Source organism: Photobacterium sp. AWH4_225 (assembly GCF_056158405.1).
The window spans coordinates 115,344-346,029 of sequence record NZ_JBSWTF010000004.1; the positions used below are offsets into that span (position 1 = coordinate 115,344).

Annotated in this window: 219 protein-coding genes and 1 riboswitch (2 of these 220 only partly in view); of the genes, 81 read left to right on the plus strand and 138 right to left on the minus strand. The window is 45.8% G+C overall.

The window, feature by feature from the left end; genetic code table 11:
• Nucleotides 1–947 carry the 5' portion of a DUF2955 domain-containing protein gene (locus ACXAD4_RS17915; RefSeq protein WP_475243152.1) on the minus strand. It extends 97 nt beyond the left edge of the window, so the window shows 947 of its 1,044 coding nt (coding positions 1–947); its start codon is at nt 945–947; the stop codon falls past the left edge of the window.
• Between the two features lie 18 nt (nt 948–965).
• Nucleotides 966–2,138, minus strand: a complete 1,173-nt coding sequence (locus ACXAD4_RS17920) for an HlyD family secretion protein (RefSeq protein WP_475243153.1) — start codon at nt 2,136–2,138, stop codon at nt 966–968.
• A gap of 296 nt (nt 2,139–2,434) precedes the next feature.
• Between ACXAD4_RS17920 and ACXAD4_RS17925 the strand changes: the two genes are divergently transcribed.
• The gene (locus ACXAD4_RS17925; protein WP_475243154.1) at nt 2,435–3,346 is read left to right on the plus strand and encodes a GGDEF domain-containing protein; all 912 of its coding nucleotides are present in this window, start codon (nt 2,435–2,437) and stop codon (nt 3,344–3,346) included.
• Between the two features lie 487 nt (nt 3,347–3,833).
• On the opposite strand, the gene ACXAD4_RS17930 is transcribed toward ACXAD4_RS17925, so the two are convergent.
• The 4 genes from ACXAD4_RS17930 to ACXAD4_RS17945 all read right to left on the minus strand — a co-directional run bounded on the left by ACXAD4_RS17930 (nt 3,834) and on the right by ACXAD4_RS17945 (nt 11,540).
• A complete protein-coding gene (locus ACXAD4_RS17930) occupies nt 3,834–7,997 on the minus strand; it encodes a hypothetical protein (RefSeq protein WP_475243156.1) in 4,164 nt (1,387 codons plus the stop codon).
• 241 nt (nt 7,998–8,238) lie between these two features.
• A complete protein-coding gene (locus ACXAD4_RS17935) occupies nt 8,239–9,831 on the minus strand; it encodes a methyl-accepting chemotaxis protein (protein WP_475243157.1) in 1,593 nt (530 codons plus the stop codon).
• A gap of 208 nt (nt 9,832–10,039) precedes the next feature.
• Nucleotides 10,040–10,804 (minus strand): metal-dependent hydrolase, encoded by a 765-nt coding sequence (locus ACXAD4_RS17940; protein WP_475243159.1) that lies wholly within the window; start codon nt 10,802–10,804, stop codon nt 10,040–10,042.
• A 235-nt stretch (nt 10,805–11,039) separates the two neighbouring features.
• Nucleotides 11,040–11,540 carry an N-acetyltransferase family protein gene (locus ACXAD4_RS17945; RefSeq protein WP_475243160.1) on the minus strand — a complete coding sequence of 167 codons (501 nt, stop codon included), beginning with the start codon at nt 11,538–11,540 and terminating at the stop codon, nt 11,040–11,042.
• Between the two features lie 164 nt (nt 11,541–11,704).
• On the opposite strand from ACXAD4_RS17945, the gene ACXAD4_RS17950 reads away from it, so the two are divergent.
• The 3 genes from ACXAD4_RS17950 to ACXAD4_RS17960 all read left to right on the plus strand — a co-directional run bounded on the left by ACXAD4_RS17950 (nt 11,705) and on the right by ACXAD4_RS17960 (nt 15,195).
• Nucleotides 11,705–12,454 carry a helix-turn-helix transcriptional regulator gene (locus ACXAD4_RS17950; protein WP_475243161.1) on the plus strand — a complete coding sequence of 250 codons (750 nt, stop codon included), beginning with the start codon at nt 11,705–11,707 and terminating at the stop codon, nt 12,452–12,454.
• A 108-nt stretch (nt 12,455–12,562) separates the two neighbouring features.
• Entirely contained in the window at nt 12,563–14,443 is a 1,881-nt protein-coding gene (locus ACXAD4_RS17955; protein WP_475243162.1) for a DUF294 nucleotidyltransferase-like domain-containing protein, read from the plus strand.
• Nucleotides 14,444–14,451: 8 nt separating this feature from the next.
• A complete protein-coding gene (locus tag ACXAD4_RS17960; protein ID WP_475243164.1) occupies nt 14,452–15,195 on the plus strand; it encodes a 3'-5' exonuclease in 744 nt (247 codons plus the stop codon).
• Nucleotides 15,196–15,247: 52 nt separating this feature from the next.
• On the opposite strand, the gene ACXAD4_RS17965 is transcribed toward ACXAD4_RS17960, so the two are convergent.
• The 10 genes from ACXAD4_RS17965 to ACXAD4_RS18010 form a co-directional block, all read right to left on the minus strand.
• Nucleotides 15,248–15,976, minus strand: a complete 729-nt coding sequence (locus ACXAD4_RS17965) for an SDR family NAD(P)-dependent oxidoreductase (RefSeq protein ID WP_317519919.1) — start codon at nt 15,974–15,976, stop codon at nt 15,248–15,250.
• 30 nt (nt 15,977–16,006) lie between these two features.
• Nucleotides 16,007–16,645, minus strand: a complete 639-nt coding sequence (locus ACXAD4_RS17970; protein ID WP_475243165.1) for a 2-dehydro-3-deoxy-6-phosphogalactonate aldolase — start codon at nt 16,643–16,645, stop codon at nt 16,007–16,009.
• Complete coding sequence (locus ACXAD4_RS17975) at nt 16,632–17,543, minus strand: 2-dehydro-3-deoxygalactonokinase (protein ID WP_475243167.1); 912 nt, start codon at nt 17,541–17,543, stop codon at nt 16,632–16,634. The genes ACXAD4_RS17970 and ACXAD4_RS17975 overlap by 14 nt, the downstream gene beginning before the upstream one ends.
• Complete coding sequence (locus tag ACXAD4_RS17980) at nt 17,544–18,689, minus strand: mandelate racemase/muconate lactonizing enzyme family protein (protein ID WP_475243168.1); 1,146 nt, start codon at nt 18,687–18,689, stop codon at nt 17,544–17,546.
• 158 nt (nt 18,690–18,847) lie between these two features.
• The gene (locus ACXAD4_RS17985; protein ID WP_107296720.1) at nt 18,848–20,341 is read right to left on the minus strand and encodes a tripartite tricarboxylate transporter permease; all 1,494 of its coding nucleotides are present in this window, start codon (nt 20,339–20,341) and stop codon (nt 18,848–18,850) included.
• Between the two features lie 9 nt (nt 20,342–20,350).
• Complete coding sequence (locus ACXAD4_RS17990) at nt 20,351–20,797, minus strand: tripartite tricarboxylate transporter TctB family protein (RefSeq protein ID WP_475243169.1); 447 nt, start codon at nt 20,795–20,797, stop codon at nt 20,351–20,353.
• Nucleotides 20,798–20,859: 62 nt separating this feature from the next.
• Complete coding sequence (locus ACXAD4_RS17995; RefSeq protein WP_475243170.1) at nt 20,860–21,819, minus strand: Bug family tripartite tricarboxylate transporter substrate binding protein; 960 nt, start codon at nt 21,817–21,819, stop codon at nt 20,860–20,862.
• 104 nt (nt 21,820–21,923) lie between these two features.
• Nucleotides 21,924–22,649: an IclR family transcriptional regulator gene (locus ACXAD4_RS18000; RefSeq protein ID WP_475243171.1), complete on the minus strand. Its 726-nt coding sequence runs from the start codon at nt 22,647–22,649 to the stop codon at nt 21,924–21,926.
• Between the two features lie 385 nt (nt 22,650–23,034).
• On the minus strand, nt 23,035–24,609 hold the full coding sequence (locus ACXAD4_RS18005) for a BCCT family transporter (protein WP_475243172.1): 1,575 nt from the start codon (nt 24,607–24,609) through the stop codon (nt 23,035–23,037).
• Between the two features lie 501 nt (nt 24,610–25,110).
• Nucleotides 25,111–26,442 carry an NCS2 family permease gene (locus ACXAD4_RS18010; RefSeq protein WP_475243173.1) on the minus strand — a complete coding sequence of 444 codons (1,332 nt, stop codon included), beginning with the start codon at nt 26,440–26,442 and terminating at the stop codon, nt 25,111–25,113.
• Between the two features lie 86 nt (nt 26,443–26,528).
• Nucleotides 26,529–26,628: riboswitch (purine riboswitch) on the minus strand.
• A 228-nt stretch (nt 26,629–26,856) separates the two neighbouring features.
• Between ACXAD4_RS18010 and ACXAD4_RS18015 the strand changes: the two genes are divergently transcribed.
• Nucleotides 26,857–28,743: a PhoX family protein gene (locus ACXAD4_RS18015; protein ID WP_475243174.1), complete on the plus strand. Its 1,887-nt coding sequence runs from the start codon at nt 26,857–26,859 to the stop codon at nt 28,741–28,743.
• A gap of 26 nt (nt 28,744–28,769) precedes the next feature.
• On the opposite strand, the gene ACXAD4_RS18020 is transcribed toward ACXAD4_RS18015, so the two are convergent.
• The 3 genes from ACXAD4_RS18020 to ACXAD4_RS18030 all read right to left on the minus strand — a co-directional run bounded on the left by ACXAD4_RS18020 (nt 28,770) and on the right by ACXAD4_RS18030 (nt 30,788).
• Nucleotides 28,770–29,336, minus strand: a complete 567-nt coding sequence (locus ACXAD4_RS18020; protein WP_475243176.1) for a peptide-methionine (S)-S-oxide reductase — start codon at nt 29,334–29,336, stop codon at nt 28,770–28,772.
• A gap of 51 nt (nt 29,337–29,387) precedes the next feature.
• Nucleotides 29,388–30,233 carry a patatin-like phospholipase family protein gene (locus ACXAD4_RS18025; protein WP_475243177.1) on the minus strand — a complete coding sequence of 282 codons (846 nt, stop codon included), beginning with the start codon at nt 30,231–30,233 and terminating at the stop codon, nt 29,388–29,390.
• A gap of 78 nt (nt 30,234–30,311) precedes the next feature.
• On the minus strand, nt 30,312–30,788 hold the full coding sequence (locus ACXAD4_RS18030) for a hypothetical protein (protein WP_475243178.1): 477 nt from the start codon (nt 30,786–30,788) through the stop codon (nt 30,312–30,314).
• 179 nt (nt 30,789–30,967) lie between these two features.
• Between ACXAD4_RS18030 and msrP the strand changes: the two genes are divergently transcribed.
• The 6 genes from msrP (at nt 30,968) to ACXAD4_RS18060 (ending at nt 37,119) form a co-directional block, all read left to right on the plus strand.
• Nucleotides 30,968–31,978, plus strand: a complete 1,011-nt coding sequence (gene msrP / locus ACXAD4_RS18035; protein ID WP_475243179.1) for a protein-methionine-sulfoxide reductase catalytic subunit MsrP — start codon at nt 30,968–30,970, stop codon at nt 31,976–31,978.
• A 75-nt stretch (nt 31,979–32,053) separates the two neighbouring features.
• On the plus strand, nt 32,054–32,707 hold the full coding sequence (msrQ, locus tag ACXAD4_RS18040) for a protein-methionine-sulfoxide reductase heme-binding subunit MsrQ (RefSeq protein ID WP_475243181.1): 654 nt from the start codon (nt 32,054–32,056) through the stop codon (nt 32,705–32,707).
• A 301-nt stretch (nt 32,708–33,008) separates the two neighbouring features.
• Entirely contained in the window at nt 33,009–33,500 is a 492-nt protein-coding gene (locus ACXAD4_RS18045; protein ID WP_475243183.1) for a hypothetical protein, read from the plus strand.
• Between the two features lie 6 nt (nt 33,501–33,506).
• Nucleotides 33,507–34,844 (plus strand): MATE family efflux transporter, encoded by a 1,338-nt coding sequence (locus tag ACXAD4_RS18050; protein ID WP_475243184.1) that lies wholly within the window; start codon nt 33,507–33,509, stop codon nt 34,842–34,844.
• A 185-nt stretch (nt 34,845–35,029) separates the two neighbouring features.
• Nucleotides 35,030–36,439 carry an amidohydrolase gene (locus ACXAD4_RS18055; protein ID WP_475245578.1) on the plus strand — a complete coding sequence of 470 codons (1,410 nt, stop codon included), beginning with the start codon at nt 35,030–35,032 and terminating at the stop codon, nt 36,437–36,439.
• 278 nt (nt 36,440–36,717) lie between these two features.
• Entirely contained in the window at nt 36,718–37,119 is a 402-nt protein-coding gene (locus ACXAD4_RS18060) for a hypothetical protein (protein ID WP_475243185.1), read from the plus strand.
• 1 nt (nt 37,120) lies between these two features.
• On the opposite strand, the gene ACXAD4_RS18065 is transcribed toward ACXAD4_RS18060, so the two are convergent.
• The 8 genes from ACXAD4_RS18065 to ACXAD4_RS18100 all read right to left on the minus strand — a co-directional run bounded on the left by ACXAD4_RS18065 (nt 37,121) and on the right by ACXAD4_RS18100 (nt 41,878).
• Nucleotides 37,121–37,573, minus strand: coding sequence for a YHS domain-containing (seleno)protein (locus ACXAD4_RS18065; protein ID WP_475243186.1), 453 nt, complete (start codon nt 37,571–37,573; stop codon nt 37,121–37,123).
• Between the two features lie 66 nt (nt 37,574–37,639).
• The gene (locus ACXAD4_RS18070; RefSeq protein WP_475243187.1) at nt 37,640–37,927 is read right to left on the minus strand and encodes a hypothetical protein; all 288 of its coding nucleotides are present in this window, start codon (nt 37,925–37,927) and stop codon (nt 37,640–37,642) included.
• Between the two features lie 269 nt (nt 37,928–38,196).
• Nucleotides 38,197–38,439, minus strand: a complete 243-nt coding sequence (locus tag ACXAD4_RS18075; RefSeq protein WP_107296735.1) for a DUF3297 family protein — start codon at nt 38,437–38,439, stop codon at nt 38,197–38,199.
• 120 nt (nt 38,440–38,559) lie between these two features.
• Nucleotides 38,560–39,168, minus strand: a complete 609-nt coding sequence (locus tag ACXAD4_RS18080) for a class I SAM-dependent methyltransferase (protein ID WP_475243188.1) — start codon at nt 39,166–39,168, stop codon at nt 38,560–38,562.
• Between the two features lie 20 nt (nt 39,169–39,188).
• On the minus strand, nt 39,189–39,608 hold the full coding sequence (locus tag ACXAD4_RS18085) for a GNAT family N-acetyltransferase (RefSeq protein ID WP_475243189.1): 420 nt from the start codon (nt 39,606–39,608) through the stop codon (nt 39,189–39,191).
• A gap of 20 nt (nt 39,609–39,628) precedes the next feature.
• Complete coding sequence (locus ACXAD4_RS18090) at nt 39,629–40,246, minus strand: HAD family hydrolase (RefSeq protein ID WP_475243190.1); 618 nt, start codon at nt 40,244–40,246, stop codon at nt 39,629–39,631.
• Nucleotides 40,247–40,375: 129 nt separating this feature from the next.
• Nucleotides 40,376–40,714: a GFA family protein gene (locus ACXAD4_RS18095; protein ID WP_475243192.1), complete on the minus strand. Its 339-nt coding sequence runs from the start codon at nt 40,712–40,714 to the stop codon at nt 40,376–40,378.
• A gap of 318 nt (nt 40,715–41,032) precedes the next feature.
• A complete protein-coding gene (locus ACXAD4_RS18100) occupies nt 41,033–41,878 on the minus strand; it encodes a hypothetical protein (protein ID WP_475245580.1) in 846 nt (281 codons plus the stop codon).
• Nucleotides 41,879–42,155: 277 nt separating this feature from the next.
• On the opposite strand from ACXAD4_RS18100, the gene ACXAD4_RS18105 reads away from it, so the two are divergent.
• Nucleotides 42,156–42,629 carry a redoxin family protein gene (locus tag ACXAD4_RS18105; protein WP_475243194.1) on the plus strand — a complete coding sequence of 158 codons (474 nt, stop codon included), beginning with the start codon at nt 42,156–42,158 and terminating at the stop codon, nt 42,627–42,629.
• Nucleotides 42,630–42,730: 101 nt separating this feature from the next.
• Here ACXAD4_RS18105 and ACXAD4_RS18110 read toward each other — a convergent pair whose 3' ends face one another.
• The 25 genes from ACXAD4_RS18110 to ACXAD4_RS18230 all read right to left on the minus strand — a co-directional run bounded on the left by ACXAD4_RS18110 (nt 42,731) and on the right by ACXAD4_RS18230 (nt 74,323).
• Complete coding sequence (locus ACXAD4_RS18110; protein WP_475245582.1) at nt 42,731–43,435, minus strand: protein kinase domain-containing protein; 705 nt, start codon at nt 43,433–43,435, stop codon at nt 42,731–42,733.
• Nucleotides 43,436–43,578: 143 nt separating this feature from the next.
• Entirely contained in the window at nt 43,579–46,992 is a 3,414-nt protein-coding gene (tssM, locus tag ACXAD4_RS18115; protein ID WP_475243196.1) for a type VI secretion system membrane subunit TssM, read from the minus strand.
• Between the two features lie 12 nt (nt 46,993–47,004).
• Nucleotides 47,005–48,210 (minus strand): type IVB secretion system protein IcmH/DotU, encoded by a 1,206-nt coding sequence (gene icmH, locus ACXAD4_RS18120; protein ID WP_475243197.1) that lies wholly within the window; start codon nt 48,208–48,210, stop codon nt 47,005–47,007.
• Nucleotides 48,211–48,213: 3 nt separating this feature from the next.
• Nucleotides 48,214–49,539, minus strand: a complete 1,326-nt coding sequence (gene tssK, locus ACXAD4_RS18125) for a type VI secretion system baseplate subunit TssK (RefSeq protein ID WP_475243198.1) — start codon at nt 49,537–49,539, stop codon at nt 48,214–48,216.
• 12 nt (nt 49,540–49,551) lie between these two features.
• A complete protein-coding gene (gene tssJ, locus ACXAD4_RS18130) occupies nt 49,552–50,112 on the minus strand; it encodes a type VI secretion system lipoprotein TssJ (RefSeq protein WP_475243200.1) in 561 nt (186 codons plus the stop codon).
• A gap of 5 nt (nt 50,113–50,117) precedes the next feature.
• Nucleotides 50,118–51,125, minus strand: coding sequence for a type VI secretion system-associated FHA domain protein (locus tag ACXAD4_RS18135; RefSeq protein ID WP_475243201.1), 1,008 nt, complete (start codon nt 51,123–51,125; stop codon nt 50,118–50,120).
• 21 nt (nt 51,126–51,146) lie between these two features.
• On the minus strand, nt 51,147–51,854 hold the full coding sequence (locus tag ACXAD4_RS18140; protein WP_475243203.1) for a substrate-binding periplasmic protein: 708 nt from the start codon (nt 51,852–51,854) through the stop codon (nt 51,147–51,149).
• 73 nt (nt 51,855–51,927) lie between these two features.
• Entirely contained in the window at nt 51,928–54,582 is a 2,655-nt protein-coding gene (gene tssH, locus ACXAD4_RS18145; protein WP_475243205.1) for a type VI secretion system ATPase TssH, read from the minus strand.
• A complete protein-coding gene (locus tag ACXAD4_RS18150) occupies nt 54,579–55,577 on the minus strand; it encodes a type VI secretion system baseplate subunit TssG (protein WP_475243207.1) in 999 nt (332 codons plus the stop codon). Before ACXAD4_RS18150 ends, tssH begins: the two co-directional genes overlap by 4 nt.
• Nucleotides 55,568–57,361 (minus strand): type VI secretion system baseplate subunit TssF, encoded by a 1,794-nt coding sequence (gene tssF / locus ACXAD4_RS18155; RefSeq protein WP_475243208.1) that lies wholly within the window; start codon nt 57,359–57,361, stop codon nt 55,568–55,570. Before tssF ends, ACXAD4_RS18150 begins: the two co-directional genes overlap by 10 nt.
• Nucleotides 57,354–57,776, minus strand: coding sequence for a type VI secretion system baseplate subunit TssE (gene tssE, locus ACXAD4_RS18160; protein WP_475243209.1), 423 nt, complete (start codon nt 57,774–57,776; stop codon nt 57,354–57,356). Before tssE ends, tssF begins: the two co-directional genes overlap by 8 nt.
• Nucleotides 57,773–59,233: a type VI secretion system contractile sheath domain-containing protein gene (locus tag ACXAD4_RS18165; protein WP_475243211.1), complete on the minus strand. Its 1,461-nt coding sequence runs from the start codon at nt 59,231–59,233 to the stop codon at nt 57,773–57,775. The genes tssE and ACXAD4_RS18165 overlap by 4 nt, the downstream gene beginning before the upstream one ends.
• Nucleotides 59,234–59,272: 39 nt before the next feature.
• Entirely contained in the window at nt 59,273–60,751 is a 1,479-nt protein-coding gene (gene tssC, locus ACXAD4_RS18170; protein ID WP_475243213.1) for a type VI secretion system contractile sheath large subunit, read from the minus strand.
• Nucleotides 60,748–61,254 (minus strand): type VI secretion system contractile sheath small subunit, encoded by a 507-nt coding sequence (gene tssB / locus ACXAD4_RS18175; protein ID WP_475243214.1) that lies wholly within the window; start codon nt 61,252–61,254, stop codon nt 60,748–60,750. Before tssB ends, tssC begins: the two co-directional genes overlap by 4 nt.
• 24 nt (nt 61,255–61,278) lie before the next feature.
• Nucleotides 61,279–61,803: a type VI secretion system tube protein Hcp gene (locus ACXAD4_RS18180; protein ID WP_107296764.1), complete on the minus strand. Its 525-nt coding sequence runs from the start codon at nt 61,801–61,803 to the stop codon at nt 61,279–61,281.
• A gap of 53 nt (nt 61,804–61,856) precedes the next feature.
• The gene (locus ACXAD4_RS18185) at nt 61,857–63,197 is read right to left on the minus strand and encodes a type VI secretion system protein TssA (RefSeq protein ID WP_475243216.1); all 1,341 of its coding nucleotides are present in this window, start codon (nt 63,195–63,197) and stop codon (nt 61,857–61,859) included.
• Between the two features lie 73 nt (nt 63,198–63,270).
• The gene (locus tag ACXAD4_RS18190) at nt 63,271–64,320 is read right to left on the minus strand and encodes a hypothetical protein (RefSeq protein ID WP_475243217.1); all 1,050 of its coding nucleotides are present in this window, start codon (nt 64,318–64,320) and stop codon (nt 63,271–63,273) included.
• A gap of 29 nt (nt 64,321–64,349) precedes the next feature.
• On the minus strand, nt 64,350–64,649 hold the full coding sequence (locus ACXAD4_RS18195) for a PAAR domain-containing protein (RefSeq protein WP_107296767.1): 300 nt from the start codon (nt 64,647–64,649) through the stop codon (nt 64,350–64,352).
• On the minus strand, nt 64,628–65,239 hold the full coding sequence (locus ACXAD4_RS18200; RefSeq protein ID WP_475243219.1) for a DUF6931 family protein: 612 nt from the start codon (nt 65,237–65,239) through the stop codon (nt 64,628–64,630). Before ACXAD4_RS18200 ends, ACXAD4_RS18195 begins: the two co-directional genes overlap by 22 nt.
• A complete protein-coding gene (locus tag ACXAD4_RS18205) occupies nt 65,240–67,300 on the minus strand; it encodes a type VI secretion system Vgr family protein (RefSeq protein ID WP_475243221.1) in 2,061 nt (686 codons plus the stop codon).
• On the minus strand, nt 67,297–68,379 hold the full coding sequence (locus ACXAD4_RS18210; RefSeq protein ID WP_475243222.1) for an ABC transporter substrate-binding protein: 1,083 nt from the start codon (nt 68,377–68,379) through the stop codon (nt 67,297–67,299). The genes ACXAD4_RS18205 and ACXAD4_RS18210 overlap by 4 nt, the downstream gene beginning before the upstream one ends.
• Nucleotides 68,376–70,529: an MFS transporter gene (locus ACXAD4_RS18215; protein WP_475243223.1), complete on the minus strand. Its 2,154-nt coding sequence runs from the start codon at nt 70,527–70,529 to the stop codon at nt 68,376–68,378. Before ACXAD4_RS18215 ends, ACXAD4_RS18210 begins: the two co-directional genes overlap by 4 nt.
• Nucleotides 70,526–71,347 carry a hypothetical protein gene (locus tag ACXAD4_RS18220; RefSeq protein WP_475243225.1) on the minus strand — a complete coding sequence of 274 codons (822 nt, stop codon included), beginning with the start codon at nt 71,345–71,347 and terminating at the stop codon, nt 70,526–70,528. Before ACXAD4_RS18220 ends, ACXAD4_RS18215 begins: the two co-directional genes overlap by 4 nt.
• A 343-nt stretch (nt 71,348–71,690) precedes the next feature.
• A complete protein-coding gene (locus ACXAD4_RS18225) occupies nt 71,691–73,883 on the minus strand; it encodes a DUF6351 family protein (protein WP_475243226.1) in 2,193 nt (730 codons plus the stop codon).
• 206 nt (nt 73,884–74,089) lie between these two features.
• Entirely contained in the window at nt 74,090–74,323 is a 234-nt protein-coding gene (locus tag ACXAD4_RS18230; RefSeq protein WP_475243228.1) for a hypothetical protein, read from the minus strand.
• Between the two features lie 471 nt (nt 74,324–74,794).
• Between ACXAD4_RS18230 and ACXAD4_RS18235 the strand changes: the two genes are divergently transcribed.
• Nucleotides 74,795–75,238: a DUF2753 family protein gene (locus ACXAD4_RS18235; protein ID WP_475243229.1), complete on the plus strand. Its 444-nt coding sequence runs from the start codon at nt 74,795–74,797 to the stop codon at nt 75,236–75,238.
• 35 nt (nt 75,239–75,273) lie between these two features.
• On the opposite strand, the gene ACXAD4_RS18240 is transcribed toward ACXAD4_RS18235, so the two are convergent.
• Both ACXAD4_RS18240 and ACXAD4_RS18245 read right to left on the minus strand, forming a co-directional pair.
• Entirely contained in the window at nt 75,274–75,471 is a 198-nt protein-coding gene (locus ACXAD4_RS18240; RefSeq protein ID WP_475245583.1) for an alternative ribosome-rescue factor A, read from the minus strand.
• Nucleotides 75,472–75,523: 52 nt separating this feature from the next.
• Complete coding sequence (locus tag ACXAD4_RS18245; protein ID WP_475243231.1) at nt 75,524–76,657, minus strand: serine hydrolase domain-containing protein; 1,134 nt, start codon at nt 76,655–76,657, stop codon at nt 75,524–75,526.
• Nucleotides 76,658–77,260: 603 nt separating this feature from the next.
• Here ACXAD4_RS18245 and ACXAD4_RS18250 point away from each other — a divergent pair.
• Nucleotides 77,261–78,004, plus strand: a complete 744-nt coding sequence (locus ACXAD4_RS18250) for a MaoC family dehydratase (RefSeq protein ID WP_475243232.1) — start codon at nt 77,261–77,263, stop codon at nt 78,002–78,004.
• A gap of 278 nt (nt 78,005–78,282) precedes the next feature.
• Nucleotides 78,283–78,774, plus strand: a complete 492-nt coding sequence (locus tag ACXAD4_RS18255) for a hypothetical protein (RefSeq protein ID WP_475243233.1) — start codon at nt 78,283–78,285, stop codon at nt 78,772–78,774.
• Nucleotides 78,775–78,835: 61 nt separating this feature from the next.
• On the opposite strand, the gene ACXAD4_RS18260 is transcribed toward ACXAD4_RS18255, so the two are convergent.
• From ACXAD4_RS18260 to phnC, 14 genes are all read right to left on the minus strand, one after another.
• Nucleotides 78,836–79,480 carry a DapH/DapD/GlmU-related protein gene (locus ACXAD4_RS18260; RefSeq protein ID WP_475243235.1) on the minus strand — a complete coding sequence of 215 codons (645 nt, stop codon included), beginning with the start codon at nt 79,478–79,480 and terminating at the stop codon, nt 78,836–78,838.
• Nucleotides 79,481–79,591: 111 nt separating this feature from the next.
• Nucleotides 79,592–80,359, minus strand: coding sequence for a phosphonate metabolism protein PhnP (gene phnP / locus ACXAD4_RS18265; protein ID WP_475243236.1), 768 nt, complete (start codon nt 80,357–80,359; stop codon nt 79,592–79,594).
• Nucleotides 80,356–80,967, minus strand: a complete 612-nt coding sequence (gene phnN, locus ACXAD4_RS18270) for a ribose 1,5-bisphosphokinase (RefSeq protein WP_475243237.1) — start codon at nt 80,965–80,967, stop codon at nt 80,356–80,358. The genes phnP and phnN overlap by 4 nt, the downstream gene beginning before the upstream one ends.
• 46 nt (nt 80,968–81,013) lie before the next feature.
• The gene (gene phnM / locus ACXAD4_RS18275) at nt 81,014–82,150 is read right to left on the minus strand and encodes an alpha-D-ribose 1-methylphosphonate 5-triphosphate diphosphatase (RefSeq protein ID WP_475243238.1); all 1,137 of its coding nucleotides are present in this window, start codon (nt 82,148–82,150) and stop codon (nt 81,014–81,016) included.
• Between the two features lie 21 nt (nt 82,151–82,171).
• Nucleotides 82,172–82,906: a phosphonate C-P lyase system protein PhnL gene (phnL, locus tag ACXAD4_RS18280; protein ID WP_475243239.1), complete on the minus strand. Its 735-nt coding sequence runs from the start codon at nt 82,904–82,906 to the stop codon at nt 82,172–82,174.
• A 9-nt stretch (nt 82,907–82,915) separates the two neighbouring features.
• Nucleotides 82,916–83,722 (minus strand): phosphonate C-P lyase system protein PhnK, encoded by an 807-nt coding sequence (gene phnK, locus ACXAD4_RS18285; RefSeq protein ID WP_475243240.1) that lies wholly within the window; start codon nt 83,720–83,722, stop codon nt 82,916–82,918.
• 19 nt (nt 83,723–83,741) lie between these two features.
• On the minus strand, nt 83,742–84,644 hold the full coding sequence (locus ACXAD4_RS18290) for an alpha-D-ribose 1-methylphosphonate 5-phosphate C-P-lyase PhnJ (protein ID WP_475243241.1): 903 nt from the start codon (nt 84,642–84,644) through the stop codon (nt 83,742–83,744).
• Nucleotides 84,645–85,793, minus strand: coding sequence for a carbon-phosphorus lyase complex subunit (locus ACXAD4_RS18295; protein ID WP_475243243.1), 1,149 nt, complete (start codon nt 85,791–85,793; stop codon nt 84,645–84,647).
• Nucleotides 85,793–86,392: a phosphonate C-P lyase system protein PhnH gene (gene phnH / locus ACXAD4_RS18300; protein ID WP_475243244.1), complete on the minus strand. Its 600-nt coding sequence runs from the start codon at nt 86,390–86,392 to the stop codon at nt 85,793–85,795. Before phnH ends, ACXAD4_RS18295 begins: the two co-directional genes overlap by 1 nt.
• Nucleotides 86,393–86,421: 29 nt before the next feature.
• Nucleotides 86,422–86,880 carry a phosphonate C-P lyase system protein PhnG gene (phnG, locus tag ACXAD4_RS18305; RefSeq protein WP_475243245.1) on the minus strand — a complete coding sequence of 153 codons (459 nt, stop codon included), beginning with the start codon at nt 86,878–86,880 and terminating at the stop codon, nt 86,422–86,424.
• Nucleotides 86,881–87,576, minus strand: coding sequence for a phosphonate metabolism transcriptional regulator PhnF (phnF, locus tag ACXAD4_RS18310; protein WP_475243246.1), 696 nt, complete (start codon nt 87,574–87,576; stop codon nt 86,881–86,883).
• A 95-nt stretch (nt 87,577–87,671) separates the two neighbouring features.
• Nucleotides 87,672–88,436, minus strand: a complete 765-nt coding sequence (gene phnE, locus ACXAD4_RS18315) for a phosphonate ABC transporter, permease protein PhnE (RefSeq protein ID WP_475245584.1) — start codon at nt 88,434–88,436, stop codon at nt 87,672–87,674.
• 71 nt (nt 88,437–88,507) lie between these two features.
• A complete protein-coding gene (gene phnD, locus ACXAD4_RS18320; protein ID WP_475243248.1) occupies nt 88,508–89,521 on the minus strand; it encodes a phosphonate ABC transporter substrate-binding protein in 1,014 nt (337 codons plus the stop codon).
• Nucleotides 89,522–89,538: 17 nt separating this feature from the next.
• Nucleotides 89,539–90,348: a phosphonate ABC transporter ATP-binding protein gene (gene phnC / locus ACXAD4_RS18325; protein WP_475243249.1), complete on the minus strand. Its 810-nt coding sequence runs from the start codon at nt 90,346–90,348 to the stop codon at nt 89,539–89,541.
• Nucleotides 90,349–90,626: 278 nt separating this feature from the next.
• Here phnC and ACXAD4_RS18330 point away from each other — a divergent pair, with 278 nt between their 5' ends.
• Together ACXAD4_RS18330 and ACXAD4_RS18335 are read left to right on the plus strand one after the other, a co-directional pair.
• A complete protein-coding gene (locus tag ACXAD4_RS18330) occupies nt 90,627–92,102 on the plus strand; it encodes a winged helix-turn-helix domain-containing protein (protein ID WP_475243250.1) in 1,476 nt (491 codons plus the stop codon).
• A 210-nt stretch (nt 92,103–92,312) separates the two neighbouring features.
• Nucleotides 92,313–92,789 (plus strand): hypothetical protein, encoded by a 477-nt coding sequence (locus ACXAD4_RS18335; protein ID WP_475243252.1) that lies wholly within the window; start codon nt 92,313–92,315, stop codon nt 92,787–92,789.
• Nucleotides 92,790–92,880: 91 nt separating this feature from the next.
• On the opposite strand, the gene ACXAD4_RS18340 is transcribed toward ACXAD4_RS18335, so the two are convergent.
• Entirely contained in the window at nt 92,881–94,083 is a 1,203-nt protein-coding gene (locus ACXAD4_RS18340) for an MFS transporter (RefSeq protein ID WP_475243254.1), read from the minus strand.
• A gap of 32 nt (nt 94,084–94,115) precedes the next feature.
• Nucleotides 94,116–95,621, minus strand: a complete 1,506-nt coding sequence (locus ACXAD4_RS18345) for a Mur ligase family protein (protein ID WP_475243255.1) — start codon at nt 95,619–95,621, stop codon at nt 94,116–94,118.
• Between the two features lie 177 nt (nt 95,622–95,798).
• Between ACXAD4_RS18345 and ACXAD4_RS18350 the strand changes: the two genes are divergently transcribed.
• From ACXAD4_RS18350 to ACXAD4_RS18365, 4 genes are all read left to right on the plus strand, one after another.
• Nucleotides 95,799–96,734 carry a LysR family transcriptional regulator gene (locus ACXAD4_RS18350; protein ID WP_475243256.1) on the plus strand — a complete coding sequence of 312 codons (936 nt, stop codon included), beginning with the start codon at nt 95,799–95,801 and terminating at the stop codon, nt 96,732–96,734.
• A gap of 250 nt (nt 96,735–96,984) precedes the next feature.
• Nucleotides 96,985–97,794, plus strand: coding sequence for a hypothetical protein (locus ACXAD4_RS18355; RefSeq protein ID WP_475243257.1), 810 nt, complete (start codon nt 96,985–96,987; stop codon nt 97,792–97,794).
• 138 nt (nt 97,795–97,932) lie between these two features.
• Nucleotides 97,933–98,400 (plus strand): GNAT family N-acetyltransferase, encoded by a 468-nt coding sequence (locus tag ACXAD4_RS18360; RefSeq protein ID WP_475243258.1) that lies wholly within the window; start codon nt 97,933–97,935, stop codon nt 98,398–98,400.
• Nucleotides 98,401–98,509: 109 nt separating this feature from the next.
• A complete protein-coding gene (locus tag ACXAD4_RS18365; protein WP_317522842.1) occupies nt 98,510–98,713 on the plus strand; it encodes a hypothetical protein in 204 nt (67 codons plus the stop codon).
• 21 nt (nt 98,714–98,734) lie between these two features.
• On the opposite strand, the gene rpiB is transcribed toward ACXAD4_RS18365, so the two are convergent.
• The 5 genes from rpiB to ACXAD4_RS18390 form a co-directional block, all read right to left on the minus strand.
• On the minus strand, nt 98,735–99,205 hold the full coding sequence (rpiB, locus tag ACXAD4_RS18370) for a ribose 5-phosphate isomerase B (protein ID WP_475243259.1): 471 nt from the start codon (nt 99,203–99,205) through the stop codon (nt 98,735–98,737).
• A 102-nt stretch (nt 99,206–99,307) separates the two neighbouring features.
• Nucleotides 99,308–100,816 carry a CoA-acylating methylmalonate-semialdehyde dehydrogenase gene (locus ACXAD4_RS18375; protein ID WP_475243260.1) on the minus strand — a complete coding sequence of 503 codons (1,509 nt, stop codon included), beginning with the start codon at nt 100,814–100,816 and terminating at the stop codon, nt 99,308–99,310.
• Nucleotides 100,817–100,831: 15 nt separating this feature from the next.
• Nucleotides 100,832–101,740 (minus strand): myo-inosose-2 dehydratase, encoded by a 909-nt coding sequence (gene iolE / locus ACXAD4_RS18380; protein WP_475243262.1) that lies wholly within the window; start codon nt 101,738–101,740, stop codon nt 100,832–100,834.
• Between the two features lie 11 nt (nt 101,741–101,751).
• Nucleotides 101,752–103,602: a 3D-(3,5/4)-trihydroxycyclohexane-1,2-dione acylhydrolase (decyclizing) gene (iolD, locus tag ACXAD4_RS18385; protein ID WP_475243263.1), complete on the minus strand. Its 1,851-nt coding sequence runs from the start codon at nt 103,600–103,602 to the stop codon at nt 101,752–101,754.
• Between the two features lie 11 nt (nt 103,603–103,613).
• Entirely contained in the window at nt 103,614–105,521 is a 1,908-nt protein-coding gene (locus tag ACXAD4_RS18390) for a bifunctional 5-dehydro-2-deoxygluconokinase/5-dehydro-2-deoxyphosphogluconate aldolase (RefSeq protein ID WP_475243264.1), read from the minus strand.
• Nucleotides 105,522–106,149: 628 nt separating this feature from the next.
• On the opposite strand from ACXAD4_RS18390, the gene ACXAD4_RS18395 reads away from it, so the two are divergent.
• The 3 genes from ACXAD4_RS18395 to ACXAD4_RS18405 all read left to right on the plus strand — a co-directional run bounded on the left by ACXAD4_RS18395 (nt 106,150) and on the right by ACXAD4_RS18405 (nt 109,821).
• A complete protein-coding gene (locus ACXAD4_RS18395; protein WP_475243265.1) occupies nt 106,150–107,148 on the plus strand; it encodes a sugar ABC transporter substrate-binding protein in 999 nt (332 codons plus the stop codon).
• A 90-nt stretch (nt 107,149–107,238) separates the two neighbouring features.
• On the plus strand, nt 107,239–108,732 hold the full coding sequence (locus ACXAD4_RS18400; protein WP_475243266.1) for a sugar ABC transporter ATP-binding protein: 1,494 nt from the start codon (nt 107,239–107,241) through the stop codon (nt 108,730–108,732).
• Between the two features lie 72 nt (nt 108,733–108,804).
• Nucleotides 108,805–109,821 (plus strand): ABC transporter permease, encoded by a 1,017-nt coding sequence (locus ACXAD4_RS18405; RefSeq protein ID WP_107296804.1) that lies wholly within the window; start codon nt 108,805–108,807, stop codon nt 109,819–109,821.
• Between the two features lie 146 nt (nt 109,822–109,967).
• Here the strand turns inward: ACXAD4_RS18405 and ACXAD4_RS18410 are convergent, their stop codons facing one another.
• Both ACXAD4_RS18410 and ACXAD4_RS18415 read right to left on the minus strand, forming a co-directional pair.
• Nucleotides 109,968–110,594, minus strand: a complete 627-nt coding sequence (locus ACXAD4_RS18410; RefSeq protein ID WP_475245585.1) for an HD domain-containing protein — start codon at nt 110,592–110,594, stop codon at nt 109,968–109,970.
• 169 nt (nt 110,595–110,763) lie between these two features.
• The gene (locus ACXAD4_RS18415) at nt 110,764–111,219 is read right to left on the minus strand and encodes a GNAT family N-acetyltransferase (RefSeq protein WP_475243267.1); all 456 of its coding nucleotides are present in this window, start codon (nt 111,217–111,219) and stop codon (nt 110,764–110,766) included.
• Between the two features lie 41 nt (nt 111,220–111,260).
• Between ACXAD4_RS18415 and ACXAD4_RS18420 the strand changes: the two genes are divergently transcribed.
• Nucleotides 111,261–111,965: a tRNA (adenine(22)-N(1))-methyltransferase gene (locus tag ACXAD4_RS18420; protein WP_475243268.1), complete on the plus strand. Its 705-nt coding sequence runs from the start codon at nt 111,261–111,263 to the stop codon at nt 111,963–111,965.
• Nucleotides 111,966–111,988: 23 nt separating this feature from the next.
• On the opposite strand, the gene ACXAD4_RS18425 is transcribed toward ACXAD4_RS18420, so the two are convergent.
• The 6 genes from ACXAD4_RS18425 to ACXAD4_RS18450 form a co-directional block, all read right to left on the minus strand.
• Nucleotides 111,989–112,447, minus strand: a complete 459-nt coding sequence (locus ACXAD4_RS18425; RefSeq protein WP_475243270.1) for a GNAT family N-acetyltransferase — start codon at nt 112,445–112,447, stop codon at nt 111,989–111,991.
• Nucleotides 112,448–112,515: 68 nt separating this feature from the next.
• A complete protein-coding gene (locus tag ACXAD4_RS18430; RefSeq protein ID WP_475243271.1) occupies nt 112,516–112,848 on the minus strand; it encodes a nucleotide pyrophosphohydrolase in 333 nt (110 codons plus the stop codon).
• Between the two features lie 99 nt (nt 112,849–112,947).
• Nucleotides 112,948–113,436, minus strand: coding sequence for a GNAT family N-acetyltransferase (locus ACXAD4_RS18435; RefSeq protein ID WP_475243272.1), 489 nt, complete (start codon nt 113,434–113,436; stop codon nt 112,948–112,950).
• Nucleotides 113,437–113,450: 14 nt separating this feature from the next.
• Entirely contained in the window at nt 113,451–114,176 is a 726-nt protein-coding gene (locus ACXAD4_RS18440) for a PhzF family phenazine biosynthesis protein (protein WP_475243273.1), read from the minus strand.
• A gap of 131 nt (nt 114,177–114,307) precedes the next feature.
• Nucleotides 114,308–114,721, minus strand: a complete 414-nt coding sequence (locus ACXAD4_RS18445) for an NUDIX hydrolase (RefSeq protein WP_475243274.1) — start codon at nt 114,719–114,721, stop codon at nt 114,308–114,310.
• 57 nt (nt 114,722–114,778) lie between these two features.
• Nucleotides 114,779–115,294 (minus strand): DUF6933 domain-containing protein, encoded by a 516-nt coding sequence (locus ACXAD4_RS18450; protein WP_475243276.1) that lies wholly within the window; start codon nt 115,292–115,294, stop codon nt 114,779–114,781.
• 275 nt (nt 115,295–115,569) lie between these two features.
• Here ACXAD4_RS18450 and ACXAD4_RS18455 point away from each other — a divergent pair, with 275 nt between their 5' ends.
• On the plus strand, nt 115,570–116,430 hold the full coding sequence (locus tag ACXAD4_RS18455) for a MurR/RpiR family transcriptional regulator (protein WP_475243277.1): 861 nt from the start codon (nt 115,570–115,572) through the stop codon (nt 116,428–116,430).
• 251 nt (nt 116,431–116,681) lie between these two features.
• Here ACXAD4_RS18455 and iolG read toward each other — a convergent pair whose 3' ends face one another.
• The 12 genes from iolG to xsc all read right to left on the minus strand — a co-directional run bounded on the left by iolG (nt 116,682) and on the right by xsc (nt 130,850).
• Complete coding sequence (gene iolG, locus ACXAD4_RS18460) at nt 116,682–117,665, minus strand: inositol 2-dehydrogenase (RefSeq protein WP_107296820.1); 984 nt, start codon at nt 117,663–117,665, stop codon at nt 116,682–116,684.
• A gap of 25 nt (nt 117,666–117,690) precedes the next feature.
• The gene (gene iolB / locus ACXAD4_RS18465) at nt 117,691–118,515 is read right to left on the minus strand and encodes a 5-deoxy-glucuronate isomerase (RefSeq protein WP_317522859.1); all 825 of its coding nucleotides are present in this window, start codon (nt 118,513–118,515) and stop codon (nt 117,691–117,693) included.
• Between the two features lie 236 nt (nt 118,516–118,751).
• Nucleotides 118,752–120,161 (minus strand): dihydrolipoyl dehydrogenase, encoded by a 1,410-nt coding sequence (lpdA, locus tag ACXAD4_RS18470; protein WP_475243278.1) that lies wholly within the window; start codon nt 120,159–120,161, stop codon nt 118,752–118,754.
• 337 nt (nt 120,162–120,498) lie between these two features.
• Nucleotides 120,499–121,419, minus strand: coding sequence for a cache domain-containing protein (locus ACXAD4_RS18475; RefSeq protein WP_475245586.1), 921 nt, complete (start codon nt 121,417–121,419; stop codon nt 120,499–120,501).
• Nucleotides 121,420–121,448: 29 nt separating this feature from the next.
• Nucleotides 121,449–122,789 carry a TRAP transporter large permease gene (locus ACXAD4_RS18480; RefSeq protein WP_475243279.1) on the minus strand — a complete coding sequence of 447 codons (1,341 nt, stop codon included), beginning with the start codon at nt 122,787–122,789 and terminating at the stop codon, nt 121,449–121,451.
• A 16-nt stretch (nt 122,790–122,805) separates the two neighbouring features.
• Nucleotides 122,806–123,414: a TRAP transporter small permease gene (locus ACXAD4_RS18485; protein WP_475243280.1), complete on the minus strand. Its 609-nt coding sequence runs from the start codon at nt 123,412–123,414 to the stop codon at nt 122,806–122,808.
• Nucleotides 123,415–123,536: 122 nt separating this feature from the next.
• Entirely contained in the window at nt 123,537–124,535 is a 999-nt protein-coding gene (locus ACXAD4_RS18490; protein ID WP_475243281.1) for a TRAP transporter substrate-binding protein, read from the minus strand.
• A 181-nt stretch (nt 124,536–124,716) separates the two neighbouring features.
• Entirely contained in the window at nt 124,717–126,180 is a 1,464-nt protein-coding gene (locus tag ACXAD4_RS18495) for an NAD(P)/FAD-dependent oxidoreductase (RefSeq protein WP_475243283.1), read from the minus strand.
• 48 nt (nt 126,181–126,228) lie between these two features.
• Complete coding sequence (locus tag ACXAD4_RS18500; protein WP_475243284.1) at nt 126,229–126,645, minus strand: nuclear transport factor 2 family protein; 417 nt, start codon at nt 126,643–126,645, stop codon at nt 126,229–126,231.
• A 309-nt stretch (nt 126,646–126,954) separates the two neighbouring features.
• Nucleotides 126,955–127,914 carry an FRG domain-containing protein gene (locus ACXAD4_RS18505; protein ID WP_475243286.1) on the minus strand — a complete coding sequence of 320 codons (960 nt, stop codon included), beginning with the start codon at nt 127,912–127,914 and terminating at the stop codon, nt 126,955–126,957.
• A gap of 15 nt (nt 127,915–127,929) precedes the next feature.
• Nucleotides 127,930–128,967 carry a YeiH family protein gene (locus tag ACXAD4_RS18510; RefSeq protein ID WP_475243288.1) on the minus strand — a complete coding sequence of 346 codons (1,038 nt, stop codon included), beginning with the start codon at nt 128,965–128,967 and terminating at the stop codon, nt 127,930–127,932.
• Nucleotides 128,968–129,038: 71 nt separating this feature from the next.
• Nucleotides 129,039–130,850 (minus strand): sulfoacetaldehyde acetyltransferase, encoded by a 1,812-nt coding sequence (gene xsc, locus ACXAD4_RS18515; protein ID WP_475243289.1) that lies wholly within the window; start codon nt 130,848–130,850, stop codon nt 129,039–129,041.
• Nucleotides 130,851–131,085: 235 nt separating this feature from the next.
• Here xsc and ACXAD4_RS18520 point away from each other — a divergent pair, with 235 nt between their 5' ends.
• A complete protein-coding gene (locus ACXAD4_RS18520) occupies nt 131,086–132,069 on the plus strand; it encodes an AAA family ATPase (RefSeq protein ID WP_475243290.1) in 984 nt (327 codons plus the stop codon).
• Nucleotides 132,066–133,817 (plus strand): cobaltochelatase CobT-related protein, encoded by a 1,752-nt coding sequence (locus ACXAD4_RS18525; protein ID WP_475243292.1) that lies wholly within the window; start codon nt 132,066–132,068, stop codon nt 133,815–133,817. The genes ACXAD4_RS18520 and ACXAD4_RS18525 overlap by 4 nt, the downstream gene beginning before the upstream one ends.
• Nucleotides 133,818–133,891: 74 nt before the next feature.
• On the opposite strand, the gene ACXAD4_RS18530 is transcribed toward ACXAD4_RS18525, so the two are convergent.
• Complete coding sequence (locus ACXAD4_RS18530; RefSeq protein WP_475243294.1) at nt 133,892–134,908, minus strand: helix-turn-helix domain-containing protein; 1,017 nt, start codon at nt 134,906–134,908, stop codon at nt 133,892–133,894.
• A 274-nt stretch (nt 134,909–135,182) separates the two neighbouring features.
• Here ACXAD4_RS18530 and ACXAD4_RS18535 point away from each other — a divergent pair, with 274 nt between their 5' ends.
• From ACXAD4_RS18535 to ACXAD4_RS18545, 3 genes are all read left to right on the plus strand, one after another.
• Nucleotides 135,183–136,310, plus strand: a complete 1,128-nt coding sequence (locus ACXAD4_RS18535; protein ID WP_475245587.1) for an AI-2E family transporter — start codon at nt 135,183–135,185, stop codon at nt 136,308–136,310.
• Between the two features lie 70 nt (nt 136,311–136,380).
• Nucleotides 136,381–137,442, plus strand: coding sequence for an HlyD family secretion protein (locus ACXAD4_RS18540; RefSeq protein ID WP_475243295.1), 1,062 nt, complete (start codon nt 136,381–136,383; stop codon nt 137,440–137,442).
• An 11-nt stretch (nt 137,443–137,453) separates the two neighbouring features.
• Nucleotides 137,454–138,467, plus strand: coding sequence for a hypothetical protein (locus ACXAD4_RS18545; RefSeq protein WP_475243296.1), 1,014 nt, complete (start codon nt 137,454–137,456; stop codon nt 138,465–138,467).
• 89 nt (nt 138,468–138,556) lie between these two features.
• On the opposite strand, the gene ACXAD4_RS18550 is transcribed toward ACXAD4_RS18545, so the two are convergent.
• Nucleotides 138,557–138,895, minus strand: coding sequence for a cytosolic protein (locus ACXAD4_RS18550; RefSeq protein ID WP_475243297.1), 339 nt, complete (start codon nt 138,893–138,895; stop codon nt 138,557–138,559).
• A gap of 282 nt (nt 138,896–139,177) precedes the next feature.
• Between ACXAD4_RS18550 and ACXAD4_RS18555 the strand changes: the two genes are divergently transcribed.
• The 3 genes from ACXAD4_RS18555 to ACXAD4_RS18565 all read left to right on the plus strand — a co-directional run bounded on the left by ACXAD4_RS18555 (nt 139,178) and on the right by ACXAD4_RS18565 (nt 140,926).
• Nucleotides 139,178–139,672, plus strand: coding sequence for a YcxB family protein (locus ACXAD4_RS18555; RefSeq protein WP_475243299.1), 495 nt, complete (start codon nt 139,178–139,180; stop codon nt 139,670–139,672).
• 107 nt (nt 139,673–139,779) lie between these two features.
• A complete protein-coding gene (locus tag ACXAD4_RS18560) occupies nt 139,780–140,154 on the plus strand; it encodes a hypothetical protein (RefSeq protein ID WP_475243300.1) in 375 nt (124 codons plus the stop codon).
• Between the two features lie 91 nt (nt 140,155–140,245).
• Nucleotides 140,246–140,926, plus strand: a complete 681-nt coding sequence (locus tag ACXAD4_RS18565) for a ribosome recycling factor family protein (protein ID WP_475243301.1) — start codon at nt 140,246–140,248, stop codon at nt 140,924–140,926.
• A gap of 35 nt (nt 140,927–140,961) precedes the next feature.
• On the opposite strand, the gene ACXAD4_RS18570 is transcribed toward ACXAD4_RS18565, so the two are convergent.
• On the minus strand, nt 140,962–141,711 hold the full coding sequence (locus tag ACXAD4_RS18570; RefSeq protein ID WP_475245588.1) for a sulfite exporter TauE/SafE family protein: 750 nt from the start codon (nt 141,709–141,711) through the stop codon (nt 140,962–140,964).
• Between the two features lie 41 nt (nt 141,712–141,752).
• Nucleotides 141,753–142,757, minus strand: a complete 1,005-nt coding sequence (gene pta, locus ACXAD4_RS18575) for a phosphate acetyltransferase (RefSeq protein ID WP_475243302.1) — start codon at nt 142,755–142,757, stop codon at nt 141,753–141,755.
• Between the two features lie 165 nt (nt 142,758–142,922).
• Between pta and ACXAD4_RS18580 the strand changes: the two genes are divergently transcribed.
• Nucleotides 142,923–143,732 (plus strand): IclR family transcriptional regulator, encoded by an 810-nt coding sequence (locus ACXAD4_RS18580; RefSeq protein ID WP_475243303.1) that lies wholly within the window; start codon nt 142,923–142,925, stop codon nt 143,730–143,732.
• A gap of 80 nt (nt 143,733–143,812) precedes the next feature.
• Here the strand turns inward: ACXAD4_RS18580 and ACXAD4_RS18585 are convergent, their stop codons facing one another.
• The 9 genes from ACXAD4_RS18585 to iolE (ACXAD4_RS18625) all read right to left on the minus strand — a co-directional run bounded on the left by ACXAD4_RS18585 (nt 143,813) and on the right by iolE (ACXAD4_RS18625) (nt 154,187).
• Entirely contained in the window at nt 143,813–144,703 is an 891-nt protein-coding gene (locus ACXAD4_RS18585; protein WP_317522878.1) for a DMT family transporter, read from the minus strand.
• A gap of 93 nt (nt 144,704–144,796) precedes the next feature.
• Nucleotides 144,797–145,624 carry a sugar phosphate isomerase/epimerase family protein gene (locus ACXAD4_RS18590; protein ID WP_475243305.1) on the minus strand — a complete coding sequence of 276 codons (828 nt, stop codon included), beginning with the start codon at nt 145,622–145,624 and terminating at the stop codon, nt 144,797–144,799.
• A 526-nt stretch (nt 145,625–146,150) separates the two neighbouring features.
• Nucleotides 146,151–146,990, minus strand: coding sequence for a MurR/RpiR family transcriptional regulator (locus ACXAD4_RS18595; protein ID WP_317522880.1), 840 nt, complete (start codon nt 146,988–146,990; stop codon nt 146,151–146,153).
• Between the two features lie 76 nt (nt 146,991–147,066).
• Nucleotides 147,067–147,894, minus strand: coding sequence for a class II fructose-bisphosphate aldolase (locus ACXAD4_RS18600; protein ID WP_475243306.1), 828 nt, complete (start codon nt 147,892–147,894; stop codon nt 147,067–147,069).
• Nucleotides 147,895–147,905: 11 nt separating this feature from the next.
• Complete coding sequence (locus ACXAD4_RS18605; protein WP_317522882.1) at nt 147,906–148,775, minus strand: 5-deoxy-glucuronate isomerase; 870 nt, start codon at nt 148,773–148,775, stop codon at nt 147,906–147,908.
• Between the two features lie 182 nt (nt 148,776–148,957).
• Nucleotides 148,958–149,953 (minus strand): 5-dehydro-2-deoxygluconokinase, encoded by a 996-nt coding sequence (gene iolC / locus ACXAD4_RS18610; RefSeq protein ID WP_475243307.1) that lies wholly within the window; start codon nt 149,951–149,953, stop codon nt 148,958–148,960.
• A 17-nt stretch (nt 149,954–149,970) separates the two neighbouring features.
• Nucleotides 149,971–151,146, minus strand: coding sequence for a Gfo/Idh/MocA family protein (locus ACXAD4_RS18615; RefSeq protein ID WP_475243308.1), 1,176 nt, complete (start codon nt 151,144–151,146; stop codon nt 149,971–149,973).
• Between the two features lie 156 nt (nt 151,147–151,302).
• The gene (gene iolD, locus ACXAD4_RS18620) at nt 151,303–153,174 is read right to left on the minus strand and encodes a 3D-(3,5/4)-trihydroxycyclohexane-1,2-dione acylhydrolase (decyclizing) (protein ID WP_475243310.1); all 1,872 of its coding nucleotides are present in this window, start codon (nt 153,172–153,174) and stop codon (nt 151,303–151,305) included.
• Between the two features lie 119 nt (nt 153,175–153,293).
• The gene (iolE, locus tag ACXAD4_RS18625) at nt 153,294–154,187 is read right to left on the minus strand and encodes a myo-inosose-2 dehydratase (RefSeq protein WP_475243311.1); all 894 of its coding nucleotides are present in this window, start codon (nt 154,185–154,187) and stop codon (nt 153,294–153,296) included.
• 570 nt (nt 154,188–154,757) lie between these two features.
• Here iolE (ACXAD4_RS18625) and ACXAD4_RS18630 point away from each other — a divergent pair.
• From ACXAD4_RS18630 to ACXAD4_RS18640, 3 genes are all read left to right on the plus strand, one after another.
• Nucleotides 154,758–156,200 carry a sugar porter family MFS transporter gene (locus ACXAD4_RS18630; RefSeq protein ID WP_475243312.1) on the plus strand — a complete coding sequence of 481 codons (1,443 nt, stop codon included), beginning with the start codon at nt 154,758–154,760 and terminating at the stop codon, nt 156,198–156,200.
• Nucleotides 156,201–156,272: 72 nt separating this feature from the next.
• Entirely contained in the window at nt 156,273–157,184 is a 912-nt protein-coding gene (locus ACXAD4_RS18635; RefSeq protein WP_475243313.1) for a LysR family transcriptional regulator, read from the plus strand.
• A gap of 237 nt (nt 157,185–157,421) precedes the next feature.
• A complete protein-coding gene (locus tag ACXAD4_RS18640) occupies nt 157,422–158,273 on the plus strand; it encodes a LysR family transcriptional regulator (RefSeq protein ID WP_475243314.1) in 852 nt (283 codons plus the stop codon).
• 20 nt (nt 158,274–158,293) lie between these two features.
• Here ACXAD4_RS18640 and ACXAD4_RS18645 read toward each other — a convergent pair whose 3' ends face one another.
• The 3 genes from ACXAD4_RS18645 to ACXAD4_RS18655 form a co-directional block, all read right to left on the minus strand.
• Entirely contained in the window at nt 158,294–159,610 is a 1,317-nt protein-coding gene (locus tag ACXAD4_RS18645; protein WP_475243316.1) for an anaerobic sulfatase maturase, read from the minus strand.
• Nucleotides 159,611–159,742: 132 nt separating this feature from the next.
• Nucleotides 159,743–162,058, minus strand: a complete 2,316-nt coding sequence (locus ACXAD4_RS18650) for an arylsulfatase (protein ID WP_475243317.1) — start codon at nt 162,056–162,058, stop codon at nt 159,743–159,745.
• Between the two features lie 317 nt (nt 162,059–162,375).
• The gene (locus ACXAD4_RS18655; protein ID WP_475243318.1) at nt 162,376–163,221 is read right to left on the minus strand and encodes an arylamine N-acetyltransferase family protein; all 846 of its coding nucleotides are present in this window, start codon (nt 163,219–163,221) and stop codon (nt 162,376–162,378) included.
• A gap of 123 nt (nt 163,222–163,344) precedes the next feature.
• Here ACXAD4_RS18655 and ACXAD4_RS18660 point away from each other — a divergent pair, with 123 nt between their 5' ends.
• Nucleotides 163,345–164,043, plus strand: a complete 699-nt coding sequence (locus tag ACXAD4_RS18660; RefSeq protein ID WP_475243319.1) for a GNAT family N-acetyltransferase — start codon at nt 163,345–163,347, stop codon at nt 164,041–164,043.
• A gap of 99 nt (nt 164,044–164,142) precedes the next feature.
• Nucleotides 164,143–164,877 (plus strand): metallophosphoesterase family protein, encoded by a 735-nt coding sequence (locus tag ACXAD4_RS18665; RefSeq protein ID WP_475243321.1) that lies wholly within the window; start codon nt 164,143–164,145, stop codon nt 164,875–164,877.
• Nucleotides 164,878–164,966: 89 nt separating this feature from the next.
• Here the strand turns inward: ACXAD4_RS18665 and ACXAD4_RS18670 are convergent, their stop codons facing one another.
• Nucleotides 164,967–165,320, minus strand: coding sequence for a hypothetical protein (locus ACXAD4_RS18670; protein ID WP_475243322.1), 354 nt, complete (start codon nt 165,318–165,320; stop codon nt 164,967–164,969).
• Nucleotides 165,321–165,643: 323 nt separating this feature from the next.
• Between ACXAD4_RS18670 and ACXAD4_RS18675 the strand changes: the two genes are divergently transcribed.
• The 8 genes from ACXAD4_RS18675 to ACXAD4_RS18710 all read left to right on the plus strand — a co-directional run bounded on the left by ACXAD4_RS18675 (nt 165,644) and on the right by ACXAD4_RS18710 (nt 173,211).
• Entirely contained in the window at nt 165,644–166,183 is a 540-nt protein-coding gene (locus ACXAD4_RS18675; protein ID WP_475243323.1) for a hypothetical protein, read from the plus strand.
• Between the two features lie 687 nt (nt 166,184–166,870).
• Entirely contained in the window at nt 166,871–169,498 is a 2,628-nt protein-coding gene (gene mbhE, locus ACXAD4_RS18680) for a hydrogen gas-evolving membrane-bound hydrogenase subunit E (RefSeq protein ID WP_475245589.1), read from the plus strand.
• Entirely contained in the window at nt 169,498–169,851 is a 354-nt protein-coding gene (locus tag ACXAD4_RS18685) for a Na+/H+ antiporter subunit C (RefSeq protein ID WP_475243325.1), read from the plus strand. Before mbhE ends, ACXAD4_RS18685 begins: the two co-directional genes overlap by 1 nt.
• Nucleotides 169,848–171,341 carry a proton-conducting transporter transmembrane domain-containing protein gene (locus ACXAD4_RS18690; protein ID WP_475243327.1) on the plus strand — a complete coding sequence of 498 codons (1,494 nt, stop codon included), beginning with the start codon at nt 169,848–169,850 and terminating at the stop codon, nt 171,339–171,341. Before ACXAD4_RS18685 ends, ACXAD4_RS18690 begins: the two co-directional genes overlap by 4 nt.
• Before the next feature lie 12 nt (nt 171,342–171,353).
• Nucleotides 171,354–171,830 carry a Na+/H+ antiporter subunit E gene (locus tag ACXAD4_RS18695; RefSeq protein WP_475243328.1) on the plus strand — a complete coding sequence of 159 codons (477 nt, stop codon included), beginning with the start codon at nt 171,354–171,356 and terminating at the stop codon, nt 171,828–171,830.
• Complete coding sequence (locus ACXAD4_RS18700; protein WP_475243330.1) at nt 171,823–172,104, plus strand: monovalent cation/H+ antiporter complex subunit F; 282 nt, start codon at nt 171,823–171,825, stop codon at nt 172,102–172,104. The genes ACXAD4_RS18695 and ACXAD4_RS18700 overlap by 8 nt, the downstream gene beginning before the upstream one ends.
• Nucleotides 172,105–172,106: 2 nt before the next feature.
• Complete coding sequence (mnhG, locus tag ACXAD4_RS18705) at nt 172,107–172,403, plus strand: monovalent cation/H(+) antiporter subunit G (protein WP_475243331.1); 297 nt, start codon at nt 172,107–172,109, stop codon at nt 172,401–172,403.
• Between the two features lie 115 nt (nt 172,404–172,518).
• Nucleotides 172,519–173,211, plus strand: a complete 693-nt coding sequence (locus ACXAD4_RS18710; protein WP_475243332.1) for an SDR family oxidoreductase — start codon at nt 172,519–172,521, stop codon at nt 173,209–173,211.
• A 101-nt stretch (nt 173,212–173,312) separates the two neighbouring features.
• Here the strand turns inward: ACXAD4_RS18710 and ACXAD4_RS18715 are convergent, their stop codons facing one another.
• Complete coding sequence (locus tag ACXAD4_RS18715) at nt 173,313–173,942, minus strand: flavin reductase family protein (protein WP_475243334.1); 630 nt, start codon at nt 173,940–173,942, stop codon at nt 173,313–173,315.
• A 352-nt stretch (nt 173,943–174,294) separates the two neighbouring features.
• Between ACXAD4_RS18715 and ACXAD4_RS18720 the strand changes: the two genes are divergently transcribed.
• The 3 genes from ACXAD4_RS18720 to ACXAD4_RS18730 all read left to right on the plus strand — a co-directional run bounded on the left by ACXAD4_RS18720 (nt 174,295) and on the right by ACXAD4_RS18730 (nt 176,569).
• On the plus strand, nt 174,295–174,879 hold the full coding sequence (locus ACXAD4_RS18720) for an NAD(P)H-dependent oxidoreductase (protein ID WP_475243335.1): 585 nt from the start codon (nt 174,295–174,297) through the stop codon (nt 174,877–174,879).
• A gap of 14 nt (nt 174,880–174,893) precedes the next feature.
• Entirely contained in the window at nt 174,894–175,457 is a 564-nt protein-coding gene (locus ACXAD4_RS18725) for a carboxymuconolactone decarboxylase family protein (protein WP_475243337.1), read from the plus strand.
• A 188-nt stretch (nt 175,458–175,645) separates the two neighbouring features.
• Nucleotides 175,646–176,569, plus strand: coding sequence for an SMP-30/gluconolactonase/LRE family protein (locus ACXAD4_RS18730; RefSeq protein ID WP_475243339.1), 924 nt, complete (start codon nt 175,646–175,648; stop codon nt 176,567–176,569).
• A gap of 54 nt (nt 176,570–176,623) precedes the next feature.
• Here ACXAD4_RS18730 and ACXAD4_RS18735 read toward each other — a convergent pair whose 3' ends face one another.
• Nucleotides 176,624–177,184 carry an HD domain-containing protein gene (locus tag ACXAD4_RS18735; protein ID WP_475243340.1) on the minus strand — a complete coding sequence of 187 codons (561 nt, stop codon included), beginning with the start codon at nt 177,182–177,184 and terminating at the stop codon, nt 176,624–176,626.
• A 3-nt stretch (nt 177,185–177,187) separates the two neighbouring features.
• The gene (locus tag ACXAD4_RS18740) at nt 177,188–178,381 is read right to left on the minus strand and encodes a low temperature requirement protein A (protein ID WP_475243341.1); all 1,194 of its coding nucleotides are present in this window, start codon (nt 178,379–178,381) and stop codon (nt 177,188–177,190) included.
• Nucleotides 178,382–178,601: 220 nt separating this feature from the next.
• Between ACXAD4_RS18740 and ACXAD4_RS18745 the strand changes: the two genes are divergently transcribed.
• The 6 genes from ACXAD4_RS18745 (at nt 178,602) to arsA (ending at nt 183,072) form a co-directional block, all read left to right on the plus strand.
• Nucleotides 178,602–178,958: a winged helix-turn-helix transcriptional regulator gene (locus ACXAD4_RS18745; protein WP_475243343.1), complete on the plus strand. Its 357-nt coding sequence runs from the start codon at nt 178,602–178,604 to the stop codon at nt 178,956–178,958.
• 56 nt (nt 178,959–179,014) lie between these two features.
• Nucleotides 179,015–179,338, plus strand: coding sequence for a hypothetical protein (locus ACXAD4_RS18750; protein ID WP_475243345.1), 324 nt, complete (start codon nt 179,015–179,017; stop codon nt 179,336–179,338).
• A gap of 118 nt (nt 179,339–179,456) precedes the next feature.
• Nucleotides 179,457–179,768 (plus strand): ArsR/SmtB family transcription factor, encoded by a 312-nt coding sequence (locus ACXAD4_RS18755; protein WP_475243346.1) that lies wholly within the window; start codon nt 179,457–179,459, stop codon nt 179,766–179,768.
• Between the two features lie 97 nt (nt 179,769–179,865).
• Nucleotides 179,866–180,897, plus strand: coding sequence for an ACR3 family arsenite efflux transporter (gene arsB / locus ACXAD4_RS18760; RefSeq protein ID WP_475243347.1), 1,032 nt, complete (start codon nt 179,866–179,868; stop codon nt 180,895–180,897).
• 75 nt (nt 180,898–180,972) lie between these two features.
• Nucleotides 180,973–181,347, plus strand: a complete 375-nt coding sequence (arsD, locus tag ACXAD4_RS18765; protein WP_475243349.1) for an arsenite efflux transporter metallochaperone ArsD — start codon at nt 180,973–180,975, stop codon at nt 181,345–181,347.
• A 12-nt stretch (nt 181,348–181,359) separates the two neighbouring features.
• A complete protein-coding gene (arsA, locus tag ACXAD4_RS18770; protein ID WP_475243351.1) occupies nt 181,360–183,072 on the plus strand; it encodes an arsenical pump-driving ATPase in 1,713 nt (570 codons plus the stop codon).
• A 75-nt stretch (nt 183,073–183,147) separates the two neighbouring features.
• On the opposite strand, the gene ACXAD4_RS18775 is transcribed toward arsA, so the two are convergent.
• Together ACXAD4_RS18775 and ACXAD4_RS18780 are read right to left on the minus strand one after the other, a co-directional pair.
• On the minus strand, nt 183,148–183,654 hold the full coding sequence (locus ACXAD4_RS18775; protein ID WP_475243352.1) for a nuclear transport factor 2 family protein: 507 nt from the start codon (nt 183,652–183,654) through the stop codon (nt 183,148–183,150).
• Nucleotides 183,655–183,720: 66 nt separating this feature from the next.
• On the minus strand, nt 183,721–184,473 hold the full coding sequence (locus ACXAD4_RS18780) for an alpha/beta hydrolase (protein ID WP_475243353.1): 753 nt from the start codon (nt 184,471–184,473) through the stop codon (nt 183,721–183,723).
• 95 nt (nt 184,474–184,568) lie between these two features.
• Between ACXAD4_RS18780 and ACXAD4_RS18785 the strand changes: the two genes are divergently transcribed.
• From ACXAD4_RS18785 to ACXAD4_RS18805, 5 genes are all read left to right on the plus strand, one after another.
• On the plus strand, nt 184,569–186,107 hold the full coding sequence (locus tag ACXAD4_RS18785) for a recombinase family protein (RefSeq protein ID WP_475243354.1): 1,539 nt from the start codon (nt 184,569–184,571) through the stop codon (nt 186,105–186,107).
• Between the two features lie 466 nt (nt 186,108–186,573).
• Nucleotides 186,574–186,741: a hypothetical protein gene (locus ACXAD4_RS18790; protein WP_475243355.1), complete on the plus strand. Its 168-nt coding sequence runs from the start codon at nt 186,574–186,576 to the stop codon at nt 186,739–186,741.
• A gap of 196 nt (nt 186,742–186,937) precedes the next feature.
• Nucleotides 186,938–187,123: a hypothetical protein gene (locus tag ACXAD4_RS18795; RefSeq protein ID WP_475243356.1), complete on the plus strand. Its 186-nt coding sequence runs from the start codon at nt 186,938–186,940 to the stop codon at nt 187,121–187,123.
• Nucleotides 187,092–188,087: a hypothetical protein gene (locus ACXAD4_RS18800; protein ID WP_475243357.1), complete on the plus strand. Its 996-nt coding sequence runs from the start codon at nt 187,092–187,094 to the stop codon at nt 188,085–188,087. Before ACXAD4_RS18795 ends, ACXAD4_RS18800 begins: the two co-directional genes overlap by 32 nt.
• Nucleotides 188,084–188,662, plus strand: coding sequence for a hypothetical protein (locus ACXAD4_RS18805; protein WP_475243358.1), 579 nt, complete (start codon nt 188,084–188,086; stop codon nt 188,660–188,662). The genes ACXAD4_RS18800 and ACXAD4_RS18805 overlap by 4 nt, the downstream gene beginning before the upstream one ends.
• Before the next feature lie 464 nt (nt 188,663–189,126).
• On the opposite strand, the gene ACXAD4_RS18810 is transcribed toward ACXAD4_RS18805, so the two are convergent.
• Both ACXAD4_RS18810 and ACXAD4_RS18815 read right to left on the minus strand, forming a co-directional pair.
• Nucleotides 189,127–189,675: a recombinase family protein gene (locus ACXAD4_RS18810; RefSeq protein WP_475243359.1), complete on the minus strand. Its 549-nt coding sequence runs from the start codon at nt 189,673–189,675 to the stop codon at nt 189,127–189,129.
• 412 nt (nt 189,676–190,087) lie between these two features.
• Entirely contained in the window at nt 190,088–190,252 is a 165-nt protein-coding gene (locus tag ACXAD4_RS18815; protein WP_475243361.1) for a hypothetical protein, read from the minus strand.
• A 214-nt stretch (nt 190,253–190,466) separates the two neighbouring features.
• Between ACXAD4_RS18815 and ACXAD4_RS18820 the strand changes: the two genes are divergently transcribed.
• The 9 genes from ACXAD4_RS18820 (at nt 190,467) to ACXAD4_RS18860 (ending at nt 197,780) form a co-directional block, all read left to right on the plus strand.
• Entirely contained in the window at nt 190,467–191,372 is a 906-nt protein-coding gene (locus ACXAD4_RS18820) for a helix-turn-helix domain-containing protein (protein ID WP_475243362.1), read from the plus strand.
• A gap of 141 nt (nt 191,373–191,513) precedes the next feature.
• Entirely contained in the window at nt 191,514–191,873 is a 360-nt protein-coding gene (locus tag ACXAD4_RS18825) for a carboxymuconolactone decarboxylase family protein (protein ID WP_107296888.1), read from the plus strand.
• Entirely contained in the window at nt 191,873–192,388 is a 516-nt protein-coding gene (locus ACXAD4_RS18830; RefSeq protein ID WP_475243364.1) for a VOC family protein, read from the plus strand. Before ACXAD4_RS18825 ends, ACXAD4_RS18830 begins: the two co-directional genes overlap by 1 nt.
• Complete coding sequence (locus tag ACXAD4_RS18835; protein WP_475243365.1) at nt 192,385–192,825, plus strand: DMT family transporter; 441 nt, start codon at nt 192,385–192,387, stop codon at nt 192,823–192,825. Before ACXAD4_RS18830 ends, ACXAD4_RS18835 begins: the two co-directional genes overlap by 4 nt.
• On the plus strand, nt 192,822–193,280 hold the full coding sequence (locus tag ACXAD4_RS18840; protein WP_475243367.1) for a DMT family transporter: 459 nt from the start codon (nt 192,822–192,824) through the stop codon (nt 193,278–193,280). Before ACXAD4_RS18835 ends, ACXAD4_RS18840 begins: the two co-directional genes overlap by 4 nt.
• Nucleotides 193,273–193,602 carry a hypothetical protein gene (locus ACXAD4_RS18845; RefSeq protein WP_475243369.1) on the plus strand — a complete coding sequence of 110 codons (330 nt, stop codon included), beginning with the start codon at nt 193,273–193,275 and terminating at the stop codon, nt 193,600–193,602. Before ACXAD4_RS18840 ends, ACXAD4_RS18845 begins: the two co-directional genes overlap by 8 nt.
• 88 nt (nt 193,603–193,690) lie before the next feature.
• Nucleotides 193,691–194,614: a LysR family transcriptional regulator gene (locus ACXAD4_RS18850; RefSeq protein WP_475243370.1), complete on the plus strand. Its 924-nt coding sequence runs from the start codon at nt 193,691–193,693 to the stop codon at nt 194,612–194,614.
• A 183-nt stretch (nt 194,615–194,797) separates the two neighbouring features.
• Entirely contained in the window at nt 194,798–195,367 is a 570-nt protein-coding gene (locus tag ACXAD4_RS18855; RefSeq protein ID WP_475243371.1) for a HAMP domain-containing protein, read from the plus strand.
• Entirely contained in the window at nt 195,345–197,780 is a 2,436-nt protein-coding gene (locus ACXAD4_RS18860) for a tetratricopeptide repeat protein (protein ID WP_475243372.1), read from the plus strand. The genes ACXAD4_RS18855 and ACXAD4_RS18860 overlap by 23 nt, the downstream gene beginning before the upstream one ends.
• A 99-nt stretch (nt 197,781–197,879) precedes the next feature.
• On the opposite strand, the gene ACXAD4_RS18865 is transcribed toward ACXAD4_RS18860, so the two are convergent.
• From ACXAD4_RS18865 to ACXAD4_RS18935, 15 genes are all read right to left on the minus strand, one after another.
• Nucleotides 197,880–199,148, minus strand: a complete 1,269-nt coding sequence (locus ACXAD4_RS18865) for a Rid family hydrolase (RefSeq protein WP_475243374.1) — start codon at nt 199,146–199,148, stop codon at nt 197,880–197,882.
• Nucleotides 199,149–199,754: 606 nt separating this feature from the next.
• Nucleotides 199,755–200,621, minus strand: coding sequence for an endonuclease/exonuclease/phosphatase family protein (locus ACXAD4_RS18870; protein ID WP_475243375.1), 867 nt, complete (start codon nt 200,619–200,621; stop codon nt 199,755–199,757).
• Between the two features lie 80 nt (nt 200,622–200,701).
• Complete coding sequence (locus tag ACXAD4_RS18875) at nt 200,702–202,822, minus strand: metallophosphoesterase (protein ID WP_475243377.1); 2,121 nt, start codon at nt 202,820–202,822, stop codon at nt 200,702–200,704.
• Between the two features lie 25 nt (nt 202,823–202,847).
• The gene (locus tag ACXAD4_RS18880; protein WP_475243378.1) at nt 202,848–203,969 is read right to left on the minus strand and encodes a PTS fructose transporter subunit IIC; all 1,122 of its coding nucleotides are present in this window, start codon (nt 203,967–203,969) and stop codon (nt 202,848–202,850) included.
• The gene (locus ACXAD4_RS18885) at nt 203,962–204,276 is read right to left on the minus strand and encodes a PTS fructose transporter subunit IIB (protein WP_317522919.1); all 315 of its coding nucleotides are present in this window, start codon (nt 204,274–204,276) and stop codon (nt 203,962–203,964) included. Before ACXAD4_RS18885 ends, ACXAD4_RS18880 begins: the two co-directional genes overlap by 8 nt.
• On the minus strand, nt 204,179–204,859 hold the full coding sequence (locus ACXAD4_RS18890) for a hypothetical protein (protein WP_475245705.1): 681 nt from the start codon (nt 204,857–204,859) through the stop codon (nt 204,179–204,181). Before ACXAD4_RS18890 ends, ACXAD4_RS18885 begins: the two co-directional genes overlap by 98 nt.
• Before the next feature lie 174 nt (nt 204,860–205,033).
• Nucleotides 205,034–205,375, minus strand: a complete 342-nt coding sequence (locus tag ACXAD4_RS18895) for a SemiSWEET transporter (RefSeq protein ID WP_475243380.1) — start codon at nt 205,373–205,375, stop codon at nt 205,034–205,036.
• Nucleotides 205,376–205,425: 50 nt separating this feature from the next.
• The gene (ptsP, locus tag ACXAD4_RS18900; RefSeq protein WP_475243381.1) at nt 205,426–207,948 is read right to left on the minus strand and encodes a phosphoenolpyruvate--protein phosphotransferase; all 2,523 of its coding nucleotides are present in this window, start codon (nt 207,946–207,948) and stop codon (nt 205,426–205,428) included.
• Nucleotides 207,949–208,059: 111 nt separating this feature from the next.
• Nucleotides 208,060–210,678, minus strand: a complete 2,619-nt coding sequence (locus ACXAD4_RS18905; protein WP_475243383.1) for a glycoside hydrolase family 38 N-terminal domain-containing protein — start codon at nt 210,676–210,678, stop codon at nt 208,060–208,062.
• Nucleotides 210,679–210,694: 16 nt separating this feature from the next.
• On the minus strand, nt 210,695–211,789 hold the full coding sequence (locus tag ACXAD4_RS18910) for a PTS fructose transporter subunit IIC (RefSeq protein WP_475243385.1): 1,095 nt from the start codon (nt 211,787–211,789) through the stop codon (nt 210,695–210,697).
• An 11-nt stretch (nt 211,790–211,800) separates the two neighbouring features.
• Entirely contained in the window at nt 211,801–212,115 is a 315-nt protein-coding gene (locus ACXAD4_RS18915; RefSeq protein WP_317522925.1) for a PTS fructose transporter subunit IIB, read from the minus strand.
• A 10-nt stretch (nt 212,116–212,125) separates the two neighbouring features.
• Nucleotides 212,126–212,644, minus strand: coding sequence for a hypothetical protein (locus tag ACXAD4_RS18920; RefSeq protein ID WP_475243386.1), 519 nt, complete (start codon nt 212,642–212,644; stop codon nt 212,126–212,128).
• 266 nt (nt 212,645–212,910) lie between these two features.
• The gene (locus ACXAD4_RS18925; protein ID WP_475243387.1) at nt 212,911–213,651 is read right to left on the minus strand and encodes a sulfite exporter TauE/SafE family protein; all 741 of its coding nucleotides are present in this window, start codon (nt 213,649–213,651) and stop codon (nt 212,911–212,913) included.
• Nucleotides 213,652–213,659: 8 nt separating this feature from the next.
• Nucleotides 213,660–214,547, minus strand: a complete 888-nt coding sequence (locus ACXAD4_RS18930; RefSeq protein ID WP_475243389.1) for a sugar phosphate isomerase/epimerase family protein — start codon at nt 214,545–214,547, stop codon at nt 213,660–213,662.
• Between the two features lie 59 nt (nt 214,548–214,606).
• Nucleotides 214,607–215,497 carry a TIM barrel protein gene (locus ACXAD4_RS18935; RefSeq protein WP_475243390.1) on the minus strand — a complete coding sequence of 297 codons (891 nt, stop codon included), beginning with the start codon at nt 215,495–215,497 and terminating at the stop codon, nt 214,607–214,609.
• 199 nt (nt 215,498–215,696) lie between these two features.
• Here ACXAD4_RS18935 and ACXAD4_RS18940 point away from each other — a divergent pair, with 199 nt between their 5' ends.
• Genes ACXAD4_RS18940 through ACXAD4_RS18950 form a run of 3 tightly spaced genes read left to right on the plus strand, consistent with a single transcriptional unit; the run spans nt 215,697 to nt 218,260 of the window.
• Complete coding sequence (locus ACXAD4_RS18940) at nt 215,697–216,914, plus strand: acetyl-CoA C-acetyltransferase (RefSeq protein WP_475243391.1); 1,218 nt, start codon at nt 215,697–215,699, stop codon at nt 216,912–216,914.
• Between the two features lie 9 nt (nt 216,915–216,923).
• A complete protein-coding gene (locus tag ACXAD4_RS18945) occupies nt 216,924–217,574 on the plus strand; it encodes a CoA transferase subunit A (protein WP_317522932.1) in 651 nt (216 codons plus the stop codon).
• A 2-nt stretch (nt 217,575–217,576) separates the two neighbouring features.
• The gene (locus ACXAD4_RS18950; protein ID WP_475243392.1) at nt 217,577–218,260 is read left to right on the plus strand and encodes a 3-oxoacid CoA-transferase subunit B; all 684 of its coding nucleotides are present in this window, start codon (nt 217,577–217,579) and stop codon (nt 218,258–218,260) included.
• A gap of 232 nt (nt 218,261–218,492) precedes the next feature.
• Here ACXAD4_RS18950 and phaC read toward each other — a convergent pair whose 3' ends face one another.
• The 4 genes from phaC to ACXAD4_RS18970 form a co-directional block, all read right to left on the minus strand.
• Nucleotides 218,493–220,301 (minus strand): class I poly(R)-hydroxyalkanoic acid synthase, encoded by a 1,809-nt coding sequence (phaC, locus tag ACXAD4_RS18955; RefSeq protein ID WP_475243393.1) that lies wholly within the window; start codon nt 220,299–220,301, stop codon nt 218,493–218,495.
• A 68-nt stretch (nt 220,302–220,369) separates the two neighbouring features.
• Nucleotides 220,370–220,717, minus strand: coding sequence for a phasin family protein (locus tag ACXAD4_RS18960; RefSeq protein WP_107296912.1), 348 nt, complete (start codon nt 220,715–220,717; stop codon nt 220,370–220,372).
• Between the two features lie 79 nt (nt 220,718–220,796).
• Entirely contained in the window at nt 220,797–222,005 is a 1,209-nt protein-coding gene (locus ACXAD4_RS18965; RefSeq protein ID WP_475243394.1) for an acetyl-CoA C-acetyltransferase, read from the minus strand.
• A gap of 38 nt (nt 222,006–222,043) precedes the next feature.
• Nucleotides 222,044–222,784, minus strand: coding sequence for an SDR family oxidoreductase (locus ACXAD4_RS18970; protein ID WP_107296914.1), 741 nt, complete (start codon nt 222,782–222,784; stop codon nt 222,044–222,046).
• Between the two features lie 570 nt (nt 222,785–223,354).
• Here ACXAD4_RS18970 and ACXAD4_RS18975 point away from each other — a divergent pair.
• From ACXAD4_RS18975 to sstT, 7 genes are all read left to right on the plus strand, one after another.
• Nucleotides 223,355–224,311: an AAA family ATPase gene (locus tag ACXAD4_RS18975; protein ID WP_475243395.1), complete on the plus strand. Its 957-nt coding sequence runs from the start codon at nt 223,355–223,357 to the stop codon at nt 224,309–224,311.
• Nucleotides 224,308–225,291: a DUF58 domain-containing protein gene (locus ACXAD4_RS18980; protein ID WP_475243396.1), complete on the plus strand. Its 984-nt coding sequence runs from the start codon at nt 224,308–224,310 to the stop codon at nt 225,289–225,291. Before ACXAD4_RS18975 ends, ACXAD4_RS18980 begins: the two co-directional genes overlap by 4 nt.
• A complete protein-coding gene (locus ACXAD4_RS18985; RefSeq protein WP_475243397.1) occupies nt 225,284–225,790 on the plus strand; it encodes a DUF4381 domain-containing protein in 507 nt (168 codons plus the stop codon). Before ACXAD4_RS18980 ends, ACXAD4_RS18985 begins: the two co-directional genes overlap by 8 nt.
• Entirely contained in the window at nt 225,783–226,748 is a 966-nt protein-coding gene (locus ACXAD4_RS18990) for a vWA domain-containing protein (RefSeq protein ID WP_475243398.1), read from the plus strand. Before ACXAD4_RS18985 ends, ACXAD4_RS18990 begins: the two co-directional genes overlap by 8 nt.
• Nucleotides 226,741–228,708, plus strand: coding sequence for a vWA domain-containing protein (locus ACXAD4_RS18995; protein WP_475243399.1), 1,968 nt, complete (start codon nt 226,741–226,743; stop codon nt 228,706–228,708). The genes ACXAD4_RS18990 and ACXAD4_RS18995 overlap by 8 nt, the downstream gene beginning before the upstream one ends.
• 19 nt (nt 228,709–228,727) lie before the next feature.
• On the plus strand, nt 228,728–230,404 hold the full coding sequence (locus ACXAD4_RS19000; protein ID WP_475243400.1) for a BatD family protein: 1,677 nt from the start codon (nt 228,728–228,730) through the stop codon (nt 230,402–230,404).
• 264 nt (nt 230,405–230,668) lie between these two features.
• Nucleotides 230,669–230,686: the 5' end (the start) of a serine/threonine transporter SstT gene (gene sstT / locus ACXAD4_RS19005; RefSeq protein ID WP_475243401.1), read on the plus strand. Its footprint extends 1,224 nt past the window's final position; only the first 18 of its 1,242 coding nucleotides appear in the window; the start codon lies at nt 230,669–230,671; the stop codon falls past the right edge of the window.

A 230,686-nucleotide genomic window follows, 5' to 3' on the forward strand; every position in this document is an offset into this window, starting at 1 on the left:
AACAGGACTAACTGCCATATTCGGGTATAAAAATTCACATCAATCAACTTGCTATCACTCGCCACAACAGCACCGAAGATAACCATTAGCGCAGAGAAAATACCCGCATAAATCGGCGCCTTTTCTGGCTGAGTGAAAATTTTGTTGGCAAAGCTCAACGTAAAAAATGCCATCATTGCTACCAAGAACGGAAACCAAGGTACGGTAACTAGTAGTTCGTAGGCAATAATTGCCAGTAATCCACCGACAATATTGGTCATTAACAGAAACACGCTAAGCTTGACACTTTTAGGGGCTGTTAGCTGTAGTGACAAAATACCAATAAAGATCATTGTCAAAATAGCGCCCGTTGTTTGGTAGAAATAACAAAAGGCTATAACCGGAAAACTAATCAACAACGCTTTGTAGGATTCCTTCATCTTCATTTGCTGCTCTTGACGCATTTGCTCTGAAGATTTTATTTGAACCACAGGACAAGCACTTAGTTTGGCTGGAAATACCCAATGCATCAGTCCATAGAATGCCACAGCTCCGCCCCCTGCCAGCATCAAGGCTTTGCCCACCTCAAGAGCAATAACGGGTTGCATCAGCCCCAAGTACGGCAACAGTAGTGCTGATATCATCAGCATGGTCGCGAAGAAGTTCCAGTTTTGATCTTGGAACAAATAATAAGCCCACAGCATCATAATACCGACGAAGGCCAACAGGATAATCGGATATTGAGCCAGCCCGTTTATTACCGTCAAGGCAATCAGCACCGTGGCCACCATAGACAAACCTAACTCTGTCATGACTTGTTTAGTGGCAACCGGTTTATCAACCAATAACTTGGCTACAAACACTGGCATCACATATGCCAGTGTCCAGTTCAGGCTATACGCCAGTATCAATGACAACATCACGCCAGTCACATATCGCAGGATATTCAGACTTTGCTCTGTACGCATTTCTTTGCCTCAACGAAATTAACGGATATACGAGAACCAAGTGATCACTCGGATCCAGACTTTACCAAATACATTCATTAATGAGCTTTCATCGGTATACATCATGATGTCAGCTTGACCGCCGACCCTCAGGCTGCCCTTTGGCATGTCTTCATCAAAGCGAATCATGACCGGAAAACGCTGGGTCTGACGCAACCAGCCAGACTGGTTGGTCACAGTCGCTAACTGGCCTATTTGCTGTGTCTGCCCCCAATCAACACCGTAATCAATACTGGTTACTTCACCGGCAAAGACTTCACCAGGGACATTATCCAATGCAATTTCTACCTTATCGCCGGGTTTGACATTACCCAGGCTATTTTCACGGTAATAAGCTTCAACCCAACTCTCGTCACCGGATACAAATGTCATCAGTGGCTGGCCTTTGTTGGCAAAGATACCCTCGTCCAGCCTGAAGTTCGTTACAGCACCAGCAGAAGGTGCTCGAATCACAGTGCGTTCCAAATCCAACTGCGCTTTTTGAAGGGCCAAAATCGCCGCTTGGATTTCTGTATTTTCGCTACCTTTTTCACCAAGCTGCTTCTTTGCCTGATCGACAGAAGCTCTGGCTTGATCGACACGAGCGCTTGCCTGCGCCAATGCAGCATGGGTTTTATCCGCATCCGCTTGGGTGACAATGCCCTTCTTCACCATGGCAAACACACGGTCTGCCTGGCGACGCACGTTTTGCTGATTGGCTATCGCATCACTTAACTGAGCTTGAGCTGATTCAACTGATGCCGTTTGAACCCCAACTTCCTTGCCTGCCTTTTCAAGGTCCTCTTCCGCCTGCTTAAGGGCAATCATATAGTCTGTTCGGTCAAGCTCAATAAGAGGCTGACCGGCTTCCACTACATCATTGGGCTCGACATGTACTTTGGTTACCGGACCGCTCACCAAGGGAGCCAAAGGAACTACGTTGGCTCTCACCCTTGCCATATCCGTGGTAGGGATAACCCTGTCGGTGACGAGATAGAATATAAAGAGTCCCGCACACAATAGCAGTGTCATGAATGTAGCCCGTCGTGGATCACGATCACCATCATCACTCTTTTTCTGGGTTTCGGTATCAGCCCCTTGCTCTACTCCTTGACTCTGGCTCTGAAGCTCTGTTTTTGTTAGTTCTGCTGTTTCTTTACTTTGCTGGCTCATTACAACCTCATTGTATTCATACAATTAGTTAATAACTTTCAATGCCAGCATTGTAGGTTTTACAGCTGAAGGTTCTTATCAATTCGCGCCATTAAGCACATTTTTGCATTTACGAACATTATCATTGCAAAAATGATGATAAAGCTCTGATTATCTGAATTAACTTGCTTATAAAATGCAATTTAGCTTGAAATATTGGAATCAGTGTCACATATTGTTTTTATTGATGCTTTTATCAAAGCAGTTATTGACCCATTTAGGTCTTACCATGGATGTATACGGTAGTAGTAACTTAGATGATTGAATTTCCTCAGATCCATCTTGACCCTGATAACACCTTTGCCTCTGATTTCGGCATATTGATCCATGACGAATTCAAAATCCTCTATGTCGATGAGAACCTATGCAACATCATTGGTATAGGTGAAGTGCCTGACAACATGTCTCTGCCTAACCTGCTGAGCTTAATCGTCGATATCAACCCAGAGCTAGCCTTAGCACATTATCACCGTTTGATGGCGGGCTCAGCGCGACCTCGGGTACAAACTTTCAAAGTCACTAAACCTTCTGGCAAAGTAGCCCACGTTTTGGCTGCTGAATCCATTGTGCAGTGGAAAGGTGAAATGGCGATTCAATTGGCAATCATCGATATCACCGAAAAATACAACGACTTTTATCAGCTTGAACAGCAAGCATCAATTGACTCCCTCTCAGGACTCACTAACCGCAATCGATTTGAGTCCATACTGAGCAGCGAATTAGCGAAAGCTCAGAAGTTCAACTATCCAATCTCATGTCTGTATATTGATATCGACGACTTCAAGCTGATCAACGATACCTATGGCCATCAAGCCGGTGATGAGGTCATACGCCTATTTTCACAATGCTGCAAATCAAGTATCCGACAGGCTGACTTTATTGGTCGCTGGGGCGGCGAAGAGTTTGTCATTCTTCTTCCTCACACGTCACACCAATTTGCCCTCCTGTTAGCTGAACGCTTACGTTGGCGAGTCAGTAAATTAGATGTCCTCATTCCAGAGGGTGATATCAACTTCACTATCAGTATTGGTGTTAATACCCTTTTGGACGCCGCGGCTTCACCCGCAACTGTATTACACCAAGCAGACCTCGCATTGGCATACGCCAAACGTCATGGCAAAGACCAGGTTATCTCTTACGAAAAAACAATCATACCCAATGAGAAATAGTCAAATAAAATCAATCATATAAAATAAAAGCAAATACGACTAATAATTCATCATTACACTTTTCGATAATCACTGGCGCGAATTGATAAATTGTTTTGGATGAATTTTCCTACACTTCACCTCGTCCGATAAACAACGAGGTTGCAAGTAAAGTGAAAAGTCTTTGGAGTAAAATTAAGTATTTTCTAACTACACCTTACGGTAAAGCTTACTTAGTCTTTATTACCCTCACAAAATTGTATCTGGTATATAAATGGGCTTTAGATCATGTTAAGGACTTCGGTGGCGAAATATTCAATATCATCGGTGCCTCAGTACAATTTGGTGAGTCCCTAAGTGCTATTTCCTTTACTGTGCTATGCGGTTATTACACAGTGAAGGCGGTCATTAATATCTTTAAGCCTTCTCCTAAAGAGCTAACTGCCTAAAGAAGTAACTGCTTATATTTGTTTCTATTAAAATGGGAGCCTTGTGGCTCCCATTTCAATTACTCTTTACTCTCCAACTCTAAAATATACCCCCAAATCTCTCCTTCACCTTCTGCTGGCGGTGGGTTACCCCATTCGCCGGAAGTATCAATCCAGAAAGACTTGATAACAAACTGAATACCATCAGACTCAGTAATCGCTAGTATCTCTGATGAGCCAGTATAAGCCGGATGAGTAATCGTAAGATGCACTTGTCCATCAAGCAATTGCCAGTTAAATGGGAAGTCACCATCTTCTGGGTCAATGAATGCACCGGTATGGTCTGGGCTAAAGCGGATCATTTCACCATCTTCATCCGTTGTTATACGCCAGATAGTCTGTTCATCAGCGTTCTTGCCTATCAGCATATCTTCAGTGAATTTCAACATCCGATTATCTGTCCATACTAGGCATTGCTGTACCGCGTCCTGATACTCTGGTTCTGTCGCATAACTGGCTGGTTGATCGGCCTCATCGTTCCACGGGGTATCGCCATTTTCACAAATTGGAAGTGTTTGGCCTTGCTCATATTCACGGAAAACAAAGCTCCATATATCACTCTGAAGCTCACCTTCATCTCGATATTGCTCATACACAACAAAGCTACTTTGGTTATCGTAGAATTGCTGGTGGGCTAACAACATGAACTCACCGGCATCACTCTCGTCAAATTCCATTTTCAGGAAGCCCTCGTTGGTAATTTCCCAATGCGTTCCTTCTTCCGAACGCCAATCCCCAGCCCGGATCCAGTTAAATTGACCGTTTTCATGGAACTGATAAGCACGTGTATCGCCATCACTTCTCACTCGAACATAGGTCATCCCTGCCAGCGTGTTATTGAAATCATCCTCGATGGCATTGTATCCACCACATGTATCTATAGCCTGATAAAAATCTTCCAGACTTGCTCCCTGTTGGTCTACAGGGCAGCTGGTAATCATTGGTGGATACGTCGTTACCCTTGCCGCCCATATGTTGTACCGGGGCTCGCCAACATCGTCCCACTGGCTGTATATTTTCAACCCGACATATTGATCATCGCTGCCTGTTATCGCGAAATAATCAACAGGTCCCCAGCCATAGGTGATTTCAATGACACCGTCACTGTTTACCAGCCAAGTGAAGTCTGCTGAGCTTCCATCAGCAAATACGACCTGACCAATACCTTGCTCATTAAAGTGCCATTGCTGAAGCTCTTGACCATTAAACAAATAGTATGACTGCCCGGCTACCTGATTTTCTGAGGTTGATACATACACACACTGTTCAAGAATGTCCGCATAATCACTATATTGCGGTTCGCCTATCGGTCCACCAGCATCCCACTCGGTATTACCAATATTACAGATCCGACCGTGCTGGGTGATCGCCATTTCCGCTTCGTCTTGGGTAAGATAAAACTCGCCCAGCCAGCTTTTCCATGCGCCTGAAACCAAGTCGATTTCATCGGCATTAACCATTGCCCGCCAATACGCATTGAACCAATTCCACGGGTTATCTGTATGAGGCACTGAAATCACCAGCGTGCCGCTTTGTGTATCATCAACACGCCAGTTTGGTTGAATACCATCGTGGACAAGCTGAAGCGAGACAAGCTGATATTCCCCATCTTGATTTGGCGTCAGCAGGTCATTACTCGTCACAACATACCACTGCCTTGGAACGCCTGAGGCGTCATACTGGAATGATTTATCTAACAACATGCCATTGTAGTTACTCAGCCCAGGAAGAAGTGTTTCGTCTATCTCATCCAACCCGTAACCACCCTTACGCAAGGTTTCTACTTGGCCGGCTAAATCGGTAACTTGCAGGCTTCCCCATTCAGCAAAGCGATGACCTACCCACAAGCCGTTGTCGCCCTTGATAAAGACTTTGTAGTCTTGACCAACGTCAGGCTGCTGAACAGTAAAATTGATTTCAGCAGAATCAAAATACTCATCCGAGACAGGCGTGTGATTCCAACTTACAGATTCACTGTATTCTGATTCCGTTATCGCTGTTTTTATCAAACTGAAGGAGTTAAACATCACCCCATAAGGATTAGCTTCGTCTACCAGTTTTCCTTCACTGCCTGATAAGAGGTAACGATAACCTTTTACAACCTCAGTGTTAGCATCAAGATCGTATTCAGTTGTTACTTCATACCAATAGTTACCTAAGATATCGGCTTTGTCGGGTACAAAGCTATATTGGGCATATTCTTCAAAATACGGCTGTTCAGGTGCAGCCCATATAGGCCGGAAGTGGCTGAAGGTATATTGCTGTTCATTGAGCACCGAGAAACCAATAAAGGTATTGATAACCCCATTAGCTTGCCAATCACGCTTATCTTGATAATCGACCACTACCCCATTACCAGCCGTTGAGGTCGCTTGTGTACTGTAGTTAAGATCACCATTTTTATCACCAAACACCCAGCTTTCTAGGTCATACTGCTCTAGTACTGTTGTCGTGGTAACGACATCTTGCTGACTAACACTAGAAACCGTCAGGTATTGCACAGCATCAATACCGTCGAGATTTTCAAGGGCAATGTGAGAAGCTAAATCGATGTCATCAAATATTCGGTTAGCACCATTGCTGCCACCTTCTAAAGCCGCATCTGACTCATCAATATAGCGCCAGAAGCTTTCCTGACTTTCAGAATATGTCCCGATATCTAGCCATTGGCTTTCATATTGGATATTACCGTCTAGATTGTAATCGTAATAACCGAAGCTATGACGTTCAAAACTCCCGTCCTCTTTATAAATCGCATGACTCTCCCATTCGCCGAACAAAGTTCCCGAATCGAAATCGGTATAGGCAAGAGTCTCTGTCTTACGAATGTCAGTATTGTTCAACGTTTCAACTGTTACATCGTGAACAACTTCCAGAGTTTTCACATCCATCAGGATGTCGACGAACATTGGCGAGGTATACACCTTGTGTATGACTACATCCGCCACTGACTTCTCGGGATCATAGGGATATACATCACTATTATCGCCAACCTCATCTGAATCGCTATCTAGCCACTCGTTTTTATCCAAAGGAAAAGCATCGTCCTCATCCAAAACCGCATCACCGTCATCATCAGGGTCGGCATTATTCCCTATTTTGTCGCCATCAGTATCAAGCCACTCATTTTTATCAAAAGGAAAGGCATCAAGATGGTCATCAACCTTGTCATTATCATCATCGGGATCACTGTTATCTCCGATTTTATCTAAATCAAAGTCAGCCCATTCTGTATCATCGTCAGGAAATTTGTCTGCGAGGTTATCACCGTATCCATCTCCGTCACTATCTTCCCACTCATCCTTATTACCGGGAAACTTATCCGCGAGGTTGTCACCATGGTCATCACCATCTAAATCTTCCCATTCAGTACCATCATTTGGGAACTTATCTTCAGAGTTTGTGACGCCGTCACGGTCAGTATCAGCCTCGACGGTTTTATTTTCTTCGCTAACTACACGGTCAAAATCATAATCTTCAGGAAGTTCTTCACCACGGTCTGTTATCAAAGCTTCCCCGACCTGACTGCCTTCCTCTATGGCCTGAGTAACAATACCTTCAACAGTATTCCCATCTAACTCTTGTTCAGATTCTGGCAACACACCCGCGGTTACAATTGATTTAGCCGATTGTTTGACCAACTTAATTGCAACACTAGAACCAACTGCCTCTGTGTCTTCATAATCACTGTCTAAAAGCGTTGGATCTACACCAAACATCTGTGCCACATCAGATTTGGCTTGATCTTGGGTCAGCCCTTCTTGACGCATTTTAAAATCAACCATAGTGGTCAAAGGTGTCACTACAGCGCTACCTCCGGGAGCCGACATTACGAAACTCTTCGACACCGTGGTTTTGTCGTTATCAAGATCGATTGTCTTTTTCTCTACCGCCTTTACCACAACGGGATATGACTGCGGACTGTCGATACCATCTACATTTAAAGTAGCAATCCCTTTCTCACTCCACTTACTCGGCTCTATACCTTCATCAAATTGGTAATCTCTATCGAGGTCCAACCAAACAAACGCATTATGGAGATATCCATCTATCGCTTTAACACTCATGGATGTTGTAGGCTCAGGTGTTGGCTGCTCGACATGGGTATTTTTGTCGTCATTACAAGCCGCTAGCGTCAATAAGGTGCCTAACCCTACTGCGACAGCTAATGGGTGCCGTTTCATACTCGCTTCCTTGTCTATCCTCTACACAGTACAGCTCTCGTCGTTATGATTGTTTGAATTGAAATAAGAGCTGTTACTGAGGTTATATGCAGGATAAATTTTGCTCGCATCACCCACACGGGGGATAAAAGTGTCTAGAAGCAGCAATTATTCAAATGGCTTGATATAGCTCAATAAATATCCAGGTACAAAAAAAGGAAGCCGAGGCTTCCTTTTTTAAATTAGAAACGAAACTCACATGTTAATAGCGAAAGAACGCCAATTGCTTACGCTGTTGCTCTGCCAGTTGTGATAACTCTTCACTGGCACTTGCACTCTGACTAATGCCAACCACGTTTTGGTTAACAAGTTCAGACATATTCACCACGTTCTTATTGATATCTTGCGTCACCATTGACTGTTGCTCAGCCGCTGTAGCTACTTCGGTATTCATATCACCGATAGAGGTAATCGCATCGGTAATACCTTCAAATACTTCATTAGCTAACCCCGTCAGTTCTTCGGATTCTTTCAGCATTTGCAGTGACTGCTGCATACCATCATTGGCATTGGCCGACTGACGCTGGAGATCTTCAATGATCGCCTGGATCTCTTGGGTCGACTCTTGGGTCCGTGCTGCCAACATGCGTACTTCGTCAGCTACAACTGCGAAGCCTCGACCAGACTCACCTGCTCGTGCCGCTTCAATCGCCGCATTCAGCGCAAGTAGGTTTGTTTGCTCTGAAATGGCCTGGATAACTTCAATGACCTTGCTAACTTGATCAGACTGCTCTCGAAGGTGCATCACAACATCGGCCGCTTCAGACATCTTCTGCGAGGTTACCTGGTTAGACTGTTCACTTTGGGTAAAGACATTTCGTCCTTCATCAACCATTCTCTGGCTTTGCTTCGCACAAGCATCTGCATCCTGAGCATTGCTACTCACGTTATCAGCAGTACTTGATAATTCATTAACCGCAGAGGCAACTTGTTCAATCTCTGCCATCTCCTGCTGAGCATTTGCCTGCGAGCTATTCATCACTTCTGCAAGCTCAGTTGACGCAGCAGCAACTTCTTCACTAATGCGGTTTAAGTGAGCGATGGTGTCTTGCATCTTCTCTAGGGTATTATTCAAATCCCGGCTAAGCTCACCAATCTCATTAGAACCTGAAACATGTACGCGACCAGTCAGGTTACCTAAGGATAACTGCTTTAGCACTTCGCGTACTTCAAGAATAGGTTTCACCATTCGACCAGAAACTACCCAAGCAATGACTAAACCACTGATAACCATCACCGCCATAATAAGCATGACACTTTGCATCATTTGGCGGTATTCCGCTTCTACTGCTGCAATTTCTTGTTCAACATACTGATCGATAGCAATGGTTAAATCATCAATCGATTGAATCAACTCGCCACCTACCGTTCTGAAGTTCGCTGCCAGCATTTCTGATTCTTGCATCGTAACGCCGATGCTATTTTTGCGAGCAACAAATGGCTTTAGGTCACTATTTAAAAAGCGCTCATAATTTGCCATTTTCTCCTTCACCGTATTGACGTTACGCACTAATGCCGGAGTCTGAGAGAGTTGTTCTAATAATCCCCTGTTTGCATCAAACCCTTGCTTAACTGCAGTATCTAAATTATTGAATGCAGATGGATCATACAGAGCATAAATGGCATTCACTCGTGCAGAAAAACTGTTCTCAAGTATCTGTTGAGAAATGGTTTTTTGCTGCAACGCTGAGAAGGTGGTTTGACTGGTTTGCGCACGTTGAGAGCGGGATTCCTTTGTCACGACAGCAAATGCAATCGCCATAATTGCGCAGATGAGTAAAACAGGAACAAGCACCTGCTTCCTGACAGATATATTATTAATATTTATGAGCATGGGAAAAAATAAAAAATAAAACGTAATGAGAATGCAACTTTATCATGAATTAGCACTCTTTTTTTGATTTTTATCAATACGCCTGCACCGTTAAATTTATGACGCACAGAGTCAAATAAACGTCCTTTCACTAAAAAAAGAAAGCGGTGTTATTACACCGCTTTTATCACTACCCCTCTTTAGAGCTTTGGCTCATCGCCTCTCGTGTTGAGGTGATCACTTCATCAAAGAAGTGCATCACTTCATCCCGGTTAAGCCACTCTGGCTTGAAACGAAATTCATTCCAATTGGTAACCTGCTTCCAGGTATTATCTATTGATGGTCCGTGCAGATATAAAATAGCTATCAATAAGCATTGAAACGCACTAATAAATGGATTTTTCGGTGAGAAAAACTTAAATGCAGAACCAAAAGATAATTTAAGGCGACGATTTGCCAAGTCTACGCTGTACATTTCATCGAGCAGTAAATGCACCACCCCGCCAAAACACAGAAAAGAGCCTGATAGCCAGGCCGTAACATCGCTATAGCCCAATAAATACACGAGCCACACCGTGAATAGCCCTGCGACAGCAATAAAGGCCAATGAGTGACAACAGCCGCGATGAACCGTTATTTTTTCCAATGTCGATTTGAAGTTGTACCGGATCGTCAAATAGCAGAAACCGCTATACACGATGAGCTCTAACATCGACACCAGTTGATAGATATGACCGACAAAACTGAAGGTGATCAAGCCACCAAAAAACCGGAACAAGGTACTCATCGATGTCGAATTGTCTGAATCGATGTCCGGCAGAAGACCGCCGATTGTGCCAAGAAGCATCAACCATAGCGCAGTGATTGGTACAATATGCCCCGCTGATAACAGGGCTGTAGCCGCCAAACTACTCGTAAGTGCGGCTGTTCCAAGATGTGTGTTGAAATTAGCCACTGTAATCACATATACAAGACAGTTACACAACCTATACTCAGGCCATTTTGAGGCCAAATCTAATTGTAGTATCCGTTGATAACTGCCATTGTCTCGTTAACTGGATAAATAACCAGTATATCGTATTACAAGGCAATTACTGTAATAAAATACAGTATTTTAATGCCGCATCATGACTGCGTGATCACTTTTTAGTCGCTTTTGACATCGTGTTGACATACAGACTTTGAAGAACTTAGAGATCGAGAGCCAGCTGATAAAATGCCAAATCTAACCATCGTTCGAATTTATAACCAGCGCTCTTAATCACACCGGCCTCCTCAAAGCCAAATTTTTGGTGTAGACGTAAGCTCGCAATATTCTCTAAGTCTATCGCACCTATTAATGAACGGTAACCTTGGCGTGCAGCCAGGACAATGATGGTTTTCATCAACTCCATTGCCACCCCTTGGCCTCGGAAATCACCTGAAACATAAATGCTGTGCTCAACGGTAAACTGAAAAGCAGGTTGCTCCCTGAATTTGCCAAATGATGCAAATCCCATCAATCGGCCATTATCATCAAAAGCACCAATAACGGGGTAATCACCCTGGGTTTTTGATTCAAACCACTGCTCCATCACGGCCATGGTTCGAGGCTCGTACTCATATAATGCCGTTGTATTTAAAATGGCATCATTAAAGATGTCTAGCATCTCGCCTGCATGTTGTTCATAAGAGCAGTATGTAATATGCATATTTTCCTTTCTTCGCTTGTTGCTAAACCTTGAGCCGTAACCGTAAACATATAACCAAGTACTTTAGGTATATACCTACAAGGATCACAAGATGCACGCTTTTTTTTGTATTCAATTTCTTTATTGTCAAAAATAATTATATGACTTAACGGATTAGGTTTGATATGGCTTTAGCTAATATTTGGGTACGAAAATTAATCGAAGCCGCACAGTCTCCCTCTGACATCAACACCGTGTTAGCTGAGATAAGCCATGCCGTCGGTGCTGATATCGGCGTGCTGTTTATTGGCCCTTCCCCAAAATTTGGACCGGGTCATATTTTCCATTTTGGTATCGAAGACTCCGTACTCGATTTCTATCACCGCCATTCTGACAACGATGCTTATCTACAGCATTACTCTACCCATCATTTTCAAGGCAAAATGGTACCTCTTCAGTCCATGCTACCTATTAAACAAATTGATGATGAGTGGTTTCGGGACGTCATGCTCCCAACCCTATCAGTAAAATATTCCATTAGCGGTTATAGCTATATAAGCATGCACGAGGTCCAAGTGCTTACATTCCATCGCTATTCCACACCTTTCGGGCCTTACTCTCAAACTCAACTGCAGCAATTTATGGATGAACTTATACCCTGGTCGCAGTTCTACCTTTCAACTCAAAAACTCATTGACCAATTTGGAACAACCCCGCTTCACCATGGCAGCATACAACTACCCGATGAATTAACCCCTGCAGAGCGGCAAGTGATTCTGCTCTTATCTAAAGGATACGATGGCACCGAAATTACCCATTTCCGCGGTGTTTCCAAAGAAACCACCAAGTCCCAAATCAAAAGCATACTGCACAAGCTTGACTGCAAGCACCAGAACCATCTACTGCACAAGCTATATACCCAGCTGGTCATCTAGCCTTTGTTTTTCAGTAATATAGTGAGAACCAGCACGCCTTGGCACAAGCAATCTTTGCTGAATTAGGTATACTATTAGCCATCCTCCATAAGCATTACGGAACAAACAATGGAAGCCGAACAGCTGGAAATTCTCAACTTTATCAGCCAGTACCCTCCTTTTAAGGTACTCCCGGAAGAGTCCTTGAAAGAAATTGCCCTCAATATCGAAGTTGCCTATTACCGAGCTGACTCAATGATCCTGAATTTTGGTGATCAAATTCATGATCTTTATCTGATCCGTAGCGGTGCCGTCGAGATCTATCGCCGTAAAGGAGAGCTATATAATCGCATTGATGAAGGTGATCTGTTCGGTCAAATGGGGCTGTTGATGAACAACAAGGTCAGGATGCCTGCCCGCGCCATTGAAGATACCTTGGTTTACTGTATCCCTGAAGATATCTTCAACAAGTTATGTGATGAGTTTGATTCATTTGCTGATTTTGTCGAGCTTGAAGATAGCGCGAGACTACGTAATGTCGTTTCGACCCAAGCAGAAGAAAACGACTTAACCACCTCGAAAGTCCGCACTCTACTATCACGTGACCCTGTCACTATAAGTCGAGATGAAAGCATTCAAACTGCAGCTATGACTATGGCAGAAGAAAATATCTCGGCAATGCTGATTGTTGAGCCCAACGATGACAGTGACGATGACGATTATGATCCACTGGTTGGTATCATTACTGATCGCGATCTTTGTTCCCGTGTTATTGCCAAAGGCTTGGATACTTCAACACCAGTATCCGAAGTAATGAGCACCGAGCTTATCTCGCTCGATTACAACGCCTACGTCTTCGAAGCCATGCTCACCATGCTTCGCTACAATGTGCACCACCTTCCGGTTTTAAGAAACAAAAACCCAATCGGTATCATTGGTTTAACCGACATAGTCCGTTACGAATCCCAAAACAGCCTTTTACTGGTAAGTACCATTTTCCAGCAGCAAACCGTTGAAGAGCTGCAGGTTGTTTCTGAAGAAGTTAAACACTGTTTCGTGCGAATGGTTAATGAAGATGCCAACGCCCATATGATAGGCAGCGCCCTTTCAGTTATAGGCCGTAGCTTCAAACAACGGTTGGCTGAATTGGCACAAGAAGAACTGGGGCCAGCCCCTATCCCATTTTGTCTAATGGCAATGGGCTCAATGGCGAGGGATGAGCAACTTATTGTCACCGATCAGGACAACGCACTTATCCTCGACGACAGTTACGACGAGAAACTGCACGGTGAGTACTTTGAGAAGTTCGCCAAGTTTGTCTGTGATGGCTTGGCCGCATGTGGTTATACCTATTGTACCGGTGATATCATGGCAACAAACCCAGAATGGCGAAAAACTCGCTCACAATGGGAAGAGTGTTTTGCTGAGTGGATTGATAACCCTAAACCGCAGGCTCTACTTAACAGCTCTATCTTCTTCGATTTGTCTGGCGTTTGCGGCCGTGAAAAATGGGCTGAGCAACTCAATAGCTTTGTGGTTCGCCGCGCACGGAAAAATAACCGTTTCTTGGCCTGTTTGGCACGCAACGCCATCAGCAGGACTCCACCACTGGGTTTCTTCAAAGACTTCGTAATGGAGAAAGATGGCAGGCACAATAACTCCATCAACCTTAAACGTCGTGGTACTGCCCCGCTGGCCGATTTGATCCGTGTCCATGCGTTGGCTGTAGGCTCGCGTTCGCAGAACTCATTTGAGCGATTGGATGATGTCATCGAGGCCGGTATTCTGCCTAAAGGGCGTGGCCAGGATTTACGTGATGCCATGGAATTGATCTACATGGTGCGTATCCGTCACCAAGCATTGGATATTGAAGCTGGTATTGAAGCCGATAACAGTATCGAGCCGGAAAACATGTCAGACTTTGAACGCAGAAACCTAAAAGCAGCATTCCAAATTCTGAGTAACGCACAAAACTTTATTAAATTCCGCTACCAAGGTAACCGTCGTTAGTAAGCAGTATGACAGTTAACAAACCAAAATCTCATCGACAACTGCTGAATACGCGCAGTACGCCCGATTGGCCAACGTTTTTCCAGACGCTGCTCAACAAAGCCAATGATGAGAGACTAAAAAGCTTTTACTCCACCCCTATGGTCAGTGGTGACACTCCCCTAAGTGAAGTGCCATTCGTGGCACTTGATTTCGAGACTACAGGGCTCGACCCAAAGAAAGATGAGATCATCAGTATTGGTCTCGTTCCTTTCACCCTGCAACGCATCCGCTGCCGGGAATCAGCACAATGGACAGTGAACCCGCACCGTCCTCTTAATGAAGAGTCAGTGATTATTCACGGTATCACCGACTCCGAAGTGGAGAACGCCCCTGATTTACTCAAAATCTTAGAGCGTGTATTAAATGCGCTCGCAGGAAAAATTGTTGTTGTTCACTATCAGAAGATCGAGCGTGAGTTCATGAACCAAGCATTGCTCAGCAGATTGGAAGAAGGCATACACTTTCCTGTTGTCGATACCATGGCGATTGAAATGGCAATTCAACAACGTGATCACGGTGGCTTAATTAACCGCCTTAAAGGTAACCGACCGGGCTCAGTGCGTTTGGCTCGTTCACGCCAGCGCTATGGTTTACCGGATTACCCTCCCCACCATGCAATGACCGATGCCCTGGCCACAGCAGAATTGTTGCAGGCACAGATTGCCTATCATTTCTCTCCGGATACACCAATCTCAGAAATTTGGTTATAAAAGGCTAATACGCCGTCATGAAGACGGCGCTTTTTTCTCTATTCTTGGCGCGTTAACGAACAAATAATCCACCATTAATATCGATGCTTTCTCCATTGATGAAGTCATTTTCGATACAGAAGTGAATTGCATCGGCGATATTGTTCGCTTTTCCGTTACGCTGCAGCGGGTTGTTCTCGGCCCATGTTTTCATCTGTTCATCAGTCGACACCTTATCGTGGAACGGTGTCTCTATGACACCTGGCGAAACAGAATTCACTCTTATGTGAGGAGCTAGCTCACGGCAAGCACCACGAGTAAAAGTGTCAACGGCTCCCTTAGCGGCCCCATATAGAGTAGCTGTTGGCCCACCATGACGAACAACAATAGATGTCACATTGACAATACAGGCTTTATCGCTGTTTTTAAGAAACGGAACAGATAGTGATGTCACTTTGAACAGTGAGAATGTGTTCAGGTTGAACACATCTAACATTGTATCCCAGGAAAGCTCATCGACCCCCTGCCTTTGAACCATACCACCCGCATTGTTAACTACCGCATCAAGTGTATCAGTTACCTCGCCTACCTCTTCAAACAGCTTGATACACGCCGCTTCACTGGTTAGGTTCGCCTGAAATAGGTGTACTTTGGCTCCTCGATTCTCTAGCTCTACTGCTAAGTCCTCGGCTTTACCTTTTGAGCGATTGTAAACCAAAAACAGCTCATTGCCTTGTGCTAATTTTCGGGCAGTCTCCGCGCCAATTCCGGTACTAGCACCTGTGATTAAGTATTTTGCCATCTTTTTATCTCCGTATTTTGGCTCGTTCAACTAGCCCTTTGCTGATTCGAAAGCTTGTTTAAATTGTTTTGCGTTTGCTCTAATTTCATCGTCAGTTAAGCCTGGCTTAAATAACGCGGCGCCCAAACCAAATCCATTGGCACCTGCATCCAGATAAGGTTTCATGCTTTCTTCTGTCGGGCCTATCCCCCCGACTGGTAGGCAAATCGTCTCTTTAGGTAGTACTGACTTTAACGCCTTAAAGCCAACCAGCCCCAAACTTTGAATAGGGAACAATTTAAGGCCAGTCGCTCCTGCAGCAAGTGCAGCAAAAGCTTCTGTTGGTGTCGCTACACCAGGGAAAGTAACGCAGTTAGCAGCCACAGATAACTCAACCACCTCTTGGTTGAAGTTTGGTGTCACTATCAAATTTGCTCCGGTTTCTATCACTGCTCGGGCTTTATCGAGCGATGTCACTGTACCGGCACCGATCAAATAATCACTACCGAAATGTTTAACCAAAACCTCAATGCTGGTAAGCGCATCTGGAGAGTTCAACGGTACTTCAATCATGGTGAAGCCTTCTTCAATCAAGATCTGAGTAATGCGGACACAGTTACTTGGTTCAAGTCCACGGAGTATTGCAACCAAAGGAAACTCAGCTGCAAGATCAAAACTACGCATAGTCATTATTCATCGCCTCTTTAATTTTCAGCATTCCGGCAAGAAAACTCTCATCGCCACTTATATGCTCACTGGTTTTGTTAAGTAATTGGCAGGTTCTTTCATATCGCATACATAGAGATTTGCTGCCGATAAGGTAAATATGCTGCGTATTCAGTTCTCTTATCTCATTGCCGATCAACAACCCTGACAGGTACTCGTGTACCTCCGAATCATCTAATAGGCCGAACAGTCGGTGGGTACGAGCCTTGAATATCTGGTTGGTTAAGTTCCCAGCCTCACTTTCCAATATCCCACGCTCAAACGCAGCCTTAGACGGATATTGCTCCGGAAGCCCTCGCCCTAAAATGGTGTGGTCGGATAAGGCGGAAAATAGCTCACCCGTCATATAGGTTTTAAAAGAAGACAGCGTATTATCGGTGAGTTGTAAGTGTTTACAGTGCGTTCCTGGAAAAGCAGCCTCTATGGTTGATTTGCCGGTAATTTCAAGCAAACCAAATAACTGCACTTCCTCGCCACGCATCACATCGTAACTACCACTTTCATCACAATGGCTTATACCGGGAATAATTGTCGCTTCAGCGCCCCATGGCAGAGTAAATTGATGCGTATTTCTTGCTAAGTTTTCTAATTTAACTGGAGTACTGACATAAGGAACATTCACCCACCCTTGGGCTGAACCAACCATCCCCGCCATGTAAATAGGTAGATGTTCAAACTCGCCCAACCAATCACTTAATACCACCTTAAGTTGGTCAGCAAAGTTACCGTCTTGCACTTGCAGCAAGCCAAGCCTATGTTCAACTCTATCCACTAACTCACCGACTTCACTCATGGCAAAGGCACGAAAATTAGTGGTCCCCCAGTCTAAAATTATCCAATCTATCGTTCTGTTATTATTCATTTAATTAACCTTGTATTGATAGATAACATCCGGATTTACATCGACACCAATACCCGGCTTAGTCGAAATTTGCACTTTTCCGTTCTCCATTTGGATACCATCAAAAATAAGATCCTTGCGGAACGGGTGTGAAGATTGATCAAACTCCAACATGGGCTGATCTGGATTAAGCGAAAGAGGTGAACTCGGCAGTGAGGCGATAAATTGCAACGAAGCGGCAATACCAATCCCCGATCCCCAAACGTGTGGGATCATATTGATATGATTAGCTTGTGCCATAGCAGCTATTTTCTTGCACTCGGTAATGCCACCGGACGAGCACAAATCTGGTTGGATAATGTCTAGAGCACGACTTTCCAGCCACGGGCGATAGCCCATTTTGCCAAAGATCTGCTCTCCTGCCGCGATAGGTGTTTGCGACATCGTTTTTATCTCTTGATATCCACCAATATCTTCTGGCGCGAGTAGCTCTTCCAAGAAGAACAAATTGAATTCTTCTGTCTCTTTGATAATGCGGCGAGCTGTTGAGGCATTATATGCACCATTAGCGTCAGCCATAATTCGTACATTATCTCCCACCGCCTCTCGTATTGAACGAATCAGCTTAACGTCTTCATCAACACCGAAACCAATCTTTAATTTAAATGCAGTAAAACCTGCTTCGATATATCGGAAAGCTTCATCGACAGAATCATTGGGGTAATGGCCATCAGCAACTCGATAAAAACCAGTTGCGTAAGGCGTCACTTCTTTTCTAAACGCCCCACCGATAAGCTGATGAATAGGTTTATTCAGACTCTTACCGATAACATCCCACAACGCGATATCGACGCCACTAATTGCATTAACTGCTGCGCCAGCTTGCCCGAAAGGTCTTGTCGTGTTGTACATTTCCTCCCAAAGGACTTCGACGTCAAAAGGACTGCGGCCAAGCAATAATGGTTTAAAGGTGTGCTCTACAATTGAAGCAGCAATCTGTGGACTTTGTAAGCCATGACATAGCGCTTCACCATAACCAGTAATCCCCTCATCAGTGATAACCTCAATTATCATTGCACTTCGATTGTGTACCCACCCTTGGGAAAAATAAAAAGGCGTATCTAAAGGTACGGAAATAGCATGTGGTTTAACATCAATAATCTTCATAACCTAACCTTGCTTAAAACTTAAAATAACGTTTGATGAGAACAACAAAACCCTGCGGTTTAGCTTCCCATGAAGCTAAACCACCTAAACATTGACTATGTGCTTGGTAATGGTCCTAGATAATTAACTAGGCTTTAATTTCTATATATCGATAAAAATTAATATTGCTCTCCATGAGTATGCTGGCCCTTTGATGCAAACTTTTTCTTTATTAATGGTGAGAACAAGGAAACCAAGATAAGAATAAAGAAAACCCAACAGATTCCTGTCGATAAGAATGTACTTGCATCGCCTCGTGACATAAGTAACGCTCGGCGGAAGTTGCTCTCTGCCATAGGTCCAAGGATTAACCCAAGAATAACCGGTGACGATGATATTTCCAGCTTCTGGAAAAAGTAACCAAGAAATCCGAAGAACAGCATAACAACAACATCAAACATGTTGTTGGCTAAAGCATATGAGCCAACAAAACAGAGCAAGAAAATAATCGGTACGAGCGCAGCTTTAGGTACAGACAATACTTTGGTAAAAATACGTACACTATTCAAGCCAAGCACTAGCATACAAACGTTAGCGATAAGCAAACCAATAAATATTGCATACACAGTGGGTGCATCATTGGCAAATAAAAGTGGACCAGGTTGTAAGCCTTGTACTGTTAACGCACCAATCATAATGGCGGCTACGGCATCGCCCGGTACACCTAAGGTCAGCATAGGGATCAATGCCCCACCCGTTACCCCATTATTGGCTGCTTCTGGTGCAGATATTGCCTCAGGAACACCAGTACCAAACTTTTCAGGATGCTTAGAAATACTCTTCGCTTGTCCATAGGAAATAAACGATGCGATGTCTGCACCGACGCCTGGGATAGAGCCAATAAACGCGCCTAATGAACCGAAAGGAATACTGTTCTTGATAATGACCCCCCAGTCAGAGCGTCGTGGAATAACATGGGTGATCTTGCCCGTTGACTTTGGCTTTTTCAGTATGTCTTCTACCCCAATCAATGCTTGGCTCATCGCAAATAGACCAATCATTACAGGGATAAAATTAATGCCGCTGTAAAGGTTCATATAGTCAAAGGTAAAGCGCATATTGCCCGTAATGTCGTCGATACCTATCGTGGCAAGTAAAATACCTAGCCCACCGCTTAGTAACCCTATCAGCAAAGATTTACCGGATATCGAGGAGATAATGCACAAACCAAACATGGCCAGCATAAAGAATTCAGGGGCGCTGAACTTGAGAGCAAACTTCGCCAATATCGGAGAGATTAAAATCAAAAATATGCAGCTAATTAAACCACCAAGAAACGAACTTGTCGTTGAAATACCTAGCGCTCTTCCCGCCTCTCCTTTGCAGGCCATTTTATAGCCATCCAAAGCGGTGGCTGCAGAGGCTGGTGTTCCTGGGGTATTAAGTAAAATAGCCGCCATTGAACCACCGTAGACTGCGCCAACATACACACCAATCAGCAACAATATACTAGGTACTGCATCCATTCCGAATGTCAGTGGCAATACCAGAGCAACACCCATGGTTGTGGTTAGCCCAGGTAAGCACCCTATACACATCCCACCAGCAACGCCAAGTATTATATATAAGATAATAGATGGTTGCAGAACCAAATTTAACGCTTCAGCTAACATCATTAACTCCTAAAATAAAATACCGAATCTAAAAGGGACTTTCAGAACATAGTTAAAGATGCAGTAAACCACGGTAGTAATAACTAACGAAAAAACTATTCTTTGAAGTAACTTGTAATTGCTAAACCAAGTAGTAAATCCATATAGCATTACAAAAGTAGATACCACAAAACCAATTACATTCATGCAAACGAAGTAAACAACTAACGCCACCATAGTGATGTATACGCGTATTTGATTATCTCCGAGAAGCTCTAAAGGCAAGTTTTCTTTTTCTCTAAGTGCCGTAATACCAACAATAAACGCCGCTACAAACATGATTGCCGAAATCAATATTGGCCAAACACCAGGACCAGGCACTCCTCCTCTAGAGTCTGGTAACTGGTTTGCAAAATATATCGTAAAGAGGGATAGCGCCATAAACATGGCTGATATAACAAGCTTTCCATATCTCATAATGACTTCCTAACTGCATGGGTCAATGGCACCAACCCTGTGCCATTGACCCACAGTGCCAGTTATTTATTTAGACCAATACTTTCAATTAATTGCTTATAGAAGTTATCTTCGTTTGCAATTTTCTGAGCAAATTTCTCAGTCCCGATGACTTCAATATCATTGTTAGTATTGTTCATGAACTTAACAAAGGTCTCTGTCTCTGCCGCATTAAGAATCGACTTAGTTAGAAAATCTACTGTCTCTTCTGGCGTATTGGCTGGAACCGCATAACCACGCCATGTACCGATAACTACGTCATATCCGAGCTCTTTCGCTGTTGGGACATCTGGATTGTCTTTCAGACGGTTTGGCGCAAGAACAGCCAAAGCTCTTAATGTGCCTGCTTCGACATGAGACGCGACTTCAGCGTAAGAAACAGATACACCATCTAGGTGATGACCAAGTAGTGAAGTAATTGCCGCTGAAGACCCCTGGAAAGGTACATGGGTAAACTCAACCCCAGCAGCTTGCTCCATACCTGCGCCTGCTAGGTGCCAAATTGAGCCAGTCCCCGAGTTACCAAATAGAAGGTTATTTGTTTTAGCGCCCTCAATAAGTTGGTCTAGATTCTTATAAGGTGAGTCGGAAGGCACTGTAATTGCCGCGTAGCCTGAGTTAACCATGGCAAGAGGCTTGAATTTTTTATAATCAATATCGCCACCATTACCAGTGTGAGGAAGCATAACCAGCTCTGGTGCAATCATGGTCACGATGGTGCCGTCAGCTTTTGAGTTCATGCCATATGACATGCCAATCAATCCTGCACCACCCGTCCTGTTTTCTACTGCGATACCTTTTGGAAAATCAGGCTTTAGTGCTTCTGCTAATGCACGGCTCACACTGTCTGAGCCACCACCCGCTGAATAAGGTACAATAATTTTAACTGGTCCATCTGGGTAATTATTGGCTGCAGTGGCAGTTGAAATACTGGTTGCTGCAAATACAGCAGACATCATGACAGCGGTAATTAACTTTTTCATTTTTGACCTCTTATTATTACACGACCCAATTTAAAAAATAAATAGGCATGGGTACTGGTAGTTGTGTTTGTATATGGAGTAGAGTACGTATTTAAATACGAATATTAATTAAGTTGTTTAGATATCGATTGACAATATTTAGTAATTAATGGAATTAACTCCTTCATCCTTTCCTCTGGCATATATTCTTTAACACTAGTTACAGAAACTGCCGCAATGATATTGTGATATTTATTTCTAATTGGTACTGCAACACAACGAACTAAATCTTCGTTATCTTCCAAGTCATAGCTATAGTCATGCTTTGAGTATTCTTCCATCCTACTCATCATTGAATTAACACTATGTGGAATTTGTGCGTTTATCAGGCGTGCCCATTCTGTTTTCGGCATATCTATCATTAGCGCTTTGCCGATGCCAGTAGCAGAAAGAGGCAAACGATCGCCAACTTGAGAACGAAGCTGTATGGTTCGCTGACCTGGAATTTTGTCTAAATAGAATATTTGATCCTCATCCTTAATACCCAGGTGCACCGTTTCTTTAGTAACAGATGACAACTCACGTAGGTAAGGCTTTGCAATTTCCTTCAGTGGCATATCTTGTTGAGCACGAACACCTAATTGGATCACTTTGGTTCCCAGCACCAAGCCAATCCCTTTCACCTCGCGGACGTAACGTGCTTCGATCAGGCCCTGCAAAATTCGATGTACCGTCGATTTGGGTAAACCGAGTCGTATGCAGATATCTTTTAGCTGACGATCACCCGCCGCTATCGCATCGACTACATCAAATGCTTTTGCTAATGCCTGATTACCCTTTGACTTGAGCATATACACTCCTTAAAACCCTCGAGAAAAAATATAGCGGACATGAAGTTAAAATATTGTGATCAATATCCACGTTCCACCTTGTAATATGCTGTTCCCACATTGTGGAATTTTCGGAAGAAATAAAGCAGTAATTAGCTTTGTTTGTTTGGGTAGATAAATATTGGGGTATGCAATAAGACTTTATTTTGAAGGGTTAAACACTGTGGGGAAATAGATAACAGGATGAATTAAAAGAAGTAATGCATCATTACCAAGCTATTTATAGCTAGCAAGACAAAATTATTAATCTCGTAAAAACGGAATAAAAAAAAGGATCTGATGTAATCAGATCCTTTTGTATATTCAGTCAATTATCATGACAGCATTTATATGCCATCAAGAAACTTTACTTATTGTATTTCTCAGTGCTAAAGCCCATCAGCAAGCTTACACACATTAGCAACAAGATAAAGACAAATGGCAATGCCGTCGATATAGCTCCTGCTTGCAGCGCTTCAATAGCTTCTGTGCCACCTACGTAAAGTAGAACTGCAGCAACAGCACCTTCAATGAAAGCCCAGAAGATACGCTGCGGCATTGGCGAGTCAATCTTACCGCCAGCAGTGATGTTATCGATAACCAGTGAGCCTGAGTCAGATGAAGTGATGAAGAACACCATGACCAAGATGATTGCCGTTACTGATAGCAATGTACTTAGCGGTAGTGATTCAAACATTTCAAACATCGCAAGCGGTACAGAAGTCAGACCGTTTTCGCCCAACACGCCGACACCGTTGATCACTTGATCAATCGCTTGGCCGCCGAATACTGACATCCAAAGCGTAGTGATTAGCGTTGGTACAATCAGCACTGCAACCATGAATTCACGGATAGTACGCCCTTTCGATACACGAGCGATGAACATACCAACAAATGGTGACCAAGAAACCCACCAAGCCCAGTAGAAAATAGTCCAACCGTGTAGCCAAGTTTGGTCTTCACGGCCATGTGGGTTACTCAGTGCGAAGAAGTTTTTCGCATAACCCGCAACGGTTGTTGGTACTGTGCCCATTGAGATAGCGAAGCCAGCCAATGCAACAAACACCAGTAGCGCCAAAGCAACAAGCATGTTGATGTTACTTAGCAGCTTAACACCACCGTCTATACCACGAGCAACCGAGATAACAGCTAGCAATGTAACAATCGCAATAACGGCGATTTGAAGGCCAATACCGCCTGAGATACCGAATACGTGTTCAATACCGCTAGCTGCCTGCTGTGCGCCCAAGCCAAGTGAGGTTGCAAGGCCAAACAAGGTTGCAAGCACAGCAAAGATATCAATGATGTGACCCGGCCAGCCCCATACACGATCGCCAAGGATTGGGTAGAAAATGGAACGGATGGAAAGAGGAAGGCCTTTATTGTAGGCAAAGAACGCCAGAGAAAGCGCAACCACACCGTAGATAGCCCAAGGATGTAAACCCCAATGATACATTGTTGCACCCAATGCAAGCTCGACCGCAGCCGGCGTGTTGGGATCAACATTCAGCGGAGTACCAAACCAACCTGTGTAATAAGCCACAGGTTCTGCCACACTCCAGAACATCAGGCCGATACCCATACCCGCTGCAAACAGCATCGCCAGCCAAGACATACGAGAGTAGTCAGCTTCGGCATCTTGACCACCGATACGGATTTTACCGAAAGGCGAGAAAATAAGGCCTAAGCAGAAGATAACGAAGATGTTACCTGACCAAAGGAACAAAGCATCGAAGTTGTTGATGATGCCATTTTTAACGCCATCCAATGCCGCTTTTGATGATGTTGGGTCACTCACCAAAATGGCTACGATGAATAGAACAATCAAACCAGCACTGGTACCGAAAACAGGGTTATGAACATCAAACCCCCATTTCTGGATGTTATCCTGCCCTACCGTATAATCCGTATTATCTATGCTGTATCTATCAACTTTTTTCATTGTATTTTCCTACAAGCATGCCGAAGCACTTCGGAAGCATTATCTGACCTATCAGTAAGATTAGACTGATGGGCCAGATAATGTCTCAGTCGCGCCTCGGCACAAAATAGTTAGCCCTGTAAATAATCAAACAGTGGGTAGATCAAACCATTTCCACCCCTAGAGTGTCAAGTTTTGCTATAAATCAACGTTTAAAGGACAATCTTTGACCAAAAAATGTTAGTTTTATGCTCATCAGAAGCATATTCCAATAACCAATTTCTTTTGTGAACTAATCATTATTGCTTCTAGCAGATAAATATTACTTCTTTATTTCTTCCCTCTTTACCAGCCTTTGGGCATGCAAATATAATAGTGTTATTGCATATAAAGTTAGGCTTATCGAACTAAACTCTCATTATTTTGCTGGTCGTATTGCTGTCGCTTCGCCTTTACTGATGCCTAAACGAAAAAGCGGCCCTGAGGCCGCTTCAATTTACAATTTTGCTTACTGGGCTGTTTTTAGATAAACAACAAGTAACCCAAAAACATAGCCGCTAGCGAGTAAATCACCGGATGTACTTCTTTTGCTTTACCAGCCACTACCATTGAGAACGCGTAGCTAACAAAGCCCATTGCCATACCGTTCGCCGGAGAGAAAGATAGCACGGTGAACATGATGGTAAAGAAAGAAGCGATACGTACTTCAATGATATCCCAACGGATCTTGGCAATACGGCCAATCATGTAGATACCTACAACAACCATCGCCGGAGCAACCATTGCCGCCGAGAAGATAGAAAAAATTGGGTAGAAGAATAACGAGGCGAAGAACATACCGGCTGCCACTACGGCACTCAGGCCTGTCTTGGCGCCTTGTGATGATGCAATACCTGACTCAGAGAATGCTGTTACAGACGTTGTACCTAGAACCGCACCAACAACTGTACCGCCCGCATCCGCAACCAGCGCAGACTTGGCATTTGGCACTTTACCATCCTTATCAATGATGCCCGCATCACGGCCTACACCGACGATGGTGCTCAAGCCGTCGAAGAAGTCGACAATCAAGAAAATCAGCACAACAAATAGTAGGTCGAACATTTTCTCTGGTGTGAAGCCTGAGAAATCAAAAATCTGCCCGAAAGTTGGTGCAATGCTCGGTGGAAACGAAACAATTGAATCTGGGATCGGTGCATTGCTGGTGCCGAATACAAAATCGGCAGCGACCGTTAGAACAATCGCAGAGATAAAAGCAAAGAATGTGGCCAGTTTGATATTGCGGATCATACAAGCCAGCGCGATGAAGATGGAGATATAGGCAATCGCCACCTGAGGGTCACGGATGTCGCCCAGGCTAACAAGAATGATCGGGTTTGATACGATAATGCCGGCGTTCTTAAGGCCAAGGAAAGCAATAAACAAACCAAGCGATACTGAAATAGCCAGTTTTAGATCTTCTGGAATAGACTCAATCAAGCTCTTGCGGATTGAAGTCATACTCAACAGAAGGTAAATGATACCTGAAATGAAGATACCTAATAGCGCTTCATGCCACACTAAGGCAATAGTGCCGCTCAGTAGAACACCCTTAAAAAAGCCGTTCATACTCATACCCGGTGCAAGCATAACTGGGTAGTTACCCCAAATACCCATCACCAAGGTAGCTAAACCTGAAGCAATCGCTGTTGCTGTGAATAGCGCTCCCCTATCCATTCCAGGGATATCCCCCAAAATAGCAGGGTTAACGGCAAGGATGTAGCTCATCGCCAAAAAGGTAATGAAACCTGCATACATTTCTGTCGAAACAGTGGTCTTTCGCTCAGAAAGTTTAAATATCTTTTCCAAATTCACAACAAATACCTAAGGGCAAAAAATCATAGGAAAGATATTATTAAATAGATACTTAGCGAGAATAGTATGAACCAACACGTATAACTATTAAGCTACGGGTAAATTGTAGTTTCAGGAATAGGTCCTGAAGTAGAAACTTTTGGTCCGTCTCACCAAAAATATACAATTTAATAATTCTTGGGCGCGGATTTTAATGGTCTGAGTTTTGATTTCAATCTTGCAAATTGAAAAAAGCGACCCCTGAAACATTTTGAAACAATATAAAGCAAACGTTTGCGTCGCCATCGCAATAATGCTTCGCCTTCGTAAACTGACGTTCACCAAACTGATACATTTCTGTCACAATACCCCTATAGGATACTGACAACAAAATGCATAACAGCCTAATATTGCGATAATAAAAAGGAAGCAAAAATGAGCGCCAAATCTGATTTCTCTCTCCGCGCAGAACCTGAGTTTAATCAAATCATCGAAAAAGGACTTAACCGTCGTCAGTTCCTCAAAGCCTCTTCAGCAGCAGGTACTGTCGCATTTTTCGGTGCATCTCCACTATCGAGCGCAATTGCGGCATCGAAAGACAACAAGAATTTGATTGGCTTTGAAGCTATTCCTGCTTCTACTGAAGATAAAGTCATTGTGCCAAAAGGATACCAAGCTGATGTCCTTATCTCTTGGGGTGATCCACTGTTTAAAGGTGCACCGGCATTTAGCCAAAAGGCTGACAGTAAAGCTCAAGCGCTTCAGTTTGGTGACAACAATGACGGTATGACTTTCTTCCAGATCACCGATGATCGCGGCGTCTTGTCAATCAACAATGAATATACTAACCATGAATACCTTTTTGCCCATCAGGGGAAAGAGATGTCGGCTGATGACGTTCTCAAGTCACAGAACGCTCATGGTATCTCTGTCGTCGAACTGAAAAAGGTCAATGGCCAGTGGGAAGTCAACCTAGAGGGTCGATTAAACCGCCGCATTACCGCTAACACTGAGATGGAATTAACAGGTCCTGCAGCCGGTGATACCCTTTTGAAAACAGCTGCCGACCCTAAAGGCACCAAAGTACTCGGTACTTTCAACAACTGCGCTAATGGTGAAACGCCATGGGGGACTTACCTCACCTGTGAGGAAAACTTCAATGGGTTGTTTGGTTCAAAGGAAAGTCCTGCCCTTGACAGTAATTATGCCCGCTACGGCCTGAACACAGAGGGCTCAGGTTACGATTGGTTCAAGCATGATGATCGTTTTGATCTGGCTAAAAACCCGAATGAACCGCACCGCCACGGCTGGGTCGTCGAAATCGATCCGATGAATCCTAATTCGACGCCGAAAAAACGTACGGCTCTGGGTCGCTTCAAGCATGAGAACGCAGCTTTGACTATCAACAATGACGGTCATGTTGTGGTTTACTTGGGCGATGACGAGCGCGGTGAACACCTCTATCGCTTCGTTTCCAAAAACAAATACAACCCAAGTAATCCAAATGCCAACCGCGACATCCTTGATGAAGGCACCTTGTATGTGGCCAAATTCAATGCAAAAGACAATGAACTGGAAGGTAAAGGTGAATGGATTGAATTAACCTTCGGCAAAAACGGTCTAACCAAGGAAAACGGCTTTAATAGTCAGGCTGAAGTACTTATCTTCGCTCGTAAAGCTGCCACTCAAGTTGGCGCAACCACCATGGACCGTCCAGAATGGGTCGCGGTAAACCCTAAGAACCAGAGCGTATTCTGTACCCTGACCAACAACAAATACCGTGGTGTTAAAGCTAATCAACCTGTTGATGCGGTCAACCCACGCGAAAAGAACCCGTATGGCCACATCGTTCGCTGGATGCCATCGGGCCAAGACCATACCTCGAACAACTTCGATTGGGATCTATACCTCATTGCTGGTAACCCTACCGTACACGAAGGATTGATGGGCGGCAGTGACAATATCAATGCCGACAACATGTTCAACAGTCCAGACGGTATTGGTTTTGATAATGCCGGACGCCTTTGGATCCAAACAGATGGCAAGTACTCTAATACCGGTGACTTTGCCGGTATGGGGAACAACCAAATGCTGTGTGGCGATCCAGAGAGTGGCGAAGTGCGTCGCTTCCTGACAGGCCCTATCGCTTGTGAAATTACGGGATTAACATTTAGCCCAGATCAGAAAACCATGTTTATTGGTGTACAGCACCCAGGTGAAGATTTAGCGCCTTCCCATTTCCCTGACGGCGGTAACACAATCCCGCGTTCGTCAGTAATTCGTATCACCCGCACTGATGGCGGTATCATCGGCGCGGCTTAATACAACTAGAACCATAACTCACTAGCTCATTTTGGCGGATCTTCGGATCCGCCTTTTTTCACTGTAGAGTCTTCTTCCCTAGCCAGTTCAATGACACCCCGTTTATCTGCACTAATGTGCTCACCAAAACGTGTTAGTAATATCTGTAACTTGGGCAAGATCTGCCCCTCGCAAAACGGCCGGTTAGGATGATTGAAAAAGTAATTCTGCTTTTCATCATCACAAGGTTCAAACTCACCCGCGGCTTCTACTTGAGTGACCAACCGATCACTAAAGTCACTCTGGTGCAACTTCAATGCTTCAACAGCCCTCTCGCTTTGAGGATCCGAGTAAGCATAAATGACAGAAGGATAACGGGTGCGAAGCGCATGATCGGAGGTGCAATGATGAGTATGGAGGTGAACAGCAACTAATACATCTACCGATATTTTCAGTGGGTCGTATTCCACCAGCACAGCTTCAAAACGTTCAGATGCATTAAACGCACTTATCCACCCCTGCTCAGCCGAGATCACGCCTTCGAGAGATTGAAACACAGCTTCCATGCACCAATAGCAGCTACCAGAAAAGCCTAATTGCAGTGTTTTCAACATGTTTACGACCTTGCTAACTGTTACCTCTAACCATTGAAGTGTAGCGTGGTCTTAAGGTGCTAGCTGTTTTGCCGCTTGGATACCCTGCTCATAGCCTTGCTGTAATTTACGGCTATCGGTGGTCACCCGCCCTACCTCAAAGTTATCAGGGGGTGTTATCACCTTAACTTGACAGTCTTCCGGCGGATTGTAGATAAAATCTATCGCACTATTATAGCTGTCGGCACGCTGCATCATTGCCTGTGCCAAATTAGGTTTATCATGGAGCAGTTTCCTTACCAGCCAAGCACTTCTCGGCGCTTTCTTTCGATAACCTTTCGGACGAGAAAGCACCACTGTAATATCTCTGGCCCCCATCTCGTACGCTTTGATAACTGGAATAGAATCGGCCACTCCGCCATCCGTCATTTGATATCCATCCAATTCGGGATAATGGCGGTAAGCTAACGGTACAGCGCAAGAAGCCTTAAGTAATTGATTAAGGTTTTGCTCAGTAGCTTGAATATAATGCGGCTCACCATTGTTAACATTAGTTGTTACAACAAATAGCGGGATCGGTTGCTGTTCTAGTTCCCAGCCATCGATAGGAATTTCATCAATCGTCACATCCCAAAGCCAATCAATATCCAGCCAGTGGCCACCACGGATAAAACGGGGTAAGTCGATAAATTGCTTGCGGCATGAGTAGTCGGTGATCACACGATGTGAGCGGCCATACTGGTTTGCCAACCATGCAGCCAAATTCGTCGAACCCGCAGAAACGCCAATACAGAAATCAAAGCTTCGATACTCTGTGTCGAGAAAATGATCCAGCACACCTGCTGCAAAAATCCCTCTCATTGCTCCACCTTCAACGACTAACGCTGACTTTGTTCCTAGTGTGCCTTCTATGATCATACTGTCTAAAACTCCTTTTGATTCAGACAGTTTAGAATAAGAACTCTAAATATTAACTGAAGGAAAGTAACAAATTGCTTAAAATTGGATCTCTGCCATATTAAACCGATTTTTTGCATCACCAAATGCTGGATTATCAGGCTGATAATACTCTGGAGGCATGCGTTCATCATAACCAAGCCGGGTTAATTTCTGCCACTCATCTCGTGACAGGATCACGAAGTCGAGGTGTTCATCCAACAGTTTACCAATCGACTCTACTGTCAGCTCATCATCACGAACGAGAGTTTTTAACTTCCCCGTTAGCACCGATAACGGTAATACCATTTCACGAACCGTCTCTTTTCGCGTTTTACAGGCTCTCGCTTTTTCTGATGGTTTAGCAAATTGAAAGATCAGCTGCCAATCAGGCTTGCCGTACTTGGTGACGAGATTATGCCGGTAGCAGTAATAAGCTTCAAAATACTGACGCAACGAGTGATAACGCTCGTTAAAGGCTTCTAGATAGATATGCTGCAACTCAAGGTTGGCACTGAGATCATTGGTTGCGACCATAACAGCTCCATATTTCCCTATTAATTAAATACGTACTGAATTACTCATTCCAGTTACTTTGGGCGCTGACCTTACCTGCTTTGATCTGATTTTCCAACGAAATCTGACTTTAGGATGAAATTTATCGCTAAGTGGCTAGGTCTACTTGTTTAACATCATCTTTGGTAAAGGAATATTCAATGCTAATCAAAAGACCCTCTCAGTTATCTCTGAGCGAAAATGAGGCCACTCCTGAGGCTATTTACAAGCAAAGACGCACCATCTTGAAGGCATTGGGTATTACTGTTGCAGGTTTACCTCTCGCGCAAACCGCCCAGGCTGGTCTTTTCGATGGTTTTGGTAAAAAAGAAACAGCAGTTGATAAAAGACGGGCTTTGGCTTCTACATCATCACCTTATTCAAATAAAGCCTTGTCCCTCACCCCAGAAGACAAGGTTCTCGAATACAATAACTTTTACGAATTTGGCACGGACAAATCAGACCCTGCCGCAAGAGCCCAAAACTTCAGAACTAACCCTTGGAATATTGAAATTGGCGGGCTGGTTAGTAATCCGATCACATTAGGTTATGAGGACCTATTCAAGTCTTTTCCTATCGAGGAACGCATTTACCGTCTTCGCTGTGTCGAGGCGTGGTCGATGAATATTCCTTGGCTGGGATTTCCACTAGCATCGCTACTCAGGAAAGCGGGGCCACTCAGTACTGCCAAGTATGTCGCCTTCGAAACCCTATATGACCCTAAACAAATGCCCGGGCAAGCTTCTCGACGCCTAGGTGGTGGTATTGATTACCCCTATGTTGAAGGGTTGAGGCTGGATGAAGCCATGCACCCTCTGACTCTGATGTCTGTCGGCCTCTATGGCAAAACATTGGCTCCGCAGAACGGTGCACCAATTAGGTTGGTAGTGCCATGGAAATACGGCTTCAAGAGCATTAAATCGGTAGTGAAGATCACGTTGACCGATAAACAACCACCAACAACCTGGAACATACTGGCACCTAACGAATACGGGTTCTATGCCAATGTAAACCCAAAAGTGGATCACCCTCGTTGGAGTCAATCCAGTGAACGTTTTATTGGTGAAGGCAGTATCTTTAGTAGTCGCCGCCAACCAACCAAGATGTTCAACGGCTATGAGTCTCAAGTCGCCTCGTTATACAAAGGCTTAGATCTCAAACGAAATTACTAACCAACCACTTATGTAACCAAGCTTCAATCACAAGAGCTTAAAGGCATTAAACGGGATATATATCAGGAGAGCTACATGCCATTACAAATGACGACTCAATGGCGATTAAAGATGACGCCACGCCAAGTGTTTTGGCTAAAAGTACTGATCCACGGTGTGTCCCTTATTTTCGTTGGACAGTTGGTATACCTTACGCTTTCCGGTGGCTTAGGTGCTGATCCCGTACAAGGGATCAGTCACTACACAGGTAAAGCCGCCTTAAACACCTTATTGTTAACGCTGTGCATTTCACCACTGGCAAAATTGCTAAAAGCAGGGATGCTGGTACGCGTTCGTCGCCTACTCGGCTTGTATTGTTTTTTCTGGGCTGTACTGCATCTGACTGGCTATATTGCACTAGATTTGAATTTCAACTGGTCACTCCTACTCGATGAGATAGTTAGCAGGCCTTATCTTACCGTCGGTGCGGTAAGCTGGATAATATTGCTAGCCCTAGCAGTTACTTCAACTCAGGGCATCCAGCGACGGATGGGCAAACACTGGCAGAAGCTTCACAACTGGGTGTACCTTGCGACCTTACTATCACCTATTCATTATATCTGGTCGGTAAAATCAGGGCATATCGAGCCGATCATTTACATTTTTATTGCACTAAGTCTTCTGGCATTTCGCTACAAAACCTTTATCAAGAGGCTTCCTGTTAAGCTAAACACCATACGTGTTAAATAAGTCACTGTTTCACCCCAACTAAATCACTGATATTAAGTGCTCATAGTCATTTTTCTGATACGATATAGATATCTACGTCCATAACGGACTTTAAGGCTGGAGAAAAGGGTTCCCACTCCAGCCTATGCTGTGAGCTAGTGGGGCAAACTTGTTTTCTGAACAACTAATATCTGAATACCTTTCAACCAGCATTGAGCAGTTTCAACAAGACTGCTCAAAATTGTGTGCGCAACATTACCCTACGGTTCATAACCGAGGAATGCGTGAGAATCACCTTGGAAAAGCACTTTGCCGTAGAATTATGGCCACACTGCAACAAGCAGAATTCGCCCCTCACTTCTCGCAACTCAAAAATGATGACCAGATCTCACAGCCAGTATTTGTGCTAGAAACTACGGATTTCACCATTGCGGTTGTAGCTCACCGTTTACTTAGCGCCAACAAGGCGTGCCGGAATGGTTTGGTTTCCACTATTGCCAATGTAAAAAGCAATCTTTCATTGTCAAAAACCTCTTTTATTGTTGTGGTTGCTGATCATTGGTTTGATCGCAGCAAAGCCAGTAAAGAGATCCCTGCTTGGTGGCTTGGCCAGTTACCTGCCAATTTCGATGACTATGTCAAAGACGGCATCAAGTTGATGGAATCAACTGATCATATTGCCGCTCAGTTACTCAACGAGCACCAAGTTTCTGATGGAGAGTATCATCTCCATCATCCCCTAAAGCGTGAATCAAACAATAAGACTGTACACAAATACCTCTTATTAAGTGCCTTTATCCCATTACATAAGTAGTTAGCTATGTCTTCAGCTTCACACCTTTCGCTCAAGGAAGATTCGATCGGTCGTCTTTTCTTACGCTATACCATGCCCACTATTGCCGCTATGCTGGTAACCGGGATTTATGTCGCTATCGACGGTATGTTTGTCGGCCACTTTATTGGTGAAAATGGCCTTGCCGGTATTATGCTCGGCTACCCCATAGGCTCAATCCTGTATGCACTTGGTGCAATGATTGGTATGGGTGCCTCTGCGTTGGTATCGATTAAGTTAGGTGAAGGCAACGAACAACAGGCGAAAAACATTGTTGGCAATGCACTCTCTTTGTGCGTTGTCATATCTCTAGTCACCTGCACCCTTGGCGTAATTTATGGAGAAGCACTGCTTCGCTGGCTAGGCGCTGAAGGTGAAATCTTAAAGATGGCTTCTGACTATCTGTTTTGGTATTTCACCCTTGGTGCCTTTCCAATTATCTCAATGGCTTTTTCTGCACTACTGAGAAACGACGGTCAGCCAAATCGCGTTACCTTAATCATGATTTTGGGTGGTGTACTAAATGTTGTTTTAGATTGGCTGTTTATTGTCGTGATCCCTTGGGAGCTAACCGGTGCAGCGATTGCAACCATGTTATCTCAACTGGCGACAGCCCTACTCTGCCTGCAGCATTTCTTCTCAGATAAGAGCCAGCTTCGTATTACCTGGCAAACGCTTAAACTAAGGTGGCACGATGTTGGTCAAATCTGCCAGCTCGGCTTTTCCAGCCTACTTATGTATCTTTACCTCTCTGTGGTACTGACACTGCATAACAAAGCCTTTTTGTGGGTTGGTAAGCCAATTCATGTGGCGGCATATGGCATTGTTAGTTACACCGAAGCCTTCTTTTATCTGATCTTTGAAGGCATTGCGCTCGGTATACAACCGATTACAAGTTACAACACTGGTGCAGGTCGTCATGATAGAGTTATCGCCGTCAGAAATCTCGCTTTTGCTGCAACATTAGGGTTTGCGTTATTAGGTGTAGCGTTTATTTATAGCCAGCCAGACTGGCTCGTCTATGCCTTTGCTGGTGACAACCCAGCCCTTCACCCTGTTGCTGTTAACGGCATTCAGCATTATTTCTGGGGCCTGCCAATGGAAGGGATGCTGTTAGTCGGCGCAACCTATTTCCAGTCAATCAACCGTGCTCGCGAAGCTTCGATGCTATCTGGTGGTAAACTGATCCTCATCAGTCTATTCATTTTTGGTCTCGCAAAAGTATTAGGTGTCGATGGCGTTTGGATTGCTCTCCCTATGTGTAGTACCGTGCTAACCATATGGATGGTTTATGCGCTACGTAAGCAACATATGAAACAGCGCTAAAGTGTAACTACGGGGCGACGCAAACGTTTCGCTCCGTATTTTCGATGCTTTATTGCGCGACTTTCATCGATAGTCCACCCAAGAAAGTGACCATGCTCACAGAATGTGATCAGACTCTGCAATACTGATTTTCAATAGATTGCTATTAGGTATTATCTGCGCAATTTCATTGATGTCTGGTGATGATCATGTTCAAAAAAACTCTTGTTGCAGTTTCCCTTGCTGCCGCCTCCCTCGCTAGTGCTTCTAGCCTTGCCGCCGAAAATGTTGACTTGCTGATCAAAAACGCAACTGTCTTGACGATGGATGAAGACAAAAACGTTTATGAAAACGGCTTAGTTGCAGTAAAAGAAAATAAAATTGTTGCAGTTACTGACGGCAGCGACCTTAAAGAGTTTGAGGCCAAGAAAATCATCGATGCTGATGGTGATATCGTGATGCCGGGTTTGATTAATACCCACACCCACGTATCAATGACAGTTTTCCGCTCGCTAGCCGATGACGTGCCTGACCGACTGCACCGCTACATCTTCCCGCTAGAAAAAAAACTAGTATCTCGTGACATGGTTCGCATCGGTGCTCAACTGGGTAACGTAGAAATGCTGAAAGGCGGTGTTACTACTTACGCAGACATGTATTACTTCGAAGATGAAGTCGCGAAAACTGTTGATGAAATTGGCATGCGCGCCATCTTAGGTGAAACTGTCATCATGTTCCCTGTTGCCGATGCGGCGAATGCCGATGAAGGTATCAAATATGCAGTTAACTTCATTGAAGAATACAAAGATCACCCTCGTATTACTCCAGCTTTTGCACCACATGCGCCATATACCAACACAACAGAGACACTAAAAAAGATTACTGAGCTGTCGTTGAAGTATGATGTACCTGTCCTTACCCACCTGGCTGAGTCAGATCGTGAAGAAGAAGTCATCGCAGAACGTAGCGGTGGTATGTCTCCGGTTGAGTACATGGCGGATATCGGTGCACTAACACCTAAGCTTATAGGCGCACACGTTATTCATGTCAGCGACAGCGATATTGAGTTGCTGAAAAAGCATGACGTAGGTATTGCCCACAACATGAGTGCGAATATCAAGTCAGCCAAAGGCGTATCTCCAGCAATGAAGATGCAGGAAGAAGGTCTGCGTATTGGCCTAGGTACTGATGGCCCAATGTCTGGTAATACCATCTCTACCATTGATGAGTTCAACCAGGTTGCTAAAGTACACAAGCTAGTTAACCAAGACCGTGCGGCTATGCCTCCGGTTAAAGTGATTGAAATGGCAACCATTGGTGCAGCCCGTGCTCTTCACATGGAAGACACTATCGGCTCACTAGAAGTTGGTAAACTGGCTGATATCATTGTCATCGATACCAAAGCGCCAAACATGGTACCGGTTTACAACCCATATTCTGCACTGGTTTACTCTGCTTATGCACCAAACGTTAAGCACACCATTGTTGACGGTAAAATCCTAATGAAAAACCGCGAAATGACAACCGTTGACGAAGACAAAATCCGCCAAGAAGCATTGGATTTTGCCGACAAAGTCCGTCAAACAGTTATCGAAAGTGGCGAAGTGGTTCAATAAACATCAAGCATCTTTTGAATAAAATTAAACACCGCCAGCTGGCGGTGTTTTTCATGAAGCACTTAATTGCCAGTGATTAACTTAATAATCAAACTTCATCGATTCAATCAAACTTATTATCTAGAAAAAAAGCCCTATTCCTTTTAGGATGCCGGTTCAAAAATAAAGTCACACGCTAATTATTATAATCGCGAGAAGCTATGTTCAAGGTAAGAGAAAGGTTCCAAACCGTCAGTGTATATAATCAGTACGATCTAGATTGTGCACTGCGAGAGCTAATGGATGTTGAGATCCATTTGCAAGGTGACGTGTTTGAAATTTCTGCCGAGGATCTTTGTAGTGTGACACTTGTTGGCAGCGAAAACCGCAGAACAACACTAATCCTTAAAGGTGAACCTGAGTTGTCAGCCAGAATGGATACTAACCAAGCTGTACAACAGTTTTACCTGTCTAATTTTACCAATAGTATATTTGTGAATGTAAGTTTAACGGCCAACGAGCCCACAGAGTTACTCTTTGAATCTAAAGCAAATATTGATGCGAATGTAAATGTTTTCTATGACTTGTCAAAACTTGAAGTGCTATCACTAAGTCATGATCACTCAAACATTTCTCATCGCATCAGTTATGCAAGCAAGAAACCAGATACTGCACGTTTATTAGTAGAGCACCTAGCGTAAATTAATTGTCAGCGAGCAAAGTTGGCCAATTCTTATCGCCCTGCGCTATATGTTTCGGAACATTTTGCTGCCATTTCTTCTGTACAGATTTGCTGTAGTTTAGGTAAAGCTTGCCTTGGTGAATATACCAAGCATCCGGGTCTATTTTAGCAGTGTATCCCTGACTGACTGCCCACGCACAATATCCGCCATATTGCGGGGCATATTTATCAGGGTTCTGAACAAAAGCATCCCTATTAGTAGCAGATGAAAAATACCATTCGGCCCCCTTCCAGTGATAGGTATAATCATCGTCGCCGCGTACGGGTTTGCTCTGTGTAAAATAAGCGACGGGATCGTACCCTTTTATCGCCTTGCCGAAGAAGTCACTATACACTGGCTCTAATGCCATTGCCGGTAATGCTAGGCTCCCCCAAAGAGTAAAAGCAGCAAATATCCTAAGCATCAACTTCATAACTAGCCCACTCCATGTTCTATAAGTCAGTAGTATAGACACGATAAACAAGAGAAAAATTTCAATTTAGGTTCCTTCAAATTGTTTAATCACGCCTGCTGCAGACAACCTATTTTGCTTACTGACTCCAACTAAGCTTCGCAATTTGCGAATATCGGCAACCAACAAACGAATATGACTTCTTTTTTGCTCTCGGTGAGAGCGATTTGACGGACAGGTAAATTCTCTGCGCTCTCTCAGAGAATCGCATAATCTACGCTCGAAGATCACCAGTAGCTCAGATGGTGTATAGCGGAAAAGATCAGTGCTTAGCACGACATGAAATGACACGGCTTCCAAATACGTACCTTTCATATTTGCCTCCTATGGAAGAGTGTTAAGGCTTCAGTTCCTCTAGATGTGTTGGAATCGTTTTGCTGTTTAACTGCTTTACCTGTTTAAGTTATGAGCTAGCAATTTATCGGCCAATCCATTATTGGTTGGTCTATACGAGAACAAAATGAAGAATCAGGTTGTGGTATTGAGTAACTTAATTGGGAGGGCTTGAGGGAGTGGAAGTCTAGAACATACAGTGTTTGGAACATATAGAGCCTGAGTAGGCTCTATATGTTAATAGCAGCGACTTAAACGTAGTACGCTTCTACTGTACCCTTAAGGGTGATCAGAATTGGCTGGCCGCGGCGATCCAACGCTTTAGGCGAAGGGATTTTTACCCAACCTTCACTGATGCAGTACTCTTCAACATCTGTACGCTCTTTGCCGTTAAGACGGATACCGATCGCGTGCTCGAAGCACTCAGCCACGTGGTGTGGGCTGCGAGGGTTACATGCAAGATGATCTGGCAATGCTGGTTTAGAATCGCTCATAATTATGACCTGGTTATAGTAAAAAGTGCGTCATTGTAGACAATGCTTGCTTGGCACTCAAGCACTGTAATCGTAGTTGAAGCAGTTATTTACCTCAAATCAGATACCTCAAAAGAAGAACTACTGTTTTTCTACAATCAGATAAGTATGCAACTCTGGGTATTGGTCAAATTCAAGGTGTCTTATCGCGCAGCCAAGTTCTATGAAAAGGTTTAAGAACCCATTGGTGCCAAGCGATGAATAATAAACATCTGGTCCCATAAAGTTATCAGTATGGGCGCCTTCTTCAGCAGTACCACCAAAAGAAAAGATAAATACCCCACCACTATTAAGGCTTTCGATAATTTTAGTCAGTACATTGCGCTGCTCTGCAAGCGGAATATGCCAAACACTGTCCCAAGCAGTGATAAAGTCATACTTCTCGATCAACTGAAACTTGCATATATCAGCATGGATAAATCCAATTTGTGGATGACGTTTCCTCGCAAGCACCAGCTTCTTCTCAGATACATCAATGCCTGAAATAGCATTCGCTCCAAAGCCCTCCTCCATTAGTAAGTCAATAAACCGACCTGTGCAGCCACAACCGATATCCAGCGCTTTGCCTTTGTTTTTCACAAAAGATAACGCTCGCTTATGTGCCTCTATCCCGTTGTTACGGTTAAAATCGTCACTTTCCCATAGATGGGTAATTTGGTCGTAGGCTTTACCAATCTGCTCAGGTTTCATAAATTATCCCTGCCGAATTTCTAAACAAGCTTTTCCATATAGATAAACTTTTCATCTTCACTGACGACAAGAAAGCCGCAGCGTTGATATAGATGAAATGCAGGGCTTATCTTAAAGACTCTAAGCCTAAGCTTCTCTGCGCAAGCCTGTTTACTCAGTCGCATCGCTTCATCTAAAGCTTTTGCACCTAACCCTTTGTTTTGAAATTCCCCACAGATCTGAAGATCGCGTAAATAACCGCCCTCACTATCAAATGACATCCGTATGACCCCAATAACTTCCCCATCATAGAGAATATCCCAGTTATCCAGGCACTGTATTTGCTCAAGTATCTTTGATTGTTCCCAGTGCACAGATAGCTGCTCATAATATGGGCGCATATTAAAAAATGTGATTTCAGCAGATTTAGTTAGGTTCTTAGACGGCTGATATGAAATCATTATTTACTTCCTTATATCCATCACAACACTAAGCCCAATTCTCGTAACTCTTCCTCACACTGCACTGCATTTTCAAATTGAATTGCGGCAATACCCTCAGCCTTAGCACCTTCGACGTTATATGGCATATCATCGATAAACACAGTCTCTGAAGGCTTAATATCATTTTGTTTCAACAAAGCTTGGTAAATGGCAGCTTGAGGTTTTAGTAAGCCTAAGTCAGCAGAAACTGTTGCACCTTCAAACAAGCTCCAGAACGAATAGGTCGACTTAAGGTAAGCTACAATTTCATGCACATTGTCGGTAAGCGCATAAACATTATAACCTGAGGCTTTGACACGCTTAACTAGATCAACAGAACCAAATATCTGAAGCTGGGTGTGCTTTACGTAGTAAAACAGCCGTTCACATTCTAGATCTGATAAGCCCAATGAAGTCTGATACCGTACCTTGGCTTCTTCTTCTGATATAAAGCCTTTGTTGAGATCCATCCAGGTATCAGATTGAAAGATGGCTTTGGCTAGCTCCTGGTGATCACGATCATTGCCAAATGTCAGCCTGATAATTTCTAAAGGAGCCCAACGTACAATGACATTACCGATATCAAACACGACGTTTTTAATGCTTGTTGATTTCATTCTTGCTCCTTTGAAGTAATCAGGTACGTTATCGTACATCTCACTAGAAATGACTTATGACATAGTGCCGTATAGTCTTAATGAAATACAAGTAAAATCAGCAAGTTCAATGGACTTGGCTCAAAGAGTCTAGTAGGACGCCCCATCGATTTTTCGTACGGGAATACTAGCGAGTACCTCGAATTCAGCCATTTTCATATTAACCGCCAAAATATTCGCATCGCATTTCTCTGTGGTTACATAGTGGGTTAGGCAACCACATGTATTACAGCGGTGAAATTCGACCTTTTTATCTCCCCAGCAATAGGATGCAGTTTTTTCACTACATTTCACTTCAACTTGCTTAGGAGAGAAGTAAGCCCAAGATGCAGCATACCGGCGGCAGATTGAACAGTTGCACTCACCCACTTCCTCGGGAATAACGTCTAGTTTAAGGCTTACATTGCCGCAGTGACATGTTAATTCCATTTAATAACCCCTTATATACTCAAGTTAACTGAAACCGTCTAAAGCACACCTTTTTCCGCCTAACCACCTACACAATAGAACTAACCAGATCTCATTTGCATAAGGTTCACTAATGTATCCATCTGTGCTGATGTTTGTATCATAAAATCATTCCGAGATGACCTTAAGTCCTTTTGTGATATCAGCCAAATTTAAATCATACGCGCACGCTATACTTAACCTTCAAAATAATCATACATGTTATACCCGGGCTTCAGGAGCGACTTGAACAACTTTTTTATACTTAGTCCCTCTTAAGAATAAATTCTTAAGGGGTTTTCACTTTTCTAAAATAAGGCATTGGTATTGCGCAATTTTAGCCAGCTCTGCTGTTTTACTCGGAAATTCAGATTCTAGGAAAAGCAAAGCATCAGCAAGCGTGATTTGGTGTAAATTTGAGGTGTAGTCGAATATTAAGCGATTCACTTGTTGGATAAAAATTTTTCTATCTTGTTGTGACTCGCACCGCTCCCAAATTGATAGATCAATATTATCGTCAGGGTCTTCCAGTGGGCTATTTGCTTGATGATATAAATTAGTAAGCATAGATTCATATTGAGTAGTTGATAACTGCTCTTTACAGCGTAACAACCATGCTAAGGTAATAAGGTTATGCCCAAAGAAACCAAATTGTTCAAGGCAAGATACCAATACATCTGAAACAACGAGCTTCTCTTTCTTAACTTCAACCTCGTTTGCACCGGAAAAGGTAGATGTAACAAACTCTGTAAAGCGATTTAAGAATGTTGGTACCTGGTCTGGACTTAGCTCTGAATACACTGAATTCATCGCAAGTAGAATCGTAACATTGTGGGACAGATACTCATTATTCAGTGAGGCTTTATTAGCAAAATGTTCAAAAATACCCTGAAAGCCTTTGCTTTGATACCACTGAAAGGTAGCTTGATATGATGCAGGGTAAATACCACGTTGTAACATACGATGAATACGAAATTCTGGTAATTGTGGAGCTTGTACTGATTCAACATATTCAGGCAAAACATGGATTGAATCATTCTTCATTAGCATTGATGTATGTAAAAATATAGCTGCGCCATTACCCAATCTCTCCGTCAGATAATTGGCTGACAAATATGCCTTTAAAGCATGAGGTTGATGAATTATTGCTCCACTATGAAGTGCCTATTCTAATAAATCTTGGTTGGTCATCTTTCCTCCATGAAATTAACCGCTTTATATATTGTTTTTCTACATCATCACAAATATAAAAACCTAACGCACTTTTTATTAATGCGACACCACTCCAGATAGCGAAAGCGTGAATATCATGATGAAGAGTTCTTGAACAAAATTCATTTAGGCATACACCCATTTTTTCAGATGGTTTTAACGGCGGTTGGCATCTACACTTCTAGGACATTAGCCAACAAGGACATTACGCATGATTCAACAAGGTCAATCTATACCTAATGGTACGGTTAGCCAGTTAACCGAAGACGGGATGCAAAACCACTCAACCCAAGAGTTGTTTGCCAATAAAACCGTAGTGCTTTTCGCCGTACCCGGTGCTTTTACACCAACTTGTTCAGAAGCACACTTACCCGGTTTTGTGGTCTTGGCTGATCAAATTAAAGCAAAAGGGGTCGACGTTATTGCGTGTGTCGCTGTGAATGACGCTTTTGTGATGCAGGCATGGGGCGAAGCACAAAACGCTTCTGAGCTGATGATGATCGCAGATGGTGATGCGAGCTTTACCAAGTCAATGGGTCTAGAAATGGACACTGAGGGATTTGGTGGAATACGCTCACAGCGTTATGCCATGATTGTTGAAAATGGTGTTGTCAAACAACTGAATGTCGAAGAAGGCGGCCAGTTTGAAGTCAGTTCTGCCGAGGCGATCCTTGCCGCGTTATAGGATGTAGATTAATTTGGATCGGGATGAGGCTCCCGATCCGCACTCTCCTTTACTCTTCTATATACCCCATTTTCCAATGGCTGCTTCTAGTGACTTATTGATTACAACGACCTATTCAACGCCAAAATGCGGTGCTTAAACCGAGTTGATATCACCCTGTCCTCTGCATACTTTTCTATTAAAGTGTCGAAGCCTTCCATTGTCGACTCATTAACACGTGTCTCCGGCTCAAACAGCACCATCAATGAGATTAGATAGGCGTAATAGTCTTGCTTGATAGTTGCGGTAGATGAGTGCTTATTGCAGAAATAGGATGGACTGAATTGTTTGAAGCCTCGCTCCAGCCATGGCTCTCCTATCCTTCGAGTATTTGAAAAGTCGATGAGATTGGCTGTATTGTCAGGGTGAAAGATAATATTGCTGGGTTTGATATCGCCATGAACAAAACCATTACTATGAATGGCTTCTAATTGGTCTAATACCGACTCAAGGTATTTTGATATCTGGTGATAATAGCTTAGCTGGTGAGTGTAGCTGGGTTGGTCATTGTAGCCTTGCTGAGCGATGTAGCTTGGTTCATCAATACTCTTACGCCGTTCTCGCAGCCATTGGTTGGCTGACAAGCCAGATAGGTAATTTGTCAGCAAGTAACTTTGCTGGCCGTTTCTATAGAATTTAATGCATTCACTGCTCGTGAGGTTAAGTGCGCTAAGCCGAGTCAACCACTCGGCTTCACGCTGCAGGGCATAGGCTTCAGCAGGTGTTTCCCCATATTTCACCTTTAAAGCCTTGTCTTCCTGAGTCACCTTCAAGCAGCTCTGCCTTATAATCTCAATCTGGGCGTCACTCGGCAGGCATAACTGTTCCAAAAGCCACTCAGGTTGCGGGCTAGTGCGTATATTAGCCGGAGCAGCTCTAGCTGGCATAAAATAATCTCTAATGCGCTCTATCATAACCTTTCCGGTAGTGCTAACTGGGCAAAGAAACGCGGCGAGAATGGCTGCTCTCGGCCATCAGACATCACCACCAAATTAACATAGCTACTGTCGGCCAAGTAATGCCAGGCTACATCATAGCTACCTGCCATATTGCTGCTTTGCATCTTGTCGGCAAGCCGGAACCAACTCCATACCCCACTCAATTTCTCCCTGGTATCTGCCCCTAAGTTATCGGTTGTCACGATAGAAATATCGTTACTGATATTATTGGTGATAGGCCAGGATTGTTTGCGCCAAAGCACTGGGCCGTTGCGGTATTCAAACAACTTAGTGCCCGATTCAATGGAAAAACGGGTTAGCGATGGCGACATTTTCTGGGCTTTAAGCATAAACTCAAAGCCCAGTTTGCCATCCGAAAAGATACCGCTTTGCAGCCGCTGCACCGACTGCTCTAGTAACCGGTAGTCGTTGGAGATAATCATATCCTGATGGGCAATAAAGCCTTTGATAACCGTTTCGCCAAAGCTACCTTTATCGAAGAAATTACTGTACTTAGCAGTAAAACTGTCGAACATTCCGCCTTGCTTGAAAAAGTCTTCAAAGTCATCAGTTGAAGCATCAAACATAGACTGTTTATCAAATGGGTAATGGCCTTCGAACTGACGGTGATAGACAGAATACAACTGCTGCCAGTCGATGTTGATGAAGCTTCGAGTTTCTTCCAAAGCGAGGTGGTTAATGGTTAATGCCTGACCTCGCAACATCGCGGGAAAAATTGGGTCTTTGTAGCCATTGGCTAACTGGTACTGCTGGGAAATCGGAGTACTGGTATCGACATTTTTCAACTGCTCGATAAAGTATTCCCCGCGGGTTCTTGCCTGGGTAGATTGCTGCACCCAGTCATGAGTTGCACGCAGCTGCTTGACGGCAACATCCAACTGGCTTTGACCGGAGTCACCCACTGCAACTAGCTGGTGAATGGTCGAAAACGATGCGGCTATCAAGGTAGCGACGCGTTCAATAGTATCACTGCGAAGGGCTGTCGGTGGCGCCTCGTTCTCTTGCTCTTGCTTGGCTAGTTGCTGTGAAATGCTGACTAAGTTTGTGTTCTGCTCGACCAATCGATACAGCTGCACCAACGGCGAATAAAGCGGGTCGGTTGCCAACTCGAGCTGAATGGTACTTTCTCCCCAGGTTGAAACCGACACCCAGGAGATATTGGCTGTCAGTGTTTTCCAATACTGAATGTAGTCATTGGTGTAACGCTCTCGAAGTTGGCGATTTATCCGGTTCATTTCCGCTTCGCCACTGATGCGCCCCATCACCCCTTCATAGGCTTGTGTCGCTTCACTCGCTAATTGCAACCCGGTTTCATTGGTTAACTCTTCAAAACCATCGCGAGTAAAGACATAAGGGATCAAATAACCGCTAAATTCAGGGGCAAACTGGAATACCGATGAGTATGACGGAGCCAGTTGAGTCCTGATATCGACACGGCGGGTGAAGTTTGGGTGCTGCAATATGTGCTGGTATAGCAACTCACTCATATCGTTCTTCGATAGTGAGCCTCTCACTAGTGTTAGCAGCTCTTCATTCGATTCCGGCGGTACCGCACCACTGTTCAACACATCCTTCGCAAGCAATTCAAATCGCTCAAGAAGGTTAATGTCCCCTTCGCCCTCTTCTTTGAGTGCTGCGATATAGTAATTGACCAATGAATCAACGTCATGTCGCTCTGGGTTGTACAGCAATTGGTGATAGTTAAGCAGCTCCAAGGTTTTGACTTTGTCATCCAGCGAGTTGTAGACAAACATATCTTTGAGTATGTAGTCACGCATCAATACCAACAATACACGGTTTAACTCTTGGAAATACGCGGATTCTACATAGGGCTGAATACTTGAATCGGGTAACCAATTGGACAAGCTGTACCAAGGTCGGTCGTCATGCTGATAAAGTTGGTTGATTTGGCGTAGCTCATACAAGCTGAAAATGGGTGATGACAGGTCATCTGGCATGATGACATCACTTTTCAGGTTAGATTTATAACGATCCAGCAATGCCAGTGCCTGATTATCTATAGCCTGCTGGCTATCGTAATGTAATTTCAACGTCCAGCCAAAGCCTGAAAGCAGCAAGGCGATACCGCCCAAAGCCGCAACACGAGAGAAACGATACTGCCACTCTTTGGTTTTGAACACGCCGACAAGGCCAGCTTCTTTTAAAATGTACCTGCGAAAAAGCGTCTTACTAAACAAACTGTGCGAAGGCCCATTTGCATCCCCTACACTTGATGCTGCTTCGAGCTGTTCTAAACCTAATTCTGCGGCATTCAAATATGTCAGCACATCCGTTGAGTTTGCCTCTCCACCAGCATTAAAAATGAAGTATCCCCTAAAGTTAAGCTCTACATCATCAAATTGGTGCTGGTTGAATGTCGATGCTAGGAAGTCCTCTATATCAAATTTAATAGCAGTTAACTGATAGAGCCCCGCTACCGCAGACTCTCGATATTCATCATTCAGCTGTTGTTTTAACGCCTCAGAAACTGTCACTGACAGGCGTTTAATCACATCATCGAAAGAGGTATCAAACCAGGCTTTATCATATCTTCCTTTACCTGATATATCGGTAAGCGCCCCTAACGGCTGTTCCCGATCCGCTTCATTGAGGGTAGAAAACAACTCGCAGCAATCCTTGATTCCGGCTAGATGGGTAAAAAGACAATACACAGGCACTGATAGCCCTGTCCGGCTATTCATATCGGCAAGATAACTGCGTACAGTCAGACTGGTTTCATTACTAGTGAGTTCATCACTTTGTACTAATGACTTGAGGTTCAGAGTACAAAGCACACCATTAACTGCCTGACGATCACGCTTTTTCAGCAGAAGATCATAGAGCACATCAAGTTGCTCTTTGACGGCCTCCTGTGGATGGCTGATATCAATAGAAATCAAAACGGCGTCATCAGCTCCCCAAAATGTAATCGGGCTATTTGCATCACCTGATATCTCAGCCGATGACGCAGAAGACTGAACTTGCTCAAAACCAGTTTGCCGCAGAAAAGTAATATCGCCTTGGATATTTTGGCTAAGGTGAAAATACCAAGGCAATCGATATGGGTCGGCATTAAGGCCTGAATGGCTTTTCCAGATAACCTCGAAACGGCTTTTGATTGAATGAACCATTTGGGCTTTGCGCAATACTTCATCTTCATCAACCACTGGTTTGGGGCGACGGAGATAACCATACATCCCCCAACCGATTAACCCCATTTCAAGGATTATGCCCAATACTTGAAGTACCACAGCCCATAACGGTGATAAGGTATACCAGCCTAAAAAATACAAACCAAGGCAGGTCAGCCCTCCAATACTCAAGGCCAGCAACCCTGCTATTACAATCGCTTTGCTCTTTCCCATGGCTCTACCTATTTAACGCTTATCGCTATAAATGAATGCATCGGCTATTCCTTGCTGATTGGCTGTTGCTAGCGTTTGAGCGGCATTCTCTCGATTATTGGATACGCTTATCAGGCGGTATTTCCCTCGCCATTCATCTATGACCGTATTCGGGATCGCCTTTTCATATTGCTGTTGAAATTGCTCAACCTGCGAGCGTGAATTGAACGTGGCTAACTGAACCACCCATGCAATGGATGAGTCGTTGTTTGCACTAGTTGATGAATTGGTACCTGATGGTGCTGCTTTTAGAGTTTGTATGCGGTTGATATCGGCAGGCGTGCTGACGTACACGTACTCGTTATCCTGAGTACTTTCTACTTTGTATAAATCATCGGTAAAGCTGGTTAGCTGGATAAAGGGTTTGGCAGATATGGGCTTTTGGGTGTCATACCAGTATTGCAGTGTGCCCCATGATAAAGCAGATAAAGCAACAAAACCTAGAAAAAAACGCAATACCCTAATCGGCTTTTGAGGCTGCTTTGCGAGTTTGATCTTGCTCTCTTCAACATTAATGTCAGGGAGTCGCTCGGAGAATAAATAGCTACGCTTACGAGAAAACACCGCTTCCTCTAGCCTTTGCTCTAACACTGAGAGCTGATCTTGACCTTCAGTTCGGTATCGCCCCTTAAAACCGACTTTAAGCAGTATGAATATCAGCTCCAGCATATCCACCAGCAAAACCGGTTGTAACAATGCTCGCTCAGCCACCACATAAAACTGCTCGCCACCATTTTTAATACCGAAAAGCTCACTGACCAGCATTTGATTTTCCCAGCCAGCTTCCTCACCCCATGGAGAATGGACAATTTGCTCGTCAATCATGGCAGCCAGCAAGAAACAGGTTTTATCAGCCACCGAAGGGGGATATTCCAACTTAGCGATCTTGTACTTTAATTCGGTAATTGCCAGTTTTAACCCAGCCCTGAAAGCAAAGAGGTCGACTGGACATTGCATCCTTCTTACCGTCACAGCATATGAAAGTAAGTCGGAGCAAACATTAAGCAGACGGTTATCAAAGGCTTGGCTGTTTTGTATTGCCAATAAATATCGGGCTTTATTCTTCAGCTCATTGGCATGTGACAGCGGAATACCTGATGAATAGCGCTCACTCTTAGCCTGTTTGGAATCACTGGTCGGTGTGATAGTCACGGTCACTTCATCTAACAAATCGTCCATAGACTACCCCAGCGCATAGAGCTTGATATTGAGTTCTGGGATACGGCTATCGACATGCAGCGCAATGGGATCTCTTTTGGTTTTGAGCATCTGCCAATAGTCATGCGCAACATCAATCTCAAAATACGCCACATCAGATTGCGCTTTTAACTCAGTTGGGGGAACTGGCAGCACACTCACAGTCACCCCTGATTGACCATTGCGCACTAGTTCAACAATCTGGCTTAAGCCACTCAAGGTACAGCAACTAGGGAAAGTCTGGGCAAGTTCGGCAGTTCCGTACGGAGACTGTACTGACAAGACAAAGCGTTTATTTTCAAGTTGGTTAAGGTTTGGAATCGACAGCCTGAGCAAACGACGCTTATCAAACAGCCCGGCATCCCAATCAAACTCTGTGACATTGTCACTTTGAACCATGGACAGTTTGTCGCGCAGCTCAGTAAACAGGCTAGAAAAGCAGCTCAACAAGTTGTCACGCGACAACCCAACTGGAGGCTCAGCCATCGCTGGTGAAAAGCTATCAAGCTCCGCGGAAAAGGACACTAAGCCTTCATACAGATCTTCGATACGGGTTTCTGGTTGCTCTAACTTTAAATGAAGCCAAGGCATCCAACGGTTTAGCGTCTGAAGCCATAGGAACTCTCTCATTAAGCTCAAGTCACTTTTGGTTTGCTGCCCAGCACCGATACGCTGGACAACATCCATTGCTCTCACTTGGCTCAAGATATAGATTTCTTTAACTCGCTCTTTCAATAAAGGAGAAGCACCAAAATGCAAGCAGGCTGGAATGAAGCTTTTATCCAACACGACCTCGCCATTTTCCTGCCGTTCGAGTACTCTGGCTATTGGCAATAAAGCAAGGCCGGTGACATCTTCTCCCTCAATGACCAAACGTATATTCGGCTCGGCTAAATCGGCATTGATCGCACTCTGGCCAGAGTCACTGACATCAAACAGATTGCAATGCGATACGGCATAACGCCGGTTCTCAGAGGACTCGCCATATTCGTTTTCGCCTTCAACTGACAGCGGCAGCGCCAAATAAATACGCTGATTTAAAGTACCTTCAGGTATATCGAGCAACAACTCTTTAGCGCAATCGAAAAACGTGCCATCAGGGAAAATGCCGCTACTTTTAACGACGCCAAACTTCCCCAACTTAAGGTAATTAGGTTCAATATCCAGCACGGTGACACCAAAGCACTGCCCGCCTGTCGTCATTGACATGTATTTATGAATATATTGCGTGGTATGGCGGTCTTGCTGCTGAAAATGTTGTGGGGCAATAAACATCCCCTCTTTCCATACAACTTTATTTTGACGTTTCAACAGTAATACTCCTTAAAACTTCCACCAGGCATCCTCGACTGGCTGCGACACTTCCACTTTGTTGCTGGTGAGTCGAATAATCAGCGGGGTTTCCTCCGGGCTCTCAACCAAAGCGGTATAGGCCTTAGGGCTTGCCGATTCGTAATTTGAGAACTCCGCGAGTACCCCAATAAATTTGGCTTGCTGCTGTAGGTCAAGTTGAAAGGTTCTCTGCTCGCCGGGCAGCACAGGCGGCATAATAGTCGTATCAACGAGTGAGTCAGACAGAGCGGATTTATCCGACTCGTACAAGGCAATAAAATCTGACTTCTGGAAATTGCCCACATCAGCTAACTGGTAAATACGGACAATCACCGGCCGAGATTGGCCGTCATCGAACACATTCAGTTCATCTGTCGCAGCAAGCTCTACCGACATAGACATAGCTGGCACAAAGGCAGCATTGTTATCACTCGAACTACAGCCACTGACTAACCCAATCAGCGCTAAACCACCGAGAAAATAGCCGCCTGGTAAGGCACCACGGAGAAAGTTTCTCGCTTGATGTGGTTTTTGTGCGAACAAGAAGCTCATGCTAATCACCTCTTCTCACTCAACTCTTCAAACAAGATCGAAGAGAACAAGCGGTAATACTCACGGCGAGCGTGTTTACGGTTGAACTGCTTCTTGTATAGCGCCCAGTACTTTTTCTCTTTGTTCCCCCAGCCGGTGACATAGTCACCAAACTCGTCTTCCAGGTGTGCCGGGTGAAAGCTTTCAAGGAATCGCTCGAGCGTCGCCTCGATAGTGGCAACCAATTTCTCCCTGTCGATAGAGGCTGACAAACTGCGCTCCTGCTGGGCAATAATGGCGTTCAAACGGTCGATACTGGTTTGCAACTCCTCGGCCTGATGATGTTCAGCAATAGTCATCGCCTTACTGCCAGACAGAATCTGATCCGCTTCCTCATCGAGCATGACCACATCTTCGACCTGCTCGGGCTTACTCTGCTCCTGCCATGTATCGTCATCATCAAACGGGTCGTAGCCAAATACATCATCCAAGATATTCTCTGAGGAAAATTGACTCGAAGGTGCTTGCTGCTTTCCAGGGGCCAATGGCCTCGAAGCCAATGCTTGAGCATCCGTATCTTGAGCTGGCCGATTTAAAACGAATTCCTGAAAGTCATCGCTACCAAGGCTATTAGGGCTAAAAGCACCCTGGCCGAAAGTGTGTGAATTAGATGTGTGCTGAGACTGAGACTGTGCGTTACCCGCCTCGAATAAGGCATCAATATCACTTACTAGCAAGGTATAGTCGCCCAGCTTTAATTTATCGCCATCGGCAATTCTCTGGTTTCCTCCCTTTCCTAGCAGCATGCCGTTAATAAACAGCCCATTGGTACTGCGGTCTATAATTTCGACCCCCCCTGCGGCGTGGGGTCGTAACTCCGCATGGACACGTGAGAGTGTGCGATTGAAATCCGGTAGTTGAACCGTACATTCATAGGAGCGACCGATAGTGCCGCCCGAAGCAGGCAGTGCCACCTGCCGGCTTGTTACCTGTTCATTTTCTGGTGTTTCAATCAATTGAAAACTAATCGTCATGGCATTCTTCCCTGTTGTTTTTCACCGGCACTGCGCCATGGCAAGATTAAAGCGGTTCAAAAACGATGGCTGCTGGGCTAAAAACCCTTTTGAAAAATGCACCATCAAATCTTGCTTGCTGGTTCTTATCTTTTTGAAGTAGTTCTTTGGAATACCTGCTTTATCCATGGCCTCCTCAAACACCAATTCATATTCATAAGCGACATCGAGTTCCCCCTGCCAAAGCATTTGCAACAGCGAATCAGCGTCACGTGGTTTTTTAATCACGTTATAGCCATCTCGCTTTAGCGATAGCCACTTATTGGTATTGTATTTAACCCCGTATCTCAGGCTGTATTTGGCCGTTTCATCATTGATGTCTTCCCTCACCGAGGGGCTCACAAACCAAGCCAAATTCTCTGAAACAATAGGGTTTGAAGGCTGTGCGTACGAGGCGCGTTTGGCGTTGGCTGAACCAGAAAAGAACCCATGTACCTTGCCAGTTTCCACCAGCAATTGAGCTTTATCCCAACGCATCATCCTGATCTCGTAAGGCTGGCCCATATTGCGAAAGGTACACTTGATCCTGTCGACAGCAACGCCACCGATATCACCTTCACTATTCACCGTTTGGTATGGCGACCAGTTTTGTGTCGCCAGCACCACCCGATCTACCGCCAATGCGGTAGAACAGGTCAGGCATACCCCGGCGATCATGGCTCCTTTCAGCAGCCGGATTCCTTTCGACATTTGGAATTGCTTTCCTTTCACAACCTGGCTCAGCACAACGTCCTCACTTTCTGTTGTCAGCTTTTTTCGAGGCCTAATTTATTCTTAGCACCAACTGCCCAGAATTACTCTCTGCACTAACGACAATCTGGTCAATTGGTAAGCAATCGCTCAATCGCTGAATACATTCCACCGCTAAACGTGGCATCAAAGAACGATTAATAATTTGCTCAATCGCCCGTCCACCTGTCGTCGGATCGGTATTTCTCGACACAACAAAATCGATGAATGCTTGATCCCAACTGAAGCTGGCCTGATATTTTTCATTGACCTTCCTGGCTATACGATTGAGGCTAATTTCAGTGATCTTGCCGAGTTCTTCTTGATTTAGTGGGTAATAAGGCACGATTGTGGTTCGGCCCAAAAAGGCAGGTTTAAAGTATTGCTGCAATGCCGGCCGGATTTGCTCGACAAGGTCTTCAGTCTGAGGGCGCTCTTCGTTCTGCTCGCAGATGTCACAGATTGCCTGATCGGCAGCGTTGGAAGTCATGATGATAATAGTGTGTTTGAAATCTATCATCCGGCCTTCACTGTCTTTGATATAGCCTTTATCAAAAACCTGATAGAACAAGTCATGGACACCTGGGTGGGCTTTTTCCATTTCATCAAGCAACAGCACCGTGTAAGGGTTACGCCTAATCGCTTCTGTAAGCACACCGCCTTCACCGTAGCCGACATATCCTGCCGGAGAGCCCAGCAGCATTGAGACCTTGTGCTCTTCTTTGAATTCGGTCATGTTGATAGCCGTGAGGTTGTTATCACCGCCGAAGACTTTATCAGCTAGCGCCATTGCGGTTTCGGTTTTACCCACACCACTAGGACCACACATCAAGAACACACCGACAGGCTTACGGTTATCTGTCAGCCCAGCCCGTGAAATACGGATACTTTTCGCTAATTCGCCGATGGCAACTTGTTGGCCAATCACTCTTTGGTGAAGTGAGTCTTCTAATGACAGCAGCTCCGCCACTTCCTCTTTCACCATGTTGCCAGCTGGAATCCCCGTCCACGCAGAAATCACTTCGGCAATCACTTGTTTATCGACCATGGCAAAGACCATAGGGTCATCACCTTGGACATTATCTAGTTCGGCTAGCTTTTCCTTTAAGGTGTTCTGGCTCTCTTGTATCGAACTATCGCCGATATCACCACTGGTATGGCTGGTCTCAAGCACTTCCGTCAGTTCGCTGATTTCACTGACCAAGGCTTTCTCGTGCTCCCACCTTGCAGCCAAAACCTTTAACTCTTCCTGCTTGGCCGCCAAAGTATCACGGAGTGGTTCTCGGTCTTCTGCCAAGGCAACCAGAACCGTGTCCTCAACATCACACGCTTCAAGCTCATTGTTCAAATAGCGAAGCTGTTGCTCCAAATACTCAATTCGCTCCGGTTTTGCCCCTTGAGTCAAAGCAATACGAGCACAGGCAGTATCAAGTAGGCTAATCGCTTTATCGGGTAATTGTCGGGCAGGTAAATACCGCACTGAAAGAGAAACAGCCGCTTCTAGGGCATCTTCGCGAATAAAGACGCCGTGGTGCTTGCGCAGGGAGGCAGCTACACCACGCAGCATTTGCAGCGCATCATTTTCACTGGGCTCTTCGACTTTCACCACTTGGAAACGTCTTGTCAGGGCAGGATCTTTTTCAAAATACTTTTTATACTCAGCCCAAGTTGTCGCCGCTATTGAGCGGAACTCCCCTCGCGCCAAGGCCGGTTTTAGCAAGTTGGCGGCATCATTTTGCCCTGCGGCTCCACCCGCACCAATTAAGGTATGGGCTTCGTCAATGAAGACAATAATGGGTATTTCAGAACTTTTGACTTCATTGATCACGTCTTTTAAGCGATTTTCGAACTCCCCTTTGATACTGGCACCAGCTTGTAACAGCCCCAAGTCCAACGAGCAGATTTCTACCCCTTGCAGCACTGGGGGCACATCACCATTCACAATGCGTAATGCCAGCCCCTCGACAACAGCCGTTTTACCTACACCGGGTTCGCCAACCAAGATCGGGTTATTCTGACGCTTACGGCAAAGAATATCGATGGCATAGCGCACTTCGCTGTTACGGCCTGATATCGGGTCTATCTTCCCGTCCCTTGCCTGCTGAGTCAGGTTAACCGTGTATTTATCCAATGCGCCACCAGCAGTTTGCGGTCCGCCTTGGCTTTGTCCTGAAGGATGAGAAGATTGTGCCCCAGACGCTGCTCCTGCTGCATGACCAACCTCCGCATCGTTCAACTGGGAAATCTGTGCCGACAAAGCTTCCAGCGAAATATCTTTCAAGCTTTCCAAGGCCAGCCTTTTAACCCCAAAGTTATCTGTTTGCTGCAACACGAGCAGCAGGTGAAGGCTGGTGATCTGACCATGACCAAAGTTTACCGAAGCCTGCAACCACGCTTCTTCCATCAACTCACTCAAGGCACGGCTGATTGTGGGTTGTCCGTTGGTACCTTTAACCAAGCGCTCAATGCGTATTGAAAGCTCATTATTCAATGTATTGGGATCAACTTTCTGACTCTGTAAATAGCCCAGCAGAGATTCATCTTTGGTTGCCAAGAGCTGCACCAGCCAATGCTCAACTTCGATTGCGGGGACTGTTTGTGCCATCGCTGCGGCGGCGGACTCTTCCAATGTTGCCTTTAACTGAGGAGTGAGTTTCCCTACCAAGTTACCCAGTTTTACCTGTGTCATACATTATTCTCCGGCAGTAATAAGATTTTGCGAAAGTGACTGCTGTTCCTTTCAGGAGCAAGGCAATTGGCTTCTCCGAGTCGAACACTCTGTTTACCAATTGAAAGAACGGGTGAATCAATAAAATCCCGCTTCACATACAAATAGATCTTTGGTTCGGTATTGTCTTTGAGATAGGCGCGAACCAGTTGCTTCATAGCCAAAGCCAACTGATTGTTTTTCAGCAAACCCAAGTACTCGTCTTTTGTTTTGGGGGTGATAGTGATTTCTATCGATTTATATGCCTGCTCCCCCTTGGAGCCCAAGACAAAACCTTGACCAAGCTTGTGGTTGCGCCCTTGTAGGCCGCCAATTTTGGTTTGATGCGATGACCGAATACGGTAAAGCGCCGAGGGCAATACACGAGGCGCAACATCTAGAGAAAAGTAACTGCAAAGCAGTTGTTTCAAACCTGAAAGGCTGCGGCTTTTGTTGCCAAGCAACAACCCATACCTCAAGGTGCTTTGCTCGTGTGCTTTTCCTTTCATCGTTGGCAAAGCAAACATGTTGGCTAACGCTGCTTGCTGGCTTAACCTGCTAGTGTGCTGTGATAGTAAGCCTTCCTTTTCGTCTCGCAGCAATAAATTACCCGAGCATTCCAAGCTAGCCTTCAGCTCAAAATATCGCTGATTAAACACATCAAGAAAGGCTTGCAGCGCCCTGTCATCCTGATGGAGGCTATGTAACATTTCCGCGTAAAGATAATCTGGAATAACGCCTTTGCAGCCAGATAATGCCTCAAGACCAAGGCTGAGAGTTATCTGTTGCTGGCTTTGGTCAATCTGGGTGACATCAGAAGGTGCACCTTTTGGCATGGGATCTGCCGAGAGCTTGACATCTATACCCTCATTGCCACAGCTCACTCCTTTAGCATGACTAATAGTATTGAGGATGCGAACAGCCTGAATAAAGTCGAACTTTTGCGGCAGGGATAATAAACGGGAGGCTATAGACATAACTGGCTCCCGTGACACTTTTCAAAGCTCAGACCCGGTTCATCACTGCCGAACCGCTCAATAGAAACCTGAATAAAGCGATCAAAACTACAGAATTGCTTAAAGAAGGCATTGAGCACTTCACCGACTACGGCAAACTCAGAGTCAAGTAGCTCATTGTCTAGCGTCAGAATGACCTCTGTGCCTGAAGAGAAGATACTCTGCCTACCAATAGTGACTGGCGCGACCAAGTGATGATAAGTCACCTTTTTGATAGCATCCGCCACGCTGCAGTGAATACTGTTGCTACAAAGTCGGATCGAATCCTGAAGTACTCGGGTCGGGTCATCAACTTGAACCAGGCTGGAGAAATTAGCATTCAGCAAGGCAATAAACCGCCAACTCAAATTTCCGTCCAATGACGGATACTGTGGTGCAGTTGGTGTTTTTAGCACCCGAACCTGGCCGGGCAAATCGACTGCCGCTAAAGACTCCGCCTCTGTCTGGCTGGGTATTAAGCATGGCAGGCGCCCATTGCAGACGTTAAGCAATAAGGAAAGGACAACATCCTCTTTGTTTTCCCGCATATCCACATCACTGATGGATATTTCAGTCTGGCGCCGCCCCTTTTCATCCCATTGTTGTCGGGTCTGCCATTTTGGACTCTGCTGATCCAGCCAATATCCTCCTTCATAGACCGGCATCAATGGGCTATCTCCTGTTGGCAAAACCTCATTAACCTTCACCACAGAGACAACGGTTAACTCACTGTCGTTATCAACATCGGCCACCACTGGCATGGCTAATTTAGTAAAGTCATAGCGTATCGGCTCGCCATGCTGTTGATAGAGGTTGATGGCTGGCACGGTATTCAATGCAAACACCTGGCGAGTAAACAGCCGCAAGAACTCTGTTGGCAACTGCTGAACAAAGAAATTGAGCGTCAATGTGTTGGTTGAAAACTGCATCAACTCTTGGCCGAGCTCATCAATTCTCAGGTAGGCCGCTTTATCAGGAAAGGCAAAGTAATCTCGAAGCTGATCAAAACCGGCTAAATGATTGCCATATTGCGGCAGCCAATTGAAATCTGGGTCAGCGACCCGTGAACGCAGCCTGCTAACTTCTATCTCTACCTGACGACCAGTTTCATCTTGCACAGAGAGCGCTTCGGTATTGAGCAACAACAAATCAATCAAGCCACGAGAGCTGTTTTCAAAACCTCGGACATAGAAATCAAAGTGCCCCCGTGTATTATCAGGTGTCAGGGCCATCTGAGAAAACAGGACTGACGGGTCATCACTCTTCAACGTCAACTGAATTACCGTGTCAGCCCGACGAATCGTTTTTGGCGTAGGGAAATTAAACGGAGCTGAGCTGGCTTCTATTTCCGAGATCTCATAAGGCGCAACCACTAATTCATCGACCAAGGTAAAAAGGCATTCACTCTGGTTTACTTGAACTGACAGCTCTGATCCCTTAGCTAATGACAGTGCCTCAGCCCCTGCTTCACCGGCTAATTCAAGCTTAAATGGCGCGTAGCTCGGCACGGTTTGTAGATAGCCGGGATACAGGACATTGAACAGGTCTTGCAAGATTTCGGGAAATTGCTCGTCAATGCGCTTTTCTGTTTTGGCTGTCAGCAATGCAACAGCATCGATCAAGCGGCTAATATTCGGGTCTTCTTGGCCGCTTTGGTTTAACCGCATTGAGCTGGCATGCTCTGGAAACTGCTGACCAAAGCCCTCTAGTGACTGGCGGATATAGGCCAGCTCCCTTTCGTAGTAACTCAGTAATTGATCAGACAACTTCTTGCCCCTCCATCTTTGCCGACTGACTTGAGAGGCTAATACTCGAATCGAAAAGGAAAACGTGCTCGCCATTGTTCACATCGACTTTCGCCATCAGCGAAAACTTCATGATGTTTTTACTCGGATCGCTTTCCTTTACGAAGACGCTGACTTCTGACAGGCGGGGTTCAAATGCGCGCACCCATTTTTCAAGGGAGCGTGAAAATTGCTCTTTGTTCACTTGGCTGCTGACACTATAGGCAGCATCAAGGCCAAAGCTAAAATTGGACAGTTGTACTTCTTTATATTGTTTTGGCAGCACCCGCATCGGCGCTTCCGAGTTGAGCAATACGGTCAATTGATAGCGAATCGACTCAAGAAGATCGTCTTCATTGCCATTTTGCTTTGCGATGAATGTACCCCAGAAGCTCATGCCACACCTCCGGCAACCGTAGGTTGAGGTGCTCGAGCGCCAGAGCGAGCTTCACCGCCAAGGTCAGTAGAGATCAACACTTCTCCGCAAGCGTTATCGAACTGGTACTGTGGCTGAACCAGCACATCACAGGTGTAGCGACCATGCTGCCCTTCAACCTCTTTCACCGTTACCCGGCCTTTGCTCAACGGGTATTTAGCCAAGGTAATTACATCGGCTTCGGTTAAATTACTGGCATACTTATCAAGCCAACTATTGAGGAAGTTCTCGCACTCTTTAGCCGTTTGGAAGTTGCCCATCATCCCGCGAATTTGTACTTTAAGATAATGAGCGATCCGGCAGATCATCAGTGTTGTTTGAATTTGCCCCATGACCGCCTCAGCATCATCCTCGCCATGGTCCCAAATTGAGCCATTTCCCCTGAAGTAGAACTTGTCTGTCGTCAGGCTATGGCACAACGGAATAAAACCGTTTTCGGCATAAAAACTGCCCATCTCGGTAATGAACCTCACGTTGGGTTTAGGATTTTGTACCGATATGGTGCCGACACTGCTAGGTGGAAGATTGACCAAGGCACCATGGTATTTATCTTGCCAACGGGATTTCATAAAACCAAACCAGTTGATTCGGTTGAATTCTCGCATCGCAATAGAGGCGAATAAAAACGCCGCGTTGCCCCAAAGCCCTTCAGGTGAATCTTTGTCGCCTGGACATGAAACTTCTGAAAAAACCACCTTATTGGAGACACCTTGTTCGTATGCATCGCGAAGTCGAATACTTGGGAGTGTCAGGCCAATAAACCGCGATGTGGAAAGGCTTCTCAGCCGCTGCCACGAAATAAACTCAGGGCCATCAATGATCTTTTGAATTCGGGCAGTATCTGACAACCAATCGGCACCCGATTCACCGAAAAAGTCACGAGATGGTGACATGATGAATGGACAAAGGCAGTGATCACCCATCCTAGCCAGCAACTCTAGGGTGTAGATATCATCATAGTCACTGTCAAAATCCATCGAAATCGTATGGTCAACCACCATAAGACCGTATGGCTGACCGCCTGAAGTATTGAGCTCTTGATTACCAATCAGGTTATATAAACGGGTACGCTTAAGTGAGACTGCGGTATTGAGCTCATAAGACAGCTCATCCCAAGAAAGATCTAAAATTTTGACTTTGATTTTTTGGTAATTAACAGGGAGTGAGACGAGTGTTTCCACTCCCCGCCATGACGCTTCTAGTTGAGTAAAAGCTGGATGATGAATAAGCGCAGACACTTGCTCAGACACAAGACTGTCTATTTCCGCGATAAGTCGATTTACCGCAGACCTAAAAGCCTGCTGACTGCTTAACATGCCTTTATCAGCTTGCGCCAACAGGGTTAAGGCATCATGTAAAAATGCCTTATCACTGCTGTCTAGCTGGTTTAGCCGTTGTTGAAGGTCTGCGCTTATCATCCTGATACCAACCTGTAGTTCCTTGTTACTACCGGGCGATTAACCCGGTATTTTTGCTACCATGCGAACCGATGTCGTCAGCTCTTCCATTTGGAGCCAAGGGCGCAAATGGGCAACGGCTGAGTACGAGCCCGGACGCCCCGGTTGCTCTACCACTTGGATCTGTGATTCACACAACGGGGTTTTCGAACGCTCGGCATTCCCGACAGCCCCTGAATTGGTATATTGGTCAATCCAGGTTTGCAGCTGTTTTTGAATGTCACTGGCTTCAAGGTTTGAACCCAGCATGTCTCGTCCCATCACTTTCAGGTAGTGAGCAATTCGGCTACTGGCCATGATGTAAGAAAGGCGCGCTGAGATAGCGGCATTGCTGGTCGCGTCAGGATCAGCGAAGGTTTTCGGCTTCTGCGTGGTCTGGCTACCGATAAAGACACCGTAATTGGCATTTTTGTAGTGGACCAGAGGCAGCATACCGAGGTCGCTGAGCTCTTTCTCACGCTCATCCGTCAGGTTGACTTCAATTGGGCATTGTTGCTGCAGATCACCAGCGACGGATTTGAATGTGAGGTTCGGCAGGTTCTCTACCTTACCGCCGTTGTCCAAGCCGCGGATAGCAGTACACCAACCAAATGCGGTATGGGCCTGGGTCATTTTAAGACCTAGCTCATAGGCGGCATTCGACCAAACCAACTGTGAATTGTCGCTAGGTTTAGGGTTTCCGTCGGTGTCTGTTGCTAGCTCTTCATAAGAAAAAGCGTTGGTTGACAGCCCTTTATTACCGTAAGGCAAACGCGCCAAGGTTTGTGGCAAGGTCAGCACCACATAGCGTGCATCATCACTTTCACGGAACGCATTCCATGATGCGTAGGCCGGTGAGTCAAAGCCCGGTGCAACAGGCTTGCCTTCGTTAAATGTTTCGAAGCTATCAAGTTCGAACATTTGCGGATTGGCCGCCGCTACGAATGGTGCATGGCTGGCTGCTGCTGTTTCGCCCATATATCGAAGCAAGGCAATATCTTCGTCTTTGTGGCTAAAGCTGTAATCACCAATTAGTGCCCCGTAAGGTTCACCACCGGCTGTACCAAACTCTTTCTGGTACAAGGCATCGAACAACGGGCTACGATCAACCGCTGGTGCATCTTCGAACTGCTCAAGCAGCTCATCTTTGGAGAAATCGACCAGTTTGATTTTCAATGATTGGCCAGTTTCACTTTCACGGACGAGTTTGTTCAGGCCACGCCATGAACCTTCCAGACGCTGAAAGTCTTCTTGCTGCATGATGGCAGACAGCTGACCTGACATCTGCTTGTCAATTTCGGCAATGGCATTTTCGATTGTCTTGGTCAGGTTCTTATCCCAAGTGACCGTTCCATCCAGTGCTTGCTCTGCCAGTACAGAAAAGAGCTCCTTGGTAGTATCAGCCGGCGTTTGGGTCGTCGCGGTAATCGCCCTATCCAATAAGCTCAGCGAGCTCTCTTCCGTGGCCGTTGCCGCTTGTGCTTCTAACTCTGCACTCATGACTCATCCCCTTTTTTCTCAATACCCAACTCGCTGGACAGTGCGTTGATTTGATCCGCACTCTGCAGCACTTCCTTCAACAGTTTTTCCAAATCACGAGAGCGATCTGCCTTTGACAGCAAGGTTTTAAGCTGCTGCCGGGTTTCCGCCAACTTGCGCAGCGGTTCAACTTGCTCGATAAGAGAATCCGGTTCGAAGTCTTTCATCGAGTTGAAAGTAAGCGCTGCCTCGAACTGGCTATCGTCTTTGGCAAGCGTATTGTCGACTTTCAGCTTTAGCTCAGGGCCGACACGCTTTAACACGGTATCGAAATTGTCTTTGTCGATCTGATAGAAAGAGCGGTCTTCAAGCTCTTCACGATCTTCCTTGTGGGCAGAGAAGTCCCCAATCACACCCACCACAAATGGCAACTCCTTGGTTTCAACAGCGCCATTGGTTTCGACATCATAGGTAATACTTACCCGGTTTTTACTTACACGCTTGTGTTGTGAATTTAAGGCCACGTTGTATCTCCTTCCTATCTAGAGTTAGCTCGCTTTCGACTCTAACTTACCGGTGGTGCAATCGAATTTGACGGTATCGCCTTTCTCGATCTTGCCGCCGTCACCTTCCTGGTAGTACACCTTGGTGAGCGTGGTATAGGTCAAACTGAACGTTTCAGCAGGTAAATTGCCGTCAGAGCCACTGATGTTGTAATCCGCAATACGTGCCTTCTCCAAGGTGATCACTAAGTACGGATCAGCACCAGCGCCATCACGTGAAGGCTTGGTTAACAGAATCTCTACGGTTTTCCCTTCTGGGCCTGGTGCAAAAAGGAATGTCGTTAGGTGGGGAGATGCACCATCGGAGATACGCGAAATATGGATAGCATCCAGAGAAACCATCCCTTTATCGGCGTTGTTTGCGTTACCGACATCAACATTTACGCCACGGTTTGCGCCCCAGGTCATGGTATCTAGGGCGAAGAAACCTTTTTTACCACCAATATCCCCAACAGTCGCGGCACCTTTAATAGAGTTCAGTCCGTCGATTCGCATAAAAATAGAAGCCATTATTTATCCCTCTTTATTTACAATGGATATGCATTTCAAAATGAAAGATGTGTTTACCATTCAATCTGTGACAAACCGCCGTCATTTGAACTTGGGTTTGCTGAGACCGAACCTTGCGTTGGTTCATCAAGGGGCATCGATACTGCGGATGACGCTTGAGTTTCATTCACCTGAGCACCAATTGGGGCACTTACAGATGAAGGTGCAGAATTGAGTGACGCCTGGTGCTCGGCACTTTCCAGCCCTGCCAGCTGTTGGATCCTTAAATTCACTGATTCTTGATCACCAACCAGTTCTTGAAGAAGTTCTGGTAGCGACATTCCCCCCCAACGTATTGCCCGCTTTAACAACAAATATATGGGGCTATGGGGCTCTGTTTGCTGAAAGTAATCGGCTATCTTCTGTAACTCTGCCAGCGCTTGTTCCCGTGAAGCCATACCCTGTGCGGTATTCACATTAAGGATTGTCTGGTTTATAGCTGGCGTATGTCCACCCTCCTCTTGATTACTGTTCGAGTTATTAATGTGCTCTGAAACATTAGATTGCGTTGTGACTGGGGCAGGTTGATCCTGTGTTGGAGGTTGAACATCCAGTGGCCAAACCGAAAATTGATCACCAACCAGATACTTCATCGCACTGATCAATCGCTCAATGGACTCTTTAACAAAACGAAAGCTAACTCCTGTTGCTCCCGATTCATGACATTTCTCGCCAATAGCCTTTTCCAGACCAGCTAGTGCCTCTAACACCTCTGCCAACGTAGTGATTTTTACCTCTACCTCGGCTTTTTCAGCACTGAATTGGGCCGCGGCTTGTTGTTTCACTTCAGCCAAACTGCCCGCTTTTTCTGCCGCATAAAACTTGCCGTAATCGATATCGCCCACCAAAGGCAACATTTGCAAAGGCATGTAAAGGAGGCCACTTTCAGCAGTGTCTCCCACCAACTGCAGCAAAGGCTTAACCCGATGCTCGACAACTTCTTTCGCTTGTTCCGATTCGGTAGCACCCTTACGTTTCTTTTCCGGCAATATGGGTTGTAGTGAATCCCAATATTGATTGATGATCTGCTCAAACGTTGCCAGCGCGCTTACAAGGTTAACCAACGGATCGGCGGTAAAAACCTGTGAGACGGTATACCAAGACAGGATCTCTACATCCTTGGAGTGTTGCTGCAGGCAGCTATGGCATTCCGAGGCCAAGTTTGTCCAGTTATCACTGTTAGCGTGGACCGTCTCAATATCCTCAGTCGCTTCAGGGGTCTCTACCAACTGACGAAATGATGACTGAGCGACATTAAAAGCGTTACGGTAGCCGCGGTATAACGCACGGTTATCCTTGAGGTATTCACCTCCCGGCTGGTCATCTGAAATCGGCTGGAGCAAATCTTCAAACATAGTGCATACTTCCTTGATGCTAAGACCTTGGGTAAAAAGTGGTGGTCAAAAGTCCTTGGTTCAAATCCCCAGATTAGTGCTCTGCAAACCAGTTTGCTGCGGTGCCTGTGATGCCCGGTTTACGCTGGAAGGCTGTAAAATTGCCCCAGATAAAACTGGATAGGTAAGAGATAGCCCACGCTTGCGCCGGTCCTGAATCTTGGTTCGCTGCAACCTTTGAGTTATATGGCCCGCAGCGGATCACCAATGGGTTATCACCGTTGGCATAGACGTTGTATTCCACTTTTTTGTCGGTCACTCGCTTATCAAGCAAACGAAGCTTGCTGGTCAGCATTTTTGACAAGATATTGGTCGCTAACAGTACTTGCTGATCGCCCTGGGCCATGCTGCGGCACATCACAATCGCTGTACGTAGCTTGTTGCCAACATTGCCTTTCTTTGCCCCTGGCACAGTGATGACACAGTCTGGGTTATCCCATACAAACACCGACTTTCCATCCAACTTCCCAAGCCTTGAAAGGTTATAAAAGGCGTGGCCATATTTCTTACCCCGAGCCATCTGCGACACATTCAATTGCAACTCAACAATATGTGGAATAGTGCGCTTCTCTTTAGGACGGTTAGTCACGTTGCTGGTGAAATCAATGTTGACCTGCAAGAAGAACTTCACGTCCTTGTATTCGTCTTCAACCCCTTTAGTCCATAAATCTTTGACCGCTGGCGATTGCTTATCTTTAATGGCCTGAAAGTTGGGCGTTTTGTAAATGTAATTTCGAAACGCCATCATCTGGGCAATGGTGCTAAAGACAATGGTTGCCCTTGCGATATCCTTCACTTCCAGCGGCGTTTTCACCTCAGACGTTCTGTCTGTACTCGGGTCATCCCATTTGGTAATGCCGCATTTTTCGGCAATGCGTTCACGAGTTTTGAGAGGCCCGCGCATGTACTTAATCGGCTTGCCACCCTCGCATTTCACATTTTTTGTCAATTCCAACATGAACTTATGTAGCTCTTTGTTAGCTATTTTGGCCTGTTCGACCAGCTCCTCAATTTGCTCCCTTTTGTGGTAGGTATCCCAAAAGGTTGTTTGTGAAATTATGTCACCACGCGTGTAAGTCGGCATCGCTCGCTCCTAAACCTTATCGTTCCTCGTTAACCACCGATCTGCACCGTTGGCGCACCTACGACGATGGATCCCCCATGGCTTGTGGTATCACCCATCCTTGCGGCAGGCGTGTTGTTAATCAGTACTGTTGCACTGCCTTTGGCAATGCTATCTGGCGGACCGACACACACTAATGAGTCCCCCATTTTTGCGGCTGGCATAAAGCAAATAAGTACCGTTGCAGCGCCCGGGCCCACTATCGGCCCACCCACATGTGGAATCGGTGGTGTACCCGGTGTTTGCATCGGGCAGGTATGCATGTCCGTTAGTCGAGCAGCGCATGGCATATTTCACCTCCTTGCTTTTTGGTTCCCGTACCGCCATTGGCAACATCAAGTGCCATTTGAAACACCCCTTGGTAGTAATTTCGGTGTGCTTTTTCTTTCGCTTTCCACTCAGGGATCACTGCAGCGGTATTCACAGCACCGGCGACTGCCTTGGCATATAAGTATTCAACAGGCATCACCACTGGGTTATCTGCTGGAGCAATGCTGCCTGTTCCACTCCAAAACACTGCCTGCCCCAGCCATTTCGGTGCTCTGTCATCTTTCAGCTCTTGCAACTGGCGCTCTATACGGCGTCTTTGCCCTTCATTCGGATCTCTTACCCAGCGCTCGCAATCATCTATCAGCTTTGACTCTTCTAGGCTCCAGTCAGGCTGGCGCAAACGCAGTGCTTGCACACACCACCAAATGGCTTCTCTCATCGGCAAGGCATGGGCGAAGAAGTGAGCCAAATCGATATAGCATTCGGCTTGATTAAGCTGGGCAATGACTTCTTCAGGCGAAGCCTCACACTGGACAGCAAGCTCCGCCTCTTCTGATAGTTCAATGTGGCTGAAGATGTCCGCTGAGCTGATATAGGGGATCTTTTTCATCTAGTTCACCATCACAATCCCGCCCTTGACGGCAGTTTGGCCGCTAGAGCTCACCTCGGCTTTTGCCGTGCCTTTGACTGTGGCACCGACATCTCCTTGCAAGGTGGCATTGAGCCCCTTTATCGTGGCGCTGCTGGTTCCCTTGGCTGTAAAACTACTGTTGGCCTGCAGCGACATAGAACTCCCCGCTTTGCCGCTAAACGAGCCATCAGCTTTAATGCTGACTGAAGTACCTGACTGGCTGAGGCTTCCACCATCAATGGATACCTTGGAATCTCCCGCAATGGCTATCTGGCTACTGGAAAGCTCTATCTTGCTGCTGCTCATGACAATCTTGCTGTCACCCACCTTGAGGGTTAAGGTATCTGAGCCTGTTATGGTGATAGATTTAGCCTGTGCGGTGATCGCATCACCAGCCTTAAGGGAGTATGACTTTTTGGTGGTCAGTGAAATGTCTTCTTTCGCGGTCAGGGAGTACGCTTTCTCGACGCTTTGGGCAATGTTCTTAGTTACCGCCAGCTTCATTTCCCCGCCAACCGTTTCTTGGTGGTCGTTGACCACTTCACTGGTAAAATCCTTGGCGGCATGAAGATAGAACACCTCGTTATCTTTCTTATCATCAAACCGCAACTCATTCGATTCCCCCGCCAGCTTACTTTTCACACCGCTTTGGGTGGTATTCGCCGTGGGGTATGGTGGTTTGTTGCTGCTGTTGTACACACTGGAGACCACTACGGGTTGGTCTGGATCACCATTAATAAAGCTCACCAACACTTCTTGCCCGGCTCGAGGGAGAAACTGCATGCCATAGCTGCTGCCAGCCATCCCTTGCGCAACACGTACCCAGCAACTGGTTTTATCACCGGTTTCAGGATCCCAGTGGAATTTGATCCTCACCCTACCCAACGCATCACTTGCCGGCTCACCTTGCTTGCTGCCCGCAACTACTGCTGATTGCAGACCATACAACGTCGGCTTTTCCTTCATCAGCGGATAAAACAATTGGTCTTCTGGGATACAGTCAAATTCCGTTTTGCATGCAAAACTGTTGGCGCCATCGATACCAAATTCATAGTGAAGGCGAGAAACCAGGTAATTCCCTTCCTCGCTGCTTTGGCTATGAGACGCCAGCGTCATGTAATGGCCAACGCAGACATCCATTGATGTCGAAGTGGCCTGCACACTGTGGTAACTCGAGTCTTGCTGCCCCCTTTGTGTTTCGCCAATAGAAGCCAAATCACTGTATGTACCGGCAGGGCTTGCGGTTGGATAGCGATAATCGGTTAGTTTGGTATTGCCTGATAAGCTGTATTTGCTTTTCTTGGCTTTGCTCGTGATCAGTTTTGACTGGTTGTAGTCATACCCGGCAAGTTCCAACGAGGCACTCAAGAATGCGTGCTCTCGCTGCCAGGTATCGAGAATATCGTTATCTCCCGTGGGCGCTGAGGCGTAATCAAGTTTTACGGCATCAGTTTTGGCAAATGATTTATCCGCCTGCTGCAGGTATAGCATCCCTGCATTACTGTCTTTACCAAAGTAATAATGCACGCCCTCTTCAGCCAGTAAACGGGTGACAAACTCAAAGTCTGATTCATTGAACTGAACGCAATATTCGCGCTTGGTTGAAGGCATGCTCTTTACGCTGTAACAACCCTTGAAGCCAAGCTCATCAAAAATCGACGTAACAATCGACTGTGTTGTCGCTTCTTGGAACACCCGACAGTTACGAGAGTAGTTAAGCAAAAACAACCAAGGTTTCACCGTCAGCTTGATACTGTAAAACGAGGAATCAATGCGCTGAGATTGAGCCTGAGCTTTTACCACAACCCCTTTGAATTCCCTTGCTGAGCTGCGGCTATCGCCAAGTACATCAAAGACACTGCAGCTGAGCTCTTCACCTATCCAAGACGCCGGATCCGATGAACTCACAAGTACATCAACCGAAAATTGGTAATCACCGCTCAAGGCTTCTTCAACAGCTAATCTAGAAGCTACAAACTCCTTGTTGCTGGCATTTTTCACGACAAGGTAACTACCTTGGGTATCGAGTAATTCATTCATTTCTTGGTCTCCCCATCCGTGGTTCGAGCAATACTTTCAACGCTTTCTCTTTGTACAACTGGTGCCGCATTAACAAGGTTGGCGAAACGGATCAGCTGGATTGGTGGATATAGCGCCATCTCCCTGGCGACGGCCATATTGATAGAAATTGAATAGTTACTTAGCTCTGCAATGGGCATGTCACCCGGTACAGCACCGTCAAATAAAACCTTCACGGCTTGGTTTGCGGCAAGTTGTCCAACCCGGTAGTACTTGTTCGAAACAGAAATCAGTGCCGAAGATTTGGTCACCATAGAGTCATAGGCACTGGCGACAGGTAAACCATATTTTATCGCTGATTGGGTAAACGCATCGGTATTGGCAAGGTTATAAGAGCTGGAACCTACGTATACGACGTCTACATTTTCATTGGTGAGCTGCTGCATACGTTCGTCAAATTGATCGGGTAGTGGTTTGCCCTCGTCATCTAGCTGGTACAGGGATTCCACCACTTCAAAACCCATCTCTTTTGACAGCAGTTTAAGCTTCTGGGTATTGAGGTTTGAGTTGAGTTCAGCGTTGGAATAAATCACCCCAATTTTTTCGACAGGGAAATACTCACGCATTGCACGTATTTGTACATCTTCACTGATCCGGTTACGGATCCCAGCTAGCATCGGCCGCCCTGTTTTGTCCTGCATCTCAACAATGCCAGCACCTACCGGATCGGCCACAATCATGAATAAGGCAGGGATATCGCCTAGCTTGGTTGCTTCGCCATATTCTTCGCGAGTTCCCAACAAAGCCTTGCTGACACTGGTACCCCAAGTCACCACAAGATCTGGTTGCAGTTCTTTGGCTTGGTTTAAGATGTCCTCCAGTTGCGAGCGATCTCGCTTAGCGTCCCTGACAACCACGTCAACCGGGTATTCATTGTTTGCCAAGTAATCTTTAAAGCCTTTGCAAGCCTCCTCACAACCACGCCAAACCGCCATAAATACCGTCTTTGGCTCTTGAGACTGAGCCAGACCCTGCGCAGCAACTGAACCTCCAGACAGCAAAGAGAGGCCGATTGATACCGCTAGAACATGCTGCTTCATACCTGTGCCTCCTGACGAACTTGCGACGAAGGTGCTTTCAAAAAGAACAGCATCAAAAGCCCACTGACTATGATTCCAGCGCCAACAATGGCCATTGCGAAACCGTAATTTCCGAAGGCCAACAGCGATGCGACGATAATCGGGCCAAATACACTACCGATACGTTCTGCAGTACGAAGAATACCGAGTACTTCAGTTCGCCCTACTTCAGGGGTCGCTTCAGATGCTTCCAGTGCACAGGCGATCAGTGGTGCTTTTAGGATGGAATGGGCAACCCCCATCAGTGTGACAGCAAGCAAAATCTTGAACAGTGATGCTTCACCATAGAGCGAAAGTAGGATCACTCCGGACAAAACGGTCCCTAGAACAATTAACTCACGGGTTTTCTGGGTTTTATCTGCAATGCCGGATGCAATGGGACTGAGCGGAATGATCACCAGGGAATAGATCATCATGATCCGGCCAATTTCTGATTGCGAGGCATCCAGTGAGACCAAATACAGCGGAACCAAGAAATACAGAAAACCCGTCAGTACAATTTTGGCTGGGATAGCGCAACACAGGACAACAGCGACAAATCGAATATTCTTGGCGAGCAGTAACAGACCGCCTTTTTTCTTGGCTACACTACGGCTTGTCGTATCGATTTCGGCAGAAAACATGCGCCAAGCCAAGACGCCGGCAAACGCCGCCAAGGCCGCTGAGATCAAGAATACTGGCTGATAACCAATCCGATCTGCAATAATCCCTCCCAGTGCGGTTCCACACATGGTCGCAGTCATCAGAACACCAACAAAAATCGCCATACCCTTAGCACGGTTTTCTGATGTGACGACAGCAGCGATATAACTTTGGCAACTAATTGTAATCACCGCATAACCCAGTGCCGTTACACCGCGAGAAATCACTATATCCATGCTGTTTGTGGCAAAAGCACACCCCAAATATCCTGCAATCGCCGGGATCAACCCAAACAGAAACAGCCGCTTTTGACCAAATTTATCTACTAACTTAGCGGCAAACGGTGTAAAGGCTGCAATAACAAACATGAATACGGAGATAGGTAGCCCTAGCATCACGCCCTGGCTAATCCAGGAGTTTGGCTCGTAGTACTCTGCTACATACAAAGGCATGAAGGATTTTTGTAATTCTTCGCCAAATGAGAAGACAAATAGAGGAATGCGGGCATCAACGATGTCACCCTTACGAACCTGTAACTTACGCTGCAAATTAAATTTCTCTGCAATTCGCTTCAGGTGCTGTCTTAAGCTATCTGCTTCCTGATTGTTTGCGCTATTTACTTTGTGGCTCGATAGGTAGTTGAACAAAGACGTGAACTTGGTCTGCAACTGTTTTGAATCATGGTTCAGTTTATTCGAGAAGATACCAATAGTTCCGCGCTCAGATGTTTGATCATTAACAGAGAAATCGCCTTTGATCTGACGCTTGAGTATCGTCTCAGATTCTTCCAGTGGCCCAGAGATGTAGACCATCACCACCACCATAACGACCTCGAAGCAAACCAGTAAGACCGCAATGAGGACAATAGCAATATCAAAGAAGATATCGAGCAACTGAGACTGAATATATGTCGAATTCAGGCCAACAATCACACTGCCGATACGCTCATCTTGACTAGTAATATCCAAACGAAACACATCACTCTTCACTGCCGAGTCAGTAAATGGCAGAGAAAACAGAGAAGGAAGCGTTTTTATTGCGATAGATACCCGGTCACTAAATGATGCATTAAGGTATTGGGCTGATGTTGATTCGAACTGTTGTGTACGCTCTGTATCAGCAGACACGATTGTCCCTGCTTTATATAGCATGTCATCTATTTGATTGTCGTTGCTGTTGCTGATGGCAATGAAATTTAGCTCTGGGTATTTTGACAATGCTTGTTCTAGGTATGTGTCCATTCCCCTTATTTTATCTAACGGCACACCAGCATTTGTCGCGAGTTCAACATCATCATGTACAAGTTGTGCAACAACATTGGCTTTTTTTAACAGCTCAGGTTTGATAGAGAAGTTAAATTCTGCCAAGGTGTAAAGTGCACTCAAAACAGAGGCGAAGAATGCGCTTAGAACAGTAATTAAAATGAGTCGGCTATTAATAAAGCTCGCCAAGCTTTTCACTTGGCTCATTGGATTACCTCAACTGACTTAGCTTGTTTGTTTTTTCCTTTATCATGAGAGATAACTTGAATTCTCTCAATTTCATCAGCCACATGAGTCTTCATTTTTTCACTTTGTATAATCTGCTCTGCAAACTTCTTGGTCATTACACCTGAAGGCTGCTTTGCCATTTTCTTTGAATCATTTTCTGAATAGCCCTGAATCAACTTAATCACATTGGTGATATCACTGAGGCCAAACCTAACTGCAATAAGAACAATCAAGGCAGAGACTAAAAATAAAACAACAGTCACTTCAAGCAGATGTAGCCGGACAGCAGCGTAAACACCAAACATGGCACTTTTGTCATATTCGATGACAATACTCCCCATTAACTGATCAAAGCTGTCCTTAATTTGTAGACCACTATATAGCGTGTCTTCTGAACTCAACAGCCAGTAAGCTTCTTTTGAATTCAACGCCCTACGCACAACATCTTTTGGAATCTTTTCGTCAGTTCCGTGTTCCGCTCCATGTTCCGCTTGTAGGATTACCGATCCTTTTGCATCAATTAACTTCACTGCTTTTACGTTATCTTCCCTTATAGCGGCTTTATCAAAACTTATTTGTAAATTGTTAGCGGAGTGAAGTGGGATACCCAAACGTTCTGTACGTTGGACAGAGGATTCCAAAGAGGCTGAAATAACTTGAAGCTTTGAAGAAACAACTTGAGACATCAAGTTGTCAAATTTCATGTAGTTCATCAAATACAACAGGCCAAGCACAGAGAGTAAAATCACCCAAACCGTGATCACTAATCTTAAATGCACTTCAAAAAAAGCCTTCATTGGCCACTTACTCCTAGAACGTGACGCTACCGCTAATCAAATATTTAGCAGCCAAAGGAGAAAAATGTGCATGAAATTTTGATTTGTTTTTAAAACCAGATCTTGAGCCGAAAAACAATAATATATTTTTGTGTTTTCTTTAAATTTCGACTAGTGAGATTTATCGATAATAACCATATATAATCTGGTGAATTAATTTATAAGCAATCAACAATATCCACACAACAAATAATGAAAAACGTCGAAAAACAGGAAATAACCTCAGCAAATAAAAGGTGAAATTTATTTTACACGCTTCGATTTAATTAATATATAAAATAAACACTCGTTTACATTCACCTAATTAACCATCTATTGATAAATCATTCATTAGCGGCATATTATTTGGGCGCCCCATATCTCCGAGACTGTAATCACAGACACCGTCAGGAAAAGTTGCCTTTAGGCTTTCAATCTTACTAGATACATCGACTGACCCATAAATGCCCTTTTCAATCGCTTTCTCTACCGAAATTCGGTGACACTTGAATATACTACCTTTCCATGGTGCTCCCGCTTGAATACGGCTATTACTATAGATTGGATAGACTTGGGTACATGGACCATTGGCTTGTCCATTCCACTTCCCATCAAACACCCCGCTTCCAGATGCATGGGTTTTACCTTCAGCATTAAAGCAGGTATCAACGGCCAACTGTGGTTTTGCTACTTTTACTTTCTGTTCATAGTTCATCGCATCCGGCATGCTTTTCATTGTCATAAGCCATTCATCCATCAGTGAATAAGCTTGCTCTACCGGGTTAAATTTTTTATGGGATATCCAGATAACATGGTTATCAGCATGGCTCTTTGCTTCCAAAATCCGTAAACGGGTCGAGAATGATGCTGATGTATGATGCATATTCAGATCATCTTCGAGGTAATGCCGAATATCTATAATAGGTAAGCTAACGTTGCCTATGAAGACTTGACCATATTGATAAGCCCTTTCAATTGCAGAAAGAGGAGCTGAGCGCCTTTTAGCCGGCGTTCTTTTACTTTCCGTCACATTATGCTCCCCCCAAAGAGAAAGCCAAAGCGGTGGAATACTTGCACTCAAACTGAGCTTTTTCTCAGACTCCATGTCATTAAAAGGTTTCCAAGCACCTATTTCCTGATTTATTTCTATAAACTCATCTAAGGAAATCGTCTTTTCGCGCAACGCTAGCAGACCATACTGTACACCCACGTTATCCCAAGTCGATTGGGCAAATCCATGCTCGTCTTTGCCATAGACATGAACCAAATCCTGCCAGTAATTCCAATTGACCTTCTCGACAACTGATTCATGGTAGTAAGGCTTAAGGAAGCCCTGTCTTGGATTATTGAGGTAACTGCTAAGGCCAAAGTACCCGTTGATGCATTCGCTATTACCCTGCGGAAATTCAGGCATTTTCAATCGAACGAGCTGGTTTAATGGTTGCAGCCAGCCAAACCTTTGCTCCGCTTCATTAATAGCTCTTAACCCTTCAATATGCTGACGGGACTGCCAATCCTGCCACCTTTCTCTATCACTGGCTCTAAAGCTGAAATAGGTGTTGAGCAAGTCACAATCTAAGGCGTATATCGAGACGCTGACCATATCCGGATAGGAGTACAATGGCAGTAAACCATCTAAAATACCTTCACTGTTTTGAGCAATCAGGTATTGGGCAAGTCCTCCACCAGATCCACCAATACCTATGGTATACAAAGGCTCACCAAACAGGCTAACAAACTGGGTCTTTACGCGACGTGCGGTATCTTCAGCAAGCAGCATGTTATAGCCATAGCTTGTTTTGTTACCACTTGAAGCGATAACAGCGTAACCATTTCTAATCTGTGGCAGCTCTTTTTTGATCAAGCGGTGTAGCTTCATTTTCCCTTGGCGAAACCCTAAACCAGAGCCCCCCTCGAAACGATAAATCAAGCGCTTATTCCATACTTTGGCACTGTCCTGCGATCCGACCTCATCGAGATCAATAGGCATCGCGATGGTATAGATGTATCGATTAATGGTTCCTTTTTCGATTCGGACAAGGAGCTCTTCGTCACTCGGAGGGTTTTGTTGTAGCTCTAATTCGCTTCTTGGGGAAATGACGTTGTCTTTATCAATGACCACATACGAAAGCTGGGTTCTTATCGCACAATCTTTTGAGTAGCCAATGAGTTTCTTACCATTAAACACTTCGTAAATTGGAACACCGAAGCCCTCTTGGTTATCCACAACAGGCTGCCCGAGGCCTGAGTCCACCGTCATACAGAAAAAAGGATATTGGTTCGGACCAGAGTAGAGAGAGTTAACAGGGCCGATCTCGCCAACACGTATTGGAAAAGAAAAGGTTTCGTCTGGACGCGGGCTTTTGCTGATATGCCCTTTTATTTCAAGCAGGTAATTAGGCTGTTCCGGAGCAAGTGCTTTCACTTGCCTTTCGACAATGTCGTCTTGATCATCAAACTGAAGGGCAATAGTGATAACAACAAAAAGACCAATCAAGCCAAATATCAGTTTTTTCATAGTCTCTACGAAGCTTTGTTTACTCTTGTATAGTCTAGCTTCGTTACAGTACGGCAGGGTCTTGGGACTTGGATTAGAAGATGATGAAGGGTTTACTGGTAGGCTGAAAACGAAAAGGAGCACAAAGCGTACTCCCTTCAATCAACATATCAATCTGCGTAAGTATCTGATCAAAAGCTATTAATCATATAGTTACTTAGATTCAATTAAGGCTCTTCATGTTCTGATTCGAGATCTGAACAGAATCTCAGTGTGCCTGTTTCAATATGATGACATAAGGGTGCCCGTCCATTGTGAACATTTTCAACTTCTACCCATTTGCCAGCTGATTGTACGCTTCCAGCAAAAAGGAGTCCGCTAGCCACTACCCCGCTTGTTACGCCGAGTATTTTTTTTGTGCGGCGCGTGTTATGTGTCTTGATTGTAATTTGCTTTTTCATCTATCTATTCTGTTTTCTTGATTAAAGCCTATTGTGCCTAAGACAAAAAAGTCCTAACCCAATAGTGTGTTTGCATTCAAACAGCTGATAACTCAATGACCTAGCCAGCATCAAACTGTCACTTTTTTAACATGACCACAGATAAAGCATTAAAACAAAAGGACTTTAATGGTCACACTGCCTTGTTACAGGGTGGTCATAATGCAAGCTGAACAGAAATTAAACAACCCCAAAATTGGTTAAATGTGAGAATTTGGGTGTCAATTTATGAATGAATTAGAGCAAAGCACGACACTACTGACGGCTTGCTATACATGATGCGACACACTCCACAAACTCGAATTGAAAAGGTTGAAATAAGGAAAATCACCGAAAAGAGATAGATTTTATATTGTCGAGCTATTTGATAATGATTACCATTAGCGTCAGTTATTGTTACATACTCGATATTCGTAAAACACGGAGGGACTTATGGATGTATCACGGTGGGAACAGCACACATTATTGGCCGATAAAGCAGATAAACAAGCAAAACCTATGATGGCGGTGCTCCATTATCACTTGGCCCTTGCAGAGGCTCAGCAACTCTCTCCAAACTCTGGAACACAGGATGAGCTAGATGAACTGCTGACAATCAAGGTCATGTCTTGCCACAACCTAGCAAACTTTTGGCGAATCCACGGTGATGATGAATACGAACTCAAGTACTTGCAGCTAGCTTCAGAAGAAGTGATGGCGCTACTGCCACAGTGCCCAAATTCTAGCTGTAAGAGTTTCGTTTCTTCGCTAGGCTGCTGCAAATCTGCATTAATTGAATATTTGAAGCGCCACCCTAACCCGGTGGTAGCAAAGCATGTTGAACAAATGCATTCCACAAGCGACTGCGAGCTAATTGTCAAATTCCAATTACATTAATTTAAGAAGAGAGTGCTATACAATTGAAGCTTCAATTAAGCTGCCATTGAATAGGACTCTCGTCCTCCATGTTTACCCTTACGTTGGAAACTCCCCTTACCCTTTTTCGCCTTCACAACACGCGTTTTGAACAGTTGGCTAGTAACTACCGCCTTTAACGCATTGTCCTTGATGGTTCCTCTACCAAAATCAGTTTCAACACTATTCTTTTGATTTTGATCTACAACTTCCATTGTCGGAGCCGAGATCTTTCGTTTCTTGCCCATTTTCAATCCTCTTTTAGAGTTAAGTATCAGTTTCTTTTACCTCGAAACGCTGACGATACAGCTTGAGGAAGTGAAGTACAATCTCTCTTGCTACATCTGTCTCGCAATTCGTTAGAAACACCATGCCTGTCTGAGTATGGCGGTTAAACAGCATCTCAGTGCGGATCCCTTTTACCCAGCCTCCATGATGAACAAATCCAGAGATCCCTTTATAATCAAAGGTACGCCACCCTAGCCCATAATACACATTGCTGAGTTTAGCTCGGTAACGGTATTGATTAGCTCTAATATGCGGCTTATGCATTATCTCCAACAGTGGTGGCTGCAATACCGACGGGTTATGACCAAATTGTGCCAACATCCATTTCGATAAATCCTGCGCACTCGCATTCACTCCCGCAGCAGCCGGCACTCGGTAGTAGTAAGGAGCAGGTTTAACCGGTGCAAAACCGGCCTTCACTTTTACATGCGGTGTGACGCGGTTTTCTGTTTCTTTGAACCCCTCCATACCAAAGGAGGCATGATCCATCTCCAATGGGATAAAGATATTCTCCTGGACAAAGGTTGGATAGTCCATTCCAACTGCTAAAGCCAGCATATCCGCTGCTAAGTTATACACCACATTTTGGTAGCCATAGCACTTGCCCGGATCACAGACGAACTTCACCCTATCAAGCATCTGAAGGATACGTGTGTACCGAACATTATCTTCTATCAAGTCTGAATAGGCTTGTGGCACCAACCCAGTTGTATGGGAGAGCAAATGACGCAGAGTGACATCTTTTCCCAACTGTGGGTCGCTAAACTCTATGTTGTCTAAATATGGGACCACATGGGTATCCCACTCTATGGATTTCTGATCAACCAGAATTGATACAGCTGCTGAAGCGAAAGTCTTTGAAATTGACGCTAACGGAAAGACTGTCGCTGAATCAATCTTATCTTTTCCCCCCTTCTTAGTCACTCCATAGCCGCGAAGCAATCGAATGTCCCCATTAATCACAACGGCCAGTGAAGCTCCCGGAATGCCCTTCTTAACCGCCTTTTTGACATATTGATCAAGTTCAATTGCCATATCGTCATGCTCGGCACTGACGACAGGGACCGAAGCTAGCAACAATAAGGCCAGCCCCAGAATCCGATAACTTTTCATCAATTTACTACCTAGCCAAAATTATACTTACCAAAACACGCCAAGGCGTTCGGTTTCTATTCATTTCATACCGCTTGGCTTTAAGCGTAGACGTATCACAGAAGGGGCTTTTTTCTCTCAAATGAGAAAGAATGTCAGCAATGGGACCTTGTTGACTAGTTAGCAATTTCAAGACGTAAAGTATTTTCGTGGATGATAAATAATTGCTATTTTTTAGAGCAATTATTTTTAAATTATTCTAAGATGAAGTTGTTCTTAAATAATTTTATACAGTGTATTTTTATGCTTTTATCAATATATTAAAAATACATGTGTACGCTGAAATAGCGTAACAGATGTAAGCTGAAATAACTTACATGTGTACGCTTAAATTGAAGGTAACGGCTATTTTTCTGACTATCGAATATCAAATGTAGGTTAAGTTAGTATTTTTACACTAAATCCACACACCAGAACATTTCTTAATATTCATAGACTTAAAAGAAAGCCAGCACAAAAAGCGAGATGTGGAACACATTTTTTTCTTTTAATATTTTTATTTCCTATTACAATACTTCGCCTTGATTCGGCTTCAGGCAGTTTTAAATAATAAGGTATCAAGTCATGAAAGTTGTCGATTATTTTAAGCAAAAACGTGATGATCTATCACTGCATGCCTTTGAACTAAAAGACTTACTCTCACCTTCACTGCGTGAGCACTGGCTTGATTTTGTTAACCGAGCGAACAAAACACAGCTGGGTGCCCTTGTTATGCACAAACAGTCTGCATCCAATGATGATGTTGTCGAACAACCGAGTAAAACCAAGATAGAAAAAACTGTTGTGGAAAATATCGCACCTGAAGCTGTTGTTAAAGCGCCAGCTCCAATTGAAATGAAGCCTGAAGCAGAAGCCTTATACAAAGAGCTTACTGCTACCCTTGGTGAAGTGATCCATACTGGTGAATGGATGACTGTTGACCAAGGTCGTATCAACCAATTTGCTGACGTGACTGAAGATCACCAGTGGATTCACACCAACCCAGAGCGTGCTGCTGAAGAATCTCCCTTTAAAACGACTATTGCACACGGCTTTCTGACGCTGTCTCTACTGTCGGTTTTAACTGACAGTGTTGACCCTGAGAACCAAAAGTTCCCAACGGCCAAAATGACAGTTAACATGGGCTTCAACCAAATTCGCTTCCCTTACCCGGTTAAGTCTGAGAACCGTATTCGTGCTACAACGAAAATTCAGTCTGTGAAACCTGTTAAGCGAGGCTTGGAGATAGTCCAAGAACTTACTGTACATATTGAAGGGGTTCGTCGCCCTGGCTGTGTAGCGGAATCCGTTATCCAGCTTCACTTCTAATTCAAAAAGTACAACGCCGACACTCATAGATGCCAAAAGCCAAAGCTTTTGGCATTTTTGTTTCTAGCTGCTTCTTCTCATGCTTCAAGTGACTCCCCCCCTTTCCTGCCACTGCCCTCAATACCAGCGCTTCTCACTTTATAAAATTGTGTAATAACTCGACACTCAATCACTTACAGGTTGAATAAGCAGAAAATTACTCATACAATCACGTCAATTAAAAACAGCATTCAAAATAATTAACAATATCATCAATAACTTAAGCTCAACCATCCTTTATGATTAGACTCGTCACCGTTATTGTTTTAATTGGATTTCTGGCTCTTACTGCTGCATTAACCATGCTCAACATTCAGTCCGATGCTCGAAAATCAACACTAAACTCGATCGCCTCCACCATGCATACCACTGCGGAGATCGTTCATACCAAGGCAATTGTAAATGGCCTTACCGAAGCCTGTTATGTCTACAAGGATGAGACCACTCTCCGCGCATTCATTGAAGGAATTTATATCTGTAACGGCTACCCAACGGCCCATATAGATAACGTTAAGCGCGCCTTTAACATCAGCGATGATCTTGAAGTGAATAACCGAATGAAAGACGGAGGACGAATTGCTTATGTTTCTTTCAAGGAGGTTACTTACATCTCTGATAATGAAAGCAAACAGATTACTGTAACGCCTAAATGTTATGTCAGCTATCAAGATGCAAAAAGGGCTCATGGTCCGGAAATCTATGAGGTAACAGTTGAGCTAGAGGATTGCTAAAAGAACCATGCCTAGGCACGGTTCTTCAATATCCAGCATGTGCCAAAGTATTGGGAAACCACTAAGCTAACTGCTCTAAACCCTCGAGGAAGGCAGTGGCATCTAGCTGAAACAAATGAAGGTTGTCACGGATTTTATCGTCTTGCCAATCCCACCAAGCCAATGCCTCAAGTTTTGGTCCCATCTCAGGATCTTCAAATCGCGGTCTCAGGACGCGGGCTGGGTTGCCGACCACGATCGACCACGGTGGGACATCTTTGGTCACTACACTGCCCGCCCCGACAATGGAGCCATTGCCTATCGTGATTCCAGGCAGAATGATAGCGCCGTGGCCAATCCACACATCGTGACCTATGAACACTTTGTCTTCTTCACGCCACGCAAACACTTCATCATCGAGAGTCGCAGGGTCATCGCCCAACTGATATTTGCCTGGGCGGTAAGTGAAATGATGTAAGGTCGGCCGCCACCAAGGGTGGTTACTCGGGTTTACCCTGACGCTAGCAGCAATAGACGTAAATTTACCGACTTCGGCAAACATCAGGTTGCTGTCATTCTGAATATAGCTGTAATCACCGACTGACACATTATTCAAAATACACCGGTCGGCAATTTCTACCCAACGGCCAAGTTCGGCATTATGCAGCTTGCTTGTTTCAGCAATGCTTGGCTCAGAAGATAAAGTGGGAGATAGCGGTTGATTCATTATTGCTTACTCATCGTTATGAGCCTACCTGTTCGTTCAAAAGCAGTTCGTTCAAAAGCAGTTCTCTCAAGAACTGTTTTCTCAAAAGCTACTCGCTCGAAAGTTGTAGACTCAAAAGTTAAATTCCTGTCCATCGGACACAAGAAAGAAATCATCATCAAAGGCTTGCGGGTTTACCATAGCCCAGCTTTCAAGGTCATGGCCAATATGAATCAAGCCCATTTTCTTTGGACAGCATTCTTCTTTGAGTGATTTTGCCAGTATCACGTCGTTATGATTGCTCGGCTGCTCCCCTGCACTTCTATCTACAGGCGCAAAACTGCAGTCTATAAGCATTAGCTCTACTGGGTTGTCTACAAACCATTGTTTAACCTCTGCTGGTAAATCAACGGTGTCAGTTAGGTATGCGATTCGCTTGCCCTGGCATTCAAAGATATAGCCTAAGCAAGGCTTCGAGTGAATCAAAGGCATAGGGGTGATACGGATATCTCGCCAATAGAAATGCTCAAAAGGCTGCCTTGCCGCTTTGAAATCCAAGATACCGGGGTGTTTAAACAGATCATCACAGCCGACTGGGTCATCTGGACCAAACACCGGAATAGATAAATTCATTCCCCAACGTAGATCAAACAGGGATTGCACATGATCCATGTGGTAATGGGTCAATAAAATACTGTCGATATTCCCAGCGGGAAAGCGTGCCATCAAGTCATCAGCATTGGCATCTATCAACAAGTTTCTGCCTTGGTAGCTGATATACGCCGATGTTTTCCCACGGGAATATGCCGGATTCGCTCTAGCACGTTCACAAGCAATGCAATGGCAGCCGTATACGGGCAATAGCCGGGCATTACCAGTGCCTATTACCGTGAGCTTCATTGCAGCCTCTCCTTGTTGAATGGCAGCGTATGCTGGCTAAGGCGAGGCATGGCGCTCCGGTATTGGCTGTAATTCTTAATAAATTGTTCAATGGTCTGCTGCAACGTGCCGCTATTGTCCACGACAAAACCACTATCAGGGCATTGGCCGCGGTAGTATTCTGCCCTCGCCAGCCTATCTACTATTTGGTCTGGCGTCTCACGCCCCCTGGCATACAGCCGGGCTTCCAAGACCTCGGCGCTGACGTCGACGATGACAGGCACGACTCGATAGCCAAAATCCATCATGGCTTGCTCTAAATAGGCTCTTGAGCCATTGACTACCACATCAAACCCTTGGGATAACCAAAGCTCAATTTCTTTACCTAAGGCATAATTAAAACCATTGGCCTTCCAACTCATTGCAAACAAGCCTTGCTGCTTGCGCTGGGCAAACTCCTCAGTTGAGAGTTCGACATGGTTCTCCCCACCCGCCTGTGCAGAACGGGTAATATAACGATGTGCGACCAGCAACTGTTTGGGATAAAGCGTACGAATCGCCTGAAGCAGGCTGTCTTTGCCTGCTCCCGACGCGCCCATTACATAAAATAAGGTGCCTTGTTTATTCAACGCAGATCTCCTAGCGTTTCAATTTCTTGGCATGTCCCAGTATTAATTAAAATACCTGCTTGCCCTGACGCCAAACACGAGTGACATAAGTGTGATCATGCAAATGGTGTGCAAGGAGTAAGTCTGCACGTTTTCCCTCTGCTATCACACCGCGATCATTGAGTTGAAGTGCCTGTGCAGGTTTTATCGTCGCTAACTTGGTTGCCTGCGGCAAATCCAAATCATTGCGCTCATCGTCTGCCAACTGGAACAGCGCATCAAGCAGGCTTCCCGGATAATAATCTGATGACAGAATATCCAATACGCCCAGGCTCGCGAGTTCATGTGCTGCCACATTGCCTGAATGCGAACCGCCACGAACAACATTCGGCGCCCCCATCATGACCTTCAATCCCATCTCATGAGATGCCTTGGCAGCTTCAACAGTGGTTGGAAACTCCGCAATCACCATCCCTAAGTCTTTTGACTCCTGAACATGCTCGATGGTTGCATCATCATGGCTTGCCATCGGGATATTTCGTTCACGACACTGGCGGGTAATTTCAGCTCGGTTCGCCGCAGACCATTGCTGGGAGCGTGCTACCTGTTCTTTTTCAAAGGCCAACATCTGCTCGTCAGAGAATTTGTATTTTCCCTGGTAGTAATCACGGTATTTTTGGACATCAACGAACTGGCGCTGGCCCGGAGCATGGTCCATCAGTGACACCAAATGTACCTCAGGCAAATTGGCATAACGCTCAAACATACCCACCGTAGTTTCATGCGGTACTTCACAGCGCAAATGCAAGAAGTGCTCAGCACGGTTTACCCCACGTTTGTGGCTTTCAATAACCGTGTCGATCAGATGATCCAGGTTTTCCTGGCGGCGCCCGCCTTCACGGTAATCACCTAGGGCAACAGCATCGAGTACCGTAGTAATCCCCGAGCCAACCAGCTGGGCATCATGGGCGCTCATGGCAGAGAATGGCGGCCAGTCAACCTTTGGGCGCGGCGTGAAATACTTTTCCAGATTGTCGGTGTGAAGCTCAATCAAGCCCGGCATCAGCCAACCATTCTCGCCGTCATAGGCTTGCGGCAATTGGCTAAGTGTGTCCGACATAGATTTAATCACACCATTTTCCAACTCAACTGAGCCCTTTACGATCTCGTCTTCAAGGACCATATGTACATTGGTAATAATCACAATTGTTTCCTCATCCCTGAATTAGGCAACGTGTTCGGCTACTGGAGCCATTTCAAACTGCAATGCTGATTGCTCTGTCATCTCGTACAAACGGTCTGCGACCTGCGATCTGACGTCTTCGTCGTGGAAAATACCCACTATTGCTGCACCGCGAGATTTGGCCTCTTCAATCAAACTCACCACAACCGCGCTGTTGGTCGCATCCAATGACGCTGTTGGCTCATCAAGTAGCAAAATTGGGTAATCGACAATAAAACCCCTAGCGATGTTGACCCGCTGCTGCTCACCCCCAGAGAAGGTTGCTGGAGCCAAGTGCCATAGGTGCTCAGGCACATTCAGCCGACGAAGCAACTCACTGGCTTTGCGCTTGGCCTCCTCTCGGCAGCCTCCAATTTCTAACATTGGCTGCATAACAACTTCCAGTGCGCTAATACGAGGAATGACGCGTAAGAACTGGCTTACCCACCCCACGGTGTCACGGCGAACATTCAGCACTTCTCGCGGGGCGGCGCTGACAAGGTCAACCCATTGGTCATTGTGGCGTACTTCAATGGAACCACAATCAACCAGGTAGTTCGCATACAAAGCACGCAGCAAGGTTGACTTACCCGAACCGGAATGACCATGGAGCACAACACACTCACCCTGCTCGACACCCATGGATGCATTTTGAAGAACCGGCAACTCGATGCCGTTTTGATTATGCAAAACAAAGGTTTTGCTAACATTACAGACTTTCAACATTGGCTTGTTCATGTTCTTTCCTTAGTTTTGCAGTACCGATGAGACCAAAAGCTGGGTGTAAGGATGCTGTGGGTCGTCCAGCACCTGATCGGTCAAGCCAGTTTCCACTACATGACTTTGCTTCATCACCATCAATCGGTGAGCAAGCAAACGCGCAACAGCCAAGTCGTGTGTCACAATAACAACAGCAAGTTCCAGTTCTGTGACTAAGCGACGCAATAAATCCAATAGTTTTGCCTGCACAGACACATCGAGGCCGCCAGTGGGTTCATCCATAAAAATCAATTTAGGGTGAGTCACCAAGTTGCGCGCAATCTGTAAACGCTGCTGCATACCACCAGAGAAAGTGGTTGGCATGTCGTCAATGCGCTCGGCCGGAATTTCAACATCCCCTAGCCACTTCTCGGCTTCATTTCGAATTTCACCGTAATGGCTTTTGCCTACAGCCATCAACCGCTCGCCAATATTTCCGCCCGCTGAGACACGGCCGCGCAAACCATCCATAGGGTGCTGATGTACCACGCCCCACTCAGTGCGAAGCAGGTGGCGGCGCTGGCTTTCTGCCATTGCATACAGATCTTCTATCTGGGCAAGCTGTTGCTCTGCGCCACCACGTAGGTAAAGCACTTCGCCATTGTCAGGTTGCAAGCGACCAGAAATAGCCTTGAGCAAGGTACTTTTGCCCGAGCCTGATTCGCCAACAATACCCAAGACTTCACCAGGGAATAGCTCAAACGATACCCCCGAAAACCCTTTGCCTGGCGCGTAAAGTTTGGTGAGGTTTTGCACCGACAGTAGCGGTTGTTCTTTAAGGTTTGACATTTCCATTATCTTCTTCTCGCACTGCCTATAGCGTATCCGTTAGTTCTGCGGTTTCAGGTGTGAATCCGGAAGCCTGTGATTCTGAGTTCTTTTCAACCTGCTGGCGGCAGTAGTCGGTATCCGAACAGACAAACATTCGGCTGCCCTCGTCATCAATCACCACCTCATCCAAGAAGGTATCAGTCGAGCCACAGATACTGCATGGTTCATCCCACTGCTGTACTTCAAAGGGATGGTCATCAAAATCTAAGCTGTGAACCTTGGTATATGGCGGGATGGCATAAATACGCTTCTCACGACCTGCGCCAAACAATTGAAGTGCCGCCATGTTATCCATTTTCGGGTTATCGAATTTCGGAATTGGAGACGGATCCATGATATAGCGATCATTGACGCGAACCGGATACGCATAAGCGGTAGCAATATGACCAAAGCGTGCAATATCTTCGTACAGTTTGACGTGCATGATGCCGTACTCCTGTAGGGCATGCATTTTGCGGGTTTCCGTTTCACGCGGTTCGATAAAGCGCAACGGCTCAGGGATCGGCACCTGATAAACAAGGATCTGATCTTCCTCCAGCGCGACTTCAGGTATACGGTGGCGAGTCTGGATGATAGATGCTTCTGTTGTCGTTTCGGTAGTATTTGCCTCGGCGACGGTTTTGAAAAACTCACGGATAGAAACGGCGTTAGTCGTATCATCGGCCCCCTGGTCAATCACCTTCAGGGTATCGTCCTGACCAATGATGGTGGCTGTAAGCTGAACGCCACCCGTCCCCCACCCATAGGGCATCGGCATTTCTCGACCGCCAAAAGGCACCTGATAACCAGGAATCGCTACCGCTTTTAGCAGTGCCCTACGGATCATACGTTTAGTTTGCTCGTCTAGATAACCGTAGTTATAGCCATGGTTGTGTGTTTGTGACATTTACTTGCCCTCACCGTCTACGTGCTGTGTAGCCATCATTTCATCGTGTTCCTTGTGCATCTTGCGCAGAAGCTCCAATTCAGCCTGGAAATCAACGTAGTGCGGTAATTTCAGGTGAGAGACAAAACCAGCAGCCTCAACGTTATCAGCATGGGCCAAGACAAATTCTTCATCCTGCGCTGGGCCATCAACAGGCTCATCGTATTCGGCACCTTGCAACGCGCGGTCAACCAGCGCCATCGACATTGCTTTGCGCTCAGTAAAACCAAAGGTCAGGCCGTAACCCCTTGTCAGCTTGGGTTTTTGCTGCTTATTGCCAATAAAGCCATTAATCATCTGGCATTCGGTCAACTCAAGCTCACCGATATCAATATCAAAACTATCAGTTTCGGTTTCAATTTCGGCGCATAGCTCTTCCGGACTCAGTGACAGCGTCACCTTGCCTGAGCGAATTTCACCGGCAAACGGGTGGTTGCGGCCGTAGCCACGTTGGGTCGAATAGCCAAGCGCCAGCAAGAAGCCCTCGTCACCACGGGCCAGCTGCTGCAAGCGTGCAGAACGGTCACAGGGGTAATTGACCGGTTCCATGGTGACATCGTCGGGTTGCTCACCCTTATCCTGTTCAAAAACCATCAAATCCAGCTTTTCAAGAATCCCCATGACTTGTGGGCAAGGCTCGCTAGCGCTTTGAGCCCCCTCTTCAGCTGTCGCCTGCTGCGCAATGTGTACCGGTTCTTCACCTTCTGCAAGCAAGCTGAAATCCAACAAGCGATGGGTGTAGTCGTAGGTTGGGCCCAGCAACTGACCGCCAGGTAGGTCTTTGTATGTTGCTGAGATACGGCGTTCGATACGCATATCTGAGGTATCAACGGGTTCCAGCACGGCCAAACGAGGCAGCGTAGTACGGTAGGCACGCAACAGGAAGATAGCTTCAACCAAGTCACCACTCGCCTGCTTGATCGCCAATGCCGCTAACTCTTTGTCGTAAATGCCGCCCTCGGTCATCACACGATCGACAGAGCCCGCAAGCTGTTCGCTGATTTGAGAAACCTGAAGTTCAGGCAGCTCTTTATTTCCTCGGCGCTTTTGTGCCTGAAGTTGGTGCGCGGCTTTAATCGCTTTTTCGCCGCCTTTTACTGCAACGTACATTACATCGCCTCCACAGAGGTTGAGCGCGGGATGGCCACCACTTGCTCACCTGAAACAAAAATCAAATCCAACCCTAGAGGAAACGCTTCTCCCTGAGCCAACAAGGTATTTTTTACCTCAGGCGAAAGCTCACCGAGCTGAATGCATCGTTCATCCTTGATACCCGGGCCTGTTAACTTGAACTGCTGGCCAGAAGATACGCTATCGGTTTCGATAACAAGGGTTGTACTGCGGTCTGGGTACTCTTCATTGCCAACGTTAAACGCAAGCTCATCCAGCTTAATCGTTGGCATATCCGTTAATGCAATGGCGGCAAATGATGCGGTGTCCGTGGTTGCATTGGTTGAAGCGCCAGTGTGGAAATGGATATTTTTTGTCGCAGCATTATCTTGCAAAAACGACGGGGACAGCCATAAAGGCGTGCTGTTATCCGCCATCGCAAGTAGCAATTGGCTTGTTGCGGGCATCATTGTTCCGAAACCATGGCAGCGGTCTAACTCGACCTGAGTGCCCGGCTCAGACATTGCCTTAAGCAGGCGCCTGAAACAAAGCTGACTATCATGAACGGCATCTGTGAAAGCCGAGGTAATATGGCTCATCGTATTTCTCCTTTATCTATTACCGCGGCTTAGTCTTCACCACGAACCATGGTGAAAAAGTCTACTTTACTGCTAGCAACTTCTTGTTGGCGCTGCTCCCTTTCCGCTTGCTTGTCCGCCGCCAGTGGGGAGATGATTTGTGCGAATATGACCTCGTGGTATTGGTCTGCTTGCAGCAATCCATCCAACACAGCTGCTAGCTCTGCATGCTGCTTGTTACGCCCCTGAAGGTAGCTGTAACCCATCTCACCGCCTGCTAGCTGAACCGCAGCACGGGTAATGGTGACATCGCCAATATTGAACTGGCGGCCTGTGCTTCCCATCCTTGCTCGTACTTGGGCTAGGCCGATCTCTGCCGGGCGGATGAGCGTATAATCCGGAGCCAAACCATGTTGGGTTTGGCTCTGCTGCCAAAGGGTTGAAAGTTTTTCAAAGCTGGCCTGGGCCAGTACAGACATCCAATGTTTTCTTTTTTCCGTGGTGTCCATTTAGTGCTCCATGACTAATTCAATGACATCGGATCTTGTATTTGAACTCGAATATTCAGCTACTGTTTCCGTGCCTTTGATGACATTTGTGGTACGTATTATTAATAACGGGATACTGCTATTTATTTGTAAAAGTCGGCAGTACTCGGTATTCGGTATTTGGGCGCGAAGTCGAGTGCTTTTACGCTCTAAATCGACACCCAATTCTTTTTTAATAAAATTATGCAGGGAGCCAGATTGAAAATGCTTTATCACTGGCCACCAGCTATAGTCAGGCAAATAATGATCAATCACGGTACGTGGAACACCATCCATTTTTCGGTATGTCCGCAAATGGATGATCTTACTTTCCGGTTCACAATCAAGCTTTCTGGCCAACCGTTCACTCGCTACAAGCGTGCGGGACTGCAACACTTCACAGCGAGGTAGAGAACCTTGTTCAAGCAGGTTCCCGGTAAAGTGGGCGCCCGCGTGGAGGTAGTAGTCTGCTGGCTGGCTTAACACCATGTTTCCTTTGCCTTGATGGCGCAAAATCAACCCTGCTGTGACCAACTCATCTATAGCTCGCCTCACCGTGTGACGATTGACTTGAAAATATTTCGCTAATTGTGATTCGGATGGTAAATAATCACCTGCCTGATATTTATGACGTAAGTCATCCTCCAATTCCTTGGCAATTTTTTGATAGACAGGCATTTTCATTTCCTTAAATTTTGGTTTGCTAGTAATTAAATAGTTATCTAGACATGTAAACCGAAAATTTTTATTCCGTGATTAAATCAATATTTCATTTAAATGAATTTCTTGCGAATGATCTGAGAAACGAAATCAATAATGCTCACCGTAACAATAACAATCAGCATGATGGCGGCAGTCTGCTGCATCTGGAAACCGGAGATTGATTGCCACAACAGCACGCCTATACCGCCTGCACCGACCATACCGACAACCGTCGCTGAACGAATATTTGATTCTAGGCGATACAGGGAGTAAGAAATCCACAGCGGCATCACTTGCGGTATGACCCCATACAGAATCACTTCCAGTGGGTTTGCACCGGTTGCTTTCACGCCTTCAATCGGCCCCGGCTCAATCGCTTCCACCGCCTCGGCAAACAGTTTTGCCAGAACGCCAGTGGTGTGAATGAACAATGCCATGACACCAGCAAAAGGGCCTAGGCCAACCACCACCACAAACAGCATGGCAAAAACCATTTCATTGATTGCTCGTAGGCCGTCCATCAAACGACGTACCGGAAAGGTAACCCAGGTCGGCATTAAGTTTTCTGCGCTCAAAATGCCAAACGGAATAGCCAACAAAATCGAAAGCAAGGTTCCCCAAATACCAATCTGTATCGTGACTAACATTTCGCTGAAATACAGCTCAACATCAGTAAAATCTGGCGGGAAGAAGTCTTTCAGTAACTGCACCATATTTTCAGGATGTTCGAAGAACATCATAGGTGCCATTTCTGCGCCTCGCCAAGCCCACATCAAAATGCTGAGTACGATGACCGCGATAACTGCGTTTTTAAGCGAAAGCTTCGATGGCGGCATCAAGTGTTGAGTATTGGTGTGCATCATTTTGTCCTTGTGTGGCAGGGACACAGCCCTGCCCTCATCCTTTATTAACCTTGTGCTTTTTCTAAGCTTGCGTTGAGTGCGTCAATTTCAGCAGCCAAAGAATCCAGCTCAGCCTGGTACTGGGCGATGCGCTCTTTCTTCACTTTCTCGCTCAGGCGTGGGTTATCTTGGGTTTCTACCAGTGCCTTATATGCTTCCATCTGGCGAATTGGCAGCAACTGGTTATTGTCTGCCGGCGCAAAGCCTGACCAAGCCAATAGCTTGAGGTTATCCAACTGCTGAGGGTTTTCTCTTCCGTAAGCAAGGAAAAATTCACGAGCCTGCTCTTTGACGTTTTCAGGAATATCCTTACGCCAAGTGATCACATCTGAAGGGATCAGATCCGACTGCCACACCACTTTCAACTTGCTATACAAGTCTGGATTGCTTTGCTTGATGCGCACTAGGTTCATCGTGTGGTTCGTCGCCACATCGACCTGCTTGTTCGCCACTGCCATGGCATTTGAACCATGATTAGCAACGATTGTGCGTTTGAAGTCATTCGCCGAAATATGGTTCTGGGCAAACGCATAGTAGTTCGGAACCAAGAAACCTGACGTTGAGTTCGGCTCACCATTACCCAGCATCAAATCTTTGCGGTTATCAATGACATCTTGCAGTGTATTGATATCGTCATTTTCACTGTTGACCAGCAATACGCTGTAATAGCCCTGGGTTCCGTCTTTATCGATATAGCGCGCGAAGATCTCTGCATTGGCCCGGTCGACGGCTTCCATCGCAGATTTATTGCCAAAGTAGGCGAAATCGACTTTCTTGAAGCGCATTCCCTGGATAATCCCAGCATAGTCCGGGGCAAAGTAGGCATTCACCTTGATACCAAGCTCTTCACTCAGATCATCCAACATAGGCTCCCAGCGTTGTTTTAGGTTTTGCTGGGCATCGGTTGCAATAATGCCAAAGTTAATTTCTTTCATGGTTTCCGCCACACTGGTTAGCGGTGATACCAAGCTAGCCGCAAGTGCAATAGAGCAGCCAACTTTCTTGATAGTGGTAAACATGATCATTCCCTGTCGATTTAAAATGATGGTGCCAGTTCAGCACCAACAGGTGCGGTTTCTTGCTGAGGTTTGGCCGCGGTATAGAGCGCTTTTAGTTTTTGCTCGGTCAATTCGGCCGCCGCCCCCTGGTAGAAGACTTCCCCTTCACGCAGTGCGATGATCTGCTCACAGTATTTAAGGGCATGGTCAACTTGGTGGAGGGTCACAATAACCGGAATCCCCTCTTTACGGTTGATGTCCTCAAGCAATTCCATCACGATGCGGGATGACTCCGGATCTAATGAAGCGATAGGCTCATCGGCGAAAATGATTTTGGCGCGCTGCATAAGCGCACGTGCGATTGCCACGCGCTGCTGCTGGCCACCAGAAAGTGTTGACACTCGCTGATGGGCAAATTGCTCCATCCCTACACGTTGTAGTGCCTGTAGCGCTCGCTGTTTCTGCTCTGCCGTGAAAGTGCCTGTTAGTGTTCGCCACTTGGGCGTTTCGCTGAGTGCACCAATCAATACATTGGTCAGTACACTCAGTCGGTTCACCAAGTTGAACTGCTGGAAGATATACCCTGCCTGTGCACGGCACTGGCGGATCTGCTTACTCGCTTTACCGTGTGCCTGGACCGTTTCGCCAAGCACTGATATATGTGAATCTGCGTCTTTGTCCGAAACAACCAAGCCACTAAGGTGACGCATTAACGTTGACTTACCTGATCCCGATGGACCCAGTAATGCTGTCATCGAGCGTTCTTTGATTGTCAGGTTTATCCCTTTCAGTGCCTGCTTGTTACCGAAAGTCTTATTGATATTGCTGATGCTTATGATGGTATCCATGTCCGTCATCTCATGTCCGATTCGTGGTACAGAGTGCGGGTGAAATATGAATGTTTTATTGATTGAAAATGTCAGACTCGTGACGGGAGCAAACAACAATTAGCTTGTTGTTATGAGGAAAATTGTCTAATAATCAATGAGCAATGCCAAAAACAAGCCAACAACAGGACAACTTGTCTAGATAACACCGTCAAGAAAGATTCATCAAAGGCAGATACTTGCTTCCATCGGCTAAACCCTCTAGGCTAGCAAGGTTTTTGATTATCCGTTGTAAGCATATGACTGCCAAAACCCGCTATGTTATCCACCATGATCCACAGATTTTGTTCACGCCAGATCAAAACCAGATCACCATTGGGCAAGAAGAGATACACCTTGAGCCTTTGCAGTCAAAACTCCTAAGCTATTTCATCATCCAAAACGGTGTGGTCGTTAATGCTCGCCAGATCGCCGATAGCGTGTGGCAAAGAAGCCATGTTTCCGACAACCTCGTGCGCCAAGTAATCAGTCTGCTTCGCAGTCAGCTAAAAGACAAAACCCGCCCTTACCAAATCATCAAAACGATTCCCAAGCAGGGTTACCTGTTCGACCTACCGGTATCAGATATTAGTGCTGAGGAAATCACACCAGAAGTAGCCGTAACAGAAGAAGCCGCGACAGAACAAACTAAGGTACAGGAATACAGTCCAGAGCAATCTGGCACCAATAAGAGCGAATACAAACGTAAGCGCCTCGCCGTGATTCTCTCTGGCATATTGGCATTAACTGCAATGGGTTTAGGTGCAGGTTACATCTGGCAGAACACTCAGCCAGCACAAGAAACGATTATCACTGCAAAAACTAATCTCAATACCCCTGTATTTTTGCATCAAGTGCAGTTAGACACAGAGCAAGACTTCGAAATGGCACAAAGTGTCTATAACTATCTTTTCTATGGACTGAATTCTGCAAAAACAATCTCCGGCTATCATTTTTCAGAACTAACTCCTGAGGCGAAGGACACATTAGAAAATAATGGCTTCGAACTTAAAAGTTGGATAAAGCATAACGATGAAGACTATACATTTACTGTCATCTTGCAAAACACGAAACAGCCAGAGCTAAATCATAAAATTGAAAAGCATTTTAACGAGCAAAGCTTTTTTAATGATATTGGTGATATCGTACTGGAATTAAAGTCCCTGATATCACCCAATGATCCTGGCTATGAGATATCTAACCACCGTATTACTTCAATATCTGATTATGAAGACTGGAAAGCTATTTCTGCTGGGATCTCCCTTTTCTATCAAGGGAAAGGAAATGTAGCCTTAGATGCTGTCGCTGAACAACTACAAATGATCAAAGCACAAGGACGTGAAAACTACCTTGTTAATTCACTTCTCTCTTATCACGCATCACTCGCATTTTTGCAGTCTGGAAGTGATACCGACAAGGAGCTAGCGCTCAACCTTGCCCATCAAGCTTTCGAGATGAATCCACGCTGTGACATTGCCAACTTAACTTTAGGGTTAGCACTGCTTCTCAATAAACGAAGTGATCAGGCTTTCCCTTATCTATTCTATGCGGCAGAAAGCACGCCTAGCCCTATCAGTTTCTATCTATTGAGTGTTGTCGACACCCAATCAATGAATCCGCGCGGTGCCGCATACCATTACCAATGCTATAGCGATATGAAAAAAGAGGTAAATGGTCAACTCTTTGATCTTATGGCACCTTTACAAAAAACAAACCTTTTCCAAACCCAAGATTAAGTGCATCGATAGACACTTTGGTCTATGTTGCCTAGCCCTCGCAACATAAGGGCTAGGCGCTTCATCGCCCTGTTTAACCTTGTTGATAGCTCCTCTAAAAGCTTTGATTTTTGTTTGTATTCTTGTCGTCTTGCCTTGCATCAACAATCTATTCGTTCAATCTTTTCATAATCTCCTCATCCAACACTCTCTGTTTATTGAGGTAAAAGCATGTTAAAAAAGATGGCCTTCCAAATTATTCCTCTTCAAATTTTCTTGTTTGTATTTTGGTTTAAAAATGGCTTTATCGATAAGGTTATGGGCGTATTGTTAGGCGTAGTTACGCCAGACACCGCTTATTCTGGTGATACTTGGACTGGATGGAAAGGCTATATTGTTGGCACGTGGGATAAAAGCCAAGTGGGACATGTTTTCCTCAGCCCCACTTTTGATTTCATGTTCCCTATTTTGATTGCATTGCAATGCGTTCCATTCATTTTAATTATTCGCTCTGTATTTAATGGAGAGTTCCTTTCAAATAAAGAGCGCCCATGGCTATTTTACGCTGCAGTATCTTCATTGTTTGTTGCTGGCTGTATGGCATTTACCCAAACACTTTCAGGTGCAAGTGATGGCCAATATCTATGGCAATTCATGGGCTTTAGTATGATTGCCATCATGTATATTCGTCATGAACAAGCCAAATAAATAGTTTATTATTTGATTAGCACAACAAAGAAAGCCACTCAATTAAACACGTTGAGTGGCTTTATTTCTTAATGATAAAGAACTCGTTCAATTAGTCTTCTTTGGGAAACCATCGATATACCGCTAAGAGACTACAAAGACAAAGGGCACCCATTACCCAATAAGATGCAGATAATCCTAGCATGACCGCGCTCCACCCTGCGAGCAAGTAGGTAAACAACCACCACAAGTGGGTAAGCGAAAAATGAGCGGCAAAAAATGCTGTTGCATCTTCCTCTTGGCAAGAACGGGTGATCAGCACACCTGCAGGTGTCTGGATAAATGACATACCCGCCCCAAACAGCAAACATACCCAGATAAACCCATACCAACCGGGAAGTTGCGTCGCTATCAAAAATGCAGTGAAAATCATCGTGCTACCAAGCAACATGAAACTGCGAAGCTTTCTTCCTTCAAGCCATTTAGGAAGCTTCATTGCGACAACCATAGAGCCAAAACCTACCACAGCCATGGCTAGTGCGGTCTCTTGTTCTCCTCCAACCAAAACCTGATTTACATAAACGACCGTATTTACAATAACCATTGCGCTGGCAGCAGAAGCCGCCAGGTACCCAATCCACAGTGCCCTTAGTCTTGACGTCGACAAATAAGACTGCATACCGTACTTCAGTTGATTAAGAGGTCCTCTATGACATGGCGGTGTTACTTTGATAAGTGGAAAAACACAAATCATTAGCAATATCGCCGACAGCAGAAAGGTGAAGGCATTGAGAATAAATAACTGCCTGAACCCCAACACCACCAGCAATGAAGCGGTAAGTAACGGGCTGACGATTTGCTCCAGATCGTAGGCCAACCGGCTAAATGATAACGCCCTTAAATACTGATTCTCATCAGGAAGTACGGCTGGTAGCGTTGATTGATACAAGGGAGTAAACCCTGCGGAACACGCATTAATGCAAAAGACCAGTACGTAGATCTGCCAAGTTTCAGTGACAAAAGGCAAAAACATGATGAAAGCTGCTCGCAGTAGATCCAGCGTGATCAGTGAAGGTTTTCTGGGCAACTTATGGGCAACGGCACCAAACACAGGTGCCAAGCCAACGTAGGCAATCATCTTCAAAGCAAATGCGATACCCAGTACAGCACTGGCCTCTTCCCCTGCGATATCCCAAGCAAGTAGTGCCAGCGTCAAGGTACTGATCCCAGTCCCTATGAGGGAAACCACTTGTGCAGACAGCAACTTCACATATGTCGCGTTTTTTTTCATCGGGATAGGTTCTGTTTGGCTCATTAACGCCATGCTTACCATTCCTCTAAAGAAGTTTATTTCACCGTAAGATCTGCTGACTCCGCTGATTCAGCGAGCCCTGTCACAAGCTGCAAACCAATAGTTTCAGATGCCATTTTCACTGCATCCAAGTCACCCACATATGGCTTTGCTTCATTCTTATTGCTAGTAATGTACTGGTACTTTTCATGTCCTTTACCACAGAGCAGCAATACATCGCCCGATTGGAGCTCAGCAATGGCCACTTTGATTGCCAGCAACCGGTCCTCAATACATGCACTAGGATGATTTGAGCTTAATGGCAATTTACTTGTCAGCGCTTTAAACAAATCGTCCTGATTTACGCCTAATGGATTATCCGTCGTCAGTACAAGTTGATCTGAATGCTCAAAGCATAACTCACCGATATCAGCTGCATCTGCTAACCTCTCTCCTGTCACTCCGATAACAGTGACGACTTTACCGGTTTTATGCTCAAGGACATTACGATATAGGTTACTTAAACTGTCGTAATTATGGGCATAATCGAGGATCACGGTTGCGCCATTACTGAGTGGGTATACTTCACTGCGTCCTGGCGCCGGCAACATAGACTCGAATAAAGCCAGCACCTCGTTTATGGGCATTCCCAGACCCAGCATAGAAGCAATAATGGCCAAGCTGTTTTCTACATTGAAACGAAACGGCAAACTCGATATCACTTGATGCTCTATCCCTTGGTAATTCAAGGTAAACTGGCTGCCACTGCAGGTTGATAGCACCTTTGAAGCATAGAGATCTGTGCCTTCATCAACACAGCTAAAACTGATGACTTCACAACGGCTTCGGCATCGCTCAATCACGGAAAGAGACTGCTCATCATCCAAATTTACAATGGCGACACCACCGGGCTTTAGCCTATCAATCAGCCTTAATTTGGCCTGGATATAATCTTCACGGTGCTTATGATAATCAAGATGATCGGAGCCAATATTGGTGATGATGACAATATCAAAATCGATATGCGTCACTCTATCTTGCGATAAAGCATGACTGCTCACTTCCATCACATGATGAGAAACACCACATTTCTCCATCGCATGAAATAGATTCAGTAAGGTAATGGCATCTGGCGTCGTGTTATCTAACGGGTAATACACATCATCAAACGAACTGCCCAGCGTGCCGGTATATGCCGATTTTCCCGTAAGATTGAGTAGCTGATTAAGACAGTAAGCAACGGTTGTTTTACCGTTAGTTCCCGTCACACCAATATGCTTGATCTGATCTTGAGGGTAAGCATAGTACTGGTTAATCAAACTGACTGACGTACTATGGCTGGGTGTCACCATGCAAGGTACTGGCAACTCCAAGGGACGATTGGCGATTACGCCGCAAGCGCCACGCTCGACGGCGTCTTGAGCCGACAAGTGACTATCCCATGTTAAGCCTTGTCGACACACAAACACATCGCCAGGGTTCACCTTTTGGCTGTGTGTCTTGAATTCCTTTACTGGTAGTGAAGCTAATGAAGTTAATACTTTTTGGTGGCTACTGTTCATGCTGGTCTCACCCTCAAGGGCTTGGTGCTAATAGTTGTTATATCTCATTGTTTAGGGTATTGACTCTTCCAATCGGTTAAAGTCATACACCAAAACAGTGCGTCGATTAATGTCTTCAATACTGTTATCTTAGCGCTATCAAAGATATCAACGAAATCGAATGGGCTAATTCAAGTTATGAGCGGTATTAATTGGAAAGGGGTCGACCTCAACCTTCTACTGACCTTTGAAGCAATCATGATTTGCCGTAGCGTCTCTGGTGCTTCCGAACGCCTCCATCTCGGACAACCGGCTACCAGTTACAACCTGAAGCGCCTGCGCAGCTTATTGGGTGACCCGCTATTTGAACGACAAGGTAACATCATGGTGCCAACACAACGCGCCCATGAGCTGTCGCCAAAAATTTCAGCCGTATTATCAATTATCCGAGAAGACATTCTTCTTCCTAATATTTTTGAGCCGCAAGAATACCACGACAAATTCGTAATTGGCCTTTCGGACTACGCAGAACAAGTGTTTGGTCCCGCCCTTTTTGATCAATTGCTGAGTGTTTGTCCAAACAGCCAAGTATTATTCAAAGCAATTGACCCCTCTAACTGCGAATCAGCTCTTGAGTCAGGTGATATTGACTTGGCCATTGGTGTGTTCAAAACCCTCCCAGAAAGCCTGTTGCGTACGTTCTTATACCGAGAGCGTCATGTATGCTTATTCGATAACTCGGTATTGAACGTCAAATTACCGATTAGTATTGATGATTATCTAGCTACGCCACAAATGGTGATCACTGCCAACCGTGAATTAACCTCCCCGGTTGATATCACACTGACTGACATGGACAAGAAACGAAAAGTCGTACTGGGCTCAACCCGCTTTCTTACTCTGCGTCATATGCTAATGGGTAGGCGACTACTTTGCGTTATGGCAGAGCTGGTTGGTCGCTCTGCACCAAAAAGTGACAATGTCACTATATGCGAAACCCCCATCCCAATCCCGGACTTTGATATTGAAATGATCACCCGGCGGCGCGACAGTGAACATCCCAAACAAAAATGGCTTTCTGATAAAGTCTCTTCAGTTATTCAGCAAAAAGTGAAAACGTTGATGAAAGCATAGTGTTTAGATTTCAACATTAAAAAGCATAGCAATAAAATAATGTTTCATTTTTAAACCAACCTGTAATAAAACATTATTCTTTTTAATGGCAATCAGTACCACTTATGTCAGATATCAATGAGAGTAATTACACCCCAAATATAAAACACTGTATAAATACACCATCTTTGAGACCCAAGAGAGCATCTACCTTGGGAAGCTAACAAACCAAGCCTACAACTGTGGTAGGTCATCAAGATGGTGAATTGAAATGAAAAAACTCTCTGCTGTTCTTGCCGTTGCATTGCTAGCTGGTTGTAACTCATCAAGTAACTCTACTGATGACAAAACAATGCCACCAACTAGCCACTTACCTGAAATTGAAGTGCCAAGCAAACCCCAGCCACAGTTGCCGCCTTCACATTTGCCAGACGGTGATATATCTCCTGATCGCCCAATGCCAGATAACTGGTATCAGGAAGTCTCCGATCGCTTTGGCATGACGGTTGCTGCTTTACACAAAGCCTGTAGTTTTGAAGGTGAACATCCGCAGTATGAAGTATTTACTGGATGCGATTGGCAAAATGACACCCTGACAATCACCTACTACGCAGCGAAAAACACCGCGGATGGTGAACCAGGCGATAGCAGCACCGACTTTGAGCATAACTTCACTTGGGTTGTGAATGATAACAATATCGCTGCTGGCAAAATTTGGCCACAGGCTAACCACGTTGCAACGGGGCTAGACGGAAAAGAGCTTCATATCGAATATGGTAATGTCTCGTATGGCTTGAACATGTGTAATGAAGACAGCTGTGTCGAAGACAGTGATTTTGATACCATCAAACACCCTCTTGCGGTAATTTCAAAAAATAACCACGTCTTCTCTGATGGTTCACCTCTCGATGGCGGTAACTCTGACTTTGTGATGGATTCGTACCGAACTGTTGAGCGTCTATTCTTTGTGGCTCACTTCACGGACAATAGCAATGGCTTTGTCTACCAAAGGCCACTGATGATGGATACCGCATACCCAGCCATCATTTATGATGTGCTTGCTCCAGCATTCGGCTACTAATTAATTTCATTGAGAGGGAGTTACTTCCCTCTCTTTTCAACTCCTCAGCCTGTGCAAGTTTCATCAATGTCTATTGCATTCTTTATTAAAAAGTGAAAATCTCTAATATCCATATAAAGGATTAATTTGGTGATTTTCGTGATAACTATCTACCCTCTGGATACTGCTTTAGAAAGTGACATCCTGAACATTCAAGCCGACAATGAACAAGTTGCTTTCTCTGCTTCGCCTCATGTATTTCTTGAAAACATGGTAGATGGCCTACTCCCGTTCGTTATTTTCAAAGACCGAAAAGTCATTGGTTATTTCAAACTCGACACTCTCTTGTCTCAAAAGCAAAACTACTGTCCAGCTAACAGCATTGGGCTCTGCACTCTTCTTATTGATAAAAAAATGCAGGGAAAAGGTGTGGGAACGCAATCTCTTATCAGTACTGTTGAGTATGTCAAAGCACACTTCAAGCAATACGACTATCTCTACCTAACCGTTAATTGCAAAAACCTAGCCGCATACCGCTGTTATCTCAAAGCTGGATTTGAAGATACGGGTCAATTGTATTTGGGCGGACCTGTAGGACCACAACACATAATGCGCGTGTCTTTGTAAAGCTTGATTAGCCTCACTCTTTAATCAATCAAATCTTCATCAAGTGTTTTTAAGTCACTGCTTTTACACTATGTTTAAAGAGTGATTAAGAAGGAAGGAGTAAATTAGGATGCCATTGCAAGCTTGTCCACTTTGCGAAAAAGAAATTTCCAAACGTGCAAATACATGCCCCAATTGCGGTGAGCCTGACCCGTTTCGTTACTACAGCCGAAAAAGCTGGATAGAGCGCATCGTATGGACCATCGTCATTGCCGTTATTGTTATCTACAGTTGGGTAGAGTTACTGCCAATGGCCATAGAAGCGCTTCGATAACGTCAAGCCCAAGAGCCAATATCAAGAATAGCTCTCTTCCTTATTGTGCTGCTTCTCTTCTATCTCGCTGATAAGGTTAAGCCTGTATCGGCGAGTTTCTGTGCCATCAAACTTAGCTTCTAACCAAGTGGTCACCAACTGCTTGGCAATGGTTTTCTCAGTGGTCAATGCACCAAGCGTCAACACGTTGGTATCATTATGTTCTTTTGATTGTTTTACCGTGTAGAGATTTGCCCCCATTACAGCACGAACACCGTTAAATTTATTGGCACAAATAGACATACCTACCCCAGTACCACAAATCAAAATACCTAATTCGACTTCACCTTGATTGATTAGCCCCGCAACAGCGGTGGCATAGATGGCTGAATGGGTGCGGGCGGCGTCATTTGTTCCTACATTAACTACCTTGTGGCCAAGCTTTTCGAGTTCGACTATCAAATAACGTTTAAGCTCGACACCCGTATGGTCATTACCTATTGCTATTTTCATATTAAGTCAGTCCTTTGATTATTATTTACTTGGGCGAATATACAAAAGAGCCAGACTCACTAAGTGCAAGTCTGACTCTATTTTATTCAAATAAAAGAACCATTACATTGTCGGCATCACAAAACTGCTGCTGTGTTGTTCAAGACGTACACTTGTAGGCCAACGACTTGTCACTGTCTTCATTCGGGTGTAGAAACGAACACCGTCGTTGCCATGAACATTCAACGGACCAAACACTGAACGCTTCCAGCCTCCGAAGCTATGGAAAGCCATCGGCACAGGAATTGGCACATTCACACCCACCATACCAGCCAGTACATCTTCACTGAACTGGCGAGCCGTTTCGCCATCACGAGTAAAGATTGCGGTACCGTTACCGTACTCGTGGCGATTGATTAGCTCTAGGCCAGTTTGGTAGTCAGGCACACGAACGACGGCTAGTACCGGGCCAAAAATTTCTTCTTGGTAGATAGTCATCTCTGGCGACACATTATCAAACAGAGTTGGGCCAACGAAGAAGCCATTTTCATGCCCTTCGATACGGATATCACGGCCATCGACTACCAACGCAGCACCCTGCTCAACGCCCGATGTGATGTAATCGCAGATCTTGTTTTTATGCTGTGAGGAAATCACAGGTCCCATATCATTTTCTGGGCCTTCCACCACACCCGGACCAACCTTCATCACATCGATTTGTGACTTCAGTTTACCAATAAGCTCGTTAGCCGTTTCATCACCTACAGCCACAACCACTGACAACGCCATACAACGTTCGCCTGCCGCGCCATAAGCTGCGCCCATGATTGCGTTTGTTGCCATGTCCAAATCGGCATCCGGCATCAGGATACAGTGGTTCTTCGCCCCACCAAGAGCCTGGCAACGCTTGCCATGCGCAGAGGCTGTTGAGTAAATGTATTCGGCGATCGGTGTTGAGCCAACAAAGCTAACAGCTTGAACACGAGAGTCCGTCAGCAATACATCCACCGCTTCTTTGTCACCGTTTACTACATTGAAGACACCATCTGGTAAGCCAGCTTCTTTTAACAGTTCAGCCAATACCAAGCCAAGTGATGGATCTTTCTCTGAAGGCTTCAAGACAAACGTATTACCGGTTGCTAGGGCAATTGGGAACATCCACATCGGCACCATCGCAGGGAAGTTGAACGGCGTAATACCGGCACATACCCCAAGCGGTTGCATGAGTGAATGGCTATCAACGCCCGTTCCCACATTTGCTGAGTGCTCGCCTTTTTGCAGGTGCGGAATACCACAGGCAAACTCAACCACTTCAAGGCCGCGCGTAACTTCACCCACTGCGTCTGAATACACTTTGCCGTGCTCGTTTGAAATCAGGCGAGCCAGCTTGTCCATGTTCTGCTCAAGCAATGCTTTGAATTTGAACATGACACGGGCACGCTTCAATGGTGACGTTTTCGCCCATGCCGGGAACGCTTTATCTGCCGCTGCAATCGCTTCAGCCGTTTCTGCCGCCGAGCTCAGTACTACCTGACGCGTCTGCTCACCGGTTGCTGGGTTGAATACCGGTGCAAAGCGCTGGCTGTGGCTTTCGCTGATTTGACCCTGAATGAAGTTTTGAACTGTTTCCATGTTTTGCTCCTGTAATTACTCTTGGCCTTCGCCATTTAATAGCCCGGCCTCGCGAGCAAGTTTTTGTAAATTGTTAAACCCTAGGGTGGCATAGGTCATTGGGTGGGCTATTGCTGGATCCTGCTCTGCCTCAACCACACACCAGCCTTGGTAATTCGCTTTTTTCAGCTGTTCAAACACCGCAGGGTAATTCACACAACCATCACCCGGTACGGTGAACACGCCATCTAATACCGCATCAAGGAAACTGGTTTGACGGTTCTTCACATCAGCCAATACATCAGCACGAACATCTTTGGTATGGACGTGGTTAATTCGGTGTGCCCAACGCGTTGCAACCTGTACCGGATCCGCGCCAGCAAATGTCAGGTGACCAGTATCAAGCAGCAGCCCGACGTCTTCACTGGTGAACTCCATCAGGTTATCGATATCTTCAGCAGTTTCGATAACAGTCCCCATGTGATGGTGATAGGCCACTTCAACACCTTGGCTTTTGGTGTACTTGGCAAATTCGCTCAGCTTCTTGCCGTACTCTTGCCATTTGCTAGCAGGGAAATGAGGGCGCAAGCGAACCGGTGTATCTTGCTGGCCATGGATGCAATCGGTCACTTCAGCAAAAACCATTACCTTTGCGCCAAGTTCACGCAGTAATGTCAGGTGAGGCTGGACCGCTTCGATTTCTTCTTCTACCGAGCGAGTCAGCAATTCACCGGAATACCAGCCTGACACCAATTTCAGATCATGATTGGCTAGAATTGGCCCAAGCACACTCGCTTCACGTGGAAACTTATTGCCAAGCTCAAAGCCGGCAAATCCAGCTTGGCGACCTTCGGTCAAACATGTTTCTAGCGGGGTTTCAGCACCCAGAGACGGCAAGTCATCGTTGGTCCAAGTCAGAGGGTTGATACCTAGTTGAACAGTCATGCTAATTCTCCTTAAATAACTTGCTGTTGTTTGGCGACTTCATACCGTGCTCTGGCAGCACGTACTTGTTCTCGCTCAGACACTTCAGGTACTGCGACTTCCCACCATGAACCGCCCGATTCAGTGGTACTTAGCGGGTCGGTATCCAAGGTAATGACATACGTCGATGTCGCTTGCTTGGCTCGCACCAGGGCTTGCTCTAGCTCAGCTATGTTGGCCACTTTCTCGGCCTGTGCCCCTAATGAGCGGGCATGTGCAGCAAAATCAGTCTTCGGCGCTCCCTCATCAATGGTGTTGCAGTCTTTGAGCAAGTTATTGAAACCTGCCCCACCGCAAGCGTGTTGAAGGCGGTTGATACAACCGAATCCACGGTTATCCAGTACGACTAGCACCAACTTGTGTCCTAGCATTACCGAAGTCGCTATCTCGGAGTTCAACATCAGGTATGAACCGTCACCGATCATGACGAAAACTTCAGACTCCGGCTTGGCCATCTTGACGCCAAGGCCACCGGCAATCTCATAGCCCATGCAAGAAAAGCCATATTCGAGGTGATAGCCTTTGTCGTAGCGGGTACGCCATAACTTGTGCAGCTCGCCCGGAAGGCCACCAGCCGCACAAACCACAATATCCTTTTCATCTGCGGCACGGTTAACTGCACCAATCACTTCTGCATCGGTCGGCAGCTCTGTGCCACGGTCAGTCATAGCGATTGACACCGTTTCATTCCACTCAAGGCGAAGCGACTCAGCCTTCTGTTTCCAATCTGCACTCACTGGCCAATCCACTAACAGTTCTGTCAGTTTTGGCAGTGTTGCCTTGGCATCGGCAACCAATGGCATGCCGTAATGCTTGGTCGCATCAAAACCATTGACGTTAAGCGAGACTATCTTGGCATCTGGCTTAAAAAGCGCTCTTGAACTGGAGGTAAAGTCTTGCAAGCGGCTACCAACAGCGATGATTACGTCTGCCTCTGCTGCCATCTTGTTGACTGCTGCCGAGCCCGTCACACCAATAGAACCTAGGTTAGAGGTATGATCCCAAGGTAGCGCCCCTTTACCAGCTTGAGTTTCACCAACAGGTAGCTGGTAGGTTTCAACAAACTCGCGGAATTGCTCCAGAGCGCCTGAGTAATGAATACCGCCGCCAGCAATCACCAAAGGCTGTTTGGCTTGCTTAATGAGTTCAACCACTTCAGTCAGTTCGTGCTCATCTGCGCCTGGACGGCGTATACGGTGCACCTTTTCGTTAAAGAAATGCAGCGGATAGTCAAACGCCATGGTCTGCACATCTTGCGGTATGGCTATGGTTGCAGGGCCACACTCAACGGGGTCCGTTAACACACGCATCGCTTGCGGCAAACTGTTCAGCAGCTGCTCTGGGCGAGTAATGCGGTCAAAGAAACGACTGACAGGTTTGAAACAATCATTCGGTGTAATAGTTGCGTCACTCCAGTCTTCTACTTGCTGCAGTACTGGATCCGGTTCACGGGTCGCAAAGGTATCTCCAGGTAAAAGCAGAACAGGTAAGCGGTTCACATGAGCCAGCGCCGCAGCTGTCACCATATTCAATGCGCCAGGCCCAACCGATGTTGTCGCTGCCATCATACGCTGACGATTATTTGCCTTGGCAAAGGCAATGGCACTGTGCGCCATTGCTTGCTCATTATGAGCGCGGTAAGTCGGCAAGGTTTCGTTGGCGTGATAGAGCGCTTCACCTAAACCGGCTACATTGCCATGGCCAAAGATGGCAAAGACCCCAGCAAACATAGGCTGAATGTCGCCATCAATATCTACTTTTTGCGCTTGCAGGTATTTCACTAGTGCCTGAGCCATTGTCAGGCGTACAGTATTAACACTCATGATTGATTCCTTTAGCCACGCTGGCGCCACAGAGTAATTAGGTTGTGATAGTTCTGTTTGATTTGTGCAATCAAACCAGCATCGTCAATCTCATTGGCAAGCCATAGACGCGATGGCTGTCCGAAGATAGTTCTCCCCACCGCAAAGCCCTTCACTACATCAGTACTTGCCGCCGAATTAAATCCAGCTTTCAGCTCTTCTTCTGGTGCATCCAAGCCCAGCAGTACAACACCTCGGCAGTGCTTATCACGCGATTGAATGAGCTCATTGACAACGTGCCAAGAATCAGCATCCATCGGCGGTAGTTTCCACCAATCAGGTTTCACCCCTAGGTTGTAGAAACGTTGCATGGCACGCAGATATAGCGCATCAGTGCGTTCCATATCCGCAGGCAAAATCACTTCCAGCAATAATTCATGCCCTGTTTTACAGCAAGCTTCATACACTTCTCGCACTTGCTTCTCTTGCTCAAGGCGTAATTCGTGATGATCATCTGGGTGGAAGAACACAAGGCACTTCACAACATGCTCAAGCGGCCAATCAATCAACTGAGAACCGATATTGCCGTGTTCTAACTCCAGCGGACGCGAAGCTGGCAGCTCTACCGGTCGGCCAATCCACCAACCTTCGCCAGTAATGTCATTCAGAACATCTTGTCCGAATGTGCTATCGCAGAGTAAACCGGCTTTACCCGACAAACCGGCTTCTTCAGCAACTTCACGGCTCGCCTGAAGGATAAGCTTCTTCAGTGGTTTGATACGGCTTATATCCGTATTGGCTTCACGAGCCATATCGACAAACTGGATACGGTGATCAAACGCAAGGACACAGAGCTCTTCCCACTCTTTATCACGGGTCGTGACGCGGTGGAGGTGATTAAGCGTTTCATCTAAATCTGGGCGAGGAACGTCATTGGCACGGGCTAAATAATTGTCTAGCTCTTCTTTAGATGGCATGGCAGGTGCACAACCATGGCGAGAAACGACCAAGGCACCACATGCGTTGGCATAAGCACAGGCTTTTTCCCAACCTTCATTATTTAGGTAGCCACGCAGCAAACCAGACATAAAAGCATCGCCTGCCCCAAGTACATTCAGTACATCAACGCGAACGCCTTCAACGGTAATACCTTCGTCGAGATCATTTGGGATCTCATCAGAAAATACTGAGCAACCTAGCGGACCGCGCTTACACACTAATTCAGCATTACTCACTTCACGAACGGCCTTCAGTGCTTCAACAGTATCTGTCGAGCCACCAGCGATGTGGAACTCTTCTTCGGTACCGACAATCAAGTCGAACAGCCCGAGAACTTCCTGCAATTGCTCAGTTACCTGACCTGATTCAATAAAGCGTGTTTCGCCATCGCCAAGTGTGGTTAAGCCCCAAAGTACAGGACGGTAATCAATATCAATGGCAGTTTTCACACCGTGCTTGCGGGCATAGCGTAAGGCTGTTAAAACCGCTTCACGAGTGTTGGGATGAGAAAGATGGGTACCTGTAATTGCTAGACATCGCGCCGAAGCAATGTATTGCTCATCAATGTCATCGGCAGTAATCGCCATATCAGCGCAGTTATCACGGTAGAAAATCAGAGGAAAAGTATCTTCATCCTTAATTCCGAGGATGACTAGGGCGGTCAGGCGTTCTTTGTCTGTAATCAAATTACTGGTATCAACACCCACACGTTGTAGCTCTTCGCGCAGAAAGCGCCCCATGTGTTCATCACCGACCCTTGCCAGCATGGAAGACTTCAAACCTTGCCTTGCTGTGCCATAAGCTACGTTGCCTGATGACCCACCAAGATACTTAGAGAAAGTGCCCATATCTTCTAGGCGAGCCCCAATTTGCTGGCCATATAGGTCAACAGCAACTCGCCCCAAACAAATAAGATCTAATTTCTTATTGCTGGTATTCATCCTTTTCACTCCTTCCTTTAACTACCGAGTAGTTAAGAACCGTTCAGATATTGATTAAACTGATTCCGACAATATTTGCTGAGAACACCTATCCCAACCCTCATTGTTTCGATACTCATATCATACGAAATATTCATTTCACTTTAAATGAAAAATGAAATGAAAAATATATTTTGTGATCAAGGTAAAATTTCCTTACCACTCAGAATCTCGCCCTCAACAGAAAAGAAATGGAAAATATTTTTCAAACATTTGCAACATACCGACAACAAGGTGTCGTTTGCATGTTATTTTGTATAATTTCAATAACTTATACTTTTTACAGCACAAGCACTCAAATTTTAACCTTAAAAATCATTAATTTAGAGGATGAGATAGCTATTAGGCATTGATTCCAGTGAGACATGGTTAACAATTTTGTCATTTACACTCAATCAGTGGTGGTTATTAATTGAGCTCAGGCATATAGTTGTTTACATAAAAATAATAAATTTATTTCAATCAACGTGAACACGCTTTCTGGAGAGATATTTCACTCTAGAAAGTGGCAAGCATCTATTTACCGTATTTTTGAAATGTACATTTCACCCAAGAAAACGGTTAGATGCATCATAATAAGGAGGCAACAATGCCGTCACTGATACATGGAATTACTTCTCTAATTACTAACTCTATTTCAACGACAAAGTCCCTAGCTAAAGGGATCCTACGTAAGATCGCGATCGTCGGCGCTGTGTTTGTTCTGGCAGCCTGCGGTGGTGAGGATGGTGAAGATAAAATTAAGATTGGCGTTGCCATTCCTAACTTCGACGACACCTTCCTGGTCAATATGAAAGACTCCATGGATAAATACGCCAAGGAGATGGGCAACGTAGATTTGATTTTCGTTGATGCAAAAGAAGATACAGTGAAACAGTTGGGCCAAATCCAAAACTTCATTGTTCAGCAAGTTGACGGCATCATCCTCGTACCGGTAAACACCGATGCGACCCAGCCAATGACAGACAGCATCCAGAAAGCAGGCATCGAACTGGTTTACCTAAACCGTCGCCCTTCTTACTTGCCAGAAGGTGTGTCTTATGTTGGTTCTGACGAGCTTCGTTTCGGTGAAGAACAGGCTAAATACGCAGCATCTAAAGTAGAAGGCGGTAACATCGGTATCATCATGGGTATGATGACAGTAGAAGCCGCTATCCTACGTACCCAAGGTGTAGAAGACTTCTTCAAAGACAAGCCTGAATTTAACATCACCCGTAAGCAAACGGGCCTTTGGCAGCGTTCACAGGGTATGATCGTAATGGAAAACTGGATCAACTCTGGTGAGCAGATCGACATTATCCTATCTAACAATGACGACATGGCTTTGGGTGCTATCCAGGCGCTACGTGCTGCGGGTAAACTTGATGACACTATCGTTGTCGGTGTCGATGCAACGCCAGACGGCATCATGGCAATTCAGGATGGTGCATTGGATGCAACCGTATTCCAAGACGGTGTTGGCCAAGCCCGCGGCGCACTTGACGCAGCAATGAATGCCATCAACAAAAAGCCACAAGAAAAAATCACTTGGATCCCTGCTGAACTTGTTACCAAAGACAACCTAGCTGAATTCCAAGCTAAAAGTTAATCCACCACCCTCTCTATAAATAACTTATCCGGCCCTGCAACAGGCTAGCCAAGCGCTAGAGACGTAGGGCCAATTTTGGAGCAATTCTGTATGAGCCAAGTAATACTTGAGATGCGTGGTATTACCAAAACCTTTCCTGGTGTAAAGGCACTTGATAACGTGCAACTTACCCTGAAGAAAGGCCGTGTAATGGCACTCATGGGCGAAAATGGTGCAGGGAAATCTACCTTGATGAAAGTGCTGTTTGGCACTTACCAGCGTGATGCTGGCACCATTCGCTACCTAGGGGAACTCGTAGATTTCTCTGGCGCTAAAGAATCTTTAGAGAGCGGGATTTCAATGATTCACCAAGAACTCTCTCCCGTTCTACACCGAAATATTGCCGAAAATATCTGGCTGGGACGCGAACCATTAAAAGGGCCACTTAAGCTCATCGACCATAAGAAGATGTTCGCTGATACCGAAGCCCTACTACAGCGTCTGGACTTAGAGCTTGACCCACGAACACTGATGAGTGAGTTGACCGTGGCAACCATGCAGATGGTAGAAATCGCCAAGGCCATTTCCTTCGATTCAAAAATCATCATCATGGACGAGCCAACTTCAGCTCTGACCGATAAGGAAGTCGCCCACCTGTTTGAGATTATCGAAAAGCTCAAATCCCAAGGTGTGGCAATGGTGTACATCAGCCATAAAATGGATGAGATTTTCAAGATCTGTGATGACATCACAGTTTTCCGTGACGGTTGCTATATCGGCGAGCGGGAAGCCCGGGACACCAATCATGATGAACTGGTTCAAATGATGGTTGGCCGTGATCTAGGTGATGTGTTCCCACCTCCTACCGCCAAGCCTGGTAGAACGCGTCTCGAAGTGAAAAACCTCTCCGTTGATGGCTGCTTCCGTGATGTGAATTTCAAACTCCATGAAGGAGAGATCCTCGGGATTGCTGGGCTGGTCGGTGCAGGTCGTACTGAACTTATCGAAACACTGTTTGGTGTACGCGAAAAGGAAACCGGTGAGATATGGATCAACGGTGATCAAGTCGAGATCAAAGCTCCTCAGGACGCCATCAGCCATAAAATGGCTTTCTTGACCGAAGACCGCCGCCATTCAGGTCTTTACCTGATGCTCGATATCTTCGCCAACACCTCTATCGCCCACCTCGACGCCTACAAGAGCCGCGTTGCCAATGTCCTTGATGTCCGCCAAATGCGTAGCGACAGTGAGGATCACTGTAAAAAGCTAAAAGTCAAAACCCCACATATGAACGAGGCTATCGATAACCTCAGTGGTGGTAACCAGCAGAAAGTACTGCTAGCCCGCTGGATGTTAACCAAGCCTGACATCCTGTTCCTCGACGAACCAACCCGGGGTATCGATGTGGGCGCGAAATCCGAAATCTACAAACTGATGCGTCTTTTAACCGGTATGGGCAAGAGCTTGGTCATGATCTCGTCTGAACTACCTGAAGTTATCGGCATGAGTGACCGTGTGTTGGTCATGCATGAAGGGAAACTCAAAGGCGAGCTCGACGGTACCGAAGCAACCCAGGAAAAAATCATGTCAATGGCGTTGGCATAACGACCAGCCCAGAAAAATATATTCACCGCTGTTGTTACAGGGTGACGCAATAATTAATCAAGGAAAGTCATTATGATTGCGAAGTTAATAGAAGCAACGTCTGGTGCGAAATCGCCTCAGAATTATAAACGTTTGATTTCTAAATATGCCATCTACTTTGTTTTCATCGCCATGTGTGTGGTGATGTCGATTCTGTCTCCAGTATTCCTTACTGTAGCCAACCTGCTTAACGTTGTTACCCAAATGGCCAGTATCGGCCTGCTAGCACTAGGGGTAACCATCATCATTATCACCCGGGGTATCGACCTGTCGTCCGGTTCGGTACTCGCGGTCGCCGCTGTGGCCTCAGCTAGTATGGCGCAGACCCTCGACTGGGGTATGCGGATGTACCCTGCTATGCCTGAACTGCCGGTAATCGTGCCTATTCTGGTCGCGTTGGCGGTGGGTGCTCTATGTGGTTTCATCAATGGTGCATTGATTGCCTATACCGGTATCCCTCCGTTTATCGCCACTCTGGGTATGATGATTATCGCTCGTGGTGCAGCCCTACTCTACTCTGACGGTCGTCCAGTCAGTAGCTTGATCGATTCTTACCAGTGGATTGGCCAAGGCACCGTTGCAGGTATTCCGGTTCCAGTCATCATCTTTATTGTTATGGCTATAGTGTCTTATATCCTGCTGAACTATACCCGCTTCGGTAAATACGCCTACGCTATCGGTGGTAACGAAACAGCAGCGTATGTATCGGGCATCAACGTTAAGAAATACAAAATCTTGGTTTACACCTACGCTGGCCTACTAGCCGGTATCGCGGCGCTTATCCTTTCTGCCCGTATCAACTCAGGTCAGCCTGGGCTTGGTGTGATGTACGAGCTTGATGCCATCGCATCGGCAACGGTAGGTGGCGTATCACACGCCGGTGGTATCGGTACGATTCAGGGCACCATCATTGGTACCATGATCATGGGTGTACTGCAGAATGGTCTCGACCTGCTCAACGTCTCAGCATACTGGCAACAAGTTGTGAAAGGCTTGGTCATTGTGGTCGCTGTTGTCTTCGACATGAAGCGTCAGAAAAAGAGCAAGTAACCATTAACTTAAATGAGCCATAAAGAAAAAAACAACTCGAGCCTATAAAGAATTAACTTTACTGTAGGACTTCACGTTGAAGTGCCACGTTTCTCCCCCTAGGGTTACGTGGCTTTTTTTATTTCACGTGTTTTTTATTTCTAGTGCTAGATCTCAGCACCTAACTGCGTTAGGTACTCTTTCATGAAAACAGTACGCTTTTCAGCTTCAACGATTGCAGACTGGGTGTTCATCGTATCTTTTAGCTTAAAGAGCTTGGTGTAGAAGTGATCGATGGTAAATTGCCGATCATTCAGCTCCCTGTTCTGACTAAATGGATCTTCAGCATCATATAAACCGACACCCAAACTTGAACTGACCTGGATACAACGAGCAACGCCAATCGCGCCAAGTGCATCTAACCTATCGGCATCTTGAACGATCTGAGCTTCTAAGGTTTCAGGCTTTATTTTTGCGCTGAAACTGTGCGCCACAATGGCATGATGGATAGCTTCAAAGTACTTCGCTGGGTAATCAATACTGGCCAGAAACTCTAACGCTTTATCTGCAGCAACCTTAGAACTCTTGGCTCTATCCGGATGATTTTTCGGAAAGGAAAAGCAGTCATGTAAGTAAGCGGCAGGGAGCACTACCTCAAGTTTTGCCCCTTCACTAGCACACAATGCTTTGGCCGTTTTAACCACTCTCAGTACATGATTTAAATCATGCGCAAGATCTTGCTGCATTTCAGATTGGATAAACTCAATAAAGTGTTTTTCGATTTTATTATCAATGGTCGTTTCGAATGTATCTGACACTTTTACTCCTTGTTGGCTTTTTCTATCACCTAGTTCAGAAAAGTACCATACACGTAACCAGCCTAACCCTCTACCGAATCGACCGCCTTTTTACACCAATATTCAGCGGCATCCCCCCATCGTTAGCCCCTCTGAAATTAGTCCATTAATTGAATTCAATTTTGGCTGCTATATCACCCCAATCAAAGTACCCATACTCAATAAAACCAAGACTTTGGTAGAAGTTTCTAGCAACTTGATTATCTTCACAGTAACCAATATGGATAGCTTTAGGTGTTTTTGTTCGAATCTCTTCTAACACCCTATTCATCATCATGCGACCAAACCCTTTCCCTTGATAAGCTTGATCCGTCATCACTCGAAAGATGTAGTACTCACCAGGCCTAGGCTCAGTAGCCCAAGTGGCATTTAGCCATTCACTATACATCACGAAGCCCACCACTTTGCCGTCAACGACAGCAGCCCTCGGTTGGTACTCCGGATTTACTGCTGCCTGCGCCATGGAGAGCACATTGTCAGAAACCATCCCTCGCTGGGAAACATCCAATTGAAGATTAATAACGGCTTGCAGGTTATGTTTGGTGACTTTCTCTAACTTCATTGCAAATATCCTACTTCGCTAACGGCGATAAAACCATTACAATGCGCGCGATTTTAGACGTTAATCGGGCATTTCCATTGAAACTCAGTACAAGACTAAAGAATATTGAACAAATGGTCACAGCTGGCTATGACCATGTTTGGGATTGCTGCTGCGACCATGGTTTTATTGGCGCAGCACTACTGTCACGGCAAGCTGCCCCCAAGGTTCATTTTGTTGATATTGTGCCAGACCTCATGATCACAGTAGAAAAGAACCTCCAGCGCTTCTATCCTGAGGATCAATGGGAAGTTCACTGTCAGGATGTCGCTAAACTCCCGCTTAACGAGTATAACGGCAAACATCTGGTGATCATTGCAGGTGTAGGCGGCGATTTAATGTGCACTCTTGTAGAAGCTATCCAGCAGAACCATCAAGGTACTGACTTTGATTTTTTGCTATGTCCGGTAAATAACCCATACACGCTACGTCAAAAACTCAGAGAGCATCATTTTGGTTTAAAGAATGAAGTGCTGATTGAAGATAATCGACGCTTTTATGAAATCATGCATGTTACATCGACGGTTGGAGAAAACGGCCCTATCAACGCCGTCGGCTGTAAAATATGGCAATCTGATTCTGATGAGCAAACCGATTTAATCACACGATATATAGCCAAAACCTTGAGCCACTACCGACGCCTTCAACGAGGCAGCACTGACAATGTTGAGGCAATTATCGAGAGTTATAATGCTTTAATAATTTGATTTTCAAAGTATCTGTGTCGCGTCTATATTCCACGTACCCAGGTACATACTAGATCTGGCAGATTTTCTTCGTTATCACTGTTTCCATCGGTTATGGCAAAGCCATTTGCGCTATAAAAACGTTGAGCGCGTTTGTTGATTTCGAACGTTCTCAGCGTCAATGAGCCATTTGATTGTTCCTTGGCTATATCAAGCAGTTGCTTCCCCATTCCTAGCCCTTGGTACGCAACATTAACGTAAAGCTGATTGACCTCTTCCTCCGAGCAGGCAATAAAGGCAACTGGCTTTGATGTCTCCATTACAGTAACAACCCATAGCCTATGGCTTTGAGCGAGAATATGCTCAAGAAAGTAAGCCTGAGACTCAAAAGAATGAATAGGTGCAATGCCTATGGCTGCAGACATTGCCTCACGCCACAGTAAAGTAACAGGTGTAATATGTTCCGCTGATAAAGGTACGATTTCGTATTTTGAAAAATCCATTTTCTAATCTTACTGTTTCTGATTCGGCTTTTTACGCTAGATGTCTATATTTAAGTATCAAAGCTTGCTTAAAGAGCTTTGACCATGCATTCAGGACTAACAACCTGCGTGAGCAAATGAGTAATATCAGGGTCTTTGATTGGCTCAATTGCATAGATAGGTTTCTCTAAAGCCAAAGCATAACCTATATCCATCGCTACGCTTTTACCAACATAGCCACCATAATTTAGAATATATATAATATCCGCTTTTCTTATACGCTCTAAGCAACCATCGATACCATTTACTTGTTCAGGTTCTGACATAATAGTCTCAATGCCCGCGTTAATCATATCATCTCTAACCTTTCTCATACGGTCGAGATTCTTAAAGCTTCCAGCAATATACACTCGCTTGCTCATCACAATATTTCCCATTTTATTTGAGTAAAACCAACAGAACCTTAATATCGTTGTCGTCACCAACAAGGGGACCGACATTACATAATCTACTATCGAGAGTTATAACGCTTTTGAGGTTTGATTCGGCCTAAACATCTGAAGGTATTCACTTTCAACGACTTGGTAAGTTTCAAAACCAAACTTTTCGTAAAGTGATTTCGCCGCAATATTCTTTGGGTGTACCCCAAGCCGAACATCCAGTGCCAACTGGTCGGTTTTAGAAAGCAGCTCCCGCATCAGCGCTGAAGCAACTCCTCGTCCACGAAAAGTGGGGTTCACTGCTAAGGCTAATTCAGGACAATCTGCATGAAGCTCAGTTAAGCTGGATTTGTAACGTATCTGTACAATACCCATCACTCCACCAGCATTATCTAAAGCGAATAGCCCGAAGTCTCCTACCTGCCCCCAGTCATCAAAGTATTCTTTTATATGCGGTAACTCGAGAACTTGTAAATCGTGGTCAGGCTCGTCGTCAGGAGTCCAAAGAGCGACGAACAATAATCCCTTTTGTAGCTCACTGTCTGATGGCGTCACTTCCCGAAAGCTCATACTTATTTACCGACCTAAGACCGTAATTTAACCTGCGCAGATACAACAATAGAAGAATCAGATGCTGGCTCAATTTCGAAATATCCACCTGATGTTGAAAGTTGACGTGCAGACAGCTTATTTGCACCTAGCTTTCTGAACCAATACGGCGCTAGTGAGCATTGTGCAGAACCCGTAGCTAAGTCTTCAGGTATACCGATCTTCGGCGCAAAGTAGCGCAAGACATAGCTGTCAGGCGAGCTTTTGGCCGTGACTATCACTGCATGAAAGTCTTCAATCTTTCTCATCTGGTCATAGTCAGGCACAAAATTAGCAACTTCAGCTTCCGACTCTAACACCAAAATTACATCTCGGGTTGAGTAAGCATCAACGACAGGAATGTTCAAAGCTAAAATTTCTAAGGTTACAGGCAGAGCATTCCAGCTAGGTAAAACAATTTTGTAGCGATCATTGTCCTTGGTTATCACTACCTGCCCATATAGGCTATTAAGCGTGACCGATTCAGTCCCATATTTTGATATCAATGCCGCACCAGCCCCTAGACTTCCGTGGCCACAAAGGTTGATTTCACCCTCTAGCGAAAACCAACGAATATCAAAGCCAAAATCAGACTCAACAACAAATGAAGTAAATGGCTTCCCAAGCTTTTGAGTTATTGATAGCAACTCAGACTTACTTGGCCACTTTTCTAATTCAACAACTGCACAAGGATTCCCTTGGGCAAAATCGCTGCTGAACACATCGTAAATTTGAGCTTTAATAATTCACCGTCCATTGTCTTACTACAGCGTAGTGCTTTGATTTATTGCAACATTCACTGAGTATCCATCGTATGGATGACATAGGCAAGCTATTGATGCAATGAGAAGTTCTAGACCATTGTTCCAGTAACCAAAGACTTTGACTCAAGCCACTTAAGCACAACCAATGCAGCAACCGAGCAAACCGCTTCATCATTACCATCGATAAATTTAAGCTCTTCAATTTCTGCATCTGGAAGTAACTCACCAGAAAAGTCTGCAAAGTAACAGGTTAACTTTACAGAGACGCCTTCAGCTTTGCCGTCAGCTTGAGCAATAAAAGTTTCCATGTACTTAATACTTTTTGGGTCAAGCTCAACGGATAACTCTTCTTTGATTTCGCGGATAAGCGCTTGTTCATCAGTTTCGTCGGCTTCACGTTTACCTCCAGGTAGATAGAACAGCTCTTTGCCTTTCGATCTTACAACTAAAAGATTGCCATCTTTAATTAACACCCAAGCAAGTTTATCTATGACTTTATTCATTATTATTCCTTAATCTACATTATTACCCGAATGACTAATCGCTTGGCTAAGTGCTTGTTATTTCGCTGAGCCTAGCATTTCATTCAGTACGTCTACTGAGTATTTCCAGCCAAGATTCCGCTGAGGTATTCTGTTTATTTTCATTGTTATTTCATTCAGATCACATACTCCCAACCCACCTTCAAAATGGATAAAATGTTCGAAATTCTCCAACAAGTCTTTCATGTTACCTAACAGCTTTCTACTATCTGTCTTTGTACATTCGATTTGCTCAGGAGCATTATCAAAAGCTTGAAGTACTTCAGCAGATACACCTTCAGATTTAAGGAGGCGCTTAACTCCATCTTGGAATAGTTGTCCAATGTCCTTATGATGTTCTTTACGGAGACCAACCAACACAAACGACATTAACGTTTTCTCTTCCATGAAAAATAGACACTTACGTCTATTAGATGTAAACGTATTTACATACCAGTTTCCAAGGACAAAGCTTTCCTCTTTTATCTCAGACAAATTAGATGATTTTAGTCCTAATACATCTTGAGCTTTCTTCGTACATCTTAGTTGGTACATTCTTTCTAGCCCCTTATTTTAAATCGATTTAGCTAAAGCTATTAAGCTACTCTCAATTACATCATATCGTCGAACTGTAGCGTAAATACGGGCGCTGACCATACATAAGTTCTGCACCGTAACCTCTCGAACGGTGTTTGCTAGTACATTTACGCCAATACGCCTTGGAATGTATATTCTAATTACACATATACATGGCCATTAATGAAAAAAACGTTTCATAGCAAAGCATAAGCCATTACAATAGATAAAGGAGCAATTGAAGGGAGAGAAAAATGTCTGTTGCCAACAACCTTACCGAACTGCAAGATCAAATTCGAACGCGTTATAGCGATCTTAGCAAGCGTTTACAGCAGGTTGGCCGTTATGTGCTAGATAATTCCAACAGTGTTGCTTTCGATACAGTTGCGACTATTGCCAGCCAAGCCGAAGTTCCCCCTTCTACTCTTATCCGCTTTGCTAATGCTTTCGGTTTCAATGGTTTCAATGATATGAAACAACTGTTCCGTCGTAATCTTGTCGAGGAAACCGCGAGCTATACTGAACGGGCCAAACTGTTCAAAGAGCTCGATACCGACCAGAACGCACCGGAAAGCCCGGCGATGATTCTACAAGAATTTGCTCGTGCTAATGCGCAGGCGATGAACCATCTTGCGGCACAAACACCGAGCGACAAACTCGAACAAGCGGTTGAGATCCTCAGTGAGGCGGAAAACATCTACCTGATTGGTTTAAGACGCTCTTTCAGCGTCGCTTCGTACCTTACGTATGCGCTGCGCCACTTAGAGCGCCGAGCCTTTCTTATCGATGGTCTAGGCGGTATGTTCAAAGAGCAGCTCTCGATGATTGGTCCTAAAGATGCGGTACTGTCGATTAGCTTTAGCCCATACGCGCAAGAGACAGTCACCCTTAGCGAAATCGCCTCTCAAGCTGGCGCCAAACAAATTGTTATCACCGACAGCCAGGTAAGCCCACTTGCTACCTTTAGTGACGTTTGTTTTGTGGTCAAAGAAGCACAAGTTGAAGCCTTCCGTTCACAATCTGCTTCTCTGTGCTTGGCGCAAACTTTGGCGGTATCACTAGCTTACCGGCAAGGATCATCAGCCAATGGCTTCGAAGTAAACGTACTTAGTTAGTCCAAAAAATCAGTCTTAGTCTGCAGATTTAAATAAGATTGCCGTCCTACTCTACGATGAGAAGTGACGGCATTTTTGTTTCTGCCTAAAGTAGCATTCAAAGGTGATACCCCAATAGAAAAAGCCCCGCAATTGCGAGGCTTAAAGAGTGATAAAACTTAAGGGGCGATGTCATTGGGGGTAACCGCACCCCACGTCATCACTCAGGAGACTATTACTTTAAGGTATGGATAAACCTTAGACCTGAAAGCTTAAAGCTTGATGGTTTTACCCTGCTTCATCGACTCCAGCGCGGCATCCGCCAGCACTAGCGCGTATTCACCATCGGCACCGCCACACTCTGGCTCTTGACCTTCAAGCACATCTACGAAGTCCTGCCATTCAGCAACATAAGCCGCTTCGTAGCGCTCTAGGAAGAAATGCTGTGGTTTAGCGGCTACGCAGCCCTCTTCGCCCCAGTGCTGAACCAAATTCTCTTTGACGTTGTGCGCTTGTAGAAGACCTTTTGAACCATGAAGTTCAAGGCGCTGATCATATCCGTATCCAGAGCGACGGCTATTGTTGATAGTTGCAATAGCGCCTGATGGGAAGTTCAAGACCAATACCGCAGTATCGATATCGCCAGCTTCGCCGATAGCAGGATCAACCATGCAGCTACCGTGCGCAGTGATCGAGACTGGATCTTCACCCATGATAAAGCGAGCCATATCCAAATCATGGATAGTCATGTCGCGGAACATACCGCCTGATACTTTGGTGTACTCAGCTGGCGGTGGTGACGGATCACGTGAGGTGATCACTAGAGATTCAGGCTGACCAATCACACCAGCATTAAGCTGATTCTTCACTGTTCTGAACTGAGGGTCATAACGGCGGTTAAAGCCCACCATCATTGGCACACCATGCTGGCGTACAGTAGCCAAACAATCGCGTACTCGGCTGATATCCAGATCAATTGGCTTCTCGCAGAAGATCACTTTGCCATGCTGAGCTGCCATTTCGATCAAGTCGGCATGTGTATGGGTTGCAGAGCAAATACATACAGCGTGTACGTTCGGATCAGACATTGCTTCGTCGATCTCTTGTATTTTCGCGCCATATTCTTCAGAAATCTTCTTAGCACCCTCTAAATATGGGTCGATGATTGAATACAATGTCGTCTTGGGATGCTTTGCAATATTTACAGCATGCACTTGGCCAATCCTGCCAGCGCCGAATAACGCAATATTAAACATGTCTCACTCCTTTGCCGGAAACTAATTATTGATGTTTTCTTGCATATTGCTCTTCGTTAATCCATTGGTGGTCATCTTCCCAGGTAAACAACCATTTACGTGTTGGCCCTGCCATTACATTAAGGTAATAGCTGTCGTAACCTGCAATGGTTGCCACTGGGTGATACCCCTTGGGTACTTGTACGACGTCTCTGTCGTAAACCGCCATGCACTCGTCCAACGAACGGTCGTCGGTGTAGACACGCTGCATACAGAACCCTTGAGCTGGATTCAGACGGTGGTAATAAGTTTCTTCTAAATAGGTTTCGCTTGGCTCAGCGTCCTGATCATGCTTGTGGCTTGGGTAAGAGCTGGTACAGCCCTCATCGGTATACACTTCAACCACCAGTAAGCTATCAGCTTCTTTGTAATCAGGCAGAATGTTATGAACAAAACGCTTATTGTTACCTGCTCCACGCTGCTCGGCGTCGATATTGTCTGGTGCAATTAATCGCGTTGGGAAGTTACCCTGGCCTGGCGCAGTACACACCGCCAACTCAAGCTCGGTATTAGCCACCACTTTAATCGCCTCACCTTTTGCGACATACACGGCATAAGGCTTTTTGCGCTCGAACGGGCTCATTCGATCGCCGATATTCTCGAAGGTAGCAGAGGGTGTCGTCACGGTGGCAAAGCCACCTACCAACACCAAACAGACTTCATTATCGCTGGCTGGTAAGTCGATGCTTTGACCGCTTTCAAGTTCAAATGCTTGGAATCCTACATAGCCCCAACCTGCTGATTCCGGAGTAATATTCTGGGTATTACCCTGCTGGTCTGGTGCATGATATTTGGAGAGCAGTTTTGACATGGCGGCCTTCCCGTTTCCTTTGATTAGAAATTATTTTTCAAAATCATAAGAGAATAAAAAAACCTTTTCAAACCAATTACGAAACAAATGGTTCATTTTGTGGGCGAGGTAACACAGCAATAATTTCTTCTTTTTTGATGAAATAATTGGCATAAAAAAATGATCTAGCCCGAAAAAAAATCGAGCCAAGCGATATGGCTTGGCTCGAGTATTTCCCATGGGAATATATAGGGTATTTAACGACGTCTGCTTGGAAGCATATCTGTCATTGAGCCTTCTACCAGTTCGGCCGCAAATGCGAAGGTTTCAGCCAATGTCGGGTGGGCATGAACCGTATGGGCGATATCTTTCGCTGTACCACCAAATTGAAGCACTGCAGCCGCTTCGTGAATAAGCTCTCCGGCATTCTCGCCACATATTCCGGCGCCCAACAAAGTGCCCGACTCTTTATCAAACAGTGCCTTGGTGACGCCATTAGTTGCTCCGACGCTTTGAGCACGCCCGCTAACAAGCCATGGTACTTTTCCAGTTGTGTATTCAATACCTTGGGTCTTGGCTTCTTTCTCTGTCAAACCGACCCAGGCAACTTCCGGGCTCGTGTAAGCTACTGATGGAATCGCAACCGGATGGAATGTAGCATCCATTCCAGAAATCACTTCAGAGGCGACCTTACCTTCATGTGTTGCCTTATGGGCCAACATTGGACCTTTGACAATGTCACCAATCGCGAAGATATGCGGTACCGAGGTCTGCATTCTGTCATTGACTTCAACCAGCCCTTGCTCGTTAATATCAACACCGATATTTTCCAGTCCAATACCTGAGGTATTTGACCTGCGACCAACAGCAACCAATACAGCATCAAAGACCGCACTCTCTGGCGCTTTCTTTCCTTCAAAACCAACAACGATGCCTTCCGGCTGTGCGGTCATATCCGTGACTTTGGTTTTCGTCAGCATTTGATAGGTCTTTTTCGTTGCCTTAAGCAACGGCTGAACAACGTCTTTGTCAGCTGCTGGGATAATCTGATCTTGTGCTTCAACGATAGTAATTTCAGAGCCAAGCGCTGAATAGACCTGCGCCATTTCCAACCCGATGATCCCGCCGCCGATAATCAGCAGTTTTTCTGGGATGAATGGCAAAGACAGTGCATCCGTCGAGTCCCAAACCCTCGTGTCTTCCGGAGCAATAGGCAATTTGACCGAGTGTGATCCAGTCGCGATGATGGCATGTTTGAACTCTACCTGCTGCTCGCAGTCCCCTTTCACTAGCAGCGTATGTTCACCAATGAAATGTCCTTCACCTTGGACGCGAACCACTTTTCTCGCTTTAGATAGATTCGCGATGCCTTTGGTTAGCTCGGTGATCGTCTCTTCTTTATGGGAGCGCAGTGCATCAATATCGATATTGGGCGCGGAGAACGCGATACCCATTTGTGCACCATGCTTAGCATGCTCAACAAGCGATGCCGCATGAAGCAAGGTCTTCGAGGGAATACAGCCCACATTGACACACACACCACCTAATGTATCGCGCTTTTCAACGATACACACCGACAACCCAAGATCTGCAGCCCGAAAAGCTGCTGTATACCCACCGGGTCCACCACCGAGTACAACAACATCTACGTTGATAGATTCCGTCATTACAATTCCTTCTCTGCCTAGTGATTGACTTATGTTATAAGCATCTGGATGAACAGATTTATCCCAGACGAAGTCAAAAATAAATCGCAAAGTTGGAATATCCGATGTTGGTCCACTTAATTGATAAATTTCGCCACCAAATTGTCTAGCAGCTCAATGTTTATGTTTTACAGCAGCAGTGAGCACTACACTAATAAAACGCTTTCTACAGACAAAAAAATGGCCCTTAATGCTCGTAAATAGAGAGATTAAAGGGCCGAATACTAGAGATAGTAAAGGTAGTGCAGGTGGAACACGTTACATGGAATCAGAGTTATTTTGTGTTTAATGTAAATCGTTACCTTTGATAGAAGCCCACCCCGACAAGCTTATTATCAAGAATGCGGTAGAAGGTGTGTTTATTTTCGACTTTACCCGAAGTCGGGTTTAACCAGGGATAGGTTATCTCGCCCCGCCCCGTTTCCTCTGCCAGCTTTAGCATCTCTCCTATCATCGGTTTACCTTGGATACTAAAGACCTTACCGACCAAATGTGGTGTGGCACCATGGGCCAAGAATTCACCGGTGCGTTTATCAAGCACAAACACGTACAAGTCATTTTTCACAAACTGACTATCATGGCGATTGAATGCACCCAGTGCTTGCTGTTCATCGGTAATCAATGCCTTTGTTGCCTCATCTAGAAAACCTTTAGCCTGATAAGCCACAGCTCGCTGCGGATGATAACCTACGGCCACAATGACATCACCAACTCGTTTGAAGAAAGTACGTTTGGGTTCACCGGAACTGTCGACAGGGTTCGTCCAGTGATACTCCACCACCCCGCCCCCTGTCACTCTGGCTTGAGCTATCATGTCTTGGAAGAACAATTTGCCGTACATATCAGCGGTAGATTTCACATTGTCACCCACCAAAACAGCTGATGAACCACCACTGGCAAGAAAAACGCCATCCATATCGAGCGCATATACATACAACTCGTTATCGGTAAATTGAGCCTGCTTGGCAAAATCATCCACAGCCTCGGCGCCGTCCTGCTGGATATGCTCTACCGCCTTATCCAAGAGCGCCATCGCCCTTTGCGCAGCTGGCGTTATGATAGGTGGATTGTCAGTCGTCGTTATGTTCGGCTGATTTGTATCTGATGCCAACACAGCTGGACTTGCCAAACTGCTTAGGACAACAGCTACACCTAAAGCTATACCAGAGGCTGCGCCAAAGCCTATTCCCAAATACGATTTAAACACTCGAATCCCCATTAGTTTTTTCATATTCACCCCATAACTTCTTAATAGCCAACCAGAGAAGGTAACCACAGACTTAGCTGAGGGAAGAAGGCAATGAGGAATACCCCAACAACGGAAGCCATAACGAACGGATGGATCCTAGCTGTGATTTGTTCCACGGTAGAGCCACCAATACCGGATGCGACAAAGATATTTTCCCCCAGTGGCGGCGTAGCAAAACCAATTGAAAGCGTACACACCACAACAATACCTACGTGGGTCGGATCAGCGCCCAGCATATACATAATCGGTAACAGCACAGGCACAATGATCATAATGGCCGCCAGTGTTTCCATGAACATGCCAATAAACAGCAACAACATGATTGTTAACGCCCAAACCATGTACATATTGTCAGTCAGGCTTAGGAGTGAATCAGCCACGACAACTGGGATTTTTTGTTCGATCAGCAACCTGCCGAATACCGTTGCGGCAAACAAAATCAGCAGTACACGACCGGTGATCCAAGTCGTCGTCGACAGCGAATTGATAATATTCTTGAAAGCCAATTCACGGTGAACGAATAACCCGATAAACAGTGAATAGAAAATGGCTACAATCGCCGACTCTGTCGGAGTAAAGAGTCCAGAATAAATCCCACCCAGAATCAGGAAGGGCGCCAACAGAGACCAAACACCGCGTCTAAGTGCGACTCGGATATCCCCTGTGGACCAGTTCTCTGTCAAACCCTTATAACCACGTTTCTTGGCAATCATATAGTTAGTTGTCATCAGGGTTGAGGCCATGATCAAACCTGGGATCACCCCTGCGACAAACAACTTTGGAATAGAAAGTGACGCAAATTGACCATGCTGTGAAATCGCTTCTGGTGGCGGCATCAACCCCATGGCTGATATGCCAAAGATCACCAAAGGAATTGAGGGTGGAATAATAATACCCAGTCCACCAGAAGCAGCCGTTACTGCTGATGCATAGCTGCGTTCATAGTCCCTTTTTACCATTGCAGGAACCATCAGCATCCCAACCGCTGCCGTTGTGGCTGGGCCCGAACCTGAAATAGCACCAAAGAACAGACAAGCGACTACAGTTGCCGCCCCCAAGCCGCCAGTAACGGGCCCGGCGAGGCTTTCGGCAATATCCACCAGACGTTTAGAAATACCCGCCGCTTCCATTAATGCCCCAGCCAGCACAAAAGCAGGCAGTGCCATTAAGGGGAAATTACCCACTGAAGTAAATGCAATTTGCACCAAGGCAATTGGGTTTTTATCCAACACAAGGTAGGCTGCCATCGAGGCCCCAGCCAATGATACGGTGATCGGTGCGCCCAATATCAGCATCACCAAGAAGCCACCAAATAGTATGAGAGTAAGATATCCTTCCATGAATGGCCCCTATCCTTTAACCCGCCGTCTTTTGAACTTGATAGTCCTGTTTCTGGACCTGATGCTGGTGATTCTGAACTTGTTGATTCTGAGCTTGTAGCTTCTGAATTTTGTTGATTTCTTTAGTATCAGGGTCAACCGCTTCAACCCCTTTAAACAACCGCTCGTAGTTATTCCATAAAATACGGATAGTCATCAAAGTAAATGCGATTGGCAGGATCATATAGAAGTACTTCATCGGAATACCCGTGGTCTGTGACTTCCAGAACAGGTTCATCTTGTTAAAGACAAAATCGTAGCTGAGGTAGACAAAATAACCGTTGAATAACACCCAGAGTAAATCAGCAATGGTTTCGCATACGGTTTTGACAATAGGAGGGAAGAACTTGAAATGGAAACTTACCCTGTTGTGCGCAGACATTTTGGCTGCAACCACGGCTCCTAAATAAGCAAACCAAACGAACATATACGTCGCGACTTCATCTCCCCAAGGGATGGAATATTGGAAAAACTGGCGTAATAAAATCTGTGCAAACAGTAATAAAACGAATAAAGCCAATAATAAGCAGCAGGTGTACTCTTCAATATTATTCAGGTGCTTTTTTATAGTATGGATAACAGACATAAAGCCTCCGGCGTATCCCTGACACTTATTCTTGGTGTACATCAGGGGAAAATGGACTCATGCTTTGCCTTTAATACCTAAGTACATCAGAGCACCAAGCAAAGCATGAGTAATTCACTAAATTAACGTCCTAACAGTTTTAGGGTTTCATCTAGCTTTTCTTTGCCGCCGATACTGGTGTAGAACTTAGGCCAGACGGTTTTGGTCACTTTTTCAATCCACTCTTTCTCACCATTTGCCGGATCAGTGAATACCATCCCTTTAGACTCTAGATCTTTGCGGATCTTACCTTCTGTATCCTGCAGATAGGTGAAGCTGTGCTCAGTGGCCTCCTTGCCAGCCGCCAGAATATTGGCCTGCATTTCAGGAGACTGTTGCTGGAAAACCGATTCGCTCACAATAAGTGGTTCTAACGAGAAGATGTAGCGAATATTGGTCACGTATTTCTGGACTTCATCAAATTTCATCGCATATACAGTGATATACGGGTTATCCTGCCCATCGACAACACCTTGCTGCAGACCGGTGAAGGTTTCAGACCAAGCCATTGGGGTTGGGTTCACCCCCCATGCTTGATATGAGGCAATCATGATTTCATTTCGAGGAACACGGATAACTAGCCCTTTCAGATCTTCTGGTGATGCAACAGGACGTTTTGAGTTAGTCAGTACGCGAAAGCCTGAATAAGCCCAACCGATGATCCTTACCCCTGCATCACGAATGGTGTTATCAATTAACTCCTGACCGACTTCCCCTTGTGTCAACAGTTTCGCTTCGTCGGCACTTTGAATCACATATGGCATGGTGAGCAAACCCACCGTCGGTGAGAAAGGTGTCACGTTATTAATTGCCAGAATAGAAAAGTCCAATAAGCCAATAGCCGCGTTGTTTACCGTATCTTGCTCATTGCCCAATTGACCATTAGGGAATAAGTCGACTTTCACTTGCCCATTGGTTTTTTCATCCAGTAATTGGCTAAATGTTGTGCCTAATTCCCACTGCGTTCCACCAGCCGCATCACCGATCGCCATTTTGAAGTTTTTCGCGAGTACACTGGACGATGCAAACGCCATAGAGACAGCAGCAATTAGACTAACAATTTTCTTTTTCTGGAATTTCATAGTCGTGACCTTTTTTTTGTTTCGCATTATTCGCGTTATAGATAAAGGTGACCACGGTACAACGTACTGAGACATCCTGGTCGTGTTGTGTCTTGTTTGTATAGATCTGTGGTATAGCTCTGTTGTGTCGCTTATTTGGTATAGCTTTGTTATTTAGATCTTTTGTATAGCGTGAAAGGGTTTAAAGCACTTCGTCTTTAAGGTGATACCATCGATATAAAAACCGTTGTCCAAGCCGCCTAAATGGTGCAAAAGCTTCGGACTCGACCATCTCCTGAATATTGGGAAATGGCAATTTGGACTGGAAGATAGGCAGGTTCAGATCTTTACCTTCACCGGCAATCCATTGCGCCAACCGCTTACCCGCTTGGGCTGAATACATCACACCATTGCCGCCATATCCCAATGCATAATATATCGATTGATTAGCGTTCGGCTGGTAGATACGAGGCATCATATCGTGGCTGACATCCACCCATCCCCACCAGGAGTAATCGACTTGAATATTATTCAGAGCCGGAAACTTACGTGCCAAGTCAGCTTTTAACATGTCTTCGTATATTTTGTCTGGCGCGGACTTTCCTGTAATCGCACTACGGGTGCCGATTTGAACCCGATTATCTGGCAGTAAACGGTAGTAATGGCGTAGAACACGTGTATCAGTGATAACCTGATTGGTACGGAAATTACATGCTTCTATCTCTGACTCGGTCAGTGGCCGAGTGACCATTGAATTCGACAAAATTGGCAGCAGACGGTTTTTTAGTTGGCCGTGTAAACCCTGCGAGGTATAGCCTCCCGTTGCCACTCCAACAGCCCTAGCTTTTACTATGCCACCTGGCGTTTTCAGGTAGTGAATACCGTTTCGCGTTTCCCAGCCAATAACTGGGCTTGCAGGATGAACTGTCGCGCCCAACGCTCGGGCTTTCTTCAGGTAACCGAAGGCCAGTTTACCTGCATGGATGCCAATGCCTTCTGGTTCATGCATAGCACCAGCGGCTTCCTGATCGCCAACGAATTGTTTTTTAACTGTTTCTGCATCTAGAATTTGCGCGTCATAGTTAAAGGTTTGGCGCAGTAATTTTGCTTCTTTTTCTAGCGTTGGCATGACCTTGGCGCGATGAGCAACATAAAGATGGCCACCGGGTTGAGGCTCACAATCGATATCCTTAATCAGCCCCTTGAATGTTTCCATGCCGTCCAAACATTCTTCGTGCATACGGATTGCAGTATCTAATCCCCAACGTTGAATCCACTGGGAGCGTTTTAAACGCCCTGATGCACATTGCGCCTGCCCGCCGTTACGTGTACTGCATCCCCAACTTGCTCTATTGGCCTCTAGGACAGTCGCTTTGATACCGTACTGCTCAGCCAAATGAATTGCGGTTGTTAAACCGGTAAAGCCCGAACCGATAATCGCAACATCGACATCCACATCACTGAGGATTGGGCCGTCATCTGCTGGCGGCTCTCCTGCTGTGCCAACCCAATAAGTTGGGGCATATTCTGCGCCATGACCCGGTGTTTTTGCGACCAGGGGATCATACACCGGATCATAATTTTCTTTTGCAGCAGTTGCCTGCTCTGTTTGCTTATTGCTTGATTTATCGAGTACTACCCTTTCTTTCTCTACTGTTGAATCCATTTCAAGCTCCTTGGCCATGTTTAATTTAAGAAAGTTAAACTCAGGAACTTAATTGGAATTAAAGAAAGAAGGACGGTCTTTGCGGTACGCATTTTTTACTTTGATCTTGCCATCGACAAGGGTGAAGACATCGACCATACGCGCTTCGATACGGCTGCCATCAGGTTTAGTGGCGCAGAAAGTCGACTCCGAGACAGCTCGGTCACCACTGACGAAGTGCACACCATCAAGCCAAGCAGCATCCGGGAAGTTCTTCCAGACTTGCTGAAAGCTCTCTCTTACCGCGTCTCTGCCGTTGAAAGTATTACCTTGAAGCTCAGGGCCTGCAGCAGTGTGGAACGTACAATCGTCCGTCACAAATGTCATCAGGGCATCAATGTCATGGTTATTCCATGCTTGGCTGAATGCTTGTAAGAATTCGATGCTGACTTCATCGCGTTGCTTTTCTACAGACTGAGTATTCATTCTTATATCCTTATCGTTTTAAACATGGAACAGACAATTTCACCAGCCACAATGTTAAATTTCGGTTAACATATACCCGTACTAACATACCGTCAAATCATATTCTCAAATTCGAGACTTGGCGTTAGCTGGTTAATCTTCAAAGAATAATTTCAATTTTTCGCTTTTAACCCATACCACCAACTTAACAAATTGTTAACCTAAAGCTAGTTGTCGACCTTATCTCCGTCAACGTTAAATTCGAAAAATTGAGATGTTTTATTTCAAAAATCAATAAATGTGAGTTGCATCAACAATCAGTGCCAGGGATCAGTCAAAGTCAAAGTCACTGGTATAGGTGTGACGATATTGCTGGAACCCGCCTTTCATATCCCTTCTAGTTAATTCCTGTAGGGAATCACTTGAAGCGATGCTGTTAAGACCTATGTTCTCCGATGTCAGACTATCTAACGCTTTAGTTGGTGTAAGTGACCCCGTAGCATCGGAATGGTGGTAATCGACCAGGTTTGTTTCAAGCAAGGGTTCAGCAAGACTCACCCCACCACCGGTATACTCCTTAGTATCAGCAGGCGGTTGCTCAAAGAGCTTATTGATATGCAGACATAGCCCTGTTAAGTCTGGATAAATAAGCTGCTCATTAATCCCACACTTATCCAATTCCAGCAGTAAGTTTTCTTTTACTTCGGTAAAAATGGGTATTTCAAATAACTCATCACTATCACCAGCTTCTTTTTCAAATGGGGTAAAACGCTTATTGGCCAGCTCGTCATTCACTGAAGGGTGCAAGCTATACCAATTGCTTTGAGCCTTGATCCTCGCGTAGGAGACTGGCGGTTGAAATACCTTGGTTTCTGAGACTTCAAAAGGGTCTCCAGCCATATTCTGTTGCTGCCTTGCATTGGCTTTCAGAACATAGACATGGGGCTGATTACCGGGCGATTGGCAAGCAAACCACAGTGCGACCAAAGGATTGCTAGTCCAGTCCAGTAACCTGGTCTTTAACCCATGATGGTGGGCTTCAGACATGATATGCCAGTAGTCAGTTTTTTGAGTGTTGAGTTTGTTTTTCCCCAAGCGATAGAAGCAATCGAGCATATCTTTCTCTTGGGCAATGGTGGATATGGTCTCCGCACCTCTAGCTATCGAAGGTATTAGTGATTTCCGCTTATTGGGTTGGCCCCTGAATAAAAGAAACTCTTCACCGTTTGTTATTTCATCAATAAGCGCTAAGTATTTCGTAATAGAGCCAATGTAAGGCAGAGAATTCATACTCTTTCTCCAAAATTAAAAAATCATCCGTCCCAAGTACACGACAACTAACATGTATGCGGCGATAAACAGTGCATTCCCCATTAACAACGCGATGGGCTTCCAACCTAATTCAGACAGTTTTTCAAATGAGGTTTTTACCCCTAAAGCAGCTATTGAGATAACCAAACACCACTTGGATATATCTGAACTCATCTCAGCCGCAACCGGAGGGATCCAGCCAAGGCTATTCACAACAACAAGCCCAATAAACACCAATAAGAAAAAAGGAACCAATGGTTGCTTGCCAGCTTCATCATTTCCACTCGCCTGTCTTGCTGAGCGGAACCAGAAAGCAAACACCACCACAACCGGCATCAACATCGCGACCCTAAACATCTTGGCTAACGTCGCAGAATCCCCGACTTCTGGTGAAATCATAAATCCAGCCCCTACCACTTGGGCGACATCGTGAATTGATCCACCGAGAAACAGCCCAGCTTCAGATCGACTCAGCTCAAGTACTGTTACCACCAGCGGATAAAGCACCATGGCGATTGTTGAAAACGCTGCGACGCCAATGGCCGTCAACAAGGTGTAATGTTCGTTTTCCCGGTTCTGTGGCAAAGTAGAAGAAATTGCCATCGCTGCCGATATTCCACATATTCCTGTTGCTCCGCCCGACAGTATTCCGAGCATCGAAGGCAAACGAAGCAGCTTTGCCAACATCAAACTAAAGCCAATCGTCAGCACTACGGCACCAGCCAACGCCGTTACTCCTAGAGCTCCAATAGCATGCACATCACTGATAGCAATTCGAACGCCTAACAATGCCACGCCTACTCGTACCAACTTCTTGGCCGACACCTCTATACCTGGCAGGCATTTAGGGTTATCAGATAAAAAATGAAACGAGATACCAATTAACAGTGCGTAGAGAAAAGTAGGTCCTCCATATTGAGCCGAGACAAAAGATGCAGCAGCAGCAATCACAACGCACAGCATTAAACCTGGAACAAGCTCGTTCAAACCGGTCAGAAATGGTTTTGGTAGTTTTAACGTGCGCTCGGTCATGTAGCACCTCCACGTCAGGTATAAAGTAAGCCCAACTCTTACTGCTGGTCAGGCTCCAAGTTGACTCGCAATTACACGTAGTCTTTATACTTGTCGAGGAAACGCACAGGCTTCGATAGCGCGTCACGACGGAACGGGTCGCCTAGTTCTTGAGTACACATGATTTCGATAATGGTGGTCTTGCCTTCGTTCATCTGCATATCGATAGCTTTTTGCAGTGCAGGGCCGACATCCTCTAAGCGGTCTACCGTGATACCTTCAGCGCCCATGGCACGTCCAATTTCCGCAAAGCTCTGGTTATCCAGTTCACCAGCTACAAAGCGACGGTTATAGAAATCAACTTGGTTCTTCTTCTCAGCTCCCCACTGGCGATTGTGGAACACCACTGCCGTCACTGGAATGTTATGGCGCACACAGGTCATGGTTTCCATCAAGCTCATTCCCCATGCCCCATCACCGGCATAAGAAATGGCTGGACGATGCGGCGCGGCAACTTTGGCCCCGATAATGGTTGGGAAAGCGTAACCACAATTACCAAAACTCATGGCTGCGAAGAAACTACGTGGCTTTTCGAAACGCAGATAACTATTGGCAATGGAGTTGATATTACCGATATCAGTCGACACCATCACATCTTCAGGCATGGCTTTTTCAAGCTCACGCAGCACCTGACGAGGATGCAGGTATTCACCACCAGAGAAGGGTTTTTCCTGAGCATTTTGCTCAATCATATCCAGGCTGAATGGGTCACGCTCATGAGTCCACTCATCCAGCTCTTTCTCCCAGATTTCCTTCTCTGCTTGAACCTTGTTGAAGCGCTCATCTTTCGTTGCATCACATGCCAGACTTCTGCCTTCAAGGCGCTCTGCTAATGCAACAGCTGAAGCCTTGGCGTCACCACAAATGCCGACCGAGATCTTCTTAACCAAGCCAAGCATCTTGTGATCGGCGTCGATTTGAATAATCTTGGCGTCCTTCGGCCAGTACTCCATACCATGCTGCGGCAAGGTACCGAATGGACCAAGACGTGAACCCAGTGCAATCACCACATCCGCTTGAGAAATCAGCTTCATGGCCGCTTTTGAGCCTTGATAGCCAAGAGGACCACACCATAGAGGATGGCTTGCTGGGAACGAGTCATTATGTAAGTAGCTGTTTACCACAGGCGCGCCCAGACGCTCAGCCAGTGCTTTACACTCTTCAACCGCATCGGCCATTACCACACCGCCACCAGAAATAATGACCGGGAATTTTGCTTCAGCCAGAAGATCTGCGGCATCATTTAGGCTCTGATCACCACCTGGCCCACGGTCAAGACGGGCAGGTTTCGGAATCTCACACGTCACTTCTCCGTAGAAGTAGTCACGCGGGATATTCAGCTGGGTTGGCCCCATTTCACTCATCGCACGATCGAAACATCGGCCGGTATATTCCGCCATGCGTGAAGGGTGTGTTACATGACCTTGGTACTTAGTGAACTCCTGGAACATCGGTAACTGATTACATTCCTGGAATCCTCCCAGCCCCATCGTAGTTGTGCCTGTTTCCGGCGTGACAATAACAACCGGACTGTGCGCCCAATAGGCTGCTGCAATAGCGGTCACACAGTTACTGATCCCTGGTCCATTCTGACCGATCACCACACCGTGGTTACCTGACACGCGTGAGAAACCGTCTGCCATATGCGCTGCACCCTGCTCATGTACCACAGGAATCAATCGAATACCGGCTGGCGCGAAGATGTCCATCGCATCCATAAAGGCTGAGCCCATAATGCCGAACATATCTGTCACCCCATTGGCAACCATAGTTTCAACAAAGGCCTCTGATGGGGTCATTTTTGTTGGGCCAGTTACAACTGTACGTGCATCTTGTTCGCTCATTCTATGTATCTCCTTGATGATGGACATTCCAACTTAATGAAACTTTTTGTCTCGATATTTCGAATTCATGTAAACACTAGACGCTCAACTTTTAGCCGTCAACAAAAAATTAACAATCGATACAATTTATTCCATTTTTTGATACGAGAGCATCAATTTCATCATTAGGTGGTTTCGAAATGTCTTATCGTGGAAAACAATGAAATGCCGATGAGTAGAGATAAAAGGAAGTGACATGGTGGATTTTGCGATAACTAAACCCGATATGATGGTTTCTGTTAGGGAAGTATTTGGGATTGAGACTGATCTGCGCGTACCTGCTTTTTGCACTCGCGACGATCACGTACCAGAAATTGATCACGCCTACCGGTTTAACCCCGAAGTGACTCTGGCAATTCTGGCTGGGTTTGCCCAAGACCGCAGAACCATGATCCAAGGCATGCACGGAACGGGAAAATCAACCCACATCGAACAGGTGGCAGCACGACTTAACTGGCCTTGTGTCAGGGTTAATTTAGATGGCCACTTAAGCCGGTTGGATTTGGTAGGCAAAGATACCATCGTGATCCGAGACGGTAAGCAAGTTACCGAGTTTCAAGAAGGGATTGTTCCTTGGTCGCTGCAACGCCCAGTAGCACTTATCTTTGATGAATATGACGCAGGACGGCCCGATGTCATGTTCGTGATCCAACGGATCTTGGAAAGAGATGGTAAGTTCACTCTGCTCGATCAGAACAAAGTCATTCACCCACACAGTGCCTTTCGGTTATTCGCGACTTCCAACACCGTTGGTCTCGGCAATCTATCTGGCTTGTATCATGGCACCCAAACCTTAAACCATGCCCAGATTGACCGCTGGAATATTGTCGCGACACTAAACTACCTTCCTCCAGAAGAAGAGGCCGCTATTGTCTTATCTCGCGTGCCCGGCAAAGACAGTGAGAGTGGAAGAAAATTAATAAACCAGATGGTGACTATGGCTGGCCTAACCCGAAAAGGTTTCGCTGCTGGCGATATCTCAACTTTGATGTCACCACGTACCGTAATTACTTGGGCAGAGAACTGTGAAATATTCAATAACCCCGCCCTTGCCTTCCGTTTATCGTTTCTCAATAAATGTGATGATTTCGAGCGCCCAATCATCGCCGAATACTACCAGCGGTGCTTTAACAAAGAGCTTGATGGGTCTTGGCTAGTCCATGCAGGAGCCGCACAATGAAACCTGATCCTACAACTAATCAACGAGAGCGACATAAAAGCCAGCAATTGCTTGAAGCCTCTGGCAGAGCATTGAGTGAGGAGTTAACACTTCATTATCGCGGAGAGTCTCTCTATATCGATAATGAGTTTATTCCAGTTTACGCCGCCCATCTTCGAAATGCCTCTATACCAGATAAAGACAACATTATTGAAAAACGTGGCAAGATCGATGCGATCTCCATGCGTATACGCCATTCGGATTCAGCACTTCATAAACAGCTCCATTCACAAATAGGTTCTGACGCTCCCATCACACGACTCCTGTTCGAAGCCTTAGAGCAATTAAGATGCGAAAGTTACTTGTGTGATGATCATTTAAAGAAAACTCTACCCGGTGTGTGCGCCAATGTTGAACACAATTTCACCGAATGGTCGAAGCAGTTTTATCAGTCCGGTTTGGCTGATACCCACATTGGTCTGCTGTTATTTACCGTCGTGCAGATTGCTCGTTCACGCCTAAATGCCCAAGCTATCAATGAATCTTTCGAGGATTTCATCGAAGCAACGCGAGCTGGCATTGTGCCAATAATTGGCGAAGATTTGGCGGGATTAAGGCGACATCGCCGCAACCAACAGGCTTACGCTAATCATGCTATATCGCTAGGTTCAGCAATAAGCGAGATGATTGAGTCCGAGCAGACTCAAACTGACTCAACAGATGCATCAAAGGTCGATCAGACCAAGTCAGCACTGTCCTTTTTGCTCAATTTCGATCAGGGTGATGAAATACCTATGGCGACCGCACAAAGTGGCCAAAGTAAGGTGTTCAATGACAATCACGACTCTTACCGGATCTTTACTACCCAATATGATCGCGAAATACAGGCATCGAAACTGGTCCGAAAGGCATTGCTCACGACTTTGCGTGAAGAGCTTGATGAACGTATCCAGCAACAAGGGATTAATATCAAACAGCTATCAAGGCAACTTTCAGCCTTGCTGTCATCCCCTCAGCGTGACGGTTGGCTTTATGGAGAAGAAGACGGATATATAGATGGTAGACGTCTCAGCCAGCTAGTCAGTTCACCCAATGAAAACCGCATATTTTGTCACGAATATTACCGGCCTATTCCAAATAGCATTGTCAGCTTTCTCATCGACTGTTCGGGATCAATGCGCGAGCACATCAATCCCATCACTATGTTGATAGACACTCTGGTTAAAGCGCTCGGCCTCGCTGGCATCAACAGTGAAGTATTGGGCTTTACCACAAATAGTTGGAACGGTGGGAAAGCGTATACTGACTGGCTGAAGCAACGAAAACCGGCCTATCCCGGCCGATTGAATGAAAGTTGCCACATTATATTCAAACCAGCAGAAAGCCATTGGCGTCATACTCGCAAAGATATTGCTGCACTGTTGAAAGCAGACTTGTTCAAAGAAGGGATAGATGGCGAAGCAGTATTATGGGCCTGCAAGCGACTGACTCAGCGCGAAGAACCTAGAAAAATCTTGTTTGTGATATCCGACGGTTGCCCTATGGATACCGCTACCAACCTTGCCAATGACAAGTTTTATTTGGATAACCACCTCAAGCAGGTTATTGCCCACTATCATGCCAACCGAGAAGTCGAAATTATAGGGCTCGGTGTAGGGTTAGATCTCAGTCCCTATTACCGCCAAAGCCTGGCATTGGATTTCAATGAGTCTTCGATTCAACAAAACATCAATGAAATTATTGCCTTGCTATCGAAGCAAAGCAGGTAATCCCAAAGATTCATTTCATTACAAAAATCAAGCTGAAAAAAGGGGCTGATGGCTCAGACTGAGCCTTGGGTTATTTAGCAAGCATTGTCTCCCATTAATATTGATTTCTGATACTTTTGAGGGCTTAGACCACTCACTCGTTTAAATGCACGGGAGAATTGAGATAAATCAGCATAGGAAAGCTGAATAGCGATTTGTGTTAAAGGAAAACCTTCCGTCATCATTTCAACTGCACTTGTAAACATAAGGCTATCTTTCAATGCTCTGAATGTAGTACCTTCATCGCCTAATCTACGTTGTAACGTTCGAGTTGACATATTTAATATTTCTGCCGCATTTTTTACTGTCAAATCCAAATCTTTGGCATAAGGGTACAACGCAGTAAACACTTTGTCGGTAAAGCTGGAGTGCCAATTAGAGTCTAGCAGCGGCTTATCTAAGACCTTTGAGGGTAAAGATAACCGCGTTTCCATGATTTCTTCTTCAAGGTATATCTCTATCTGGGAATGATTAACAAAGTATTGGCAGGTGGCAGAAATCATTCCTCTATGATGTTCAACATCTAAAGATTGCACCTTAATCCTAGATGGTTGCCAATCGGTTCGAGACAAAGCACGAATCAGCTCTACGATATAGCAAATTGCATACACTTCTGACCATACGAACGCTGAAGTTTCTTCGGACTTTCTTTTAATCCAATACCAATGCTCACCATACTTTACATCCAACCCAACATTAACGTTGGTTGAATCATAAAGATAGATATTACCTGTCTGCAACAGTGCCTCTCTCACCGTCTTACAATGCCTGAACTCTCCAATCAATCTTTGAACAGAGTTGCGCTGAAGAGCCGTCTTCACCAACTGACGAAATTGCTCGGTTTCTAACTTGTTACCCAGTAAAGACAAAAGCTTTTTCACGGAATCATGAGGTATGAACTCTTCACCCAGTTCCATCAATTGGGAGGGGAACCCTGCCTCTCTAATTATTGGATGTGGGTCATATCCCAAATTTATATATCCTTTAAGCAGGTACTGCGCATAACCACACTTAATCAAAGGGACCATGGTTTTGATATTTGGTTCTCGCATTCTCATTAATCCAACTCAAAGGCATCAATAGACAAATCGAAACAAAGAAATTTGCTTGGCGCAAAATGACAAACTGATTGGCATAGAAGATTTATCATTTAAAGAATAGTTAGTTATGTTGTTAATTAAGATTCTGAATTTGTTATAAATGTAGACTATTTTACTCATTGAAACCACACAGGATTATTCTACGTTAATAAAAGCATTAGCACGTTTGAAGGTAGGGTATCTGATAAGGAGGTTACAAGGGAACGTCACATTTACTTAAGGACTAATCATGAAAAATAATGAAGATCTAGAAGCGGTACTTTCTAAGGCTTTTACCAAGTCTTTGATTCGATTTTCAACATTGGCATTCATCATTATTGTTTGTTGTTGGGCGTTTCTACCTTTTCTGCCTATCTTGCTTTGGGCTCTTGTGCTTGCTATCGCACTCTACCCTATACGCCTGTTTATCGAGAAGAAAACGAAATGGACGGCAACAAGAAGTTCGACGGCTATTGCCCTTATCGGTGTATTGATACTAGGTGTACCAACGGCTTTAGTAGGCAATGCGTTTGCCACTAATATCCTTCTCGCCTTTGATGCCTATGAAGCAGGAACGCTCGTTGTGCCAACCCCTGCAGACAGCGTTAAAGATTGGCCGGTAATCGGTACAAATCTCCATGAAGCATGGAAAGAAGCCGCTACGGACTTCCCAAGCTTTGTCGAACAGCGCCAACCTCAAATTAAGGGGATTCTAAATTGGTTTGTTGAAACAGCAAGTGGCGCGGCGAAGAGTGTGTTCCTTCTTATCGGTGCAATCATTATCGCAGGTATCATGCTCGCTTGGGCTCAACCGGCAGCGGCATCGATTAAGAAAATTTTCACCAGTTTCTCGGATGAACAGCGCGGTGATGAGCTACATACGCTAACTACAGCAACGATTCGCCAAGTGGCAATCGGGATCATCGGTATTGCGTTTTTGACGGCATTAATTTTCGGCCTAACGGTTAATTTTGCTTCCGTACCTGCGGCTCCGCTGCTTACGATTGTGGCACTTGTTTTTGCTATCTGTCAGATACCCGTCACTCTTGTTGCGACTGTTGCTTCAGTACTCCTATGGTCTGGAAACGACACCTCCGCATTACACAATACAATTTTCACAGTACTGATGATTGCTGCGAGTTTGACCGATAATTTCTTGAAACCTCTGGTACTCGGTCGAGGGTTAGCCGTTCCAATGCCTGTGGTATTGATCGGTGCGATTGGCGGTATGATGTCGGGTGGCATACTTGGTATGTTCATCGGTGCAGCATTCTTAGCGGCAGGCTACCAAGTATTTATGGCATGGGTCGCGACAGAGAACAACAGTGCAACCCACTCAGTCCTAGAGCAAATAGAAACAAGCTCTGAAGGATAGCTATTGATGAGAGTGGTGACACAGTTTACCCCCTCTTCCCTCCCAAACTCGAATACAGTGATTTTGTTAAATGGACAGATTTGTAAAGATCTTAGCATGTCTCACCGTCGTAATTTTCCTTTGGTATGTCGTCGCTGATAGGTCGACTCCATTCACCTCAAATGCGAGAGTTAAAGCGGTCGTCACCCCTGTCATTCCAAAGGTTAGCGGCACCATCATCGATGTACAGGCCGTGAATACGGAAGCAGTTCAAGCTGGCTCATTGCTCGCCCGTATTGACCCACGCCCCTTCGAGCTTATCGTCGAAAGAAGAAGAGCGGAACTCGAACTCGCCACACAAGATGTCGGAGCCTCTTCTTCAGAGGTAGAACGAGCGCAAGCCCAGTTAGCCCGTACGCTAGCAAGTCTTGAAAGCGTAAAGGTTCAAACCGCCCGATGGCTCGAACTGGAACGAAAGAAGTTAATTCCAAAAGCAAAAGCGGATGAAGCAAGAGCAAACCTTTCTGATGCGCAAAGCGCGGTTGATATCGCCCGTGCCGAGTACAACAGTGCAGCATCACGTTTAGGAAGCGATGGTGAAGATAATCCAAAGGTACGCTCAGCATTAGTTAATCTCGCCGAGGCAGAACTCGAGTTGACCTATACCGAGCTAAGAGCCCCCTCTGATGGTGGTGTGGTAAACCTATCAGTAGCTGCAGGTGCTCAGGCGCAAGCGGGTCAGCCGATCATGACCTTCATCGACGGAAGAGATATTTGGATCGAAGCGTACATGACTGAGAATAACGTTGGGAAAATCGCCCCTGGCGACTCTGTCAGTGTCGTGCTTGATACCCACCCAGGCAGAGTATTTGAAGGTCAGGTTGAAAGCGTTGTCTCTGCCGCTTTTCACGATAATCTCGGTGCTGATGGGCTACCGAACCCTAGTACAAAAGCCAATTGGTTGAGAGAGCCACAACGTTTCCCTGTGCGAATTGTTTTGACCAACTATCGTTCTGCTAATTCCGAAGACGATGTGAAATTGTTCCTCAATGGCCAAGCTGATGTCGTTATTTATACAGGCGACAACGTCATTATGAATACGCTAGGAGCGGCATACATTAGAGTCATGTCTCTCTTCAGCTTCTTATATTAATAGGTCGAGCGATGTTGCTATCAGATCCAAAATTAAGATATGGGTTGCGTGTTACTCTGACCCCTTGGTTTGTATTTGTCTCTGGATTAGTGATTGGTTGGAAACTCTCCTTTGTCGGTGCAGTACTAACCAGCTTGTTCATTCTGAGCCCAAAGCCTGTACCAGTAAAGTACGCTCTAAAGCTGATCGTGGTTGCCTACATTTACATGATTGGGTCTTGGTATCTATTTGCGACGATGCGGCTATACCCAAGTGCAACGCTGCTCGCCGTTATTATTGCTGTATCTCTCTCATATAAATTACTGGTGGTTAAGAAAGATATACTCACCGTTGTGATGGCGCTTCTTGGTGCATTGTTGATCCCACTGTTGATGAAATCCAATCCGAATATCGCCTGGGATTTAGCCATCTGGCTACCTCATAACCTTGTTATTGCTTGGGTTGTCAGTAGCGCCGTTTTCTATTTACTTCCTCCTGATGATGCGACATCCACGCCAAAGCCTCCATCTGGTTTTGATGAATCAAGACGATGGCTTAGACTAAGTGTTGCCTTTTTACCATTCGTAGCCTTTGCATTTATCACGGACAATGTCAGTGCGTTCACTCTTACCTACCTTGCTGTACAAATTACTCAGTTTGCCGCAAGTTCGAGTAACAGCTCAAGCATGATAAAGGACGCAATGATCGGAAATATTATTGGTGGGTTGATGGCTGTGATCGTGTATGAAATCGCGGTCATCGCACCTTTCTTGCCACTTCTCGCGCTCACATTATTAATTGGCTATGCCCTTCTATCACAACAATTGTTGAAAGGATGTGCGCTTGCACCGACCGCCATGACAGCTTTTACGGTGGTATGCGGTGTGTCTCTCGGGCCCATTATGGACGATGCAGAAGGGAAGATCTTTGTCCGGCTCACTCAGGTAGCTTTTTCGATGGCTTATATATTTGTCGCCATGCTTGTTATCGACCGATTCATTTCTGAGAAAAAAACTAACGAAAAAAATTCCTGCAACCCTAATTGACCAACAATACTGAAATGGAGGCCATTATGAGGAATCAGCCATCAAAGTTGGATATCACAATTCGCTGACTTCAACTTACTGAATAATTTTCAGTCCATTCGGGTAATAAAGGTTTGCTCGTCATCCACAAAAGCCACAAAGCCGCCGTGATAGATAAACACCCGACCACGCCCCTCAACAAGGCAGGCAAGCTGTGGGTTCAAATCTTCTTCGTTATCCTGGCTTTGAAAAGTGCCGGTATCGGTGATTACGCCGCTGAGTGTAGGCAAATATCCATAAGTGCGCTTGGCTTGATCAATCAGGTTCAATTCGCTGGCGGTAGAGAAGCACAAGGGGATCGCACCGGCTTCTTCGATAAATATAGTTTTCAGTTCTTCAAAAGCTGTAATCACCAGCCAGTCGATGCCGTTAACATGATGGATAAACATAGAGTATCTCGGTAATTCTGATGCGGAGATTTTATCACTATCTGGGGAGAACGTAGTAGAGATTTAGTTGCCAAAGGCGGTAATTCTGTGCCATTTCCAGACATTCACTAGGCCAACTTGGCTAGCAAGCTGGCTATTGTTAGAGCAGACCCTGTCAGTATTATTGTTTTACAAAAGAAAAACAAAACAGCTAAAGAAAAGCACTAAGAAGCTATACAATACATGAGCTGCGTAGTCGCAGCATGGGATACTCATTCACAGAAAGCCTCAAAGTAGCCAGATATGTCCAAAGATTTTGATTTCACCACAGAATACACCCTCGACAAGACCTTTTTTGCAGAGTGTTATGATCAAACTAGCAGCCCTACTGAATTTCCAAAATCCTATTTAAAAGCAATACTATTTCTTCTTTTTGGGGTGGTTTTAGTAAAATTTGAGCTACTACCCAACAATTACGTTGGTTGGTTCTTTATTGTTCTGAGTGTTATTGAAGTGCTCAGTGTTTATTTTAAGAGAACCTGGTGGTTGTGGCGACAAACACTCAGTTCAAGCTCTGGCAGCAAAGTGGGATTTCAGGTCGGCTCTACAGGTGTGAGTTATACAAGAGGTAATAAAACTCATCACATTGCCTGGAATGAAATAGACCAACTTCAACAAAGTGAATTAGGTTTAATCCTTCACATTGGTAAACAGCGCCAATATGTCAGTAAGTCTTGCTTAAATGATGAAGTGATCGCGTTCATGGTAGAGCAGCACGCAGTTTCAAAAAGAAGCTAATTACAATGCACGCAAGATAGAGGTAATGAAACGAAGACAGTTCGGCCTTTCATTTTGCATGAAAATCAGCATAATCTCGCTATACGATACTCAATGAAGAATTACCCATGACTACTTTTCAATATTTCTTTCATCAACTTCCTTGTTTTAACTGTAAAAAAACCAAAGTGAGCACGGATCTTGGCTGGTTAACGCCAGCGATGAAAGAAGAAGCAATCGCGCAAGTGACTACGATTATCGAGCAAGGCAAAGTTGAACCAGATCTTTCGGTTAACGTGACTTGTACTAAAGAAGAAGCGCGTGATTACTTGTTGCTGAACTTCTTTGGTTACCCAGAAGAAGAGCTAGCAAATCAAGTTGAAGCGGAAGATGAGCAAGAAGTCGCTGATGAAATCGCAGAGCTATTTGCCGAAGGTAACGAAACGGCAGTATTTGAGCACGAAATCGCACTGCAAAGCTGCACTGATTGCGACGTTGATTAAGCGTCCAAACACGCTTAATCATTAAGATTAAAGAGAGCATCACACATAAGATGATGTTCTCTTTAAAGCATTTACTGAACGTCAGCGATTTATGATGAAGCCGAGCATTTCAATCAACCTGCCCTCCCTGGCCCATAAAATCACAACCACTGGTATTTCAGAAATAAATTCAGTTATCTCGCCGTACAATTGCACTATTAAACGGATTCGCCGCAGCCGAAATTACGCCCTTATCGGCACATATAGCGATCTGGTATCGATAAAAGCTGAACTAGGCCAACTTGTTGACGCCAAGAACTGTTTGAAATGGCAGCGAGTCTACCAAAGCTACCTGAATGGGCTGGATCAACTGGGTGAAGAAAGTGAATCGGCAACGTATGAAATAAAGAACGTCAGTGCTTCTCTTGGTAAAGCAGATCGCAGCTTCTTACTTGAGAAACTGACAGAAATTGGTATTGATACCAAACGCAAAGCGAACCAAAGGCATCTCGAACTTTCTGGAGCACTAGCGAAGTTAAACGCTCTACAGTCAGTACTACAAGATACTTCCAGCGAAGCATTAGCGACTATCGGAAAGTCAATTAACAAGCGTCTTGCAAAACATCACGATATCGAGGATATAGGTTACGATTTCGGTAAAACAGAACAACCGCGCGCACTCCTCTCCTACGTTATTGATAACCCAGCCATTACCGTTGCCGAGCTGTGCTTTCTCACAAACTGCTCAACAGCAGACGCCAGAAAAGCGTTGGATGACTACTTCGAACTCTAGTTTTCTAGCGTTCAATAAACCCTGCGAAAATCGTGTCACTTCAAGGCCGACAAGATCAAATAGATCCCAATGGCCATCAGCAAACCAAACACAATCCGTCGCATTGTTTCAGCGCTAAAAGGAGGGGGAAATCGACGTCCCAAATAAGTCGTTAACGTCACTATTGGCAATGAAACAGCAGTCAGGAGCACTATTTCAGTATTCAACTGGCCTTGTACCCCGACAAACACGCTACGCGATACCGATGTACAGGCAAACACCACCAGTAGCATGTTGCGGATCGTAGTAATATCAAATGGCTGACGGTAGAACTGATACACCAAGGGTGGCCCTGCCATACCAAACAGCCCTCCGGTTAAACCAGAGCTAAAACCACTAACAAAAAAACTGGTATTGCCCGATCGTTCAGCTCGAACCGCAGGCCGTAACATAAAATTCAACCCACTATAAACAATCATTACGCCAACAAGACATTGCAACACACTGGCTGCCGAATGACTCAGGTACTCCAATAACACCACACCAGCCACAACACCGGGCAATACGCCGATGACTACCAGCCGAACAGATTTCCATTCGACGAGCTTCGTCGAGCCCGGCAGTGCAAAAGCACAATTAGCCAGTGTAACCAAACTGACCACCGCAGCCATAATAGCCACCGAGGTCAACTCAAATGCTGTTGCTGCCCCGATAACAATAATCCCAAGTCCGAAGCCAGTGACGGTCTGGAAGTATGTGCCAACCATAATAATCGCTAGCAATATAACCATTTTATCCAACGTCATGGCACCTAGAGCAATACTGTCTAATGTAATACTGTCCAATGCTATTTCTGTCCCTGCTGTGCTTGAACCACGGTAACCGAAATAACATGATAGATATCATCGATACTGCAGCCACGAGAGAGATCGTTAGCAGGTTTAGCTAACCCTTGAAGCAATGGTCCAATCGCAACGGCTCCACCTACCCGCTCTGCTAACTTATAACCAATGTTGCCTGCTTCCAAGTTAGGGAACACCAGGACATTTGACTGCCCTTTTACCTTAGAATCAGGGAGCTTACGCTGGGCAATTTCTGCGACAATCGCAGCATCGAGCTGGACATCGTTATCAATCGCCAAATCAGGCGCTTGTTTTTTAACCCTTTGCGATGCGGCAACGACTTTATCAACCGCAATATGCTTGGCGCTACCATTGGTAGAAAAAGACAACATGGCGACTTTCGGCTCTTCCATCAGCAAACTACGCGCACTGGCTGCAGCGGAAAGGGCAATATCCGCAAGTTGATCTTCATCTGGATCCACCACCAAACCACAGTCAGAAAAGATCATCCCACCTTTCAAATGATGAAACGGCTGACACAGCATCATAAGGAAAAAGCTCGAGACTAATTTGGAACCCTTCGCCATTCCGATCAGCTGAATTGCGTTCCTAACGACATCGCCTGTGGTGTGAACGGCACCGGCAACAGAACCATCCGCTAAACCATGCTTGACCATTAAGTTGGCAAAACAAAGGGGCTTAAGCACCTCCAGCTTTGCCTGCTCTTGTGTCATGCCTTTCTTGGCACGCATTTCGTAAAGAGAGGCCGCAAATGGACCGGTTAATCCTGACGCTTTAGGATCGATGATCTCCATACCATCGATATCTATTCCTTTTTCTCTGGCAACCATTTGAATCTTATCCTGATTCCCAACCAAGAGAATGTCAGCGATGCCTTGCTGGTAGGTCATTTGGGCAGCCGCCAACACACGGTCATCTTCTGCTTCACACAATACGATACGCTTAGGCTGCTTTTGGGCCTGTTCAATTATTCGGTGGATTGCTTTCATGAGTCTGCCTTCACTGGCCTCAAAAACAACAAATAATGAGACAATTCATTCCAAAAGTTGATATTTGAATAAATATTAACCATCATATTTTATATCGTCAACGTAAATTCAAATAATTGGAAAAATTCATAGTATTATGAAGAAAGGTATTAAATGGATATAACAATGACTGCTATCGTGAAAGAGCCTATGGAACAAACACGTATAGAGGGCGACACCCCAACCTTACGCCTTTTTTCCCTGTTGGAAGTGATTGCCGGAAAGGACGAATTTTTCTCATTACAGAGCCTGGTTGAAGAAACCGGCTTACCCAAACCCACTCTCCATCGCATGCTGCAACAACTTGAAACTGCCGGGATCATCCAACGTGATGGCGACGACCGCCACTACAGCTCGGGGGTTCGACTTCGTAATCTTGCTGAAAAACTCTTACTAAACAGCACAACTCACAGTGCTCGACACGCTGTATTGACGCAATTAAAAGAAGAAGTCGGAGAAAGCTGTAACCTTACCGCTTTGTCGGGTGGAGAAATTATCTATGTCGATCGGGTAGAAACAGAAGCTCCACTTCGATTTTACCTACACCCGGGCTCTCGGGTTCCAGTGCATTGCTCGGCAACAGGCAAATTGTTCCTGGCCAACATGAGCCCATCCCAGCGCCGCCGTCTTCTTAAAAATGTACCCCTGACCCAATATACCGAAAAAACCATTATCGACTTTGACAAGCTAGATGATGAATTGGATTTAGTAAAAGCCAATGGTTATGCCATCGACAATGAAGAGTTCTTACCAGGGCTGTTTTGTGTCGCAGTATTGGTACCATCAGAGCGAGGCCGCTCAAACCTAGGTATCGCTATCCAAGCACCCATTATGCGTCTAAAACCCGAGCAGGCTCTGCACTTCCTTCCTGCCCTGCAACGTGCCGCTAATGCACTTGCCAAAATCGAAGCAGAAAGCTGGGCCGAAGCTATGTAACCGATGACGATATTCAGCTCATAAAAAAACAGGCTTGCAAATGCAAGCCTGTTTCGTTTCATCTATGGGTATAAATATGTTTACGCCGCTTTTTTGGTGATAAACCCAATCACATGACCGAGACCACGATAAGTAAACAAAGCCAACAGGATCATCAAACACCCGGCTAGCTTATTGGCTGGCATTTCTTCGGCATACCAAATCACGCTTAAGATAACCGTCCACACTGGTTCCAAGATCATAATGATCGCTGCATTTGCGGCTGTGCTGTGCTTTTGCCCCATCGTCTGCATAACATAACGCAAACTGGTTGCAACCAGCATACTTAAGGTGAACCAACCCCATGTCGTCATGCTGACTGACTCAGGCCAGGTTTCAAAAAGTAATGAAGCAATCAACCCCATACAACCAATGCTGAACAGCTGGAGACAAGTTAGTAGCAATGTTGGAATTTTGCGAGCGTACTGGCTGTTGAAATTAAAATGAACCGCCAACATTACAGCCGAAGCCATAAACCATAACTGGCTCGAAGACATCTGCCAGCCATTGCCACCGCCCAGTGATAGCATCAATAGACCTGCAAAGGCGATAGGTAATGCCAACCAGAATGTCCGAGGGGGTTTTGCCTTGAATAATGGCCAAGCTATTAAAGGGACGAACAGCATGGACAAGCTCATAATAAATGCGCCTTCGCCCAAGGTTTCACTCACGGAAATAGCATGGATCCAAAGCAAGATCGCCGTACCTAAGATGCACCCTACCCCTAGGGCTTTTGGGATAACGGATTTGTCGACTTTCTTGATATCAGAAAAGCAAAATACCAGCAGACACAAAGAGGCCAACACAAAACGTAGGCCAATAAAACCAAAAGCCGGCAGCCCTTGGATAGCTTCTTTCGAAAATATCCAACCGGCTGCCGCCAACATTGTTGTTGCGACTAATATTAAATCTGCACGGCGCTCAAGGTTCATTCTTAAACGTCTCCCATTTCGGTAGCGCGCAGAAAATAACAACAAATTACATTCAACGTATTATTCCAAAAATTAGCCGCTATTCCTTGCCGGCTATTTCACTAATGCTTTCATCCCGTTCAGCATTTTTTCTGCCACTTCATAATGGTCGTGTTCCCACAATTGGTCATTGAGGAATTCGCCAGAGAAGAAGCCGTCATATCCTGTCTGAAGCAAGGCATCTACCCACTCTTGCATCGGGATATCACCTTCACCGATGTAGAAACCGCGCAGCTCTCTTTCATCAACCCAAGGCTGGCCTTCTGCCGGGCGTTTACCATCAGATAGGTGAACATTGTAAATCAATGACTTGTCAACTTGAGAGATCTGCTCAAGGGTAGCACCGCGGCATGCCCACAGGTGCCATGTATCTAAAACGAAACCAAAATTATCACGCCCTACCGCATCGAGCAATCGATAGTAGTCTTCTAGCGTGGCAATTGGTGTCCATGCGGCACCCTCATACTGGAATCGGATACCATGCTCACGGCCAATATCGGCGATAGAACGGATGTTTTTAGCCGTTAGTTGGATGTTATCTTCGGTACTGAAGGCATTTAAGCTTTCAAAGGCATTAAGCTGAATAGTCGGGGCGCCAATATCCTTAGCAAAACGACATAAAACCTCTGCCTCTTTGAATACGCGCTGTTGTTCTTCTTTGGTTGCCGCTTCCACCCCGCCGATAATATCAATTGCTGACGGAGTAATATTGGCCGCATCAAGTCTTGCCTTAAATTCTTCACTGGTAAAACCAGCGTTAATATAGCGCCATAATTTCTCAGTATGTATTTCTAAACCCTGGTAACCCGTTTCTTTTGCCAAACGAATATCAGAAAGAATATTACTGTGAAGCGAACACATTCCATGAAGAGCAAAACGCATTTTCAATCCTTATCGACAACAAATGCCGTGCAATGAAGTTCCTAGGTGCCACGTCGAAGCACCTACCCAAATGAGAGGTTTAGCTGAAATTATTTATCTAGGTTTTAACTTGTTTTATACCTAAGTACCTTCAAACGTCACTCTGATTTCAAAGATACCTATACCCAAGTTACCTCATGATGCAGGATTCAGAGGGTTGTCAACGCATTCAATGCAAGGCGAAGATTTGCAGGAATGGCATTCCCTTTCAAAAAACTTCAACGAAGGAGTGAATGTGATGACACCCTCCCGAAGGGCGAGTTTTCTAAGCTTCTATCCTGCGTTATTGTTTCTTGATTTAGAGCCACTAGATCTTCAAAACAATGCCTTGTCTATAAGTTTATAAATTCTCGCTGAACCTGCATCTTGAAGTAGCTTGGGTATATATAGGTAACCAAGTTATTTTTGTTATTTTTATAACCTGGTTACTCAATTTAAAAAAAGTGATTTAAGTTAATTCAGTACCATTTATTTCACGGCGACTTAATTAACTGTCCTTTACTTCCTGGCACATCAAGCTAACCGCCAGTGTTTGTGCCAGATAAAGCGAGCTACTCAGTGAACGGAAGCCCATGATCTCACCTTCCTGAACTTCGAAGCACACTTCCATTTTACTGCCCTGTGAAGTCATCTGATTATCGGTAATCGCGACAATTGGCACCTTCTTTTCAAACGCAGTATCAATCAGACTGCTGGTTTCTGGCGCATAAGGGCTGAATGTGACAGTGATCAGTACATCCTTTTCATTCATACGGCGCGTCATTGGTGACAACATACCACCATGATCATCAAGCAACACCACATTGTTGTCTGACTTCATAAGGGCATACCAGAGATAGAAAGCAACGGGATACGCGCGGCGCATACCCTGAATGTAAATAGTTTCTGCCCCATCGAGTAAACTCACCGCTCTTTCAAGCTTTTGCGGAGAAACAGACATTTGCAGCTGTTCCATCGCTTCAATATTGGCTTGGCCAAAATCTTGGAAGATAGCCATTGGTGAGTCTTGGCTCACTTCTTCAGTTTCTCGCGCTTTTTTTACACGCTCGAGATAATCCCGCGGACGATTCAAATACTGATCACGGAACAACGACTGCATTGAACTAAAGCCTGAATAGCCCATCGCATTCGAAAACCGGCTCAGTGTAGACAAAGGAACATTGGCCTGTTCAGCAATGGTTGCCATTGTTTCGACCGCGACCAACATCGGCTGGGCCATCACAAAATCAGCTACCTGTTGTAGTCGCCCACTTAGACTGTCGTATCGCTTTACAATAAGCTCACGCAGCGTATCTAAGTCAGCTGGTACTTGTTCTTCAACATCCATAATTGGCCGCTCTCCTGCCCGAAAGCACTACTACAAAATAAGAATACCTCAAGTGCTTAACACCTGAGGCTATAGTTTATGATAATAATTCAAAGTTGCGAATCGCTTCTTCCTTCACGAAAGGCATCGCCTTCTTCATAAAGTAAATACGATCAAACTTTTGTGGTTCCGCGTTCATAAAATCGCGCAAGTTATGACCCAAAGCCTGACGCAGACATGTTCCGATATTGAACTTGGACACACGAGTACGCTTTAGTACTTCCATATCTTCATCACGGATCCCACTAGTACCATGAATAACCAAAGGAATATCTACCACATTCGCAATACGATCTAAACGACCGAAATCAATAGTACATGTAGGTTCGGTCAATCGGTGTACGTTTCCGACTGAAATGGCGACACAATCAGCGCCACTTTCTTTGGCAAAACGCAGCGCGTCTTCCGGCTCGGTATAAATCGACTTGATATGATCCCGGCCTTCATCGTATGGCACAGAGCCAATCTCACCTTCTACTGATGCACCCAATGCATGGGCCACATCTGCAACGGCACGAGTACGAGCGATGTTCTCATCAAGCGGCAGCTGAGAGCCATCAAACATGACTGAGCTAAACCCTGCCTTCAGTGCACGGTATACGACATCTTCCTCATAAGTGTGATCAAGATGCAGGCAAACCGGCACTGTGCTGTTGTGGGCCAATGGCAGTAACATCGCCGCTGCCGTCTCTACCCCATAGAAGTCAGCGACATCTTTGTTGCAAGCAAGGATTACCGGCTTATTCACCGCTTCAGCAGCTTCAACCACTGCACAAGCATCTTCATAGCCAAACACGTTAAAGCAAGGCACGGCGTAATCCGACGCGGCAGCTTGAGGCAACAGTTCTTTTAAATTGACGAGCATATTGCCCCTCCTTATTTGAACTTGGCAATCATGTCCTTGATGCCAGGGATCGTCTCTACTTGGTATTCATGGTGAGGGTCGAAGTGCTGAATTAGCGACTTCTCTGTTTTGCCCACAATGATGGTGAAGTAGTACATTTCATAGCCCGGCGCTGCGACACTTGGGTGGTAGCCTTTGTCGATAGCAATCACAGAGCCTGTGCGCACGTGGTAAACCGGACCAAAGTCATCTTCATGCTCGTAAAGGAACTGGGCACCGAAGCCAAAGTCTGGGTTGAAACGGAACTGGTACACTTCTTCGTAAAGTGTCTCTTTGCTGCCATCAGGCTTAACGCGGTCTTCATCATGCTTGTGAGGAGGGAAGCCCGACCAACCACCGGCACCAACAGTGAAAAGCTCACTAACTAGCAGGCGGCCTCGGTTGTCTGCATTTGACTGACCTAATACGTGTTTGATCTTACGATGAGTTTTAGTGTCATCAGAGCCGTACTGAACAATATCAACATTCTCTTCACGGACACAGAATGGTTCCAGCGACTGTTCGAACTTACCGCCAGCAATCATGACATCTGCCGTATCGCTAACACAGTCAACGGTTGCGCTGTAGCCAAGCGGTACATACACAGCTTCCGGGTTACCGTCCCATACTGACTTACGCTTACCGATATTATCGAAAACTTCGGTCTTTTCACCATTGGTCACTGTGATTGAACAGGTACCGCCAGCCAGAACGATGACAGATTCATAACCTTCAACAACGTGCTGGTGCTGCTCACCTTGAGCTAAACGAACTTGGTTGAAATAGCACAGTGGTGTCACTTCATCGTTAACATCGATAATTGGTTGGTTTTTATTGTCAAATGGTGGGATATGCTTGCCCATGTTTCTCTCTCCTCACTGCCCTGCTATTCCAACTGTCATTGCCAGCACAGTGTTTATCAGTCTAATTTGTTTAAATAAAAAGGCCGGGCCTCGATGGTTTGTACCTTTCTAGACGTGTCCAGTAAAAATACTGACCCGGCAGGACCTAATTGCCTTTAATCACTTCGTCCGGAGGTGGTTTATTAAAGGCTTTGTTCTCTGGTCTCAATAAAATCGAATAATTGTTCTTTGGTTGGCATCGCTTCAGTACAGCTATTACCGCTCACATTAATGGCAGCAGCTGCTGTACCATGTTTGACGCCATCTTCCAATTCACCGCCATTTACCAGTGTCCAAATTAGGCCGCCAGCAAAAGAGTCGCCCGAACCAAATGGTTTTTGAACTTCTACGCGGAAGATGCCTTGCTGGAACTTGTGGCCGTCACGGCAGTAAACTTTAGAGCCGAACTCACCGGCTTTGATCACCACTACCTGGGTATTAGCTCGCAGGAAGCGCTCTGCCGTTGCATCGTCATCCTTGTTGCCCGGTGCCAACACGGTTTCCATCATGTCGAATTCTTCGCGGTTACCGATAACGATATCGGACAAGCTTGCTGCAATGCCGTAGTAGATAGAGGCATCAACATCGGTGCGCCAAGAATATGGGCGGTAATCAACATCCAAGACCACTAGCGTGTTACTGCGGCGCGCATGCTCCATCGCAATCAATGTGGCTTCACGGCTCGGGCTTTCAGAAAGCGCTGTACCTGTAACTACCAACACTTTTGCATTGGCGATGTACTCTGGGTCTACTTGCTCTGGCTTGATGGTCAAATCAGAGGCTTTATTGCGGTAAATCAATACCGTACAGTCACTTGGTTTCATCTCGGTAAACGCAACCGAAGTGCGCGAGCCCGAGTTGTCTGTCATCATGCCATCAAGGTTAATACCCTGGCCTGACATGTACTGCTTTACGTAGCCACCGAATGCATCATCAGCGACACAACCAATAAACCCTACTTTGCCGCCTAGCTTGCTAATCGCCACTGCAATATTGGCTGCAGAGCCACCGACAAACTTATTAAAGCCAGAAATGTCTGCCATGTCCGTGTTTGATTCACGGGCGTAGAGATCTACGCCCGCACGTCCCAACACGATGGCATCCAGCTTACGGTCTTGCTGAAGTGCAATCTTTGTCATGGTCCGTCCTTTCGTTATTACTTGTATTCAACCCATGCAGCGTTTTGGTCAGCAGACTCAACACACTTCTCACATAGGCGTACGCCTTCGATACCTGCATCGATACCTGGGAACCAGATACCAGCCAGTGTTTCTTGGTCATCACGGTCTGCAGCATCGAATGCCAATGCGAAACGGTGATATAGGTTTGCCCAAGACTCGAAGTAACCTTCAGCATGGCCGCCACCAACGCGGTTAGCAGCAACGCCTTCTACGTCTTGGTATAGATAACCCATACCGCGGTCTAGAATGCGTGGTGGCTCGCCCTGAATTTCGTAGCGAAGTTGGTTAGGCTGCTCATCCCACCACTCGATAGACGCTTTTGAGCCAACAATGCGGATCTTCTGCTGATGCATAGAGCCTGCGTTAACCGCTGATGCCCATAGTGTACCCACAGCACCGCCTTTGAATTCCATCATCACGTGGGCGTTATCTTCTAGCGGTGTGCGCGATTTGATGAAGCTCTGACGCATGCAAGATAAACGGTCTACTTCTAGCCCTGTCATCACTTCACACAGGTAAAACGCATGAGTACCGATATCACCCAGCACGTACGTTGGGCCAGAGACTTCTGGGCTTACACGCCACTTCAGGCCTGGATCGTTTAGCTCGTACTCTTCGTTGTGGAAGCCATGCGCGAACTGCATGTTGATAACGCGGATTTCACCTAGATCACCACGCTTAACCATTTCGCGCGCCTGCTGAACCATAGGGAAGCCGCTGTAGCCGTACATCACGCCGATAACACGGTTGTTCTTCGCTGCAATTTCCTTCAGCTCTTCTGCTTCTTCGGTTGTGAAGGTAATAGGCTTTTCACACACCACATGCAGGTTTGATTCAAGTGCTGCTTTACAAATTTCGTAGTGCGTCGAGTTAGGGGTAGCGATAGAAACCGCCTGGATACCGTCTTCGCGCAGGGCTTCTTGCTCGAACATCTCTTTGTAGTTGGCATAGCAACGGTCGCCATCAAGGCCGAGGTTTTCACCGAAGTCACGGCAGCGCTGAGGATCAAGGTCAAAAGCACCGGCTACCAACTTGAACAAGCCATCACGCTGTGCAGCGTTACGGTGTGAGTAACCGATCTGGCTACCACGACCGCCGCCTACCATTGCCCAACGGATAGGTTGTTCAAAATGACGTTCTTCATTAAACATGGCTTCACTCCTTGTCAGGAATCCCCCACCACTATTTGAGAGAGACCTGCGTTTCAGATATTGGAAATAATTTGTTCTTGTTTACCGAGTTCTTATTTACAAAGTTTTTATTCTCAGAGGCTCTCAGCGATAAGAGCCTCTTGGTTAATAAATTCTCTACACACCGCGTCTCTGGGTCGCTCGGCCTTCTTCCCACTCAGCCACTTTCTGTGCAGTGTGGTCGTTGCGAGTCACTTCAGGCAGACCAACTTCCCACCAGCAGTCACACTTAGACCATGCCGCAGGTGATACTGGGTCGATATCAACCACAATCACGTAAGTACGGTCAGCTTCTTTAGCACGGGCGAATGCTGCATCGAATTCGTCGACAGACGTCAGCTTCTCGGAAATCGCACCTTGTGCTTCGGCGTGCTTGGCGAAATCGACGCGGGCCAACTCACCATCTGGGCGGCGGCAGTCTTCAAGCAGGTTATTGAACGACTCGTTGCCAGTGTTGTTCTGTAGTTTGTTGATAACCGCGAAACCACCGTTGTCACACACCACCACAATCATCTTGTGACCAGTCAGTACTGATGAGTAGATGTCTGAGTTCTGGATAAGGTATGAACCGTCACCAACTAGCACTACAACGTCGTTGTCTGGGTTGGCAATTTTCGCACCCCAGCCACCGGCAATCTCATAACCCATGCACGAGTAACCGAAGTCGATATCGAACTTACCGATCTGGTAGTTCTGCCAGTTCATCGATAGCTCTGCAGGCAGGCCGCCCGCAGCAGTCAGAACGGTATCGCCTTTTTCCATCGACTTGTTCAACTTGCCGATCACTTCCGCGTAAGAAGACATTCCCGGAAGCAAATCGCCTTCTTGCGGGTGAGTACGGCGGTGAACCAACTCTTTCCACTCATCAGCTTCTGCTTTGGCTTTTGCCGACCACTCATCGCCTGAGCGCCAGTCGCCTAAAAGTGCTGATAGCTTGGTCATTGATGACTTGGCATCACCCAAGACTGGGTATGACATGTGCTTGATCGCATCGAATTTCGCCACGTTGATGCTGACCAGCTTCATCTCTGGGTTCTTAAACACAGTCCAAGAGCCCGTCGTGAAATCTTGCAGACGGGTACCGATAGCCAGTACCACATCCGCTTCGTTAGCCATGTGGTTGGCAGAATCAGAGCCGGTAACACCGATTGGACCAGCATTCAGCGGGTTGTCCTGCAGCATAGTGGCACGGCCAGCAATGGTCTCAACCACAGGGATGTTGTGCTTGCCAGCAAAATCAGCCAGTTCGTCTGTAGCCAGCGAGTAGTGCACACCGCCACCAGAGATGATCAGCGGCTTCTTCGCTTGCATTAGGATTTCTTTCGCTTCTTCCAGAACAACCATTTCAGGCTCTGGACGGCGAATGCGGTGTACTTTCTCGGCGAAGAACACTTCAGGAAAATCGTAAGCCACGCCTTGGATATCTTGTGGCAGGCCAAGGAATACCGGGCCACAAGTGGCTGGATCTAGCATGGTGTCAAGCGCTTGTGGCAGCGTGTGCATTAGCTGAGATGGTGATAGCACGCGGTCCCAGTAGCGCGTTAGCGGCTTGAAGGCATCGTTTGAAGTAACAGACGGATCTTCGAAGTTCTCCGGCTGCTGCAAAACTGGATCTGGTAGACGGCTAACATACGCGTCACCTGCAATAAGTAGAAGAGGTAGACGGTTGGTATGCGCGATACCCGCAGCGGTAACCATGTTAGTGGCACCTGGGCCGATAGAGCTGGTTGCAATACCGATACGGCGACGCTGGTTTGCCTTAGCATATGCAATGGCCGCTGTTGCCATCGACTGTTCGTTCTGACCACGCCAAGTTGGAATTTTATCTTCGATATTCTTTAGCTGCTGGCCAAAGCACGTCACATTGCCGTGACCGAAAATCGCAAAGGCGGCACCAAAAAGTTGTTCTTTCTTTCCATCAATTTCAATCATTTGTGCTGCAAGGTACTTAGCAAGTGCTTCAGCAACGGTCAGGCGTACAGTATTCATTGTCTTCCTCGTTTTTCGATATTCGAAAAATAAATCCTTTTCTCATGGCAATTTTTTTCATCGTTCGTGCTATGAGATATTAAGGGGGCCTAGCCTGCCCCCTTATTCCTTGCCTGAGCTTACAGGCCGTATTTCTTCGCGTAGCCAGTGATGTTCTCGTAAGCAGTCTTCGCGTAAGTTAATGGGTGCGCTTTTGCAGGATCCTGCTCAGCTTCAACCAGTAGCCAACCTTTGTAGTCGCGTTCTTTCAGTGCAGCGAAAACGTCATCGTAATCAACATCGCCAGTGCCAGGAACGGTGAATACACCATCAAGAACTGCGTTAAGGAATGATTTGTCTGCATCGCGAGCGGCCTTCATAACTTCTAGTCGTAGGTCTTTAAAGTGCATGTGGCCGATACGATGACCCCAACGCTTGATCATAGTGACAGGGTTACCGCCACCGTATGTGATGTGGCCGGTGTCCAGCGTTAGGTGAACAGCATCGCCAGTCAGTTCCATCATTAGGTTAATGTCGTCTTCTGTTTCACAGATGGTGCCGACATGGTGGTGGAAAGACAGCTTGATGCCGTGCTCGTTTAGTAGGTACTCAGCAACTGTAGTTAGCTTCTCACAGTAAGCTTTCCACTCATCCATAGTCAGGATTACGCGCTGAGATAGTGGAGTGTTGATGTCGCCGTGAACTGTGTTGCTCACCTCACCAAATACCATGGCATTACAGCCTGCAGCCTTAAGAAGCTTGATGTGCTCCTGCATAGCAGCGATTTCTTCTTCAGCAGTTAGCGTCATCAGGTTACCGCTGTACCAGCCAGATGCTAGAACCAGACCGTGCTTTTCTAGAAGAGGGATAAGCACTTCAGGCTCACGAGGATATTTAGTACCCAGTTCAGTACCAGTAAAGCCAGCTTCCGCCATTTCACTCAAACATGTTTCCAATGGGATTTCACCGCCCAGTTCAGGCATATCATCGTTAGTCCAGGTCAGTGGGCTGATTCCATATTGAACATTGCTCATGTTTGTACTCCAATTTTTTGATTATTAAATTCCGGGTCGGTGACGATTGTGGTCAGTCCAGTGGAATATGTTCTTTAGGAATCTCTGAACCGCTTTTCAATCTGCACCATTTGCTTCACTGGAAATTACTATAACCGAAAAAATAAAAACGAAAAATATTTTTCACCAATTACAATCGTTTTCATTTTTTCCAGACAAAATGAAAAAACCTCAGTAAATACGCGGCTTAGAAGAAATTCTTGAGCAAGATCACAATTAAAAATAACACTTAAAAATCAACAACTTAAAATAAAAACCAGTAGCGGAAAATATTTTTCGCAATTTGACGTAAGTATCATTTTTAGACAAAACCACCTATTGGCTATAGCCGTAAAAAACTTGTGAGCTTATGATTTAGCTCGTCACCAAGTGGAAAATTATTATCAAAGCAATAAATTACTATTAAAAATATTGGTGATGAGAATAATGCCGATGCAAATACCCTACAGTAATTAGCGCATTGGAAAGCTACCCAACTCAAACTTATTCGATGGTTGAGTAAGAGACGGGGATCTCATAAAGGAGTAGAACATGTCACCCACAACCGCGGCCGAGGCCCGAAAACATAACTTTGCTTATATCATCAGAATTTGTTGTATCGCAGCCCTAGGGGGAATTTTATTAGGTTACGATACCGCTGTTATTTCAGGCGCCATTGGTCCTATCAGGGAGCACTTTGGCTTAACCCCGGCACAAACCGGCTGGGCAGTATCAAGTGTTGTTCTAGGTAGTATTATCGGTGCCGTCAGCGCCGGTTGGTCCGCGCTAAAATACGGACGCCGTAACACCCTCTTCATCGCCGCCATCCTCTTTATGATCTCCGCCATTGGCTCCGCACTGGCAACCACCTTCTCTTTCTACGTTATGCTCCGCATCGTTGGTGGTGTCGCAGTCGGCTTGGCCTGTGTGGTTTCACCAATGTACATGTCGGAAGTGGCCCCGAAAGATTTCCGTGGCCGTGCCGTGAGTATGTTCCAGCAGTCTGCTGTTGTCGGCCAAACCGGTGTGTTCTATGTTAACTACCTGATTGCCAAAGGCATGAGTGAAGCTTGGCTAGTTGATATGGGCTGGCGCTGGATGCTGGGCTCAGAGGTGATCCCTGCTGCGCTGTTTGCTGGCCTGCTATTCCTTATTCCTGAATCACCACGTTGGTTGGTACTCAAAGGCAAAATCGACCAAGCCAAAGACACCCTGTCTCGCATTTCTAACCCAAAACATGCTGATCAGCTGATCGGCGAGATCCAGGCATCACTTGCTGACTCTAACCAACCCGGCAAAAAACAAGTTAGCCTGCGCTCACCGCTGCTGTTTGCTATCTTAGTGATCGGTACCTTCGTCGCCGCAGCCCAGCAGCTGACCGGTATCAACGTCATCATGTACTACACGCCAGAAATCCTGCGCCCAATCACAGGCAGTACAGAGAATGCACTGTTCCAGACTACTTTTGTCGGTGTCGTGTTCATCCTGGGTAACGCCTTGGGTATGTACCTGATTGATAAAGTCGGCCGTCTGCCGCTGATGAAATACGGCACGTTCGGTTGTGCAGTGGGTATGACAGTGGTTGGTTATGTCCTTTACACCGGCACTGAGGGCTACGCCGCGCTGTTTGCTCTGTGTCTATACGTTGTTTCCTACGCAACCTCTTGGGGCTGTGCGTGCTGGACCATGATTTCTGAAATCTTCCCGAACAACATCCGCTCACGAGCGATGGCTATCGCAGTCGGTGCCCAGTGGTTCACCGGTTTCCTAGTGACTCAGTCGTTCCCTATGCTGAACGAAAATGCTTTTCTGAAAGAGAACTTCAACGGAGCCTTTAGCTTCTGGTTGTTCGCTGCCCTGTCGCTAATCTGTATGTTTGTGGTCGTTAAATATGTACCAGAAACCAAAGGCGTCAGCTTGGAGAAAATGGAAGAAGCAATGGCCAAGAAGCTTGGCAAGAAAGTCCCTGCTAAAACTGCAGAAGCCACAGCTTAACTTTTATAAATAGAACGAATGGCAGGCTTTCGTAAAGAAAGCCTGCTTTTGCATCATCACAAGGGAGAAATAATGCTCGATAAAATGGCTTTCTTTGTTTACGTCATCCGCACCGGTTCCATTTCTGCCGCCGCGCGGAAATTCAATATCTCTGTTTCTGCTGGGAGTCGCTGGCTACAGGATCTCGAACAGAGCTTTGGTATTACCCTCTGCCGCCGCACTAACCGGCTATTAACCGCCACCCCAGCAGGCCAAAAGTTGGTTGATGAGTTCTCCCCTTTGGTTGATAACGCCGAGCAACTTTGCCGCAGCCTGCAAGATTTCCAGGAACAAGACAAAGGCCATATTAATATCGTTTGTACCCCTGTTTATGCCAATAATTTCCTGATGGATAAAATCAGCAACTACCTGATATCCCATCCGAATGTCACCTTTAATCTCAATGTGACACCGTGGGCACTCGACCATGCCGCTGAGGCTGATTTGGTGATCAGTGCCAATGCTTGCTATCAAGGATACCAGGAAAAAGATCTGCACCTAGTGCGTAGGGAGTTGATGCAAAGCCCGTTTGTTGCAGTGGCTTCTCCGGCATATCTTGAGCGAAACCCTGCCCCCGAACTGCCTACCGAACTTTCACAGCATCAATGCTTGTTCGCCACCACTCTGACCGGCAGCAATGATTGGATTTTCGAGCGCAATGGCGAAACCCAGATGATCAAAGTGCCTAAGTCACTGGAAGTCAACGACAGCGATTTACTGTTGCAAAGCGCGATTAAAGGCGCAGGTATCGCTTACCTACCAGCTTTTATTGTTGATAAGCCGATATCTGATAAGCAGCTCACCCCTATTCTCGACGATTACGAAACCAGTATTTGGAGTTTGAACCTGTATTACCACCCACCAACGAAAGCCTCTGCTGTTGCGAGTCATTTCAAAAGCTACTTGCTAGACTGTTGCAATACACAGAACGATACCGCTTGCTAAGGTCCTGCCTGTGAAAGAAAATGGACATTTCCTTCCATCTCTGAACGACGACACTAGATTCATTTTATACAGGGTTAAAGCAGCAATATACAAATTACTGCTAACCCTGGATAGTTGCTTCACTCTGCGTTAGAGCATTTAAAACCATTTTTGCTGTTCCAGGAAATATATCGGCATATTGCACACTCTTGTGGCAATATAACTGGCGAGATAACTTTTCCTTTGAAATCTAACTCTATGCAAAACACTCACCAATTTGATTTAAACTTAATCAGAACTTTCTTTGAAGTTTATCGCACCGGCTCATTTACTAAAGCGGGAGACAACCTAGGGATAAGCCAACCTTCAGTGAGTGCTGCGATTAGAAAAATGGAAGTGGACATTGGCTACCAGCTTTTTGTTAAGCAAGGTAGAGGCATCAGTCCAACAGCGAATGCCCACAAACTCGCTGCTCGCTGTCAGCAAGGGTTTAATGAAATCATTAATGCGGTGGCTGACGAGATTAGCTTTGATGTCCATGTTAGTGAGCCGTTTCTTCACCAAGTTGTGGATCTTGCACATACTCAGATACAAGAAGCCCCTGCAGAGCAGATGGACATTATAGAACGTTTGCGTGACCAATCATTGGATCTCGCTCTATCCGTTTTTACCATCAAAGACCCATCTCTGGTTGTTGAGCCTATTGTTGAAGAAAAAGCCGTCGTCATTTGTAGAGCTGATCATCCATCAATTGGAAATTCATTGACGGCAGAGGAATTCTATCAGCAGCAACATGTCATTCTCTCCACCAAATGGGAAAGAATGTCTGGCTTTGAACATGGTGCTAAATCGATAGTACAAGAACGTAAGATCCATAGTACTGTCGGTTCGCTTTCTGCTAAGTTAATGCTGGTATCTAAATCGGATGCAATAGCGGTTGTATCTGAAGGGTTTGCACAATATTGGCAACACACCCTAGGATTGAAGCTACTTACTTGTCCTATTGAGCTTAGCGCCATAAGTTATAGCTTTGCTTACCACAAACGATACGCCAACAATGAGCAACATAAGTCGCTCAGAGCGAATATTCTGCGAAGAATTACGAAGTAATCGCTAACGGATTCAAAATCCTACTTATTGTACCCGCAGCAACGTTTGTACTTTTTATCACTTCCACATGGACAAGGTGAGTTTCGGCCTACAGAATCGCTTGGCATAACCTTAGCGACTGACTGTCTGTAATTCAGTGTCCACATCAGCTCTGCGGGAGAGCGGCCTTGCTTGAGCAAATTGCACATTTCCTGCATATAAATGGCAGTATGCTCAAAAAACAATTGATAGCCCATGCAAAAATAATTGTGGTTGGGTAAGCCATTCGGGCTAACCGCAAATCGGTGTTTCGGGCACCCACCATTGCAAGCGAACTTATATTTACAGTGCTTGCAGTCAGAGTTTAGCGTCTCCTGCTTGTCCTTTCCGAACTGTATCGCTTTCGCGCTCGCATTACACTCTGAGATGGATTTATCATGAATGTTGCCCAACATGTGCTCAGGGTAAACATAGTGGTCGCAGTTATAGAGATCCCCGTTGGACTCCAGCGCAAATGCGTGACCGCAACGCTCTGAGAAATGGCAGATGCCTTGGCGCTCACCAAACCAACTGCTCAGTGCACTGTCGAACATATTTACATAAACGCGGCCAATGTCTTTGCGTACCCACAAGTCAAAAATGACATTCAAAAACTCGCCATACTGACGCGCTGGCACCGACCATTTTGTCACATCCGCCAATGTTTCGTTAGGCAGAACCAGTCGCAATTGATCGTCTTTCGCCTCCCTTGCTTCCCGCTCAACCAGTGGAATAAACTGAATATAAGTAGAGCCGATATCTTTAAGAAATTGATAGACGCGCTGTGGATGTTTTACATTTTCCCGGTTGACCACAGTCAGCGTGTTAAATGCTACGTTGTGTTTTTTTAGGAGTTTAACTGCCTCCATTACCTTAGCGTGAGTTGGCTTACCAGCACGATTTTTACGGTAGCAGTCATTCAGGTCAGCAGGCCCGTCAACAGATAAACCGACAAGAAAATCGTTCTGTTTAAAAAAACGGCACCAGTCATCGTTGAGCAACAAGCCATTCGTCTGGAAGCTATGCTCAACTTGTTTATTTCCAGCATGTTTTTTACTCAGGCTTACTGCCTTTTCGAAAAACGCCAGCCCCATTAACGTCGGCTCACCCCCTTGCCATGTGAACTGAACGTAGCTATCCTTCTGCGCTTCAATGGTTTGCCTGATGTAAGCTTCCAGTGTCTCATCGCTCATACGCCAGTTATGGCTACGCTCTGGATAGAGCTTTTCCTTTTCTAGATAAAAGCAGTAGTCACAGTCAATATTGCAGACTGAGCCCGTTGGCTTCGCCATTACATGGCAACTCGTAGGTGTTTGCATGAAGGTTCCTCATGAGCGGGGGGGATGGGGTGATGTCGTGTCTTAGTCAGTGGCAGTTCTCCGTCTCTACGTCGCTATCAACCGGGTTCATACAAACCCAGGTGATAGCGATAGATTGCCAAAGAACGACCGTTAGTTCAGGGTATAATCAACAAACTCAATGCTGTTGGTGTACTCGAAAGGCGCTTTATATGCCGGTGTAACCGGAGAGCCCAGATCCATACCGATATCGGTGGTTTCCGTAACGGCAAAGCGAAGCGGTACTGTGTTTCCTATTTTCCCTGAACCCGCCTCTTGGCCATTCACATAGAGGGTTGCTGTACCACCGCCGCCATGTTCATCAGACTCTTGTTTATAGTCCATCTTGATCTTAAGGGTTCCGCTTGGCAGGGGCTCAGCTGATGTCACATGGAAACGCCTCTTGTTGAAGAAGTTGTAGTGGTAGTGCAATTTGCCATCTTTAACATATAGGGTGTAGCCAGCTACATTCCCTCCGACAGCGACAATAACCCCTTCATCACCTTTTTTGTAATTCAGCTCTGACTCAATCGTATGGCTACGAGAATAAACCGGAGGTGTTCCCCCTTCCGGAATACGCACTGTGCCTTGATAGTATCTGAAGTGCTTTTTACCTCGGGTAATCGACGGACGATTTGGGTTTACTACGCGCTCTGCATACCGGTCATCCAACGGATATACCCCGTACTTATTCGCTTCTTCGTCGAACACTTTTTTCAGTTCTTCGAGCTTTTCAGGGTGAGACTTAGCAAGATCATTTGCCTGAGAAAAATCTTCTTCGATGTTGTACAGCTCCCACTTAACATCATCAAACCCTTTCGAGCCGATAAATGCCCAAGGTACACCATGGAAAGCAGAGGCAACCCAGCCTTCGTGATAAATAGCCATATGCCCAGCGACTTCAAAGTACTGTGTTTTTCTATTACCTTCTGCACCAGCGTTGTCGAAAGAGTAGTTCATAGGAACCCCCGCCATTGGAGACTGCTCAACGCCATTTACCTCAGTTGGAGTTTCAATACCCGCTGCTTTGTAAATCGTTGGCGCGATATCAACCACATGGTGGAACTGGGTTCGTTTCTCATCCTTTGCTTCGATCCCTTCAGGCCAGGAAACAACCAGTCCATTGCGGGTTCCACCAAAATGAGACGGCACGCGTTTCATCCATTGGAAAGGTGAACTACCCGCCCAAGCCCAAGGCACTGCATAGTGGTTTTCAAAATCTTTTCCACCGATGCCATCTAGTACCTCAAGTTGATCTTCAACGGTATCGGGGAATCCATTCTGCACCATCATATTGTTGGTTGTACCGATGAGCGTACCTTCACCACTGGCTCCGTTGTCACCGACAACGTAGATAACCATGGTATTTTCTGCTCCGGGAATATCGGTTGCCGCATCGATTAAGTTGCCGACCCAGTGATCGGTGTGAGCAAGGAACCCAGCGGCTACTTCCATTTGACGAGCAAAGAGTTTTTTCTCTTCCTCCGACTGCTCATCCCATGATGGGATCTCATCAGGTCTTGGGGTTAGTTTGGTGTCTTGCGGAATGATGCCGAGCTGCTTTTGTCTTTCAAAAGTATGTTCACGCATCGCATCCCAACCATCGTCAAACTGTCCTTTAAATTTATCTATCCATTCGCTACCGACATGGAATGGTGCATGGATAGCACCTGTCGAGAAATACGCGAAGTAAGGCTTATCTGGATTTAGGGATTTCTGTTGCTTAATCCACTTGACGGCATCCGTTGCGAGATCTTCGGTCAAGTGGTAAGTCTCGCCCGGCTTCTTTTCTGGCTCTACAGGCACCGTATTTTTAAATAGCTGAGGTTCATACTGGCTGGTTTCTCCACCCATGAAGCCATAGAAATATTCAAACCCTAACCCGGTCGGCCAGCGATCGAATGGCCCTGTTTGGTTAGTTTCCCAATCAGGCGTGTTGTGCCACTTACCCCAAGCTGCCGTGTTGTATCCATTTTGCCTTAGTATTTCAGCAACACTTGCAGAGTCCTTACCCCAGATACTGTGATAACCCGGGTACCCTGAAGACATCTCAGAAATGGTGCCGAACCCCAGCTGGTGGTGGTTTCTCCCTGTGAGCAACGAGGCCCTAGTTGGGCTGCAAACGGCGGTTGTGTGGAAACGAGTGTATGTCACCCCTTCTTTTGCTAGCTCATCCAAAGCTGGAGTCGGAATGGGCCCTCCCAATGTGGAGGCCTGACCAAAGCCAACATCATCAAGAATGACCATTATAATATTTGGTGCCCCCTCAGGCGCTTCGACGGGTTGTGGGTAGTCTTCCTGCGACTCTGCAATAGTGCGCCCAATCTTCCCGTTAAATTCTGGGATTTCGTGTGGTAGAACGCTTCCTGCACCGTATGAACTGAATGGTAGCGCGAGTGTTATTGCTGTAAGTAAGAATTTATCTCTCATATCAATGACCAACGTTGATAAAAATAAATAACAAAACTGATTGCTTCAAAGTTGTGAATAGGAATGCTCAGACATGCAACTTCCCCCCTCAATAGGAAAAATGCGACTTTGTACCGACTATCGATGTGAAGGGGGTGAACACTATTTTAATGGTGGGTCACAATAGATATAGGGAGTAGCAACAATACAATTCATAGTCTGAAGCTATGAATATTGTGATAAGTAGCGACTAGTAAATGATCACTCGCCGCAGTTAATGAGATGAGAAAACCACGAAGGAGGAAAAATAGGAGTTTCCAGGCCTGAATTAGGCAAACTTAATCAGTAACAATGCCAAATAACTCAGCTAACAAAGCTGACCGTTCATTGGGGTGATACGGAGTAATGGTTTTGCCCTCACTGGATGTTCTTGCTACATGCTCGTCAGACAACGCGATTCGCGTGTCACCCTGTAACTTTGAAACCACCCACTGTTTATTAAAAATTGATCGTTCATCATGCTCGATAAACTCAATACCATGTTTGAAGTCGATACGCTGATAAGGTTCATCGATGAATTGATAACGTGGTGACAGGACTGGATTCTCTTTACCCTTCTCGCAATTATTCTCATGCAGCCACAATTGATAACATTCCTGTCCAATAGGCTTTATTTGATGGGTAATGCCAAGATGTTCGAAGCCAAGGTTACCATCCATCGGAATGACTTGAGACATCGCCCGTGCATCCCCGACATCTGCTATGTACTTTTGATCATCAAGCTCAAGAACCAGAGCGATGTGATTCGCAACATCTCTTAGTTCACCTTCAACAAACATTCTTGCCGCAACACGATATACGCGATAACCACAAAATGTCAGCAGCTCAAACAAGAAATTATTGAGCTCAAAGCAAACCCCTCCCCGTTTCGACAGAATTAATTTTTGGTAAAGGTGAGAGGTTTCATCATTGATTGGAATACCTGATAGCACATCCAAGTTCTCAAACGGAATCGCCGTCACCATCGACTGGCAAATTGCATTTGCCCCTTCAAGGCCACTTATTTGTGACAGCTGAAGACCAAGTCGCTGTTCAATTTTGGGGATCCAAGCTTTCTCTATCAACATCTGCTCCAATTGTTTTTCGGTGGCTGCCAACAATGCTGCCCTATCATATAGCAACATAAAATCTGCAACTACGGAGGTAAATCAAGATTTTCTAACCCATACCACAGAAATCCCACAATAGTCGGTAGTAACCTGTTGGTTTCAAGAAGAATAACAACACATAACCTTTTGGAACATCCTATGTATTTCAACCATCTCCAACAACCTATCGGCTCACCAATGCCTGACTGGCAGGGTGCCGCCGTCCCAGAGTCAGTGACAATCTCCGGATACTTTACCCGTCTAGAACCGCTTAGCCCAAGCCGCCATGGTGAGGATCTGTTTGCAGCATTCTCTGCCGACCAAGAGAACCGTTTATGGACCTATATGTTCATGGGGCCATTTGATAGCAGAGAGAGCTTCTTTGGCTGGCTAAACCCTCTAGAGCAAAGCCGCGACCCGCTTTTCTTTGCCATTATCGACCCAGCTACAGATAAAGCTGTGGGTATCGCTTCCTATATGAGAATTGTTCCTCAAATGGGCGTCATTGAAGTTGGCAACTTCCTTTTCTCGGCCAAACTGCAAAAAACGCCAGCTGCAACCGAAGCCATTCACCTCATGCTTAAACACGCTTTCGAAACGTTGGGCTACCGCCGCTGTGAATGGAAGTGTGATTCTCTCAATCAACCATCACGTCGTGCAGCTGAGCGGTTGGGGTTCAGCTATGAAGGGTTGTTCAGGCAAGCCATTGTTTACAATGAGCGAAATAGAGATACCACTTGGTATGCCATCATTGACAGCGACTGGCCGCAAATCTCCCGCTCACATCAAGCTTGGCTGTCAGCTGATAATTTCGATGAAAAAGGAAGGCAGAAACAGCGTTTGGCAGAACTACTTTAACTAGGCATAGCCTAACTATTTGTAGCGTATTATTTGGCATTCCTTTAACCTAGCGCCGTATTGAACTGATAAGAATTAAAATTCAACAAAGGGATAACTGTGAAAATTTACCAGATCACCGACACTCACCTAGCCGAGGCTAGCAATGAACTAGATGCCAATCTCATCAGGCTATTAGACATTGTTAACCAAGATAAGGACGAGAAAGTCTTGCTACTGACCGGTGATCTTGCCAATGCCGCAGTCCCTCCTGCTTACCAGCGTATCCGAACTTACCTTGAAGACTGCGAGTTCATTACCCATTGCTATGCGCTTGCAGGAAATCATGACGATCTGAATGTTATGAAAGCCTGTTTCAAGGGCAGCAAAATTAAAATTCGCCAATCAGCGACTTTGTACAGTATCCCTTTCCATTTCCTCGATACCAGCGAAAAGCCTCTGGGCAGTTCTCTGGAGCTTGGTGCCGGGAGAGTTACCAGCAAAGAGATAGCGGCTTTGAGAAAAGCCGTAAGAAAAACACCAAGGCTAATCGTCTCACACCACCCGATCCTTGATGTTAGCGAGCAATGGTTCAAACAGATTGGCATTGAAAACCAAACTGAGGTTGTCCGCTGTTTTACAAGCAAGTGCAATGTGATTAGTGGCCATGCTCATCACCACTTTGATATTGAGGAAGGCGATGTCCGCCAGTTGGTCGGCATCGCTTCAGCCTATGGTTTTGAGCACCAAACTAATTCCCCACAGCGCAATGGCAGCAAAGGGATGACCATCTACAAAGCTAACTGGAAAGGTGGGGAAATCTGTGTCGAACACCTTGGCAACCACCAGCTATAGCTTCTTCTATATCTGATTACCACTGGTTTTGAGAAATGGTGCTCAAAATACAGCCCAGTCAAGTACACACTGGGCTTGGTCTATGGCACTTATTGGTGGTGAAGTAGCTCTACGCCATCAAGTTCCACAATGGCTTGTGACATAGGTAATACCTGCCCCTCAGAAAGTAGGGACTCAAATTTTTCATTCGGCAGCGCCACCGAGTACGCACAGCGATCTTCTATACACACAAGTGCTTTGTCGTCAGAGCGGTGAATATCAGTGATCTTCTGCGTCATTGCCATACCTGCGACAAGCTGCTCGCCGGAAGGCGATAGATCGAATAAGGTCGCTGTACTTGGGTACAGCACATCAACCTGCTCAACACTATCAGTCGGCGTAGATGTGCAGGCAGATAAGACAAAAGCAGCAAAAGCTGGCAAAAGAAGGTACTTGGTTTTCATTATGTCCCTTAATAATAGATTCCCTCCCCTATAGGAAGAACTAGGTAATATCCTACATCATCAAAAGATTAAGGCCACTTACCTTTGCCAAAACAGCCACTAAATGTCGTAAAATGACCTGTTGACATAAAAGCCGTAAGCTTTAGGTTGGTAGCTTTTTTATGCCCCAAAACGTTTTAGTCGAGCTAACCGGGATCGTAAAGTAGATAGGTAAGTCTATTGTCTTGTATAACATCGACATCCATCAGGATTTATCACCCATCATTTGACATGAGTTTATGGCGTGAGTAGCATTCCTGAAACTTACTTAAGTATATGATAATATGAAATTTAATATCCTAATACTCCTTGCTGTGCTTTCCGGCTGCAAACCTGCTCCAACCACAGACTTGGAGGAATTATTCGGTATACATATTGGTAAACCTTTACCTGAAGAGTATTCAAATACTGAAGTAACTGAATACCCAACGAAACTATTAAGCATAAAGATAAATAGTCATACAGATCTGGCAGAATTTTTTCATAATATCTCAGTTCAAGTTATTGCATCTGATAACCGAGTCTACTCAATAACTGCAGAAAGAGAGATAGTGAATATGACTGAATGTCAAAAAAAACACTTAAAACTTAGCAAGATTTTAGATAGGACTTACAAAGATTTAAGACAGCATCGCGAAGTAGAGCTAGGTGGCAAAGTAAGAAAAGTCGATGATGGATATAGATCTCTCGATGGAAGAAAACATTTACGTACAACATGCTCGATTACAGATAAAGACGTTGTAAAGCAATCTATATCTCTATGGGAGACTGAGCTAGCGAATTATTCAAAGGAGCTTTGGGATGAGTATTTGGCTCAAAACTAGCATTTTTGGTTATCGCAATTACCCCAATAAATTTGAACTAAACAATGATAAGTAAGTGTTTTTAAATTAGAGGTGATTTGTTATTTACTAAGACCTGTAACTCAGAATTGTCCAAAGGCATGTTCTACCCCCCGTACAGTTAACACTCAGAGTTCTTTTACTGTTGAATCCAACAACAGTACCAATTTTGTTCATGCTCGCCTAAATGCGACTTTGTTCTTACTTTTGTAATGGATTGTAAATAGCTGTAAAACACGTTTAAGGCAGCCATCAAGTTTCATTTTTCCCGTCTACATTGTAATCAGAAGGAATCAACACAACAGAATTATTCATTGTAAGGATGTAGAGGGTGTTATGAAAAAGTACTGTCCTAACTGCAGAACTGAATTAATTGATCACTGCAACAGACTTGTGTGTCCGAGGAATGACATTGGCGAATGCACCTATGACGGCTATGAGGTCTATAGACTTTACGAAGAGACCCATAACCTGATGGAAAGACACAGCCATTCAATACACGATAATGAATTGACGACAGTTGATTAATAACAGTATCTTAGATGTAAGAAAAAGGTTTATGGATTAACCTTAATTTCAATATTTAAACAATAGGGATAGTTATCGATAGTGGCTGATAACAAAGGCAAAACAAAACCCTTACTCGACAGCGGTAAACACCATTACAGCCTGCTTGGATTTGTGGTGTTTCCCGCTCTTATATTTGCTGCGTCTATCTTTTACTACCAACCCTCCCCTACCGGGCTTCGTTGGTCAGCACCATGGGTTCCCAGCCTCGACATTAACTTGAGCTTACAACTTGATGCACTCTCCTTCGTTTTTGTCGGATTAATCAGCAGCATAGGTTTTTTTATCCAGCTCTATGCATTGGCTTACATGAAGAACAAAGCAGAACGCTTTTCTTTCCATCTCTACCTTACCCTGTTCATGCTTTCTATGCTCGGGCTGGTGCTAAGTGACAACATCATCTTGATGTTTGTATTTTGGGAACTCACAACAATTACTTCTTACCTGCTTATCGGCTTCAATCATGAAAATGAAAAGTCACGTAAGAACGCCCTGCAATCTTTGGTTGTTACAGGGGCTGGCGGCTTAGCATTGCTAGCCGGTTTGATCTTACTGGGGCAGATTGCCGGTAGCTATGAAATAAGCACAATTATCGACAAAGCGGTCAACGCCAAAGACAGTGTTATTCAACACCCCTATTTTACCCCATCTTTGGTACTAGTTCTGCTAGGGGCTTTTACCAAATCGGCACAATTCCCTTTCCACTTCTGGCTACCTGGAGCCATGGCTGCACCGACACCGGTCAGTGCCTTCTTACACTCGGCAACCATGGTTAAGGCTGGCATCTACCTGCTGGCAAGGCTTTCCCCTGTTTATGCCAGCAGTGATATCTGGTTTTATACCCTCATTTCCATTGGTGGTTTCACTGCGCTGTGGTCAGCTGTCATTGCGCTGATGCAAAAAGATCTCAAGCTGATGCTGGCTTTCAGTACCAATACCATACTCGGGATCCTGACCCTACTGCTCGGTATCGGAACAGAAACGGCCTTGGCTGCTGCTATCTTGTTTATTCTTGCCCATGCCTTTTATAAGGCTGCGTTGTTCATGGTGGTCGGCAATATCGACAAGGCAACCGGTACCCGTGATATCCGGGTGTTATATGGTTTGAAGGCCGTTCTCATCTTCAGTTTTGCTTCAGGCCTAATTGCCGCCTTATCAAAAGCCGGCATACCTCCTCTATTGGGTTTCCTGAGTAAAGAATATGCCTACAAAGCAGGCTTGGAAGTCCATGGCATCGTGATGTTAGCCCTCGTCATGATAAACGCGGTGATGGTCGCTCTGGCTATTGCGGTAATATCACAGCCATTTTTACGGGAGAAAATAGAAGACAACCCTACGGTGAAATCCATCGAGGCAGAAATAGGCTATTGGATCCCACCCATGGTCTTGGCCTGTTGCAGTGTTATTGTGCCGACCCTAGGTTTAGGCTGGCTCAATGAATATGTGCTCTCCACGGCAATATTTGAAATTAATCAAGTAGAGCAATCTAGCCCGGTGAAACTATGGCATGGGATTAACCTGCCCTTGATCATGAGTGCCGTGACTTTAGCAATGGGTATCCTTATCTTTAAATACATGTCGTCAGTGACCCAGGCGCTAAATAAAGTGCTTAACCCTCTTCCTATAGCCAGCGAAGTTTTTGAAAAGTGCATGACATCAATGCTGTCTGTTGCCACTTGGCAAACAGCACGTTTACAGCAACGTAAACTGAGCGTCTATGCCTTACTATTCTTCTCAGTGCTTGCCGCAATTTTGCTGTTGAGCCCAATTTTGCCGAATGGAGACTTCCTTGAGCGTATCCTTGCGCTCAAGCTGTACGAAATTTCAATCGCATTGCTATTGATAGCTGCCGCCCTGCTGTGTGTTTTCTCAACCTCACGGCTGCTTTCAATTGCTGGACTTGGTGCTATCGGCTTTTTGATGACCTTGGTCTTTATGATTTACAGCGCCCCAGATGTGGCCAAAACCCTACTACTGGTTGAAACCTTAATGGTGGTGTTTGTCGCGCTGTTAATTCGCCATTTACCCCATTTCAGCACGGTAGCAAAACATTCGATGAGTCGACGGGCTTTCCATGCTGCCATTGCTGCAGTCATTGGTATTTCCGTTACAGCTTTGCTCATTACTATAACCAAGGCACCATTAGAGTCTCCGCTTGCTAACTTTTTCGCTCAAAACAGCGTCCCTGGCGGCCATGGTCGAAATATCGTGAATGTTATTCTGGTCGACTTCAGGGCCTTCGATACCATGGGGGAGGCCATTGTTGTGGTTATTGCAGCAATCGCCGCTATCAGCTTGTTCCAAAGCCATTCTCAGCAGCAGAATCGGATCCCATCCCTTATTTTCGGCACGACCGCTCATATCGTTGCTGTTTTGATGATGGTCTTTTCTCTGTATCTCTTGCTTCGCGGCCATAATTCACCGGGTGGTGGTTTCATCGGTGCACTGATTGCCGTTATCGGTTTGACCCTGCTTATTTTTGCCGAATCGCCACAATATGTCAGGGAGCGTCTTGGTTATAGACCGATGAATATTGCGATGGTTGGGGTATTCCTGAGCTTATTAGCAGGCGGTATTGGGTTTGTGATGGGGCAACCTTTCTTAACCGGAATTTGGTGGAAGGAGATTTTACCCTTAGGCACACCGCTCATTTTCGATGTCGGCATTTATCTCGCCGTTATTGGTGGTGTACTCGAGGTCTTGTTACGCGTGAATGAGGAGCTCGATTGATGGAAATACTTTGGAGCTTGGTCGTTGGGGTGTTTGTTACAGCAGGAGTTTACCTCATGCTGGAGCGACATATTATCCGTATCCTGCTTGGCCTTATCTTGATCAGCAACGCGGTAAATTTGGCTATTTTCACCGCAGGACGCCTAACGCCTGCTAATCCGCCACTGATCGATCTTGGCTCAGTATTACCACCAGAAGGAGCTGCGGATCCCCTGCCTCAGGCTCTGATTCTAACGGCCATAGTCATTGGTTTTGGGTTATTGGTTTTCGCATTGATGTTGTTGTATCGGGCATACATTGAAACAGGATCTGCTGATATCGATGCCATGCAACATTCAGAGGAGGATCAATGACCTCAGCTTTGCTCACACTACCTGTTGTTATCTCGCTACTGACCGCAACCGGTGCCTTTTTTGTCCGTCACAATCACAAGGCCATAAACTGGATTAGCGGTTCTAGCGTTTTTCTGTCTGTATTTTGTAGTGTGCAATTACTAGCCGATATCACCACAAACGGCCCTTATGCCGTCGCTTTCGGTAACTGGATGGCACCATTTGGCATTGTGTTTGTTGCTGATTACCTTGCCGTCGCGATGACCGTTATCACAGCTATCATCGGTGCAGTCACTGTGTTTTACGCGATGGCCGATCTCAAACATAAGCCTTCTTACGGCCTCTACCATGTGCTGTTCCATGTGTTGCTGGCTGGGGTATACGGCGCATTTCTGACCGGCGATATCTTCAACCTCTATGTATGGTTCGAGGTCATGCTCATCGCTTCATTTGGCCTGATGATTGTCGATGCCGAGCGAAAGCAAATCGATGGTGCCGTTAAATACGTCCTGCTCAATCTGATTTCAACTCTAGTATTCCTGTTAGCTATCGGCTTGACCTATGGGGCAACGGGAACCCTCAATCTCGCCGATTTGCATCTGAAGTTTCCTGGCGTGGAAGCGCAGACAGCCACTTTACTATCAGCGCTATTTCTATTTACTTTTGCAATCAAATCAGCCTTATTTCCACTGTTCGCTTGGCTTCCTGCGTCATACCATACATTGCCCAGCGCCGTCGTCGCCTTATTTGCTGCCCTACTCACTAAGGTAGGGGTTTATGCCCTGATCCGTGTTTTCACCTTGCTTTTTCCTCTTACCGAGACCGGTTGGCAAACCATGCTACTTTGGATCAGCGGCCTGACAATGCTCACTGGTGTATTGGGTGCTGCCAGCCAATTTGATATTAAGAAGATCCTCTCGTTCCATATTATCAGCCAGATTGGTTATATGATTATGGGCCTGGCCCTATATACCCCAGTCGCTATTGCCGGTGCGATTTTCTATATCATTCACCACATCATCGTAAAGGCGAACTTGTTCTTGATTGGTGGTTTTATTGAGCGAAAGTATGGGACAAGCCAGTTGCGCCATTTAGGCGGCGTTTACAAAGCCATGCCATGGCTTGCCTTCCTGTTTCTTATCCCTGCTTTTTCATTAGCCGGCTTCCCACCGCTATCTGGCTTTTGGGGTAAATTTTTGGTTATCAAAGCCAGTATTATAAATGACTACAATATACTGGCAGCCACAGCTCTGGTGGTTGGTCTATTGACTATTTTCTCTATGACAAAAATATGGAGTGAAGCCTTCTGGAAAGCGCCAGCAGCAGAGCAAACAGCAAAGGAACTTGCCCTGCCTACCACACTGCTTTACTGCTTGCCCATCGCCACCTTAACGGTGATGACAATAACTATCGGACTTGTGGCCCAGCCTTTCTTCGAATTTGCCAATGAAGCAGCAGAGCAGCTATTGAACCCAATACCGTATATTCACGCTGTACTGGGCGAGCCTTAAAGGAGCAAAGAAATGAGTTATTTTATCCTAAACCTGTTTCTTGCCATGGCATGGACACTGATCAACGGCCAATACAGCAGTGTCGATTTTATTGTTGGCTTTATTGTCGGGTATTTTACTCTGAGCCTCTGCCAACCATTTGGGTTAAAAACCGGTTACTTCAAGAAATTTACCGCATTCGTAAAACTCGTCATCTATTTCTGTTATGAAATGATCGTATCTGTCGCAAAAGTCGTTTGGGATGTCATCACGCCAACCCACCTAAGCCAACCTGATATCGTTTACGTTCCGCTTGATGCCGAGACGGATCTCGAGATTACCCTGCTGGCCAACATGGTGTCATTAACACCGGGGAGCTTGAGTCTCGATGTTACGCCCGACAAGAAGTATCTCATCTTGCATGTCATGTTTGCCCCTGATCATGAAAGCGTTAAGCAGGACATAAAACAAGGCCTCGAGGCCCGGATATTGGAGGTAACACGTGACTGATTTCCTTCAAGTAAGCATTCAACTCTCGTACATCGGCTTGATTATCAGCTTGGTATTGGCCTTTATACGTCTGATACTTGGGCCAACCTTGGCTGACCGTGTGGTGGCATTGGATCTAATCTCTTTCGTTACTATCGGTTTTATCGCCGTCTATACCCTAGACAGTGGTCAGAAGTCATTGCTCGATGTTGCCATCACCCTAGCTCTGGTCGCTTTCCTCGGCACTATTGCGTTTGCAAGACTGATCACTAAACAAAAGCTTGATAAGGGTTAACCATGGACATTTTAATCAGCATACTGCTGCTTTTTGGCACCTTTTTCACCCTTGTAGCCAGCCTAGGTATCGTCAGGATGCCCGATCTTTATACCCGCATGCATGCAGCGACAAAAGCCGGCACCGTAGGGATTTGTTTCCTTTTGTTGGCCGTTTCTTTTTCAATGCCGGAAGTCACAGTGATCTCCAGGGTTATTGGTACAATTTTATTCCTCTTCATCACCGCCCCTGTTGCAGCCCACCTGCTCGGCAAAGCAATGCGACAAGCTAACTATCAAATTTGGCGTAATAAGAAGTAGATAGCCTCACGTTCGACATTGTCGAATCTTCATTGATTTGTACTCAATATTGGCTTTTAGCAGCCTTCTGTGAATTAGAATTTTGCTGTGCCAATTAATCGATGAGGAATAATCAATGTCTACTGTATTGATCACTGGAGCTAACCGCGGTTTGGGATTGGAATTTGTCCGCCAATATACCGATAAAGGTTGGCAGGTTTTGGCAGCATGCCGCTCCCCAGAACGTGCAATAGAATTAAGTGAATTAGCACAGCAACACAACACTATTGAGTTGCTGACGCTCGATGTGACCAAAGAAGCTGACATCAATGCCCTTGCCCAGCAGTTAACCGGCCGCGCTATTGATCACTTGGTACTCAATGCTGGTGTACTCGGTGATGACTGTGCAACGCTCGGTGAAATGACCCAAGCCAAATGGCTAGAGGTACTTACTATCAATACCGTTGCCCCTGCTCTGCTCATTCAGGCCCTACGTGAAAATGTCGCTGCGAGTGAACATAAAACCATAGTCGGTATTTCAACCCGGGTCGCGAGTATTGGCGATAACAGTTCTGGCAACATGTACAGCTACCGAACATCTAAAGCAGCCTTAAACCAAATCTTGGTTTCTGCGGCTCAAAACCTTCGCGAGCAAGGAGTAAAAACGCTAGCTATTCATCCCGGTTGGGTACAAACCGATATGGGTGGGGAAAAAGCGACATTTACCCCGCAACAAAGCGTATCTGGCATTATCGAGGTCGCTGGAGGCCTGACGCTAGACGATTCCGGCAGCTTTCGGGTTTTCGATGGTTCAAGCGTTGAGTGGTAAACCCCTATTATACCTTTTGAGCCCCTGTAAGCCTTGCAGCAATTATTTGACTGACGAGTCTCACCAGCCAGTGACAGCCTGTCGCTGGCTGGGGACTTTTATCATAATAGCTTTAGGTCTACACCGGGCTTCGCATAACTTAACCGGCCAAGGCGTTGAGTTACGTGGTAACTATCAAGGCCTGAGATTGCCACGCTCCCCAATGATTCGATATCAAGGTATCCCGTTTCCGACACCGCACTTTCATCAAGTTCTAAGTGTGTGACTTCACCAATCACCATTTCAACACCGTTTAATTCTAGTGTCTGGCAAGATCGCAAAGCCAAAGCGTACTTCAAGCGACTCTCTGCAACAAAAGGCGCATTTATTCCATCCCGCCATTGGGGAGTCAGACCAACTTCATTGAATTCAGAAACGTTTTCCGGATACCGGGCTGACGTTTGGTGTGCTTTCTGCCATATCTCATGGTTGACGTGATTTATTGTGTATTCACCAGCTCCCAAGATATTTTCAAGTGTATCCCGCCTTACCGAGTGTGGACGCATGATCATTCCTATCAATGCAGGGTTGGCACCAAGGTGAAAAACAGAACTCACTATCGCTAAATTGGTATTGCCTGCGCCATCTTGGGTGCCGACCAAATTGGCACTTTTGAAGCCTGACAAACTGTTAATTAAATTAGCCCGATACCGGTCATCCATATCCTTAAAATCGGCTTTGCAAAACAACATCATCATCACCTTTATCAAACGCGAAACTTGTAATAGACGCTTTGATTCATACTCTTGGGCATTGCATATTGATCACTTTTAAATGCTCAGGTAAATCAGCTTCTCTCCCCCGTTGACACTACGAATTACTACTACAATAGAGTTACCTTCAAAATTAAATCAGATTTTTCCATTACATAACCAACTGAATTTAAAAGGCATTAAACTCAAATGCCAACATGCATAAGTAGGTTACCAAAAGTTAACTAATTGCATTCAAACTCTAGGTAACCATAATAAACCACACCAGCAAAACGATTGAAATTATCGTTACAACAGTACAGTCCAGTGACATCAATTGAAGGATTTAGTTATGAGCAACGTTCTTATCATCAACGCCCATGAGCCATCACCTTTTTCAGAAGGCAAATTGAATGCAGCCTTAGTAGAAAAAGCGCGAACCCAGCTAGAAGCCAAAGGACATGAGGTTCGAGTTGTAACTATGCAGGACGAAATTGTGGTGGAAGAACAGCTAGGTCATTTTGACTGGGCTGATCGCGTCATCTTGCAATCACCGGTCAACTGGATGACGATTCCATGGTCGTTCAAACGTTATATGGATGATGTGTTTACTGCAGGTATGGGTGGGACTCTGTGTAACTTTGATGGTCGCAGCTCAGACAACCCTACAAAGAATTATGGTACTGGCGGCACAAAAACCAATACAAAATACATGCTTTCTTTCACCTTCAATGCGCCAAAAGAGTCATTCAACGATGAAAGTGAATACCTGTTCGAAGGTCAAAGTGTCGATGATTTGATGTTCCATATGCATGCTAACTTCCGTTTCTTCGGCATGTCTGCACTACCGACATTCGCGTGCTACGACGTAATGAAAAATGGCGATATCGAAAATGACTTCAAACGCTTTGAAGCGCATCTTGACGCCAATTTTTAACAAGGAGCAGTGAAATGAGCAAGTTCACCTACTACACCGCAGACAATGCACCAGAAGAATCAAAAGAGTTGGTAGCGCAGTCCCTAAAAGGGTTTGGCATGTTACCCAACCTGCACAGCGTTTTGGCAGAGGCTCCGGCAACGTACGAAGCCTACAATACGACCTTTGATTTATTCATGAAGAACACGACATTGAGCCCGTTGGAGCAACAAGTCGTATTCATGACGGCTAATTTCGAAAACAACTGCCATTATTGCGTTCCCGGCCACACTTGGATGATGAAAGCTGGCAAGATGCCAGAAGATTTGATTGAAGCTTTACGTGAAGGTACCGTCATCCCCGACGCCAAACTGCAAGCACTGCATGACTTTGCAAAAGCGCTATTGGATAACCGTGGCCACATTGGCGACGAGCGACTGCAAGCTTTCTTGGATGCAGGATACACCAAGAGACAAGCACTGGAGGTACTGACTGGCCTGTCTGCGAAGTTAATCTCCAACTTCACAAATGCATTGGCCCATACCCAAACAGATAAACCCTTTGAAAAATTCGCTTGGACACACCCTAGCGAAAGGTAGAAGCCCTCACCTGAAAAACCCATAAACAGAACAAGCCAATCGCTTGTTCTGTTTTTCATTCTGCTAGCTGATCATTCAATCTCCATCATTAACTTTTAGTTATCCTAAAGGTAATTCTCAGCCTGTTTTCGGTTAATAAAAACTCATCTACTATTTTTCTCAACACAACAAGATTGAGAGAACAGAAGATGATTTCATTCAAGCAGCTCCTTGTAGCAATAGCACTTTATACCTCAGTAACTTTTCCAGTCATCGCCGAGACCGAGGTAACACCACCGACCTTCGAATCGGTGATCTCGCTGCCTGCAGGACACTTTTTTGAAAACCTTACCTATATCAACAAAGACGAATTAATCGCGACAGATTACACCGGTATGTCACTGTATAAATATCATCTTGACGGCAAAGCTAAACTCTGGGCAAAAATCGACGGGCACCCCGTCTCTCTTAGGTTTGATGAAGGGGGCAATGGCTTACTTTCTGTCCATGAAATTTCAATTCTGGAAGGTGACGGTTTTGTAAACAGTATGGCGCTGTATAAAGTCAGTCGGGATGGTCAGCTTGATCGCCTCATCGGTCTGGATACACCTGCTTTTCTCAATGGAATGGCTTATTTGGGCAACCAAGAATACCTCATTGCAGATGCACTCAATGGCAAAATCTACAAATTCGATATGGCATCAAACAAACTGTCAGTCTGGCTTGAAGGTGCGGTACTGCAGCCGGAGAAAGATCGCCCAGGGCTACCAGGTATCAATGGTATTCAGCTCCACGAGGGAGACTTATATTTCACCAATTCAGCCAAACAAGTTGTGGGGAAAATTGAAATTACCGAAGGGCGACCAGGCGAAATTACAGTGTTAGCCGATGATATCCAAGCAGATGATTTTACCATTGATGAAAAAGGCACTTGGCTGATCACAACACACCACCATGAGGTGATCAAATATACTCAGGACGGAACAAAAACGGTGGTACTCAATCATGGCATAGATGGCAATACCGCGATCCAGCAGAGTACCCGCGAAGGTAACGTTTTTTATATCACCAATGATGGCGGCTTGCTATTTGGTGGCGAGGAAAATGCCGGACTACACAAAATAGCCCTGTAATAACCAATTATTCACCGCCGATAAATGGCGACGGTCTTCCCGCCGCCATCCAATTCACCACTTCACGATTCCGAGTGTCACTTTTACCCCACCCACCAAGGTAGAACCGCCGTAATTCTTGGCAAGGCGTAACAAGGTGTCATGAAACCCTAGGTTAGGAAACGCCGCTTCCACTTCTGCAATAATTTCCTTACTCAAGCCTTTTCGGATGGTTCCTTTTGAAGCATCTATCCAATCGGCTTTGCGGCAGGCTTCAATCACCTTTTGGTGCTCCCCTTTGTAAGGTGAGATCTTATGGTGCCAATGAATTGCACCGCGCAGCGCCTCTGGGTCCAGACCCCACTCAAATTTCTCATTATCGGCCAGTGCCACGGCTTCGGAGGGCTCCAAGTATGCCAATTCGTGATCTGTCCACAGCCCAATATCGTGATAGACGAATGCGGTTTCAACCAACTGCTCGAACTCGGCTTCATTTCCCAGAAAGTGCATGGCGTAAGTAATGGTGCGATAAACATGGTTCCGGTAGCCGGGATAATCATCACCAATCTGGTCTTTGTACCGCGCAAACAACATTTCAACACGGGGGCGCTCAAGCTTAATTTCAATCTGGGACATTGATTATGCTCCTTTAGAGAAGGTTCGATACGCTTTGGTCACTGGGATAATGATTTGAGAAAACAGAGCCGTCCCCCAAAGTAAATTAGCCACAATAGACGGAACGAAAGCAACGGTTGCCAAGGTCAGCAACGCCATCAGAATACCAAATGCCCTCACTTTGGCCGTCGCAAACCTATGGGCGGTACGAAGCTCAATCACATCTTGTATTTTCAACAAACAATAAAGATAGGACACCAATCCCAGACAGCCAATTACTGCGTATTTCATTGGGTACTGGTCAAGAAAAGAGACTTTTACCTCGGCTGATAATGCCACACCGATTGTTACCGCTGACAGCATCAATATTAGATGGGCAATGACCCATTTGACCAATGTCTTCGGCTTATCATCCCTTGGCTTGCCATTTCCGACAAAATCAAAATAGATCCAGCACAGGACAAAAATAGCTGCACCACCCAAGACATAATTAAAGAACACATCAACCACAACCTGATCGATGCCTTTATCCGCCAACGTAATAACCAGTTTGAAAAAGCCCTCACCGGCGACAATAAGTAACAACAGTGCGAAACGCTCTGCCATATGACCAAACCGAGGAATGAAACGCTCACAGTGCAGTACACCCACTTTGGGCTCGACATATAAAACAGCCAGCAGCAACATAGCAAAGCTGAATACCAGATAACTAAAAGGGTTGGGCAAGAAAGCACTAACAAGAAACAGGATGGCTCCAATGAAAAAATTACGGGCTAATCTGCTTGGCAACTCCGCCTCTGTATCCCCAACGAATCTCGCCCGCCAATATAACAAGGCAATAATGGCCCGGTTAATGGCATAACCCACTGCGAAATATACCCAGCCACCTCCATCTATATGCATAATGGAAGCCGACATCACCATGATGGTAATGATCTGGGATGCCATGATGTAACGGTGTTGTATATCGGTGCTGACGTAAAGGGAGTTAAACAAGCTTAAATCAAACCAGGCAAACCAGATCACCACAAATAAGGCGGCAAAAATGGCAAACCCTACTGGATTGAGGTGTTGACTAAGAAAGTTACCCAACACAAAGATGGCAACAACATGGACGAGATCGTAAAACAGTTCTATCCAGTGGACATGTTCTGAGCTTCCCTCTGTATCTAAATGATGCTGCGGTTTTCGCCAAAGTGGATGTTTAGATAAACTCATTTTAACCCCAACCTTCCTCTCGATTTCTTCCATTTATTTTCATTATCATCTGATTATATTCTCTTTTTCTTACTTCCATACTCTCAAGCACATACAGGGAAAAGCCTGATATACAGACATGCCTTCCATCTGTGCTTTTCGCTAAGTAGTTTATTATGGTAACCTTAGTACACTAATCAACCAGTATACTTTTTGTAACCTTTAGAATGAGGTGGATAGCGTGGAAGGCGTCGTAAAAATTGATAGCAAAGGGCGTAAGTCTGTCGCCAATGTGTGCACAGAGCCATGCGCCATTGAGAAAGGCATGCGCCTGATTGGCGGCAAGTGGAAAGGCTCACTGATCTATCATCTGAAAGACGGACCAGTCCGTTTTAATGATTTGGCACGCCTTTTGGGTGGTGCAAGCAAGAAAATGGTCGACCAACGCCTCAAAGAACTTGAAGCTGAAGGCATGGTTATCCGAAAAGTGATCAGTGACCGCCCTATTGCTGTTAGCTATGAGCTGACTGACTTTGGCCGTACCGCACTGAAGATTCTTGATGACCTTCGTGTCTGGTCTGAAAGTCATAAGCTTTAGGCTATTCTCTATCCACAACAGTGATTATATCCAAGCGTACAAGCGGGGTAACAGCCATGACAAAATCGGTTGAACAAGCTTCTGAGTTGCTAAAGATCTGGGGAGCAACTGACGCCCAGTGCAAGCTCATCCTGCCCGATGACATCAGCCACACTGAACTGGAAGCAAGGGTTAACACCCTGCTCTCCATCCAAGAAAGCCTGGATCTGCTCTACCCCAACTCCAACACTCGTCGCAACTTTTTTGCATCGAAACACTTTATGTCCTCAAAACATAAGAATATGTTCGATAACAACAAGCCTTTGGCCGTGATTAGCTCAGGTTCGCTGGATGCGCTACGAGAAGTACAGCAACAAATAAGAAGTCTGGTCTGTATCTAACCCTCAGTGCGCCAACAAAAATTCGAGCAAAAGTTCAAAATGTGCTTGCAAACCCCCAGAGATGGGCATACCATCATCGTAAATTCACGATAAACGATAAACGCGAGTTAACATCACTATGGCCGACTGTTTAACTAACCTCGACCCGATTGAACTAGATGAAGCAACCGAAAAAGAACTCGCTGCTTTTGGCAAGGCAATCAGTCATCCGGCTCGAGTCCGGTTGTTAAGGATCCTAGCCAGTGGCCAATGTCTTGGTACTGATCTTGTCGACCAATTGGATCTTGCACAATCGACAATTTCTGAGCATCTACGCGTTCTTAAGCAAGCGGGCTTGGTTCATGCTGAAGTCCAGCACCCCCGCACTTGCTTCAGCCTGAAGCCTGAAGCAATGGCAAAAATGAAAGAATTAATTGGCTACATCGCCTAATTTCAACAGTGCCTGAATGTTATTTCCCAGTCAGGCATTTTTTATTACCACCATAATCGTAATTCGACGATAACCGATAAACATTAAGGTACAACTCATGGGCATATTTGAACGTTACCTGAGTGTCTGGGTGGGTCTGGCAATGGTTGCTGGCCTACTTGGGGGCACTGCTTTTCCCGATCTCTTCTCATTTATGGGTGGACTAGAATACGCAAATATCAACTTCATCATCGCAGTTCTGATTTGGTTAATGATTTACCCAATGATGATGCAGATTGACTTTTCTTCGATCAAAGATATTCACCGCCGTCCCAAGGGGTTAATCGTTACTCTTACCGTAAACTGGCTGATCAAGCCTTTCACTATGGCGTTTTTGGCTGTGTTGTTCATCAAGCACCTGTTTGGCGACATGATGGGCTTAATTACGCCTGATTTGGCCAATGAATACATCGCAGGCATGATCCTTTTGGGCGTAGCGCCTTGTACGGCAATGGTATTTGTATGGAGTCAATTAACCAAAGGTGATGCCAACTACACCTTGGTTCAGGTTGCCGTCAATGACCTGATTATGGTTGTTGCCTTTGCACCTCTAGCAGCATTCCTACTGGGTGTAACGGATGTGACAGTACCATGGAGCACGCTAATCATTGCGGTCGTCCTGTATATCGTCATTCCGCTAATCGCTGGCTTGATAACCCGTAAAGTGTTGAAGTCAGAGCAGGCATTGCAGCGCTTTGGTGGCAAAGTGAAACCACTTTCTATCCTTGGCTTGATCAGTACCGTTGTTCTGCTGTTCGGTTTCCAGGCTCCACAAATCCTGGCTAACCCTCTGGATATTGTATTGATTGCTATCCCACTGATCATTCAAACATTCTTGATCTTTGCGATTGCCTACTACTGGATGTTCAAGTGGAAAGAACCGCACCGTGTAGCAGCACCTGGCGGAATGATTGGCGCTTCTAACTTCTTCGAGCTTGCTGTTGCCGTCGCCATCAGTCTGTTTGGCCTGCACTCAGGCGCCGCTCTGGCGACTGTAGTTGGCGTACTGGTTGAGGTACCTGTCATGCTGGCTCTAGTGGCCTATGCGAACAAGACCCGCGATAAATTCCCAGTCGCTCACGCTGTCTAATTCCTGACGATACCTGCCCCTGACAAAAGGGGCAGAAAATGCTCACAATCAATAACGAAAAACGGAATCCTCACTATGTCTACTATCACTGTTTTTGATCCTGCAATGTGTTGTTCATCTGGTGTCTGTGGCCCGAAACCGGACCAAAAGCTATCTGTCTTTTCCGCTGACCTTCAGCACCTGGAAACAATCGGTCATAGCGTCACTCGCCACAACCTTGCACAAGAGCCAGCAGCCTTCGTCTCAAACCTAACTGTCAAAGCGCTATTGGATGCAAATCAAAACGAAGCATTACCTATCATCCTGCGCGACGGTGAGTTGATCAGCTATGGCACCTACCCTAACCGTGAACAGCTTATTGCGTTAGTCAACGGTAGCCAACCACAGCCAGAACACGTTGAAGAAACCGTTGCAAAGACAACTAGCTGTTGCTGCAACGGCGAATGCTAAGGGGTGATCCAGATGGAATTTCTCTCACAATTACCGCGCGTTTTATTTTTTACCGGCAAAGGTGGGGTTGGCAAAACCAGTACCGCCTGCGCAACCGCCATGCATCAAGCGAATGCTGGTGAAAAAGTCCTGCTCGTCAGCACGGACCCAGCCTCGAACATTGATGAAGTGTTAGAAACCCAGTTGGGTAGCGCTCCAACAGCCGTTAACGGTGTGGACAGGTTGTTTGCCCTTAACATCGACCCTCGAGCAGCAGCGGCAGCATACCGCGCAAAAGCCATCGACCCTTATCGTGGTGTATTGCCTGATGCCGTTGTTGAAAATATGGAAGAGCAGCTTTCTGGTGCATGTACGTTGGAAATCGCCGCTTTTGATGCGTTTACCGAATTACTCGCAGACGAGAAAGCAACAGCAGGGTTTGACCGAGTTGTCTTTGATACCGCACCAACCGGCCATACGCTTCGCTTGCTGTCTCTGCCTAAAGCCTGGACGGGGTTTGTCGATGACAACTCTACCGGTACCTCTTGTCTCGGGCCACTGGCTGCACTCGAGAAGCAGACCGAGCTTTATGCCAAAGCTGTTGAGTTACTGGCAGACGAGAGCCATACCCGACTGGTTCTGGTTACCCGCCCGGATCTAGCAGCATTGAAAGAAGCCGCTCGCAGTAGCGTTGAGCTACTGGAGCTAGGTATAACCAACCAACAACTTGTTATCAACGGCTTATTTACCGCAACGGATCAATCAGACTCTGTTGCCAATGCACTGTCACTGAGAGCTTCAGAAGCACTGGCAAAAATGCCGGAGCAACTGACCGCGCTACCTCAGACCATCATTCCGATGAAGGCAAACCCACCAATCGGCTTACAGGGATTGACCTGTTTCTTTGAAGCTGAAGGTAACATTGAGTCAGTTCCGCAAGTGAACCTGTACGACAGTCACAGTGATGATCTTACCTCTTTCATTGACGACTTGGCAGAAAGTGGCCGTGGCGTAGTAATGACCATGGGTAAAGGTGGTGTTGGCAAAACATCGGTGGCAGCAATGATTGCCCGCCAACTGGCTGACAAAGGGCTGCCGGTGACATTGACGACTACCGACCCAGCAGCCCACGTTCAGGATGCAGCCGGACAGGTTCCTGGTAACTTGAATGTGGAACGTATCGACCCTGTGGCCGAGATTGAACGCTACAAAGAAGACGTGATCCGCGATGCGGGTGAATTGGATGCCGATGGTTTGGCATTGCTTGAAGAAGATCTCCGCTCACCATGCATTGAAGAAATAGCAGTATTCCAAGCTTTTGCCCGTACGGTTTACCAGGCAGATAACAGAATTACCGTTATCGATACCGCCCCGACCGGCCACACTATCTTGTTGCTAGATGCCGCGCAGAGCTATCACCGTGAGGTTCTCAAGCGTGGTGATGCCTACTCGGAAGAGGTGAGCGGCTTATTGCCAAGGTTACGAGACCCTGACTTTACCCGTTTGTTAATCTGCACTTTGCCAGAAGCGACACCAGTTCATGAGGCCGCTGATTTGCAGCAGGATTTGGCACGCGCAGAGATCAAACCTGCGGGCTGGGTAGTGAATCAGTCTCTTAACCCACTGACAGTGACTGATCCATTGCTGGTTGCCAAGCAATCACGCGAGTCGCAGTTTTTGGCAGAGATTCGTTCCCAGCATGCCGAGCGTATGTTTGTTCTCCCATGGCAAGAACAAGGGTTGTAACTCCCTATTAGCTTTGCATACATGTAAACCCTAAAAAAAAGCAAAGGCCTTCAAAGCCTTTGCTTTTCCCAATCTCTACTCAACACTCACTTTAGCGCTTTCTCTCGCTTTAAAATTCTCTTTAGCATGCTTCGGCGCTTCCGCCAGTACATCCCTGCTTCCTTCTTCCCCTTTGGCATTGAGTGTCACAGCGTTGATTTGCCAGTTATCCCCAGCTTTGACCAGTGAGAATTCATATTGACCTGAAATGGCCCAGAAGCCTTCCTTACCCAACCAATGGCTAGCGGTAAAATCAACCGTCGCTTTGGCTTCATGCCGGTCAATTTCCACATTCATTGTGCCCAGTTCATGAAAAGTCGCATCAAACCCGGGTAAGAAAGCAGCCCACTGTTGCATTAACTCTTTTCGGCTCACGGTCTGAGGTTCACCACCAAATAAAGAGGTATAATCAACGCGAAGTTCAGGTGCAAATAAACGTCCTAAATATTCAAATGCCCCCTGGTCAGCCAATGCCGCAAAACCGCCGATATTGCTACGGATTTGCGCCTCATCTTTGGTCAACGTTGCTGAATTAGCGGTCATAGATAACACTCCAAGCAGTATTACAATAAGAAACTTCATCTTCATGCTCGCTCCCTTTTCTGTACCCTACAGAGTGGCCGAAAAATGCTTCACGACAATCTCTACCGCTTGGCTTACAGCCTGAGGCTGGTCATAGAAATCGAATTGGGAGATATCCTCCAACCAGGTTGCTTGAACATTTGGCCCGGCTTTACCAAGGTACTGGTGGGCCCCAGCTGGTAGTGCCATTGCCTCTGAAGCAACCATCATGATGGGTTTGTCTTGTTTGGCTGCGCTCAGTTGGGCATCGTAATTGAGCCAACCGTCCCACGAAGCGACATTAAACTGGTTGTCATACTCTGGGATCAAACCCCGGTCGATTTCTGTGTAATAAGGGGCTTGGTACATCAGGGAAGCTTCATTGGTTGTACTGGCTGCCTCGATGTACACCGGCTCATCCAAGTTAGCGGCCTGCTCTGAAGCGGCCAGCAAGCCTTTCACGCTTTCCTCACCGCCATAGATCGCTGTCGCCATCGCTTGGTCATGTAACCACGGGGCTACCACAGTCGCGGCTTTCACTTTGCCATTGCCAGCAACCGCATCAAGCATATAACCCGCCGAGGCACAGATACCCAATCCACCAATACGCTTACCATCGACTTGCTCTAGCGCTGCGACCGCATCGATTACCGCTCGGATATCTTCAGTCTTGCGGCTAGGGCTTTCCATGTATCGCACTGAATCAGCTGACTGCCCCCAACCACGGAAATCAAAAGTCACAGCCGCATAACCTTTGTCGGCTAGTGCCTGCGCATATACAGCCGGCATTTGTTCTTTCACTATTGTCTATCCTATTAACCCCTATTATCCAAGCCCTACAGTAACAGCTATACTTGACCACTATGACAAAGAATTTGAAATCCTCTGCTTTGCAGATGAAAAAAGCATATCTTTACCTCCGTTTCTCCAGCTCCAAGCAGGCCAAAGGCCAGTCCTATGAACGCCAGTACCAAAAAGCCGTTGACTACTGTACTCAACACAACTTGTCATTACAGTCAGTCAAGTTTGAAGACCTTGGCATCTCAGCTTTTAAAGGTTCCAACCTCCAAGGTTCCTTGGGTAATCTCATCCAAGCCATAAACTCAAACGTCATCACGGCAGATGATGTCATCCTCGTTGAAAACCTTGACCGAATCAGTAGGCAAGAACCAACCTCGGCAATGTCCCTTTTCTCCCAGCTCCTTAACACAGGTGTACCAATAGTAACTATTGCCGACGGTCAAACTCACTCGAAAGAAGACCTACAGCAAAACCCATACAAACTCTTTGTTTCAATAGCAGCTCTGCTACGTGCTTACGAAGAATCCAAGGTAAAGTCCATCCGCATCAAATCATCTTGGGACAAGAAACATTCCAAAGCAGAGTCAGGAACTATCAAGACTGCCAACAAACGTGCTGTCCCAAGTTGGCTCAAGGTCAGTGGCAATGACTTCCAAGTAGATGAGTCCAAGGCCAGTGTCATCAACTACATCTTTACCCTTGCCAAGTCAGGTCGTGGAACCAACTCTATTTGCACCCAGCTCAACAAAGAGCAGATACCACCTCTACGTGGTAAACAGTGGTATTCTGGAACTATCACCCAGCTACTCAATAATGGTTCCGTAATCGGTAGGTTAACCCCTGTCACTCGTGACCAAGACGGCAAGAAACGTAGAGACCCTACTCGAATCATTGAAGGCTACTATCCAGCCATAGTCACACCAGAGCTATTCTATGAAGTCCAAGCCTTGCGTAGAGCACCTATGGTCAAGTCAGGCAGGAAAGGCAAGTCATTCTCCAACCTTTACCAAGGCATTGCTTTTTGTCAGTGCTGTGGCTCTGTCATGTCCTACTTGAACAAAGGAAAGAAACCATCAGAAAAGTTCCTTCAATGCTACGCAGCTAAGTTTGGTAAATGCTCACACGTGACCAAGTACGAGTATTCTTACCTTGAGTTCCAACTGCTGAACAACCTTTACACTCACAACTTGGATGCCCTGATTGGTTCCAGCCAACCTCAAAGCAAAGTCCCAGAGTTGGTAGGTCGTCTGTCCGAAGTTGACACCAAAATCAGTGAGCTGATAGAACTCTCGCACATACCTCAAGTGAGACTGAAACTTGAAGAACTTGGTAAAGAGCAGGAACAACTCAACCACCAAATCGACTCCTTGAAGTCTCAATCTCAAGTTGACACTACCTTCAAATCTTTGGTCGAAAGCATAGACCAATGGGACTCATTTCTGACTGATTGTGCTGATGGTAATCTCAATAGTCGTACTCGGCTCAACACATACTTGCGTAGCCACTTTGTCTTCTACTTCAACCAGAAAGGAGTGGAGCATACTGTCACTGGCTACTACAAAGAATCGGACTCGTTATGGTTCCAACTGCTATCACATACTGAGACCAAGACACTACGTTTTGCCAAGCCTTGAAAGTCGTCCCAGTGTCCACACACACACCAGTCTGACAAAATTATAGCTCCGTATCGTATACCACACAGGTAACATTTATAGCAACAAACCCAGTAACATCAAGGGTTTAAGCCGTATTTCCAGTATGCCAGTTATACACCACGTCTACAATTGATGTTATTACTTTGTGATACCCTTCCAGTAACATCGGGTAGGTTCAGAACGAGACTGGTCGTTCACTATTCGACACAGGCAAACTTGTTTGCATGGTAATCGCTACGTGAGCCTATAAGACCAATTCGTCACTTATAGTGTAAGGACAATAAAAATTCTCTGTAAGACTCTATTTACTAATATTAAGAGAGCAAAGAAAATTCTCTGTAAGGTGTTTTTTACTAATAGTAAGAGAGTAAAGAAAAATTCCAAACTGGAAAAATTACTAATAATAAGAGACCTGTCTTGTTAACCAGATATGAGGACATATTCAATGTTACCCCACAACCTAGAAACCCTTAACTTCTCCCAGCTTGAGAAGGTAATCAGTACTAAGCAACAGCGACTTGAAATCATCCGTGATGAACTTAAGGTACTGAAAAAGCAAATCAAGAAAACAACACCATTCCCGCAGCGTGGTCGCAGCCAGAAAGCAGCTTAACCCAGCGTCTCCCACTGGGGTTCATCGTAGGCAAATCCCTATTGCTAATCGAGAGCACAGTGAAAAATACGCAGTTGCGTCTTGTACAAAATACGCACTTTACGTGACTGGTCTCGGGACTTGTTCCCGATTGACCCCAACCAAAGGACAACCCGACTATCAACCCCGACTATCGTAGTCGACCAAGGAGGACATTTTGGAAAAGAAAGACCCAGTAAACATTCGATTCAGGCTTGACCCTGAACTATTGGACGACTTTGAGCAACTCGCCAAAGAACGTCAAACCACTATCACTCGCTTGGTATCCAAAGCCATGCGCCACTACTTGAAAGCCCAAAGAGGTAACAACTATGTCAGCGACAACCCAGTACAATCCCAATAACATCATTACTCGCCAACCACGTGGCATCATCCGCGACGGTTATGGTTCCGTTTCCCCGTTCCTTGACTTCAAACTCGTTGACCTCATCGTCTCCGAAGGACAGCAACAACCTGTCCGAGTAGCCTTGACTCAATCACCTGATGACGAGCAACCACAGCACTACCTGATTGACGGTAATCATCGTCTTGCCGCGTCAGAAGTAGCAGAGCGTGACCTCCTTGGTTTTGAACCTGAACCAATGGACTGGCACACCTACTTGGCAGAGAACGCCCTCGCCAACTACAACAAACTAGCTGAAGCTCAAACTACGAAAGCACAGCGTCAAGAAATGGTGTACTCGTTTTACTCTGGTCTCCTCCAGTCAGGTGGAACTATCCAAGGCAAAGAACTCACCGCTATGTTTGAAAGTCCCGTTATCAGTAAGGGCACTATCAATCGTATGTTTACCCGTATTACCAAGGCCAGTAAGCTCGAAGGTTTCCAGTTCCCACCGAGCTACATTGAACTTCTGCCAGCTATGAAAGCACATGAAGGTCAAGTCACTCTGCCCCCTGTTGGCATGGTGTTAAAACAACAAGAAAAGCTTGACCAAATCGGTGACATTCTGTCCGAGTGTAATGATGCTACCCTGTCAGCTTTGCCTGACTACTTGAAGAAAATCGACTACATCCGTAGCCAAGCAATCAAGAAAGAAATGACCCGCTACCGTAATCGTTCTGATGTCCAGAAGTCAGCCCGTGAGACAGTGCGAAAGAACATCATCCAGACTGGTAAAGACGTAGCCGAAAGCTACCGTGGCACTTACCACTCAGCAATGATTATCCAGCACCTCAGCAAAGACCCGAGCTTGAAGCAGGAACTCTTTGACTACCTCTCGAAAGACCCAGAGGTCAAAGCAGAACCAGTCGAGACCATCAAGGAAATCATCGTTCCAGTTGACCAAAATGGTGAGGTGGTGCTATGAGGTTTGACAGTAAGCACGAGAAGGAATGTTATAGCCAGTTACTTGAGGTAGGTAAGGTCGGTCGAGTCAGCAAGATGTTTGGTTTCGACCCCAAGCTCAAAAAGCGTAAGCTCGACTTCTCTTTTCTGACAGCGAAAGGACATAGGGTTATCGTTGAAGCCAAGGACGGCTATATGCGAACCATAGCAGCTCACAAGCAGGAGCTTGATAGACTCAAGGCCAAGTATCGTTATTGCCGAGAAAACGTCAACATCAAGCGCCTGAAAGCAGCAGAGAACGACAACCACAGCATCGAGAGAAACCTGTCAGCATTCTGGCACGCCCTCCAGCACGACTACCAGTGTGGTGTCCTGATGACCAAGGACGGAGTTTGGACAAAGACTTGGCAAAGCAAGTACAAGTATTTTATGGAAGTATGCCAGCGTGACCGCTATGACCTACCACTCTTTTCAGTGTCGGTAAAATCATCACAGTATCTTCCTGACCTTGTGGATTTGGCAGTAAGCAGTGAAGCAGAGCCAAGCCTCATCTTCGACTTGACCAAGAAAAAAGTTATAGCAGCAGGAAAGCTATAACCACAAATACGCAAGTGCGTTCTGAACAAAATACGCAACTGCGTCTTGTACAAATCTTGGGAAATACGCACCTGCGTTCTGAACAAAATACGCAAATCTTGTGACTGGCCTCGGCACATGGTGTCGAGTAGCCCCTTATCAATAGGAAACAGGTAGCATAAATCAATAATCTTAACCTCACCATTCTGTTACCTTGAAAACCTCGGCAAAGGACTGCCTTGCCTCCGGCAATACCCTGCTTTCCAAGCAGCAATCTCCCGCTGTTTAAGCGGCTCTTTCCTTGAGCCATACCCTTGCTCATCTTTTCTATTTAAAGCCCGTAGCAGCGCCCACAGGTAGCTTATTTTTGATGTTTGTCGCTACTGCCTACGGCAGACATCCTGCTTTTCAAGCAGACGCGAGAACATTCAACTCCGTTGTTTGAGTCCTATTTCTGGCAATAGCGCTTGACTGCTGAAAGCAGGCTATCCCGCGCAATAGCGCTTGACAGTAGCCACCGATAGGTCGAAGTGTTCAGCCGTCTGCTTGATACTCGCCTCATTTGCTTGTCTCCACTGCTTGACCTCATCCTTATCCAGCTTTTGTTTCCGTCCAAACTTCACACCCTTGGCCTTGGCCTGTTCCCTACCCTCGGTAGTCCTGCTCACTATCATTGAGTGTTCCAACTCAGCAAACATAGCCAACAGTTGTACCATCGCCTTGCTCATCGGACTGTCATTACTCGTGTCAATACCATCATCCAGTGACTTGATACTGACTCCTTTCTTTGACAGCGCCTCAACAGCATTAAGCACTTGGGTTATGCTCCTCCCAAGTCTATCGAATTTCTTCACTACTACAGTGTCACCTTTCCGAGCAAAGTCAGTCAGCTCCTTCAGTGCCTCGCCATTGGTCTGACTCTTACCTGAATACTTGCCGCCATAGATGTGCTCGCATCCAGCTTCAACCAGTGCTTGCTCCTGTATCTCCAAGTCTTGTTCTTTCGTACTTACTCTCATGTAACCAATCAACATCAGGGTAGCTCCTATTTCTATACTTTTGAGCCACCATTCTACCCCCAGCTCAAAACATTGTCAATCCTATTATGAGCCATAGCTCACCAACCTATCAATAACTTGAGCCACCAACATGCTTGTCTCTTACTCAAACCTCTGCCTACTGTAATACCCCCCACTCTTTAAACTTTTCCTTGTTTCTGTGGCCAAAACCGGCCACCCCCGTAACCCCATTTGACTTTTTCCACCTGTTCAGATGACGCCTGTCCACACCGGAGGGGAAAAAATAAATGGTTTTCACTACCCACGGAGTAACATCTTGGTAGCTCTCCGGTAAATAATGTAAAAGTCAATAAGTCGAAGTCTAAAATTTTTCGGGGGAAATTTTTGAAGTCTTTACAACGTTTTACTTGGATTACGCAGCTGCACGTCACAGGCTTTTCCTGCTCCGCAGGGGCAGAGGGTTATTTGACTGGACAACTACTGTTGTCCATGCGCCAGTAACTATCACCACAGGCGGGTTTTCAACACCTTCTGGCAAATACAGGTTTGCAGCTAATTGGCCTACGCCGGTATTCAATTTGATATGTTCCATAATGCTATCCTCTGAAAACGAAGCTGAGTAGTTATTGGTTACTGAGCGGTCCTGACGCCTAACTTGAGTTCAGCTTAGCAATACGACCACGTTGCCGATTGAACATTGCTGCTTGGATTTTGGTACAAAATTGCAGCTACTAACCGGCTGTTGACGAAATGGCTAGCTGTCAGCTAGGTTATTGAAAGGAAAGGTGTGGCATAGAGGACCAGTGATGAAATCCAGCCTGAAATTTTTCGACTTCAAGTCAGATAAATTATCGGATTGCGGCAATGTTTTAGAGATTGAATTCTCGAACCAAGGGCTAAACTGGCCGGGGATTGTGCTGGAAAAAGGTACCTCTCCCCATTTCTACCCACAAAATGTCTACACCCCGTACTTCTATTTCGCTCTGGCGCTGGAAAAGGATTTGAACTGGAGTGTCGAGCAAGACGGCAGTTTTTCAGAATTAAAAACCAGCCCGGGTAATATCTGGATCAATCCGCCGAAAACACCATTTACCCATGATATTTCCGAACCCTGCTATTTCGTGATTCTGGCAATAGAAGAACAAGAGTTTCTCAGTCACTGCCCTCTCAACCTAGAAGGAATAGAGCTGCAGTTTCTCAATAACTACAACGTAATGGATGAAACGATTAAAGGCATCATGGAGTTATTTATGCTGGAGGCGAAAGCCAAAGGCAGGAATGGGGATATATACCTAAAAAACTTAATTTCGCTATTGTCGACGCATTATGTCCAGAATTACTCGAATTTTTATGACCAAAAAAACAAGCAATTATCCTCATCGAAGTTTGACCACCAGCAGGTTAGCCGGATAGACCAATACATTGACGACAATATAGGCAGTCATATTTCGGTTGATGATCTTGCTGACTTATTGAAATGCAGTAAATTTTACTTTCTGCGGGAATTCAAAAAATTAGTGGGGGTCACACCCTACCAATACTTGATGACCAAGCGGCTGGAACAGGCCAAGGCCTTACTATCCGGTGAGTCTGTCAATATCGCTGTCACAGCCCATGATCTTGGCTTCAACGATCAATCCCATTTCACCCGTGCATTCAAAAACCACTTCGGCATCACGCCTGGCCAATTCATCAAGCAGGGCCAATCCTAGCTATTTCCCTTCATCATCACTTGTGCAGATCCTGCACAAGTGATGTTCCAACCTGTTAGTTTTTCATATCTCCCCGATCCCTATAATGCCCCTCATCTGCTGCACAGGCAGCTAATCGACTTACTGATGAGGGTGTCATCCATGACAAACAAATATCAAAACGCGGTACTGGACGATCAAGCATTGATTGATGGTCTCAAAGCTATCAACCCAGTATGGGGCGATCTGACTGTCAGGGTCGCCGGTGAAGTTTGGGGCCAGCCACTACTCGACCAGAAGACCAAAGCGTTGATCACCATTGCCATTGATCAGATGGCATTGAATGTCACCGGTGAAGGCAACCCCTTTGGCGCGCATGTTGATATGGCCCTCAAGCAAGGTGCGACCTATCAGGAGATTGAAGAGTTAATTGTCTTTGCCTCGGCTTATACCGGCTTCAATAAAGGGGCAACAACCATGGGCGCACTTAATAAAATCCGTCACGAGCGAGGTGATATCTAATGGCTATTCCTGGACTTAAAAAACCCGATCATATCGGCTTTACTGTACCAAATATTGATCAAGCGGTGTCATTTTTCAGCAACCACTTCGGCTTTGAGCTTGCCTATGAATTTGGGCCGTTTGCTGCTGACGACAACTGGATGGCCGAGCATTTAAATGTTAATCCGCGTGCTGAAATCAGCAAAATTGCGGTCATGAATGCCGGCGGAATCAACCTGGAAATTTTCGAATATGCCGACAATATCCACCGATGCAAAACAGCGCCGAACAATGCTGACATCGGCGGCCACCACCTAGCGTTCTATGTCGACGATATGGATTCGGCTGTGAGCTACCTGAAAGAACAAGGTATTGAGGTTTTGGGTACACCAAACGTCATGACAGATGGCCCGACAGCAGGTGAAAGCTGGGTTTACTTTATGGCACCTTGGGGCATGCAACTTGAGCTGGTTTCTTACCCTAACGGTAAAGCCTATGAAAAAACCTCAACTGTTGCGTTGTTTGACCCACGATGAACCTTATTTACGTATTGCTCGTTGTGATTGCGGGTATGGGTCTGTCCTTTGAGGCAGGCCTACTCGGCCCTTTGGGGAGTGAGGTCGGCCACTTGTGGGCAACCTTGAGTATTTTTGGTGTTGGGGCATCACTGCTGTGGCTGATCAGCCTCTTCATACCAAGTAAAGAAACCGTAAGCCTGCACACTCTTCCCAAGTGGCAATTGTCAGGTGGTTTGCTCGGACCGATATATGTTGTGGTACTAACACTTGCTACGCCGGCATTGGGGGTCGCGATGACAATGATCGGCGTACTAACCGGGCAAATTGGCAAGAGCTTTGCCATCGACTATTTCGGCTGGTTTGGCACTGCCAAAAAACCAGTCAATAAATTACGTGTGTTAAGTATCTTGTTTGTCATCTTGGCGATGTTTTTCAGTTACATGGGGGCCGCATGATTATTTTTGTCTTGCTAGCCATTTTATCCGGCATAGCGCTGAGCGCACAGGCAGCAATCAACGGGCAACTTGGGGTAAAGGTCGGAGTAATCAGAAGCTCATTGCTGACATTTACCGTTGGTACGGTGGTGACGGCCTTGCTGATTTTCTTTTTCGAGCCTAGCTTTGATGCCACTTTGCTCACCGTTCCTAAATGGCAGTTAACCGGCGCGCTATTTGGCATTGTATATATGGTCGTCATGGTCGCTGCAGTACCTAAAATTGGCGTTGCTGTCGCCACTGTAGCTACCATTTTTGGCCAAATGACGATGAGCCTGTTTATCGATACGGCAGGTTTACTCGGCAATGAGCCTATTGCCCTCAATTACTGGCGATTAGCTGCCATGCTATGCATCGCCGCAGCCCTTGTATGTATTTTTATGGCGAACCGATCGCCGGAGAATAACAATGACTAAACAAGCAACGACCCTTATAGTTTTTTTCAATTTAAAAGATGGCGTTAGCGAGTCTGATTATCTGCATTGGGCACAAAACATTGACCTACCCACGGTCAATTCCCTTAACAGTGTGGCATCATTTGATGTCTATAAAGGGCTATCAATCCTCGGCCAAGATACTCCATCACCGTATCAGTACTTCGAGGTCATTAACCTGAAATCGGAAGCCGCTTTTCTGGATGAGATCCAGTCTGAAGTAATGACCAAGGTCATAGAGCAATTCCAAGCTTTCACCAAAGACGCGAGCTTTATTTCAACTCAAAATATTGCTGCTCGATAAACAAAAAATTAAGGCAAGCTACTCAAGTGGCTTGCCTTTTTAATATACAAAACCTTAACTCTAGCTATGTGATTGATGGATGCTGCTCATGAAATATGATGTATCGCTGCTGGAAATAAAACTGTTCTTGATGACGTGCCAGTATGGCAACTTCTCTGAAGTCGCAAGACGGCAGGATTTAACGCCCTCTTCGGTATCAAGGAAAATGGCACAACTAGAAGAAAAGGTTGGCACCAAACTACTACACCGCCATACAAGGGCGATTTCCCTCACCGATGAAGGTGCAGCCTTTGCCAAGCACTGCAATGAAATAATCCATCAGTTTGAAATGGTGACAGAGCGCATCGAACAAAGGGCTGATACCCCACGCGGTACCGTCAAAATCAGTGCACCTGTGGCATTTGGTCGACTGCATATCGCGCCTTATCTTGCCGAACTGCTTGAGCGCTACCCTTTGCTCAAAGTCGAACTGCATCAAACAGACGCTTTTATCGACCCTGCCCTCGAAGGGATAGATCTATTAATACGCGTAGGTGTGCTTCAGGACTCATCCATGAGAATGAAACGCTTTGGCAATCAACAATATGTGATGGCTGCCAGCCCAAATTATTTAAAAGTCCATGGAACACCGCAAACACCGGAAGATCTAGCCAAGCATAACTGTTTGGTGTTTAAGGGAACAAAAGGGTTACAACGCTGGTTTATCGGCATTGAATCGCTCACACCTTATGACGTGAGCGGCACGCTTTATAGCAATAACGCCGAAACCCTTGTCAGCGCAGCCGTCAATGGTGCCGGTCTTGTGCTGTTCCCTACTTGGTTGATTGGCGAAGAAATCAAAGCCGAGCAGTTGCTACCTGTAATGACCGATTACCGATTATCGACAACCTCGGAGCCACAAACTATCAGTGCCCTATATTTAGAAACCGATAATCTCGCCCCCAAGGTCAGAGTGGTAATTGACTTTTTTACCCAAAAATACGGCAAGCCTTGCTACTGGGATAACATTTAATTTCGGTAACACTGATAAGATGATCGACCTCTCAGATCCCACTAACAAAGAACGATTTCCGAAACGCTTAACTCACACGGTATAAACTTTATATACAACAAGTTTATTATCGGTACTGCTATGCTTTTGAAATCTCGTTTTATAGCCATATTTAAAGGAATAAAAGTATGGCTACTCAAGCGCATGATATGGCGTATATTATTTATTGCCCTGTTCAGTGCGGTTATCAATGCTGCTCAGTTCTATTTCTTCTACTCCCAAACTCTAGAAGTATTAGCGCAAGAATTATCCTTCCAGTTATTGCCTGAAGAGTTAAACGCCGTCGCCCAGTCTCTACCTTCTATGTATGAAGCCATGAACAATTGGCTGATATTACTACTTTCATTGCAGCTTGCATTAGCCACATGGGCTGGATGTTGGCTCAGTTATCGCCTTTACGGCCCTGTCGAACGTATTCGCAATGCCCTAGTCGACATCTCTATGGGGAAATTATCTTCAGAAATTCAAATTCGAAAAGGCGATGAACTTACCGATATCGCCGAGGACATCAATGACAGTTCCGCTCGTATTCAAGTCATGGTAATGAGCATGAAGGAGAACATCACCGTTTTAGAAAAGTGTGATTTACCTCAGGAGCAAACCTTACACCTTGAGACCATTAGGCATAACTTGGAGTACTTCGAAACCCTAGAAATTGATTACAGCGATCCCCCAAAAAGTAAAGTTGAGTATGATGATGAACCCGTGGTCTAAATCCCAGGTCAGATTCGACGTAATCATCACACTGCTGATATCTACCTTATTACTTGGAAGCATCCAATCAGCAAGAGCCAAAAGCGCGGATCAGACTATTGGGGAAGGCATACAACTGATTCAGCAGGGACAAGTCAGCGCTGCAAAAGCACGCCTGAGCGGTATCCCTGAACCCTATAGTGGAGAAGCCTTATTCCTCGCAGCCCGGATTGCCGAATTCGAACACAGTTGGACTCAAGCCATGTCGTTATACCGGCAATACTTGAGCGAAGATCCTTTCAGTGTCCATCAGCTCGAAGCCCGTGCGGCCTTTGCGCTTTTAAGAGCTTACAGGAATGATTCCCTACTCGCCGATTTTCTGTATCTCATCCAACTTCGCGATCAAAATGCCATTGCCCAAATGCAGCAAGCAAGCTCGAGGCTATATGCCACCCACCCTAAACAGCCATTAGCTATACGTGGCCAAATTTTAATGGCTCATAGCTTGCTTGAACTCGCACTACAACCTCAAAAAGCCTTAGAGCTATACCTGAAGATTGCTGATGCTACAGTTTCAATGCAAGAAGATTGGTATATACAGGCCACATTTGGCGCTGTGTTCTCTGCCTTAAGAGCCAACCAAACGTTAGTTGCAAAGGCACAATTTGAACAACTTCAAGCAAAGCTCGACTCCAGTTGGGCTAACCGAAATAGCCTGCTTGCCCGAAGCTGGCAACAAAGGGTCAACGCCATGGCATTTATGCTCAACTTGCAATCCAGCGAGGATGTTAAGAACGACGAACCTTTCCTATGGGGAGTCGGGGCACGCTTGCTACTTGATAACCCTGCTGGTAGCGGCCAAAACTTCTCACCCATTTGGCAAACTTTAACCGAGCAAGAATTGGCAGTAAGAAGCGTCACCTTGTGGATCACCCAAGAGAGTGACTGGCACTGGCTACGTTCCGATCTTTTACGAGGTGCTCACGCTAATGGCTATATTCCCATGATCAGCTACTGGTTCTTTGGCGATAAGATCAGCCCTGAATATGTTGAAGCAAACCGACAGCGCTATCTTGATGGAATCAAGTACAAGTTGATCCCACTATTGCGAGATCTACCACAGGCTTACTTGATCCTTGAACCTGAATTCAACAAGCAAGGCATCGAAACATGGGAGGGCTGGGATCCACTAATGCTTGAGGCCATCGCACTTATTCGCAAAGGTGCACCACAGGTAAAAATCGGTCTTGGGCTCGGTGACTGGGATCAACCCGGCAGCACGCCAAGCTATGCCAGCGCGCAGAAAAGTATTGAAGCTAGCGATTTTGTCGCCAGTATGTTGATGCTGTCTAGCTATACCGAAAGAGTCCATTCAGCCCCGGACTGGTCAGCATGGGTACGGACACTTCGACTTGGCGAGCGTTTACAACAGCGCTTCAACAAACCCTGGATGCTGGCTTACCTTTCAATCGCTTCTGAGCCAAATTGGGAAGCCCAGCAAGCCATCGAATTACAAAAGCTCAAAGACTACTTGCCTAAGCTCAGAGAGTTGGGGTTATTTGCGCTCAATTGGTTCTCCCTGACTGACGAACCCAACCAGCAAGGCTGGTTTTCCGATGCCGAGCAAAGTTTTGGCCTACTCACTGCTGACTATCAAGCCAAGGCCTCTTTCAACGTTTACAAGCAACTGGTTGATAACAAAAGCGAACCAAACACCCCACCCCAAATACTCAGCTTCACGGTGGAAAAAATTCCCGCCCCGGTACTCACTCCCTTGACCATCAATGCCGAATTCTCCCATTGGGCAGTTTGGCAAGTCATTATCAAGCAGGAAGATAACAAATGGGTGTCACAGGGGGTCGGCGACTCACTAAAACTCAATTGGCACGGTCAGATGCTGCCAGAGTGGGCGCATTCCGGTCCGGTTACAATCAGTCTTTCACTTAACGGACAGATCGTAACGCAATCCCAGGCTTCGTGGGATGGAACATTAAGTAGTACTTCTATCGTTAATGAAAGTATGACGCTCAGTACCTGGCAAATATGGCAAAGAGAGCCACCGGAAAAACTGAACCCGTCCATACTAGGAAAAAAGGTGCTCGGAAAAGAAACGCTCGGAAAAGAGACTAGCGGCGCATTAGAAATTGTGTTGACCAACACTTCACCAGAGCAGGTGTCGTCGCTTTATGTTGGTCTGATAGACAGTGAGGGGTACTTACAAACACTCTCCTCCTCTGGATATACCTACTCTCAGAGAAATAACATTGCTATAAATATTCCATTGTCGGAATTTAAGTATTCTTGGGTTAAGTATGAAAACGGTTTACCAATATGGAGAGAAAACCCAACTGGCACAATATCTATTGTGCTGCAGAACAGTGCTCAAACGCCTATTAATTTCGAAGTAAGCAAAGTACATACTTTATTGCCCTAATCAGAAATAACATTACTTCTTCTATTGTTGAGTAATAAAAAGGCAGGTATTTAAAAATACCTGCCTAAATCTTATAACCTAAGTTTAATTACTTAAATATTATTTTACTTGCGGTAGTGTACCTTCACCGTTAGAAACAACGGCATCGATTTGCACCAAGGCATTCATCTCAATCTGGGAAATGCCAACCACTGTACGAGCTGGTAGTTCGCCATTGAAGAAAGTGGTGTAAACCTCGTTAATTGCTTCAATATCAGCAACATCTTTCAAGTGGATGTTGATTTTAACGATATCGTCCATAACATGGTCAACGCTTTCAACAATCGCTTTGATGTTCTTCAAGCACTGCTCTGCCTGCTCTTTAGCACCACCAGCAACGATAGCGTTTGTCGCAACATCCACTGGCAGCTGAGCAGCAATGTGGTTGTAGTGAGAGAACGCAACAGTTTGGGTGTGTAGCGCGTTACGTGGAGCAGCATCAGTGTTGTTAGCACGAATAACGATGTTGTGGCGATCTTCAACTTCTTGCGGTGGTGTACCGTCACCGTGAGAAACAGAAGCGTCGATTTGCACTAAAGCGCCCATAGGTAGCGCATCTGCTGCAATGATTGAGCGTGCTGGTACGTAGGCCACTGTTCGAGCGATAGATGAATCAGGGAAGAAGGTTGAGTAGACTTCGTTCACTGCATCAACATTAGCTAGATCGCTTAGGTATAGGTTGATTTTAACGATGTCATCAAATGGTACATCGATGCTTTCAAGGATCGCTTTCATGTTCTTCAAACACTGAGCAGTTTGCTCCTTCACACCACCTTCAACGACAGCACCCGTTTTCGGGTCTACTGGCAGCTGAGCTGAGATATTATTGTAGTGAGAGAAAGCAACAGTGTGAGTCGCTAATGGATTTAGCGGGGCATTTTCAGTGTTGCGAGTCAGTTTAACAAGCGGGCAAGGTGCTTGAGGAGCAGTACCTTCGCCGTTAGAAATTAGTGCATCCATCTGAACGCGTGCATCGCTCATTGGTAGCGCTGCAACTTGAACCACAGTACGGGTTGGGATCAGGTTATCAAAGAAAGTCGCGTAGACTTCGTCTACCGCTTCCATGTCTGCAATATCTTTAAGGAACACGTTGATTTTAACAACGTCGTCCATCACGTGATCGATGCTCTCTACAATCGCCTTGATGTTTGTTAGACACTGTTTAGCCTGCTCTTTGATATCGCCAACAACAATCTCACCTGTTTTAGGGTCAACAGGTAATTGTGCAGAGAAGTTATTGTAATGAGAGAAAGCCACTGTCTGAGTAGATACAGCGCTTAGAGGGGCATTTTCAGTGTTACGAGAAACTTTAATGATCGCATCAGTCATTTCTAATTATATCCTTTGATGTAGTACAGAAATAAATATCTATCTAAAGTAGATTTATTTTGAAGTGTTTTGAAAGTGAAGAGATAGTATGGGAAAAAATTAAGTTTAAATGTGACTTACATCAAAATATATTTTCACTAGCAGTTGACTATTGATAGAATAATTAGTCATTTTACGACTAATTATCCATAAAAGTGATTATTTGCTGATTACAGCTCCATTTTTTATTCAAATAATTCGCAAATAATGAATACAATCTCAGCTAGTTATAATTAAATTCTGTGATGTTTTAGTCATTTTTGATAGCTTGTTCACAATAAACATATCCAAGTTGATATACGCCATGCTTTTCTATGTCGCTTATAGCGCTATTAATGAATAAAAACCCTTATTAAATTCCAGTTGCGAATAAATATCGCCGCTTCATACGCATACTTCCACATGAAATTTAAGCTAACGAGCCAAATGTTAAATTATCCATTAAAATGATAGATAGTTGTTAACACCTCAATGGAAGTAAAAGTAATGAAGATATATAAAAAAGAAAAAGGCCAAACACATATGTTGGCCTTTTTAATAGGAATCTTATTCAATAGCGGTTATAAACTATTGAAATGAGATATTTGATATCACAGATAAGTGATCAGAAGCGTAAATACCGTCTTTAATTACATTCCGATATTCAAACGTGTTGACCGCTAATTTATCATTCACGAAAATGTAATCGATATCTTCCGGTTTCTCCTTGCCATAACCTTGATAGGTAAAGACTTGATCTTTATTGCCATTGACGCCAGTAAATGGTTGTTTGGTGATCTCCCTGGCATCCTGATACAAATCTGTTAATGCTTTATAAGATGCAGTATCACTCCGCTCAAAATTCAGGTCACCCAGAACAATAACCGCATCACCTGCACCGCCTGTTATTTCATCCGCTTTCTTGCTTAGCAATATCGCACTTTTTTGTCTTGCCGTTTGGCCAATGTGATCAAAATGGGCATTAAATACCAGTACGCGCTTACCGGTCGCTATCTCTTCCAAGCGCACCCACGTCGTTATACGGGTGAGATCGGCGTCCCAACCAACGCTGGCTACAACTTGTGGCGTTTCTGACAACCAGAATGTCCCACCACCAAGTTTTACATACTTATCATTGCGATAAAAAATCGGTACTGCTTCACCCTCAGCATTGCCGTCATCACGCCCTACCCCAACCCAACTGTATTCCGGCAATTGACGTGCCAGGTAACCGATCTGATCGCTGAAAGCTTCCTGTAACCCGGCAATGTCCGTTTGGGCAATGATATCTACCACTATTGCCTTACGGTTATCCCATGTATTGTTTCCATCGTATTCGCTGCCGGCAACACTGTCTTTGCTATTGCGGATATTGAACGACATCACATCGAAATCCGCTGCCATCGCCGGTAGGCCAAGGGATATTAATAATGCCACTGCAATTTTGTTCATCATTAATTTCTCCATTAATGAAATTAAGAAGTGGCAGGGAAAGATGATCTTCCCTGCAACAAGAGAACATTAACCTTTGAGGTTTACTGTTTAATCTTTGAAACCTTTCCTGTTTCCAGATCCAATCGCTTCAAATCCACGATGGTTCCTTTATCCAGATTCAACTCGAAGTGATAGCTTGGCTCGCCATTAGCAAACTTGGTCAAGATGCCAAATAAGCCGCCAAAACGTTGTTTGAACACATCGCCGAAATGGGTTGAATCCGTCACGGTCTGCTCAGCCAAGGTATTCGCCAAGAGTTCATATTGTGGCATCCGGTTTCGGTCAACGTCTTTGAAAGCCAATTCATCGGCGTTTCTCAAGCGGTAGAAATCGACAGCGAGATCGAAACCATTCCATTTTTCAAAGTCATCAAGCGATAGGCCATTGTCAGATGCTATCTGCTTGGCACTGGCCTCTGCCTGTTGCCATGCTTTAGAAAACGCGGGATCGTTAATGCCTGATGGGTCGAAGTTCACTGGAGTTTCCTGGCAAATTTCAATGGCATGGCGACCCTTTGCCAGTTTCATGACTTGCTCTTGAGTTAACGGGCTGTCCAACTGGCTAAGAGTCAGCATCTGACGACCATCGAGTGCAAATACCATCTGTTTCAAATCGCACGGCCATTCTTCCGGCAAGAAACGCATTCTTGTCAGTTCGGTAATATGCCAATTGGTAAACTCATAGTAATCCTTCGATGTCAGGACATCCTTGTTCCAAATTTCCTCAGCCCCTTCAGCCTTGAGGTGTTTCCACTCCTTCTCATAATGCTCAAACAACTCATCGAAACGCGGTACTTTGTCGAGTATCACCGTCTCGACTTCTACTTGGCTATCCGTTTTAAAGCTCAACAGTTTGTAGGCTGGAACATAGGCTGCCATCGACGGAGCCTGGACGTTAAATATGAAAGACCCATCATCATAGCGTTTCACACCGGTGTCATTGAAATGCATGTGGCCACCAATATGGAGCTTGATCCCCGTTTTAGCCAAAGCGTGGCTAACATCCTCTTTCGGTGAACGTGCCAACTGGAAGTTACCCGGACCAAAGATATCCTCTATGGTCTCCGCGGCGCCATTATAAAATTCCGTCATAGGGAAATGACTGAAAGCCACCAGCGTCTTACCTTCGGCATTGGCCCTTTCAACAACGGTTTTCATCCATTCAATCACATGCTGTTTGTGAGTCAGCATCTTGTTGTAGCCGGCATTACCCGAGCCAGCGAAGTTCGAAGCCAATTCTGGCTGAGCAGTATCGGCGTCAGCATTTGGGATATACACGTTGGCATCGATTGCCAGCAACCACAACCCTTCCACAGGCTCGACGAGGTAGCTAGTATCAGGTACCGTAAAACAAGCTGAATAGTTTGGCTGTTTATACTCTCCCCCCGTCCCTTCGTGGCAAATCTCATACTGGCGCTGTTGATAGTTCGATTGGGCCAATGCCTTGTCGAAGTCATATGTGACTTGGGTATAGGTTGAATATGGTGTTTCCCAATACACATTCGATGCCTGCGGGAAGAAACCAAAATCTCCCAACTCCGCCATCAGGCCTTCGTAACCAAGTTCACGGATTTCTTCGGTACATACCGTTGGTAATTCATGGCCAGCATTAATGACAGCACTTTTTCCTTCGTAACCGACACATTCATTGGCTCCTTTACTAAAAATACGCTGGGTTTTGCCGTCTTTGCCGAGGAAGTCCTTCTCCCCGCTAGGCCTATCAAATGGGCGAACCGGATCATGATTACCGGGTGCGGCAAAGAACTCAATGCCATAAGTCTGGGCATAATGGTCGAGTATTTTTTTCAATCCCCGGATATGAACCGGTTGGCCGTCATCACTGAAATCACCCGGCAGAGCGATATACTTCACACCACGCCGCACGGCATCATCAAGCGCTGCCAGAAGGGCAAAGTAGTTTTCATTAAACAAGCGGGTCGAAGTCAGCTGGGCATGCATACTGCGGATAGTTGCATTCTGCCCACTATGGCTGTTTTTCAGGCCATCGAAACTGCCATCGGTAAAATCACCATATACATCATGGAAATGAATATCCGGCATGAAGGCGATTTGAACCTGCTCCGCTGCCGAGGCCGTATTGAATGCCATTGCTGTAGCCATAGAAACGAGGAGCGCAACACTGCTTTTTCTGAACCTTTTCATTAAGGTATCTCCGTGAAGGGTCTTATTATTGGGCCCGTGTGATTTTGAATTTCGGTTTTGTTTCTTCTTGTTTTTTGGGTAGCTCTTCACCCTTGAAAACCAGCAATGAGCCAGCCGCGATGATGCCCGAGCCAACGGCAATTGCCAGCACATAAACCAGCCAGTTTTCAACAGCTAGCCAACCATAAAAACCAGAGATAGGTGCACGGTTTACAGCGCCTAACCCGACAGCCATAGCCGAGCCGACAGCTGAGCCGATCACGTTAACAACGATAATTTTCGGATTTGCCAGTGCGAATGGAATGGCACCTTCAGAGACACCTATGAGTCCCATTAAGGTTGATGCCTTACCTGCATCTTGTAGGGAATGTGGGAAACGCTGCTTCCAGATAAGTGTCGCGACGCCAATACCGATAGGCGGAATAATAATGGCGACCTGAGCGGCGGTGTTCGGATCATAGATCCCAGATGCAAGCATCGCCATCGCGGTCGTTACCGCCGCCTTGTTGATAGGACCACCGAGGTCAAAGCCGACCATACCACCAACGACTGCCGCCAGGACAATCTTGTTGCCATCAGACATGCTTAGTAGCCAGTTCTCCAATCCGCGGTTCATGGCTGCAAGCGGATCACCAATGATGTACATCATGACGAGACAGGCAAGTAAGGTACCGCCTACGGGGATAATAAAAATGGGACCGGCAGATGCAACAGATTTAGGCAGCTTAACCTTGGTAACCAGCAACTTAACGATATAACCAGCAATAAAACCAGCCGCCAAGGCACCGAGGAAGCCTGTTCCCATCTCTTTGGCTAACAAGCCGGCAACCATACCCGGAGCAATACCCGGTTTGTCTGCAATCGAGAAGGCGATATAACCTGCGACAACCGGTAACATCAGGCTCAGTGCCAGCCCACCAAAGCCGTCAAAGGCATGGAAAAGTCGGACCAATGCATTGGCTGCTTCGGCGTGGCTTCCATCCCAAATATTGTCGATGCCATAGAATGACGCGCCGATACGGGCGATCCCCATGATCACTGCCCCGGCAATGATCAATGGAAGCATGTAGGAAACCCCGGTCATAATTGCGGTCTTAACTTCAGTTCCTACTGACTTTTCTTTTTTATTCATTGAAAACTTAGCCATTATTTATTTCCTCGCAAATTGCTTCGAAAACGGCATTTCCATGTTTAATTGGGTCTGCTACCGCACATTCCAAAATTGGTAAGGTTGAGAACCTGTCTTTTTTTGCAATCGCTACTTCAGCGGCAATAATACAACCGTCTGCGCGTGCAATATCTTCCTCTGTTATTTCGTTTTCAATCCCCAAGCTACCCTGGGTTTCGACTTTTACTTCATGTCCTAATTCTTTTCCAACCATTGCCAGTGATTCTGCCGCCATATAAGTATGTGCGACACCTGTTGGACAAGCCGCTACACAAACAAAATACATAATTAACCTCGTTGATTTTCACTTGGATAAAATAGAAAAAGCACAGAAAAGACATAAGTGCTTTCTGTGCTTTTATTCGGTTTGTTTCTTGCTTTGTATCTAGAACAGTTTCTAGACGTAAAGCGAGTTTATTTTCTTGATAGTTTTGATGAGAGGTAGAACGAAGAGACAAGCAAGTGGTGAGGGTGAAAAGTTGCAAGTACGCGGCTGCTGGATCACCCATATTGCGCTGACAAGACAACATCTGTGCAATAGAAGAGTTCACGCAACCATGAGATAGCAGATTAAAATCAGCAACTTGAATATTCAAGCGTGATTGCATTTCTGCTAACACAAGTAGCTCACGAACAGGCTTTTTACCCGACTTACGGAATGATAAACGATCAGTCACCGTATCCCACATTCCGCTCCACTGCTTAGCTATTGTATCTAGCTCATCAGTTTTGTTTTCATCAGACCGATTCAACTTCTCTAATTCAGGTGTTAGCGCTAGGCTAGTATTTTCAAGCATAGTAAGCATGGAAAAGAGAGCATCTTTTCCCTTAACTACCACTATGCTGAAAAACAATACCAAACGAAGCATTGATATCACCTAATAAAATAAAAGTTAACGAACTAATCCTAACAGTAATAATCTTATATCGTCTAAGACAAAGATCACATTAACAGGAGTATGTAGAAATCAATCAATTTTATATAGAAGGTACTCAAGATAGATACCTTATTTTTATAAAATTAACATTAAGAGTAAAGATTATTAAACTGCTGTATTTCCATCAGATTTAGACTTTAGCTTCATTAATAAAACAATACTTGAAAGAACCAAGGTAATACCATTGCCAAGCATAAGAGGCAGATCATGGGAGATTAATCCATAAATAAGCCAACATAAGATCCCAAAAACAAACAAAACATACATAGCTAGTGAAATCCCTGCTGTATCTTTGGTCCTGATGGTATGAAGGACCTGAGGAAGAAATGACAGGGTTGTACATGCTGCCGCCAGGCTACCTAACATGGTGGGATGATCTATCATCACAGGCAGCCCAATGGCCAATATTGTCATCACGACCAATACATTCAACGATATTACTTTCATTATTTTCAATCCAATACAGACCCTCAGGTATTTACCCGAAGTCATGTTGCCTATGCCACCTGCTCGTAGAGGATCCCTTTGAGCAGAGCAATTGTTTCCCCACTGCTAGCGGCTGGGTTCATTAATGCCTCGCGAAAATCTCGGTGCATCAGTTTCCGGGCCAGTTTGGAGAAAATACTCATATGAGTCCCCTCTTCATCACGACTGGAAATCGTCAGCATGATCACAGCAGAGACAGCTTCCCCCTCCGCTTCATTCCAAATGATTGGCTTCTCGAGTTGTGCTATCGAAATACTGTTATGGCTAACAGCGTCAGACTTACAGTGTGGAACCGCGACACCAAAGCCCAAGGACGTTGCAAAGATAGCCTCCCTTTCCCAGATAGCCTGCTCTACCGCATCGGCTTTTTCCGTCCTGCCCTGTACTTCGAGGTTATCCGTCAACTGCTTGATCACACCGGCTTTATCATTGGCATCACACCGAATAACAAGACTTTCGGATAGAATTTCTGGTTTTTCCTGCTGTTGCCAGAAGTGTTCGATACACGCCTTCACCTGATCTGCCGTTCCTTGGGCGCAGACTTCGTCAAGCAACTTACCGCATGCATCAAAATCAACTTTAGCCAGTTCTGCTCGTAACGGGATAATACTCGGCGCCGACATGCTGATTTCATCAAACCCCATGGCTAACAGTAGTGGCAATGCCCTTTTGTCACTGGCCATCTCACCACAGATACCCAACTCAAGCCCTGCACTTTTTGCCGCTCTGGCTATGTCACGCAGGAAGGCAATAAATCCAGGATGGAAGCTGTCATAAAGAGATGAAACTTGGCGGTTACCTCGATCACACGCCATGAAGTACTGGGTGAGGTCATTACTGCCTATTGAGATGAAATCGATCAACCCTGCCACTTTTTCAATCAAGTAACGTGCTGAAGGCACTTCGACCATAATTCCTAGCCGCCACTGGCCAACTTCTGTCCCTTCGGCCTGCAATTGTGCTTGGCATTGCTGGCATAACTGACTGATCCACTCCACCTCTTCCATGCAAGAAATCATCGGGATCATGATATCGACTTGACCATAACGAGATGCCTTTAGCAAAGCTCTTAGCTGAGTCTCTACCATAGCTTGGTACTGCGGGTACATCCGAACAGCGCGATAGCCCAAGAATGGATTTTCTTCTTCAGGTAACTCCAGATAAGGCAAAGGCTTGTCTCCGCCAATATCCAAAGTACGGATAATGACTGATTTTCCTGCAGCAGCCTCGATAACTTCACGATAAACCTCGGACTGTTCATCCTCATCAGGTGTTTTTTCTTGGTCCATAAATAGCATTTCGGTTCGGAATAGCCCTATCCCTTCAGCGCCCCGTCCAAAGGCACTACCGGCTTCCATACCCATTGCGATATTGGCAAACAACGCCATACGCTTTCCGTCTTTGCTTTGGCCCTGGCTGGTCGCAAATGGTGTCAATATGGACGTTTTAGCCGCCTGTTTGCGTTGCTCTAAAAGGTAGAACTGATCCACTTTTTCATTTGGCTCGCGGATCAAACAACCATAGCTAGCATCAACCACCAAAGTATCAGTACCATGTGCAAAGGCATTGACGCCCTCAACAGCGGTTAATACCGGTACACCAAAAGAGCGTGCCAGAATCACGGTATGCGATGTCTGTCCTGCTTCTGCTAGCACAACCCCCTTGAGTAGTTGCTTATCCAATGCCAAAAACTCACTTGGCGTCAGGTTATCGGCGATTACAACACTGTTTTCAGAAAGAACAATAGGCTGCTGAAGGGGTTTACCCAAAACAATACCGGCTAACCTTGCACACAAGTCATCGATATCCAACCCCCGTTCACGCATGTAATTACTCTGACTTTTCAGCAATGGTGCTTTTAACTCATCGCTTGCCTTTGCAATAGCATGGATAGGATTTCCCTGAGTGCTGAACTTCGCCAACGATTCACTGAACAAACTGTCACCTGCAATCTGCAAATGGGCTTTGAGGATAGTGATCTCTTCATGACTGCTCTTTGATTCAGCTTCTACGATTTCCTGTTCAAGCTGCTGGCAAAGCATGAACAACGCTTTTGTCAGCACGCTGTCGACGTTGCTACCAGACTGCAATTGCACATCTTTAGCCAATTGATAGAGGTCGATCTTGTTGCAAACAACCGGTCGCCCTCGGCCAATACCTCGGGAAACAATGGTGCCTCGAACCAAATCCGGCTCGGCTTTCACCAGCGCGACGGGAAGGGGCTGGTTTACGTCAGTTCCGGTCACTTCCAACGGCTCATCGCAAGAGGTGAAATCCTTGTCAACAAAGGATTTAATGGCCTCACAGGCAGCCAGCTCATCTGCTCCTTCGAATACCAGAAGACAGTCGTCCCCCATTACAACATCGGCACCAACCAGCGAGAGCACACTTTTGGCGTCTGCTTGTGTGCCTTTCGTTTTATTCATAAGGGTGATCTGACAGCTATACCGCTTTGCGCGGATCTCAATTTCAGCAGCAGGCCTAGCGTGAATGCCATTGACCAACGGATTGGTAAATTCAAATGATGTAGTCATGATTGCCCCTTGGGGTATATTTTATTCAAATTTTCGGTGTAGCAGGCCGCTCACCCGATCCGTTAAATCAAGATCTACAGTGAGGGCCTAATGTTATGATTTAGGTTTTGCCTAAAGACTTTCTTTGCTCAATCGAAGGCCAATAATGCCTTGTGCGGGGATTGTCGTATCGGCTGTTGCATCACCCATTACTCGCTCCATACCGTCTACCTGCCAGACCTTCCATCCAGACGGAAGTTGGCCCAGTTTTGCCTCGCCTTTACCGGCATTCATCAAACGGATGACGATACTATTGGCATCGTCCTCGCAGACCTTGATGGCGCTAACAGCCACTTCTGGCGTGTCGAGCGCCACTAGACTGAATGCCTCCGGTGCTGTAAATACTGGCGGTGCAATCATAAAGCGTTGCACCACCCCGTTATGCAAGGTCAACGGGGTACTCAACCACTCTTTCACTTGTTGGCACAATCCTGCGTCAAAAGCACTACCACTGAATGGACAAAGTATCAGTCGGAATAACAGTGACTGGCGAAGTTGAGAGTCAGGGCTAGCATCAGGCAACCCGGACAGACGGCCTGGCCGATATTTCAGCTCAGGCTTACCGACATAACCCATCGCTCTGAACAAAGTGATGGCAATCGAGTCATCATATTGCTGGTATTCACGGATACCGTCAGTCATCACAGCCAAACCACCTTTCGTAGTCTCCCCTGCAACAACACTTTGCATCGGGTAAATCGGCACTGGGCATGATGTCCACTCTTGGGCCTGCCAAACAGACAATGCAGACGCATCATCCCCACGCTTAATTAAACCGATAGGCTGATCGGCCACACTTTGGGCTCGAGCAAAATCGCCATTAATATGTAGCTGCACCCGATGGTCGTTGGCCTGATTGTCCAGCTCAACCGAAATTTCCAAACCTCGGCTGCCTTTTGCCAACCCAAGGATCACGTCGATGCGCTGTGTTACCGAACATTGTTTCGCTGCGCGCTCAGTTAAATCCGCAGGTAACATGGCTTGGTAAGAAATACGAACTTCAGAGCGCAAGTGACCTTCGGATACACAGATCGCACCTTCGACCACTTCATAGGAAATTTTCAGATCGTCATGCGGCTCAGAAAAGTCGTAGTTATCACCATCATCACCACCATCGACCAAGGTAATCACATCATCCCAATGCTGGCCGCTGTCCAGACAAGATAAACTCACCCTGCCATCCTTATCGACATTAACTTTCATGGCTTCGTTAACTATGCTGATTAATGTCTCTTCCGTTGTTTGAGGCAGGCACGCGTTAGTGATTATGTCCCCATCTGCCAAGCGCTCTACCCTCAGGTTGCGATAGCCACAGGCAGGCAAACCTTCCAAGGACACCCAAACGCAGTGGCGGTACCAAGAGCGAAACCGCTCATCGCCCAAAGTGGTTGGGTCCTGGACTATGGCATTGATATCGAGCAGCTCACACGAAATGGACTGCATCGCGACGATTTGCTCACCGTCGTAAATGACCAGATTGCGAGTCGGCAGCACCAGCTCCAACTCTATTTGGGCATTGCGTGAATAAGGCAATGGGTTGAAAACCAACACATACTCACCCTCTTTGCCTTTGGTTGATGCGTCTGCCAGTTGCTTAAGCGTGATCGCTTGTAAACGCTCTGCATTTTCACGTACAGCTTGAATTCGGGCTTTAACCTGGCGGTTGACCGAGTCAGTGTTACAACCGCCGATAGAGTCATGAGCATGACTTTGCATCAGTTGTTTCCAGTTTTTCTCCATCAAGCCGTACGGGTATTTCAAGCCCAACTCATTGGCAACCGTCAACAATGGCTCCAACTGGTTGACCAACAGGTTCTCGACATCACTGTTGAGCTTCTTGATATCGTAGCGGGTTGAATAAATCCCACGGTGGATACGACTGTATTTGCCATAGAGCATTTCGCTCTCAACCACAGGTAAAGTGTCGTTGGTCGTTTGGGCGAAATAATCTTCAAAAGTGCACAGCTGATATTGGTAAGGCCGCGATTCATTCGCGTACTTGATAGCTTCAACCGTTTCCCTTTGCCAAGGTTTTTGATCATGCCCCCCCATGAACAGGAAGTGCTCACGTTCACCCGGCCAAAAACGTTCAGCGATTTTCTGGTCGATACCGTCAAGATGGGTATCCATTGGCTTCATTCCCTGGAAGGCACTGTAGCCAAACTCGAGTACCGCAGTAGTCACTTCGCTGCCATCCGGAGCCCGCCAGACAAACTCAGTATTGCTGCAAATCCCTTCCCAGATCCCCCGCCAGAACACGCATTTATCGATTTTAAAATGTTGGAGAAGCTGAGGCAGTTGCTCACTCTGGCCGAATGAATCAGGTACATATCCAACTTTCATTATTGCGCCAAAGCGCTCGGCATCACGGCAACCCCACATCAAGTTTCTGATCTGCGATTCTCCGTGGACCACACATTGATCGGTTTGAGTGTACCAAGGGCCAACCAATAACTTACCCGACTCAACCAGGGCTTTCACCCTCTCTGTATCTTCAGGTACAACACTCAAGTAATCTTCAAGCATCACCGATTGGCCATCAAGTACGAAGCAAGGCAATCCTTCATCATTTTCCAACTGTTCTAAGATTTGCTGCATGGTAAAGACCAGCAAGACTTGTGATTCTTCCGTGCTGAAATACCACTCTCGATCCCAGTGAGTATGAGGAACTATGTAGGCTTTCTTATTCATTGACATCATTCTTACCTTAAGCAGATTTCGCTACTTGCTGCTGGTTTTCAGCATCAGTGGCCTGTTTATTAAACTGTCGCTTCATCAGTACTGTGGTGCAGGCGGCAACAAAAGCCACACCGGTTGCGATAGAAATGAAATACAAGAAGAAATGGGACGAAAGGATCAGGGCGAGAATGCCTGCCGCTGGCGCTTGGACTATCGAATCAAACATAATAACCATGGCAGCTGAAATGGCACTACCTATGGTATTGATAATGATCAGCGCGGGATTAGCAAGAATAAAAGGTATCGCCCCTTCACTGATCCCAACACAAGACATCATTAACGCAGCACGGCCATTTTCCTGCAGCTCTTTGCTGTAGTATTGCTTGGCAAAAATCGTGGACAAGCCAATACCAAACGGGGCAATCATAATAGCGATATGTGACGCGGTAACCGGCTCAAAAATCCCTTGGGCAAAAAGACCCAAGCTCACAGTAATTGCTGCTTTATTGATTGGCCCACCCAAGTCAAAACCGACCATCGCTCCCAATACAGCGGCCATCACCACCTTGTTACCACCGGACATGCCAACCAACCAGTTTTCCAAACCAGTGTTAAGGGCAATCAGTGGATAACCAACAATATACTTCATAACGAAAAGGATGATGGCAGAGCCGATAAGAGGAATAATGACCATCGGTAACAAACTACGGAACTCTTTCGGCAGTTTAATGTTAGCCAGCATCCAGCGGACTAAGTACCCAACCATCAAGCCGCCTAATAAAGCGCCTAAAAAGCCCATTTGCATATCGCGGGCTAACATACCCGCAATGAGCCCCGGGGCAATTGCAGGTTTACCAGCTAGACCAAACCCGACAAATGCAGCAATGACTGGAAATAATAAAGTCAGGCCATATAAGCCAAAGGTTTTTAGATCATTTATTATTTGGGCAACTAAAGAGTTGCTTTCTTTTAAATCAACACCAGTTAAAGTTTCAAATAATGAACCAAATGCCAACATCATACCACCAGCGACAATTACTGGGATCATATATGATACGCCGGTCATTAATGCTTCACGTAATTTATCTATTTCTGTTTTTTCTTTTTTTAGTAGTCGGGCCATGGTAATTATCCTTAATTAGTATTAATTAAATGCATCATGGTTTCGTAAACGGCATCGGGTTGTTTTATTGGGTCTGCCACTGCGCACTCCAAAATAGTAAGAGGTTCAAATCTATCCATCCCTTCCACTGCGACTTCTGCGGCAATGATAGCGCCATCAGCTCTTGCGATATCCTCAGCCGTGATTGCATTATCGATACCCGTACTGCCTTGAGTTTCGACCTTCACTTCCCAACCGTGATCCTTACCCAAGACTTCAAGAGCTTCTGCCGCCATATAGGTATGGGCAATGCCTGTTGGACACGCTGCTACACAAACAATATACATTTTTACCTCACTAGCAACTTTTTAAGCTGCTGTTATTAAATACAAAAAAAGCAGCAATCATCTTGCGACGATTGCTGCTCATTGGATGGGTGCTAACGTAATTTACGTTGCTTTTGATAGCATGTTCACGACCAACAGATGCAGTTCCATTGTTTAAATACATCGCTGCGTTCGCTGGTGCGTAGCGGTAGAAGCACACCAAGGAACTGGCCGAAACCTGCTTAGCAAAATATAGGTATGTCAGAGACAAGAAAGAGAACAGAGTGCGCATCTGAGCGGCACAGAAATGGTGATTGCGTTTCCAACGTGCAAAAGATGCATCACACCAATACCTGACTTGTTTCCCTAGCATGTCACCAACACTAATATAAAGCTGGTTATAGTCCGACGCTATCTCATCCAGTTCCTTGTCAGAGCTAGAGACTAAGCTATCGCTAGAACTGATACAGACACACGAATAAATAGCATTAACCAGAGTGTGTAAAACACCCCGGATAAATACTAATAGTGTGGCCGTATCAATTTTCATCAAAGTATCCCCTATAAAGATACGCAAATCATATACACTTGAAATCAGTTAAGATGTGATGAAATTCACAAATAAACATCAATTGTTTTTTCACTTGACTATTAATGACATTCATCACAAATATTAAAACAAACAAAATGGAAACTTCATTATTAATATTTAATGAAAATTACTGTTTATTTTAAAATAAAAGCCCCTGATATACATATTAAAAAGCCGCAGTATTATTTCCCGACGGCTTTTGTATTTATCAGCATGATATGGAGTTACAACACATCTAATACCAACTTCGTCCCTGATAAGAAAAGGAAAAGATAGCACAGACGGTATACCACATCCTGGCTGACACGGTGAAGCAACCACACCCCCATGTACACACCAACTGGAGCGAGTGGCATAAGCACCATCGCCGTCATTAAGTTCGTGGTATCAAACTCGCCAAGCATGCTGTATGGGATCAGTTTTGCCAAATTGATAATGCCGAACAAAACAGCCATGGTTGCAATCAGGGTGACTTTTTCCAAGCGCAATGGCAGTAGATAAATACTGGCCGGCCCGCCCCCAGCATGAATTGCAGTACTGGAGAAGCCACCTAAGCTACTCCACCACCACGCACTGGCTTTGCCGGGCTTTTTATCTTGCTGGCTACCGCCCAGTACATACTGAACACAGAACAGCAGTGATAACACCCCAATCAAAAGTTTGAGCCCTGCTTCAGGGGTTACGCTAAGAAACAGTCCGGCTAGTAATACCCCTAACAAAGAGCCTGGCAGCATTTGCTTCAGCACTGAATAATCAGCACTGCGGTAGTGCTGCCTAACCGCAAATGCGTCCATCACACACAGGATAGGAAGCAAAATAGCAGCGGCTTGTGTTGGCGAGACTACTAAAGCCATCAGGGGAACCGCGATGATCCCTAACGCCCCGCCCAAACCGCCTTTACCAATCCCGTAAATCAATACAGCAGGTACAGCAGTGATGTAAAACCAAGGATCGGTAACTATCATCTCAACCCTTACCTGCAATGCTCAGCAAGATAACCTCGGCTTTTCACCATATCACCCTTCACGTGATCCAACTGGGTGACAGCTCGCTCTTGTTCGACAACGACCCAACCTTGGTAATCAATATCCTGCAATACCTTGAAGATACTAGAGAAGTTGATACTCCCCTCACCGAGTGGGCGGGTCAGCCCTTTACTGAAAGCATTGGTCATACCGCAACGATCGCGCATCGCATTGTGTAATTGCTGGCCATCAACATCTTTAAAGTGCAGGTGTTCCAATCGGTTTGCATATCGGCGAATAAACTCTTCAGGTTTCATGCCATCTATAAACAGATGACCGATATCTAAACACAAGCCAAGACGTTCAGCCGGAATTGTGTTCAGTACCGTGGCAATCTCATCAGAAAACGCCACAAAGCCGCCGGAGCTTGGATGTAGCAAGGTACGTACACCTTTCGCCGCGGCCATCTCAGCAACCTCGGAGATAGTCGATATCATCGCCTGCAATTGATCGTGCTTCAGCCTTGGTGCGATAACACCATGACCAACATAAGCATCCCTCGCTGCATTAGCGCGGTCCATGATGATCAGCTTATCAACGCCAATGGCACTCAGCAGATCAATCACACGCTGAGCATTCGCCAACACCTCTTGCTTTGAATCTGGGCAACTGAAATCTCCATGAAGGTTCCCAGCACAGACTTTCATCCCTCTTACTCGCAGAGAGCTAGCAAGGATCGCCGGATCTTCAGGGAAGTATCCAACGGGTCCAAGCTCAATCCCTTCATAGCCCGCTTCACGTGCCTCTACCAACACTTTCGCCCAGCTAGGGTTTCCGCCTTGCTCTGAATTTTCCACTCCCCACGAGCAAGGTGCACACGCTATCTTCATTGCCATAATTACATCCTCTACATGACAAACTACTAAACAAAATTCTTTTGCAAATTCGCTAGCGACTAAATGAAGCCTTTTTCAACTAAAAACTGACGGCTTTTCTTAATATCGGGTAGCGTAGTATCTGAATTGCGCGGATCGCGCTCTTGCTCAATGGTGATCCAACCGTGATAACCGATGCTATCCAAAGCATGCGCCACTAGGTCATAATCCACCGCACCTTCTCCTAATGGGCACATCACACCATCGGCACAGGCTTGCCAAAAACCGACCTGCTTCTCAATAGCTTGTTGCAAGCGCTTCTGGTTTACGTCTTTGAAGTGGACATATTCCAGCCGGTCTTTGTATTCAACCAAGCTCTTAGCAGGATCCATGGTTGCGTAATAGAGATGGCCGGTATCGAGGCACAGGCCGACCTCGTCAGCAGACAAATCGGCAAGCATACGATCGATTTCATCCCGGTATTCAATATACCCACCAGCGTGAGGATGAACGACGGCCCTGATCTCATGACGCTTTGCTATCTCTGCAATATCCCTAATGGTGTTCATCATCTGCGCCCAGCGCACATCGTCGAGTCTTGGTGCCTGCTCTAGCATACCGGCATATCGGCTTCTTATGTCGTTGACGCAATCAATCACCACCAGCTTTTCACAACCAATCTGTTGTAACAGGCCACACAAGCGCTTGGTTTTACTGATAATGTCTTCATAATTAGCAGACTCGGATAGCGGCTCGAAAATGGTCCCTGCGCAAATTTCCAACTCTTTGACATACAGTGCCGTGTTTACCGTATCGGCATCGAGTGGTAAAAAACCGTAAGGCCCCAACTCTGTACCGGTAAAACCACCCGACCTAGCCTCTGACAAGACTGTCATCCAATTCGGGTTATGTGGATTGTCAGATGATTCAACACCCCAGCAGCAAGGTGCGCATGCAATTGAGTAACTCATAGTTCCACCCTCAAGTGATCCATTAACTGAACAAAGCAAATTACAGTCAGACTAATCACTCTGTAGTCGAAATGGCGTGACCAAGCGCGCATCTTATTTTTGCATTTTCGCAAATCAGATTTGAATCTATGCCTATAACACCCTCTCGTCTTCCGCCCATACACTGTTGATAACAAATCAAACTGAAACAGGAAGTTGTATGGAATCTGTATACATTGTTGCTGCCAAACGCACCCCTATCGGCAGTTTTAATGGTGCTCTCGCCCCAGTATCTGCGCCTCAGCTAGGGGCAACCGCCATCAAAGGTGCACTTGAGCAATGTCATCTCGATCCAAGCCTGATTGATGAAGTAATTGCCGGAAATGTCCTTAGTGCTGGAATTGGTATGGGCCCAGGACGACAAGCTGCGATTTTGGCAGGTATCCCTGAAACTGTACCAGCCTATACCCTTAATATGATCTGTGGCTCCGGTATGAAAACCGTGATGGATGGAGTCAGCCATATTCGTGCAGGAGAAGCCGAAATCGTTATCGCATGTGGAATGGAGAGCATGTCACAAGCACCTTTCATTTCTGCGAACCCACTACGTGATGGTGTAAAAATGGGTCAGCTGACACTTGATGACTCAATTATCAAAGATGGCCTGACCGATGTGTTCAACCAATACCACATGGGGATCACTGCAGAGAACATTGCCGAACTGCACGACCTTAGCCGTGAAGAACAAGACCAATTTGCCCTATCCAGCCAGCAAAAAGCGACGGCGGCTATCAAAGAGCATGGTTTCAGCGATGAAATCGAGCCGGTCAATGTCTCCCACCGCCGTCAGCAATACAGCGTCAGCATTGATGAATACCCAAAAGCCGATGCGACGTTTGAAAAATTACAAAGTCTTCGTACCGCATTCAAAAAAGAAGGCACAGTCACTGCCGGTAATGCTTCTGGCATTAACGATGGTGCCTCCGCCATTATCCTTGCTTCTAAGGCTGCAGTTGAGCGCTATAACCTCACGCCTATGGCTGAGATCGTATCTTGCGGCCAAGCAGGCCTATCACCAAAAGTAATGGGTCTTGGCCCAGTGCCAGCCATCGCCAACGCGCTGGATAAAGCCAAATTGACCTTGGCAGATATCGAATGTTTCGAGCTCAATGAAGCCTTCGCAGCCCAGGCGCTTGGGGTAATGAAAGAGTTGTGCGAGAAACACGGTGTCGATAAGTCTTGGCTAGAATCTCGAACCAACTTAAATGGCGGCGCAATCGCTCTAGGTCACCCTCTTGGGGCTTCAGGCAACCGCATTCTAACCACATTGATTTACCAACTTGAACGTTCACAGCAAACCTATGGCTTAGCCTCCCTCTGTATTGGTGGTGGTATGGGCACTGCTGTGATTATCCGTCGATGCCAGGCGAACAAATAGGAGCACAAGATGAAAAAATCTATTTCAGCCAATGAGATCGCCAACCTACTCCGCGATGATATGACCATCATGATCGGTGGCTTTATGGCAAACGGCGCACCTGAAGGGCTTATTGATATCATTCTTGAGTCTGATATTAAAAATATCACATTGATCACTACAGACACCGGAACACCTGAGTCAGGTTCTGGCCGCCTGATCAAAGCCAAGCGTATCAAGAAGCTCTATGCCTCCCACATCGGTACCAATCCTGAAACTGGCGCACAGATGAACAGTGGCGAGCTGGATGTTGAACTCGTACCACAAGGCACCTTAGCCGAACGTATTCGTGCGGCAGGCGCGGGCCTTGGTGGTGTATTGACACCCACTGGCCTCGGCACGCTGGTCGCTGAATCCAAGCAGGTGATTCAAGTCGATGGCAAAGACTTCCTGCTGGAAAAACCGCTGCACGCTGACCTTGCTCTGATCCGCGGCTCTGTGGTCGATACCAAAGGCAACACCGTCTACAAAGGCACTACACAAAACTTCAATCCGCTTATGGCCACAGCTGCTGATACCGTCATTATTGAAGCGGCAAGCTTGGTCAATGCTGGTGACATTGCCCCTGAGGCGGTGCATACACCAGGGCTGTTCATTGATCATATTTACCAAGGAGCCTAACCATGACAATTCAACGAGAAAAGCATCAGATCCGACGCATGATTGCATGGCGTGTTGCTCAAGAGCTTCATGATGGCGACGTGGTCAACCTAGGTATCGGGCTACCTAGCCTAGTAGCCAATGAGACTTCATCGGATATCGAAATTCTGCTACAGGCCGAGAATGGCCTTATAGGCATCGGTGAAATGCCAGATGAGGCTAACATTGACCCTGATCTAGTCAATGCCGGTGGCCAACCTATTACCGCCACAACAGGCGCATGTACTTTCCACAGTGCGGATTCATTTACCATCATCCGTGGTGGCCACGTTGATGCAACGGTACTGGGTGCACTCCAAGTTGACCAGTTCGGTAATTTAGCCAACTGGATCATCCCAGGAAAAATGGTTCCTGGCATGGGTGGAGCCATGGATCTTGTGGTCGGTGCCAAGAAGGTTATCGTTGCTATGGAGCACACCGTCAAAGGGAAACCTAAGCTACTCAAACACTGCTCGTTACCGCTTACTGCGGCCAACCAGGTTGATCTGATTGTAACAGAGCTAGGCGTCATCAAAATCACCGAGCAAGGGATGGTGTTGACTGAACTGGCACCGGGCACCACCATTGATGAAATTCAGGCAGCAACAGAAGCAGAATTGATTATCTCTCCTGATTTGAAAGCGATGCCGATCCCAAGCGATCTTTAGTATCAACACTCCTAGCCTAAAACAACACCGAGAGCTCATTCATAAATGACTCTCGGTGTTTTGTTATCTGAGACAGTGTCCATACATCATTCTTACTAGCACGAGCACTCTGAACCCGTCACCTTGCGCAAACAAAGTCCATTACCAAACTAGTCGATAACAGCATGGTTTTGAAAAGCATAAAAAAAGCCAACGCATAAGCGTTGGCTTCATTCGCAGAGGTATCGCTGAATTAAGCTTCTTCTGGTTGACCTTGCAACACGTTAGACACTTCAATCGGCAACTTCTGCATCACATAATCGCCAGGGGCTGCACATTTTACTGGATAGTTATCACTACCAGCGGAGCGCGCATCAACGACCTCGGCCTCTTCGAAGCCTGCCATCCACTCGTTCCAGTGACCCCACCAAGAGCCTTCTTGGCGTTTAGCCCCTTTCAGCCATGTTTCAGGCTCAGCCGAGGACTTATCATTGGTCCAGAAGCCATACTTGTTCTTGGCTGGATGGTTAACAATACCTGCAATGTGACCTGACTCGCCCAGTACAAACGTGGACTTGCCACCTAGCTTGCGAGCTCCACGGTAAGTACCCTGCCACAGCGCAATGTGATCTTCCTGGGTTGATATGAAATAGGTTGGGATCTTGATCTTCGCCAGATCAATATATACCCCACCCACTTTAAACCCTTTAGGATCAACAAGACGATTTTCCAGATAGAACTGACGCAGCAGTGTACTGTGACACGCTACAGCAACATTGGTGCTATCACCGTTCCAGTACAGCAAATCAAAATCGATTGGGCTGTTACCTTTCAGGTAGTTGTTGATGTAGTAGTTCCAGTACAGACTGTTTTCACGTAGCAAGCTGAATGTAACGCTCAGTGAACGACCATCCATATACCCTTTTGCTTCGTTCTGCGCTTCAATGGCCGAAATGATCGGATCATTGATGTAAGCACCGATTTCTCCTGGCTGAGAGAAATCTAGCAGCGTGGTAAAGAATGTCGCTGACTTAATACGGCTGCGCATACGCTTAGCAGAGTAGTAAGCCAACGCAGTCGCTAGCAGCGTACCACCAATACAATAACCGGCTGCATTGATTTGCTTTTCACCCGTGATGTCTTCAATAACATCAACCGCTTTAACGACCCCATCAACAACATAGTTGTCAAAGTCGACATCGTACATGCTGGCATCAGGGTTACGCCAAGACATCATAAATACAGTATGTCCCTGCTCCACCAGCCAACGGACCATGGAATTCTTCTCACGAAGATCCAAGATGTAGTACTTGTTGATAAATGGCGGCACGATCAACAGCGGTGTCGCGTTCACTTTTTCAGTCAGCGGCTTGTATTGAATCAGTTCGAACAGGTGGTTCTTGTAGACAACATCACCGGCGGTGTTTGCCACATTCTCACCTAGCTGGAAAGCCGCATCATTGGTCATGCGGATTTTCAATACATCAGCACTTGACTGCATGTCTTGCTGAAGCAACTCCATCCCTTTAATCAGGTTTTCACCATTACTTTCAACCGTCAGCTTCGCCAGCTCAGGGTTGGTGGTGATAAAGTTGGTCGGTGACAATGCATTGATCGCCTGACGCGAAAAGAATCCCAAACGCTCTTTCGCCTTCTCATCAAGCCCTTCAATCGACTCGATGGACTCTTTCATCTTATTGCTAAACAGCAAATAAGATTGCTTGATATAGTTGTAAAACGCCTCATTTTCCCATGCAGGGTCCGTAAAACGCTTATCATCTTTTTCGGGCTGAATAAAATCTGACGTATCGCCATTTTTCATGACGACATTTTGCCAAATCTTCATTTGATTTTCCCACCAGTCCATTTGCAATTCGGCAATGACGGCTGGCTGCGCTGATGCTTTTTCGATGAACTTGGTCGTATCTTCCAAGCTAACTTCATTGAGCGCTTTATTAAGGGGGGTATTCATGGCTGCCTTGCCTGAATCCAGCTCCTTCCACCACATCTGGTTCATTTCTTGGAGCTTGGCAAAGTAGTCCGAAAAAAAGTTCTGGTTCATGCCAATGACCTCTAATTTTGGACTAAAAATGCCGCCCCGGAGCGGGGGCGGCAGAGTGGTCATTTTGATTAAGCTGGAGTGACTTGCTTTACGTTTTCAGCAACTAGCTCTTCAACTTCAGACTTGAAAGACTGAGCGATTGCAGTGAACTTGTTGCTGTCATCGATTAGCTGCTGAGAAAGCTTAGTCAATGTTTCTAGCTGCTGGCTGTTGTAAGCAGCAAATGACTGAACGTCTTTTACTTCGCTAACAGCTTTTAGCTGAGATAGGCCTAGGTCGCTGTATGCGCGAACGGCTGCAAGCTGAAGCTCAGTTAGGTCTTCAACGTTCTTAGTGAACAACTTGTTGAACTTAACGTATGGTGCTAGTGATTTTTCAGTCTGCTCTGAGAAAGATTTAAACATTTCCGTATACATAGCTTGTTTCCTTCATTTAAAGAATGATTGAGTACCTGTGCCATGGTGAATACAGGTACTGTTTAGCTTTACAATTGAATTAGACGCTCTTCAGTACAACTGCTGTACCCATACCACCACCAACACACAACGTGGCTAGGCCATGCTCTGTGCCGCGACGGCGCATTTCGTGAAGAAGGCTGACAATAATACGGTTACCTGAAGCACCCAGTGGGTGACCCAGTGCAATCGCACCACCATTTACATTGGAACGCTCGGCCAGATCTTCGACTTGAGATCCTAGCTCGTCGGCCAATTCATGTAGTACACCTAGTGCCTGACCCGCAAACGCTTCATTGAACTCGAACAGACCAACATCAGCGATGTTTAGCTCAGCTTTGTCCAATGCTTTAACCACAGCAGGAACCGGACCTAGGCCCATTACCTCTGGAGCAATACCCGCTTGGGCATAGCTTTCAATTTCAGCTAGCGGCGTTAGGCCATATTTTTCAACAGCAGCTTCTGAAGCAACAATAATTGCACTGGCACCATCGTTGATACCTGACGCATTACCTGCTGTGACAGAGCCACCTTCTTTTTTGAATGCTGGGCGAAGTTTCGCCAAGCCTTCAATACTTGCGTCCGCCTTTGGATACTCATCGGTATCTACAACACTGGTTTTTCTGCGCACAGTCACTTCTACAGGTGCAATCTCACCTGCAAACTTGCCTTGTTCGATAGCAGCCACTGCTTTTTGCTGGCTGGCCAGTGCAAAGTTGTCTTGTTGCTCACGAGTAAGGCCCACTTTGGCAACAACGTTTTCAGCTGTTACACCCATGTGATACTTATTGAAGACATCGGTCAGACCGTCAGAGATTAGAAGGTCATCCAGGCTCAGAGAGCCCATTTTCTGACCATCACGAATCGTTGCTGGTGCACAGAATGGAATCTGTGACATATTTTCTGCACCAGCCGCAACAACAAGTTCAGCATCGCCTGCTTTGATATGAGCAGCAGCATCCATTACCGCTTTCATACCCGAGCCACATACCATATTTAGGCTGTATGCTGGTACTTCCTGAGGGACGCCAGCATAAATGGCAGCCTGACGGCCAGGCCCCATACCTTGTCCAGCACCAATAACATTACCAAGAATAACTTCATCAAGGTTTGCAGGGTCAACCCTTGCTTCTTCCAATGCTGCTTTAATTGCGACAGCAGCAAGTTGAGAAGCAGAAACTGATTTCAGCGCACCATTGAAACTACCGATAGGCGTACGTTTAGCCGCAACGATATATACTTTTGACATGATTTTTTGCGTCCTTTCGAAATTCAGAAATTAAACCATTAGTGCATGTACAAGCCGCCGTTCACAGACAGTGTTTCGCCTGTGATGTAAGCAGCAGCATCGCTCGCCAAGAAAGTTACCGCCGCTGCAACTTCAGCAGGAGCAGCAAGGCGCTTCATTGGGATTTCAGCTTTAATGCTATCGAGTACTTCTGGCTTAATTGCTTCTACCATTGGCGTACCGGTGTAGCCTGGGGCAATGGCATTAACAGTAACACCAGAGCGTGCACCTTCTGCTGCCAATGCTTTAGTGAAGCCGATCATCCCTGCTTTAGCAGCAGAGTAGTTCGCCTGACCAAACTGACCTTTAAGACCATTTACTGAGGAAATATTAATCACACGTGAATTACCGTGTTCGCACATTGAAGCAAATAGCGGCTGAGTAACGTTAAACAAACTGTTCAGGTTTGTTGTAATAACATCACCCCACTGCTCTTTTGACATGCGCTTGAATGTTGTATCACGTGTAATACCAGCGTTATTGACAAGCACGTCAATGTTACCTTCCTCTTGCAACAATGTTGCCAATGCTTCTGCACAATAATCAGCATCTGTAACATCTAGCGGGAACAAACGAACCTGCTCTTCTGAATAATTATTCTCTTTAAACCATTCTTTAGCTTTGGCTTCACCGCTTGGGAAATATGTGGCAATCACACGAAAACCCGCATCCACCAATCCTTTAGTGATCGCTGAACCAATACCACCTTTTGCACCAGTTACTAATGCTTTTTTACTCATTACAGAAGACTCCATTCCATCTTTATGATGACTTACCATCCTTATATCTCAAATACTTATAAGCATTTTATCAATAAGGACCACTAACCAACGTAGACTGTTTATTCAGCCTTATTTTTAATCTTGTTGCATCCTAGCGAGTGAAAAAGACACTTAGGTGACTTTTACATTGCACGAATATTATAAGAACACATGCACATAGCAATATCAACACGGAGTATCAATGGTCGTACCAATATTCCTGCATAGAATCACGCTAAACCGCAAAACCAAGACTAACCTTTAAATGTGTCACTAATGTTAACTTTTATAAGCATAATAGGTGCCAAGTTTTATATAAGCGAAAACAATGATATAGAATGAGGTAATAGCTAAATTTTGACTGTTATTTGTGCAAGGTTGCACTGCAAAAGTGCATCAATAATCACTATTATTAAGAAGTCTGACCTGTTGTAGAAATGAATAAAAAGGCTAGAAAATCACCACCTACACCTTAGCGCTGAACTAAAGCCATCAATTTGAGTCTTAATTTTCATATTTGACTGTTTCATTTAAGGAAAATAGCACCCCATGTTGACAACGACTTTCCAACGCCTTCAATCTCACCTGAACACTCAGGTCATCGGTCAACCAAATCTTGTTAAACAGTTAATGATCGCTCTACTTGCAGACGGCCATATCTTGGTTGAAGGGCCTCCTGGTTTGGCTAAGACACGAGCTGTAAAAGTGTTATCTGATAGTATTGAGGGGAATTTCCACCGCATTCAATTTACCCCGGATCTCTTGCCTGCCGATTTAACAGGCACTGACATTTTCCGTCCCGAAACAGGGGATTTTACATTCCAGCCCGGTCCAATCTTCAATGCCTTGTTGCTTGCCGATGAGATCAACCGCGCACCGGCAAAAGTACAAGCCGCGATGTTAGAAGCAATGGCTGAAAAGCAAATCACCGCAGGGCGTAAAACCTATCAATTACCTGAACTGTTTTTGGTCATGGCGACCCAAAACCCTATTGAGCAAGAAGGGACCTATCCGCTGCCAGAGGCTCAGTTGGATCGATTTCTACTTCAACTCAACGTTGAATACCCAGACGAATCCAGCGAACTGGAAATTCTGCGACTGAATAGAGGTGAAGCATTAGGGATCACAGCACAAGAGCAAGTACAAATTACGCAAGAAGAGATCTTTTCGGCCCGTAAAGAAGTGCTCAACATCCATATGGCTGAGGAAGTGGAGCAATACATCATTCGCTTGGTCATGGCGACGCGTCACCCATCCAAATACAGCGAGCAACTTGCTAGTTGGTTACAAATGGGGGTTAGCCCGCGTGCAACACTTGCTCTTGACCGCTGTGCCCGTGCCCATGCTTGGCTTAACGGCAGGGATTTTGTCACACCTGAAGATGTACAGCTGATGGCTTATCCCGTGCTGCGTCACCGCTTGCTTCTTAGTTATGAAGCCCAAGCTGAAGCTGTCGCTCCGGATACTATTATCGAGCAGCTAGTCTCACAGGTTGCTTGCGCATGAACTCACAGGATTTAACTCCAACACTCCCTGCTCACAGTGATGGTGTTAACCTCTGCCTGGCTGAATTACTGCAATACAAAAACCAGTCAGTAAGATGGTTACCCCCTGCACAAAGTGTCTGGTCACAGCTAAATGGCCAGCACCAAAGCCGTCACAAAGGGCGCGGAATGAATTTCGCCGAAGTACGCCCTTATCAGGCAGGAGATGATATTCGCGCCATTGACTGGCGCGTTACTGCTCGTACCGGTAAAACGCATACCAAGCTGTTCACCGAAGAGCGCGAGCAACCGGTGATGCTATTGATCGATGTCAGCCCAAGCATGAAGTTCGGCACCCAGCTGCTGTTGAAGTCTGTCCAAGCGGCCCATTTTTCAAGCTTGCTCAGTTGGCTGGCTGTTAGTGAGCAAGACCGGATTGGAGCCATCGTGTTTAACGGTAACCGCCTGTACGAATGCAAACCTACCGCTCGTCAGCAAGGGCCATTAACAGTCATCAACGCCATCATTGCTGCCCACCAAGAAAGTGGGAGTGTTGAATGTGATAATGACGAATTCGATGGCAAGCGCCTGAACTTCTCCGATGCCTTGAAGCACCTACACCACCTTTGTCCTAAGGGGAGTGAAATCATCATACTTAGTGATTTCTATCAATTGCAGGACAAAGACAAACGCCGCTTAAGCCAGCTGCGCCAACACAACCGGCTTCAGTTCGTCCAACTCTTTGACCCATTAGAGTTGGGGCAAACTACATTCAATGGCATTGAGTTTGTCACCGATGACGAGCAGGCAACTTGGCTAGACTTTTCCGCAAAAAGTACCCGTGAAAGCCTGAGCACTCAGTACCAGCAGCATCAACAATTCATTCAGGAAATGTGCAAAAGCCTCGCTATACCATTGCACCACTTGTCTGCCGCCCAAACCTTAATGGAGCAATTGGGCCATTCCGGTTTCAAAACCTATAAAGGAGGGGAAAATGACTGAAGCAACAACACTACCGACGCTTCCCCTTGCAGATATTCATCTACCTGATGCTCCGGGAGTTTGGCCATTGGCATGGGGGTGGTGGGTTGCCATCTTGCTCACTTGTATTGCAATAGCTTTTTTGGTGATGGCTTTCAAGAAACAGCGACGTTACAACCTTGCCAGACGGGAAGCCTTACAACACCTAGCAACGTTGAAATCACCCGAGCATTTCAATCAAGTTAACTTGCTATTGCGTCAGGTGGCAATGTCTTACCATTCAAGAGAATACGTAGCGGGTTTGACCGGTCAATCGTGGCTTTCGTTCCTCGATCAGCATCTGGAACAAAAGGATCAAGGTTTTACCCGTCTGAAAGATACTTGGCAGCAAGGGTTATTCTCCCCAACCCCGTTAGAAAAAGAACAATTTGCTATGTGTTACCAACAAGCAAAAAATTGGATCCGCAAGGCCAAGTTCAATGTCTTGCCGGAAGTATCCAAGGAGTCTGGTAATGTTTGAATTTACTTGGCTCTGGGCTTTCACGCTGCTCCCATTACCTGCAGCCGTGTATTTCTTAAGCAAACCCAAAGCTCAGCCTTCGGCTATCAGGCTGCCCAAGTTACCTGATGGACTCGGACAGAAAGCCAAAGTTAGCCGTTGGTTAGTTGCTCTCATGGCAGTGGCATGGGTGTGTTTGATCGGTGCGTTATCACGTCCGGTCTGGTACGGCGATCCGATAGAGATCAACCCAGATCACCGGGATATGATGCTCGCAGTCGATTTATCAGGATCGATGTCGATCAAAGATATGATCACCGAAGACGGTGCAGCCATTGACCGCCTAACGGCTGTTAAGGATGTGCTGCATCAGTTCATCGGTAAGCGTAGTGGCGATCGTCTCGGGCTGGTTTTATTTGCCAACCATGCCTATCTGCAAACACCACTGACCTTTGACCGAGATACCGTCCAGCAACAACTCGACCGTACTGTTTTAGGGCTTATCGGTCAAAGTACCGCTATTGGTGAGGGGCTGGGTATCGCGACCAAGACCTTCATTGATAGTGAAGCACCACAGCGAGTGATTGTGTTGCTGAGTGACGGTGCCAATACAGCCGGTGTCATTGAGCCTTTGGAAGCTGCTGAACTCGCTGCCCGCAGTGATGTCACCATTTATACCGTTGGTGTCGGTGCTGAAGAGATGGAGCAACGCACCTTCTTCTCTACCCGCACGGTTAACCCTTCCCACGATCTCGATGAGAGGATGCTAACCCGCATTGCGGAAATGACTGGCGGACAATACTTCCGTGCCAGAAACCCGCAAGAGTTAGAGCAAATTTATCAGATGATTGACCAGCTAGAGCCTATCAATACCGCCCAGCAGACTTGGCGGCCTCGTCAGGAGCTATTCCGATTCCCCTTGGCTCTGTCTCTGTTGTTGTCAATCGTTATTGTTGTTATGAGAAAGCGTAATGGTTAGTTTTACATTTCTATATCCATATTGGCTAATCGCTCTGTTGCCATTGCTGATGATCTTGCCTTGGTTAGCCAAGAAGAAACACAAGCAAGGGCTTATCGCACCGCACTTGGCCGAAAAACTAGGGCTATCAACTAAAGCTCAATCTCGGGCTACCTTGCCAGCCCTGGGTATCCTCTGGACTCTCGCTGTTATCTCACTTGCAGGCCCAAGCTGGCAGAAATCACCAATTCCTGCTTTTAGCCTCTCTGGAGCCCGGGTCTTGGTCATGGATATGTCTCGTTCCATGTATGCCGACGACATTGTGCCGAATCGCCTTAGTCAAGCCCGCTTCAAGGCACTTGATCTCCTGCCCGGTTGGAAAGAAGGCAGCACCGGCTTGGTCACTTATGCGGCAGATGGCTATATTGTCAGTCCATTAACGAAAGACAGCTCGACGTTAGCCAACCTTATCCCTCACCTCTCCCCTGAAATCATGCCTATCCAGGGAAGTAATGCTGCAGCAGGTATCCAGGAAGCCATCAACCTGCTTAAGCAAGCTGGCCACCAGCAAGGGGATATCATATTGATCACAGATGGTCTCAGCCAAAAAGAAAGTCGAGATAGCAAAAAGCTACTGGGTGAGAATCAGTATCGTCTTTCTATCTTAGGTATCGGGACAACTGATGGTGCTCCAATTAGGCTGCCAGACGGGACGCTACTGACTAATAGCAACGGTAAAACTGTCATCGATAAGCTGGAAGTCGCTCCTCTGCGTGAGTTAACTCGCTTAACTGGTGGAGTGTTCCAACTATCCCAACCTACCGACCTTGATATCGAAACACTCATCAAGGCTACAGAGAAACCTATCAGCAACAATAACAGCGATGCCAGCAAAGAGCTCGAGGAGCGCATCAATGGTGGCTTCTGGCTATTGCTTCCTATTGCCTTTCTTGCATTACTTGGCTTCCGACGTGGCGTTGTTATCGCTGCCGTATTGATGATCACTCCTGTTGATGATGCTTTCGCAGCGCCCTTGTCTTCTCCATTTTCTAATAGTGACAATTTGGGCTATGAGCTATTCCAACAGGATAAGTTTGCCGAAGCGGCAGAGCAATTTTCCTCTCCAGAATGGCGTGGTGTCGCGCAATATAGAGCAGGTGACTTTGAAGGGGCGATAGAATCTCTCTCGCCGCTCTCTGATGAACAGTCCCAGTACAATCTTGCCAATGCCTATGCACAAAGTGGTGATTTAGACCGGGCTGAATCTCTATATCAATTGATTCTGGATAAGAACCCGGATCATCAAGATGCTCAGAAAAATCTGTCCATAGTCCAATCCCTCGAGCAACAGCAAGAGAAGCAAGAACAGAGCCAGCAGCAAGATGGCCAACAGCAGAGCGAGCAGCAATCAGAGCAAGCTCAGAACCAATCTCAGGGGCAACGGCAGCCCCAAGATAATTCATCTCAGAATGGGAAAAACCAGTCGCAAGACAATCACCAAGATCAGCAACAGGAGCAACCAGGAGAAAATTCTGACTCTGAACAAGGCCAAGATCAAAATCAACCAGGTGGTTCACAGCAACAGAGCCAACAAACTCAAACTGGTCAGCAAAGTGAACAAAATGGTCAGCAGCAGAATGATCAGCATTCAGGGCAAGCTCAGAGTCAATCCAATAATGACCAGAGTGATGCGATGAACCAACAACAGGCTCAATCTTCTGGAGAGCAACAACAATCAAATGAAGAGTCTTCAGCACAATCATCACAAGCTGGGGATAGCAATGACGAACCAGAAGAAAACAACGCCAGTGCTTTAACAGGTTCACAAGGCCAAGAAACGCCAGACAGCGTTACCGCCAGTGATCCTGTTCTGAAGAAATTAGAGCAGGTGCCGAATGACACCAGTGCCTTGATCCGCGCTCAGCTTATCTTACAGGCTAGAGAGAAGCAGGCACCTGAAGCAACAGATAACTCTTGGTAAATATATGATTAGTATAAATATGTTTAGCTTTCAACGTACACCCAATGTGGGTAATCACTGGCTGAAAATGCTATTTTTGGGGTGGCTACTGTCTTTTTCAGTGTCTTCATATGCCGCCCAAGCCGTTGCAACGGTTTCTAAAAATATCGTTGGCGTTAATGAGGTATTCCAGCTGACGATTAGCGTCGACGATAACGTGAATACAAATGCGCTAGACCTTAGCGTGCTCGACGATGACTTTAATTACGGCTCCCCATCGGTAAGCAGTGGAACAAGCTTTGTTAACGGTGTCGTGACTCGCCAAACTGAATGGAAAATTGCCGTTGCCGCAAAAGAAGTCGGTGAGTTTACAATCCCGAGCTTTCGCATCGGTGCCAGCCAGACTGATCCTATTACCATGACAGTCATGAAATCTGCGAACAAGTCGACAACCAGTGCATCCAAGCCTGAAATTCGAATTGATGCGGAAAGCAATAAAGACCAACTGTATGTCGGAGAAAGCATTCGCTACACCGTGAGAATACGTATTGGCGAGCAAATGAGCCAAGCTGCTCTGCAAGCTCCTTCAGGTGATGGCCTGAATGTGAAGCAACTGGGCGAAGATCGTCAGGTCGAAACAGTACTGAATGGACGCCGCTACCTGATTATTACCCGTGACTACCAGATCACTGCCAATAAATCTGGTGACATCCTTCTTCGCGGTGCCAAATTTACCGGTAACCTGATTAAAGGTAATCGTGGTTTTGGCTCAACCTTGCAGATCCCGTTCGAAGAGCAAGCTGATGACCTGACGCTCTCAGTATTGGCCAAGCCTGCTGATTACAAAGGACTGTGGCTTCCAACCGAAGCCTTAGAGCTGGAGCAGCAATGGCAACCAGAAGTCAATGAGATAAAAGTCGGCGAACCGATTAGCCGGACCATCACCTTACGTATTAAGAATGCGGAACAAAGTACGCTACCCAACCTTAACTTGCAGTACCCGAACTCGGTGAGAGTTTATGATGAAAGCCCTGTCTATGGCAGCGATGATGACTTTACTTTTATGACCATCAAACAAGTGATCATCCCGCGTCAGTCGGGAGAGATCACGTTACCACCGTTGTCGATCAATTGGTGGAATACTGCTACCTCAAAGCAAGAAACCAGTAAAATAGACGGCTTAACATTATCGGTATTGCCAGGCGATCCAAGTTCACAGGCATTCTTGCCCCCTCAAGCATTACAATCTGACAATACTGAGCCGGTAGCAACAAATGTTCAGACAGAAATTGTTGTAGATAGTGGATGGTGGCCTTGGCTTTCCTTATGCCTTGCCATACTTTGGCTAGCAACGTTAGTGCTATGGCTCCTTGAGAGGAACAAGCCTAAGCAGCAACTTCAACCATCAAATACAGCAGCCAAGACACAACAGCTTACGCCTGTTGACGGGATGATTGATGCACTAGAGAGAAACCAACCGGTTCAGCTTCAAAGCTACTACCAACAATGGCTTAAACTGCACCCTATCCACCCGCTCAATACAGAGCTGGACAAAGCAATACAGCATGTTATGCAATGCCACTACAGCAAAAACAAACACCAGATAAGTGACAATGATAAGCATAATGCGCTATCTGTTATGCAAAGACTGAATAAAACAACCATTACAAGTGTAAATTTGAAGTCAAGTGCACTTGAGCCAATAACCCCTAAATAACAGCACTTTATTACCCACAAAGCCCACCTATTGGTGGGCTTTTTAACATTCCCTATCGAATACTTGACTCCCTCTTTAACAATCTCCTGCGGCTAAGCGAATAGAATTAAAGGCTTCAATACCAGCAGAAATAGACTGTTAATTTTGTGTGAACCGAAAGTTTCTTTAATAGACTATGGAAATGTGCCAAAATTCCTGTTACAAAATGTGTCGCAGGCAAGATTTAATGCTTAGCGTCAAAACTATAAATATGCAGGATGTATTATGAATCAAACACAACCC

Bases quoted from the DNA above. Each gene is read 5' to 3' on its own strand.
- ACXAD4_RS17920 (WP_475243153.1), bottom strand. From the start codon at position 2,138: ATGAGCCAGCAAAGTAAAGAAACAGCAGAACTAACAAAAACAGAGCTT.
- ACXAD4_RS17925 (WP_475243154.1), top strand. From the start codon at position 2,435: ATGATTGAATTTCCTCAGATCCATCTTGACCCTGATAACACCTTTGCC.
- ACXAD4_RS17930 (WP_475243156.1), bottom strand. From the start codon at position 7,997: ATGAAACGGCACCCATTAGCTGTCGCAGTAGGGTTAGGCACCTTATTG.
- ACXAD4_RS17945 (WP_475243160.1), bottom strand. From the start codon at position 11,540: ATGCATATTACATACTGCTCTTATGAACAACATGCAGGCGAGATGCTA.
- ACXAD4_RS17950 (WP_475243161.1), top strand. From the start codon at position 11,705: ATGGCTTTAGCTAATATTTGGGTACGAAAATTAATCGAAGCCGCACAG.
- ACXAD4_RS17955 (WP_475243162.1), top strand. From the start codon at position 12,563: ATGGAAGCCGAACAGCTGGAAATTCTCAACTTTATCAGCCAGTACCCT.
- ACXAD4_RS17960 (WP_475243164.1), top strand. From the start codon at position 14,452: ATGACAGTTAACAAACCAAAATCTCATCGACAACTGCTGAATACGCGC.
- ACXAD4_RS17965 (WP_317519919.1), bottom strand. From the start codon at position 15,976: ATGGCAAAATACTTAATCACAGGTGCTAGTACCGGAATTGGCGCGGAG.
- ACXAD4_RS17970 (WP_475243165.1), bottom strand. From the start codon at position 16,645: ATGACTATGCGTAGTTTTGATCTTGCAGCTGAGTTTCCTTTGGTTGCA.
- ACXAD4_RS17975 (WP_475243167.1), bottom strand. From the start codon at position 17,543: ATGAATAATAACAGAACGATAGATTGGATAATTTTAGACTGGGGGACC.
- ACXAD4_RS17980 (WP_475243168.1), bottom strand. From the start codon at position 18,689: ATGAAGATTATTGATGTTAAACCACATGCTATTTCCGTACCTTTAGAT.
- ACXAD4_RS17985 (WP_107296720.1), bottom strand. From the start codon at position 20,341: ATGTTAGCTGAAGCGTTAAATTTGGTTCTGCAACCATCTATTATCTTA.
- ACXAD4_RS17990 (WP_475243169.1), bottom strand. From the start codon at position 20,797: ATGAGATATGGAAAGCTTGTTATATCAGCCATGTTTATGGCGCTATCC.
- ACXAD4_RS17995 (WP_475243170.1), bottom strand. From the start codon at position 21,819: ATGAAAAAGTTAATTACCGCTGTCATGATGTCTGCTGTATTTGCAGCA.
- ACXAD4_RS18000 (WP_475243171.1), bottom strand. From the start codon at position 22,649: ATGCTCAAGTCAAAGGGTAATCAGGCATTAGCAAAAGCATTTGATGTA.
- ACXAD4_RS18005 (WP_475243172.1), bottom strand. From the start codon at position 24,609: ATGAAAAAAGTTGATAGATACAGCATAGATAATACGGATTATACGGTA.
- ACXAD4_RS18015 (WP_475243174.1), top strand. From the start codon at position 26,857: ATGAGCGCCAAATCTGATTTCTCTCTCCGCGCAGAACCTGAGTTTAAT.
- ACXAD4_RS18020 (WP_475243176.1), bottom strand. From the start codon at position 29,336: ATGTTGAAAACACTGCAATTAGGCTTTTCTGGTAGCTGCTATTGGTGC.
- ACXAD4_RS18025 (WP_475243177.1), bottom strand. From the start codon at position 30,233: ATGATCATAGAAGGCACACTAGGAACAAAGTCAGCGTTAGTCGTTGAA.
- ACXAD4_RS18030 (WP_475243178.1), bottom strand. From the start codon at position 30,788: ATGGTCGCAACCAATGATCTCAGTGCCAACCTTGAGTTGCAGCATATC.
- msrP (WP_475243179.1), top strand. From the start codon at position 30,968: ATGCTAATCAAAAGACCCTCTCAGTTATCTCTGAGCGAAAATGAGGCC.
- msrQ (WP_475243181.1), top strand. From the start codon at position 32,054: ATGCCATTACAAATGACGACTCAATGGCGATTAAAGATGACGCCACGC.
- ACXAD4_RS18045 (WP_475243183.1), top strand. From the start codon at position 33,009: ATGGCCACACTGCAACAAGCAGAATTCGCCCCTCACTTCTCGCAACTC.
- ACXAD4_RS18050 (WP_475243184.1), top strand. From the start codon at position 33,507: ATGTCTTCAGCTTCACACCTTTCGCTCAAGGAAGATTCGATCGGTCGT.
- ACXAD4_RS18060 (WP_475243185.1), top strand. From the start codon at position 36,718: ATGGATGTTGAGATCCATTTGCAAGGTGACGTGTTTGAAATTTCTGCC.
- ACXAD4_RS18065 (WP_475243186.1), bottom strand. From the start codon at position 37,573: ATGAAGTTGATGCTTAGGATATTTGCTGCTTTTACTCTTTGGGGGAGC.
- ACXAD4_RS18070 (WP_475243187.1), bottom strand. From the start codon at position 37,927: ATGAAAGGTACGTATTTGGAAGCCGTGTCATTTCATGTCGTGCTAAGC.
- ACXAD4_RS18075 (WP_107296735.1), bottom strand. From the start codon at position 38,439: ATGAGCGATTCTAAACCAGCATTGCCAGATCATCTTGCATGTAACCCT.
- ACXAD4_RS18080 (WP_475243188.1), bottom strand. From the start codon at position 39,168: ATGAAACCTGAGCAGATTGGTAAAGCCTACGACCAAATTACCCATCTA.
- ACXAD4_RS18085 (WP_475243189.1), bottom strand. From the start codon at position 39,608: ATGATTTCATATCAGCCGTCTAAGAACCTAACTAAATCTGCTGAAATC.
- ACXAD4_RS18090 (WP_475243190.1), bottom strand. From the start codon at position 40,246: ATGAAATCAACAAGCATTAAAAACGTCGTGTTTGATATCGGTAATGTC.
- ACXAD4_RS18095 (WP_475243192.1), bottom strand. From the start codon at position 40,714: ATGGAATTAACATGTCACTGCGGCAATGTAAGCCTTAAACTAGACGTT.
- ACXAD4_RS18105 (WP_475243194.1), top strand. From the start codon at position 42,156: ATGATTCAACAAGGTCAATCTATACCTAATGGTACGGTTAGCCAGTTA.
- tssM (WP_475243196.1), bottom strand. From the start codon at position 46,992: ATGGGAAAGAGCAAAGCGATTGTAATAGCAGGGTTGCTGGCCTTGAGT.
- icmH (WP_475243197.1), bottom strand. From the start codon at position 48,210: ATGGACGATTTGTTAGATGAAGTGACCGTGACTATCACACCGACCAGT.
- tssJ (WP_475243200.1), bottom strand. From the start codon at position 50,112: ATGAGCTTCTTGTTCGCACAAAAACCACATCAAGCGAGAAACTTTCTC.
- ACXAD4_RS18135 (WP_475243201.1), bottom strand. From the start codon at position 51,125: ATGACGATTAGTTTTCAATTGATTGAAACACCAGAAAATGAACAGGTA.
- ACXAD4_RS18140 (WP_475243203.1), bottom strand. From the start codon at position 51,854: ATGTCGAAAGGAATCCGGCTGCTGAAAGGAGCCATGATCGCCGGGGTA.
- tssH (WP_475243205.1), bottom strand. From the start codon at position 54,582: ATGACACAGGTAAAACTGGGTAACTTGGTAGGGAAACTCACTCCTCAG.
- ACXAD4_RS18150 (WP_475243207.1), bottom strand. From the start codon at position 55,577: ATGTCTATAGCCTCCCGTTTATTATCCCTGCCGCAAAAGTTCGACTTT.
- tssE (WP_475243209.1), bottom strand. From the start codon at position 57,776: ATGAGCTTCTGGGGTACATTCATCGCAAAGCAAAATGGCAATGAAGAC.
- ACXAD4_RS18165 (WP_475243211.1), bottom strand. From the start codon at position 59,233: ATGATAAGCGCAGACCTTCAACAACGGCTAAACCAGCTAGACAGCAGT.
- tssC (WP_475243213.1), bottom strand. From the start codon at position 60,751: ATGAGTGCAGAGTTAGAAGCACAAGCGGCAACGGCCACGGAAGAGAGC.
- ACXAD4_RS18180 (WP_107296764.1), bottom strand. From the start codon at position 61,803: ATGGCTTCTATTTTTATGCGAATCGACGGACTGAACTCTATTAAAGGT.
- ACXAD4_RS18185 (WP_475243216.1), bottom strand. From the start codon at position 63,197: ATGTTTGAAGATTTGCTCCAGCCGATTTCAGATGACCAGCCGGGAGGT.
- ACXAD4_RS18190 (WP_475243217.1), bottom strand. From the start codon at position 64,320: ATGCCGACTTACACGCGTGGTGACATAATTTCACAAACAACCTTTTGG.
- ACXAD4_RS18195 (WP_107296767.1), bottom strand. From the start codon at position 64,649: ATGCCATGCGCTGCTCGACTAACGGACATGCATACCTGCCCGATGCAA.
- ACXAD4_RS18200 (WP_475243219.1), bottom strand. From the start codon at position 65,239: ATGAAAAAGATCCCCTATATCAGCTCAGCGGACATCTTCAGCCACATT.
- ACXAD4_RS18205 (WP_475243221.1), bottom strand. From the start codon at position 67,300: ATGAATGAATTACTCGATACCCAAGGTAGTTACCTTGTCGTGAAAAAT.
- ACXAD4_RS18210 (WP_475243222.1), bottom strand. From the start codon at position 68,379: ATGAAGCAGCATGTTCTAGCGGTATCAATCGGCCTCTCTTTGCTGTCT.
- ACXAD4_RS18215 (WP_475243223.1), bottom strand. From the start codon at position 70,529: ATGAGCCAAGTGAAAAGCTTGGCGAGCTTTATTAATAGCCGACTCATT.
- ACXAD4_RS18220 (WP_475243225.1), bottom strand. From the start codon at position 71,347: ATGAAGGCTTTTTTTGAAGTGCATTTAAGATTAGTGATCACGGTTTGG.
- ACXAD4_RS18225 (WP_475243226.1), bottom strand. From the start codon at position 73,883: ATGAAAAAACTGATATTTGGCTTGATTGGTCTTTTTGTTGTTATCACT.
- ACXAD4_RS18230 (WP_475243228.1), bottom strand. From the start codon at position 74,323: ATGAAAAAGCAAATTACAATCAAGACACATAACACGCGCCGCACAAAA.
- ACXAD4_RS18235 (WP_475243229.1), top strand. From the start codon at position 74,795: ATGGATGTATCACGGTGGGAACAGCACACATTATTGGCCGATAAAGCA.
- ACXAD4_RS18240 (WP_475245583.1), bottom strand. From the start codon at position 75,471: ATGGAAGTTGTAGATCAAAATCAAAAGAATAGTGTTGAAACTGATTTT.
- ACXAD4_RS18245 (WP_475243231.1), bottom strand. From the start codon at position 76,657: ATGAAAAGTTATCGGATTCTGGGGCTGGCCTTATTGTTGCTAGCTTCG.
- ACXAD4_RS18250 (WP_475243232.1), top strand. From the start codon at position 77,261: ATGAAAGTTGTCGATTATTTTAAGCAAAAACGTGATGATCTATCACTG.
- ACXAD4_RS18255 (WP_475243233.1), top strand. From the start codon at position 78,283: ATGATTAGACTCGTCACCGTTATTGTTTTAATTGGATTTCTGGCTCTT.
- ACXAD4_RS18260 (WP_475243235.1), bottom strand. From the start codon at position 79,480: ATGAATCAACCGCTATCTCCCACTTTATCTTCTGAGCCAAGCATTGCT.
- phnP (WP_475243236.1), bottom strand. From the start codon at position 80,359: ATGAAGCTCACGGTAATAGGCACTGGTAATGCCCGGCTATTGCCCGTA.
- phnL (WP_475243239.1), bottom strand. From the start codon at position 82,906: ATGAACAAGCCAATGTTGAAAGTCTGTAATGTTAGCAAAACCTTTGTT.
- phnK (WP_475243240.1), bottom strand. From the start codon at position 83,722: ATGGAAATGTCAAACCTTAAAGAACAACCGCTACTGTCGGTGCAAAAC.
- ACXAD4_RS18290 (WP_475243241.1), bottom strand. From the start codon at position 84,644: ATGTCACAAACACACAACCATGGCTATAACTACGGTTATCTAGACGAG.
- ACXAD4_RS18295 (WP_475243243.1), bottom strand. From the start codon at position 85,793: ATGTACGTTGCAGTAAAAGGCGGCGAAAAAGCGATTAAAGCCGCGCAC.
- phnH (WP_475243244.1), bottom strand. From the start codon at position 86,392: ATGAGCCATATTACCTCGGCTTTCACAGATGCCGTTCATGATAGTCAG.
- phnG (WP_475243245.1), bottom strand. From the start codon at position 86,880: ATGGACACCACGGAAAAAAGAAAACATTGGATGTCTGTACTGGCCCAG.
- phnF (WP_475243246.1), bottom strand. From the start codon at position 87,576: ATGCCTGTCTATCAAAAAATTGCCAAGGAATTGGAGGATGACTTACGT.
- phnE (WP_475245584.1), bottom strand. From the start codon at position 88,436: ATGCCGCCATCGAAGCTTTCGCTTAAAAACGCAGTTATCGCGGTCATC.
- phnD (WP_475243248.1), bottom strand. From the start codon at position 89,521: ATGTTTACCACTATCAAGAAAGTTGGCTGCTCTATTGCACTTGCGGCT.
- phnC (WP_475243249.1), bottom strand. From the start codon at position 90,348: ATGGATACCATCATAAGCATCAGCAATATCAATAAGACTTTCGGTAAC.
- ACXAD4_RS18330 (WP_475243250.1), top strand. From the start codon at position 90,627: ATGACTGCCAAAACCCGCTATGTTATCCACCATGATCCACAGATTTTG.
- ACXAD4_RS18335 (WP_475243252.1), top strand. From the start codon at position 92,313: ATGTTAAAAAAGATGGCCTTCCAAATTATTCCTCTTCAAATTTTCTTG.
- ACXAD4_RS18340 (WP_475243254.1), bottom strand. From the start codon at position 94,083: ATGAGCCAAACAGAACCTATCCCGATGAAAAAAAACGCGACATATGTG.
- ACXAD4_RS18345 (WP_475243255.1), bottom strand. From the start codon at position 95,621: ATGAACAGTAGCCACCAAAAAGTATTAACTTCATTAGCTTCACTACCA.
- ACXAD4_RS18350 (WP_475243256.1), top strand. From the start codon at position 95,799: ATGAGCGGTATTAATTGGAAAGGGGTCGACCTCAACCTTCTACTGACC.
- ACXAD4_RS18355 (WP_475243257.1), top strand. From the start codon at position 96,985: ATGAAAAAACTCTCTGCTGTTCTTGCCGTTGCATTGCTAGCTGGTTGT.
- ACXAD4_RS18365 (WP_317522842.1), top strand. From the start codon at position 98,510: ATGCCATTGCAAGCTTGTCCACTTTGCGAAAAAGAAATTTCCAAACGT.
- rpiB (WP_475243259.1), bottom strand. From the start codon at position 99,205: ATGAAAATAGCAATAGGTAATGACCATACGGGTGTCGAGCTTAAACGT.
- ACXAD4_RS18375 (WP_475243260.1), bottom strand. From the start codon at position 100,816: ATGGAAACAGTTCAAAACTTCATTCAGGGTCAAATCAGCGAAAGCCAC.
- iolE (WP_475243262.1), bottom strand. From the start codon at position 101,740: ATGACTGTTCAACTAGGTATCAACCCTCTGACTTGGACCAACGATGAC.
- iolD (WP_475243263.1), bottom strand. From the start codon at position 103,602: ATGAGTGTTAATACTGTACGCCTGACAATGGCTCAGGCACTAGTGAAA.
- ACXAD4_RS18390 (WP_475243264.1), bottom strand. From the start codon at position 105,521: ATGAATACCAGCAATAAGAAATTAGATCTTATTTGTTTGGGGCGAGTT.
- ACXAD4_RS18395 (WP_475243265.1), top strand. From the start codon at position 106,150: ATGCCGTCACTGATACATGGAATTACTTCTCTAATTACTAACTCTATT.
- ACXAD4_RS18400 (WP_475243266.1), top strand. From the start codon at position 107,239: ATGAGCCAAGTAATACTTGAGATGCGTGGTATTACCAAAACCTTTCCT.
- ACXAD4_RS18405 (WP_107296804.1), top strand. From the start codon at position 108,805: ATGATTGCGAAGTTAATAGAAGCAACGTCTGGTGCGAAATCGCCTCAG.
- ACXAD4_RS18415 (WP_475243267.1), bottom strand. From the start codon at position 111,219: ATGAAGTTAGAGAAAGTCACCAAACATAACCTGCAAGCCGTTATTAAT.
- ACXAD4_RS18420 (WP_475243268.1), top strand. From the start codon at position 111,261: ATGCGCGCGATTTTAGACGTTAATCGGGCATTTCCATTGAAACTCAGT.
- ACXAD4_RS18425 (WP_475243270.1), bottom strand. From the start codon at position 112,447: ATGGATTTTTCAAAATACGAAATCGTACCTTTATCAGCGGAACATATT.
- ACXAD4_RS18430 (WP_475243271.1), bottom strand. From the start codon at position 112,848: ATGAGCAAGCGAGTGTATATTGCTGGAAGCTTTAAGAATCTCGACCGT.
- ACXAD4_RS18435 (WP_475243272.1), bottom strand. From the start codon at position 113,436: ATGAGCTTTCGGGAAGTGACGCCATCAGACAGTGAGCTACAAAAGGGA.
- ACXAD4_RS18445 (WP_475243274.1), bottom strand. From the start codon at position 114,721: ATGAATAAAGTCATAGATAAACTTGCTTGGGTGTTAATTAAAGATGGC.
- ACXAD4_RS18450 (WP_475243276.1), bottom strand. From the start codon at position 115,294: ATGTACCAACTAAGATGTACGAAGAAAGCTCAAGATGTATTAGGACTA.
- ACXAD4_RS18455 (WP_475243277.1), top strand. From the start codon at position 115,570: ATGTCTGTTGCCAACAACCTTACCGAACTGCAAGATCAAATTCGAACG.
- iolG (WP_107296820.1), bottom strand. From the start codon at position 117,665: ATGTTTAATATTGCGTTATTCGGCGCTGGCAGGATTGGCCAAGTGCAT.
- iolB (WP_317522859.1), bottom strand. From the start codon at position 118,515: ATGTCAAAACTGCTCTCCAAATATCATGCACCAGACCAGCAGGGTAAT.
- lpdA (WP_475243278.1), bottom strand. From the start codon at position 120,161: ATGACGGAATCTATCAACGTAGATGTTGTTGTACTCGGTGGTGGACCC.
- ACXAD4_RS18475 (WP_475245586.1), bottom strand. From the start codon at position 121,419: ATGGGGATTCGAGTGTTTAAATCGTATTTGGGAATAGGCTTTGGCGCA.
- ACXAD4_RS18480 (WP_475243279.1), bottom strand. From the start codon at position 122,789: ATGGAAGGATATCTTACTCTCATACTATTTGGTGGCTTCTTGGTGATG.
- ACXAD4_RS18485 (WP_475243280.1), bottom strand. From the start codon at position 123,414: ATGTCTGTTATCCATACTATAAAAAAGCACCTGAATAATATTGAAGAG.
- ACXAD4_RS18490 (WP_475243281.1), bottom strand. From the start codon at position 124,535: ATGAAATTCCAGAAAAAGAAAATTGTTAGTCTAATTGCTGCTGTCTCT.
- ACXAD4_RS18495 (WP_475243283.1), bottom strand. From the start codon at position 126,180: ATGGATTCAACAGTAGAGAAAGAAAGGGTAGTACTCGATAAATCAAGC.
- ACXAD4_RS18500 (WP_475243284.1), bottom strand. From the start codon at position 126,645: ATGAATACTCAGTCTGTAGAAAAGCAACGCGATGAAGTCAGCATCGAA.
- ACXAD4_RS18505 (WP_475243286.1), bottom strand. From the start codon at position 127,914: ATGAATTCTCTGCCTTACATTGGCTCTATTACGAAATACTTAGCGCTT.
- ACXAD4_RS18510 (WP_475243288.1), bottom strand. From the start codon at position 128,967: ATGACCGAGCGCACGTTAAAACTACCAAAACCATTTCTGACCGGTTTG.
- xsc (WP_475243289.1), bottom strand. From the start codon at position 130,850: ATGAGCGAACAAGATGCACGTACAGTTGTAACTGGCCCAACAAAAATG.
- ACXAD4_RS18520 (WP_475243290.1), top strand. From the start codon at position 131,086: ATGGTGGATTTTGCGATAACTAAACCCGATATGATGGTTTCTGTTAGG.
- ACXAD4_RS18525 (WP_475243292.1), top strand. From the start codon at position 132,066: ATGAAACCTGATCCTACAACTAATCAACGAGAGCGACATAAAAGCCAG.
- ACXAD4_RS18530 (WP_475243294.1), bottom strand. From the start codon at position 134,908: ATGCGAGAACCAAATATCAAAACCATGGTCCCTTTGATTAAGTGTGGT.
- ACXAD4_RS18540 (WP_475243295.1), top strand. From the start codon at position 136,381: ATGGACAGATTTGTAAAGATCTTAGCATGTCTCACCGTCGTAATTTTC.
- ACXAD4_RS18545 (WP_475243296.1), top strand. From the start codon at position 137,454: ATGTTGCTATCAGATCCAAAATTAAGATATGGGTTGCGTGTTACTCTG.
- ACXAD4_RS18550 (WP_475243297.1), bottom strand. From the start codon at position 138,895: ATGTTTATCCATCATGTTAACGGCATCGACTGGCTGGTGATTACAGCT.
- ACXAD4_RS18555 (WP_475243299.1), top strand. From the start codon at position 139,178: ATGTCCAAAGATTTTGATTTCACCACAGAATACACCCTCGACAAGACC.
- ACXAD4_RS18560 (WP_475243300.1), top strand. From the start codon at position 139,780: ATGACTACTTTTCAATATTTCTTTCATCAACTTCCTTGTTTTAACTGT.
- ACXAD4_RS18565 (WP_475243301.1), top strand. From the start codon at position 140,246: ATGATGAAGCCGAGCATTTCAATCAACCTGCCCTCCCTGGCCCATAAA.
- ACXAD4_RS18570 (WP_475245588.1), bottom strand. From the start codon at position 141,711: ATGACGTTGGATAAAATGGTTATATTGCTAGCGATTATTATGGTTGGC.
- pta (WP_475243302.1), bottom strand. From the start codon at position 142,757: ATGAAAGCAATCCACCGAATAATTGAACAGGCCCAAAAGCAGCCTAAG.
- ACXAD4_RS18580 (WP_475243303.1), top strand. From the start codon at position 142,923: ATGACTGCTATCGTGAAAGAGCCTATGGAACAAACACGTATAGAGGGC.
- ACXAD4_RS18585 (WP_317522878.1), bottom strand. From the start codon at position 144,703: ATGAACCTTGAGCGCCGTGCAGATTTAATATTAGTCGCAACAACAATG.
- ACXAD4_RS18590 (WP_475243305.1), bottom strand. From the start codon at position 145,624: ATGCGTTTTGCTCTTCATGGAATGTGTTCGCTTCACAGTAATATTCTT.
- ACXAD4_RS18595 (WP_317522880.1), bottom strand. From the start codon at position 146,990: ATGGATGTTGAAGAACAAGTACCAGCTGACTTAGATACGCTGCGTGAG.
- ACXAD4_RS18600 (WP_475243306.1), bottom strand. From the start codon at position 147,894: ATGCTCGTCAATTTAAAAGAACTGTTGCCTCAAGCTGCCGCGTCGGAT.
- ACXAD4_RS18605 (WP_317522882.1), bottom strand. From the start codon at position 148,775: ATGGGCAAGCATATCCCACCATTTGACAATAAAAACCAACCAATTATC.
- iolC (WP_475243307.1), bottom strand. From the start codon at position 149,953: ATGACAAAGATTGCACTTCAGCAAGACCGTAAGCTGGATGCCATCGTG.
- ACXAD4_RS18615 (WP_475243308.1), bottom strand. From the start codon at position 151,146: ATGTTTAATGAAGAACGTCATTTTGAACAACCTATCCGTTGGGCAATG.
- iolD (WP_475243310.1), bottom strand. From the start codon at position 153,174: ATGAATACTGTACGCCTGACCGTTGCTGAAGCACTTGCTAAGTACCTT.
- iolE (WP_475243311.1), bottom strand. From the start codon at position 154,187: ATGAGCAATGTTCAATATGGAATCAGCCCACTGACCTGGACTAACGAT.
- ACXAD4_RS18630 (WP_475243312.1), top strand. From the start codon at position 154,758: ATGTCACCCACAACCGCGGCCGAGGCCCGAAAACATAACTTTGCTTAT.
- ACXAD4_RS18635 (WP_475243313.1), top strand. From the start codon at position 156,273: ATGCTCGATAAAATGGCTTTCTTTGTTTACGTCATCCGCACCGGTTCC.
- ACXAD4_RS18640 (WP_475243314.1), top strand. From the start codon at position 157,422: ATGCAAAACACTCACCAATTTGATTTAAACTTAATCAGAACTTTCTTT.
- ACXAD4_RS18645 (WP_475243316.1), bottom strand. From the start codon at position 159,610: ATGCAAACACCTACGAGTTGCCATGTAATGGCGAAGCCAACGGGCTCA.
- ACXAD4_RS18650 (WP_475243317.1), bottom strand. From the start codon at position 162,058: ATGAGAGATAAATTCTTACTTACAGCAATAACACTCGCGCTACCATTC.
- ACXAD4_RS18655 (WP_475243318.1), bottom strand. From the start codon at position 163,221: ATGTTGCTATATGATAGGGCAGCATTGTTGGCAGCCACCGAAAAACAA.
- ACXAD4_RS18660 (WP_475243319.1), top strand. From the start codon at position 163,345: ATGTATTTCAACCATCTCCAACAACCTATCGGCTCACCAATGCCTGAC.
- ACXAD4_RS18670 (WP_475243322.1), bottom strand. From the start codon at position 165,320: ATGAAAACCAAGTACCTTCTTTTGCCAGCTTTTGCTGCTTTTGTCTTA.
- ACXAD4_RS18675 (WP_475243323.1), top strand. From the start codon at position 165,644: ATGAAATTTAATATCCTAATACTCCTTGCTGTGCTTTCCGGCTGCAAA.
- ACXAD4_RS18685 (WP_475243325.1), top strand. From the start codon at position 169,498: ATGGAAATACTTTGGAGCTTGGTCGTTGGGGTGTTTGTTACAGCAGGA.
- ACXAD4_RS18690 (WP_475243327.1), top strand. From the start codon at position 169,848: ATGACCTCAGCTTTGCTCACACTACCTGTTGTTATCTCGCTACTGACC.
- ACXAD4_RS18695 (WP_475243328.1), top strand. From the start codon at position 171,354: ATGAGTTATTTTATCCTAAACCTGTTTCTTGCCATGGCATGGACACTG.
- mnhG (WP_475243331.1), top strand. From the start codon at position 172,107: ATGGACATTTTAATCAGCATACTGCTGCTTTTTGGCACCTTTTTCACC.
- ACXAD4_RS18710 (WP_475243332.1), top strand. From the start codon at position 172,519: ATGTCTACTGTATTGATCACTGGAGCTAACCGCGGTTTGGGATTGGAA.
- ACXAD4_RS18715 (WP_475243334.1), bottom strand. From the start codon at position 173,942: ATGTTGTTTTGCAAAGCCGATTTTAAGGATATGGATGACCGGTATCGG.
- ACXAD4_RS18720 (WP_475243335.1), top strand. From the start codon at position 174,295: ATGAGCAACGTTCTTATCATCAACGCCCATGAGCCATCACCTTTTTCA.
- ACXAD4_RS18725 (WP_475243337.1), top strand. From the start codon at position 174,894: ATGAGCAAGTTCACCTACTACACCGCAGACAATGCACCAGAAGAATCA.
- ACXAD4_RS18730 (WP_475243339.1), top strand. From the start codon at position 175,646: ATGATTTCATTCAAGCAGCTCCTTGTAGCAATAGCACTTTATACCTCA.
- ACXAD4_RS18735 (WP_475243340.1), bottom strand. From the start codon at position 177,184: ATGTCCCAGATTGAAATTAAGCTTGAGCGCCCCCGTGTTGAAATGTTG.
- ACXAD4_RS18740 (WP_475243341.1), bottom strand. From the start codon at position 178,381: ATGAGTTTATCTAAACATCCACTTTGGCGAAAACCGCAGCATCATTTA.
- ACXAD4_RS18750 (WP_475243345.1), top strand. From the start codon at position 179,015: ATGACAAAATCGGTTGAACAAGCTTCTGAGTTGCTAAAGATCTGGGGA.
- ACXAD4_RS18755 (WP_475243346.1), top strand. From the start codon at position 179,457: ATGGCCGACTGTTTAACTAACCTCGACCCGATTGAACTAGATGAAGCA.
- arsB (WP_475243347.1), top strand. From the start codon at position 179,866: ATGGGCATATTTGAACGTTACCTGAGTGTCTGGGTGGGTCTGGCAATG.
- arsD (WP_475243349.1), top strand. From the start codon at position 180,973: ATGTCTACTATCACTGTTTTTGATCCTGCAATGTGTTGTTCATCTGGT.
- arsA (WP_475243351.1), top strand. From the start codon at position 181,360: ATGGAATTTCTCTCACAATTACCGCGCGTTTTATTTTTTACCGGCAAA.
- ACXAD4_RS18775 (WP_475243352.1), bottom strand. From the start codon at position 183,654: ATGACCGCTAATTCAGCAACGTTGACCAAAGATGAGGCGCAAATCCGT.
- ACXAD4_RS18785 (WP_475243354.1), top strand. From the start codon at position 184,569: ATGAAAAAAGCATATCTTTACCTCCGTTTCTCCAGCTCCAAGCAGGCC.
- ACXAD4_RS18790 (WP_475243355.1), top strand. From the start codon at position 186,574: ATGTTACCCCACAACCTAGAAACCCTTAACTTCTCCCAGCTTGAGAAG.
- ACXAD4_RS18800 (WP_475243357.1), top strand. From the start codon at position 187,092: ATGTCAGCGACAACCCAGTACAATCCCAATAACATCATTACTCGCCAA.
- ACXAD4_RS18805 (WP_475243358.1), top strand. From the start codon at position 188,084: ATGAGGTTTGACAGTAAGCACGAGAAGGAATGTTATAGCCAGTTACTT.
- ACXAD4_RS18810 (WP_475243359.1), bottom strand. From the start codon at position 189,675: ATGTTGATTGGTTACATGAGAGTAAGTACGAAAGAACAAGACTTGGAG.
- ACXAD4_RS18815 (WP_475243361.1), bottom strand. From the start codon at position 190,252: ATGGAACATATCAAATTGAATACCGGCGTAGGCCAATTAGCTGCAAAC.
- ACXAD4_RS18820 (WP_475243362.1), top strand. From the start codon at position 190,467: ATGAAATCCAGCCTGAAATTTTTCGACTTCAAGTCAGATAAATTATCG.
- ACXAD4_RS18825 (WP_107296888.1), top strand. From the start codon at position 191,514: ATGACAAACAAATATCAAAACGCGGTACTGGACGATCAAGCATTGATT.
- ACXAD4_RS18830 (WP_475243364.1), top strand. From the start codon at position 191,873: ATGGCTATTCCTGGACTTAAAAAACCCGATCATATCGGCTTTACTGTA.
- ACXAD4_RS18835 (WP_475243365.1), top strand. From the start codon at position 192,385: ATGAACCTTATTTACGTATTGCTCGTTGTGATTGCGGGTATGGGTCTG.
- ACXAD4_RS18840 (WP_475243367.1), top strand. From the start codon at position 192,822: ATGATTATTTTTGTCTTGCTAGCCATTTTATCCGGCATAGCGCTGAGC.
- ACXAD4_RS18845 (WP_475243369.1), top strand. From the start codon at position 193,273: ATGACTAAACAAGCAACGACCCTTATAGTTTTTTTCAATTTAAAAGAT.
- ACXAD4_RS18850 (WP_475243370.1), top strand. From the start codon at position 193,691: ATGAAATATGATGTATCGCTGCTGGAAATAAAACTGTTCTTGATGACG.
- ACXAD4_RS18855 (WP_475243371.1), top strand. From the start codon at position 194,798: ATGATATGGCGTATATTATTTATTGCCCTGTTCAGTGCGGTTATCAAT.
- ACXAD4_RS18860 (WP_475243372.1), top strand. From the start codon at position 195,345: ATGATGATGAACCCGTGGTCTAAATCCCAGGTCAGATTCGACGTAATC.
- ACXAD4_RS18865 (WP_475243374.1), bottom strand. From the start codon at position 199,148: ATGACTGATGCGATCATTAAAGTTTCTCGTAACACTGAAAATGCCCCT.
- ACXAD4_RS18870 (WP_475243375.1), bottom strand. From the start codon at position 200,621: ATGATGAACAAAATTGCAGTGGCATTATTAATATCCCTTGGCCTACCG.
- ACXAD4_RS18875 (WP_475243377.1), bottom strand. From the start codon at position 202,822: ATGAAAAGGTTCAGAAAAAGCAGTGTTGCGCTCCTCGTTTCTATGGCT.
- ACXAD4_RS18880 (WP_475243378.1), bottom strand. From the start codon at position 203,969: ATGGCTAAGTTTTCAATGAATAAAAAAGAAAAGTCAGTAGGAACTGAA.
- ACXAD4_RS18885 (WP_317522919.1), bottom strand. From the start codon at position 204,276: ATGTATTTTGTTTGTGTAGCGGCTTGTCCAACAGGTGTCGCACATACT.
- ACXAD4_RS18890 (WP_475245705.1), bottom strand. From the start codon at position 204,859: ATGCTTCGTTTGGTATTGTTTTTCAGCATAGTGGTAGTTAAGGGAAAA.
- ACXAD4_RS18895 (WP_475243380.1), bottom strand. From the start codon at position 205,375: ATGAAAGTAATATCGTTGAATGTATTGGTCGTGATGACAATATTGGCC.
- ptsP (WP_475243381.1), bottom strand. From the start codon at position 207,948: ATGACTACATCATTTGAATTTACCAATCCGTTGGTCAATGGCATTCAC.
- ACXAD4_RS18905 (WP_475243383.1), bottom strand. From the start codon at position 210,678: ATGAATAAGAAAGCCTACATAGTTCCTCATACTCACTGGGATCGAGAG.
- ACXAD4_RS18910 (WP_475243385.1), bottom strand. From the start codon at position 211,789: ATGGCCCGACTACTAAAAAAAGAAAAAACAGAAATAGATAAATTACGT.
- ACXAD4_RS18915 (WP_317522925.1), bottom strand. From the start codon at position 212,115: ATGTATATTGTTTGTGTAGCAGCGTGTCCAACAGGCATTGCCCATACC.
- ACXAD4_RS18920 (WP_475243386.1), bottom strand. From the start codon at position 212,644: ATGAAAATTGATACGGCCACACTATTAGTATTTATCCGGGGTGTTTTA.
- ACXAD4_RS18925 (WP_475243387.1), bottom strand. From the start codon at position 213,651: ATGATAGTTACCGATCCTTGGTTTTACATCACTGCTGTACCTGCTGTA.
- ACXAD4_RS18930 (WP_475243389.1), bottom strand. From the start codon at position 214,547: ATGGCAATGAAGATAGCGTGTGCACCTTGCTCGTGGGGAGTGGAAAAT.
- ACXAD4_RS18935 (WP_475243390.1), bottom strand. From the start codon at position 215,497: ATGAGTTACTCAATTGCATGCGCACCTTGCTGCTGGGGTGTTGAATCA.
- ACXAD4_RS18940 (WP_475243391.1), top strand. From the start codon at position 215,697: ATGGAATCTGTATACATTGTTGCTGCCAAACGCACCCCTATCGGCAGT.
- ACXAD4_RS18945 (WP_317522932.1), top strand. From the start codon at position 216,924: ATGAAAAAATCTATTTCAGCCAATGAGATCGCCAACCTACTCCGCGAT.
- ACXAD4_RS18950 (WP_475243392.1), top strand. From the start codon at position 217,577: ATGACAATTCAACGAGAAAAGCATCAGATCCGACGCATGATTGCATGG.
- phaC (WP_475243393.1), bottom strand. From the start codon at position 220,301: ATGAACCAGAACTTTTTTTCGGACTACTTTGCCAAGCTCCAAGAAATG.
- ACXAD4_RS18960 (WP_107296912.1), bottom strand. From the start codon at position 220,717: ATGTATACGGAAATGTTTAAATCTTTCTCAGAGCAGACTGAAAAATCA.
- ACXAD4_RS18965 (WP_475243394.1), bottom strand. From the start codon at position 222,005: ATGTCAAAAGTATATATCGTTGCGGCTAAACGTACGCCTATCGGTAGT.
- ACXAD4_RS18970 (WP_107296914.1), bottom strand. From the start codon at position 222,784: ATGAGTAAAAAAGCATTAGTAACTGGTGCAAAAGGTGGTATTGGTTCA.
- ACXAD4_RS18975 (WP_475243395.1), top strand. From the start codon at position 223,355: ATGTTGACAACGACTTTCCAACGCCTTCAATCTCACCTGAACACTCAG.
- ACXAD4_RS18980 (WP_475243396.1), top strand. From the start codon at position 224,308: ATGAACTCACAGGATTTAACTCCAACACTCCCTGCTCACAGTGATGGT.
- ACXAD4_RS18985 (WP_475243397.1), top strand. From the start codon at position 225,284: ATGACTGAAGCAACAACACTACCGACGCTTCCCCTTGCAGATATTCAT.
- ACXAD4_RS18990 (WP_475243398.1), top strand. From the start codon at position 225,783: ATGTTTGAATTTACTTGGCTCTGGGCTTTCACGCTGCTCCCATTACCT.
- ACXAD4_RS18995 (WP_475243399.1), top strand. From the start codon at position 226,741: ATGGTTAGTTTTACATTTCTATATCCATATTGGCTAATCGCTCTGTTG.
- ACXAD4_RS19000 (WP_475243400.1), top strand. From the start codon at position 228,728: ATGTTTAGCTTTCAACGTACACCCAATGTGGGTAATCACTGGCTGAAA.